Below are 163,092 nucleotides of genomic sequence, written 5' to 3'. Positions count from 1 at the left end.
GTGACCTTCTTGATGACATGCTGCGCGGCCTGAGCCGCCAGCCCGTAGTCGTCCTTGATCTGCCCGTAGACGTGCCTGCGCAGGTCGTAATTGCGGAATACCCGCTGGTGGTGGGCGAGCGCCGCCACCCAGGTGGCCGCGTCGTTGACCGCGTGCAGGGTCGCCTGCAGCGCCGCCGCCTGCTCGGGCGTCGGCAGGAGTCTCACCTGCACCACCAGCTTCACCTCGAACACTTTAGCGTTAGGTCCATGTCACCGAGATGGGAACCGAGCCCCGATATAAGAAGAGGTCGAAGCGTTGTTTGCGCGCTTCATGCACATTTGGTCTTTGTCCCGAGGTATCGGCGAGGTGTGTTCACCGACGAGATCCTGCGTCGCTGCGAAGACATCATGATCGAGGTGTGCGACGGTTTCGGGGCGGAGCTGGTCGAGTTCAACGGCGAGGAAGATCACGTGCACCTGCTCGTGCACTACCCACCCAAAGTCGCCCTCTCGACGCTGGTGAACAGCCTCAAGGGCGTGTCCGCCCGGCTATTGCGCAAGGAGTATCCGGCACATATCCATAAGTATCTGTGGGGCGGGCATTTCTGGTCGCCGTCGTACTTCGCAGCCTCCTGCGGCGGCGCACCCCTATCGATCATCAAGGAGTACATCGAAGACCAGAGACGCCCGGGCTGAGCCGCTCGACGGCCTACCGGTCACCGCACCGCTCGGGCCCTGGCGGCCCTCCCGTGCTGTCGTTTCCTCCCGGGCGTGAACTGCCCGGGATTCCACGCCAGATCACGCTGAACAGCCCCCTGGGCAGCACGACCAGGAGCATGGCGAGGGCGATCAGCCCTCCGCCGAGGAAGACGCTCAGGGTGAGCGACTCCCCGTACAGCGCGACGGCCAGGACGGTCACCCAGAGCGGCTGTGTCGACAGGATCACCGTGGCGGGCACCGGCGGCACGTGGACCTGGCCCCACGAGCGGGCCAGGAAACCCAGGGCGCAGGCCACGATCGACAGGTGGCCGAGGATCAGCCAGTCGGCCGGCGTGGCGGGCAGGGTCAGGCCGCCCGGCAGGGCGAGGACGCCCGTCATGACGGCGATGGCGCCGAGTTGGATGACCGTGACCGCGTAGGCGTGCCGCCGCGCCTCGGCGGAGTTGCCGAGCACCAGCGTGTGGGCCGCGTACAGGACGGCCGACACCAGGGTGGCGACCAGCGCGGGCGGGGAGATGTCGCCCTCCACGCCCTTCAGCAGGGTGAACACGGTCATCGCGACGGTCGCCAGCGCCACCGCGACCCAGATCCTGGCCGAGGTCCTGGCGCCGAGCAGGACCAGCCCGAGGACCGGGGTGATCACCACGTACGAGCCGACCGTGAACCCCGAGACCGACGAGGGCAGGTCGTGCAGCGAGACCGCCTGGACCGTCTGGCCGACGCCGAACAGCAGGCCGAGCAGGATGCCGATCAGCCAGGTGCTCTCGGAGAGCCCTCGCAGGCTACTCGGGCGGAGCGCGACCAGCACGACCGCGGCGATGCCGTACCGCTCGGCGAGAAGGTCCGCCACGGGCATGCGGACGATGAGGTCCTTCATCAGCGGGAAAGCCGACCCCCAGGCGGCGCTGACGAAGGTCAGGAGCGCGATTCCCAGAAGGGGCCGGGGGGCTGCGACCACTGCCATAGTCGAAGGGTTACATCACCTGCAGCGACGGACAGGTCACCGACCGGAGCAGGAGTGGCCTTAATACAACGCTGAGTGAAGGACGTCACACCGACGCGAGAGACCTCATACCTCCGCAGGACTTTCCGTCTTATTGGATGCTTCGTACAATTAGCGCAGACATCCGATGGGAGGGCAGCGATGACACCAGCCCCAGAGACCGCCGCGGACAGAGAGGGCGACCAGCAGGTCACCGAGAGACGCGCGTACGAGGCGGTCATAGAGCGCCTCTCGAAGGCGTCCGTCGACAAGCACTGGGAGCCGTACGTCGACATCCCCTGGGACGAGCAGGAGTTCCTCGTCTTCCAGGACGACCCGCGCTGGGAGCTGCCCGAGGTCGACAGGCTGGGCGGCCACGCCTGGTACCGGGCACAGCCTCCCGAGATCCGCGCCAGGATCGGGCTGTGGCGGGTGGCGACCGCCATGAAGATCGGCCTGCAGTTCGAGAACCTGCTCAAGCGCGGGCTGCTGAACTACGCGTACCGGCTGCCGAACGGCTCCCCCGAGTTCCGCTACGTCTACCACGAGACCATCGAAGAGGGACATCACGGGATGATGTTCCAAGAGTTCGTGAACCGCACGAAACTTCCAATAAAGGGCATGCCGAGGCCGCTGAGCCTGCTCGCGCAGATCACTCCGTGGATCCCGCTGATCTCCACCGAGCTCTTCTTCGTCTTCGTCCTCGGTGGCGAGGACCCGATCGACCACGTGCAGCGCAAGATGATCAAAGCGGGCAGGGCCCGACATCCGCTGGAGGAGACGATCATACGGATTCACATCGCCGAGGAGGCCAGGCACATCTCCTTCGCCCGCCACTACCTGCGCCGCCGGGTGCCCCGGATGCCCCGCTACCGGCGCTTCACACTGGGCCTCGTCTCCCCTGTCATCCTGGGCATCATGGCCCGGATCATGCTCTCACCGCCAGGCTCGATGATCAGGACGTTCGGCATCCCCGAGGACGTCGTCAGGGAGGTCTACACCGGCAACCCCGAGATGGCCGCGGAGATCCGCGACTCGATCGGCAAGACCCGCGAGCTCTGCGCCGAGCTGGGCCTGATGAACCCCGTCCAGCGCCGGGTGTGGAAGGCGATGGGCATCTGGGCGCCCCCGGCGCCCGGCACGACATGGACCGGGAAGGCGGGCAGATGAGAACGGCGATCGTGACGGGGGGCGCCTCCGGCATCGGCCTGGCCGTCTCCCGCGAGTTCGCCAGGCGCGGCGCGCACGTCGTCATCGCCGACCTGGACGGCGCCGGGGCCGAGCGTGCCGCCAAGGAGCTCGGCGGCTCGGCCGCGACGCTCGACGTCTCCGACGCGCGGGCCGTGGCCGATCTCGTCGAGCGGGTGGCGGCCGAGCGGGGACGGCTCGACGTCGTCTTCAACAACGCCGGAATCGCGGTCGGCGGCACCGTCGACGAGCTCACCCTCGACCACTGGAACCGGACGATCGACGTGAACCTGCGCGGTGTCGTCCACGGCGTCCACGCGGCCTACCCGATCATGAAGCGGCAGGGCTTCGGGCACATCGTGAACACCGCGTCCCTGGCCGGGCTGGTCCCCGCGCCGCTGATGGCGCCCTACACGGCGACCAAGCACGCGGTGGTCGGTCTCTCGCTCGCCCTGCGCGCCGAGGCCGCCGCCCACGGTGTCCGGGTGAGCGTGGTCTGCCCCGGGTTCACCGACACCCCGCTGCTCGACAACGCCAATCCCGGCCTGCCGCAGACCCCGACCGGCGCCGGCGCCCGCGAGTCGGCGAGCAGGACCATGGGCCGTCTCTACTCCGTCGACGCGCTGGCCGCCGACATCATCAGGGGCATGGCCCGCAACCGCGCCCTCATCGTGGCGCCCGCCGCCGGCCGCCTCGCCTGGCGCGGTACCCGCCTCTCCCCCTCGGCCGCCGTCCGGGTGGCCACCCTCGCCGTCCGCCGCCTGAGCGGGCGCTGAAGGGGCGCCGACCGGCCGGCGCCCCCGAAGAGCCGTGCCGCGCACGCGCGGGGCACGGCTCCCGGCGGCGGACGGCGTCCGGCCGTACGGTCAGGGCACCGAGCGGATCTTCCAGACGAGGGCGGCGCCGAGCAGGGCGAGGGCCGCGGAGGTCAGGTAGAGGACCGGATAGCCGCCGAGACCGGCCACGATGGGACCGGCGATGACCGGGCCGAGCACCTGGGGTCCCGAGTTGGCGATGTTGATGACACCGAGATCCTTGGCACGTCCCTCGGCGGCCGGCAGGACCTGGGTGACCAGGGCGTTGTCGACCGAGAGGTAGATGCCGAAGCCGACCCCCATGATCGCGGCGCCGACCGTCGCCACCGGCCACAGCGGCCAGAACGCGAGCATCACCGCGGGGACCAGGCTGATCAAGCCGGAGGCCGTGACGAGCGCCCTGCGGCGGCCGAGCCGGTCGGAGACGACGCCCGCGACGACGGTGGTGAGCACGACCGTCGTGGTGTAGATCAGGATCAGCGTGAGCAGGCCGTCCTCGGCCCGCTCGCCGGGGAAGAGCCGCTCGTAGCCGACCGCGTCGGTGAGGAAGTACAGCAGGTAGAGCGTGGCGACGGCGTTGCCGAGCTGCATCAGGAAGCGGGTCAGCCAGGCCCAGAAGAAGTCGGGGTGGGCGCGGGGGCTGATCCAGAAACCTCTCAGGAAGGCCCCGAGCTCGAAGGGGGGCCTGGCCGCCAGGCGAGGGTCGGGGGTGGTGAGAACGAAGGGGAGCACGCAGAACGGGATCAGCACCGCTATCAGGAAATATCCGGATTCGGTGGTGGTGGCGACCATGGTGACCAGGACCACGGCGAGCACCACCCCCAGCGACTGGGGAATCCCGATCCAGCCCGACACCTCACCCCGCTGGCTCACCGGCACGTGGTCGGGCACCCCGGCGGTGAGCGAGGCCTGCATCGCGTTGAGCCCGGCCTGCGCGAGGCACCAGCCGGCCGCCAGGCCGGCGATCGTCCCCTGCCCCGCCAGCAGGACCAGCGCCCCCGCGCCGACCAATGCCCCGGCCAGCGACCACGGGTGCCTGCGTCCGAACCGCCCCGCCGTGCGGTCGGACAACGCCCCCGCGATGGGGTTGAACAGCATCGCGACGGCGGCCCCCAGTCCGGTCACCAGCGCCAGCGCCCCCTCCTTGCCCGCCGGGTCGACCACCGCCACCTGCGAGGGAAGCAGGACCTGGAGCGGCCCGAAGTACCCCATCCAGAGCGCCAGGTTGGCCAGCGAGATGCCGGCCACCCACCAGGGCCCCACCCTGCGTGTCGGCTCCGCGAGCGCCGACCTCGGGTCGGGACCGGGCTGCACAACGCTCATTGGGGCCTCGCATCCTCGTGACTCACGACTCCGAACAAGCGCCCGACAACACGAGGCGTGCCCGGATGCTACGCCGCCTCCCTCCCTTATCAACAGCCCCCGGCCGACACCGGATTCCCGTCGGGAGCGCGCCCGAGAGCGCCACCGGCGGGATCAGGAATGGTCGGTGCCCGCGAGCAGGTCCATGGCCTCCTCGTCGGTCAGGGCGTCCAGTTCCTTGATCAGCAGTTCCTCCAGCGCCTCGGCGAGTGAGGCGACGGTGCTCATGGCGAAGACGGTCCGGATCGGGACCTCGATGCCGGTGGCCCGCCTGATCCGCGCCGCCACCCGGGTCGCCAGCAGGGAGTGCCCGCCGAGTGCGAAGAAGTCGTCGAAGACACCAACCGCCCCCGTGCCGAGCAACTCGTCCCAGATCCCGGCCACCAGCCTTTCCGCGTCCGTGCGCGGCGCGACCCGCTCGGCGGAGGAGGCGGCGACCGGTTCGGGGAGCGCGGCGCGGTCGATCTTGCCGCCCGGGGTGAGGGGGAACGCCTCCAGGCTCACCCAGGCGGCGGGGACGAGCTGGCGCGGGAGCGAGTGCCCCAGGTGTTCCCTGAGGTCCGCCGGATCCGCGGTGCCGGTGACGTAGGCGACGAGCTCCTCGCCCCGGCCGGTCACGAAGGCCTGGCCCACCTGCGGATGGGCGAGCAGGCGGCTCTCCACCTCACCCGGCTCGATCCGGAAACCTCGGATCTTCAGCTGCGCGTCCAGCCGCCCCAGGAACTCCAGCCGCCCGTCGGAGCGCCACCGCGCCCGGTCCCCCGTCCGGTAGCGGCGCGCCCCGGGGGCACCGTACGGATCGGGGACGAAGGCATCGGCGGTGAGCGCCGGCCTGCCGAGATAGCCGCGGGCCACCCCGGCCCCGCCGATGACCAGCTCCCCGGCCGCGCCGGGTGGCAGGGGCTCTCCCCTGTCGTCGAGCACCCGGACGGTGGTCTCCGCGATCGGGCCGCCGATCGGCGGGCGGCCCACGACGTCGCGCGCCCCGAGGTCGGCGGCGGTGGCGATCACCGTCCCCTCGGTCGGGCCGTAGGTGTTGACCAGCCGGACCCGGTCGCCGAGCAGGCCGCGCCAGCGCTCCACCGCCGCCGCGGAGACCTGCTCACCACCGAGGATCACCAGGCGGAGCGAGGCGGGCCAGGCGGTCTCGCCCGGCTCCTCGGCCAGTGAGTGCCAGTACGCACTCGGCAGGTCGAGCACGGTGACCGCCTCGCCCTCCGGCGAGGCCAGCAGGTCGGGCAGGCTCGTCGCCCCGTCGGGGAGGAGCACCAGCGTGGCCCCCGCGGCCAGCGCCGGGAAGACCTCCTCGACATGGGCGTCGAAGCTGAGCGAGGCGAACTGGACGACCCGGTCGCCGGAGGTCAGGCCGTAGTCCGCGCGCATCCACCGCACCCGCGCGGCCAGCGCGCCGTGCTCCACCAGCACGCCCTTGGGCACGCCGGTGGAGCCCGAGGTGGTGATGACGTACGCGGCGTCCAGCGGCACGGTCGCGCCCCGGAGGGAGGCGGGGGCGCCGACGGCGCCCCCGGGAAGCGCGGGTGGCGCGGGGGCGACGGCGACGCGGCCCGGCGGCGGTTCGCGCAGGGTGATCAGGTGGGTGGCCGAGCCGTCCGCCATCGAGAAGGCCAGCCGCTCGTCCGGGACGTCGGGGTCGAACGGCAGGTAGGCGGCCCCCGCCCACCAGACGGCGAGCAGCGCGGTGATCGCCTCGATCGAGCGGGGCAGGCAGACCCCGACGACGTCGCCGCGGCCGACCCCGCCGTCACGGAGGACCTCGGCGAGCGCGCCCGCGCGAGCCAGCAACTCGCCGTACGTGACGCTCTCCCGCCCGCAGACCACGGCGACGGCCTCGGGCGTCCGCCGCGCGGCCTGGTGGATCATCTCGGGCACCAGGACGTCCCCGGCGAGCTCGGCGCCGGACGGCCCGGCCGACAGGGTGTGGATGTCGGCGTGGTCGGCGTCGGTCCAGATCGGCAGGGCGGAGAGCGGGGTGTCGGGGCGGGCCGCGACGGATTCGAGGAGCAGGGCGAACCTGGCGGCCAGGCGGCCGACCTCTGCCGCCTCGAACAGGCCCGTGTCATGGCAGAGGGAGAGGCCGAGCCCGTTCTCGTCGGACCACACCTCGACGAGGAGGTCCACCTTGGCCTGCCGGAATCCGGCGTCGATGTCGGTCACGGTCAGCTCGCCGAACGCCCGCCGGGGACCGGCGTCCTGGTTGTGCAGGATGAGCATGGAGGACAGCAGCGACTCCACGGGGTGGCCGAGCTCCTCGAAGGGGACCGAGAAGTTGCCCAGCGCGGCGAGGACCTCGCCACGGCTGCGGCCGATCAGGCCGGTGAACGGCGGGTCGCCCGACAGGTCCCCGCGGAGGATCACCGTCTGGGAGACGTATCCGACCATCGGTTCCAGCTCGACCCGGTCCCGCCCCGCGACGACGGTGCCGACCAGGACGTCGGTCTGCCCGGTGTGCCGCAGCAGCAACGTCTGGTACGCGGCGACCAGCACGGTGAACAGGGTGGTGCGCTGCTCGGCGGCCAGCCGCTCCAGCCGCCGCGCCGTCTCGGGTGACAACCGGACACCCTGGAACTCGCCCCGCCCGCTCCCCGCCCCCTCCCGGCGGAACGGCAGCTCGACCGGGGGCGGCGCGGCGAGCCTCTCCCGCCAGTACGGCACGGCCCGCTCGGCCCTGCGCCGCTGCCAGCGCGCGTAGTCGCCCGCCTGGACCGGCAACGGGCGCAGCCGGGGTTCGGCCCCGGCGAGGCGCGCGGTGTAGCAGTCGGCCAGGTCGTCCAGGATGACGTTGAGCGACCAGCCGTCCGAGATGATGTGGTGCATCGTGACGCAGAGCACATGCCGGTCGTCGGTTATCCGGATCACCGCCACCCGCAGCGGAGGCCCGGCCTCCAGGTCGAACGGCTCGTTGGTCCGCTCGGCCACCAGGCGTTCCGCGTCCTCGCGGCTCCCGGAGCGCAGCCACTCGATCCCGGGTGCCCCGCTCTCCACCACGGCCCAGGGAACGCCGTCCTCCTCGGTGAACCTGGTGCGCAGGCTCTCGTGGCGGGTCAGCACGTCGGTGAGCGCCCAGATCAGCGCGGCCTGGTCGAGGGGGCCGCGAAGCAGGCGTACGAGATACATGTTGTAGGAGGCGTCGTCCGGATCGACGCGCTGCAGGATCCAGAGCCGCTCCTGCGCCGGGGACAGGGGCGCCCTCACGCGCCCGGCCCCAGTTCGTCGAAGATCGCCGCGAGTTCCTCGGCACCGAGGCCGTCGAGCTGCTCGCGCAGCGCGGCGACCTCGACGAGGTCCAGGTCGTCGTCGTCCAGGCGGTCCAGCTGCCGGGCGAGCCCGGCGACGGTCGGATGCTCGAAGAGCGCCACCAGCGGCACGGCGACGCCGAAGCGCGACTGGACCCTGGCGATGATCTGGGCGGCCGTCAGCGAGTGCCCGCCGAGCTCGAAGAAGTCGTCGTCGACCCCGACCGGCCGCTCGATTCCCAGCACCTCCTCCCACATCGCGGCGAGCTCGTCCTCCGCCGAACTCGACGGCGCCCGGTAGGGGGTCGTCGACGCCCGAGCCCGGTCGGGCGCCGGCAGCGCCGCGCGGTCGAGCTTGCCGTTGGGGGTGAGCGGCAGGGCGTCGAGGGTGACGAGGTGCGCGGGCACCATGTACTCGGGCAGGCTCGCCCTGAGTCTGGCGCGCAGCGCCTCCCACGGCCCTTCCGGTGCCGCTCCCTCCGCACCGACCAGGTAGGCCACCAGCGTGGGCAGGCCGTCCGGTCCCCGGTGGACACCGACGGCGGCCTGGCGCACCCCCTCCACCGAGCGCAGGACCGTCTCGATCTCCTCCAGCTCGATGCGGAACCCCCGCACCTTGACCTGGCTGTCGGCCCTGCCCAGGTACTCCAGGCGGCCGTCCGGGGTGCGCCGGACGAGGTCGCCGGTCGCGTACATGCGCCCTCCCCCGCCGGCCGCGAAGGGGTCGGGCAGGAAGCGGGCGGCGGTCAGGGCGGGCATGCCCCGGTAGCCGCGGGCCACCCCGGCCCCGCCGATGTGCAGTTCCCCGGCCTCGCCGTCCGCGACCGGCAGGCCGTCGTCGCCCAGGAGGTACAGGGACGTCTCGGAGATCGGCTCCCCCAGCACGACCCGGGCCGGTGCGGGCGCGACGATCCCCGCGGTGGACCACACGGTCGTCTCGGTCGGCCCGTACACGTTCCACAGGCTCGTCCCCGGGGCGAGGAGCGCGTCGGCGAGGTCGCGCGGCAGCGCCTCTCCCCCGCAGAGCCGGGTGCGGATCGTCTCCGGCACTCCGCCGGCCTCCAGCAGGATGCGCCAGGTGGCCGGGGTGGCCTGCAGCGCCGTGATCCGCTCGGCGACCGCCAGCTCCCGCAACCTCCGGCCGTCGGCCGCCTGGCTCGCGGAGGCCACGACGACCCGCGCCCCGCACGCCAGGGGGAGCAGCAACTCCAGGACGGAGATGTCGAACGACAGGGTGGTGACGGCGAGCCAGCGGTCCTCGGGCGTGAGCTTCAGCCGTTCGGCGAACGAGCCGAGCAGGTTCCGCACGGCGCGCCTCGGGACCTCCACCCCCTTGGGCCGCCCGGTGGAGCCCGAGGTGTACATCACGTACGCCAGGTCGCCCCGCGGTCCCCGCGGCGTGTCGCGGCGGGCGGTGGGGGCGGTACCGTCCGGGGCGAGCACGAGGATCCGAGGGACTCCGGCCAGCAGGCGCCGGTCCACGCCGGCCTGGGTCAGCACCAGGCCGATCCCGGCGTCCTGGCGCATGAGCCGCAGCCTGTCCTCGGGGAAGGCGGGGTCGAGCGGGACGTACGCGCCTCCGGCGGCCCAGACCGCCAGGACCGCGACGACCATCCCCGTGGTGCGCTCCATGCACAGCCCGACCGGGACCTCGGGGCCCACTCCCCACTCGCGCAGCAGCGCGGCGAGGTCGTCGACCCGCCGGTGCAGCTCCCGGTAGGTCAGCTCGCCACCCTGCCCGCTGACCGCCACCGCGTCGGGTGCCGTCGCCGGCCGGTCGCGGATCAGCTCCGGCACCGTCACCATGCCCTCTCCCTGCGGGTCTGGTGCCGTGAGTCCCGGCTCTCGCGCCGGGGAGGACATCACCACGGTCGTACACCTCTCAGGTCGGACAGCCGGAGGCCCGGGTCGGTCCCGGCCCGCTCCACCACGTCGGTGAAGGTGCGGGCCAGGCGCCGCGCGGTTCCGGCGGAGAACAGGTCACTGCTGTAGTCGAGGACGCCGCCGAGGCCCTCGGGCCCCCGCCAGGCGTCCACGGACACCTCGGCCTTGGTACGGCCCGTCGCGGGGACGGGGTAGACCTCGGCCGACAGGTCGCCCATCGTGGTCCGCAGCAGGTCGTCCTTGGGCAGGTTGTGCAGGTTGAACATGGCCTGGAAGAGCGGCGGCCTGCTCAGGTCACGGGGCAGGCGCAACGAGGCGAGGATCCGCTCGAACGGCGTGCCGGCGTGCTGGAGTCCCCGGAAGAGGGTCAGCCGGGTGCGTTTCATCAGTTCGAGGAAGGTGGGGTCGCCCGACAGGTCGGCACGGAGCACGAGCGTGCCGGCGAAGTAGCCGATCAGCGGCTCGATCTCGGTACGGTCCCGGCCGGAGACCGGCACCCCGACGCACAGATCCCGCTGCCCGGAGGCCAGCGAGAGGGTCGCCTGGTAGGCGGCGAGCAGCGCCATGAAGAGCGTGCAGCGCGCGCTCCTGGCGACGTCCTCCAGCCGGGTGATCACCTCGTCGGGCACGAGCAGGCTCTCCTGCCCGCCGCGCCCGCTCCAGCGGGCGGGACGAGGATGGTCGGCGGGGAGGTCGAGCGCCGGCACCCCGGCGAGCGCGCGGGTCCAGTGGTCGAGGTGGGAGGCGTCCTCGTCCCGGTCGGCGCGGCGCCTGTCCTCCTCGGCGAGCTGCGGGTACTGCGCCGGGAGCTCCTCCAGCGCCGGCGGCCTGCCCTCGCGGTGGGCGGCGTAGCACTCGGTCACCTCCCGCATGAGGACGTCCAGCGACCAGCCGTCGACGACGATGTGGTGCAGGACGATGCAGAGCAGGAAGTGCTCCTCGCCCAGCCGCAGCAGCGCCACGCGCAGCGGCGGGCCGCCTTCGAGGTCGAACGGCCGGTTCACGAACTCCACGACGGCCGGGGCCGGGTCGCCGGTGACGTCCGCCCGCTCCACCGGCACCGGCGCGACGGGCACGACGATCTGGACGGGACGGTCACCGGCCAGCCGGAACCGGGTGCGCAGCACGTGGTGCCGCTCGGCGACGCGGGTGAAGGCGGCGGCGAGCGCCCGCACGTCGACGGGGCCGCGCAGCCGCACGCACCAGGGGGTGTGGTACGTGGTGTCGCCGGGGTCGAACCTGCTGAGGAACCAGAGACGCTCCTGCCCGAACGACAGCGGCCACCGCCTGCCCCCGTCCCGCTCCCGCGCCGCCGCCAGCAGCGCCGCGCGCCGTTCCGGCGACAGCCGCGCCAGCCGGCCGAGCAGTTCCTCGCGCCGGTCCTGCGCCGCGTGCTCCGGCGCGGACTCCCGCACCACGAGGTCCGTCTCCGCGGCGACACGGGGGTCAGGCGTGGTCACCGGCCACCTCCCTGGATCTCGCCGTCGCCGGGCTGCTCTCCGGCGTACCGGGAAGGGCCGCCTCCCGGACGGCGGGGCGCTCGATCGGGACGATGCCGCACAGCTCGGCGACCTCGTCCAGCGCCACCTCCTCGGCCACGGCCCTGACCAGCAGCCTCTCCACCCCGCCCAGCAGCGCGTAGGCGGTGGAGCGCGGCAGGCAGGCGGTGTCGGTCAGCAGGTAGAGCCGGCAGGTGTTCGTGGCGGGCCCGGTGGCGAAGAAGACCGTGGCGTCCACCGCGTCCCAGGCGCCGACCGGGAAGAACCTGGTCCGCTCGGTGAGGGCGGCGACCGCGGCCGGATCCCCCTTGGGCAGGTTGGGCCAGTGAGCGGTGGTCCGCGCGTCGTTGAAGTAGGCGGACAGGTCGACGGGACCGCCACGCTCCCTTCCGATCTCCTCGCGCAGCGCCATCATCCGGTACGGGTCGTAGTGCGCGTTGCGGTAGGCCGTCAACGCCCGCCGGTGCCCGGCACGGACCACGTCGGCGAACGTCCCGTCCGGCAGGTCGAGGACGAGGAGCCCGTCCTGCACCGCGGTGCCGGCCATGGCCGCGGTCCTGGGGTCGTGCCGGTTGGCCACGATCAGCTGCATGACCACCCGGCGGTGCCCGGTGAGCGCGCCCAGCAGCACCGCGCTCGCCGTGGTCAGCACGCTGGCCGTGCTGACCGACCACCGCTCGGCCAGGATCTCGGCGGCGGCGGCGACGGCCACCGACTCCATGCCGACCCGGACGAACCTCGGCTCCTCCGCCGTGATGCGGGGGAAGTCGAACATGGTCTCCGGCGCCCTCGAAAGCTCGGCGCGGCAGTGGCGGAGCGCCCGCTCACCGCGGGCCGCTCCCGCCCCCTCACGCTCGAAGGCGGCCTGGTCCAGCGGCTGCCATCCGGGAGCGGGCAGCTCGTCCCCGGCCAGCAGCGCCCGCCAGTCACCCGCGAGCACGTCCAGCGCCCAGCCGTCCACCGCCAGGTGGGACAGCGCGAAGGCCACCGCGCGCGGCCGGCCGCCGACGGTCACGACGGCGCAGCGGAACGGCAGCTCGACCGCGTAGTCGAAGCCCCTGGCGGCCAGCCCCTCGGACACCTTCTTGGCGGCGGCGAGTGGCTTGTCCTCCCCGGCGTCGACCACCTCGACGTCGAACCGGCCCCGGCTCGCCACCCGCTGGACCGGCCCGCCGGCGGCGTCCTCACAGGTGGTCCTGAGGGTCTCGTACCGCTCGACGAGGCCGCGCAGGGCGCCGATGACGGCATCCTGGGTGTGCCTGCCGTAGACGGGCAGCACCCAGGGCATGTTGAAGTACGGGTCGCCGTCCTCAAGCCACCGGGTGATCCTCCAGATGGCCAGCTGGCCCCAGGTGAGCGGCGACTCGCCGCCCCGCGCCCCGGAGAACTCGACGGTCACCACCGATGACCCGGATTCGGCCGTCATCGGGCTCTGGCTATCTCTTCGACGACGCCCTCGACGGTCGGGGAGTCGATGAACACCTCGAAGGAGAGCTCGACACCCATCCCGTCCCGGACACGGGCGATGATCTGGGTGATCGTCAGCGAGTGACCACCGAGGTCGAACAGGTCGTCGTCCGGCTGGACCGTGTCCACACCGAGCACCTCGCACCAGATCGCCGTGACCTGTCCGAGGAGCTCGGCGTCCTCCCCTCTGGCGCCTTCGCCGCCGGAGACCGGACCGGTGACGAGGCCGTGATCGGCCTGATCGTCGGGGACGATCCGGGGAGGCAGGGGCAGCTCGTCGAGCGGGGCGCCGGGGCGGGCCGCGATGCCGGCGAGCAGAACCCGCAGTTGCTCGGCGACGCCCTCGCAGGCGGCGCGGTCCAGGATCTCGGGATTGAACCGCAGGCGGGCCTCGGCCCCGGCCGTGCCGTCGGCGCCGTCGACGACCTGCAGGTGCAGGGTGTTGCGGACCGCGCCGTTGGACGCCGTCCAGTCGACCGAGGCGTCCAGCCCCGCGAAGGAGGGGTCATCGGCCGGGCGTCTGCGGTAGCTGACCGAGACGGGGGTGAGCGCGGAGCGCGGGCTGATCCCGCCCAGCGCCCTGGCCAGGGGAATCTCGCGATAGCGGTAGATCGCCCGTAGCTCCTCCCTGATCGACAAGGCGAACTCGGCGAACGTCCCGGCCGGGCTGGAGGCCACGGGCAGCTCGTTGACGAACGCCCCCACGTGCTCGCGCGTCTCCTCGGTCCTGGTGGACAGGTCCACCGCCACCGTGACGCGGGCGTTGCCGTACCCGTACAGGAGCGTGTGCAGTGCGGCCAGCACGACCTCGAAGCGGGTCAGGCCCAGGTCGGCGGCGATGGCGGCGACCTCGCCGCCGAGACGGAACTCCACGGTGTCACCGGGCGCGGCGCGCAGCGAGGTGCGGGTGAGGCCGGGCAGCAGCAGGTCCTGCCCGTCCTGCCATCTCGGCCGCCAGAACTCCGCCGCCTCCTCCAGCGCGGCGGCGACCCGGCCCTGCTCGGCGCGGGCGATCTCGTCGCAGGAGAGCGTCAGGGGGGCGAGGGCGGAACCCCCGTAGGCTGCGGCGATGTCACGGAGCAGCAGATCCTTGGAGACGCCGTCGAAGACGGCGTGGTGGGCGACGATCTGCAGCAGGTGCCGCTCGGCCCCCAGCCTGAAGAGGGTGAACCTGGCCGGCGGACCCGACTCCAGGTCGAAGGGGCGCGCCACCTCCTCCTCAAGCCGGCCGGGCTCGGGCGGGGTCTCCTCGAAGCGGATCGGCGGGGGCACCTTGCCGGGGAGCAGGCGGACCTCGCCGTCCCGCTCCGCCAGGACCGCGGCGAGCACGGGATGTCGCTCGACGGCCGCGGCACAGGCGGCGAGCATCGCACCGGTGTCGAGCGGGCCGTCGAGCCGCAGGGTGAGCGGCATCGCGTAGACCCGGCCACCGGCGCCCATCCGCTCGGTGATCCACATCCCGTGCTGGGCGAAGGTCGCCCGGTCCCATCCCGCTGTGAGCGACATCGACATCTTCACGCGCCTTCCGTCTGACCTGTCGCGGCGACCTCGAACAGGCCCCGCAGCTCCCTTTTGACGACCTTTCCCGACTGGTTCCTGGGCAGGGTGTCGACGACGAGCACCCGTTCGGGGAGCTCGTGCCCGGCCAGGCGGTCCATCAGGAAGGCCCGTAGATCCCCGCCGGAGGTCCCGGCGGACCGCAGCACCACCGCCGCGGCGAGCACGCTGCCGAGTACCGGGTGCGGGACGCCGAGCACCGCGGCCTCCGCGACGGCCTCGTGCTCGTGGAGCGCCGCCTCCACCTGGAGCGTGGAGACCTTGAACGCGCCCGACTTGACCACGTCGCTCTCCCGGTCGACGAGGTGGAGGTAGCCCTCGGCGTCCAGGCGGCCGATGTCCCCCATCCGCACCCAGCCGCCCCTGAACGCCTCGGCGCCCGCCTGCTCGTCCCGGTAGTAGAAGCGGGTGGCGGTGGGTGAGCGCATCCAGACCTCGCCGGTCTCTCCCGGGGGCAGCGGGTCGCCGTGCGCGTCGGTGATGCGCAGGGCCCCGCCGAACGCGGGCCGTCCCAGCGCCCCCGGCCTGGACGGATCGAAGATCATGATGGTCTGGGCGGGAGCGGCCTCGGTGGAGGTGTAGTAGTTGGTGACCGTCGCGTTGGGGAAGGCGTCGGCCAGGCGCGCGGCCACCGCGGGCGGCAGGGCAGAGGCGGCTGAACCGAGCAGCAGGACGCTCGACATGTCGTGGCGCTCGTGCAGTCCCGCGTTGAGGAACTCGATGGCCATGGCGGGTACGACGAACACGGTGCCGACCCGGCGCGACTCGATCAGCCGGGCGAGACGACCGGGGGTGAAACGCCCGAGGGTGAGCATGGCCGGACGGGCGTCCAGCGCGTTCATCAGCATCGTCTGACCGGCGTTGGTACCGATCGGGAAGGCGTGCAGCAGGTGGCGTGAGTGGCCGAACCTGCGGCGGTTGGAGCGGGTCTCGCAGCCGAAGGCCAGGTTGGCGTGGCTGGCGCCCACGCCCTTGGGCAGCCCCGTGGTGCCCGAGGTGTAGAGGATCTGGGCCAGGTCCGCGGGCTCGACCCGCACCCCGGGCGGCCCCGCCGTCCCCCCCTCCAGTTCCGCGACGGCCGCGCTCCAGCGGTCGCCTTCCGGCGGGGTGAGGTCGCGCCCGCACAGCAGGGCCGAGGCCGAGCAGTGTTCCAGCATGTGCCGTACCTCGGCGGGCGCGAGCCGGTCGGAGAGCGGCACGGCGACGGCGCCGGTCTTCTGGACCGCGCAGTAGGCGACGGCGAAGTCGACCCAGTCCCGGCTCCCGAAGAGCAGCCCGATCCGGTCGCCCCGCCGCACGCCGCGGTCGAGCAGCCCGTGCGCGACGTCGTCCGAGCGCCGGTCCCACTCGCCGAACGTCATCGACGCGACGCCCTCGACGATCACCGCCTCCCGCTCGGGGTCCTGCTCGGCGCGGAGCGCGAGCATCTGCGGCACGGTCTCCGGGCTCACGAGGTCCGCTCGCTCAGGTAACCGACCAGCAGCGGGAAGCTGTCGAGGTAGGCGGCGCCCCCGCCGAGGTCGAGGGCGACGTCGAACTCGTCCTCGACGGCGTCGATGAGCCGGAGCAGCGCCAGCGAGGTGACGCCCAGCGCGGACAGGGAGGTGTCGGAGCCGGCGATCTCGTCGGCGGTGAGCCGCCCGTCGCAGGCGACGGAGATCATCCCGGCGATCCTGGAGGCCAGCGGGTCGGTCATGCCACCTCCCCCCGCGCGCTGAGCGGGCGCATGTCCGTCCACACCTCGTCGATGTGGGCGAGGCAGCCCTCCCTGTCCCCCTCGAAACCCTCGGCCCGCCACCCGGCGGGCAGCTCCCTGCCCGCCGGCCAGATCGAGTACTGCTCCTCGTCGTTGAGCACCACCAGGAAACTCATGACCCAACCTCCTCTTTCTTGCGGGTACGGCTCCGCAGAGCCTCGAAACCGACCAGGTCGTCGGGGAGCGCGTCGGGTACGTCGGCGTCGAAGCGGGCCAGCACCCGCACGCGCATGGCGACGAGCGCGATGACGGCGATGGCCAGCCCGAAGCAGGCGTACATGAAACCGATGCCGCGGCCCTCGCCGGTGCCGATCAGCAGGCCGACGGTGCCGGCCAGCGGGCCTTCGGGGGCGAGCAGCGGCTCGAACAGGGCGCTGCCGTACGGCGCGACCAGGCCGAAGCCGATCGGCAGGGTGGACCAGGCGACGAGGGTGTTGAGCGCGATGACCCGGCCGTGGAACCGCTGTGCCACCTTGACCTGGATGATCGTGGCGTAGACGCCGTTCAGCAGGGTCAGGCAGAACGACATGCCGAACGAGCCGACCGCGATCAGGGCGAGGTTCTGCTGGAATCCGGTGAGCACGCAGAACACCGCCAGGGCGAGCGTGGCGAGCAGCACCCCGTACAGGCGCCGCCTGCGGGGCCCGCCCCAGACGGTCATCAGCAGGCCGCCGAGGAAGACCCCGAGCCCTCCCGCGAACGCGACCCTGCCGACGTCGTCGAGTGTCGCGAACGACAGGACCAGTGGGGAGATCATCAGGAAGAGCGGCGACAGGAAGACGTTGAGCACCGCGAAGAACACAAGCATGCCGCGGAAGCCGGGGTTGCCCCACGAGTGGCGGATGCCGTTCGCCATCTCGGCCAGGACGCTCTCCCTGCGGCGCCAGGGCATGGCGGTCGGGAAGCGGACGAACAGCAGGACCAGCGTGGCGACCAGGTAGCTGGCGACGTCGATGATGAGGATGCCCTCCAGCCCGATCGTGGCCATCAGCCCGGTCGCGATCAGCGGCACGACGAGCTGGGCGGTGCCCGTGGCCATCTGGACGACGCCGTTGGCATGGCCGAGGAACCGCTTGGGGACCAGCTGCGGGATCGCCGAGCCGTAGGCGAACCGCTGGAAGGTCAGCGCGATCGACAGGCAGACGAGCAACGGATATATGTGCCAGATCTGCAGATTTCCGGTCCAGAGCAGCACGCCCAGCGCGAGCTGCGTGCTCCCGGCGCCGACGTCCCCGCACAGCATGACCCTGCGCCGGTCGTAACGGTCCACGATCGCTCCGGCGAGCGGCGCCACCAGCATGCCGGGCACCAGTCCCAGCACCGCGAACAGCGCGAACCTGGCCAGCGACCCGGTGGTCAGGTAGATCCAGATCGGGATGGCGAACTCGGTCAGCGCGGACCCGGTGATCGAGACCAGCTGCCCCACCGAGACCAGCAGGAACCGCCGCATGCCGGGCGGAGGCCCGCCGGAGGCGGGGGCGGTGACAGTGCCGGTGCCGGGCTCGTCGGGGCCGACCATCCGGAGGCCGGCCCGGCCGCCGGTCCGCGTGGCGCCGTCGGAGCCCTCCGCGGCGCCGGACTCGGGCACGGGGGCGAGGGCGGGGGGCGAGTCGGAGCGGTGGGGCTCGCCGGAGACGCCCTGGAGCCACCAGGTGGAGTCCTCGGTGCGTTCCAGCGGCGCGGTCTGTCCTCGGGCCAGGGCCAGGTGGGTACCGGTGAGGATGTCGGCCAGTTCCCGCGCCCGGTACTTCACGAAGAAGTGCCCGGCCTCGTCCAGCACCACGCAGGCGGCGGTGCCGGACAGGCGCAGCCACTCGCGGTAGCGCTCCTGGTAGAACTCGGTCGCCGGGTCCCGCTCCCCCACCACCGCGATGACCGGTGCCGCGAAGGGCCGGGCCTCCTCCTCCTCGAACAGCCGGGTGAAGTAGCGCTCCGCCATGCGGGTGCCCTGGCGGCGGTTCTCGATGATCAGCCTGAGCTGGTCACGCTCGAACTCCTCGACGTCGAGCCCCGCCGCGGAGAGCGCGTTGATCCTGCCCTGGTCGCTGGTCATCCGGTCCATCAGGGTGCCGAGCCAGCCCAGGCCGCGCCCTGGGCGGGCGAAGGGGAACACGCCGCCGAGGTAGATCGCGTCGACCGGGCGGCCCGCCGCCTCCAGGTGCCGGGCGATCTCCACGATCAGCATGACGCCGAGCCCGCAGTGCCCGTAGAGCACCAGTGGCCCGCGCACCCCGGCGAGGATCTCCTCGGCACACTCGCGGGCGACCTCGTCGAACGGCCGCGACCGCTCGCCGAGCTCGTGCCCCGGAACCGCGACCGAGTACAGCGCCCAGTCGGCGGGCAGCGCGTCGGCCAGCGGCTGGTAGACGACGGCGCTGCCGCCGCCGAACGGCACGCAGACCATGGTGGCCTTGGCGGTGCGGGGCGGGGTGAGCCGGTGCAGCAGCTCTCGCCCGCCGTCGCCGCCGGTCTCCAGCAGCCGGGCCAGTTCCCTGACCGTGCGGTTCTTGAACAGCTCCAGCACGGTCACCGCCCGCTCGGGGACCTGCGCGCGCAGCCGGGCGATCACCCGCATGGCGAGCAGCGAGTGGCCGCCCAGATCGAAGAAGTCGTCGAGCGCGCCGACCCGCTCCACCTCCAGGATCTCGGCCCAGATCCCGGCGACCGTCTCCTCCAGCGCGGTCTCCGGCGGCACGAACCCCGCGGCCGAGACCTCGGCGGCGGGATCCGGTAGCTTCGACCTGTCGACCTTGCCGTGGGATTTCAGCGGCAGCTCGTCCAGCCACACGTAGCGGGCCGGGATCATGTAGTCGGGGAGCCGCTCGGCCAGCCAGGACCGCATCTCGGCGGCCTCCGGGGCAGCCGGGCCGGCCGGTCCGACCAGGTAGGCGACCAGGCGCCCGCCTCTCAGATCCACGACGGCGCCCCTCACCCCCGGATGCTCGGAGAGCACCGCCTCCACCTCCGCCGGCTCCACCCGGTAGCCGCGGACCTTCACCTGCAGGTCACGCCGGCCGAGGAACTCCAGCTCCCCGCCGGGCAGCCAGCGGCCGAGGTCGCCGCTGCGGTACATCCGGGCACCGGGGGCGCCGTACGGGTCGGGCAGGAAGCGGTCGGCGGTCAGCCCGGGACGGCCCAGGTAGCCGCGGGCCAGGCGGTCGCCGCCCAGGTAGAGCTCGCCGGGAACCCCGGCCGGGACCGGCCGCAGGTTGTCGTCGAGCACGTGTACCAGCGCCCCGGGCATGGGCGATCCGATGGGCAGCGCCGTCCCTGCCCCCGGAGCGGCCCCCGAGGCGGCCCGGGGGGCGGGGGCGGCGCCGTCCGGCACGACTCCGGAAGCGGTGCCGGGCTCGACGGAGTAGGTGGTGACACCGACGGTGGCCTCGGTGGGGCCGTAGTGGTTGATCACCCGGCACCGCCCGGCCGCCGCGAGCTCCGCGGCCCAGGCGCGCGGTGCCGCCTCGCCGCCGAGGATCAGCAGCCTGCCGGGGAGCAGTTCGTCCGGGGTCGCGTCGGCGAGCAGCGCCGCAAGGTGGGATGGGGTGATCTTGAGATAGTCGACGCCGTGCCTGCGGAAGTAGGCCGCCAGTTCCGGTGCGGCCGTGCGCGGGGGGATGAGGTGCAGCGCGCCCCCGGTCATCAGGCACAGGTAGAAGATCGTCACCCCGAAGTCGAAGGCGAGCGACTGGAGCAGTCCGAACACCCCGCCCGGCTCGATCTCCAGCCGCTCCCGCACCCCGGCGAGATAGACCATGACCTGCCGGTGCTGCACGGCCACGCCCTTGGGCCGCCCGGTGGTCCCCGAGGTGTAGATGACGTACGCCAGGTCGTCGGGGGTCACGCCGCTCTCCACCGGCCCGGCGCCCTGCCCGTCGGAGTCCTCGGCGCCTTCCGGGTCGCCTTCCAGGTCGCCTTCCGGGTCGCCCGAGGCGGGGACTCCGACCGTGGGCAGCCCCTCCGGCAGGCGGTCACGGAGGTCGGACGCGGTCACGGCCACCCGCGCCCCGGCGTCGGAGAGCACGTAGGCGATCCGGTCACCGGGATGGTCGGGCTCCAGCGGGAGATAGGCGGCGCCCGCCTTGAGCACGCCGAGCACCGCGACGGCCGTGTCCGCCGACTGCTCCAGGAAGACGGCGACCCGGTCGCCGCGGCCCACGCCGGCCCGCCGCAGCAGGCGCGCGAGCCGCTCCGCCCGCCCCTGGAGCTCCGCGTAGCTGAGCGAGGTGTCGCCCGCCACGACCGCGACGGCGTCCGGGGTGAGCCGGGCCCGCTCGGACACGGCCTCGTGCAACAGCCCGGCGCCGAAGGGGGTCACGGGAGTGGACTCGCCGAGTGCCAGGACCCGGCGACGCTCGTCCGGCGGGAGGATCTCAAGCTCGGAGATCGGCGCGCCGGGGTCGGCGACGATCGACCTCATCAGGTTCTCGAAGCACGCCGCCATCCGCGCGACGGTGCCGGGGTCGAACAGCGCGGTGCTGTAGGTGAGGTGACCGGCGAGCCCGTGGGGGGTCTCGAACAGGTAGAGGGCCAGGTCGAACCGGCTGGCCGTGGCCTTCACCGGGTAGGGGGTCATGGTCAGGCCCGGGGCCTCCAGCGGCCTGGAGCGGTAGTTCTGCAGGGCGAACATCACCTGGAACACCGGTGACCTGCTGACGTCCCTCTCCACGCCCAGCTCGCTGACGAGCCGGTCGAAGGGGAGCTCCTGGTGGGCGTAGGCGTCCAGCGCCGTCTCCCTGACCCTGGCCAGCAGTTCGGCGAACGTGGGGTCGCCGGACAGGTCCGCGCGCATCGGCAGCGAGTTGACGAACACGCCGACCACCCGCTCCAGCTCGGGCAGGTCCCGCCCGGAGACGGGCGAGCCGACCGCGAAGTCGTACTGCCGCGAGTAGCGCGAGAGCAGCACCCCGAAGGCGGCGAGCAGGATCATGTACGGGGTGGCGCCGTGGGCGCGGCCCAGCGCGGCGACCGCCGCGCTGAGCTCGGCGTCCAGGGCCACGCCACAGGCGGCGCCCTCCCAGCTCTGCTCGGCAGGACGCGGACGGTCGGCGGGGAGCTCCAGCGGGGGCAGCCCGTCCAGACGCCGCCGCCAGTAGCGGATCTCCTCGGCGTGGTCGCGCTCCCGCTGCCAGTGCGCGTAGTCGCCGTAGCTCACCGGCACCGGCGGCAGCTCCGGGTCGCGGTCCGCACGGTACGCGGCGTGCAGGGTGAGGAGCTCCTCCATGACGATGTCGCACGACCAGCCGTCGGTCATCGCGTGGTGCATGGTGAGCAGCAGTACGTGCTCGAACGGTCCAAGCCCGACCAGGAGCGCCCGCAGCGGCGGGCCCGCGGCGAGGTCGAAGGGCCTGGCCAGCTCCTCGTCGATCTCCGCGAGGTCGCCGGCGGTCCGCAGCACGACCGCGGGCGCGTCGTCGACGACGACCGCGGGACCGCCGTCGGCGGTGGTGACCAGCCGGGTGCGCAGGCTCTCGTGCCGGAGGGCCACCTCGGTCAGCGCTCGGGCGAGTGCCTCGGCGTCGATCTCCCCCTCCAGCGTGGCCGCGAAGGCCACGGTGTAGGCGGAGGTACCGGGAGCGTACTGCTCCAGGAACCAGAGCCGTTCCTGCGCCGGGGAGAGCGGGGGCACCGCTCCGGAAGGGCGCGGCGGAATCGCCGCCGTGACGACGCGGCCGCCCAGTCGCTGGGCGAGCAGTGCTTTCTTGGCCGGTGAGAGGCCGGTTCGCGTCAAGACACCTCCGTACTGGCGAAGAGGAACCCGTGAGCGTTCCCCCGCGGCGGGGAACGGGATCGCCCGAGTGTGCGATCCCATGTCGGCCGGCCGGATCGGCGCGGCCCGGAGACCTGCGCGGCGCGGAGTCACCCCGGCGCCGAAAGATGTGAGCGTTCGGGCGAGTGGGGGCGCCCGACCGGGCGCCTCATGTCACCGCGCGGACGCACGGCGTCGTGGGAACGCTCCCACGGAGGAGGCTAGAGATCTCTCGCCGAATTCGTCAAGGTTACAGCGTTGTTTTCGAGCACCATGAACCGAAACAAATCACCTTTTAGGCCCTTTTTGCAGATGAATACCCCTATTCTTCATTTCTTGAATATCTGTCATCCGCACAGTCATTGACTCTCATTCGTGCGCCTCCTACGCTCCGGATGGGAGCGCTCCCATGCCGCCTCCGCCCCAGTGGCCGAGCGTGTTCCCCAAGATCGTTCGATGCCAGGAGCGCACACGTGGTCGTCACCGCCCCAATCCCCCCGTGCCTGCGGCAGCCGCCGTCCCCACCGCCGCGAAAGGACCTGGAACTCCTCCTGCTCATCCGGCACTTCGAGCTGACCCTGCTCAGGCTCTTCGAGGCGGGTGAGCTGAGCGGGACCACCCACACCTGCCTGGGCCAGGAGTACATCCCGGTCGCTCTCTCGCCGCTGCTCCGCGATGACGACTTCGTCCTCAGCAACCACCGCGGCCACGGACACTTCCTGGCCAGGTACGCCGAGCCGCACGGACTGCTCGCCGAGATCATGGGTCGCGAGGGCGCGCTCTGCGCCGGGGTCGGCGGCAGCCAGCACGTCTACCACCGCCGCTTCCTGTCCACCGGCGTCCAGGGCGAGAGCCTGCCCGTCGCGGTCGGCGTGGCCCTGAAGCTCACCGAGACGGGCGCGCTCACCTGCGCCTACGTCGGTGACGGCAGCTGGGGCGAGGGGGCGGTCTACGAGGCGCTCAACATCGCGCGGCTCTGGCGGGTCCCGCTGCTGGTCGTCGTCGAGAACAACGGCATCGCCCAGTCCACCCCGACGTCGGCGCAGATGGCCGGGAGCATCGCGGCCCGCGCCGCCGCGTTCGACATCCCGCACCACCGGGTGACCTCCACCGAGGTCGGCGAGATCCGCGCCGAGCTGGCGCCCCTGCTCGGCGTGGTCCGCGGGGAGTCGCGCCCGCTGGTGGTCGAGTTCGTCACCCACCGGATCGGCCCGCACAGCAAGGGCGATGACACCCGCACCCCCGAGGAGATCGCCCTGGCCGCCGGCCACGACTGGTACGCCCGCTATGCGCGGGACTTCCCCGAGCACTTCGCCGCCCTGGACCTGGCGGCCCGCGAGCGGGTCGAGCGGATCGCCGCCGAGGTCGCCGCCCGTCCCCCGTCGGTCTGGGAGCGCCCGTGACCCGCGTCTCCGAGCACCTCAACCGGGCACTGCACGACCTGATGGAGGCCGACCCCCGCGTGCACCTGCTCGGCGAGGACGTCAGCGATCCGTACGGCGGGGCCTTCAAGGTCACCAAGGGCCTGTCCACCCGGTTCGGCCACCGCGTCCGGTCCACCCCGCTGAGCGAGGGGGCGATCGCCGGGATCGGCGCGGGCCTGGCGCTGGCCGGGGACCGCGCGATCGTCGAGATCATGTTCGCCGACTTCGCCGCGCTCGCCTTCGACCAGCTGGTGAACTTCGCCGCCAAGTCCACCTCCATGTACGGCAGGGGGGTCCCCATCCCGCTGGTCGTCCGCTGCCCGTCGGGCGGCAACCGCGGCTACGGCCCCACCCACAGCCAGAGCCCGCAGAAGCACTTCATCGGCGTGCCCGGCCTCTCGCTGTTCGAGATGACCCCCTTCCACGACGCGGGCGAGCTGTTCGCCCTGATGTTCGCCCTGGAACAGCCCTGCCTGTTCTTCGAGGACAAGGTCCTCTACACCCGGCGCATGTACGAGGGCGGTGTCGTGGACGACCTGTTCCGCTACGAGCTGACCGACGGCGTCGCCCGGGTCTTCGTGGACGGCGTGACCGAGCCCGACTGCACGCTGATCGTCCACGGCGGCATGACCCACCGGGCGCTTGACGCCATGCGCGCCCTGCTGATGGAGGAGGACGTGGCCTGCGAGCTGCTGGTTCCCGCGCGGCTCTACCCGCTGCCCACGCTCCCCGGGCTCGACCGCGCCCGGCACGTGTGCGTCGTCGAGGACGGCTCGGAGGGCGGCACCTGGGGCGCCGAGGTGGCGCGGGTGCTCCACCCCCGGCTCTGGTCCACCCTGCGCCGCCCCATCAGCCTCATCAGCGCGGCCGACAGCGTCATCCCGGCCGCCCCCCACCTGGAGCGCGAGATCCTCGTCCAGTCCGGCCGGATCCGGCACGCCGTCGCGGAGGCCCTGTCTTGACCGAGGTCCGGGTACCCAAGCTCAACAACAACGACGCCTCGTACCTGCTGGTGGAGTGGGAGGCGAAGGACGGCCAGGCCGTACGGGCCGGGGAGCCGCTCGCGGTGCTGGAGACCTCCAAGGCGGCCGAGGAGTTGACCGCCGAGTGGGACGGGACGCTGCGGCACCTGCTTCAGGTGGGCGCCGAGTGCTCTCCCGGCCAGGTCATCGCCCGTCTGCTGCCCGACGGCGAGGACCCCGGAGACGATCCCGTACCCGCACCCGCCGAGACCGGCGCGGGGCAGGAGGAGATCGTCATCACCGCCCCCGCCCGGCGGGCCATGAAGGAGTACGGCATCTCCATGGACCAGGTCCGCACCCTCGGCAGGAAGGTGGTCAGGCGGGCCGACCTGGTCCCGCTCCCCACCTCGCGGGCCAGAACGGGCGGCGCGGTGAGCGTCACCCTTCCCCCGGTCGAACCGATGAGGGGTACCGCCCCGCTCATCCCGCCGGACCAGGACGACTCCCAGCTGATCGAGCCGTCCAGGGCACAGCGGCGTACCGCCGAGGTGGTCGAGCGGTCGCACCGGGAGATCCCCGCCTCCTTCACGGTCATGCGGGTGGACGTGACGGACGCGCTGCCGTTCGCCCGGGCGGAGACGAAGCGGCTACGTGCTCTCATCGGCCTGCCCGAGCTGCTCGTCCAGGCGACCGGGCGGCTGCTCGACCGCTTCCCCCTCTTCTTCGCCACACCCGTCGATGGCCGCCGCGCCCGCCGCGCCACGACGGCGGAGGTGGGGGTGACCGTCGACGTCGGAGGCGGCATGTACGTACCGGTGGTGCGCGACGCGGGCCGGCGCCCGCTCGACGAGATCGCCCGCGACCTGGCAGGTTTCCGTAAGACCGCGCTGAGCGGGACCTTCAGGGAACGCGACCTGGTGGGCGGCAACATCATGCTCACCCTGCACACCGACACCTCGGTGATCACCGCGATCCCGATCGTCTTCCCCGGCCAGATCTGCGCGCTCTCCCTCGGCGCCCCGCGCCCCGAGGTGGTGGAGACCCGCGAGGGCGCCTTCGTCACCAGAAAGGTGATCTCCCTCGGCCTCGCCTACGACCACCGCTTCGTCAACGGCCGCGAGGCGGCGGAGTTCCTCGGCGCGCTCAGGGCCGCCCTGGAGAAACCGGGGCTGACGCCCTAACCTGAGCAGAGCTGGGCGCTCAGGGTCTGGCAGGCCCACCGCTCCCAGCGCTCACGCGGCCAGCCGCGCTCGTGCACGAACAGCAGGTACAGCTCGGGGCTGAGCAGGCCGTACAGCAGGTCGGCGGCTTCTTCCACCGACATCTCGGCCCGCGCGCCGGGTTTGCCGACGAGCGCCTTGGCCGCTCTCTGCTGGACGACATGTCGGGGATCGACGTCGTTGGGCCATAGGGCGGCGACCTCGGGGTCGCTCGCGACCGCCGCCTCCAAAACCTTGCCGATCGGCGCGACCCGTTCCAGGACCGAGGTCGTGCCGGCGACGTAGGCGCGCAGCATGTCCTGGGCGGTGCCGGCGGCCAGCGCGCCGGTGTACCACGGCCGGTCCATCGTGGCGACCGGCTCGTCGTCGCCTGCGATGGTGACGTCGACCAGCTCCTTCAGCAGGGTGCGCTTGTTGCCGAAGACGAAGTAGATCGTCTGCACCGCGACCCCGGCCTTGGCGGCGATGTCCTGCAGGTTCGTCGCACCGTAGCCGTCCTGCACGAACAGCTCCAGTGCCGCCTGCAGGATGCGCCGACGCGTCTCCTGCGCCTTTTGTGCCCGCTTGCTCATCCGCTTGACATCGCTCATGGCTAGAGTCTATCTCTAGATTCGATAACTAGAAGTCAACTCTAGAGAGCAGGTCCAGTCATGCCGGTCATCACCGTCACCCGTTTCCAGGCCGACCCCGCCGACGCCGGGCAACTCCGGACCCGGCACGCCGCCCTGGTCTCCGCCACCCGGGCCGCCTTTCCCGGACTCACCGAAGCGCGCCTCGGCCGGCTCGGCGACGAGACGTGGGTGGGCATCTGGCGCTGGGATTCGGCCGCGAGCCTGCGGGCGGCCCGCCAGGCCGTACCCGGCAACGCCGAGGCCACCGCGGCCTTCTCACTGACCCGCGATGCCGCGGTGGAGGACATCGAGGTCCTGGACGAGCACTGATCCCCCGTCCCGGCCCGCGGAAGGGGCCGGGACCCCCATGAGGAGATGACATGATCGAAATCGACGCGTTGACAAAGGTGTACGGGTCGGCGCAGGTCCGAGCGGTCGACGAGGTGTCGCTGCGCATCCCCGCCGGATCGGTCTTCGGCTTCCTGGGACCCAACGGCGCCGGCAAGACCACCACCATCAAGATGCTGGCCGGGCTGCTCACCCCCACCTCGGGCCAGGCCCGGCTGGGCGGCTTCGACGTGGTCCGCCGGCGTTCGGCTGCGATGGCGCAGTTCGGCGCCGTGCTGGAAGGCTCGCGCAACGTCTACTGGAGCCTGTCGGCCTGGCAGAACCTGATGTACTTCGGCCGGCTCAAGGGCTTGCGCAAGGGCCAGGTCGCCGAACGTGCGAAGGGTCTGCTGACCGATCTGGGCCTGTGGGAGCGGCGCGACGACAGGGTCGGCGGCTTCTCGCGCGGCATGCAGCAGAAGGTCGCGATCGCCGTCGCCCTGATCGCCGCCCCGCCGATCGTGCTGCTGGACGAGCCGACGCTCGGCCTCGACGTCGAGGCCACGCGCACCGTCAAGAACTGGATCACCGAGCAGGCCCGCGAGCTCGGCACCACCATCCTGATCACCACGCACCGGCTCGATGTGGCCCAGGAGCTGTGTGACCGGGTGGCCGTCATCCGCCAGGGGCGACTCGTGGCCGACCTGCCCACGCATGAGCTGCTGGCCGGCTTCCGCGAACGCGACAGGTACGAGATCCGCGTCGAGGGAGTGGCGCCACCCGGGTTCGACGCCGTCACCCGCGACGGCGTCACCACGATCAGCGTGCGGGTGAGCGATCCGATTGAGGTGTACGACGTGGTCGAGCGCCTGCGCACGCAGGGGGTCGTCCTGGAGTCGCTGACCCAGGTGCAGCCCGATCTGGAGGATGTGTTCCTCACCCTGGTGAACGAGCCGTCCCATGCTGCTTAACGTCCTGGGCGCGGAGATCGGCAAGGGTCTGCGCGTTCAACTGGCCCACCCGGTCGGACACGTCATCACGCTGCTGATCAGCACCATGATGTACCTCGGCCTGCAGTTCGTCCTGGGCCAGGGCGAGCTGCGCCAGGATCTGCTGCCGCAGACCCTGGTCGCGATCGGCGGCTACTGGTTCCTGCAGTACGCCGGCCTGGTGATGGTGGCCGACCTCATCGAGGAGAAACGCGCCGGCACCTTCGCCCAGGCGCAGATGACCCCGGCGCCGCCGTGGCTGCCGATGCTCGGCCGGCTGATCACCGCCTCGGTGTTCGGACTGGCGGTGGCGGCCGTCGCCTCCCTCGTCCCGATGCTGGTGGCCGGGATCTCGATCCCGCTGCGCTGGGCGGCGCTCCTGCCGGCCGTGCTCCTGGGGGTGAACGTGCTGGCTTTCACGTTCCTGCTGGCGGCCCTCGCGCTGGTCTCCCCGATGATCGGCGCCCTGCAGTCGCTGTTCACCTCGCTGATACTGCTGCTCAACGGCTCGTTCCTGCCGCTGGCCCTCTATCCGGACTGGCTGGCCGTACTGGCCAGAGTCCTGCCCACCACGCTGGGCATCGAGGCGATCACCCAGACGCTGTTCGAGGGCCGGAGGCTGGCCGGGGTCTGGAACGCCGGCACACTGCCCTGGCTGCTCGCCCACACCCTCGCGCTCACCGTCGTCAGCGGCCTGCTGTTCGTCCGCAACCACCGCCGAGCGCTGCAGGAGTCGTCATGACCTTCGCCCGCGGATTCGCCGCCGAGGTCCGCAAGGGCCTGCTCAACCTCGCCGCCGGATGGCGCGAAAGCCTCATCCAGATGATCACGTTCCCGCTGTTCTACCTGCTCATCGTGCTGTTCATGGGGCGTGGGCAGCTACGTGCGGAACTGCTGCTGCCGGTGCTGGTCGGCATGGTGGCGCTGACCTTCATCCATGAGCAGGTCAACCGGGTGTTCTGGAGCTATCTGGGCGACATCCAGTCCGGTGTTCTGGAACAGACCTACCTGACCCCGCTGCCCTCGGCCGCGAGCATCCTCGGCCGTCAGGTGGCCGCCGTGATCTCGGCCTTGCCCACCGCGCTGGCCGTGCTGGCCACCGGCGTCGTCGCCATCACCACTCAGGGCGGGCGGCTGCCCTTCGACGCGCAGGTGATCGTGCCGCTGGCCGCCATCGTGCTGGGTACCTGCGGGCTGGCTCTCATCTTGTGCGGGCTGACCCTGGTGTTCAAACGCATCGAGATCATCACCCAGCTGTCCGTGGCCGTCTACGCCATCGTGGGCGGCACACTGGTCCCCCTGGCCGCCATGCCGGACCCGATCGCCTTCCTCAGCCGGCTGCTGGTGCCCATCGCGCCCGGCATCGAGGCGATGCGCGACATCCTGCTCGGCGGCCACTCCCTGGCCACTCTCCCAACCGGCTGGGGCCTCACGTGGCTGCTGGCCCAGCCGCTGCTCATCACCACCGCCGGGGTGGTCCTGTTCAACCGGCTCGAACACCTCGCCCGGCACCGCGGCACCCTCGGCCGCTACTAGGCCAAGAACCTGAAAGAAAGAGAGCACCTGACGTGAACGTGTTCCTGTGGATTCTGCAGGCCCTCCTGGCCGCCGTCTTCGGCCTGGCCGGGGTCATGCATGCCGGCCGGCCCAGGGAGAAACTGCGCCCCATGCTGCCCTGGGTGGAGGACTTCACCCCCACCCAGATCCGCCTGATCGGCATGGTCGAGCTTCTCGGCGCCCTCGGCCTGCTCCTGCCCGCCCTCACCGGCATCGCCCCGATCCTCACCCCGCTGGCCGCCACCGGCCTGGCCATCACCATGCTCGGCGCCGCAGCCACCCACGCCCGCCGCAAAGAGCCGTCGGCCATCGCCGTCAACGTGGTACTGCTCGCGCTGGCCACTGTCATCGCCTGGGGCCGCTTCGGCCCTCACTCCTTCTGACCCTCCGTCCTGCTCGAGGTCGTGAACGCCTCGAGCAGGACGTCAGCGCAGGTGGGGGGCGCCGCCGACCTGGACGCACTGGCAGGCTCGCCTGTCCTGGATGTCAAGCCGTACCTGGTCGAGTTCGCCCCCGCCCCCGGTCACCCACCAGACTCGTGAGCCACCATCACTTTGGAAATTTCCTCATTGCTACCGGAACCCCGGGAAACGGCGACGTCCGACGCCCCGGCCGCCCCTGCCGCCGGGCGCGATTCCCCAGCGCGAGGTGAAGGTGGGAACATGTCGAGGTCATGAAGCACCCAACGGAAGGCCATGATCGGTGAGGCGGCTACTCACGGTCCTGTTGCTCGCGTGCGCCGCGCTGCTCGGCGCGGTCACCCCGGCGCAGGCCCACAACGTGCTGATCGACAGCGACCCCAGGGACGGTGCCGAGCTGGCCACCGGACCCGAGACGATCACGCTCACCTTCGACCAGCCTGTCCGGCAGGGCTTCGCGCAGATCAGCGTGACCGGTCCCGACGGCACGCGGTGGGAGGACGGCAAGACGGCGGTCGACAGGGCGAAGGCCAGCGTCCGGGTGAAGGCCCTCGGCCCCGCCGGGGAGTACGTGGTGGGCTACCGGATCCTCTCCGCCGACGGCCATCCGGTCTCCAGCAAGATCACCTTCACCCTGACGGCACCCGGCCCGGCCTCCTCGGAGCAGGCCGGCACCGAGCAGGCGCCTGCGGACCCGGCACCCACGGACCCGGCGCCGACGGACCCGGCCGCCGCGGCCCAGGGCCCCGATCTGGGCGCCCAGGCCACCGAGGCCGCGCAGAACGGCGGGGCCGGGATGGCGGTGCTGTGGATCGCCGCCTCCATCGTCCTGCTCGGCGGGGCCACCGTCGTGGCGATGCGCCGTACGAAGGAGGGGGGCGCGAGATGACCGTGACCACCGAGCGGGTCCCCGAGGCCGGCACCGCCAGGAGGCTGGTGGCCGGCGGGTTCGTGTCGGGGGCCGTGCTGGCGGTGCTGGCCGCGACCGCGTTCACCGCGCAGGAGGCGGTGCCGGGAATCGTCATCCCCGGGCCGCTGGTGGAGTACGGCCTGCCGGTGCTGCGGGTGCTGCTGGACCTGGCGACGGTGGCGGTGGTCGGGCTGAGCCTGCTGCCGAAGATGCTCGGGTTCGACGACCCCGAACGGACCGAACCGGTGATGCGCCGGGCGCGGCCGATGGCCGTGACCTTCGCCTGGGCGTGGGCGCTGCTGGCACTGGTCATCATCGTCTTCCAGACGGCCGAGCTGAACCCCGGGCTGATCCCCACTCCGTCGATGATCGCCGAGTACGTCGACGGCGTCGGCGCCGGGCAGGGCATGCTCTTCACCGCCGCCTGCGCGCTCTCCTACGCCGGGATCGGGCTGCTGGCCGTGCGGTACGGCGAGAAGGTCCCCGCCGAGCTGCGGATCGTGATCGCCTTCTTCGGGCTGCTGCCGATCCCGGTCACCGGCCACGCCGTCGACTCGGTCTGGCACGACCCCATCATGATCTCAATGGAGCTGCACGTGATGGGCGCGGCGGCCTGGACCGGCGGCCTGCTCACGATCATCCTGCTGGTCGCCGCGGACCGGGAGCTGCTGGCGCGGGTGCTGCCGAAGTTCTCCAGGCTGGCCACCCTGGCGCTGGTCCTGGTCAGCGTCTCCGGGCTGGTGAACGGGCTCGCCACGATGGCCCTCACCCCCGGGGTGGAGCTGCCGGGGGCGCTGCTGAGCGGTGAGTACGGCCCGCTGGTGGTGGCCAAGGTCGCCTGCGTGGCGCTGCTGATCCCCTTCGCCGCCCACATCCGTTTCCGCCTGCTGCCGCACATCGCGGAGCGGCGGGCGACGGCGGTCGTCGCGTGGGCGGCGGCCGAGATCACCGTGATGGGGCTCGCCTACGGGGTGGCGGTGGCGCTGACCACGGCCTCCCTGTCCTGAGCCCGGAGCGTGTAGCGGCCGCACGCCCATTCGGCCGCCAGCCACAGGACGGCGAGTCCCGCCCCCCCGATCAGCATGGTCGCGGGGGGCACCAGCGGGGGCGCCATGAGCATCTCGTGCTGGAGGCGGAGCGCCTGGTCGACGATGAGGGTGACGCCGAGCGCGCCGACCAGCGCCCTGATCACGGGCATCCTGATCAGGAACGCCAGGTCGACGGCGAGCGCCCCGGCGATCAGGAAGATCGGCACCGCCGAGTGCGGGAAGTCGGCGACCGCGAGCAGGGGCCAGATCAGGGCGCGGAAGGCCACGTAGGCGCCAACCACCGCGGTGGCGGAGAACATCCGGCCGATCATCGCCCGGGCGCAGACGGCCACCAGCATGGCGGCGATCACGGCGTAGAGCGGGTAGAGCTGGTCGGGCACGGGCAGCGTGAAGTGGAGCGCCACCGCCCTGTCGTCCACCGGCAGGCCGATCTGGTCGGCGGCGAACCTGATCAGGATCGGTTCCGCGTCCGGCTCGCCCCTGTCCCAGGCGGCGAGGCCGTAGACCCCGTACTCCTGGTGCTGTTCCGGGAACCAGACGTTCTCGAAGAGGAAGACGAAGAGCCCGCCGAGGACCAGCGTGCGCGTCCGGCCGGGAACCGCCCGGATGAACCAGCCCCAGAGGACGCCGCAGACCATGAAGAGCGTGCCGATGTAGAGCATCAGGTGGGACGGGCTCCACGAGGTGATGTCGAGCCCGTTGACCCGGTGGTTGATCAGGTCGAGCGGTACCGCGATCAGGAAGACCGCCGTGCCCCAGGTGATGAGGCGCTGCGCGAGCTTGTCGACGCCGTAACCGGTGTAGATGTGGATGATGGTGAGCGCGAGGGCGATGGCGGTGCCGACACTGTTGAGCAGGTGCGGCGGGGCCAGGTCGTCACGGAGCCATTTGAAGTGCCAGGAGACGTCCCAGGACGCCCCGAGCACCTTGAAGGAGAAAGCCACCAGCCACCCGAAGTAGAGGAGCCTGAACAGGTCCTCCGGGGTCTCCCTGCCGGCCTTTCCTCGCGTCCAATACGGCAGAGCCCACTCGATGACCGGAGTGGCTCTTCTTCGGAGGCTTTCTACTGGCTTCACGTGTCGAAATGATGCCGCCCTCCACCTCAGTCCGCAATCAGGGACATCCCCGAGCCATCGGGGCGACCGTCACCCTTCCGGCACAGGTGATCATCCTTGCTCGGATGACCGGCGGGGACGCTCCTGAGAGTCGTCTCAGGAGCATCTCAGCTTGGATCAGTAAGCTCACGCCGTGACATCCCTCCCTCTTTCGAAGGGAGGGGATTCCCACGCTCAAGGAGAACTGGTGAAACGTGGGGCAAGGTCGGCCACCTGGATCGCGGTGGTCACCGTGCTGGCCGTCGGCGTCGTGGCCTGGCTGGTCTGGCCGTCCGCACCGGACGTACGGGCCCAGGAGCAGATGATCACAGTGCTCGACGGGCCGGGCGACGACCAGCGGGTCACCCTGGACGCGAGTTTCTTCCCTCCCGCCGGAGGCGGCAGGGCTCCGGCGGTGCTGCTCGCGCACGGCTTCGGCGGCAGCAAGCAGAGCGTCAGGGACGCCGCGGTGCGGCTGGCCCAGGACGGTTACGCCGTGCTGACCTGGTCGGCGCGGGGCTTCGGCCGCTCCTCGGGGCAGATCGCGCTGAACTCCCCCGACTACGAGGTCAAGGACGTGCGCCAGCTGGTCGACTGGGTCGCGAAGCGGCCCGAGGTCCGGCTCGACGCGGCGGGCGACCCGCGGGTGGGCATCGCGGGCGGCTCGTACGGCGGGGCCATCGCGCTGATGGCCGCCGCCCACGACCCCAGGATCGACGCGATCGTCCCGCAGATCACCTGGTACGACCTGGCCGACGCGCTGTTCCCCGACGCCACCGGGCAGGGGCCCCAGAACGGGGTGTTCAAGCGCATGTGGGCCGGGCTCTTCTTCAGCAGGGGCGGCCCCGCACCGGCCGCCCTCGGCCCCGGCCGGGGGGACGACGAAGGCGAGGAGCGGCCGCTCACCGCCGAGGAGGTGCGCTGCGGCCGGTTCCTGCCGGAGATCTGCGACATGTACCAGCAGGTGGCCCAGAGCGGCCGGGCGACGGCGAGCGCGGTGGAGACGCTGCGCAGGTCGAGCCCGATCTCGGTGCCCGGGAAGATCAGGATTCCGACGCTGCTGCTGCAGGGACAGCGCGACTCGCTGTTCCCGCTGGGCCACGCGGACGCCAACGCCAAGGCCATCGCCGCCACCGGCGCCCCGGTACAGGTCGCCTGGTTCGACGGCGGCCACGACGGCGGCAACGGCGAGGTCGACTGGCTGCACGAAAGGACGCTCGGCTGGTTCGATCGCTACCTGAAGGAGACCGGCGACGCGGCTCAGGCCGGCGGCGCCTTCACGGTCACCCGCAACGGCGGCCGCGACCCCGGCACCCGCCAACCGATCCAGCTGCACGCCACGGCCGACCGCTACCCCGGGCTGTCGGGCAGCGGCCAGACCTCCGTACCGCTCAGCGGCCCCGACCAGTCGGTGGCCACCCCGCCCGGCGGCTCTCCCTCCTCGATCTCCGCGGTGCCCGGCTTCGGCGGCCTCGGCGGTGGCTCAGGCGTGAACCTGTCCATCGACATGACGGGGCAGAGCGCCGTCTTCGACTCCGCCCCGCTGACCACCCCGCTCCAGGTCACCGGCAGCTCGACGGTACGGGTCCGGGTGACCTCGGAACCCGCGCCCGACGCGCGGACCGGGAGCGACGGGGCGAAGAGCCCGGCGGGCGAGGTCACCCTGTTCGCCAAGCTCTACGACGTCGCGGGCGCGACCCAGGCGCCGATCCTGCCCGAGGGGCTCGTCGCCCCGCTCAGGATCGCGATCGGTGCGGACGGCTCGGGCGAGGCCACGGTGACCCTGCCCGCCATCGACCACAGATTCGACGTCGGGCACCGGCTGCGGGTCGCGTTCACCACCACCGACCTGGCCTACAGCACCCCGGCGGCCCCGGCCGTCCACAAGGTCGCCCTGGCCTCGCCGGCCGTGACCGTCCCCACCCACGCCACCCTGCGCACCCCGCAGACCGGCCCCGCCTGGTGGATCTGGGCGCTGCCGCTGGCATCCCTCGTCGTCGCGGCCGTCCTGTTGCTCGCCGGGCGCCGCCGCACCGTCGACGAGCACGATCCCGAACTGGACTCCGTACCGCTGCGGATCAGTGGGCTGACCAAGGCGTACCGGAACGGCGAGCGCGCGGTGGACGACCTGTCGTTCACCGTGGAGCACGGCCAGGTGCTCGGCCTGCTCGGCCCCAACGGGGCGGGCAAGACCACCACCCTGCGCATGCTGATGGGCCTGATCCGGCCCGACGGCGGCGAGATCCGGATCTTCGGTCACCGGGTCGTGCCCGGCGCCCCGGTCCTGTCCAGGCTCGGCTCGTTCGTCGAGGGCCCGGGTTTCCTGCCGCATCTCAACGGCCACGAGAACCTGGAGCTGTACTGGAAGGCGACCGGGCGGCCCGCCGAGGACGCCAGGTTCGCCGAGGCCCTGGAGATCGCCGGGCTCGGCAAGGCCCTGGACCGCGCCGTCCGCACCTACTCCCAGGGCATGCGCCAGCGCCTGGCCATCGCCCAGGCCATGCTCGGCCTGCCCGACCTGCTGGTACTGGACGAGCCCACCAACGGGCTCGACCCGCCCCAGATCCGCGAGATGCGCGAGGTCCTGATCCGCTACGCGGAGGGAGGCCGCACCGTCATCGTCTCCAGCCACCTGCTGTCGGAGGTCGAGCAGACCTGCAGCCACGCGGTGGTCATGCACCGCGGGCGCCTGGTCACCGCCGGGACCGTGAGCGAGCTGCTGGCCAGCCACACCCCGGTCAACGGCTCGGGTACCCGCCTGGAGGACGTCTTCCTGGACCTGATCGGAAACAAGGCATGAGCGACTCCAACGCCGCCCTCACCACCCCGACCGGCTCGGCGCGCGGGTACGCGCCGGGGCGCACGTTGCCGCTCGCCGTGGAGATCGTCCGGCAGTTCAAGCGGCGCCGCACGCTGGTCGTGTTCGGCCTGCTGCTCGCGCTGCCATGGATCCTGGTGATCTCCTTCAAGTTCGGCGCCGGGCCCGGGCAGTCAGGCGCCACCGGGCTGCGCGTCGTCGACCTGGCCACCCAGGGCGGGCTGAACTTCGCGGCGTTCGCCCTGTTGACGTCGGCGAACTTCCTGCTGGCCGTCGCGGTGGCGCTGTTCTGCGGCGACAGCGTGGCCAGCGAGGCCAGCTGGTCGTCGCTGCGCTACCTGCTGGCCGCCCCGATCCCGCGCGACCGGCTGCTGCGGCAGAAGCTGATCGTCGCGATGGGCTACTCGGCGGCGGCGGTGATCTGCCTGCCGGTGATGGCGTTGCTGGCCGGCACCCTCGCCTTCGGCTGGAACGACGTCCGGGTGCCGCAGACCGGCGAGACGATCGCCGCGCTGGACGTGCTGCCCCGGTTCGGGGTGGTGGTCGGCTATGTCCTGGTCAGCCAGTTCGTGGTCGCGGCCCTGGCCTTCCTGCTCTCGGTCAGCACCGACTCCCCGCTGGGCGCGGTCGGCGGGGCGGTCGGCCTGGTGATCGTCAGTAACATCCTGCAGGCGGTCGAGGCGCTCGGCTCGCTCAGGGAGTTCCTGCCGACGTTCTGGAGCAACGCGTGGCTGGACGCCCTGGCGGCCCAGCCCTCGTACGAGGGCATGCTCAAGGGGGTGGCCGTCTCGGTCACCTACTCGGTGATCATGATCGCGTTCGCCTTCCGCCGCTTCCGGAGCAAGGACGTGGTCTCCTAGCCCCAGTGCGGGGGGCGCTCCTCGATCAGGCGGGCGTCGTCGTCGGCCTCGCGCCACTCGCTCCAGCCGACGTCGGTGTCGTCGGCGGTCTGGTCGGGCAGGACCGGCAGGCCGTCGTCGGCGAGGTCGACGGGACGCAGGTCATCGGGACGCAGGTCATCGGGTTCGAGCACTGTCACGTGCCCATGCTAGCCATCCGCCCGGCCTGTCTTCTCGCTCCGCGAAGAAGACAGGCCGGGCCTGTCTCTTCGCGGAGAAGGCGGGCGGGGCTTGGCCACGCCTGGGACAGGTGAAAGCCCAGCGGGTACGATGCGAGGGCAGGTTTCCGCAACCCCCGTGAGGCGCCATGACAACGCCAGCAGGATGGCGGCGAGACGGCAATCTCCCCAATGAGCTGACCAGCTTCGTGGGGCGCACCAGGTTGCTCACCACGCTCAGACAGCGGTTGAGCGAGCACCGCCTGGTCACGGTGACCGGCATCGGAGGGGTCGGCAAGTCACGCACCGCCCTGCGGATCGCGCATCTGATGCGCAGCCAGTTCAAGGACGGCGTCTGGTTCGCCGACCTGGCCCGCCTCCAGGACTCGGGGATGGTGCGCCACACGATCACCTCGGCCCTCGGGATCGCCGACCAGTCCGCCCGCTCGGCGGACGAGACGCTGATCGAGTGGCTGGGCGACCGCGAGATCCTCCTGATCATCGACACCTGCGAGCACCTGGTCGACGCGTGCGCCGCGCTCTTCGAGGACCTGCTCCGCAGCGCCAAGGGCCTGACCATCCTGGCGACCAGCCGCCAGTCGCTGAACGCCAAGGGCGAGCACACGGTCACCATCCCGCCGCTGACCGTCCCCGGCGACTCCCCGGGCGAGGACGTCTTCACCAACGAGGCGGTTCAGCTCTTCGTCGCGCGGGCCGGTGCGGTGGTGCCCAACTTCATGCTGGACGAGGGCAACATCGGCCCGGTGGCCGAGCTCTGCCGCCGTCTCGACGGCATCCCGCTCGCCATCGAGCTGGCCGCGGTCCGGATGCGCGCGCTCTCCGTGGAGCAGATCCTCGGCCTGCTGGCCGACCGGTTCAGCCTGCTCGCGGGGGCCAGCCGCACCGCGCTGCCCAGGCACCAGACGCTGCGGGCCGCGATCGGCTGGAGCCACGAGCTGTGCGAGCCGGCCGAGCGGCTCCTGTGGGCACGGCTGTCGGTCTTCGCGGGAGACTTCGAGCTCGATGCCGCCCGCTACGTCTGCTCAGGGGACAGTCTCCCCTCAGAGGACATCATGGACCTCATCTCCAGCCTGGTGGAGAAGTCGATCCTGCTGAGCGACGGCACGCCGTCCGGGCACCGCTACCAGCTGATCGACACCCTGCGGCAGTACGGCGAGGAGTGGCTGGACAAGCTCGGTGAGCGCGACCGGATCAGGGAGAAGCACCGCGACTACTACCTGCAGCTGGCCTCAAGGAGCGAGGACGCCTGGTCGGGCGCCCGCCAGGTCTACTGGTACGTCAGGATGCGCCACGAGCACGACAACATCCGCGTCGCGCTCGACTACTGCCTGCGTACTCCCGGCGAGGTGCAGTCCGGGCTGAAGCTGCTGTCCTCCCTGTGGTTCATGTGGGTCGCCTGCGGGCTGGCCCGCGAGGGCAGGCTCTATCTGGAGAAGACACTGGAGCTGGCTCGCCAGCCGAGCGCCGAGCGGTGCAAGGCGCTCTGGGTGCTGTCCTACATCAACAGCGCGCAGGGCAACATCAGCGGTGCCATCGAGGCCGCGGAGCAGTGCAGCTCGGACGCCGTCAGGGTCGGCGACTCGGGCGCGGTCATCCTGGCCACCAAGATGCTCGGCACCGCCGCCTTCCTCCAGAACGACCTGCAGAAGGCGAGCGCGCTGCTGGGCGTGGCGATCGAGTTCCACAAGAGCGGGCGGGAGCTCAACCCGGGTCTGCTCCCCTCGATCGTCGAGCTGTCCATGGTGCTGCTCATCCAGAACGAGCCGGCCGAGGCCGAGGTGCTGCTGCGCGACTGCATCGCGGTCTGCACCCAGCGCGGCGAGCTGTGGCTGCGCTCGTACGCCATCTACGCGCTCGCCAGCGTGTGCCAGGCGATGGGCCGTTCGCCCGAGGCCACGTCGAACGCCCGTGAGGCGCTCCGCCTCAAACGCTACTTCCACGACGTGCTCGGCATCGGCCTGGCGATCGAGGTGGTCGCCAGGCAGGCGCTGGAGGACGGCCAGCCGGTGCTCGCCTCCCTGCTGATGGGCGGCGGTCAGGCCAACTGGCGGACCTTCGGGATGCCGCAGATGGGCTCCCCGTTCTTCAACTCCGAGCACGACCGCTGCGTCAAGGAGTGCAGGCGCGTCCTCGGCGACGAGGCACACGAGAAGGCCTTCTCCCAGGGCAGGAAGCTGAACCTGGAGGAGCTGATCGTCCTCGCGCTCGGAGACCACGAGGACGGTCAGGTGCTCTCCGGGTGAGTCACCCGGCGGACTCTCCCCCCTGCTGCCAGGCCGTCGTGTAGCGGGAGCTGGTCAGCGAGTAGTCGACGCTGCCGCTGATCCAGAACTCCAGGCCGCGCACGTAGGCGAGCACCGCCTCGGAGCCGAGCGCCTCAAGGGAGGGGCGCAGCGCCACCATGTCGGCGATGGCCTGGTTGCGCATGGCGCCGATCGCCTCCATCGCCTGCTGCCGGGAATAGCCCCGGTGCCTGGCGAGCACGCTCACCAGGTTGTTGCGGGAGTTGACGCCCTCGCTCTCCTTGGCGTAGGAGATGAGGTCGTTGTCCCAGACCACGACGTCGTTGGCGCTCTCGGTGATCGCCTTGACGTCGGGGTGGCGCCACTCCTCGGGGGTGAGGGCGCGTCCGCTCGCGACGTCGATGAGGGCGAAGACCGTGAGCATGGCGCCGGTGCGCCGCCGCATGAAGAGGTAGTCGTCCACCTGCGGAACCACGTCGGCCTCGCAGTTGGCGGCCTCCCACACCTGGGCGAAGAGGTAGTCCTTGGTAACGGAGCGCCAGCGGTCGAGCTGGTCGTCGTCTCCGTACCTGGCGATCCTGCCCTTGATCTCCAGGAGCGTCCTGGCGAAGACCTCGTCGACCTCCTGCCCGGCCTCCAGGTCGTCGAGGACGGTGAACAGCCGGGGCAGGGCGCGGGTTATCTCGCCTGCGCCGCGGCCCGACTCGCAGAAGGCGTCGTCGAAGGCGAACAGCCACACGCACCAGTCGGTCACCAGGCGGAGCGTGTGGTGCTCGGCGTAGGGGTACGTACGGGCCCCCAGCCAGCCGTACTTCGCCCGCCGATAGCGCTCCACGGTCTCGGCATCATCCAGGATGCCCGTGTCCACCAGCCAGTCGAGGGTCTCGGCGTTGACCCTTTCGACATGGGGGCTGACCTCGCTGGGAAAGGGGCAGGGTAACGGGGGGACGCGAAGTGGTAGGCCTGACCTACGCGTAGTAGTAGTTCCCACTCCTCCAGGATGGCCGAAGGGCGATAGTTTTCCTATACATCGGCAAACACCTGGATATCGCAATTTTCAGGTTAATGCCCGGACCATTTCCGGTATTCATCCTGGCCGAACGTCCGGGCCGCGTCCGTCGCCGAGGGAGTTCCGGCATCCGGGTCGGCATCGGCCGGCAGGAGCGCCCTCTTGAAGACCGCACCCGCCGACGGCGTCCGCCCCCGGTCGTCGGCCCTGCCCGGGTCGGCGCCCAGCGAGGCGAGTGCCCGGACCGTTTCGGCGTGGCCGTGTCAGGCGGCGAGCCTCGGCAGCGTGTCACCCTTGTCGTTGGTGAGGCCGGCTGGAACCCCGGCCTCGCCATAGGCACGGAGCGTCTCCGTCTCACCGGCTCTCGCCAGGTCGAACAGACGGGTTGCGAACTCCCCAGGCTCAGGGTCAGGCTGCATGTGACCCATTGTGCCCCGATAGGGTGCCTGTGACCGCCGAGGGCATCCGGAATTCAGCGGACCCCCCGTGGGTTGAGCTGAAGAGACGATCGACGAAAGGCTGGAAAACGGTGTTCGACCCGACGGATCTCTACCGGCTCAGCGGAGACGTCCCTGAGCTGACCGATCCGGTGCTGCTCTACCACTTCGACGGGTTCGTGGACGCCGGTGGCGCCGGACGGCTCGCCATCACCCATCTGCTCGACGAGCTGGAGCACCGGGTCGTGGCGACCTTTGACGTGGACCGCCTGCTCGACTACCGCTCCCGGCGGCCCACCATGACCTTCGACAGTGACCGCTGGGTGTCCGTGGAGAGCCCCGAGATCACGCTGCGCCTCGTCCAGGACAGCACGGACACACCGTTCCTGCTGCTCAGCGGCCCCGAGCCGGACCGCGAGTGGGAGCTGTTCACCTCTGCCGTCGAAACGCTGGTCACCCGGCTGGGTGTCGGCAGGCTGGTGACCTTCCACGGCATCCCGATGGCCGTCCCGCACACCCGCCCGCTGGGCGTCACCGGACACGCCAGCCGGCCCGAGCTCGTCGCCGGTCAGACCAGTGCCTTCGGCAAGGTCCAGGTGCCCGGCAGCGCGACCGCGCTGATCGAGTTCCGGCTCGGCGCCAAGGGGCACGACGCCCTCGGCTACGCCGTGCACGTTCCGCACTACCTGGCGCAGGCCGAATACCCCTCGGCCGCGGTGACCGCGCTGGAGGCGGTCACCAAGAACACCGGGCTGGTGTTCCCGCTGGACGGCCTGCGCGAGGCCGCCGTGAAGACCGACGCCGAGATCGCCGAGCAGATCGAGGCCTCCCAGGAACTGTCCACCGCCATCACCGGCCTGGAACAGCAGTACGACGCGTTCGCCGCGGGCTCCGAGCGCGAGAGCCTGATGGCCGAGTCCACGGAGATGCCGACCGGCGACGAGCTCGCCGCCCAGTTCGAGGCGTTCCTGGCCGAACGCGACGAGCATCGCGGTGACTGAGCTGCGCGTCGGCCTCGTCGGGTACGGGGTGGCGGGGGCGTTCTTCCATGCCCCGCTGATCACCGCGACCCCCGGCATGCGGCTGTCCGCGGTGGTCACCGGTGATCCCGGCCGGGCCGCCGAGGCCTCGGGGAAGTACGGCGCGCGGGTGGTCGGCGACGCCGCCGCCCTGTGGGACGGCGCCGACCCGGTCGACCTGGTCGTGATCGCCTCCCCCAACCGCACCCACGTTCCGCTGGCGGAGGCCGCCCTGAAGGCCGGCCTGCCGGTCGTGGTGGACAAGCCGCTGGCCGCGACCGCCGGACAGGCGCGCGGCCTGGTGGAGCTGGCGCGTGCGAGCGGCCTGATGCTGACCGTGTTCCAGAACCGGCGCTGGGACGGCGACTTCCTGACGCTCGGGCGGCTGGTCTCGGCGGGCGAGCTCGGCGAGATCACCCGGCTGGAGTCGCGCTTCGAGCGCTGGCGGCCGGTGCCGAAGGGCGGCTGGCGTGAGACGGGCGGCACCGACGAGGTCGCCGGGCTGCTCTACGACCTCGGCAGCCACCTGGTCGACCAGGCTCTGCGCCTGCTCGGCCCGGTCGTCGACGTCTACGCCGAGTCGGACGTGCGGCGCCCGGGGGTGAACGCCGACGACGACACCTTCATCGCCCTCTCCCACTCGAGCGGGGCCCGTTCCCACCTGTGGGCCGGCGCGGTCTCCCCCCGGCTCGGCCCCCGCTTCCGGGTGCTCGGCTCGCGGGCGGGCTACCTGAAGTACGGGCTGGACGTGCAGGAGGAGCAGTTGCGCGCCGGTCTCACCCCCGCCTCTCCCGGCTTCGGTACGGAGCCTCCGGAGCGGTGGGGCACCCTCGGCACCGACGACGACAACCGCGTCGTCCCCACCGAACCCGGCGCCTACGCCGGGTTCTACCGGGCCGTGGCCGCCACTCTGCGCCAAGGCGCTCCACCACCGGTCGACCCCGAGGAGGTCGTCGAGGCTCTCACGGTGCTGGAGGCGGCCCGGCGCTCGGCCGCCGAGCGCCGGATCGTCACCCTCTGACGACCTGACGACGACCTGACGACGCGCCACCGCTCAACATCCGGATGCCGCGCCTCCGTACTGGAGGCGCGGGCCGGTCGTGCGACCTGACAAGGGTCCTCAGTCGCGCAGGCGGGCGCGGAGGAGACCGGAGTCGCTCTCGCTCCAGCCGTGCGAGCCGAGCCATTCGAGCGGGCCGCCGAAACGGTTGTCCAGGACGTGCAGGAACTGCTCGATGTACTCGGGCCTCGGCCGGTGGTCGTCGGCCGGGCGGTTGTCGAGGTCGTCGCGGTAGGTGGCGCTGGAACGCAGCCGGGCCAGGATGCCCTCCAGGCGGTCACCCGTGGCGATGTAGTCGGCGACGATCGCCTCACGGGTGGCACCGGCGACCTCCAGCGCGAGGGCGCTGACGACACCGGTGCGGTCCTTGCCCGCCGCGCAGTGCACGAGGGCCGCGCCGTCGTCGCGGGCCATGGCGCGCAGGGCCGCCAGGACCGAGTCGGGACGGTCGCGGAGGTAGGCGTAGTAGTAGCCGGTCACCCGCAACTCGGCGAGGTCCTCCTCGTCCCGTGCCGTCCAGGGCAGCACCCGGTCGCCCTCGATGGTGTCGGCCTCGACATCGGTGTACCTGCCGCCCTCGGCGAACAGGGTGAGGTGGTGGATGCTCACCTCCGGCACCGCGGTGAGCGGCCCCGGTCCCTCCAGGCGCACCTCGGGACCCGAGCGCAGGTCGACGACGTTGCGGAGTTTCAGGTCGGCGACGAGCAGCTGAATGTCCCGCTCGGTCAGCCCCTGCAGGTTGTCGGCCCGGTAGATGCGGCCGAAGCGTGTGGTCCCGCCGTCCACCGTGGCGAGCCCGCCGAGGTCGCGTACGTTGACGGCACCTTCAAGATCAATCCAACGCGTGAAGTCGTTCATCGCCGCCAAGTTTATACGCCCCTTTACGTATGGCCAGTTAACACATAGGACCTATTTCCGTAATTGCCGATGTCCATGTACCGCGTCCTTAAATGCACCGCATTTTTCTCCATGAGGAAGAGTGAAGGTGCCCGCCCGTGTCCCGATGCAAGGAGATCGCGTGGATCCGAGGAGACGCACCCCGCATCTGCTGATCGATCCGGCTCTGCCCGAATCGATCTCCTCGGTCCTGCGCGCCGGCCCGCAGGCGCTGCGCGCGGCCAGGCTGGGACACATCCCCGAGGCCAGGAGCCCCGATCTCGTCAAGGCGTTCGCGATCGCCGGGCTCCTGCTGCTCATGGCGGTGCTGAGTATTGCGGGCGGCTTACTTGCCGCCCTCATCCTGATCTTCATCGCCGTGCTGCGCAGCCTGAGCGACGACCCCCGGAGCCTGCGCGAGCGGCGGCGCGTCCGGCTGGCCGTGGAGCACGGCGACCGGTTCGTCCTGCCCGAGGACCTCGACGCCGACTGCGGCGACCTGCTCCGCCGCGCGCAGGACGCCACCAAGACGGTGCTCGACTCCCGGATCAACCGGGCAGGGCTGCTCGACACGATCGACAACGCGGTGACACTGCCCGCACAGACCTGGCAGATCGCCACGAAACTGGTGCGGTTGTCGAAACTGAGGGCCGAGCACCGCCGCCTCGTACCGGACGCGCCCCCACCGGAGGTGGCCGAGGCGTTCACCCCCTATGTCGGGGCGCTGAAGGCCGCCGAGAGCTCGCTGACCAGGCGGATCCGCGCGCTGGAGGAGTACGCCAGGCAGGTCCGCAAGGCCGACGGCCTCTACCTCGCCCACCGGCAGCTTCAGGTGCTCGCCGAACGGACCCCGCAGTACGAGGCGCTGGTCGCCGAGACGGCGGAGGACGCGCTGGCCGTTCCCGACCTGGAACGCCTGACCGAGCAGGCCCGGCAGATCAGGGAGTTGTTCCACAAGAGCATCGACGAGGCCCGCGGCGCCGCCAGGCACCTGCTGACGACCGCCGACCCCTGAGGCCCCTGGCCGCGCTCTCGGCCAGGCGTGAAGGGGGACGCTCAGCCCTCCGCACGGCGCAGGAGTTCCAGGGTGCGGCCCATCCCCGCCTGGTTGCCGAGGCTGCGGTAGATGTCCTGGGCCTGGCGCAGGGCGTCCACCGCGGCCTGCCGCTCACCCGCCTCCAGATACGCCTCCCCCAGGTGGCGCAGGCTCCTGGCCATCCACCAGCGGTCACCCAGCTCCTCGAAGTCGCGCACCGCCCGCAGCAGCGACTCCTGCGCCTCTCGCGTGCGGCCGAGCCGCCCGTGGGCGCGTCCCGCCGACAGCTCGGCCCTGGCGACGCCCCACGAGTCACCGAGCGCGGTCAGCATCTCGGTGGCCCGGCGCACGTAGGTGAGCTCGCGGAGCGCGTTGGCCGGGTTGCCGACCTCCCCTGCCGCGCGCAGGCACCTGGCCTCCTCCCACAGCTCGCCGCGGAGCCGGAACATCTCGGCCGCCCGGTCCAGGCTGAAACCGGCCCTGGCGAATGCCTCCTCGGCGGCGCGGCTGTCACCGGCGGCGTGCGATCCCCTGGCCGTCACACCGAGCACCTCCCCGTAGGCGCGCAGCGTCTGCGCCTCCGAGTAGCGGTTGCGGTCGCGCTCGAACACCTCCAGGGCCTCCTCCAGCAGTTCGCGCGCCTCCTCGGGCCTGCGCTGGGCAAGCCTGAGCTCCGCGAGGTTACGCCGGGTCCTGGCCGTCCACCAGCGGTCCTCCTCGCCCTTGAAGGCGGTGACCGCGCCGATCAGGTAGCCCTGTCCCCGGTCCAGGTTGCCGTTGTTAAACAGGGTCATGCCGACCGTGCGCATCGCCCGCGCCGCCCACCAGGACTCGCCGAGGTCGGTGAAGATCTCCAGAGCCCGTTCGGCGTCCGCCGCGGCGCTGTGGTGGCCGCCCTGGCCGCCCGCCACCGCCGCCCGGTCCAGCAGCGCGATGCCCAGCGCCCGCCGGTCGTCCATCCGCTCCGCGGCCTCGCACAGGATCTCGGCGACCGCCCGCCAGTCGGACCAGTAGGCCCGCAACGAGTGGCAGAGCGAGCAGAAGGCCCGGCCGAGCCCCCAGGCCAGCTCCCACATCTGCATGCTCCTGGCCTGGCCGATCACGGCGACCAGGGTCAGCCGCTCGGCGTTGAGCCAGTCGGCCGCCGAGACCTGGGCCTGCGTCACCGCTCCCGGCCCACCGGGCCTGACCCTGCGGCCCCAGTCCTGTGGCCAGCGGGCCACGGCCGCCGTCTCCGCGCGGCGGCGGTAGCCGGACAGGACCCGCTCGATGGCGGCCCGGCGGTGACTCTCGTCGTCGTCGGAGAACGCCAGCTCACGGGCGAAGATCCGGACGAGGTCGTGCAGCCGGTAGCGCATCGTCCCGGAGAAGTCGGTACCCGAGCACTCGGCGAGCTGGGCGTCGATGAGCGCCTCCAGCTGGTCGGCGCCCTCGGGTTCCGAGGTGGCGAGCAACTCCCCCGCCACCCAGCCGGGCACATCGGGAGCGCTCAGCAGGCTGAGCAGGCGCAGCAGGCGGCGCTGCAGGCCGGTGCAGTCGTCGTAGCTCAGCTGGAGGGAGGCCCGCACGCTCTTGTCCAGCCTGCGGGCGATCTCAAGCTGGTCCAGGCGGCGGCGCTCGTCTCGCAGCCGGTCGGCGAGCCGGCGCAGCGTCCAGTTCTCCCGGGTGGCCAGGCGTCCGCCACAGATGCTGATGGCCAGCGGCAGGTGGTCGCACATCCGTACGATCTCCTGGGCCGACTCCAGGTCGGCGGCGACCCGGTCGTCCCCGGCCAGCCGGGCCAGCAGCTCGACGCCCTGCGCCTCGCTGAACACCGACAGCCGCTTGTCGTAGGTGTTGAGCAGGAACAGCGGCTGCCTGGAGGTGATCAGGACCGCGCACCCCGGCTCGGCCGGGATCAGGTCCTTGACCTGGTCGCCGTCCCGGGCGTTGTCCAGGCAGATGAGGATGCGCCTGCCCTTGGTCCAGGTCAGCCAGAGCGCGCGGAGCTCGGCGAGACCTCCGGGGTCGGTGGTGAGCCGGACGCCGAGCGCGCGCAGGAAGCCGATCAGCACCTCCTCCGGACCGACCGGAGCCTCCACCTCACCGCGCAGGTCCGCGTAGAGGCGGCCGTCGGGAAAGCTTCCGGCGATCTCGTGGCCGAACCTGGCGGTGAGCACGGACTTGCCCACCCCGCCCCTGCCGTACACCGAGACGACCAGCGGCGAGGCGTTCTCCGCGTGGTCCCTGGAGCGGCGGCGCGCGGCGAAGACCTCACGCAGCTCGGCCAGCGACTCGGTACGGCCGGTGAAGTGCGCGGAGACCGGCGGCCACTGGTCCGGCGGGCGCCACGGCACCGTGGCGGCCGTGCTCGGCTCCTCGGCCTGCTTGCCGGTCGTCGCCCAGGTGAGCAGTCCGACCAGGAGACCGGCGACCGCGGTGGCGCCGATCTTGGCCTCGGTGGGCAGCTCCCACACGTCCAGCGAGGTCGCCAGGACGCTGGCCACGGCCGCGGCGATCCCCGCCACCGCGGGCGCCGCCAGCGGGATCCGGCGTCTCGGCGGTCTGGAGCCACGCCGATCAGGCACGCTCGACGGCCCGGCCATCAGACTCTCCCGAGGGGATCGTTGTCTTTAGGCGACAGGAGAACCGGGAGCGGTAGGGCCGCCAAGGCCCGAGCGTGCGGTGAGCTGCCAGATCTGCGCATTCCGCGTCGCCTCTTTTCCAAACTCGATACGGTGGGAACAGGAGTTCCAGTGAGGGCGGTGGTGTGATGCGCAGGTCCTACAAGTTCCGGTTGCGTCCCACCGTGGGGCAGGCGATCGTGTTGACCGCTTGTTTGGATGATCACCGTGCCCTGTACAACGCCGCGCTGGAGCACCGTCGCACCGCCTACGCCAAGGCGGGGGTGAGTGTTCGCTACGGTGAGCAGTCGGCGGAGTTGAAGTACATCCGCGCAGAGGATGCCGACGGGCAGGGCCGATGGTCGTTCTCCTCCCAGCAGGCCACCCTGCGCCGCCTGGACAAGGCGTTCGCGGCGTTCTTCGCCCGCGTCAAGGCCGGGCGCACCCCAGGATTTCCCCGTTTCAAAGGCAGGGGCCGGTTCGACACCGTCGAGTGGCCCAGGGACGGAGACGGCTGCCGCTGGGACTCCCAGCCCGAACACCCCAGCGCCACCTACGTCCGCCTGCAGGGCGTCGGCCATGTCCGGCTGCACCGGCACCGGCAGGTCAAGGGCGCGGTGAAGACGATCGGCATCAAGCGGGAGGGCTCGCGCTGGTATGTGATCCTGTCGTGTGACGATGTGCCCGCCGAGCTGTTGCCCGTGACCGACAAGGCGGTGGGCATCGACCTGGGCGTGGCGTCGCTGGTCATCACCAGCGAAGGAGACCTCCTCGACAACCCCCGTCACCTGGCCGTCTCCGCCGACCGGCTCGCCAGGGCACAACGGGACCTGGCGCGCAAGCAGCGAGGCTCGACGCGACGCCGTAAGGTCGTGGCCCGCGTCGCCGCACTGCATGCCAAGGTGCGCCGCAGGCGTCTGGACGGGGCGCACAAAGCCGCACTGACCTTGGTTGGCGACTACGACGTGATCGTGTGCGAGGACCTGCGCGTCACGAACATGACCAGGCGTGCCGCCCCGAAGCCCGATGGAGAGGGCGGGTATCTGCCCAATGGGGCGGCGGCGAAGTCGGGTCTGAATCGCAGCATCCTGGACGCGGGGTGGGGGGTGTTCTTGACGATCCTGTCGCACAAGGCTGAAAGCGCCGGTCGAGAACTGATCGCGGTGAACCCCGCCCACACCTCCCGCACCTGCTCGCGTTGCGGGCATTGCGCGAAAGAGAACCGCCGTACCCAGGCCGAGTTCGCCTGTACGGCATGCGGGCACAGCGCGCACGCCGACGTGAACGCGGCGATCAACATCCTGAGGGCAGGGCTTGCCCTTCGTGAAGCTGCACGAGCGGCTTAGCGAGAAGCCGCTCCCTTCAAAGAGCGGAGGAGTCACTCACACCCCTCGTAGGAAGACCACGACACGCCCTGCGAATGACCGTCCGGTGGCCGGGTGACCCGGCCACCGGACGATCAGCTCCATTCTCCACGAGGAACGCTCCGCGCGCTCTCGCTCCGAACACCTTCCGCGTCACCCCCGCCGGGGGTGACGCGGTCCGGGCCTCAGCGCCCCAGCGCCTGACAGGTCGCCTTGGCGGTCTTGGTGGGATCGCTCTCCGAGGTGGCGGTCAGGGTCACCTTCGCGACGTGGCTGCCGCCTGCCGCCCGCAGGGCGTTGACGGCGACCAGCGTGCTCTTGCCCGAGCCCGCGGTCGCGAGCTCGTTGGGCAGCGAGGCGGTCCAGCCTCGGCCCTCGACCTTCACCGACAGCCGGTAGACGTCACTCTTGAGATAGGCGCTCACATCCTCGGGGTGCTGCCCGGCGGCCTGGGCGGCCCTGCCGGTGTTGAACAGCGGGAAGCGGCAGGTGGAAAGGCCGTCGCCGGACGGGAGGCCGACGGACGGGAGCACCTTCACCCCGCGCTTGTTCGGGCCGGCGCCGTCCAGTGAGCGGATCGCCACCGTGTAGGAGAGCACGCCCTTGCGGTCGCGCTTGAGATCCAGGACGTAGAAGTGGAGCCGGTTGGCCTCGTCCACGTACTCGAACTCGGAGCCCGAGCCGGTGCCCGCGTGGAACAGGGCGTCCGACAACTGGCGGTAGTCGCCGATCGTGATGGGCACGGCGGTGCCGTCCGGCAGGACGTAGTCGGTCATACCGATGTCCTGCGGGTTGGCGTCGATCACCCACTCGAAGGGCGCCTGGTCGGCGTTCTTGGTCTTGGCCAGCAGCACACCCGAGTCGGGCGTGAAGGAGTCGGCGCCCATCCTGTCCACGACCTCGAGCGTGTAGTTGTGGTATCCGCCGCCGTCGCAGAACGGGTCGGTGCGCACGTCGCAGGCCGGGCTGCGGTCGCCGTCACCGAAGGCGATGTTGACCCCGGACAGACCGGCCGGTCCCGGCTGGATCACCCGGGCGGTCACCTCCGCCACGACGACCCCGGACTCGGCCAGCGCCTCACGGGACAGGCGCAGCACGTTGTTCTCGTCCACCATCTCAAGCTTGATCTTGTTGCGGAGCATGTGCTGGGCTCCCATGGAGCCGCCCGAGGTGGGCGGGATCAGCCAGCGGCTGTGCGGACCACCCGGGCCGTTGAAGCTGCCCCGGCTGAGCATCTCCCAGATCCCGGTGTACGCCCGGCGCGGCGGTACTCCGAACGGGTTGTTGTAGTTGTCGCCGATGCCGAGAATGTGGCTGAGCTCGTGGGCGTAGACGCCCTGCCCCGAGCTCTCCGCCTGGGTGGAGGACCCGCCCCCGGCGTTGGGCCAGATGGAGGCGGCCGAGGCCCAGGACGTCCACTCCACGTAGCGGGTTCTGGCCCAGTTGGGCAGGGCCGGGTCGGGCGGGCCGAAGTCGTCGGTCACCGCCTCCTTGGTGGGGAACTTGATCGGGCCGAACTCCTGCCAGGTGGCCGACTCGTCCTGTCCCGCGCTCAGGTAGAAGACGAAGTCGAAGCCCGCCGGAACCTCCTGGCCGACGTCGCCGATCCACGCCGCCCGCGCGTCGGTCCTGATGTTGCGGTTGCAGGCGTCACCGGCCGGGCAGGCGGTGCCTCCCTGGAACTCCATGGCGTACTCGTGTGACTTGCCCGGCATCTGGTAGGGGCCGAACGCGGTCAGCTCCACGCCGTAACGCCCCCCGGAGTCCTCCATCCAGTACTCGTGGATGGTGTGGCCCCGGTTGAGGTCGTTGGGGGTGTTGAGGAAGTCCCGGTAGAAGCCGGCGACCTGGTCGCGGGGAATGTCGTGGGCCTCGGCGCTGGGGTTCCTGAAGACCGTCGAGCCCTTGGGCTGGGTGACCACGAACGGCTGGTTGGGATAGTCGGCCAGGACGAGCGCGCCGCGGAAGGTGCGCTTGGAACCCTTGACCGCGGGGTCGGCCCAGTTGGTGCCGGGGGGTTTGCGGTAGTCGGCCCACGTCATGTGGTCCGGGTTCTTCCAGTTCTGCGGGTCGATCGGTGCCGGGGTGACGGGCTCGGCGCGCCGCGCGGCCGAGGCCTCGGGGGCGTCCTGCTGCCAGGGCTGGGTCTGGGGCCAGTGTTCCAGGCGCCAGGGGTGCTCCGGGTCCGGGGCGGGGTCGGCGGAGGCGGGCAGGGAGGCGAGACCGATAGGGATCAGCACAACTGCGGCGATCAGTACTTTAAGCAACTTGGGGGGACGAGTCACGCTAAATGACGTTATAGATCACTTTCGGATAGATCAACAATCCGCTGTCAGGAAAGTTGATGAGCGGCCGGCGGCGGCGCGTTCGAGCTCGAGCCGCCCCTGTCCCCACCGGGTGCGCTCCCCGGCGGGTCGACTGTCCGAGGAGGGGTCTGACCAGCACAGTAACCTCTTGTTCGAGCAAACTTCGGAAAAGAGTTCCATGACCGAACAGACCAGAAGTGTCGAACGGCACGAAAAACTCGCCTGACCGACGATCCCCGTGCGGCCGGACCACCATCACGATCGCCCACCGCCTGTCGACGATCCGCGACGCCGACCAGATCGTGGTCCTCGACCGGGGCCGCATCGTCGAACGCGGCAGCCACGACGATCTCCTCGCCGCCGGCGGCCCCTACGCCGCCCTCGTCAACCGCGACCGCTCCCTCACCACGGCCTGACCGGGCCGTATCCCGGCGGAGAACCGCACTCCAGGTCGTTCCGTGGGCAGAAGCTCAGCCAGGTTCAACCTGGCCAGGGCAGCTATGACGGCGGAGTAGCGGAGGGGACCCGGTCGAGGGCGATCCCGAAGGAGTCGAGGTAGGCGGGGAGGAGTTCGGTCCCGTCCAGGACGCGTTCGGTGCGCTCGCCGTCCACGCTGTGGATCAGTTTGCGGTCCCTGAGCGTGGTCCGGCCCCGGGCCGTGCGCATCGAGCAGATCGGTGACCTGGTGAAGTGCGACTGCGGGGAGGTCGCCTGCCACCAGCACGTCGGGACGAAGTCCGCCAGCTCGTAGGGCCGGGCGGTCAGCCGGTAACCCGGGTCGCCATTGTGCGTGATGTCGAGGTCACCGTGGTCACCGTGGTCGCCGGGGGCGGGCGCGATCCGGAACACGCCCCCGCCGTCCTTCTGCTCCGCGCGCTCGTGGAGCCGCAGCGGCTCGTCGGAGAAGTCGCCGAACCCGACGTCGACCAGCCACGGCTCGTCGAGATCAACGCGGAGTGCCAGGTGGTCGAAGAGCGGTCCCGGCGCGCCGCCGCCGAAGACCCGGGCGGCCAGCAGCGTCACCCGGTAGCCGAGCGCGGTCAGCAACTCGGCGAACAACCCGTTCAGCTCGTAACAGAAACCGCCACGACGGCGGTTGACGATCTTGTCGAACAGCGCGTCGGAGTCGAGCGAGATCGGCTCGCCGAGATGGATGCTCAGGTTCTCGAACGGCACCGTCCTCAGGTGCGCGAACTGCAAGGCCCGCAGGCTCCGAGCATCCGGCTCCGCGAGCCGGGCCACGCCCAATCTATCCAGATATTGAGTGATCTTCACCTCGTCCATGGAGCAAGCAAACCACCCGCCGAGCACGTCCGGTACCCGTCGGATCCCGCCACCGGCGAACGCCTGCTCCGGCAGTTGGAGAGCCGCGACTGGACGGAAGAGGCCGTCACTCAGTCCGGTGTCGGGCTTTGGGGGTACGGCGTCGACTTCGTCACGCTGCACTGATACGGCGGCGACTTCCGCACCGAGGCGGCGGTCGGCCGGGGAGAACCGTCCCGCTAGATTTGGCTCACGGCACCGGATGTCCCGGCATCCGCATGATCCACCGATTGCTGAAGAGGACCCCGCACGCATGAACAGCCCTTCGCGGACCGCGCGAGCGACCTTCCGTGCCGCCACCGTCACGGACATCCCCACCCTGGTCTCCCTGGTCGAGTCCGCGTACCGGGGAGAGGCGAGCCTGGCCGGTTGGACGAGCGAGGCGCATCTGCTGGGCGGGCAGCGGACCGATGCCCGGGGCGTGACCGCCGCGGTGGAGAACCCGGACGGCCGCATGCTGGTCGCGGAGTCGGAGGGCGAGATCATCGCCTGCTGCCAGGTGGAGCACCAGGGCGGACACGCGTACTTCGGGATGTTCGCGGTACGCCCCACGCTGCAGGGCGGCGGCCTCGGTAAGGCGGTCCTCGCCGAGGCCGAGCGTCTCGCCCGCGACGAGTGGGGGGTGGACGAGATGCGCATGACGGTGATCTCGGTCCGCGAGGAACTGCTGGCCTGGTACGTGCGCCGGGGCTACGTCCGCACCGGCGAGACGGCCCCGTTCCCCTACGGCGACGAGAGCTTCGGCCTGCCGACCAGGGACGACCTGGAGTTCGAGGTGCTGGCCAAGAAGCTCGGCTGAGCGAGAGCCCGTCCACGGGGAGAGCCGCCTGTCCGGATGCGGACGACCGGTGACGGCTCGGCGGGCCTTGCCCGGGACGGGCGGCTCGCGGCGGTAGCGTGGGAAGGGTGAGCAAGCCCTACCTCGACCCCGTCACCTGGTACGCCACCCTGCCCACCGTGTTCACCTGCGCCTGCCTGCTGATCACCGACCCCGAGGACCGGGTGCTGCTGGTCAAGCCCAATTACCGGCCGACCTGGGACTTCCCCGGTGGGGTCGTGGAAGAGGGCGAGGCGCCCCACGCGTGCGCGAGGCGCGAGGTGACCGAGGAACTCGGCGTGCCCGTCGAGGTGGGTGAACTCCTCGTGGTCCACTGGAGTCCGCCGTCGGGGGAACGCCCCCGCTCGCTGATCCACTTCGTGTTCGACGGCGGCGTGCTGAGCGATCCCGGCCAGATCAGCCCGGAGGCCGAGGAGCTTGACGAGGTGGCGTTCCTCCCGTGGCACACCGCCGCCACCCTCCTGGAGGAGAACGCCGCCACCCGCCTGCACACCGCCCGCCTCGCCCGGCGCGAAGGGCGTCCCGTCTACCTGTCGGACGAGTGACCAACGGGCCGTCATCGCGTTCAGCCGCCTCGCCTCAGCCCTAGGTGCCGGAGAAGTCGAATGGACGAGCGCGCGGAGCGCCGCGTACCGGCTCGGCTCCGACCTCGTCTGGCTCGGCGACGGGTGACCGTACCCGCCTGGCACGGCATGGCTCGGCGGCCGCCGAGCCATGCTCTGACCTGTGGGTTTTCGGGCGTAAAACGGGTAGGGCCGCAATATGAGTCAAATGCCCCCGGACCGTAAAGGTCTAAGCGACGAGCAGGCGGTCGAAGTCGAGGAGTGGACCGATGACCTCGGCCTTCACCACGAGATCCTTCCGGACGATCCCGGACATCAGGACACGCTTGACGAACGTCTCTGGCGTGAGGCCCCGAACCACGAACGGCGGCCCCCACGCGAGGAGGACCGCCTGGTGGCGCCGGATGAGGGCCTCGGCCCGGACGAGACATCCGAGGAGTACGCCCGGGACGTCGGCCCCGACAGCGGAGACCTGTCAGCCGAGGAACGCGCCATCCACATCGAACCCGACTGATCCGGCTCGTTAGGGAGGTCCTTCGCGGTGTCCTCACCGAGGACGCCGTCGAAGCCATGTGCCTGGCTCCGCGAAGTATCCACGACCGGGTAGCCGATTCCGCGTAGGCACATGGCCTGATGTGCACGACCCCGCCCCCTACTCCGCGAGCGGTCCGCGATCAACCGGCGGCCCTGCCTCCCAGGGCCGCGACGAGGCCGGGGAAGTCGTCGATGACGTGGTCGGCCTCGGCCGCCTCGGGGCGGGCGGCGTGCAGGTGACCCCACGGGCCCCGGCGGATCAGGGCGGTCCACATTCCGGCCGCACGGGCGGGCCGGACGTCGTTGTCGAGCCGGTCGCCCACGTAGAGGATCTCGCCGGCCTCGCGCCCCGACACCGCGACGACCTTCGCGAAGAAGCCCGGATCGGGCTTGGACACCCCCCAGCCGTCGGAGGTGTGGATCGCGTCGACGGGCAGATCCATCGCGGCCAGCGCGTCATATGCCTGCGGCGGCTGGTTGCCCGCGATGATCAGCTCGTATCCGAGCCCGCGCAACGCGGCCAGGCCGGGCCGTACATCCGGATAGAGGTCGTCGGCGTCGAAGTTCACCCGGAGCCCGGCGGGGTCGTCCCGCTTCCACGCCTCCTGCTCGGCCTCGACGTCGAACCCGGGCCGTAGCAGCCGGAACGCGTCCTCGAACGACCGGTCGAGCGCGGCCATGCCGCCCAGCACGCCGAGCATGGTGAACCGGGTGACGCCGAGCCGGTCGGCCCAGCGCGACCAGATCCGCGTCTCGTCGATCAGCGTCTCACCCACATCGAACACCAGCGCCTTGACCACGCCGCCCCCTTCCCAAGCCCGTCCGATCGTAGCCCGCCCCAACAAAACGGACACCCAGGGACCACTCCAGAGCGAGCCCCCTCACACGAACGCGCCCGAACACCGGCATCACTCCCGGCCGTGCCGCAGCCCACAGCCGATCCATGATCACCGCACATTTCTCTCATGACCGACGACATCCCATGGAACACTGAGAGTGCATGTTCGGACACGAAGGGATACAGGCCGATGGTGATGACAGCGTCTCAGCGATCCGCACCGCGCACCGCGCCCCAGCCGCCCGCTCAGCCCGCCGCACCTGAGGACTGTCCACTACCTCGCACCCCGAGGGAGATCTTCGAGTCTCTTCCCCCAACCCTGTGCCTTCGCGCCGAGATCATCGACGGGAACCTTATCGTGAGCCCATCTGACATTCCCAAGCACGGCCGGATCGCCATGCGCCTCGCCTTTGCCTTGCAGCCCATCCTGGAGAAAAACGACTGGGAGAGTTTTGCGGGAAATGTCGATATCTGCATCGAGGGGCCACGTGACACTCTGGTCCCCGATTACTGCCTGGTCCCCGTGGACGCTCCGCTCTGGGGCGATCGGGAGATCCTCTCCTCGGGCCTGATCCTGGTGGCGGAGATCGTCTCACCCGGCTCCATGGAGATGGACCGTGCCACGAAGCCCCGGATCTACGCGGGCTGCGGCATCCCGATCATGCTGATCGTCGACCCCGTCGCCTCACCGCCCGCGGTGACCGTCCTCAGCGATCCCGAGGACGGCAGCTACCGGACCATGACCCACACCGAGATGGGCAAGCCGCTCCGGATCCCCTCCCCCGTCGACTTCGACCTGGACACCTCGATCTTCCTGTAACGACACCGACTCGACCTGCCCCACCCAGCGAGGCGTCGGCACCGGGATACGGCACGACGGAGCCACCAGCCGATGAACACGTCTCGCTCCTGCCCGGAATCTGCTGGGCACCTCACGCCTGGCGCTGACGCCATCAAGCCACCGCCCGACGCTTCCACTACCAGCGCAGATCCCAACCATGATCGCGAAATGTCACTGGAGTACTAATCCGGTGATGTGGCCGTACGTGACCACGTTATGCGGCACCTGACTTTTTAGCTGTATGTGGTGGTGGGGTGGGCAGTTGAACGACGATACGGAGTCCGCCCGCAGGACGCAGGACGATAGTGAGGGACCCGTCGTGCGCGTGGGTGATGCTCTTGACGATTGCCAGGCCGAGTCCGACGCCTGCGTGGTCGTTGCGTATTCTTCCCGTGCCGCGCTGAAACGGTTCTGTAAGTGCAGGGACCACCTCTGGGGACAGCTTCTCGCCGGTGTTCTCGACGGTGAGCGCCTCGGGGCCGATGCCGGTCTTGATCCACACGGTTCCCTGTACGGGCAGGTTGTGCACGATCGCGTTGTGCACCAGGTTCGTCGCCAGTTGCAGCAGGAGCGCCTGCGACCCCTCAACCGGGGTGATCTCACCTGAAGTCTCGATGGTGACACCGCGTTTCTTTGCGAGCGGGAGCAGTGTCTCGACGGCCTCTTCCACGACCAGGGACAGGTCGACGCGTTCCCGTGCGAAGGATCTCTGGTCGGCGCGGCTGAGCATGAGGAGCGCCTCGGTGAGGTCGATCGCCCGGGTGTTGACGGCGTGAAGGCGTTCGACGAGTTCGCCGATGTCACGGTCGGGATCGCGGCGGGCCACGTCGAGAAGCGCCCGTGAGATCGCCAGCGGGGTGCGGAGTTCGTGTGAGGCGTTGGCCGCGAATCGCTGTTGCTCGGCGACGTGTGCTTCGAGCCGCACGAGCATGGCGTCGAAGGCGTCAGCGAGTTCGCGGAACTCGTCCGCGCGGCCAGGCAACCGGATCCGGTGGGAGAGCGATCCGTTCACGGCCATGCGCGTGGCGTCGGTGATACGGGTCAGGGGGGCGAGCATGCGTCCGGCGAGAATCCATCCTCCCAGCAGGCCGAACACCAGCAGGAACGCCATCACCGCGGCCGCCGCAGGGGCGAAGGCGCCCAGGAGGAGGATGCGGTTGGGCGCCACGTAGAGAAGGGCGGGCCAGCCGTCGGGTACGTACCGCAGGAGGAACACCCACACGGCGGCGAGCAGCAACGCGCCCGCGAGCATGAGGAATCCGGCGTAGCTGAGGGTGAGCTTGAGCCGGACGCTCATCCCACGCGCCCTATCCACCCTCGCCTCCTGCGTCGATGCGGTAGCCGACGCCGGGCACGGTGGCGATGAGCCACGGTTCGCCGAGCCGTTTGCGCAGCGCCGAGACCGTGATGCGGACGGCGTTGGTGAAGGGGTCGGCGTTCTCGTCCCACGCCCGCTGCAGGAGTTCTTCCGCGCTGACGACACCGCCTTCGGCGGCGACGAGGACTTCGAGCACGGCGAACTGTTTGCGGGTGAGCGCGACGTAGCGGCCGTCGCGGTAGACCTCGCGGCGGAACGGGTCCAGGCGCAGGCCGACGATCTCGCGTACGGGCGGCCTGTTGTGCGCGCGCCTGCGGTCGAGTGCCCGGAGGCGGAGCACGAGTTCCTGGAGATCGAAGGGCTTGGTGAGGTAGTCGTCGGCCCCGAGCCCGAACCCGGAGGCCTTGTCGTCGAGCCGGTCGGCGGCGGTGAGCATGAGGATGGGCATGCCGCTGCCGGAGGCGATGACGCGTTTGGCGATCTCGTCGCCCGAGGGGCCGGGGATGTCGCGGTCGAGGACGGCGATGTCGTAGGCGTTGACGCTCAGCAACTCCAGAGCGGTGTCGCCGTCACCTGCGATGTCTGCCGCGATCGCTTCCAGGCGTAGGCCATCGCGGATGGCTTCTGCCATAAAGCGTTCGTCCTCAACGATCAACACACGCATGCTCCGAGGCTACGAGCCGGCGCATATCGTCGGCATATCGAAAACCACATACGTGCTGGCAACACCACGCTGCCTTGACTGCAGGCATGACCTACAGCGAGCCAGCACGAACAGCAGCCCGCCCTACACGATCGACGATCCTCATGGCTCTCCAGCCTGGTCCCCCGGAAGCCTCTACGCCATGACGACCACCACCCGGCAAGCCACTCAGGAAACCCTGGCCGCCAGCGCGCGGGACCTGACCAAGACCTACGGCCGGGGCGAAGCCCAGGTGCATGCCCTGCGCGGCGTCGACCTCGACCTCCCACGAGGCAGGTTCACCGCGATCATGGGGCCGAGCGGATCGGGCAAGTCCACGCTGATGCACTGCCTGGCCGGACTCGACCAGGCCGGCGGCGGCACCGTCACCGTGGCCGGTATCAACCTCGGATCACTCGACGACGACGCGCTCACGATCTTCCGCCGCGAACACGTCGGCTTCGTGTTCCAGTCGTTCAACCTGCTGCCGATGCTCACTGCGGGAGAGAACATCATGCTCCCGCTTGAGCTGGGCGGTCGCCGGGTCGACGACGCGGCACGGGAGCGCGTGCACACGCTCGCCGATGTCCTCGGCGTGGCCGACAGGCTCGGCCACCGGCCCGCGGAGCTGTCCGGCGGCCAGCAGCAGCGGGTCGCGATCGCCCGAGCCCTGGTCACCCAGCCGGACCTGCTGTTCGCCGACGAGCCCACCGGAAACCTGGACAGCACCACGTCGGCGGAGGTGCTGGACCACCTGCGCCGGTCGGCGCGCGAGCTCGGCCAGACCGTCGTTATGGTCACCCACGAGCGGGACGCGGCGGCGTACGCCGACGACGTGGTCACCATGCAGGACGGGCGGATCGCCTGATGCGTACCGTCTTCCTCGCGTCACTGCGCACCCACATCCGCAGGTACGTCGCAGCGGCGATCGCGGTCGCCGTCGCAGTCGCCTTCGTCGTCGTGGTCGGCGTGCTCACGTCCGGGGCATATAGCGGACTCATGGACGGCCTGGGGGCGCCGTACCGCAATGCCGACCACGTGGTCTCGGCGGCGGGGTGGCCATCGTTCGAGCTGGACCCGAAGGCCGCGATCGCATTCACCGAGCGACACGGTGAGAACGCGGCCGCGACCGGCCGGGCAACGCTGTCGGCGCGCGTGAACGGCCGGCGGCTCTCCGAAACGACCGTGGGGCCGATCGCCATCTTGGAGGAGTGGCGCTGGCAGGAGCTCAGCTCGGGGCGCTTCCCAGCGAGCACGGGCGAGGCGGTGGTGGACGTGTATTTCGCCCTGGCCGAGAATATCGCGGTCGGCAACCGGGTTCGGATCGGCGAGGGCGCCGCCGCGCGCGACGTACGAGTGGTCGGTCTCGTGGAGTCGCCCTCGCCCCCGGCCCAGGCCTCGATGTACGTCACCTGGCCGCAGTTGCTGCAGTGGCGCGACCACCTTCATCTGAACGCGGTGGCGGTGCGCGGGGAGGTAGGTCAGCTCCCGGAAGGCGCGAAGGCGCAGTCCCCGGAGGGGTTCGCCGCGGAGCGGCTGACCTATGTCCAGAACAGGGTGAACAGCTTGTCGGTGATGCTGCTGTTGTTCGCCGGCATCGCGCTCTTCGTCTCGGTCCTGGTCATCGCGAACACGTTCTCCATCCTGTTCGCGCAACGACTCCGCGACTTCGCACTGCTGCGCTGCGTCGGCGCGACCCGGCGGCAGGTGGTGCGTTCGGTACGCCGCGAGGCGGCCGTCGTCGGGGTGCTCGCGTCGCTGGCCGGGACACTGGTCGGTATCGGTCTCGGCTACGGGCTGATCGCCCTGATCAGCGCCCTCGCGCCGACCGTCCCGATGGGTGCCGCCGAGCTGCCCACGCTCTGGCTGCTGGGCGGGTTCGCCGTCGGACTGGCGGTCACCATGGTCGCGTCCTGGTTGCCGACCCGGCGTGTGGTCCGAGTGAGCCCGCTGGCGGCGCTGCGCCCGGATGCCGCGGTCGACATACCCATGGCCACCGGCCTGGTGCGGCTGGCGCTCGCTGCGCTCCTCCTGGTCATCGGGCCGGCCCTGCTCGGGGTGGCGATGGTCCAGGGCAGTACGGCGTTCATGCTGGCCGGCGGAGGATCGGTGTTCGGCGGCGTACTCCTCTTCGGGCCGGTGCTCGTTCCCCGCCTGGTTGGGATCACCGGCGCGCTGCTCGGCCCCGCCGGGCGGCTGGCGACCAAGAACGCTGTGCGCAATCCGCGGCGGACCGCCACCACCACTGCCTCCCTGCTGGTCGGCGTCACCCTGACGACCGCCGTACTCACCGGGATGACCACATGGCGTTCGTCGTTGGATGAGCAGATCGGTAGGGACCACCCCATCGATGTCGCGCTCACCTCGCCCAAGGAGCCGGTCACCACTGACCTCCTCAACCGGGTACGTCACATTCCCGGTGTGGAGCAGGCCGTTCCAGTGGACGGCGCCGTGGCCCGAGTGGCCGGGCTCGACGAACCGATCCCGGTTGTCACCGCACCGGCCGCGGCGCAAGTGGCCCGCGACGGCGGGGCGTTCGCCCGGGTGGAGCCGGGGAAGATCAGACTCGATTCCGAGGCCTTTGGCAAGAGCCTGAGTCTCCGGCCCGGCGACCGGGTCACGGTGCGCGTCGGCGACCGGCGAGCCCAGTTGCAGGTCGCCGTCGGCACCGGCTGGGGCCGGGCGGGCGTGGTCGCGCCCGAGACGCTGGCGACGCTCACCGACGCCCCCGAGCCACATGCCATCTGGATCCGCGCCTCCTCCGGCGCCGACCCGGCTCGACTCGGCAGTGACCTGGACGAGCTGGCGGATCCGGTTGGCGCGACGATCGAGAACGGGTTGCGGACCTGGGAGTCGCTGGACCAACAGCTGGGAATCTACACCTGGTCAGCGCTCGGCCTGCTCGGCATCGCCGTCGTGATCGCCCTGATCGGGATCGCGAACACCCTGGGGCTCTCCGTACTCGAACGCGTCCGAGAACACGCGATGCTGCGCGCGCTCGGGCTCACCCGCAGGCAGCTGCGGCGGATGCTGGCGACCGAGGCAGTGCTGCTGTCGGTGGTGGCCACCCTGCTCGGCACCGTGATCGGCGTCGGGTTCGCCTGGGTCGGTTACGAGACGATTGTGAAGCGGGCTCTCAGGGACGCCACCATGCACGTCCCCTGGCCATCACTCGGCGTCGTCGTCCTCATCTCCGCCCTGGCCGGACTCCTCACCGCTGTTCTCCCGGCACGCCGGGCCGCCCGGGTGACTCCGGCCGCAGGGCTGTCCCTCGACTGAAACCCCTCGTCAATCGCTTGGCCGGCGGCTGAGGAAGTCCACCGTGCGCGGCACTGGGTACGCGACGTGTCCATGCTCGGGTGCACAGACGAGTCCCTTCTTGATCAGTAGGGACCCGCTGAAGACGAACGCGTTGCGGTGCACAGCACTGTGGCACGACAGCACAGCCCCGGCAGCCGTTCCCCCGCCCCGGCGGGCGAACCGGCTCATAGTTTCTCCATCGCCTTGCGGATGCGCTTGTCGGAGATCGAGTACGGGGTGCCGAGGGTCTGGGCGAAGTAGCTGACCCTGAGCTCCTCGATCATCCAGCGGATCTGCCGGACGTCGTCGTCGGAGCGGCGGGCCGGGGGGAGCTTCTCGACCAGCTCGTGATAGTCGTCCTCGATGTCGTGCACCTTGCCCATCCGCTCCCCGTCGCGGAACGCGTCCTCGTGCACCTTCTCCAGCCGCCGCTCGGCTCCCTTGAGATAGCGGAGCAGGTCGGGCAGGCGCTTGTAGCCGGTCTCGGTGACAAAGCCCGGGTAGACCAGGTTGGCCACCTGGTCGCGGATGTCCTCGATCGCGGGCGTCGAGCGGGACTCGGGCAGCAGCGTCGAGACGGTGTGCCAGACCTTGAGGATGCTCTCGACGCGAGCGACCACCTCGGCCGTGGTGTCGAAGAGTTCGGCGCGGACCGCCTCGTGCAGGGCGGTGAAGGCGGACTCCTCCCAGACCGGCCCGCCGTACTCGTTCATCAGGTGGTCGGCGGCGCAGGCGATGCAGTCGTCGAACAGGGCGACGGCACCGGCGTGCGGGCTCCGGCTCAGGGCGAGCTTGGACTGGTTGCCGAGGCGGCCGAGCACCCATTTGGCCGGGGACGGGGTGTTGAGCAGCAGCAGCCTGCGGGTGCCCTCCCACATGGCCCGGCGCTGCTCGGCCTCAGTCTCGAACATCCGTACCGCCACGGTGGCGCCCTCGTCGGCGAGTGCCGGATAGGCCTTCATCCTGCGCTGCTCGAACGTCTTGGGCAGCGCGCCCACGGTCCACCCCGTCAGGCCGGATTTCTCCAGGCCGTCGGCGGCCTTGGAGAGGGTCTGGCGGAGTTTGGGGGCGAGGCGCCGCTTGAGATCGGCCAGGTCCTTGCTCTCGGCCAGCTTCTGCCTGCGACCGTCGGTCACCCGAAAGGTGATCTTGAGGTGGTCGGGGACCAGGCCGGGCTGCCAGTCCTCGCGGGTCACCTGAAAACCGGTCAGGTTGAGCAGCTCGCGCTCCAGCACCGCGAGCAGTGGCTCCTGGGTGGGCTCGGCCCGCTGGAGGATCTTCTTGGCGTAGTTGGGGGCGGGGACGAAGTTGCGCCGGATGTTCTTGGGCAGGCTGCGGATGAGCGCGGTGAGCAACTCCTCGCGCAGCCCGGGGATCTGCCAGTCGAACCCCTCGACGTTGACCTGGTTGAGCAGCGCGAGCGGGATGTGCGCGGTGACGCCGTCGGCGTCGGTGCCGGGCTCGAACTGGTACGTCAGCGGGAAGCGCAGGCCGCCCTGGCGCCACACGTCGGGGTAGTCGCGCCGGCTGACGTCGCCGGCCGACTCGCTGATCAGCATCGACTTCTCGAAGCTGAGCAGGTCGGGCTGGTCGGCGCGGACCTTCTTCCACCAGGAGTCGAAGTGCCGCCCGGAGACGACGTCGGCGGGAACGCGCTGGTCGTAGAAGTCGAACAGGGTCTCGTCGTCGACGAGGATGTCGCGGCGCCTGGCCCGCTCCTCCAGTTCCTCGACCTCTTCGAGGAGCTTGCGGTTCTCGGCGAAGAAGGCGTGGTGGGTCTCCCAGTCGCCCTCGACCAGGGCGTGCCGGATGAACAGCTCCCGGCTCAGCTCGGGGTCGATGCGGCCGTAGTTGACCTTGCGCTGGGCCACGATCGGCACCCCGTACAGGGTGACCTTCTCATACGCCATCACCGAGCCCTGTTTCTTCTCCCAGTGCGGCTCGGAGTAGGTGCGTTTGATCAGGTGCGCGGCGAGCGGCTCGACCCACTCGGGTTCGATCCTGGCGTTGACCCGGGCCCAGAGCCGGGAGGTCTCCACCAGCTCGGCGGACATCACCCAGAGCGGCTGCTTCTTGGCGAGCGCGGAACCAGGGAAGATCGCGAACCGGGCGTTGCGCGCGCCCACGTACTCGGTCATCGGCCGGCGCGGCTCGTTCGTGCCGCGGCGGGCGCCGGGCTCCGCGGTCTTCTTGTCGATGTCCTTGACGCCGACGTGGGAGAGCAGGCCGGAGAGCAGGGAGATGTGGATCTTCTGCTCGTCGCCGGGGGTGCTGTTGAGGGCGACGCCGAGGGTCTTCGACATCTGACGTAGCTGGCCGTAGACGTCCTGCCACTCGCGGACCCGCAGGTAGTTGAGGAACTCCGCCTTGCACAGCCGCCGGAACGCGCTGGAGGAGAGCTCCTTCTGCTGCTCCTGCAGGTAGTTCCACAGGTTCAGGTACGAGACGAAGTCGGACTCCTTGTCGGCGAACCGGCGGTGCTTGTCGTCGGCGGCCTGCTGCTTGTCGGCCGGGCGCTCGCGCGGGTCCTGGATCGACAGGGCGGAGGCGATGACCATGACCTCGCGGACGCAGCCGTTGTGGTCGGCTTCCAGCACCATGCGGGCCAGTCGCGGGTCGACGGGGAGCCCGGCCAGCTTGCGGCCGAGCGGGGTCATCTGCCGCCCCTGGTCGAAGGCGCCCAGCTCCTGGAGCAGGTCGTAGCCGTCCCTGACCTGGCGCTGGTCGGGCGGCTCGACGAACGGGAAGGCCCCGATGTCGCCCAGGCCGATCGAGGTCATCTGCAGGATGACCGAGGCGAGGTTGGTACGGAGGATCTCCGGGTCGGTGAACTCCGGCCGGGTGACGAAGTCGTCCTCCTCGTACAGCCGGATGCAGATGCCGTCGGAGACCCGGCCGCAGCGGCCCTTGCGCTGGTTGGCCGAGGCCTGGGAGATCGCCTCGATGGGGAGGCGCTGGACCTTGGTGCGGTGGCTGTAGCGGGAGATGCGGGCGAATCCGGGGTCGACCACGTACTTGATGCCGGGCACGGTCAGCGAGGTCTCGGCCACGTTGGTGGCCAGCACGACCCTGCGCCTGGTGTGCCGCTGGAAGACCTTGTGCTGCTCGGCGGCGGACAGCCTGGCGTACAGCGGCAGGATCTCGGCGTCCTTGCGCTTGGCGAGCGCCTCGGCGGTGTCGCGGATCTCCCGCTCGCCGCTGAGGAAGACCAGGATGTCGCCGGGTCCCTCGGCGCACAGCTCGTCGACGGCGTTGCCGATCGCCTGGATCTGGTCGTCGTCCTCGGCGATCGGCCGGTAACGCACCTCAACGGGATAGGTCCGGCCGGAGACCTCCACGATCGGCGCGTCGCCGAAGTGCTTGGAGAAGCGCTCGGGGTCGATGGTCGCCGAGGTGATGATCACCTTCAGGTCGGGGCGGCGCGGCAGGAGTTGCTTGAGGTAGCCCAGGATGAAGTCGATGTTGAGGCTGCGCTCGTGCGCCTCGTCGACGATCAGCGTGTCGTACTGGTCGAGGTCGCGGTCGTTCTGCAGCTCGGCCAGCAGGATGCCGTCCGTCATGACCTTGACGAGCGTGCCGTCGCTCACCTGGTCGGTGAAGCGCACCTTGTAGCCCACGGCGTCGCCGAGCGGGGTGTCGAGCTCTTCGGCGACGCGCTCGGCCACGGTACGGGCGGCGATGCGGCGGGGCTGGGTGTGCCCGATCAGCCCCCTGACGCCCCGGCCGAGCTCCAGGCAGATCTTCGGTAGCTGAGTGGTCTTGCCCGAGCCGGTCTCACCGGCGACGATCACGACCTGGTTGTCGCGGATCGCCTCCAGGATGTCGTCCTTGCGCTGGCTGACCGGCAACGCCTCCGGATAGGTGACCGTGGGGACGCCGGCGCGGCGCCGGGCGACCCGGCGCTCGGCCCGCTCGACGTCGGCGGTGATCTCGACGGTGATCTTCTGCTGCGCGGCCCGGTTTCTGACCTTGCGAGCCCCGTCGAGCCTGCGTCGTAGCCGCCGCTGGTCACGGAGCGTGAGCTCGGGCAGGCGCGCGTGCAGTTCGGAGAGCGGAGATGTCAAAGGAGGCGTTCCCATACTGAAACCCAGGATACTTTCGGCCCGCGCCTGACGGCTCACGCGTGCCCTTCGAAGGCCTCCACGTGAAGCCCCAACCGTTCATGCTGCCCGACCCGCCGCCTCCTCGCATCCCAATATCCGCCCCGCCGAAAAGAGAACGGCTCCGCCGCCCCCGGCGGGGGCGGCGGAGCTTCGCAGGTCGGGTCCCGCGGGGGCGGGACCCGGGATCAGCGGACTACGGGAGCGCCGGGTAGGCGTTCTGCAGCAGCTGGCGGAACTGGGCGGAGAACCATTGGCCGGAGACCGGCGCGTCGGCCAGGGCGCCGCTCATGTTGTTGCCGTTGCGCTCGTTGCCGCCGTAGGTCGGGTCGCACATCCGGTCGAAGCCCTTGCCCTCGTTGTTCGGGATCTCCTTGCTGGAGCCGTCGGACTCACCCGGGGGCTTGATCCAGACGTAGGCGTCCAGACCGGCGGCGGGGCTGGCCTGCGGGCGCTCGCCCAGACCGGCACCGCTCTGGTTGCACCAGTTGCCGGCGTGGATCCGGCGGTCCACCTTCGACTCGTTGACGAAGGTGTTCAGCACGGTGGAGGTGCTGGCGGCGGCCGGGCGGGCCGAGCCTCCCCAGCCGTTGCGGGAGGTGTCGATCAGCATGCCGATGTTCGACTTGAAGCCCTTCTGGATCAGCGTGTTCCGGAAGGCCTGGGCGAAGGACAGCTCGTCGACGTAGAAGTTCCAGTCGACCCAGGTGGACTGGCGGACGGTCTGGCCGTTGACCGTGGTGCCGATGTTGAAGTGGGGCTCCTTCAGCGCCGAGTAGTTGGCGGTGTTGGTGATGAAGCCGTCCACGCTGTCGAAGCCCTTGACGGTGCCGGCGACGGTGGTCGCGAACAGGTCGGCGGACGGGCCGAAGTTGGTGTCCCAGCCGAGCCAGCCATGGTGACCGGCGTCGATGTAGGTGTAGACGTTGTTGATCGCGTGCAGCTTGTCCAGGGCGTAACGGACGCCGTTGACGTAGGCGCCACTGTCCTTGGCCTCCTGGCACTTGGCCAGGTTGAGGTTGGTGACCAGGTTGGGCAGCGAGTCGATCTCGATGATCGACACGATCCGCAGGGCCGCGTACTTGGGCTCGGCCATGATCGCGGCGATCGGGTCGATGTACTCGGTCTTGTAGCGGTTCAGGCCGTTCTGGGAGATGAGCAGCTCACCGTTGGAGGCCAGCGCCGAGCAGTCGCGGTTGGGCAGGTTGTAGATGACGAACTGGATCGTCAGCGGCTTGCTGCCGTTGGCCGCGTCCTGGCGGAGCGCCTCGTCCAGGTGGGCACGGAGGCCCATGGCCGAGGAGGAGCCGGCGATGGCGGCGATGCGGTCCAGCCACACACCGGTGGAGATCTTGGCGACCGCGTTGCCGCCCGGCTCGGCGGCGGCCTTGGCCGACCAGTCCGGGTTCACGTAACCGGTGGCGTCGGTGTACGGGTTGTCGACGTGGCCGACCGGCGGGTTGCCGTCGTCGTCGGCCTCGGTGGCGGTGACCGTGGCGCTGGTGTAGCCACTGGCGGCGGCCGTGATGGTGGCGGTGCCGTTGGTCTGGTCGGCGTCCTGGGCCGCCGAGACCGTCACGTTCTGCGCCGCGTTCCAGTTGGCGGTGGTGAAGGTCAGCGTGGAGGGCGCGATGGTGATGTCACTGTCACCGGTCTTGCTCAGGTTGACCGTGACGTTGCCGGTCGGCGCCTGGCTGAGCCGGAAGCCGACGGTCGCGGAGCCCCCCTCGGGGACGCTGACGGAGGTCGGGGAGGCGACGATCGACGGGGTCGAGGTGCCGGCCACGGTGAAGGGGACCGCGGCGGTCTCGGTGGAGAGCGCCGGGGTGGCGTTGTCGTACGCCTTGGCCTTGGCGGTGTGGGAGCCGGCCGCCAGACCCGTGGCGGAGTAGGAGTAGGGGGCGGTGGTGTCGGTGTTGACCAGCGTGCCGTCGACGTAGAACTCGACCTTGCTGACCGCGCCGTCGTCGCTCGCGGTCGCCGTGAGCGGCACGGCGGCGCCGGCCTGGTAGGAGGCGCCCGAGGCGGGGCTGGTCAGGCTGACCGTGGGCGGCTGGTTGCCGGGGGTGGTCCCGCCGCAGGCCACGCCGTTGATCGTGAAGGAGGTCGGCTTGGGGTTGGTACCGGACCAGTTGCCGTTGAAGCCGATGCTGGTCGAGGCGCCGGTGGCCAGGTTGCCGTTCCAGTCCAGGTTCTTGGCGGTGACGGCCTGGCCGCTCTGCGCCCAGGTGGCGCTCCAGCCCTGGGTGAGCTGCTGGGTGGTCGTCGGGAAGCTGAACCCGAGGGTCCAGCCGGTCAGCGGGTCACCCAGGTTCTTGACGGTCACGCTTGCGGTGAAGCCGCCCTGCCAGTCGTTGGTCGTGTAGGCGACGTCGCAGGCGACTGCGGCGTGCGCGGTGGCGGCTTGCCCGGTGGCAAGGCCGGCGGCGGCCACCAGCAGTGCCGCCGTGGTCGCCGCCCGATTACGCCAGGCGTGGCGACGCGAATTGACTCTCATGCGTGATCATCTCCAGGACGATGGTGGGAGCGCTCCCATAGTCCGGATGTTTCACCCGTGTGTACAGCTTGTTGCACGTCGGAGCCCCTGAATTAGGACCGTCCTGGCCCCTGACCTCACCGAACGGGTTTCGAACCCGATGAAAGTTTCAGAGCCCTGTCCGCGACCGGTCCAAAATGGTGCGTACCGGCCACCTGTGGACGAACTCCGAGGCGCCGCGGATCTCGCCTCCAGATCGCCTCCGGAAAGCGCGTTCCCGAGTACCGGCACCGCAACACGGACCTGGAAGCCGTTCGCGGAGGACACGCCGCATGCGGGGAAGGTCAAGGCCAGGCTGAAGGGGGTGGTGAGCTGAGGGCCGTTCACCCCCACCACGGTGGATTCCGGTGCCGTCCCGGCGAGCGGCGCTGAAATAACCGCAGCACCGGAGCCGTTGCACAGAACTCGAAGGGGTGCACGCTCCTCCCTCCCCGCGATGAAAGGCTTGCTCTCCATGGCTCTTCCGCTCTCCATCCTTGATCTGGCGCACATCGGCGAGGGAGAGACGGCCGCCGACAGCCTGCGGGCCAGCGTGACCCTGGCCCAGCGCGCGGAGGAGTGGGGCTACCGGCGGATCTGGTACGCGGAGCACCACAACATGCCCACCATCGCCTCCTCGGCGACCAGCGTCCTCATCGCCCACGTGGCCGCGCACACCCGGACGATCCGCCTCGGAGCCGGCGGCGTCATGCTCCCCAACCACTCCCCGCTGACCATCGCCGAGCAGTACGGAACCCTCGAAACGCTGCATCCGGGGCGCATCGACCTGGGTCTCGGCCGGGCTCCGGGCAGTGACCAGCAGACCGCACGAGCCCTGCGCCGCGGCCCGATGGCCGCGGACGACTTCCCGCAGGACGTCTTGGAACTGCAGGGATACCTGACCGGCGAGTCCCGGATCCCGGGCGTCGACGCGACGCCGGGCAAGGGCACCGACGTGCCGCTGTACATCCTCGGCTCCTCCCTGTTCGGAGCCAGGCTCGCCGCCGCACTCGGGCTGCCGTACGCCTTCGCCTCCCACTTCGCGCCGAACGCGCTCCAGGACGCCGTCTCGCTCTACCGGCGCGAGTTCAAGCCGTCCCGGCAGCTGGATCGCCCGTACGTCATCGCCGGCGTCAACGTCCTCGCGGCCGACACCACGGCCGAGGCGCAGGAGCAGTTCCTGGCCATGAAGCGCAGCCGGGTCAGCCTGCTGCTCGGCCGGGGCCGGAAGTTCACGCCGGAGGAGGCGGACGGCATCCTCGCCTCCCCCGCGGGGCAGCAGATCCTCCAGATGGCCACCTACTCCGCCATCGGGACCCCGGCCGAGGTGACAGACTACCTCGACCGCTTCGCCGAGAACTTCCAGGCCGACGAGCTGATCACCGTCTCGGCCTCCCCGGACCGGAAGGCCTGGCTGCGCTCCTTCGAACTCCTCGCGGAAGCCCACGGCCTCCTCGCCACCTGACGTTCGACGGCGGCGTGAGCCACCGAAACCCGGCGTGCCACTTTCCCGGCACCGGGCGCTCCGCAGGTCCCGTGTACGACCGCGGTGTCCTCAAGTACTCGACCAGCACCGCGACAAGCGCTGAGCGGCCGGCCTCGAACCGGGCCGCACCGGTCTGACCGGCGCTTCACCGGTTGAGTATGAATCCTCGCCGGGACGGGTCCACCGGCCCGCCCCATCACCTCAGCCTTTCCATCCATCCCTCAGCTGACGGCGAGCCGGTCCAGGAGATCGCCGGGTGTCCCGTTTTGACACCTCGAATGGGTAACCGCTATCTATTGGCCAACCGTTAGGGGGTGACATGCAGGACGCAGTGCTGGCGATGCTCGCCAAGGAGCCGTCGCACGGGTACCACCTGCACGCTCGGCTGCGGCGGAGTCTTGGCCCGCTGGGCGAGTCCATGAACCGCGGTCAGATCTATGTGACGTTGGCCCGGTTGGAGCGAGCGGGGCTGGTCGCCGGTGAGCGGGCGGACGGCCTGCCCGAGCGGCCGGAGCGCAAGGTCTATGCGCTGACGCCGGCCGGGCAGCAGCGGGTGGCCGCCTGGCTGACCGAGGTGGGCTGGCCGAAACCGGACCTGGCGGAGTTTCATCTCAAGCTCGCCGCTGCCGCCGCGGCCCGGCTGGCCGACCCGGTGGAGCTGGTGGCGGCGCAGCGCCGTGAGTTGCTGCGCCGCTTGCGTGAGGCGCAGCAGGCGGCGCTGGCCGAGCCGGCGGGGTCGGGCGCCGGCCTGCTGCTGGAAGGGGTCGTGCTGCGGTTGCAGGCGGACCTGCGCTGGCTGGATGCCTGTGAGCGGTCCTGGTCCGAGGTCGATGACGAAGTCGAGGGTGGATGAACGTGTCAAGTGCCGCGGTCCGGGCCTGCGGCCTGATGAAGACGCACGGTCAGGGGCAGAGCCGGGTCCGCGCGGTGGACGAGGTCGACCTGGAGGTGCCGCAGGGACAGATGCTGGCGGTGATGGGGCCCAGCGGCTGCGGGAAATCCACTCTGCTGCACCTGCTGGGTGGTCTGGAGCGGCCTACCGATGGAGAGGTGTGGCTGGCCGGACAGCGCGTCGACACGCTGAGCGAGCGGGCTATGGCGCGCATGCGGCGCCGGTCGGTGGGGTTCGTCTTCCAGGCCTTCCATCTGGTGGAGGAGCTGTCGGCGGCCGAGAACGTGGAGCTGCCCGTGCTGCTGGCCGGGCGCTCGCACCGCCAGGCCAGGCGCCGCGCGAGCCTGCTGCTGGAACGGGTCGGGCTCGCCGACCGTGCCCGGCATCTGCCGTCGCAGCTGTCCGGTGGGCAGCGTCAGCGGGTCGCCATCGCCCGTGCGCTGGCCAACGACCCGCTGGTCGTCCTGGCCGACGAGCCGACCGGCAACCTCGACACCGCGGCGACCCTCGATGTGCTGAGGATCTTCGAAGATCTGCGTGCCGCGGGGCAGACCCTCGTGATCGTCACGCACGACGAACGGGTCGCATCCACCGCGGACCGGCTGATCTCGATGCGTGACGGGATGTTCGTCGACGACACCCGGCTGGCCGGCACCGGCACCGGCACCGGATGGCTCGGCGGCCTGATCAGGCTGGAGGGCTGAACGTCATGGGCTTCATCGTGCTCGTCGTGCGTCTGGTGCTGGCTGACATGCGGCGGCACAAGGTCCAGGCCGTGATGCTCCTGCTCGCGGTGACCGTGGCCACCGCCACGATGGCCCTGGGCCTGTCCCTGCGCGGCGTGAGCGACGCGCTGTACGAACAGACCCGCGCGGCCACCGCCGGGCCGGACGTGGTGGCACTCTCCGGCGACACGGGCCCCGCCGTGACCTCGGCCCTGGCCTCGCTGACGAACGCTCCCGAAGTGATCGCCCACCATGGCCCCTATCGCATCGTCTACGCCGACCTCACCACGCGCGATTCCACGTCGTCCCCAGTGGTGGTGCACGGCTTCGCCGAGACGCCCGGCACGGTCAACCGGCCGCTGGTGACCTCGGGTCAGTGGGTACGCTCCGGCGGCACGGTCCTCGAACGCGGCTTCGCCACCGCGCTGGGCGTCGGCGTCGGCGACCACGTCACCATCGCCGGCCGGTCGTACCCCGTCGTCGGAATCGCCGTCGCCGCGGCCACCTCCATCTACCCCTGGGCGGCGCAGATCGGCCCGTACGGCGGCCCCAGCGACTACACCGGCCTGGCCTGGATGACCCGATCAGATGCCCGGGCCCTGGCGTCGTCCCAAGATCTCCCGGTGACCATGGCCCTGGACCTCAAGCTGAGCGACCCCGCCGCCACCGAGGACTTCCGCGACGCCCACCGCGACTCCACCATCAGGACCAACTTCCACTCCTGGCAGTTCACCGCCGAACAGGACATGGTCATCCTCAGGGACAGCCAGCCGATCCTGATCGTCGGTAGCTGGCTGCTCAGCTTCCTGGCCATCACCGGAGTGGCGGCGCTGGCCGCGGGACGCGCCGTCCAGCAGACGCGCCGGGCCGGGCTGCTCAAGGCCGTCGGCGCCGCCCCGGGTCTGATCGCCACCGTCCTGCTCACCGAGTACCTGGCGCTGGCGCTGGTCGGCGACGCGCTGGGGCTGGTGATCGCCCGCCTGACCGTGCCCGCCATCGCCAGCCCCACCGCCAGCCGGATCGGCGACGCGGTCGGGCCCGGCGGCGCCACCGTTGCCACGGCGACCGTCCTCGCCGTGGCGGTGGCGGTGCTGTCCACGTTGCGTCCCACGCTGCGGGCCATGCGTACGGCGACCGTCACGGCGCTGTCCGCCACCGCGCACCAGCCCCGTCACCGCCCCTGGCTCACCGCGCTGTCCGCGCTGCTGCCCACGCCGCTGCTGCTCGGGCTGCGGCTGACCGCCCGCCGACCGGGCCGCGCCGTGCTGCAGGCGTGCTCCACCGCCACCACAGTGATCGCGATCGTCGCCCTGCTGACCCTCCACGCCCAGCCGGAGAGGGGCTACGGCCTGGATGGCTCCTCCGCCCTGCCCAACCTGCGGGGCGAGCACGACCGCCGGCTGATGCTCGCCGTCACCATCCTGCTGATCGCACTCGCCGTCGTGAACACCATCACGCTCACCTGGACCACTGCCATGGAGGCCCGGGCGAACATGGCCATCGCACGTACGCTCGGCGCCACCCCCGGACAGATCGCCGCGGGACTGTCCACCGCCCAGCTCCTGCCCAGCCTGCCCGGCGCCATCATCGGCCTCCCTCTGGGCATCGGCCTGCTCTCGCTCTTCGCCGCCAGGAATTCGGCGGAACCCCCCTCCTCCTGGCTGCTCGGCGCCGCACTCGCGATTCTCCTGGCGACGGCGGCACTCACCGCCCTGCCCGCACGCCTGGCGGCCCGGCGGCCCGTGGCACAGACCCTCAGCGCCGAAACAGCGTGATCAGCCCCGCTCAGCAGGCGTCGGCGGCAGCGGCGCTCAGCGGACCGAGGCCCGCCCAACCCCGCAGAGACCTCATCCGCCTCACCGGCGTTCACCGACGGGCACCCGGCCCACCGGCGCTCGCGTTCTGACAGCGGCGTCACCGCGGCCGGCTAGGCGGGCCGGTTCTGCTGCTTTCGCAAGGCCGCCATGGCCGCGCCCACGATGCCCGCCTCGTTCTGGAGAGCCGCGGGGACGATCGGGGTGCGTATCTTGATCCGGGGCAGGAACCTGTCGGCCTTCTTGCTGACCCCTCCGCCGATGACGAACAGCGAGGGAGAGAAAAGCACCTCAAGGTGTTCGAGATACTCGGTCACCCGGTCGGCCCACTCGTCCCAGCCGAGGTCGTGTGCCTCCCGCGCGTGGGCGGAGGCATGCTTCTCCGCCTCCTTGCCCCTGATCTCCAGGTGGCCGAGCTCGGTGTTGGGCACCAGACGACCGTCCATGAGCAGGGCACTGCCGATCCCGGTGCCGAAGGTCAGCAGCATGACCACCCCCGATCTGCCCTTGGCCGCCCCTGCTCCCACCTCGGCCAGGCCTGCCGCGTCGGCGTCGTTGAGCACCGTTGTCGGCAGGCCGGTCTCCGCGGAGAACAGCTCTCGCACGTTCGTGCCGATCCAGTCCTTGTCCACGTTGGCGGCCGAGCCGGCGACCCCGTCGACCACGACTCCAGGAAAGGTCACGCCCACCGGCCCGTCCCAGTCGAAGTGCCGGACGATCCGCACCACCACTTCGGCCACCGCTCTGGGCTTGGCGGGCTTCGGTGTGGGAATGCGCAACCGCTCTCGCGTCAGCCGCCCCGCGGCGACGTCCACCGGCGCACCCTTGATTCCCGACCCGCCGATGTCGATTCCCAGCGCTTCCATGTGCCTACCTCCTGCCTGTTCCCCTTCCCCCTGATAGGGGGCTGATACTCGTTTGCAGATGGTGGTCAACCCGGTTGAAAGCAGCCCATCTCAGACTGTGGGCATCGCAGCCGGAAAGGAACCCCTCCCATGACGATCACCCGTTCCCTGACAGCACTCGCCCTCGCCGCCGCTCTCATATCGATCACCCCGGTGGCCGCCCAGGCCGCGACCGGCCCCACCGAGGACACGACGGCCGCGCAGAGCGCCACCCAGGGCACCATCCAATGGGGCGTCCGGTACGCTCCCGGCCGGAAGGCCAAGACACACGGCTCACTGACGGTCACCGGCGAGGACCACGCCGACATCCCGGCCGCCGCGACGGGCCGGATCTCCGGCAAGGTCTACGACCTGACCAAGGGGCCCTCCTGCGGCTGGGCGGTCTTCCGCCTCACCTACCGGACCGCGGACGGGAACCTGCCGTTCAAGCACCACAGTGTCGTCGACTGCTCGTACCGCACTCCGAAGTCGTTCGCGTTCACCCAGCGCGACCTCTACCAGGTCGAACTGAAGGTCTGTTCGGAGGCCAAGGCTTCCAAGCCCTCGCTGAACTGCCTGTACGAGGGCACCTGGAAGGTCCTCTACGTCTCGAAGTGACCGACGGCCGGAGCCGCCCTCCCCGGTGAGAGCGTCAGCTCACCGGGGAGGCGGTCCGGCGCCTGCGGCGCACCATGAATCCGAGTGCCGTCGCGGGCAGCACGACCAGTCCCGCGATCAGCCCCACCATGGGCAGGTAGTCCTGGTCGGGCCTGACAGGCGGGCCCGTGCCCGTCGAGGGGAAGGTGATGGTGGCGGTGACCGCCCGTTTCACCATGCCGCTCATCAGGGTCAGCTTCGCCTTCCAGGGCCCTGCGGGCACCTGCGGGTCCAGGGTCACGATCACCGGAGCGGCGGCCCCCGGAAGCAGCGTGACTCCCAGGTCGGCGGGGAAGGGGCCGGTCTGCAGGCCACTCGGTCCCTCCGACAGCGACAGCGTCCCGCTCATGTCCAGCGTCCGCTCACCGGTGTTACGGACCAGTACCGCCACCTGCGGGCTGCCGTCCGTGCCGCGCTTGGGGGTCAGATTCTCGACCCGGAAGTCCGAAGGCGGGTCGCCACCGTTCCCGACGTCGAGGTAGACGCGGATCCCGACACGATTGATGACGCGCACGGGGTTGGTGACGTCGGGTTCGGCCACGCTCTCCGCCCAGACGACGCCGTACCGCTCGCCGCGCGAGGCGGCGGGCGGCACTGTGATCTTTACCTGCGCGACCTCCTTGCCGCCCGGTGCCACGTCGATCGAGGGGCGGTCGAGTGATATCCAGCTCGCCAGCTCGTTCTGGACCTGTCCCGGCGGCGCGCTGAAAGTGTTCCGCACGATGTCGGCACTGGCCGGATACAGGCGGATGTGCTGGGTCCTCTTGGAGGTGTTGGAAACCTCCAGTTTTCGCTGGATGGTGGTGCCCGGACGGAGATGGTCGACGATGTAGGAGAGCGCGCGCGGGTCGTTGCGGTGGCTGACCGGCGCCTCAAGGAGGCGGATGCCGATCGTGCCCCGGGGGTCGGTGGTGACCGGGCTCGCGCCGGCCGCGCCGGAGAACAGCGCGGCCAGCAGCGTCGGTATGAACGCTCCAGCGAGCCGGTTACGCCACCTGATGTGTCACCGTCCCGCTGTAGGCGCCCAGCTCGGCCGTGATGGGGACGTTGACGATCAACGTGGGGTTCCAGGTGGCCGTGCTACCGCCGGTACCCCCCGTGTGGCCGAAGGCCGTCACGGCGGTCTCCGTCGTACCGGTCAGAGTGACGGCGTCGCCTGCCGTGAGCTGGCCGGGGGTGAAGGTACCGCCGCCGGTGGTGGCGGTCGCCGGGCCGGACCAGTACTGCACCGCGGCGAAGGGAACGGTCAGGTCGTCGACGGTGAAGTCCGTCGCGAACACCGACGCGGTCCAGAGCGAGGTGGCCCCGCCGCGGGTGTCGGAGACCGACACCGGGCCGATCTGCCCGGTGACCGTGCCGGCGGGAGCGGTGGAGCCGATGTTGGTCGGACCGGCCGGCGCGGTGATGTCCAGGCTTCCCGCCGTCACGGTGAACGTGACGATGGTGTCGGCGCTGGGTGCCGCCACCGCCGGCGCCGCCAGGATGAACAGCAAGGCGCCCGCCCCCGCCGAGGTGAGTGCGGTGAATCTCTTACGCAAGGTCTCTTCCTTCCGAATGACGGAGTCTTCGGGGGGATGAGCAAGTAATGGATCTTCCACACCCGCTGCGATCACCTTAAGAGATCAGCAACTACGCAGCGCGACCAAAACGGTAAAAGGGCGGCCCGTAGATGGCTCAGTAACCACCAAAGTGCCGGACAAGCCCCACGATGTCCCAAAGTGAGCACATCGCCCATCGATGGGCTGACCGGCAGTGGAGGCCAACACCTGAGCTGCAAATTTCAGGAATTCTTGAACATTAAACCCCTGTTTTAAAGCATGTTTCCGCAATGCTCTAACGCAAATAAGGAAGTCAGCGACAAACGACTGTGGAAACAGCGAGTTCCCTCAGCGTTTCACCGGGCCGGTCGAGGCCCTGACCACCAGTTCGGGCTCGAACAGCAGCTCGTCGGCCGGGACCAGCGCCTTGTCGATCTGGGCCGCGAGAAGGTCGACGACCGCGCGCCCCATCGCGTCGATCGGCTGGCGCAGCGTCGTCAGCGGCGGGTCCGTGCAGTTCATCAGCGCGGAGTCGTCATAGCCGATCACCGAGACGTCTCCGGGCACGGAGAGCCCCGCCCTGCGGGCCGCCCTGATCGCCCCCAGGGCCATCACGTCGCTGGCGCAGATGACGCCGGTCACGCCCTTGCGGATCAGCCGCGCGGTCGCCGCGTGCCCGCCTTCCAGGGAGAACATGGTGTGCTCCACGAACTCCGGATCGAGCCCCGCCGCGTCCAGCTTGCGCCGCGAGGGCACGTGATCGGGGGGGCCGAGCACCATGCCGATCCGCTCGTGGCCCAGCGACCGCAGATGGCCCAGCGCCATCTCGGCGGCGGCCACGTCGTCACAGGAAACCTGCGGGAAGGCGAGATGCGCGACCGCGGCGTTCACCAGCACGGTCGGCAGGCGCCGCTCCCGCAGCAGCTCGTAGTGCTCGTGCGAGGCGTCCGCCTGGGCGAACAGACCTCCGGCGAACACCACACCCGACACCTGCTGCTGGAGCAGCAGGTCGACGTACTCCGCCTCGGAGACGCCGCCCAGCGTGCGGGTGCACAACACGGAGGTGAACCCCTGCTGGGCCAGCGCCCCGCCGACCACCTCGGCGAAAGCGGGGAAGATGGGATTCTGCAGCTCGGGGAGGACGAGCCCGACCAGCCTCGCCCGGTCACCCCGCAGCTGGGTCGGCCGCTCGTAGCCGAGCACGTCGAGCGCGGTGAGAACGGCCTCGCGGGTCGCCTCGGACACCCCGGGCTTCCCGTTGAGCACGCGGCTGACCGTCGCCTCGCTCATCCCGACCTTCTTGGCCACTTCTGCAAGCCGTCGCGTCATGATGAAACTATAAGGCAAGGGAAGCAATTACTTGCGTAAACTTGCGAAAGTTACGTCAAGAGTCAAGGTGCCGGTAGCCGTCCCGTTCAGCTCTCGATGATCCGACCGGCGTCGACGTGGATGCGCCGGGTGGTGTGCACCGCGTCCAGCATCCGGCGGTCGTGGGTGACCAGCAGCAGCGTACCGGGATAGGAGGCGAGCGCGGACTCCAGCTGTTCGATCGCGGCCAGATCCAGGTGGTTGGTCGGCTCGTCGAGCACGAGCAGGTTCACCCCGCGCGCCTGGAGCAGCGCCAGCGCCGCCCTGGTCCGCTCCCCCGGCGACAGGGTGACGGCCGGGCGCGGCACATGCGCGGCGCGCAGTCCGAACTTGGCCAGCAGCGTACGGACGTCGGCGGGGGTCATGTCGGGCACGGCGGCCCCGAAGGCGTCCACCAGGGGCTCGTCACCGAGGAACAGCCCGCGCGCCTGGTCCACCTCGCCGACGACCACGCCGGGACCGAGTGAGGCACCTCCCTCCTGAAGCGGGATCCGGCCCAGGAGCGCGGCGAGCAGCGTGGACTTGCCCGAGCCGTTGGCACCGGTGACCGCCACCCGGTCGGCCCAGCCGATCTGCAGGTTCACCGGGCCGAGAGCGAACGCGCCACGCCGGACCACGGCCTCGCGCAGCGTCGCGACGACGGCTCCGGAGCGGGGGGCGACCGCGATCTCCATCCGGAGCTCCCACTCCTTGCGGGGCTCCTCGACCTCCTCCAGCCGCTCGATCATCCGCTCGGTCTGGCGGGCCTTCGCGGCCTGCTTCTCGGTCGTCTCGGCACGGAGGTTACGGCCGATCTTGTCATTGTCCGTCGCCTTGCGCCGCGCGTTCCTGACACCCTTCTCCATCCAGGCACGCTGGATCCCGGCGCGTTGCTTGAGGGCCGCGACGGTACCGGCGTACTCCTCGTACTCGTCGCGAGCGTGCCGGCGGGCGACCTCACGCTCGGCGAGGTACGCCTCGTAGCCGCCGCCGTGCAGACGGATCAACCGCTGGACGAGATCGAGCTCGACGACCCGGTTCACGGTCCTGGCCAGGAACTCGCGGTCGTGGCTGACCAGGACGGTCCCGGCGCGCAGACCGGTGACGAAGCGTTCGAGCCGCTCCAGCCCCTCCAGGTCGAGATCGTTGGTGGGCTCGTCCAGCAGGAAGACGTCGTAGCGGCTGAGCAGCAGGGAGGCCATGCCCGCCCGCGCCGCCTGCCCCCCGGAGAGCGCCGTCATCGGCCGGTCGAGCTCCACAGCGAGGCCGAGTTCGGCGACCACCTCCCCCGCGCGGTCCTCCAGGTCGGCACCGCCCAGGGCCAGCCAGCGCTCCAGACCCGCGGCGTACTCGTCGTCGGCACCCGGACGGCCCTCGACCAGCCCCTGGGTCGCGGTGTCCAGTGCGCGCTGCGCGGCGGCCACCCCGGTGCGGCGGGCCAGGAAGCCCGCGACCGTCTCGTCCGCCCGGCGCTCGCGCTCCTGCGGCAGGTAGCCGACCGACGCCGAGGGCGGGCTGAGCCGCACGGAGCCGTGCTCGGGAGGCAGCAGCCCGGCGAGGATCCGCATCAGGGTGGACTTCCCCGCGCCGTTCACCCCGACCAGGCCGACGACGTCGCCCGGGGCGACCACCAGGTCGAGCCCGGTGAAAAGCGCTCGGTCGCCGTGTCCGGCGGCCAGATCCTTGGCGACGATGGTGGCACTCATGCGTAAACGTTATCCGCCCTCGGCGGCCGCGACGTCATGTCCGATATGTCCGATCTAGCGTCAGGCCACCCCGAGTGGGCACCGCACGCCACCCCAGCCCTTATTCCCGGCAAATCGGACATATCTCTTTTTGTGGAAAAAACTTTTCTGATGGCGGCGACCGGCCATTGACCTGCCCATTCCCGCCGAGAAACATTACCTTACGGAGACTTAAAGCTACTTTTTTTGGGACTTTGGGCAACATCACTTACTTCTGAGCCGTCTTATGGGGAGGAGACGGTCACTCCCGACCGCCTACGCCAACGGGGAGAAAAGGAAATAATCTTGATGAAACGAATCGCCATCGGCCTGCTGTCCGCAGCCGTGAGCGGCTCGCTGCTCATGTCCGCCGGAACGGCCTCCGCGGAGCGAGCCGCCCTCAGTGTGCGCATCGACAGCGTCAACCCCAATCCGGTCGTCGTGCAGGGTGACGACGACACGAGGGTCACCATCGAGGTCCGCACCACCGAGGCCGAGCGCGTCGAACTGCGCCTCAAGCCGGTCTCCGACCAGCTGCGCACCCAGGACACGCGCGAGCCCCGGATCTTCCACCAGGGCGACCTGTGGCGTTTCACGACCAGCTTCGACGCCTCCGACTTCGAGGGCCGCTGGGTCGCCATCGCCGACGCGTACGACAAGGACGGCAAGAAGGTCACCGACGAGGTCAACTTCTCCGTCAAGCACGAGAAGAAGGAGAAGGCCGAGACCCGCGTCTACCGGTTCTCCGCCAGTCCCGAGTCCGTCCGCAAGGGGCGCTGGGTCTACTTCACCGGCCGCCTCCAGGTCAACGACCACCGCTGGAAGGACGTTCGGGGCGAGGAGGTGGAGATCTACTTCCGCAAGCGCGGCTCCAGCGCCTGGAAGTTCGTGACCTCCGCCGACACCGGCTGGAAGGGCACGTTCCGCGCCAAGGCCCGCGCCACCAAGAGCGGTGAGTACCGCGCGATCTTCGACGGGACCGACGACCTCTCCGAGAGCAGGAGCCGGTCCGACCGGGTACGCGTGTACAGCCACTACTACCGCCGGTAGTCCCAGCTGACGGCAGTCGACGCGGAGGCCCGGGGCGACCCGGGCCTCCGCCGTCGTCTCCTGACGGTGCCGGCCCGGCCCGTGGCCTGTGAGTGGTGTCACCGGTTGATCCCCCCACCTCCTGAGCAGGTGAGCGGGCACGACGACCGGAGGGAAGCCGCCCGGTAGCGGCGCCGACCGGCGGCCACGACCGTGCCGGAACCGTGGCACGGCTCCGGCACGGTCACGTGACGGCTCCGATCAGCGGTCGCGGCGGGTGACGAGACGGGCGAGTTCGGCCAGCTCGGCGGCGGGCCGGGGCAGCGCGCCCGCGGACCCCAGGTGACGCAGTGCCCGCGCGAGCAGCTCATCGGCCTCCAGCTGGGTCCAGGCCCGCCCACCCGCGGTCTCGACGAGCTCGGCCGCGCGGACCAGGTCGGTGCCGGAGAGCGGCCGCTCCCGGTGGTAGAGACCGGCCAGCTCATGTCCGGCAGGGGTGCCCGAGGTCAGGGCGGCGACGACCGGGATGGACTTCTTCCGGCTACGCAGATCCGAGTGGGCCGGCTTGCCTGTCACCTCGGGATCTCCCCAGATGCCCAGCAGGTCGTCGACGAGCTGGAACGCCAGCCCCAGGTCCCTGCCGAAGGCGGTGAGGTGCTCGACCTGCTCTGGGCCGCCACCCCCGAACAGGGCGCCGAGCCCGCAGGCGCACCCCAGCAGGGCACCGGTCTTGCCGGCCGCCATGCCCAGGCACTCGGCCGGCCCGACGTCGTGACGTTCCTCGAAGGCGACGTCCGCGCTCTGGCCCTCAAGCAGTTCCTGAACCGCGGTGCCGAAGACCCGGGTCGCCTCGGCGGTGATCGCGTGCCCGCCGGTCGCGAGCACGTCGAAGGCCAGCGTCAGCAGCGCGTCACCGGCCAGGATGGCCGGGCTGACACCGAAGACGGCCCAGGCCGTGGGACGGTGGCGGCGGGTCCGGTCACCGTCCATCACGTCGTCGTGCAGCAGGGAGAAGTCGTGCACCAGCTCGACCGCCGCCGCCGGTCGAAGCGCCAGGGCCGCGGCACCCCCGACGGCCTCGGCCGACAGCAGGGCCAGCGCGGGACGGAGCGCCTTGCCCCCACCGGTCGCGGACGGCCGGCCCTGCTCGTCCCACCAGCCGAAGTGATAACCGGCGATGCGCCTCATCGGGGCCGACAGCTTGTCGATCGCCGGACGCAGGGTCGCCTCGACCATGTTCCGGCTCCAGGTCAGCACCTCGTCCGCGGACCGCCCGCCTGTCCTCATCTCAGTGGTCGTCATCCTTGCTCTTCCTAACTCGGCCGTTCCAAGAAGCGATGCGGCCAGAACGGCCGAGGTGCCGGGCCCGGGCAGGCCCGCGGGAAACGCGTCCGTCAGGACCGGAGACTCCGGCCTCAGTGGCCGATCTCGACGTCTTCCAGGATGCCGAGCGCGTCGGGCACCAGGACGGCCGCGGAGTAGTAGGCGCTGACCAGGTAGGAGATGATCGCCTTCTCGCTGATGCCCATGAACCGGACCGACAGGCTGGGCTGGTACTCGTCGGGGATGCCGGTCTGGTGCAGGCCGATGACGCCCTGGTTGTCCTCGCCGACGCGCAGGGCCAGGATCGACGTGGTGCGGGTGCCGGTGATGGGGATCTTGCTGCAGGAGAAGATGGGGACGCCACGCCAGGCGGGCACCCCGCTACCGCCGACGTCGACGCCCTGCGGGTAGAGCCCGCGCGCGTTGCACTCGCGGCCGAAGGCGGCGATGGCGTGCGGGTGTGCCAGGAAGAAGCTCGTGCTCCGGCGGCGGCTGAGCAGCTCGTCGAGGTCGTCGGGGGTGGGCGGCCCGCTGCGGGTGTGAATCCGCTGCTTGAGGTCGGCGTTGTGCAGCAGCCCGAACTCGCGGTTGTTGATCAGCTCGTGCTCCTGCCGCTCGCGCAGCACCTCGATCGTCAGCCGGAGCTGCTGCTCGACCTGGTCCATCGGGTCGTTGTAGAGGTCGGCCACCCGGCTGTGCACCCGCAGGACCGTCTGCGCGACGCTCAGCTGGTACTCGCGCGGGCTGAGCTCGTAGTCGACGAACGTGCCCGGCAGGTCGGCCTCTCCCGCATGCCCGGCGGCCACCTCGACGGCGGCCTCGCCGTACTTGTTCTGCGGCCCGCTGGTGGCGGTCTCCCGCCGCCGCAGATGGGCCTGGAGCTCCTCGGAACGCTCGGCCAGCTCCAGGAACGCGTGCCGGGGCAGGACCATCGCCGTGCCGCTGGTGACCGCCCTCGCGGTGAACGACCACTCGCCGTCCGTGCCGACCAGCGTCTCGTCGCCGAAGTGGTCACCCGCGGCCAGCACCGTCAGCACGATCTCGTCGCCGTACGGCCCGGTGCCGACCTTGTTGACCTTGCCGTGCGCGATGAGCACCACCTCGTCGGCCGGCTGCCCCGACTCCGCGAGCACGTCACCGGCCCGGAACTCCCGCTGGACGAACCGGCCCGCCAGCGCGTCGAGGGTGTCGGAGTCGTCGAACCCGCGCAGCAGGGGCAGCTCGCACAGCTCGGCGGGGATGACCGCCACCTGCGATCCGGCGTTGGTGAAGCTCACCCGCCCGTCGCCGATCGTGTAGGTCAGCCTCCGGTTGACGCGGTAGGTGCCGCCCGACACCTGCGTCCAGGGAAGCATCCGCAGCAGCCACCGCGAGGTGATCTCCTGCATCTGGGGAGTCGACTTGGTCGTCGTCGCCAGGTTACGCGCGGCGTCCGTACTCAGACTCAGCTGCGACCGGCCAGCCTCGAACTCCGTCACAACACACACCACCGATCCGTGCTCGTACCAACAGGGGAAGCGAAGACATGAATCAACCAGGAGGAAACGTCAGTCAACCGCGACAGAAACGGCAAAATGCTGACCTCCCGATGCGCGGATCCGAATTCGACCCGCCATCATGGACGCCTCAATTTTGGGTTGCCCTTAAATATATTGTCAAGCATTGAATACGATCGAGCCAACAATAAACAAAGACTCCATCGTCAAATGCCCGAAAAATATTGAATGTCTTATTCTCGGCGCTACCCAGGCCCGCACCGGAGTCCCGGCAGGCCGCGGATCCGCTCGATTCCCCCCACCTGCCAGGCCGGCTGATATTTCTCATCTCAGCCACGCACCCGTCATTCACCAACAGAACAGGGAAAACGCCAGGAAGCACCCACGATTGGCAGGGCCCGCGGCACGGAGGTCACCTTCATCCCGCAGGCACCCTCGCAGCAGGGCGCCGACAGGCACTAAAGAATGGATTTTTCGCTAAACTCACGAGAAGCGAGGGAAGCCAGCGGATCAGGTCAGCCTGACTGTTTCGGTCCTCGGTCCAGCAGTTCGGCGAACAGTTTCTCCCAGCGCGGCATGACCGCTTCGGGGGTGTAGTCGTGCGCGGCGACGGCCGCGGCCGCTCCCATCCGCCGCCGCAGTTCCCCGTCCTCGATGAGCCGGACCATCGCCGCCGCCAACGCGTCGATGTCGCGGGGAGGGACGAGCAGCCCGTCGACCTCGGGGGTGAGCACGTCGGCCGGGCCGGTCGGGCAGTCGAAGGCCACCACGGGCAGCCCGTGGGTCATCGCCTCGATCATCACCATCGGCAACCCCTCGAACCGCGAGCTGAGGACGTAGAAGGAGGCCCTGGCCAGTTCCTCGTCGAGACGATCGGTCCGTCCCATCAGGGTGACGTTGTCCCCCAGCCGGTGCTCCTTCAGGAGCGCGCGCAACTGCCCCTTCTTCTTGCCGGTGCCGTAGATGCGCAGCCGCCAGTCCGGGTGACGGTCCACAACCTGCCGGAACGCGGGAATCAGCAGGTCGAAGCCCTTCTGCCCGACCAGCCGCCCGGCCGCGACCACGAGCCTGTCGTCTTTCCTGGAGGGTGTCCGGCGCACGGAGGAGACCGCGTTGGGGACGCGCTCGACGCGCGTGGCGGGCAGGAGCGCCTGGTACTCCCTCCTGTCGGTCTCGGTGAGCACGACCACCGCGTCCAGCTTGCCGTAATGGCGGCCGATCTCCGAGCGGACCGCCTCGGAGTGGGTGGCCAGGTTCATGTGCTCCTGCCCGACCTTGACGACGCTCGCTGGAGCACGGCGGGCCGAGATGAGGTTCAGGGCGGGGCGGGTGGTCACCAGGACGCCGCCGGTGAGCGCGGAGACGTAGTCGATGACGGCCCGCTCCACGCGTTCGGTGAAGTAGGAGGCCGCGAACTCGCCGGCGGGCACGATCCTGCCTCGGATCCACCGCCACACCCGCCGCCCCATGGAATCGACGGGCCTGCCCTCACGCTGGTCCGACAGCGTCAGGAGACGGATGCGCGGGTCGATCTCGAACTGGGGTCTCTCCTTCCGCCGTACCACGCTGACGATCTCGACCTCATGGCCGGCCGCGGCCATCGCGTTCGCCTGGTTGATCACCGTGCGGATCGTCCCGCCCATGCCGTACGCGTGCAGCAGCAGGTAGCGGATCCTCGTGGTCTCCGGCGCCGTCATGTGGGCTCCGTGACGGGCGGCAGATATCCCCAGCTCTCGCACATCGGCCGGAGCGAGTCGGGTATCTCCTCCGGCCCCGGCAGGTCGCGTCCGGGCTGCACCCGCCCCGACCGGATCTTGTCCTTCCAGTCGCCGAGCCCCTTCTCCAGCACGGTCTGCTCGCCGTAGGCCAGCATCTCCGGCTCCCAGGGAACTCCCAGAAAGTCGCAGACGCGGCGCGCCTCGGCCTCGGGGGCGGCGGTCAGGTCCTCGTAACGCACGGTGCACCCGCTGAGTGCCCCCCGCGCCCGCTGCACCGCCTTCATGTAACGCAGGGCGTCGAGTGCCGCCTCCTCCGGCGTCCGCCTGCCCGCCCCCGCCTCGTACCACGACCTGGCGATGGACGCCGGGTGGCGCAGCAGGAAGACGAATCTGGCGTCCGGCCAGCACGCGGCGACGCGCCGGTAGGCGAAGGCATTGGCCGGTGTCTTGTCCACGAAGAACGTCTTGCCGCTCCTGACCAGCTCGCGGTGGAGCACCCGATCCCACAGCAGGTGTTCCAGGTCGGCCCGGTTGTGGCCGAGCGCCTTCATCGCCCGCTCCGCCAGCGAGGTGCCGAACTCCACCCTCAGCCTCCGCACGTGCGGCTCGTGCGGGGCGTGCAGCATGGAGTGGGCGTTGAGCATCGCCCGCAGAAGCGTGGAGCCGGACCTCACCGGCGAGAGGACGAAGACCGGCGCCACCAGCAGCCGGTCGACTTTCGGATCGGCGGGCGGACCGAACGGCTCCTCCGCGGCCGGGGCCCCCGCATCCGCCGACGAACCGATTTTTCCTACCCGGTTAAGCTGGAATCCGGTAAGCCTGACAAGGGCGTCGTTGGCCTTACGCTGCCACTTCATGCCCAGGCAGGCTACCCATCTTTCCTGGCATTTCACTGTGTGTTCAGTTTGGAACACCCCCCGTTCCCCCGGGCCCCGGCGAGCACCGGGCCGCGGGCGGGTGGCAGCGCGCCGGGGTTTCACCGCGCGGGACCGACGGCGAATCGCCGTACAGTGTGAGCCATGGGGATGGTCAAGACCGTGGGGCTGGTTCTGCACCCGCAGCGCGATTCGAAGGTGGCCATCGACACGATCGTGGAGTGGGCCCGCGCCCGCAGCGTCACGGTGCTCGGGCTGCCCGACGAGGTCGGGCGCATCGACTGCAGCGCGGTGTCCGTCGACGGCGCCACCCTGGTCGACCGCGCCGACCTGCTCGTCAGCCTCGGCGGCGACGGCACGATGCTGCGCACCATGCGGCTCATCTCGGGGCGGCGGACTCCGATCCTCGGCGTCAACCTCGGCAAGCTGGGGTTCCTCGCCGAGATCGACGTCGAAGAGCTGCCCTTCGCGCTGTCGGCCATCGACGACAACGCCTACACGGTCGAACCCCGGATGGCGGTGCGGGCCACCCTGCCCGACGGCACCTCGGTGACCGCGTTCAACGACATCGCCCTGGTGCGGATACCGGGCCACGGACTGTCCGCGATGTCGATCACCGTGGAGGGGCATCCCTTCGTGCGTTACGCGGCCGACGCGGTGATCGTCGCGACCCCCACCGGGTCGACCGCCTACAGCTTCTCCGCGGGCGGCCCCATCGTGTCGCCGACGGTCGAGGCCTTCCTCGTGGTCCCGGCCGCGGCGCACTCGTCGTTCAACCGGGCCCTCGTGCTGTCGGCGGACGAGCGGGTCGTGCTCGGCCTGCTGTCGGCGAGCGGCCGGCTGGCCCTGGAGGTGGACGGCGCTGTGGGCGCGCACCTGTCGCCGGGGGACGAGCTCACCGTCACCGCGATGCGCGCCGCCGCGTGGGTGGTCCGGCTCGGCACCACGAGCTTCTACGAGCGTGCCCGCCGCAAGCTCCGCGTCAACGGGAGCGCCGAGGTCGACTAGGCCCTGCCCCTAGGCCCTGCCCCCGAGGCCGCCGTGACCGGCGACGACACCGAGGCGCGATCCGGCCGACCGCGATAGGCGGAAGATCCAAGGAGCATCCGGGCGCCGTCACCTCCTCCGCCGGTCACGGAACGTGACGGCCAGCGGCCCGGCAACAGCGTCAGTCATGAAAGTTTCACCGGCGGGTTGACAGTGGGAAAGCGCTTACCTAGCTTGTGGGTTGTTCGCTCACATGTCCGCGGATCGCATATGTGAACGGCGAGTGCTCGCTGGGGGGACTCCGAAACGCAGGCCGCGCCGGCCTGCCGGACCAGCAAGGAGCTCAACTGTGCTGTACAGATTCAACAGGAAAACAGCCGGTGCGGTCATCGCCGCCGCGGCCCTGGCCCTGTCGGGAACGGTGGCGGGCGTCTCCGCCGCCGCGGCCGCCGCTCCCGCCGCGGGAAACTACACACTGGTGAACGACGGCAGTGGCCTCTGCCTGACCGTTCCGGGCGGCAGCTCGTCCGACGGTGTCCAGCTCACCCAGAGCGGCTGCGGCGGCGCCGGGCAGACCTGGGCCGTGTCCGGGGGCAGCACCCAGCTCAAGGCCACGCACAGCGGCAAGTGCGCGGGCGTCAAGGACGCCAGTACCTCCGCCGGCAAGGCCGTCCAGCAGGAGAGCTGTTCGGGCGCGTCCTCCCAGACCTGGAACCTGACCGAGTCGGGGTCGAACTACCGGGTGGTCAACGCAGGCAGCGGCAAGTGCCTCAACACCGCCGACAACTCCACCTCCTCCGGCGCCCTCGTACAGCAGAACTCCTGCGACTCGGTGGCGACCAAGCAGTGGCGGCTCGTCCCCGCGGGCGGCTCGAACCCGACACCGACCATCACCCCCACCTCCATTCCCACGACGCCTCCGCCGAGCGGCCAGACCGGCCTGGTCGGCTGGGCGACCCAGGGCGGCGGCACCACCGGCGGCGGCAACACCCCGGCGACCACGGTCAGCAGCGCCTCCGCGCTGACCAGCGCGCTCTCGGCGAGCGGCGCGGCGGTCATCCGGGTGTCGGGCACGATCTCCTGCTCCGGGATGCTCAAGGTCACCTCCAACAAGACGATCCTCGGCAACTCCGGCGCCGTCATCTCCGGCTGCGGCTTCAACATCTCCGAGGCGTCCAACGTCATCGTCCGCAACCTGACCTTCCGCAACTGGAACGACGACGGCATCCAGGTCCAGTACTCCACCCGGGTCTGGATCGACCACAACTCCTTCAGCAACGGCTACGACGGAGCCGTGGACGTCAAGCGCGCCAGCGACTACGTCACGATCTCCTGGAACCGGGTCTCCAGCCACGACAAGACCATGCTGCTCGGCCATGACGACGGCAACGCCAGTGAGGACACCGGCAAGCTGCGCGTCACCTATCACCACAACTGGTTCGACGGCACCAACCAGCGCCACCCGCGGGTCCGCTTCGGCAACCCGGTGCACGTCTACAACAACTACTACGGCAACGTCGGCAGCGGCGGCGGGTACGGCGTGGCGTCCACGAAGAACGCCGGCGTCCTGGTCGAGGGCAACTACTTCGAGAACACCCCCGACCCCTACCACCGCGGCGAGGGCTCCTCTCCCGCCGCCAACCTGGTCGCCCGCAACAACCACTTCGTCAACTCCGGTGCCGGGGACGCGGGCGGCAGCGTCGCCGCCATCCCCTACTCCTACTCGCTCGACACCGCCTCTAGCGTCAAGTCGATCGTGACCGGCGGCGCCGGCGCCGGCCGGATCTCGGTCTGATCCGGACTGCTCCAGGTCTGCCCCTGACCCGGACCTGGCGCGGGCCCGTCAGGGCCTGAGACGGAACACCTCCAACGGCTCCCGCGGGCATCGCCCGCGGGAGCCGTACGTATCACTGGTGGGTGAACTGGGTGAGCGCGGGCAGCGCCCTGTCGGAGAAGTCGAACAGTGCCTGGTTCTCCCACCCGTTGCCCGAGGACGCGTCGGCCGGGTCCCAGCCGTTGCCGCGCACCGCGGTCCAGGTCGGTTCCCATTGAACTCCTCCCTGGCCTGGAGGCCGGGGTTTCTCCCGTCGCGTCGGGTTAAGCGGCGCGCGGGGGTTGACGCTTCGCAGACCGGGCATTCCCGAGGTCTCCACGTCCTGACACCGCTGTTCCGTCGGCGTTGTTGATGTTGATCGCGGCGTTGGTGTCGGCATGGCCGACCCATCCGCAGTCGGGGTTGGTACAGGCGAACACGGTTCCGGCACGGCCGGCCGCATCACGGTGGCCGCACCGGTGGCAGGTCTGTGAGGTGCCGGGTGCGGGGACTTTGACGACCTGCCCGCCCCGGTCTGTGGTCTTGTATTCCAGCAGGGTGACGGTCCGGCCCCAGGCCTCCCCACTGATCGACCGGTTCAGCCCGGCCTTTTGCCTGACGTTCTTGCCTGGGACTTCGGCGGTGCCCTTGGCGGAGCGGACCATGTTCGCGATGAGCAGGTTTTCCACCTTGATCACGCTGAAGGCGGCGGCGAGTTCGGTGGTGGTCTGGTGCTGCCAGTCGACGGCTCGGCGCTTGGCTGTCGCGCGAAGCCGGGCGATCTGGTCATAGGTGCGCGCCAGCCGCTTGGACGTCGGCCGGCCTGGGGTGCGGGTTCGGCGTTGACGGGCGCTTTTCTGCTCCAGGCGGCGCAGGTGTTTCTTCTCCCCTGAGGTGAGCCAGGGGCGGTGTTCGCGGTTGGTGCCGTCCGACAGGGCCAGCGCGACGGTGATGCCCCGGTCGATGCCGACCTGCGGGCCCTGGTGGGCGGCGGCGGGTTCGGCCAGGGTCTCGGTGCGGAACACGAGGTGCCAGCCGTAGGCGCCTTTGACCAGCCGTGCCCCGGTGATGCGTCCGGCGGGGCCGCCTTTGGTGACGCCGGGCAGGTTCTTGGTCCACCGGAATCTGGCCCGCCCGGCTTTGGGCAGGTTCACCAGCCCCCACCGCCGGTTCAGCCGGACGATGTTCAAGTGCTGGGCCTGAGGGACGTCCACGGCCATCCGGGACCGGGACCGGCTATTGCCGTGACGTGCCGCGGTCAGGTGGCCGGCGCGGCACCGGGGGAGCTCATGCGTCCGGTGCCAGCTCGACGACGGTGACGCCGCCGGCCGGTACCGTCGCCGAACCCGCGTGCTCGGCACCGTCGAGAACCCCGGTCCCGCTCACCCCAGGGACGGTGACCGGCTCGTCGCCGTGGTTGACCAGGAAGAGGTGGCGGCCCCGCCGCAGGAGTTCGAGGGTGTCGGGCAGGCCGCGCGGGCGGGACACACCCGCGGCGTCGAGGACCGCGCGGAGGATCGCGCGCAGGTCTCCGTCCGTGTCCTGGCCCACGCGGGGGTCAAGGGCCGTGGCGACGTACCAGGCGGTGCCCGCTCCCAGCTCGTGGCGGGTCACCGCGGGGTGGCCCGCGTCCGGTCCGCCGGTGAAGGCGCGCACGGTACGCGCTCCGGCGAGGCGGACCCGCTCGGACCAGATCCGGCCGGTCAGCCCGTCGTCGCCGACGGCGACCGTGCCGTTCTCCGGCAGCGGGTGGAACTCCTCCACCGACAGGCCGAGCACGTCGCGCAGCACGCCGGGGTAGGCACCGGGGTGGATCGTGTCGTTCTCGTCGACGATCCCGGAGAAGCAGGAGACGACCAGGTGGCCCCCGGCCTCCACGTGGCGGTGCAGGTTCTTGCCCGCGGCCTCGGTGAGCAGGTAGGAGCTCGGCACGACGACCATTCGGTACGCCGAGAGGTCGGCCGCGGGGTGGACGAAGTCGACGGTGACGTGCTCGCGCCAGAGCGCCTCGTAGTACGCCTCCACCCGCTCGCGGAACCTCAGGTCCACCGAGGGCCGCCACTCCAGTTCGAGCGCCCAGTACGACTCCCAGTCCCACACCAGCGCGACCTCGGCCTCGATGCGGGAGCCGCGCACCGGCGCCAGCTCGCGCAGCTCGGCGCCGAGGGCGACCACGTCGCGCCAGAGCTCGGAGTCGGTCCCGGCGTGCGGCAGCATCGCCGAGTGGAACTTCTCCGCGCCGTAGCGGGAGGCACGCCACTGGAAGAAGAGCACCGAGTCCGATCCCCTGGCGACGTGGGCGAGGCTGTTGCGCCGCATCTCCCCCGGCTGCTTGGCGAGGTTGCGCGGCTGCCAGTTGACGGCGCCGGTGGAGTGCTCCATGAGCATCCACGGCCGGCCGCCCGCCACCGAGCGGGTGAGGTCCGCCGCCATGGCGAGCTCGATGTGGCCCTCGGCCCGCCCGGCGTCGAGGTAGTGGTCGTTGGAGACGACGTCCACCTCACCCGCCCACCGCCAGTAGTCCATCGGCTCGCAGTTGGGGATCATGAAGTTGGTGGTGACCGGCAGGTCGCTGAAGCGTCGGATGGCGTCGCGCTCGCGGCGGAAGTTGGCGATGTGCGCGTCGACGGAGAAGCGCGCGTAGTCGAGCTGCAGGGCCGTCAGCTGGCCGACCGGTGCGAGCCTCGGGGGTTCCACCTCGTCGAACGAGCCGTAGGTCAGCCCCCAGAACGTGGTCCCCCACGCCGCGTTGAGCGCCGCCACGTCCCCGTGCCGCTCGCGCAGCCAGTCGCGGAACGCCTCCGCCGAGGTCTCGCAGTAGCAGCGCGCGTTCGCCCAGCCGTACTCGTTGTGGACGTGCCACATGACGACCGCCCGGTGCCCGGCGTAGCGGGCGGCGAGCCGGCCGGCGATCCGTTCCGAGGCGGCGGCGTACTCCGGGGAGCTGGGGCAGAAGCTGTGCCGGGAGCCTCCGGCGATGACATGGCCCGCGCGGTCGACCAGGTGGCTGCCCGGGTGGGCGGCCCGAAACCAGGTGGGCGGGGAGGAGGTCGGTGTCGCGAGGTCGACCCTGATGCCCGAGGAGCCGAGCAGGTCGATGATCCGATCCAGCCGGCCGAAGTCGTAGACCCCTTCTTCCGGCTCCAGCAGGCTCCAGCCGAAGATGCCGAGGCTGACCAGGTTCACCCCGGCCTCGCGCATCAACCGGACGTCCTCGTGCCAGACCTCCTCCGGCCACTGCTCGGGGTTGTAGTCCCCTCCGTACGCGATGCCCTCCGGCAGGACGGGATATCCAGGCAACTGCTCCCCCTTGGCTCATCTCTGTGAACGTGCACAGTAATCGAAACCCGACACCCAGGGAAGAGTCGCCGCAGGAACACCGGCACGGACAGGCGATTAACAAGAGCGTAACGAGCATTGACAGGGCGACACCTCGGATTTCAGTCTGTGAACGTTCACAGATATGTCCGCATGGCAGGCCCCCGAGCCCCGGCGCGACACCCCGCGATACAGCACCCCCGGCACAGCCCCCGATACAGCACCCCCCCGACACGGCATCCCTGACACGGAGGAACGCATGCAGAGAAACCGGCTCGCAGTGGCGGCCGCGGCTCTCGCCGCCACCCTGGCCGCCGGATGTTCCGGCGCCGCCCAGGAGCCGGCCGCCCCGGTCGCGCAGAGCTCGGCCCCCGCAGGGCCGGTCAAGCTCACCTACTGGACATGGGTTCCCAACATGGACAAGATCGCGGCGGCCTGGAACAGCGCCAACCCCGACATCCAGGTCACGGTCAGCAAGCAGGCCGGCGGCGACGACGCGGCCGCCAAGTTCCTGACCGCGGCCAAGGCGGGAAACCCCCCTGACCTGGTCCAGGCCGAGTACCAGATGCTGCCCTCCTTCGTCGCCGCCGACGCGGTGGCCGACCTCTCCGGCGAGGTGGCGCAGGCGAAGGGCGAGTTCGGCGAGGGCATCTGGTGGCTGGTCACGCTCGGCACCGACGCCGTCTACGCGCTTCCCCAGGACAGCGGCCCGATGATGCTCTACTACCGCCAGGACCTGTTCGACAAGTACGGCATCGAGGTCCCCAAGACATGGGACGAGTACGCCGAGGCCGCCCGCACCGTACGCAAGAAGGACCCCAAGGTCTTCCTGGGCACCTTCTCCAGCAAGGACCCCGGCGCCTTCGTCGGCCTCGCCCAGCAGGCCGGCGCCCAGTGGTGGTCGATCAGCGGCGAGTCCTGGAAGGTCGCGGTCAACGACGACGCCACCAGGAAGGTCGCCGACTACTGGGGCGGCCTCGTCGCCGAGGGCGCCATCGACGACCAGCCGTACTTCACCCCCGAGTGGAACAAGGCGCTCAACGACGGCAAGCTGCTGACCTGGCCCTCGGCCGTCTGGGCGCCGGGTGTGCTGTCCAGCAACGCCCCCAAGGCCAAGGGCAGGTGGGCGATCGCCCCGCTGCCGCAGTGGAACACCGGCGAGAACGCCAGCGGCTTCTGGGGCGGCTCCTCCACCGCGGTCGCCGCCAAATCCCCCAACCGGGCCGCCGCCGCGAAGTTCGCGACCTGGCTCAACACCGACCCCGAGGCGCTCGGCCTGCTCGTCAAGGAGGGCGCGGTCTACCCGGCCGCCGCCAAGGGCGGCACCATGCTCGGCGAGGCCCCCGACTACTTCTCCAACCAGCCCGACTTCTGGCAGCAGGCCGCCGCGATCTCCGCCACCGCGCGGGGCTTCACCTTCGGGCCGAACGTCAACGTGACGTACAACGCCTTCAAGGACGCCTTCGACAAGGCCGTACAGGACAAGTCCGCGTTCTCCGACGCCATCGGCAGGATGCAGGAGGCGACGGTCGCCGACATGCAGAAGTCCGGATTCCAGCTCGCCCAATGACCCCGACGACCCCGATGACCCGACGTCCCGGCGGCGCCCGCACCGCGAGCGCCGTCCCCTACCTCTTCCTCGCACCGGCCATGGCGCTGTTCACGCTCTTCATGGCCGTCCCCATCGGCTACACGGCCTACCTCAGCCTGCGGCGCACCAAGGTCTCCGGGCTCGGCCTGGGCAAGGGCTCGCGCCGCGAGGTCTTCGCCGGCCTCGACAACTACACCGCGACGCTCGCCGACGGCGAGTTGTGGGCCGGCTGGCTGCGCGTCCTCGGCTACGGCCTGCTGGTGCTCGTCGTCATGCTCGGGCTCGCCCTGCTCTTCGCGCTGCTGCTGGACTCGGCGCACGTGCGGCTCGCGCGCTTCTCCAGGGTCGCCGTCTTCCTGCCGTACGCGGTGCCCGGGGTGGCCGCCACCCTGCTGTGGGGCTTCCTCTACCTGCCGACCCTCAGCCCGATCCGCCAGGTGCTCGACGTCGACCTGCTCGGCTCGGGCACCGTGGTCCTCTCCATGGCGAACATCGCGGTCTGGGGCGGCGTCGGCTTCAACATGCTGGTGCTCTACACCGCCCTGCGCGCCGTGCCCAGGACCTACTACGAGGCCGCCAGGATCGACGGGGCGAGCGAGATCCAGATAGCGCTGCGGATCAAGATCCCGATCCTGCTGCCCGCGATCATTCTGACCACCGTGTTCTCCATCATCGCCACGATCCAGGTGTTCACCGAGCCGACCACGCTGCGGCCGCTGACCAACACGATCAGCTCGACCTGGAGCCCGCTCATGAAGGTCTACCGCGACGCCTTCGTCACCGGCGACCTCTACTCGGCCGCCGCCACCTCGATCGTCATCGCGGCGATCTCCCTCGTCCTGTCCTTTGGTTTCCTGCGCGTCGTCCGCGACCGCGCCTTCGGGGAGAGCTGATGGCCACCACGACCCTCACCGCGAGGGGACGCCGGAGGGCGGCCACGCGACGCCGCCCGTACGGGATCGCACCGACCGCGATCCTGCTGCTGGGCGCGCTCTACTGCCTGCTGCCGGTCAGCTGGGTGCTGGTGGCCGCCACCAAGTCGAAGGCGGAGCTCTTCTCCACCTCGACCTTCGCCCCCGGCACCGGGCTGCTCGCCAACCTCGCCGACCTGGCCGCCTACCGCGACGGCGTGTTCTGGCTGTGGATGCTCAACACGCTGCTGTACGCCGGCGGCGGCGCCCTGCTCTCCACCGCCGTCTCCGTGGTCTCCGGCTACACGCTGGCCAAGTACCGCTTCCGGGGCCGGAACCTGATCTTCAACCTGCTGATCGGCGGCATCCTGGTGCCCGCCGTGGTGCTGGCCATCCCGCAGTACCTGCTCTTCTCCCGGATCGGGCTCGCCGACACCTACTGGTCGGTCCTGCTCCCGCAGATCCTGCACCCGTACAGCATCTATCTGGCGCGCATCTACGCCACCGCCGCCGTCCCCGACGCCCTGCTGGAGGCCGGGCGCATCGACGGCGCCGGGCACTGGCTGCTGCTGCGCCGGGTGGCGCTGCCCCTCATGATCCCGGGCATGGTGACCATCTTCCTGTTCCAGTTCGTCGCGATCTGGAACAACTTCCTGCTGCCGTTCATCATGCTGGGCGACGACCAGAGGTTCCCGCTGACCGTCGGCCTCTACACGCTGCTCGCGGCCGGCGCCAACCAGCCCTCCCTGTACAACCTGATCCTCACCGGCACCCTGCTGTCGATCATCCCGCTGATCGCGCTCTTCCTCACCATGCAGCGCTACTGGCGGACCGACCTGGCCGGCGGGGCCGTGAAAAGCTAGTGGCCGGGCCCGACCGGGCCTCGCCCGGTCGAGGGGAAAATGGGAGCATGGCGAAGCGTCCGACCATCCATGACGTCGCGGCGGTGGCGGGGGTCTCCCGGGGAACGGTCTCCCGGGTGCTCAACGACGACCGGTACGTCAGCCCCGCGGCGCACGCCGCGGTCAAGCGGGCCATCGCCGAGACCGGCTACGTGCTCAACCGGGCCGCCCGCAGCCTGGTCACCCAGCGGACCGGTTCGGTGGTGATGGTCCTGTCGGAGCCGCAGGAGCGACTGTTCGAGGACCCCAACTACAGCGTGCTGCTGCGCACCGCCACCCGGCGGCTCGCCGAGCGGGACATATCGCTGGTGATGATGATCGCCGGGAACGACGGCGACCGCGACCGGGTGGTCCGTTACCTGCGCGGCGGCCACGCCGACGGGGTCTTCCTGGTCTCCACCCACGCGGGCGACAGGCTGGTGGACGCGCTGGTGGACATCGGTGTGGCCGCCGTCGCCCAGGGGGCGGTCATCGGCAGGGAGAACGTGATCCCCTACGCGGCGGCGGACGACCGCGAGGGCGCCCGGCAGATGACGCGCTACCTGGTCGAGCGGGGCCGCAGACGGATCGCCACCATCACCGGCCCGCTCGACACCCCCGGCGGCGCGTTGCGGCTGGAGGGCTTCGCCGACATCCTCGGCAGGAAGGCGAGCAGGAGGCTCATCGAGCACGGCGACTACACCCAGCTGGGCGGGGAGAGCGCGATGGCCCGGCTGCTGGAACGTGCCCCCGACATCGACGCGGTGTTCGTCGCCTCCGACCTGATGGCCGCGGGCGCGCTCTCCGCGCTGCGCGCCGCCGGGCGGCGGGTGCCCGAGGACGTCGCGGTGGGCGGCTTCGACGACTCGGCGGTGGCACTCACCACCCATCCGCCGCTCACCACCATCCGCCAGCCCCTGGAACGGGTCGCCGAGGAGACGGTCCGCCTGCTGCTCGCCCTGATCGACGGCGCCGAGCAGGTGGAGCCGGTGATACTGCCCACCGACCTCATCGTCCGCGAGTCGGCCTGAGCCGATGTGAGCGGGCGGCCCGCGACGCGGACCGCCCCCCGGCCGGGGTACGCGGACGGAGGGCGGTGGCGAGTCGTGCGGTGTGTCGTGCTGTACGTCGTTCCGCGCGAGGTCAGCGAGCGGCGGACGAGCCGTTCACGGTCAGGACCTGCTCGGTCTCGATGGCGGGGAAGGTGCCGGTGTCGATGATCCCGTGCTCGTGGAAGGCCGCCTCCAGCAACGCGTGAGCCTTGGGCTCCAGCTTCCACAGCGCCCGGTACTCGCGGGCGGTGGCCAGGGAGACGCCGGTCTCGTGGGCGATGTCCGTCGCCCGGGGCACGAACTTCCGCTCGATCTGCTTGTCCCAGTACTCCCGCGCGGCACGCATCAGGGCCGCGCGCTGTGCCGTGTCGACGACCGGCGGCGGGCCGTCCAGCACCTGGACCTCGTCATCGTCATCGTCGATGACCGATCGCCCCGCGGCCACCGCGGGACGCACCGGCTCAGGCTCCGGGTCCCACGGCACCGGCGGGGTCAGGTCGATCAGCGCGGAGGTGTTGTAGAGGGCGCCGATCTGGGAGAGCAGGGCCTCCTGGCGTACCGAGTCGACGGCCAGGCCGGTGTGCTCCACCGCCCGGTCCATGGCACGGTCCAGCTTGGTGAGGGCCGCGCGCATCTTCCGGTCGGACGCCCCGGACTCGCGGAGCGCGCGGGCGCGCTTGGCCGCCAGCGCGACCCGGGTCAGCCTGCGGTGGGCGTCGACCTCACTCGCCGTACGGTCGCTGACCTCGGCCAGCCCGATGCGGACCAGCGCCCGCTCGGGGGTGAGCCGCCAGTTGATGCGCGAGCGCCCGCTGATCCGGTGGCGTTCGATCGCCATGCCGCGCTCCCAGAGCCACGCCGCCACCAGGGGCGCGGCGAGCCGGAAGATGGCCTCGGCCATGCTGCGGGCGTCCATGCTGGACAGCACCGCGGTCAGGCCGGTGAGCGCCCACACGGCGATACCGTCGATGCCTGCCGAGAAGTTCTCCCGCATGTTGCGGCGGGCCCGCACCGCGCTGGTGATGACGGCGACCTCGATGAAGGCGAAGAGCAGCAGCCGCAGCGGACCGTCGAAGCCGAGCACGTCACCGGAGAAGCGCCACATGCCCTGGGCGGAGACACCCGTCGCGATGCTGGCGGCGACGATGGTGAGGATGTCCTCCACCGGACGGGGCGCGACATGAGAATGGAAGAAGCGAACCGCCATTCGCTGGATGGCGCGGAGCGCGAAGTAGGCCGCGACCAGGAGGACGAGAGCGAACACGCCGATGAGGCTCGTCAACACCGGCTGGTCGGATGCGAAGGTGGTGATTTGATCGATGGGGGGCATCAGTCACTGTCCGTCAGTCTCGATGTCCGACAGGATATCTACGCGATCATTCCAGAATGTCGGCGCGCTGTTCGCCAAACGGGCGCTCACGCGAGTGACAGAAGAGAACACAGTTGTGGTGGGGACGAGTAAGGATCACCCGCCCTCGGGGCTCCGGCCCACTCCGGCATCACCCTCGCCGCACCGCCCCACCACGGCCCGCCACGGGCCGGTTCGCCGTCGTGACCAGCGCGGCTAGTGGTTACCAAGTTATTTTTCAGATGACCACAAGAGCCGGTACCTAGCGTCCTCGACGTAACGGAGAACACCGGGCGCCGCACGCCGCACCCGGTCCACGGAGGGGACCGAGCATGTCCAGGATCAATATTGACGACACCCCGTTCGAGGGTGCCGAGCTGGACGAGGTCGCCGGCGGCCGGATGACCGTGTCCTGGCACAACAGCAAGGGCCAGGCCGGCGAGTGGTGGGTCAGCTGACGATCGGCTCACCGCCCCGGGTGGGATCAGACCCCGCCCGGGGCGGTGCTCCACCGGCCGAGGGTGCCGAAAGGTACGTCGGGCGCCCGGGAGAGAAACCTCTTCCGGGGTGCCGGACCCGCCGGTGGTACATCGGCTGACAAGCGGCCCGGCGCCCTTCCTTTCGGAAGGGCGCCGAACCGGCCGGGCCGGGAGGGGGGAAGGCGCGGCACACGCCGCTCTCCCGGCCCGTGCCAGCCGGACGGGATATTGATCGATCTGGCGCGGCGGAGCGGGATTCCCGTTCCGCCGCGCCTTCATGACGAGACGAGCCTGATTTCCCGGAGCCAAGGCTCGGGATCTCCACGCTGGAGGTATTCGATGATTGACCTCGGAACGACGCTCGCCTCCGGGGTGCGGCTGCTGCGCGGCCTGCCTCGCGGCCACGCACAGGTGCAGCAGGCCCGTCAGACGGCCGCCGCATGGGCGGCCGACCACCCCGAGCTGAAGGCGGAACTCGTCGTCGACGAGCGTCCCGGCACCTCTGTGGTCGACTTCGACCTGCTGCTCCAGGACCCGGAAGGCGGGACGATCGCGCTCACCGCGCGGGCCGGCGACGGCATCCCCTGGCTGATCGACCACTCCACGCACTGGGCGGGCCGGCTGGTCAGCGTGGACGAGATACACCTGTCGGTCGCCCAGGCGCTCACCATGATCCGTTCACTGTCATGCCGCGACGCGACGCCGCACGACGAGATCGTCGACCAGTGCCTGATCCTGAACGAGATCCAGCACGACGACACGCCGGTCAGCGACGAGGACCTGCAGGCCGCCTCCGAGGAGTTCCGCCGGGAGCGGGGCCTGCACGACCGCGCGACGACGCCGGCCTGGCCGGCCGAGATGGGGATGACCCTCCAGCAGTTCGACGCCTACATCGGCGATATCGCCAGGCGCCGGAGCTTCCGCCGCCGCAGGGAGGCCGAGCTCGGCCCGGCCTACCTGGCCGCGCACGCCGAGCGCTTCGACCGGGTGCGTGCGCTCTGGAGCATCGGGCCGGAGCAGGTCCTCGCGGACCTCGGCGGTGACTCACCGGAGGGCCTCCTCCCCGCGCTCGCGGGTCCTGCCGGCGAGGTGGAGACCACGATCGCCGAACGTTTCGCCTTCGAGCTGCCCGAACCGTTGCAGGAGGGCGCGCCCGGAGACGTCGTCGGGCCGACGGCCCATGGCACCGCCTTCCTCGCCGGGGTCATCCTGGGGCGTGCGGCCTCGTCGGCGGACGAGCGGACCCTGGCCGCGGCCGGGCGGGTGGCGTTCACCGAATGGCTGGCCGAGCGCCGCGCCACGGCCTCGATCGAGTGGCACTGGTCGTGACCGGCAGGGTTCCCAACAAGGTCTTCCGCGAGGAGTCGCTCCGCCGCCACCAGGTCGCGTCCCGGCGGGAGAGCAGGCCGCTGATGATCCGCAACAGCACGCCGGTGGGCCTGTGGGATCGAGGACCGGCTGCCGGCCGATCTCGACGCCCCGGTACGGGCGGCGCTGAGGAGCGCGCTACGGCATCTCGCCGGCGCACCCATCCTGCGAGTCGAGGACGGACAACCATGTGAAACCGCCTGCGCCCCCACCACGCCTGTTGGAACTCGTTAGCCGGGCCGCCGCGCTGAAGGCACCGGCCGCCGGTTGGCCGGGGCGCCGAGCTGAAGACACCGGCCCCCGCCACCGGCCGGCAGGACGATCCCGGAGCCGAACCACGCCGCAGGCACCGGGCGTCGACACCCGCCTTTCAGGACCGGTGGGCTCGCCTGAGCTGCTCGACGACCCGGTCGAGGGTCTCGATCGGGGCGGTGTACGGCACCCGCAGCCGGTCGGCCCGGGTGCCGTCAGGTGAGAACACCGGCCCCGGGAGCAGGTTGAGCCCTGCCTCGGCCGCCTTCCCCGCGAGTGCCTCACCGGACACACCGTTCAGGCGCAGCCAGAGCGCCAGGCCGCCCTGCGGGAGGAAGAAGCTCCAGGCGTCGTCCCCGTCCAGGCTTCCGGCCAGATGGTCGCGCTGGCGCCGCAGCTCGCTCCTGCGCTGGTCCAGCAGGCGGCCCATGAGGGGTAAGACCTCGCAGGCCACGAGCTGCTCCATGGGCGGCGGGGCGTACAGACCGCTGATCGGGTCGAGGAGGAGTTCACGGATCAGCGCGGCCGGACCCCGGATCCATCCCACCCGCAACCCTCCCCACACGGTCTTGCTCAGGGAACCGATCGTGACGGCCCGGTCGATCCGGGGCTCGGGCACCGGATGGTCGCGCAGGTCCAGGTCGCGCACGGTCTCGTCCACGATCACGGTCACCCCGTACCTGGCCGCCAGCTCCGCGACCTTCCGGCGGTCCTCGGAACCCATCAGCACCCCGGTCGGGTTCTGGAAGTCGGGGGTCAGCAGGGCGGCTCCCCCCGCGGCCTCGCGGAACGCGGTGGCGAGCTGGTCGCCGTCCCATCCCGCCGCGGTGACCCGCGCGGGGACGGTACGGATGCCGAAGCGCCTGAGCGTGGCGAGGGTGTCGAAGAAGGTGGGGTTCTCCACCACGATTCTGCGCGGGCCGAGATGGGTGACGAGCAGCGCCAGCGCGGCACGGGCTCCCGAGGTGACCAGGATCTGTTCGGGGCGGGTGGCCGATCCCTCTCCGGTGTGACGCCGGGCGATCAGCTCGCGCAGCTCGGGCAGGCCGGGTCCGGGCTCGCCGCTCTCCAGCAGCAGCCCCGCCGACCTGCCGAGCGCGCGGGTGACGGCGTCGGTGACGATCGCGCGCGGGGCGGCGGGGACGGCGCGCCGCAGATCGAGGAGCGAGCCCCGGCCGTCCACCGACAGGGGCGCGTAGCGCTCACCGAGGTTCCGCGGCAACCGCACCCTGCTGCCGCTGCCGTGCTCGGTGACGAGCCAGCCCTCCTCGCGCAGCCGGGACAGGGCGGCGACGACCGTTCCCCGGCTCACTCCGAGCTCACCGGCCAGGCGCCGCTCCGAGGGCAGCCGGTCCCCGACGCGTACGCGCCCGTCGAGCACCGCCTCGCGCAGCGCGGTGGCCAGCGCACCCGCGAGGGGGCCGCCGAATCGCCGCCATCCTGCCAGAACGTCCTTGAGCACTGGTCCAGTTTGCCGTAATTGGACCACGACGCGAACATGCTCCGCTTCCTAGCGTCGAAGCATGAACACCAGACCCGACGCGGGCACCGCTCCCATTCCCGGCCCTCCGCACCTCGGCGGCGGCCCCCGGCCCGGACCAACGAACACCAACGGCGACCAGCAGCCCGAACCGTCACACAGCGGCGGAGAGTATCGGCACGGACCATCGAGCGCCGACGGCGACCAGGAGCCCGGACCGTCCGGCGGCGGGGGCGACCACCTGTCCGGGGTGCCGGAGACCGATCACATCCGCGGACCCCTGGGAGCCGATCGCGCCCGCGTACCCGAACTGATGGAGGCCACCCGCGCGTACGCCGTGCGTCTCCTCGCCGGGCTCGACGACCGCCCGGCGGCGCGGACGCCGGTGCGACCGGCGCCCGAGTCCCTGCCGGAGACGGGGATCGGCCTGGAGGGGGCGATGGAGCTGTTCGCGCGGCGCTGGGAACCGGGCTTCGCGGCCAGCGCGGGCCCCCGCTACCTGGGCTTCGTCACGGGTGGCGCGACACCCGCCGCGCTGGCGGGCGACTGGCTGACCGGCACCCTCGACCAGAACCCCACCTCCGGCCTGGACTCCCTCGCCCCGGACCTCGAACGGGAGACGGTCGCCTGGCTGCGCGACCTCTTCGGCCTGCCGCCGGAGCACGAGGGGACGTTCGTCAGCGGCGCGACCATGTCCAACTTCGCGGGCCTGGCGATCGCCAGGGAGTGGCTGGGCGAACTGCGCGGCGTTTCGGTGGCCGAGGCGGGCGCGGCCGCGCTCGGGCCGGTGACGGTGCTGTCGGCGAGCCCGCACTCCAGCATCGTCAAGTCGCTGTCCATGCTCGGGCTGGGACGGTCGGCGATCCGGCACGTCGGCGTCCTGCCGGGGCGGGAGGCGGTGGACGTGGCCCTGCTCGCCGAGGAACTCGACCGGCTGGACGGCGCACCGGCGATCGTGGTCGCCAATGCCGGCACGGTGAACACCGTCGACTTCGACGACCTGCGCGCCATCGCCGCCCTGCGCGAGCGTCACCCCTTCTGGCTGCACGTGGACGCCGCCTTCGGCGCCTTCGCCGCGCTCTCCCCCGAGCACGCCCACCTCGTCGCGGGCCTCGGCGAGGCCGACTCGGTCTGCGCGGACCTGCACAAGTGGCTGAACGTGCCCTACGACAGCGCGATCCAGTTCACCCGCCGCCGCGACCTGCAGGCCCGCGTCTTTTCGAACTCGGCCGCCTATCTCACCCCGCTGAGCGAGGAGCCCGACTTCGCGCACCTGACCCCGCAGAACTCACGGCGCCTGCGTGCGCTACCGGCCTGGTTCACGCTGGCCGCCTACGGGCGCGAGGGGCACGCGGAGATCGTCCGCCGCGACATCGCCCTCGCCGCCGGGCTCGGCGAGCGGATCGCCTCGATGGCCGCCTACCGGCTGCTCGCCCCGGTACGGCTCAACGTGGTCTGCTTCACCCTCGCCTCCGCCCCCTCCCCCGAACGGATCGGGGAGGTGGTCGACTCGATCACCGAGTCCGGCGAGGCCTTCCTCACCCCGACGGTCTACGCCGGGGTGCCCGCGTTGCGTGCCGCGTTCAGCAACTGGCGCACCACCGAGGCCGACGTCGGCAGAATCGCGAAGATCCTGGAATCGGCCGCGCCCCGGTCGTGACAACGTTCCCGAAGGTCAGGCCACCTGTGCCGCCGGCGGTTCCAGCGTGATGACGGCGGACACCTCGGCGCGCAGGCGGCGGCTGAGTGACTCACGCTGGGAGACGACGGTGACGTGCACACCGCACTCGGCGAGCCAGCAGGCCAGGTCGGCGAAGTAGCCGTCGCCCGAGCCGATCACGACCCGGTCGAACCGCTGGTCCATCCGGTCGCCCCGGGCGGCCTCGGCCAGGGCCTGGTCCGCGCCGTCGGGGCCGGAACGGGCCAGCAACTGCACACCGTGGAAGGCGATCCCGACCGCGACGAGCGCGCCGTGGTTGACCGCGACGACGAACTGGTCCATCGGGCCGATCGGGACGATACGCCGGTAGAGGACCATGACCTCGGCGACCTCAGGGGTGGTGGGGCGACTGGCCCCTGTCAGGTTCTCGATGTCCAGCAGGTGCATGGCCCGCCCTGAGCGAAGGCGCCGTCTGCCGCGTGACGTGGGGGCCTGGAACCGGTCGATGCGCGTGGTGGGGGTGATCACGGGTCATCGGTTCCTTCCATGATGATGATTTTTAGTGTCCAATAAAGTTCAGTAAAACACGTGTTGATGGAATCGACCAATATCTTTGAGGACGCTGCATGGAGGTGACACACTCAGGTACGTTCCAATCGACACGGACACCGAGCCCGAAGAACCGATGAACGGGACGACCGGGCAGACCGAGACCGATATGAAGGAGCCGATGAACCGGGACGTCCGGCCGACCGGAGGACCGGACGGACAAGGACGTCCAGGTGACCACGGCGGATAATGGGGAGCCGGTGGACAAGGACGTCCGGGCGACCGCGACCGACACGGAGGACCAGGTGGACAGGGACGTCCAGGTGACCGCGGCGGACATCGCCCGGCTGGGTGATGTGGGCCGGGCCGCGGTGAGCAACTGGCGCCGCCGGCACGACGACTTCCCCCAGCCCGTCGGCGGCACCGCGACCAGCCCCGCCTTCTCCCTCGGCGAGATCAAGGAGTGGCTGCTCGGCCACAGCGAGGGCAGGGTGCTCCCGGCGCGCGAGTGGCTCTGGCAGGACCTGCGCGCGGGCGTGCCGGAGGAGGATCTCGCCGACCTGATCGCCGACCTCGGCGCCTTCCTGGTCTACCTGGACCGGGAGGGCGGCGACTGGACGGCCCTCTCCGCCGCCGCCGACGCGGCCGTGGCCGCCGTACTTCCCGACCGCGTCCGAGAAGCGTGCGCCGGGCCGATGCGGAGCCCGTTGCCGCCGGAATGCCTCATCCGGGACCGGCTGCCGCTGCTGCGCCGGGTGGCCGCCCTCGCCGTCGAGAACGGCACGAAGGGGACCTTCGCCTTCCTGCGCGAGCGCTACTTCGAACTGCACACCAAGCGGATGTACGCCACCCCCGAGCCGGTCGCCCGGCTCATGGCGCAGCTCTGCGGCCCCTCCCCCGAGGTCATCCTCGACCCGGCCTGCGGCTCGGGAGCGCTGCTGAAGGCACTGCGCGACCGCGGTGTACACCTGCTCCTCGGCCAGGACGCCGACGCGGCGACCGCCCGGCTGACCGCCGCGCATCTCGCGCTGCACGCCGCCACCGTACGCGTCTCGCATGGCGACTCACTCCGCCAGGACGCGTTCCCCGGCACGCTGGTGGACGCGGTCGTGTGCAACCCGCCGTTCAACGACCGCGCCTGGGGATACGAGGAGCTGACCGCCGACCCCCGCTGGGAGTACGGTCTACCACCCCGGATGGAGTCGGAACTCGCCTGGATCCAGCACGCCCTCTGCCATCTGAAACCCGGCGGCACCGCCGTCATGCTCATGCCGCCCGCCGTCGCCGGCCGCAGATCCGGCCGCCGCATCCGCGCCCAGCTGATCCGCCGGGGAGCACTCAGCGCGGTGATCACACTCCCGCTCGGCAGCATCCCCAACATGGCGGTCGCCCTGGCCCTGTGGGTGCTGCGCAGACCGGCGGACTCCCGTACGCCCGGCCATGTCCTGATGGTCGACACCTCCGACCGGCCGGAGGACTTCGCGCGGGTCGCCGCGGATGCCTGGGAACGCTTCGAGGCCGGTGCGGACATCGATGAACCGGGCGTGAGCCGGGCCGTCCCCGTCGTCGAACTGCTCGACGACGACGTCGACCTCACCCCCGCCCGATACCTCGCGCCGCCGCCTGCGGACCTGTCGCCCGAGCGCGTCACCGGGCAGCGGAACCGGGTGGCCGACCTCCTCCGCCTCGCCGCGGAGCTGGTGCCGACCGTCGAGTCGGCCCGGGGACCGAAGGACCTCCCGATGGTCCCGCTCGCCGAACTCCTGCGGCGCGGCATGCTGACGATCCACCACCAGAGCCCGGCCAGACCCGGCGAGCCGTCCGAGGTCGCGGACGGGCTGACCGTCCTCACCGCCGAGGACGTCGTCGACGGCACCCCGCCGACCGCGACCACGCCGGACATCGCCGTGCAGCACGAGATCATCGTGCGGCCCGGTGACGTGCTGGTGCCGGGCGTCGCGCGGCGTCCGGTGGCGCGGGTCGCCGGGGAGGGCGGCCCCCTCCTCGGCCTCCGCCTCTCCCTGCTCCGCCCCGACCCGGCCCTGCTCGACCCCCATTTCGTGGCGGGCTTCCTGAGCGGCTCGGTCAACCTGCGCAACTACACCACCGTGGGCAGCCGCGCCCAGGTGGACGTACGCCGCGCGGAACTCCCGCTGCTGCCGATCGAGGAGCAGCGCGGGTACGGCGAGGCGTTCCGGAAGCTGGCGGAATTCGAGGCTTCGCTGCGCCGGGCCGCCGCCCTCGGCGAGGATCTGCTCCAGCTGATATCCGACGGCCTGACCCACGGCGCCGTCCGGCCGTCCACCGACGAGAACTCCCAGAACGACATGAAGGAAAAATCTTGACCTGAGCAAGGCACGGTGGCGGCCCTTGTCGATCTACACGAGAGGGGGCGGCAGGCAACGGATAGCAAAGACTGGAAGCACGTACTATTATCCTCCTTCATAATGAAGGACGTAACAATCTACGAGAGCGACCCTGACGGCTTCCTCTACGACCCTCGGGTCAGGGCCGCGATGACCCAGTTCACCGATGACGACGGAGACCTGCTCACCTTCGAGGCGGGCGCCGCCGTCCGCACCGCCAACCACGCCGTCGAGCGCATGCGCGCCCACGGCTCCCAGGGACGGGGGGTCAGCGCGGGCGCGCTCGACCTGCTGATCCGCCTCAACAGCAGCGAGCACGGCATCAGCATCGGCGAGCTGGCCCGGGCCGCCGGGGTCAGCTCCCGCAATGTCACCGGCTTGGTCGACACTCTGGAGCACGACGGGCTGGCCCGCCGGGTCCCCGACCCGAAGGATCGACGTTCGGTTCTGGCCGAGATCACACCTGCCGGGCGGGCGTGGATGGAGGCGTTCCGCAGGCCGTCGCAGCTTGCCATGCGGGCGATGTTCAACGGGTTCGCTCCCGAAGAACTGGTCGTGCTGCGCGACCTGTGCCTGCGGCTGGCCGCCAACCAGCATCGCCTCGCCGATCACCTGCGCCAGATCGGACAGCAGCCATGACCACGACAGCTCAGGAACAGACCCGTCGCACCGTGCGCGGCTATCACGAGGCCCGCTTCCGCGGCGAGGTGTCCGCGGCGGCCGCATCGCGGGTGGTTGGTGTCGGTGTGCCGTGGGCCGTACAGAGCTGAACGCGAGTACAGGTTCGCAGCCGTCACAGGACGGATACGGCTGTTCTGTCCTGCGCCGGGCGTGGTGCCCAGGGCAGCCGAAGAAGATGCCAGCCATGGGTCGCCTTCCTTGCCTGCCGGCCAGGGACCTATCCCATCCCAAGAGGAGCTTTCGACGTCATGGCCTCCATCCGCCACGAGATCGTCATCGACGCGCCCCCTGAGCACATCTGGGATGTGCTGCGCGACGTCGGAGCCGTGCACGAGCGCCTGCTGCCGGGCCGTGTCATCGACACCCGGCTGGAGGGCGACCAGCGGTTCCTGACCTTTCCCGATGGACACGTCATCCGCGAGCTGATTGTCGCGATCGATGATGATTCCCGCCGCCTGGCCTATTCCGTTGTCGAAGGCGCCAGGCCCCCGCTCGAACACCACCACGCCTCGTTTGAAGTTCGCCCGGAGAGTGCCGGAGCGGGCCGGCTGATCTGGACTACCAACGTGCTGCCACACGGGCAGGCCGCCGAGATCCGCATTCGCATGGAACACGGCGCAGTGGAGATGAAGCAGGCGATCGAGGCCGCAGCACCCAGCTGAGCCGCAGACTCAGGTGGCCCCTGGAAGGGGAAGGTTCGCCAGGGCCTTCCCTCCGATGTGTGGGCACCTTGACTACCGGATGCTGGAGATACCGACGAGCACGGGGTGGAGACCGACATCGACCTCGCTCTCAGCGAAGACCAACAGGATGGCCAGTGAGGCGAGATTTCATACGCCCGCAAGAAAATCCTCGAACGGGACCGCCCTCGCCCGAAGCCCGATCGCCTTCTTCTCCAGTGCGGAGATGACGACGGGATCGTGCGTCATCCATCCACCGGATTGGAGGCCGATCTCACCATAATCATGGATCAATGCCGCGTGCCAGTCGAACAATAAGAAGTCGAATTTCTCCTCATCGGGAAGCCGCCTGCAAAGAGCACAAGTCGGGCGCGCAGGCTACCGAATGGATCGGGTGATTCACCATCTCTTGGGCGCTTAAGGAGGCAAACGCTGCGCTTCCATGAGACGTCTGATCCGACTCGCGGGCTCGCCGCTGGGAGTGTCAATGATGGATTCGCAAAAAATCCGTCTTGAAATGGCAAGGTCGGGACTGGCCGAGCCTCCGCTCGCCAGAGGCTTTGCTTTTTTCCGAAAATCAGTCGTTACTATGATAAATTCGGAAAATAGTTCGTCCGCTGTCGGAAGCGCAAAGAACATCTGTCCGACGCCGTGCCTCTGTTGTGGCAGTTGGGGGGCAAGAGGATGGCGAGGAACGAAACCTGGGGCGCCGATTCCGAGGAGGATCAGCGGCTGCGTACTCTCGCGCTCGCCTCCGTCGGCCTCGGCGAGATCGAGGTGCTGAAGTACGCGCTGGACCAGGCGGTCGCCGAACTGCGTGGGTTGAGCGGGATGGTGCACTGGTCCGGAGCGCGGGTCGTCCGCGGGGGGCCGCGCCTGCTGGTGGCCTCCGGGGTGCCTCCCGCCCAGTTGCAGACGTGGGGGGAGGAGATCCGGAACGTCATCGTCCGGGCGCTGCGCGACGGAGCGCCCGTGTGCACGTCCGTCGCCCCAGGCGCCGGGCGCGAGAGCGCTGAGGAGACGTCCGCGGCCATACCGCCCACCGCGACCCTGACGGCCGTGCCGCTGCGCGTCCGCGACGCGCCGGTCGGCGTACTGTCCGTACTATCCTGCGGGCCCGCCAAGCCCACCGGCCGCCAGCGGGCGTTCCTGCGATCGCTGGCCGACTGGCTGGCCCAGCGGCTGGCCGGATCCGACTCAGACAGCGGATACCCGCGGCGGCAGGACCTCTCCACCGACTCTCATCTCCGGCAGGCGCTGAAGGCGACCAGGATCGGATCTTGGGACTGGAACATCCTGACCGGCGAACTGCGCTGGGACGAGGCCGGCCTAACCGTGATGGGGATCGATGTGGACAGCGGCCCCCACACCATTGACTACTGGGTCAACCTCATCCACCCAGATGACTATCCCCGGGTGATGACCGCAACCGAGGAGGCCGTCCGCACCAGGGGACTGTTCGAGATCGAGTATCGTGCCCGCCGCCCGGACGGAACCACGGGCTGGGTGCAGGAACGCGGCCGGTTGGTACTGGATGAGGCCGGCGAGCCGGCACACATGATCGGCACGGTCTGGGACACCACGGAGAGCCGTATCGCCCGCGAGTCGGTCAGCCACGCGCTGCGCTACATGAGCGACGCCTTCCTCGCGGTGGACCGCGACTGGCGGATCACCTTCGTCAACCTCGACGCCGAGCGCCTCCTGGGGGTCACCGACCCCTACGGTCAGGTGCTGTGGGACCTGCCGACAGGAAAGTCGCCCGACCTGCGGGCGGCGTGCCACCGGGCCGCCGCCGAGCGGGAGCCCGCCACTCTCGACGTGCAGTGGCCGACCGACAGTCGCTGGTACCACGTGCGGCTGGTGCCGGTGCCCGACGGCCTGACCCTCTATCTCGCCGACGTCACCGACAAGCGCCTGCGCGACGCCGAGCGCGAGGCCGCCGAGCAGGCCGCCGCCGAGCGAACCGCCTGGGTCCAGGAGCTGACCCGAGCCCTCGGCGACGCCGTGACCGCCCGTGACCTCGTGCGGGTCATCGCCGAGCGGGTGCTGCCGCCGTTCGGCGCGGCGGGACTGATCGTGCTGACCGTCGACCACGATCGCCTGCATGTGGCCGGAGCCTTCAACCACGCCGCGGACATCCTTGACCGGCTGGAGGACCAGGTGCTCATGGAGCCGTCCCCCCTCTCCGACGCCCTGCGATCGCGTGCCCCGGTCTTCATCACCTCCAGGGCCGAGCACGACAAGCGCTATCCGAACCTCGCCCGCTGGATGGCCCGCAGGAGCGTCGACGACTCGGAGAAGAACGCCTGGGCGATCCTGCCGCTGCTCGTGCCCGGCCAGTACCGGGGGTGCTGCGTGATCTCCTTCGACCGGCCCCACCACTTCCCCGGCGAGGAGCGTACGCTGCTCACGGCGCTCAGCGGGCTGATCTCCCAGGCCCTGGTACGAGCCCGCCTCTACGAGGTGGAGCACACCCGCGTCCAGGAGCTGCAACACCTGCAGGCGGGGCTGCGGGAGTCCCTCGAACGGCAGCGGTGCTTCACCGCCGACGCCTCCCACGAGCTGCGCACCCCGCTGGCCGGGCTACGAGCCCAGCTGGAGGAGGCGCAACTCCACCCTGAGGAGACCGACCTCGGCGAACTGCTCGAACACACCTTGGGCGATGTGGACCGATTGCAGGCCATCACCACCGACCTCCTCCAACTCGCTAGGCAAGGGGCCGACCAGGCCGCCGCGCTGGAGAACGTCGACCTGGCACGGCTGATCGAGACCGAGGTGCCCCGCCGCATGCACGATCTGCACCCGGTGCGGCTCCGGCTCGAACCCGGCGTGATAGTCGACGCCGTCCCCGGGCAGATCGGCCGGATACTGACCAACCTGCTCGACAACGCCCAGCGCCACGCGGTAGGCCGCGTCGATGTCGGGCTGCGCCGCAGCGGTGACAGCGCCGAGCTCACCGTCACCGACGACGGCCCGGGAGTCCCAGCGTCAGAACGCGAGAACATCTTCCAGCGTTTCGCCCGGCTGGACACCGCCCGCAGCCGCGACACAGGAGGCACCGGCCTCGGCCTGGCCATCGCCCGCGACATCGCCCACGCCCACCACGGGACCCTGCACGTAGAAGCCCCGCCCACCCGCGGCGCGCGCTTCATCCTCCGCCTCCCGCTCACGAATCAGGGGTGAGGAGACCGCCGGGAACCGCTATCGCGCCGCTCGGCGAACCGGTCCCATCCGCACCCGATAGTGCAGCGTGTACGCGCGGGTCCCCAGACCCCGCGCGAGCTGCGCCACAGGCTCACCCATGGACCGGGCGGCCCCCGGGCTCGCCGCGCCAGACCTCGGCGAAAATCTCGATAACGATGTCGTTGTCACTTCACATGACACAGCATGTCTGTGTATCGCGTTCACGTAATCCTCCCTCCGCCAGGCCGAAGGCCCGCAGGTGTGACGGCGGGCACGCCCATGACGGATCAGTGTCGAAGGAAATGTGATCGTGTCCCCCGTACATCACGAGAAGGTCTTCGAGGACGCGATCGAGTCGGCGCTGCTCGGGGCGGGCTGGTTGAGAGGCGCGAACCACCTCTACGAGCGGGAGCTCGGGTTGAACACCACCGAGCTGCTGCATTTCGTGCGGACCAGCCAGCGCAAGGAGTGGGAACGGCTGGTCACCATGCAGGCCGGGGACGACGAGGGGGCCGCGCGGCGGCTCGCCGACGTGGTGGCGAAGGCGATCGACGACGAGGGCGCCCTTGAGGTGCTCCGGCACGGGGTGAAGGACGGGGCATCACCTTCGTCTTCGGCACCGACCACGTCGAGACCCTGCATGTCCAGACCCTGCTGGAGAACCTGGACCCGCTCGGCCGCTGACACCGGCACCCGCCGAGGGCGGGCCGGCGGAGCCGGCGTAAGCCGATCTTCCGCTCCCGACCTCGCGTCGGGTCTGGACCGGGCCGGAGTGGTCCCGCGCGTGATCCGGCTCGGTAGTCGTACGATCTTCATCACAGGCGGCCCCGTATCCGACCCGACACGGAAGGCGACGACATGGCCAGGACCTTTCAGCATCGCATCTACACGATCCAGGAGGGCCTGCTGGAGGAATGGGTGGAGAAGTGGCACTCGCAGGTCGTGCCGCTCCGCCGCGAATTCGGGTTCGAGGTCCACGGCGCCTGGCTGGATCACGAGCGGAACCAGTTCATCTGGGTGCTCTCGTACGACGGTCCGGAGAGCTTCCAGGAGCGGAACCAGGAGTACTGGGACTCCCCCCGCCGCGTTGCGATGGACGTGGACCCGGCGCTCTACCTGGTGGGCCGGATCATCCGCGACGTGACCCCCGTCGACTGAGGCCGACGGGGACGGTTCGACCGTCACCCACACCTGTCGCTTCGCGATACGCGGCTTGGCAGGTCTGGCCGTCCCGGAGCTCGTGGGTGCGCTTCTACCGTGCTGTCGTATGGACACTCCAGATCTCCTCATCCGCAACGCCTCCCTCCGTGGCCGTCCCGGCAGGTGGTCGCTGGCGGCGACAGGCGGGCTGCTCAGCCTCGTCGCCGAGGACGACCCCGATCTCGGCCCGGCGGCCGAGGTGACCATCGATGCCGACGGCGCCCTGGTCACCGAGCCCTTCGTGGACGCCCACCTGCACCTGTGCAAGGCGCACACCCTCGACGCGGCCGGTCCCGTCGCGCTGTCGGAGTACACCGACGGCACCATGGGGGCCGCGATGGGAGCCATCGAGACGGCCGCCGCCGTCAAGGCCGGTCAGACGCGGGAGGCCGTCCTGGAGCGGGCCCGGCCGGTGCTGGTGGAGTCCGTACGGCACGGTGTCCGGGCCGTGCAGGCATTCGCCGACATCGATCCGGCGGCGGGGCTGACCGGGGTGGAGGCGCTGCTGGCGCTGCGCGAGGAGTTCCGCGGCGTGGTCGACGTGCGGGTGGTGGCGTTCCCGCAGGACGGCCTGCTCCGCGAGCCAGGCACCGAGGAACTGGTCACCGAGGCCGTACGGCTCGGCGCCGACGTGGTGGGCGGCATCCCGTGGATCGAGTGGACCGACGCCGACGCCGCCGAGCACGTACGACGCATGGTCGATCTCGCGCGGCGGCATGGGCTGCGCGTCGCCATGCTGGTCGACGACGCCGGGGACCCGGGGCTGCGGACGACCGAGATGCTCGCGCGGGAGTTGCTGGAGCGGAACATGATCGGGCGTGGCAGCGCCCAGCACGCGCGGGCGATGGCGCTCTATCCCGAGCCGTACCTGCGGCGCCTGGCCGGACTGTGCCGTGCGGCGGGGCTCGGTTTCGTCAGCGACCCGCACACCGGACCGCTCCATCTACCGGTCTTCGAGCTGGCCGGCGCCGGGGTTCCGGTCGCGCTGGGGCAGGACGACATCGAGGACGCCTACTACCCGTTCGGGCGGCACAACCTGCTGGAGGTGGCGTTCCTGGCCGCGCACCTGCTCGACGCCCGCACCGACGCCGCCCTGGAACGGCTGTACGACATGGTGACCGTCGATGCCGCGCGGGTCGTCGGCCTGCCCGCCCACCGTCTGGAACCCGGGGCTCCCGCCGACCTCGTCGTCCTTGAGGGGCGGACCCTTCGTGAGGCCCTGACCCGGCACTCGCCGCCCCGCCACGTCGTCGTCGCGGGCCGGGTCGTGGCCTCGTCCACCCGGCACACCGCTTTCGGAGCCGGTGTCCCGCACTGAGGGGGACAGCAGCGTCACAGGTGGCTATTGACGCATTCTCGCAGGCAGGTATCTTTTTCTATAGGAAAGTTTCCTAAAGGAAACCTTGCGGGACACTTCCGCCGCACCGAGAAGCACGGAGGAAGCACACGTGAAACCAAGGAAGTGGGCCACGGCCCTTTCCAGCACCGCACTGCTCACCACCGCCATTCTGATGAGCACGGCCTCCACCGCCCACGCGATCCCGGACAACTGCATCACCCAGGTAGCGGGATCGACGGTTTCCAGCTACTGCGCGAGCGGCACCGGAGAGCATCAGGTCGCCGTGACCGTCCTCCACGTCAACCCGGCCGTCGGATACGTCTACAACGTGGGGCCGTGGCAGCCCGCGGGGGTCACCTCCACCGCCACCCTCCCCCCGGGCACGATCGTGTCCCTGCGAGTGAACAAGCGCTGAGAACCGCTCGGGCGGGGTCCCTCCGGCCGGAGGGTCCCCGCCTGCCGGCGATACCCGTGCTACGGCGGGCCTGGACGACGCCCTCCTCGGTGAGCGTCCGGCCGTCGGCCGCTGGACCTCGACCGCTCAGCCGAGGGGGTTGTCCTTCTCCAGCAGCCTCTCCATGGCGGGCCCGTACATGCGGGCCTTGATGGTGCCGAGGGTGGGGCCGCTCTTGGCCGTCTGGGCGCGAGCGATCTCCATGGCGGTCTGCCGCACGGCGTCCTCGGCCACCGCGCGGTCGACGATGGCGGCGGCCAGGGCGTCATGGCCGCCGTAGCGACGTGCGGTGGTCATCGCCTCGTGCGCGGTCTGCGGGGTCAGCCGAGCCTGGATCAGCGCGGACATACCCGGGGTGAACGGGATGTTGATGTCGGCTTCCGGCAGGCACCAGTAGCCCCGGTCGGCGCGCATCACGCGGAAGTCGTGGGCCAGGGAGAACATGGCGCCGGCCGCGAAGGTGTGCCCCTGCAGGGCGGCCACGGTGACCATCGGCAGGGCCAGCATCCGCGCCAGGAGCTCGTGGACGCCGACCACGTAGTCCTGGTGCCGGTCGGCATGGGCGAACAGCCAGTCCAGGTCCAGGCCGTTGGAGAAGAACTTGCCGGTCGCGACGGTCACCAGGGCACGGGGCCCCTCCGCCTTCTCCACCTCGTCCAGCGCGGCGTTGACGGAGGCGATCCAGTCGGGGTGGAAACGGTTCTCGGTGTCCCCGATGTCGAGGATGAAGACGTCGTCCTGACGGTCGAGCGTGGGCATGACTGATTCCTTTCGCGGCTGTCGCTCATGCGCACCTGACCCGGCCCGGCGGGGGCCGGCAGCCGCACCCGCGACGAGCGAGCCGTCGAACATGAACACCTTCCTGACGTCGAAGACCGGCAGGAGCTTGCGTCAGCAACGACGCTACTAGCGAGTAACTACGGCGAATCGCATAGTACATGGAAGCGACTCACTTGTCCGCAGGATCAGCCCCGAGGAGGGAGTCATAACCCGGCGTGACGAAAAGCCCCCTTCCGGTTCCCGTCCGCCACCGGCGGGCCATCGGACCGCTCTCACCTCCGCCCAGAAGCCCTGCCACAAGCACAGGGAGGCTCTGGACTACCTGCGCGCCGGCGACATCCTCGTGGTGCCCTTCCTGGACCGCCTGGGCCGCTCCCTGCAAGACCTCATCGCGATCGTGGCCGGCCTGCGCAAGCGCGGCGTCGGATTCAAGAGCTTGCACGAGGCGCTGGACACCACCACCCCCGGCGGCCGCCTGGTCTTCCACGTCTTCGCCGCTCTGGCGGAATTCATCCGCGAGCTCATCGTGGAGGGAACGCGGGAGGGCCTGGACGCCGCCTGGATGCGCGGCCAGCGCCTGGGTCGACCCCCGGCGATGACTCCGGAGCAGATCCGCCACGCCCACGATCTGCTGAGCCGCCCCGGCAACACCGTCTCCTCCATCGCCCGACTGCCGGGAGTCAGCCGCACCACGCTCTACAAACACGTCCCCGAGCTCGCCGGTGGCGGCCGCCCCGTTCTCCAGCAGGACCAGGCGGCCCCGGCACCAAGCGCGCTCCCCCGAGCCGCAGACCGAAGGAGATGAAGAGGGCACGGGCACGAGCACCGCGCAGGGCGGGCCGCCGACCCCCAAAGGAGTGTGACCCATGCTGATGAACCGAGCCGAAACCTCCTGGTGAACAAACCCGGCCCGGCGCACCTTGCAGCGCCTGTACAAGGCGCCGCTGCTCATCGGGAATCCTACGGTTTGGGGCGCAGGACACATTTCTTACCGACACCCCATCAAGCGGCCAGCTGATGCTCCTCCTCGGTGTCACTTCGGGTGAGCCGATAGCTGGGCGCGGCGGCGGAGCGGACTGCCGCCTCAGTGGGCCAAAGAGCCCAGGCCGCTGCGGTGGCGACGAAACCAATCGCGGAAAGTACGGCGGCGGCCGCGACCATCCCGACGCTGAAGGCCAACCACCCGGCCAGTGGATAGGTGAGCAGCCAGGCCGCGTGGGAGAGGGAGAACTGCGCCGCGAAGGCGGCTGGCAGGTCGGCGGACGGCACGGCGCGCCGGATCAGGCGACCGGTCGGAGTAAGCACCGCGGATGTCGCGGCGCCCAGCAGCGCCCATGCGATCAGCAGCCATGACCACGACAGGACGCCTGCCGCCAGGCCGACGGTGAACGCGCCCAGGACCACGAAGAGAGCGACAGCCGCGGGCAGCATCACCCTGCGGTCACTGAGCCTGTCCAGCACGCGGGGCAGCAGCAGGGCGACGGCCATCGATCCGGCCCCGAACGCGCCGAGTGCGATCGAGACGTCACCTGCGGTGCGGTCCAGGTGATCGCGGACCAGGACGACGGTATTGACGATGACCATGGCGCCGGCGGCCGCGACGCTCATGTTCAGGGCGAGCAGGGCGCGCAGCTGCGGCGTGGCCCCAAAGAGCCGGGCGCCGTAGGTGGCCTTGGCGAAGGCGCCGCCGCTGCGCCGGACCGGTGTCGGCCTGGGCAGGACGACGGATACGACCAGCGCGGCCGAGGCCAAGAACCCCAGGACGGTTCCGAAGAACAGCCAGTTGTAGCTGATCAGGGTCAGCAGCCCGGCCGCGAGCACGGGGCTGAACAGGCTCTCCATGTCGTAGGCGAGCCGAGACAGCGACAGCGCCCGGGTGTAGTCACGCTCGGCCGGCAGCACCTCGGGGATGGTCGCCTGGAAGGTCGGGGTGAAGGCCGCCGAGGCGGCCTGAAGGAGGAAGATCAGGACGTAGATCTGCCACACCTCGGTGACGAACGGCAGGGCCAGCGCGACGCCGCCGCGGATGAGGTCGGCGGCCACCAGCAGGGTCCGGCGCGGGATGCGGTCGGCGAAAGCGCTGATCACTGGGGCTATGCCGACAAAGGCCACCATCTTGATGGCCAGAGCGGTACCGAGCACCGCGGAGGCGCTCGCCCCGGCCAGGTCGTAGGCGAGCAGGCTCAGCGCCACGGTCGCCAGCCCGGTGCCCACCAGGGCGATGGCCTGCGCGGCGAACAGGTGCCGGTAGGTGCGATTACGTAGTACGAAGAACATGACCCCGCCCTCTCAGGCCACAGCGGCCTTCAACGTGCTTATGTGCGCAGTTATGCACGCGTTGAACAGTAGGGAGGGCGGAGGAATTCCCCGTTCGGGCCTCAGGAGTGCCAGGGTTCGCCGGTCACCTTATGGTCGGCATGGTTCAGCGCCTCCACCACAAGGCTGCGCAGGTGCCCGTCGCGCAGCGAGTACACCACGCGGCGGCCCTCCTTCCTGAACTGCACCAGGTTCGCCAGACGGAGTTTGGCCAGATGCTGGCTGACAGCGGGCCGGGCCGCGCCACTGGCCGTAGCCAGGTCTGTCACGTCCGCCTCCCCCGCGGCCAACAGCCACAACAGATGCAGTCGCGTGGGATCGGACAGCAGGGCGAACACCGCACTCGCCTTCTCCAACTGTTCCCGATCAGGAGTCCGCTGGTGCCGATGCACGGCAGAGGAGGACGAAGGGCGCTCGCGCTCTGACATGCAGCCATCGTAGGGCGGTGGACATCCCCTCTCTTCCATGATCCGACCACGTCGCAGGCAGTGCGAGGTACACGCCGCTGCTAGTGGCCCGTCACGCAACCTTGGTCGGGTAACTGGTCCAGCCTCTGATCGGCGAGCTGGCGGCGAAGTTCGTCGTGGGCTGGGCTCGGGCGTTGCGCCAGGTTCGCCTCGGTCGCTCGTCACCTTCTGCGAGTCACGCTGCGAATAGCTCGGCCGCAGAGCCACACGCTGCAGCCCTGCAAGTACGTGTCGCCGGGCTAGGAGCGGCGCGGGTCATAGTTCTGGAACTCGACCAGGCGGATGTCGCTCTGCGGCAGCAGGGGCACCCCGCTGCTGGAGTCCAGCACCACCCGGCGGCCCAAGGGCTCGCGCAGCGTGACGCCGATCCGGTCCGTCTTCCCCATCGCGTTGCAGTCCTCCACGTTGTCGTCGCGCCGGACGTCGACGTCCACGACCACTGCCTCGGGCGTCTCATGGGCGCGCGAGCCGTACGTCGTGTCGCAAGTGCCGTGCACGTAACTCAACTGGAGCTCAGTCGGTGCGCGCACCTCGTAGGTGTGCACCTCCTGGATCCCGTCGTCCAGTGGCCGGGGCGGTCCGCCCATCGCGGCCGGGTCCACCGCCACCCGCCGGAACGGTTCCGGCACGCCCTTCACGGTGAAGTCCCACGTCGGTACCTGCACGTCCCCCCGGCTGCTGGGCATCGTGGCCTTGCCCCGCGCCACCGCGATCACGCGCAGTGGCCGGCAGCCCTTGGCCGGGCACTTCTCGTCGACGAAGGACTTGGGCTTGCTGAGCCCGGCGTAGGCGGCTGTGGCCGTCAGCACCGCCACGCTTAGCGTGCTCTCATCGGCCCAGCGTAGCTTGGCCGGGGCGGGCACCTCGACCGGGAGCTCGGTCTCCAGCTTCCAGGCGCTGTTGATCATGCTCTGTCCGACCCAGCGGGGCATGCGTTCCCAACCGGGCTCCAAGGTCAGGTTCCGCAGCGGGACGAACCCCACGATCCAGGGCTCTCTCTCCGCCGAACTCTGCCAGCGTTCGGCGACCTCATGGGCGCGGTCCGTGAACTCGTCGGCAGTGACCGGTGCTCGGGTGGAACCGCAGGCCGTCGCGAGCACGATGAGCAGTGCGGCTGGAAGCATCCTCATGATCGGTAGACGTGCCGGCAGGCGGCGCGGTTCGCTCAGCCGCGCGTCAGGAGGCACATCAGAGCCTCCATGAAAGCTGGATCGGTTCACAAGTACGGTAGGGGCTGTGCGGTCGGCCAGGCTGCGGCGCAATCGAGTACTTTCCACATCGAAACGTACGGTTACCGCGATGCGCTCAACCATCCTCACACTGCCACTGAACTGTGCTGTTGCCCCTTAACGTACGTTTCCGGTCCGTTGTTCTCCGACCCCTGACTCCGCGTTCGGCCCCGTCGACCGCATCGGCCAGCCGACCATACGCACCTCGACATCGCCGACTCCCGCGCCAAGCTGGAGATGTACGCCGGGCTCGGCATGGTCGGCACCCCGCATCCGGCCTTGATCGGTGCCGCCAGGACGACTACCCTGATCGCCGTGCTGCCGGAAGGCGGGGCCGAGGCGATCGCGTCGCGCGGGAAGAGCCCCGACCACGCCGCCATGGAGTTTGGGACCGACTGACGATGAGCGCGGAAGAGGACTTCAAGCAGGTCGGCGCCGAGCTGGCCGACCTGGGTGTAGGGATCTCCAGGATGATGGGGAGTCCCGCGCTCAAAGATCAGGCGGGGAAGGTGTTCGCGAGCCTGCAGCGCGACGGCGCGATGGTGTTCCGGCTGGTCAGGGACACCCCCGAACACACAGCCGCGCTCCAGCTGGCCGGGGCGTCCCTGTTTGACCCCTCGGGGCAGGGCAGGACGATAAAGGACTGGGTGGTCGTGCCCCACTCCTCGGCCGAGAAATGGACGGATCTGGCCGAGGCCGCCCTCAGCCGCCCACGCTGATCAGTAGGCCACGTCGACGGTGTGGCGGTAGGTGCCTGGGTCGGGCAGGACGCGGAGCACGGCGTCTGCGAGGTCGGCGCGGGCGATGGCGGAGCCGCCGCGCACCGCGTCGTCGACCCGCGTGCGGTAGTCCCCGTGCGCCGGGGTGTCGAGCAGGCGTGGCGGGCCACGATCGTCCAGTCGAGCGAGCACGTCCTCAGACTTCGTCTTCGTCGTCATCGGGGGTGTCGGGGTCGCGCAGCTCGCGGATCGTGCCGGGGGCCAGATCGGGCAACGCGAAGCTGTAGGCGCCGTGCACCCCGAGGTATCGGTTGACGAACGGCGACAGCCGGGCCATGTCCTCCTCCCGGACCGGGTAGCCCTGGGCGCGCAGTTGGCGGACCTCGGCGTCCAGGTAGACCGTGGTCCACAGAACGACGCAGTTCAGGACGAGTCCGAGAACGCCGAACTGGTTTTCCAGGCCGCGTTCGTAACGGTGGTACAGCTCGCCTTCCATCCGCGTACCCGGCGGATCTCCCACTGATGGTCGAACCGGGTCTCGGTCCGCTCGGTGTACTTCTTCACCTGCGACGGATCGGTGATGCCGAGCTGTTCGGCCACGAAGTCCAGCACCTCGACCGGCACATCGAGTCGATCAAGCCCCATCACAGGCCGGCCCCCGACATGTCGCAGAACTACCGCCCGGCCTCGTGCGCGTCGACCAGCCGCTTGGGGGCCGTCAGGCACCACGCCTCGGTGACCAGCTCGAACAGCTCATCCGGATCGATCTTCGCGAGGTGCACCACGATCCAGCCGAACCGGCCCGCGGTGAACTGGACCTCGAACACCTCCGGCCGCTCCGCCACCAGCGCGATCTGCTCATCGATCGTCGCCTTGAGACCCACGGTCTCCGTGTCTCCCCAGATATAGCCGAAACCCTTGCCTCGGACCTTCAGCGAGGTCCAGCTGCCGGAGTCGCTCTGCTGAACCTCGGGAAGCCTGTCGAGCATCTCCAGGAATTCACCAACACTCACACCCATGGGCCACGTCTATCAGAGCGCTCCGACAATCCCGCGAAACCGCCCCGCCGTCGAAGGCCACCGCGGGCACGGCCTGGGCCGGGACACACGCGGCGGATGGACGGCCCCCTCAGCCTCTCGCGCACCCGCCACCCACTCGGATCAGGTATCGCGCATCCCGCGCAGCACGATGGCGAGGCCGCCGTAGAACTCCTCGTCGGCACCGACAAGACGCGCGTGCCCCGCCGTCTCGGCCATGTACGGGAAGTCGGCAGGGGCGAGCCCGGCGATGACGGTCGTGCCCGCGCCCGACAGCGGGCCCAGATGCTCCAGCTGGACCGCGCCGATCACGTAGCTCAGCAGGCCGCGCAGCGCGATGACCCGGTCCGCACCCGCCAGGCCGGCCTCGGTGAGGATGCCGAGCACCGCCTCCGACCAGCGCAGCACCCCCGCGGAACGATGCCGATGGGTCATCGTCAGCGGCACGACGTGCGGGTGCGCGCCCACCTGGTCGCGCAACCTGCCGACCAGTGTGGTGACCCGTTCGCGCCATGACGTCCCCGGCGGCGGTGAGACGTCGACGCCGCCGAGCACCAGCTCGACCACGAGCCCCTCCACTTCCTGGCGGTCGCCGACATAGCGGTAGAGCGCCATCGCGCTCATTCCGAGCTCCGCGGCGACCGCGCGCATCGACAGGGCCGCGAGGCCGTCGCGGTCGATGACGGCGAGGGCGGCGGCGGCGATCTGGTCCTGGGTGAGCGAGCGCGGGCGTGGCATGGCGGTTGAAAGTGTACGGTATACGCCTACAATCGTAGGTATATGCCGTACGCCTACGAGGGAGTTCCGATGCGTCTCCAGCCTGGCTCCACCGTCTCCGCCCGCGAACTGTCATCCGTCACCGGCCCCGCAGCCCCCGTCCCGGACCGGGACCATCTCGTTCACCTGCAGTTCCGGCGCTTCGCCGGCTGCCCGGTCTGCAACCTGCACCTGCGCTCCTTCGTCACCCGGCACGCCGAGATCGAGGCCGCCGGAATCCGCGAGGTGGTGGTGTTCCACTCCCCCGCCGAGGAACTGGCCGAGCACGCCACGGGCCTGCCGTTCGCCGTCGTCGCCGACCCGGACAAGAAGCTGTACGCGGAGTTCGGCGTGGAACAGGCGCCCCGCGCGCTGCTAGACCCCCGGGTCTGGGCGACGATCGTCCTGGCCGTCGTACGCGGTGTCTGGACGGTCGCCCGCGGGCAGGAGCGCCTACCGTCCATCCGGCCGCGCGGCGGGCGGCTCGGACTCCCCGCCGACTTCCTGATCGCCCCCGACGGCCGGGTGGTCGCGGGTAAGTACGGCGAGCACGCCTACGACCAGTGGCCACTCGACGAGGTACTGACCCTGGCGGCCCGCGTACGCCGGGCGGAGACCCGCTGAATCAGTCACCCTCGCCGGGGAGGGGCTCGCCGGTCTCCAGCAGCGTCTTGAGGCCGGACAGGATGTGCGGCCAGCCCTCGCCGACACCCTCCAGCAGGGTGCTGCCGGGGTCGAAGCCGTCGTGGACGACGGTCAGCTTGACCATCCGGCCGAGCGGTTCGATGTCGAAGGTCACCTTCGACCTGCGCTCCTTGGCCCACTGGGCGGCGACCTCCGCACCCAGCTCCCAGACCTCGGCGAACTCCGGGGTGAAGGTGTGCCAGGAGTAGGCCAGCCGGCGGTAGGGGTCGGATTCGAGAACGACCTGCTCGGGGTCGGCGATCTTCACCCCGCGCTCCTCCCAGGTCATCGTCGATCCCACCTTCCAGTCCGACTCGAAGCCGACCCCCCAGTAGCGACGGGTGAAGGCGGGGTCGGTCAGCGCCTGCCAGAGCCGTTCCGGCGTGGTGCTGATGTAGGTCGTGTAGACGAACTCGGGGTTGCCCATCGGTTCCTGCTCCAATGCTCTCTTCAGGTCGGCGAGCGCGCGCACCCGGCCACGGTCGTACCGGTCGATCCAGCGCTCGGCGATGGCGTTGATCGGCGCGGCGTTGAGGTAGTGCAACTTCTCCCGGCCACTCCGCACCGTGGTCACCAGGTCGGCCGCCTCCAGCACCGCCAGGTGCTTGCTGACCGACTGCCGGGCCATGTCCAGCCCGGCACACAGCTCACGCAGGCTCTGCCCGTTGCGGGCGTTCAAACTGTCGAGCAGCCGGCGGCGGCTGGCATCGGCCAGCGCCTTGAAAACCTCGTCCATCTCATGCCACCCCAAACATGCAGCCATCTGGCTGCCAAAAAAATATAGGCAGCCAATTGGCTGCATGTCAACGATTCCCCCGAAGACCCGTCCGTCAGCCTTCCGCCACCGGCGCGGCCGGAAGGCGCGCCGGACGGCTCCCCCCGAGCAAGCCGGCCCGGGCCTCATCGTTCAGGCCGAGCCGCTCGACCTGCGCGAGGGCGCGGCCGGTCGGTGCCGAACATGACCTTCCCCCGGCCGTAGGTGTTCATGAAGTGCACCAGCGGGGCCGCCTGATCCAAGATCCGGGGGTGGCTCCGCCCGTGTGCGGGCGGGGCCACCCCCGGGCTCTACCGGGACGGCGTCCCGTATGACACCGTGCTCGGCACCGGGGCGTACCCGCTGGGCCGGGTGGTGAAGGTTCCCCTGCCCTGGGTGCGGCTGCGCAGCCGGGTCGCGTAGCCGAACAGCTCGGCCAGCGGCACGGTCGCGGTGATCACCACTGTGCCTGCCCGCGCGGTCGAGCCGGAGACCCGGCCGCGCCGTGCCGACAGATCGCCCAGCACCCCGCCGACGGCGTCGTCCGGCACGGTGACCGTGACCTCGGCCAGCGGTTCCAGCAACGCCATCACGCCGGTCCGCAGCGCCTCCCGCAGCGCGAGCCGGCCTGCCGTCCGGAACGCCATCTCCGAGGAGTCCTTGGCGTGGGTGGCTCCGTCGGTCAGCGTGACCCGCAGGCCGGTCACCGGATGCCCGCCGAGTGGCCCCTCGACCAGGGCGTCCCGGCAACCGGCCTCCACCGCCCGGACGTACTCCCGCGGTACCCGTCCACCGATCTCGCCGTCCTGCCGGGCGTCGTCCCCTACGTCGGCTCGACCGAGGCCGAGGCCCGCCGCGTCCACGGCGAGCTCGAGGAACTGATCCTGGACGACGGCGGCAACATCGCGCGGCTCGGTCGGGAACTGGGGCTCGACCTCAGCACCGCCGACCCCGAAGGTCCGGTGCCCGTCGACGACTTCCCCGCCGTCGAGGGCTACCAGGGCGGTGTCACCCGGCTGGTGCGGCTCAGGGCGTGGGCGCTGGAGGAGGGTGTGAGCCTGCGCCGCTTCGCCAACACGGTGTACCGCAGCCTCGGTGTCATCCACTGGCCCCCGGTCGGCACCCCCGAGCAGATCGCCGACGAGCTGGAGGCCTGGTTCCGCGGTGGCGCGGCCGACGGCTTCAATGTCCTCGTCCCACAGCACACCCGGCAGCTCGACGCGTTCGTCGACCAGGTCATCCCCGTTCTGCAGCGACGCGGGCTCTTCCGGACCGAGTACGCGACGACGACGCTCCGCGACCATCTCGGCATCACCCGGCCGAAGCTGGCGAGGGCCGCCTGACACGCACCTGACCGCCGGCGGCTGAACGACGGCCCCCGCCGGCTCCTCGTCATCCGCGCGTACGGCGTAGCGGGCGGGGGTCTACGCGGTCACGCCTGCGGAAGCAGCCGGCGTCCGTCATCCCGTACGGCGCCCGCGATCCCGAGCCGCCGTTCGGCTCGGTATATCGGGTGCCCTCTGCGCTCGTCTTGGTCATACTGCTCCAATGCGACACCTGGCCTACCCCAAGATCCCTACGACCGAGCGGTCCGGCGGGGCGGTTGTCGGCGGCCCCTGGGTGGCGACCGAGAAGGTGCACGGAGCTCAAATGGTGATCGCCCACGACGGCCGGAACACGCTCGTGGGCAAGCGCAAGGCATGGCTGCGCGACGACGAGCCGTTCTTCGGTTGGCAACTTCTGCGCGGTCACCTCGAAAAGGCCGCGAAGGCCGCCCTGGCTCGGGGCGGCGCGGCCGTACGCGTCTACGGCGAGCTGTACGGAGGCCACTACCCCCACCCCGACGTCTCGCCGATGCCGGGCATCACTCCGGTTCAAACGGGGGTCTGGTACAGCCCGGAAATCCGCTTTGCCCTTTTCGACGTGCTACGCCACCGGGATCCCGGAGATCCCGGCGTCTTCCTGCCGTACGCGGACGTCGCCTCGATCGCCGCCGACGCCGAGCTCGACGTTGTGCCGATTCTCGGCAGAGGGACCCGGTCGGAGCTCGATGCCCTGCCGGTCCGGTTCCCCAGCCGGGTGCCGCAGGCACTCGGCCTGCCCGACGTGCCGGACAACCTCGCCGAGGGGATCGTCCTGCGGCCTGATGTCCCCCTGCCTCCCGACCGCAGGCCGACCGTCAAGCTGAAGATCGAGGAATTCGACGAGCAACGTTTCGACCAGAGCCGCCCCTGGGACCCGCAGGTGATCCTTACTCCCGAGGAACTACGCCAGGTCGCCCGGGCCATGGTCAACGGGCCGCGACTGGCCGGCGCGCGATCCAAGGTGGGACCGTCGGCCCTCGACGAGCTCCTGGATGAGGTGGTCCTCGACATCATGGTGGATCTGTCGGCGACCTTCCCCTCGGCCATGGCGGCGCTCGGCGACGAGGAGGAGGCCGAACTGCAGGCATCCATCCGCGGGGTCGCGATCAGTGATCACCATCAGGCGTGAGCACGGATCGTCGCCGCGCTCCCGGCGGAGGCGGCCGGCACTTCTTTCATACCTCCAAATTAGTACTGGACAGTCCAGTCTTCCATCAGTACTGTACGGTCCAGTACTGAAATCGAGAACGGGGGTTCCGATGCCGTTCATCGACCTCCCCGCGAAAGACCTGGCCATCTCCCGGCGCTTCCTCACCGAGCCCGGGTTCGCCTTCGACGACCGGTTCGCCGGCCACCTCCGGGAGGCCACCCACATGAACTTCTCGACCGCGCAGTAAGGGAGACGCAGATCATGAGCAGCACCGAGGTCGACGCCTACGTCGAGACCAAACTTCAGCCGAAGTATCAGGAGATCGTCGCGGCCCTGCGGAAGCTGATGGCCGACTGCGCCCCGGACGCCGTCGAGTGCCTCACCCACGGCTCCCCCGCCTGGCGCGCGACGAGGAACCTCGCGGTCATCAGCCAGAGCAAGACCCACCTCACCTTCGCCTTCGAGCGGGGCGCGGAGTTCGAGGACGCCCACGGGCTGCTGGAGGGAGTCGGCAAGAAGACCCGACACATCAAGATCAAGACGCTGGACGGGATGAACGAAACGGCCCTGCGCGACTACATCGCCCAGGCCGTCCACCTCGACCAGAACTGACGACCGCGAGCCCTCCATCTGCCCCCGATGACCGGCGCTTCGGGGGCGGCGCCCGGTGGCGAAGTCGGGTACGGCCTACCGGCCGGCTTCCGCGGCGTTGGGGGCGACCTGGTTGGGGATGCGGGTGCCTGGAAGGTGCTGGCCGACCGGTGCCGGCAAGCCCCCGGACAGCGCCGGACTGGAGTGCGCGGCGGCCTGGCCGGACTCGGAAGGTGTTGCCCGTTCCAGGAAGCGAAGCAGTTCGACCGGGAAGGGCAACACCAGGGTGGAGTTCTTCTCGGCGGCGACTTCGACGACGGTCTGGAGTAGGCGTAGCTGCAGTGCGGCGGGGTGCAGGGCCATCGTCTCGGCGGCTTGGGCCAGCTTCTTCGAGGCCTGCAGCTCGCCCTCGGCGGTGATGATGCGGGAGCGCCGCTCACGTTCCGCTTCGGCCTGTCGCGACATGGACCGCTTCATCGACTCGGGGAGCACCACGTCCTTGATCTCGACGCGGTCGATGTGCACGCCCCAGCCCACAGCCGGACTGTCGATCATCAGCTCCAGGCCCTGGTTGAGCCGCTCCCGATTGGACAGCAGATCGTCCAGCTCGCTCTTGCCGATGATCGACCGCAGCGAGGCCAGCGCGACCTGGCGAATGGCGGATTCGTAGTCCTGGACACCGACCACCACGCGCACCGGGTCGACGACCCGGAAGTAGATGACGGCGTCCACGTGAACCGTCACGTTGTCCCGGGTGATGGCGTCCTGGGCGGGCACCGGCATGGTGATGACCTGCATGTTGACCTTCTGCAGACGGTCGGCGACCGGCATTATCAGGGCGAGTCCGGGAGCGCGGAGCTCGGGGCGGACCTGTCCGAACCGGAAGACGACGCCCCGCTCGAACTGTTTGACGATCCGCACACCGGCCTTCAGCCATATCGCACCCAGCACCACGATCGCGATCAGCACATAGATGACGGTAGTGATCATTTCATCCTCCTACGTCTCCCCTGGGTCCCGCCGTTCCAAAGACCTCTTGGATCGATGACCGATTCGCGGATCCCGCTCGCGGCGGACGGTGACACCTGCCGCCGCACCCGGTGCCACGCCCCCCAGATCGGCGCCGATCAGTGATCTCATCACCGGGCGGGATCATCTGGAGCGTCATCCCGAGTACCGGCGATATCGGGCGACTCCCCCGGATCAGGCCGGACGGCGCGCGGTGCGGGTGCCGCGCGTCGGCGGCAAAGGGCCGTGCGAAGCCCGGGTCCTCGACCGGTAACCGGCGCTGGATCTCGCGCGCCGCCTCGCGTTCACGGTCACTGGGCACGACACACCTCCCAGAGGTGCCTGTCCGTCAGGCGCGGCCTCACTACCTCCCTGTTCGGACCTTTCTATCGTAGCGCGATACAAAGTGCCCGATATGCACCTTTTCGCCGAGCAGATCCGGCCTTCCTCTCACCCGGATCACGCCTGCATCACCTGCATCACCGCGCCCGCACATGGAACTCGGCGACTTGCCCGCGACAGGCCGATGATCGCCACGAGGTACGTTCCAGGAGGGCGGCCCGGACGTACGGCCGCGGCACAAACATGTCGTATCACGATATATTTGTGACATGGCGGATCGTGAGACCGAGAAGCCGCCGCGTCATGACGCGGCGGCGGCCGAGGACGACGGGGCGGGACTCGAACCCCTGACGAAGCGGGATTTCGAGGTGTTGGCCCGGTTCCGTTTTGAGATCCGCCGCTATCTACGTTTCAGCGAGGAGACAGCACGGAGGAACGGCCTCACCCCGCAGCAGTACCAGCTAATGCTGGCGCTGAAGGGGTTTCCCGGCCGCGGGTGGGCGACCGTGCGAGAGCTCGCCGACTCCCTCCAGCTACGCCACCACAGCGTGGTCGAACTGGTCAATCGGGCACAGGCGCAGGGCCTCGTGGAGCGGAGCGCGCACCCGAGTGACGGCAGGGCGGTGCGGGTGTCGCTGACACCGGAGGGAGAACAGGTCCTGACCCGCCTGAGCGCGCTGCACCGCGACGAGTTACGGCGCATGGACGCGATACTCAACATCCCGCCTGGGATGACACACCGCAGGAAGGACACCGGTGATCCCCCCGGCGTGTCTCCGGAGGGTGCCGGGCAACACGCGAAGGATCATCGAAAGGACGGGAGTCCGTGAGACGCGGCGCGGCTTCGCCTCACCATCTCCCGGGCAATTCGTAGACCCAGCCCTCCCGCCAGGCGAACTCCTCATCCACCAGATCCTCCAGTGTTCGCCCGCCGAGCAGATGGTCCAGCGCCCACCGGTTGGCCGAGTGTGCGATCACCAGCACCCTCCTGCCGTCCCATAGCCCGGCAAGATCCGTCAGGAAATCACGGGTGTGCTCGACGACCTGCCGGTAGCTCTGCCCGCCCGGCCACGGCACGTCGATATGCCGGGATCTTTCGACGGCCAGCCGCGCCACGGGCATTCCGTTCCACTCGCCGTAGTCGCATTCGCGCAGCCGTTCATCCTGATAGATCGGAATGTCGGTGCCCGCGAAAGCGAGCTCCGCGGTCTGCACGGCACGACGAAGATCAGAGGTGAACACCGCGGCCAAGCCATCATGGCGGCGGCGTTCACCAAGCTCCCGAGCCAGCTCACGGCCTCGCGACGACAGCTCTCCCGGTAACCAGCCGGTCGCGATTCCGACCTCGTTGTCGGTCGTGATCGAGTGCGTCTCGTACACGATCATCGTTGCCACACCCGGCTCCAAACCTCTCGCGAACAGGCCGTTGAACAGGGAGAACGCAGTCCCGGCAGGTAGTCGGTGTATCCGGCGAACACGATCTCGTTGCGGACCGAGGTGATCGGATCGCGCCAGATCGACCAGTACGGATAGATCATCAGATCTTCACGATATGAGGGGAAGGCACGTCTAACAACCCCCACCCCGTCCGTGGTCCCGCCTCGACTGTCCCCCTATGACCAGGGCATACGGAGCTCCCTCAAGAAGACTCCAAGTATTCCTCAACCAGAGCTGGACAATCTTGCCGCGAAGTGACCGGTTTCACACCACGGCAAAGCCGATCGAAATTCCAATGCGGATCAGGCCATCGCGGCAGGTAAATCAATTATTGCAAGAAAGAGAACGATGACGGCTTTCCTGCACGAAGAACCAGACAGGCCCTGGAAACGATCATCATCAAGCGAATCAGGGGAGACCTGGGATTCGCCGCATGGAAAAGAATGTGTTTCAGCGAGCTCCATGACGGAAGACCATGCGGTGCCGGACAGGCACCTTCACAATGTCTCCCGACATTCGATGACATGCGCGCCGCGGGCTTCGGCCATGGAGCAGGCCGAAGCCCGCAGAAAGTTCATGGCGGTCCTGCCGTGGTACGTGACCCCGGCAAGGAAACCTCACCGTCCCCGCCAGGTCACGGAGCCCGGCGGGAGCACATGGAACGTTGACCTGCCCAGCGAAAGCAGTCCGTCGAGCCATACCCCGGTCGGAGGTTGGAATCTTGGTGGGCCAGGTTCTTGAGATAGGTCGCAATTCGGCTGCCGTCGCCGCCACATTGAACGAGTTCCTGAACGAGTCCGAAGGCTGGCTGAATCAACGGGGCCTGACTCTGGAATACCATACGGATATTTCAAGTTGGGTCCGCCACATGCGGACCGCGGTTCACGCCGACGGCATAAATCCGACTTTTGACCCGGCGCACAGTCCCGTCTCCGCCCAGAACAGCTACTGGTTGGATATCAGGGACCGCGGCGGATCGACGGTCGCGTGCATCGCCGTGCGAATGATATACACGGCGGACTTCAGCCGTTACATAAGCTCCATGCGGCTGTGGTTCGATCCGCCACCCCTCGGGATGGAACAGTCGCTGGACCTCGTTCTGCCGGCGGAGACACCCATCATATCCGGCAGGGTGGCGCACTATGGCGGACACTGGGTGCATCCGAGCTGGCGGGGAAGGGAAATCCCCGGCCTCCTGCTTCCGCTGGCCAAGATACTCACCTTGGACCTGTTCAGAAGCGACTGGGACACGGGGATCGTGTTCTCGAAGAACGCGGTCAGGCAAAGCCTCGTGGACGCCTATGGTTTCGCGAATACGGTGCTCTGCTATTCCGGCTCGTTTCCCCCCGCCCACCGTGACGACACCCTTTTTCTGACCTACAGCAGCCGGGCGCAGACCCTGTCCCTGATGCCGCATGCGATCACGAGGCTGCGCCCCCGCATACCCGCAGACGATCCTCCTGCCGACCGGTATGCCGAAATCACTTAAGCGTTGGTTCCGATCTCCGCGTTAACTGTTTTGTTTCGCCGCGAGTGGAATCCTCTCCGTTGCCCATGAACAAGGATTCGAGGGAATTGAAAGCGGTATGAGCGATAACATCTGGACCGAGTTCGCCAAGAGCTATGACCAAATGATTCCCGAGCTGAACTGTTATCAGCGGATGCTCAGCAAGATCCTTCGCGACACGGAGGGCCGTCGGATCGTGACCGACGCCGGGTGCGGAACCGGCCTGGTCAGCCAGGCACTGATTGACCGCGGTCACCGGGTCATCGGCTTCGACAACAACTCCGCCATGCTTCAGCGGGCTCATGACAAGAAGGCGGCCGCGTCGGGCGAGGCTCGCGACCGATGGACGGTCATGGAGGGAAGCGTGGAGCGCTTTCCCGCCCGGGTTGTTTCCGACGCGGACGCGGTCCTGCTCAACAACGTCCTTTTCTACGTCCAAGACGTCGAATCGGCGCTGCACGAGGTTTTCTCCCACTTGAAGCCGGGGGGCGTGATGATCGCTACCGGTCCGAAACGCCGGCCCGACCTGCAGAAGGTGCTTCGACACTCCATCGCGGAGTGGCAGGCGGAGGGGCGTTTCACCGAGGATCTCCAGGCCGCGCTGGCCCATCATTCGACCTGCGCTCAGAAACTGACCACCGACCCCAATGAGATGGTGACGTTCTTCGAGGTGGACGAGCTGGTGGACACCCTGCGACGCCTGGGTTTCTCGCGCCCCCTGGTCGCGGATGGCGACGACTACTTCGGCGAGAATTATTACGTTTGCATGCAGAAATGAAGTGAGGTTTCCGGTGGAAGGCTCCAAGGTCAATCCCAGGTTTCAGCGTAACCTGGGGATTCTGGACGAAGAATCGATGAAGAGGGTCGCGGACACCCATGTTCTCGTGGCCGGAGTGGGCGGCGCCGGTGGGCAGTGCGCGGTGGATCTGGCCCGCCTCGGCTTCGGTTGGGTGACACTCGCAGATTTCGACGTTTACGAAGTACACAATTCCAATCGCCAGGTCGGCAGCTTTGACAGCACCGTCGGTCAGCCAAAGATCGAGGTCGTCGGGAGAATGTGCCAGGACATCAACCCGGAGCTGCGAATCCGCAAAGCGGCGGAGGGCGTGACGGAAAGCAATATCGACTCCTTGCTTTCGGGGTTCGACGGAAAACCGGTGGATTACGTCGTGGAAGTCATCGACATCGCCGGCCTCAGGGCGAAAGAATGGCTGCACCAAGCATGCAGGGAGCAGCGGGTCGTCATCATGACCGGCTTGATGCTGGGCTTCGGGGCCGCTTTGCATGTTTTCCAGCCCGAAGCACCTCCTTACCAGGATCTCTACATGCTTCCGGATGGGCGCATCGATTTACCCAAGATCATCCCCAGGCTCGGCGACTATGTCGTACAGAAGCATTGGGATGCCTGCTTCGCCGGGCGCGGGCACGCTCCCACGTGCGTGATCGGAGCCACCACCGCGGCCGGGATGATGGTGAGCGAGATCATGCGTGCCATCCTCCTGGGGCGGGATCAGATGGTGTCCTACCCCGAGTACCTATACGTGGATTTCTTTGACCACCATTATGTCCGAGGCTCGGTCGTCCCCGCATGAACGCCATGAATGCACCTTTCGCCCTCACCCGACCCGACGAGAATGGTCCGGCCGTGCTTTGGGGTGGCATGTGCGAATCGGGAAGCCTCAAATACCTGACGTACGAGCTCTTCCTTGAAGAGGTTCCGAAAGATGTCCGAGGATTCGTTGAGATCTCCGGTTCGTCAACCGCGCTTGCCCTGGATCTGCTCGGGAGGGAAAGAGGGCTGCCGACCGTCGCCATCACGGATGCCTCCGGTCACGATCATCTCATGAGGCGCGGATTCCGTGGCGAGGTGCAGACGATCATGAGCCTCAAGGAGGCTCACGAGCTTTGCCTTCAGCGCGAGCAGGAGGGTTGGTTCTGGCCGAGGCAGTTCACCAACGCGGCTTTGGTGAGGTGCGTGGAGCTATGGGGGTCGCAGCTTTTGCGGGAAGTCCGTGCGAATTGGCCAGAAATTCGCTATTTGATGTGCGGATTCGGTACCGGCGCCACTGTCGCGGGATTGCACCGCGTCTTTACTCCGCGGGGATATTCAGTCATGGGATTGCAAGCCAGGGCGGACGATCCCGTTCCCGGCTGGAGGAATTATGCCCTCCAGAATCTGGGCGACCAGGACCTTTTCCATAGTTACCAGGAGGAAATCCCGCTTCCCATCCCATCCGAAAACTCCGGTGGGGGTGCTCTGGATTCACTCTTGAGGTACGCGGACACCTATGCCAATCCGGAGCAGGTGCTGGTGATTTCCCACGACGGCCGCCCTCGGGGCTAGGGCCTGCCCGAAGGGTCGCGAGACGGGCCCCGCAGCGAGTCGTTCCGTACGGAGCGCGAGTGACACCGGCGGCGATGACGGTGACTCGCCCCCGGCCTGCGATGACAGGACCGTAGGACCCACTGGCCGACGCCGGTGAGCACCCGGCTTCTCAATCGGTTCGGCCTCAGGCGACGGGGAGCGGGAGAGCGGACCCGGCGGGGAGCAGGAGGTCCGGAGCGCTCCCCGTTCTCAGGTCAGCTCCAAGAGGCGTTCTTCAGCAGGCCCGGCAGCTTCTGGTCGCCCCATACATCCACTACGACGATCTTCGACTCGGGCAGGAACCACTCCCGCTGGGTGAAACTCTCCGTCTGCCGGCCGCTACTCTGCTTCACGCACCGGCCGGCCCAGGCGGTGTACTTCGCCTTGTGCCCGCGCCCGACCTGGCGCAGCCCCGTCGAGGTGGCCTTGCCGATCACCTGGATGCTTCCGTACTCGAAGGGGCAGCCCGCCGGCGCCCCACTGGCCGGGACGAACGGCTTCTCGCCGGTGTAACGGCGGCCCTCGGCGCCGTAGGCGATCACCTTCGGGCCGTACAGCCAGAACCCCCGGCAGTTCGGGGCGAAGGGCTCGGGAATCTTGCAGCTACCGGTCGCCACCAGGACCCGGTCCGTGTAGTCGTACACCTTCCAGGTGGCGGGAATCTTCAGGTTCATCCCCCGGAAGGAGAGGGTCTTGGTCCCGGAAGCCGACGCGGCCGCCGGAGCCGCCGCCGGCGAGTTCGCCGCGGCCAGGGCGGCGGTGGGAGCAGCGAGCAGAGCGGCCGTGGCCAACACGACGAGAGCAGAAGATCGCTTTCTCATTCCGGGCAAGTTACCGATCATCACTTGTCGCCGGCTTGGATCCCGCTGGACACCATCCTTGAACAAGGCCTGGAACGAGTCCTCACCGCCGGATGATCGGTGTGCAGCACGAACACAGATGCCCCTGCAACGCGAGGCGGTCCCCCCGGCCGTTTACGGCCCGGCCGGCGGGTCCGGCGCTGCTTCTTCGGTAGCGGTCTGTTCGACGACAGCCCGCGGCTCGTCACCGACCTCCCATGGCTGCAGCCGCGCCACCCGTTGCTCATCTCGCCAACCCCCGACCGTAGGCGACCCACTGGCCGACGCCGGTGAGCACCTGGCCTCTCGACCGGTTCGGCCTCAGGCGAGGGCGGGGGCGGCGAGCATCCCAGAGGCCATGACGCGCAGCGACGCGGCCAGCCGCGTCGCCTCTCCGCGCTCCAGCAGCCGCAGAACCGGCTCGCTCTGGAGGCTGCCCAGCAGGATGTGAGCCAGCAACTCCCCGTCCAGGTCGGGGCGCCGCGCGGCGATCAGCGCACTGGTGTGACCGTGCCAGAACCGGTATACGGGGTGGTCGCCGTCTTCGTCCCGGTGCTCGCCGTGCTCCTTCCATTCCGGCCTGGGCGCCGCCGTAGCGGCGTGGCCGAGCGCCGCGAGGAGCCCCTTGTTGCGGCCGACGACATCGACGATCGCGTCCAGAAAGGCCATCAGTCGCTCCTCGGGCGGGACACCGGGCCCCAGCGGCGGAGGTCCGCTCGCCACGGCCTCCTCCAGGGCGTAGGCCCGCTCCTGCATCAGCGCGACCATCAGCCCCATCCGGCTGCCGAAACGGTGGAACACCGTGCCCTTACCGACCCCGGCCGCGGCGGCGACCTGTTCCATGGAGATCTGCTCGGGCCGGTGCCGGGCGAGAAGGTCCTCGGTGGCACGCAGGATGGCGCGACGGTTGCGTGCCGCGTCAGCGCGTTCGCGACGCTCCTCGATCATCGGCTCCTCTTTCCCATGGACAACTGGACCGACGGTCAAGTACGCTCGCACCGAACTTGACCGCAGGTCCACTTTACCCTCGATACGGGAGGACGACATGCGCCGAATCCGTTACCACGCCTACGGCGGCCCCGAGGTGCTCACCATGGAGGAGACGGAGACCCCAAGCCCGGGCCCCGGCCAGGTGCGCATCCGCGCCGAGGCGATCGGCGCCAACTTCGTCGACGTGAAGTTCCGTCAGGGGCCGGACACCGGCGGAATCTACCGGCGCGAACTGCCCGCCGTGCTCACCGGCGACGTGGTCGGCACGGTCGACGCGGTGGGGCCGGGCGTCGACCCCACCCTCACCGGCCGGCGGGTCGCCACGCTGGCCGAGGACGCCTTCGCCGACCACGTCCTCGCCGACGCCGGGTGGCTCGCGCCCGTGCCGGAGGGAATCGACGACGCCACCGCGAGCATGCTGCCGATGGGCGCCCCCGTGGCGCTGGGCACGTTGCGCGCCGCCCGGCTGTCACCCGGCGAGACCGTGCTCGTCCACGCCGCCGCGGGAGGCATCGGCCATCTGGCCGTGCAACTCGCCAAGATCGCTGGCGCCGGCACCGTGATCGCCACGGCCGGCTCCCCCGCCAAGCTGGACTTCACCCGCACACTCGGCGCCGACGTGGCCGTCGACTACTCCGCGGAGGACTGGCCAGAACGGGTGCGCGAGGCCGCGCCAGGAGGAGTCGACGTCGTCCTGGACTCCGTCGGTGGCCGCACCCTGCTGCGCAGCCTCGACCTTCTGACGCCGTTCGGCCGAGCCGTCGTCTACGGAGCGGCCAGCGGCGAGGCCACCGACATCCCGCTGACCAGCCTGTTCGCGATGAGATCGGTGGCCGGGTTCTCGCTGCTCGCCTGGCGCGCGGCCGCGCCGCAGCAGGCACGCGAGGACATGGACCAGGTCGCGCGGCACGCGGTTGAGGGCAGACTGCGCGCCGCCCTGCACGCCCGGCTGCCGCTCGACGAGGCGGCCGAAGCGCACCGGATCATGGAGAGCCGCTCCCAGCTCGGCCGCGTCCTGCTCATACCCTGACTCCACAGAACTCGGGGCACATCAGAACACCGGAACCACGGCATCCATCATGGACACGATCACCCCGTACGACGACCGCGAGGCCTGTCGAGCACCATGACCGAGTCACCGAAGCCGGCCACGCCCGAGCACTTCCCCCTCAACATCAAAGAGCCGTCCACCTGTGCAAAGGCGAGACGCTCACGGAGGTCGCAGCCGGGTTCGGCGTCGGTACGGCCACCGCCCCCTCGATCAGGCGTTGCGTGCGGCCAAGCGCGCCGGCCATCCCTTCGTGGTGCTGGAGGGCACACTTGCCCTCTTCGTGCAGGTCAATCGGTCAAAGCGATCCTCGTGCCTCCACCCGGCGAGGCCGGGTGGAAAACGTCCACTGGATTGCATGAGTGAACACGTTGCATGGAAAGGCGGAAGCTGTCACCTCGTTTTGATCATCTGTCACAGCGCGGGAACAGCCGGTGCGGTCACCACGAGCGCTCACCAGGTCGGCCGATCAGGCGGCCGAGCCGCGGATGCCCTGGTAGGAGGGCTCGTCAGGCCCAGGGGTCGAAGGGGATGCCACTCGGCTTGGCGCGCGAGAGGAGGTCCCCGAACCTGCCGTCATTGATCTTGATGGTCGCGGCGCCGAAGTCCGCGTTCATCAGCCTGTCGCGCAACCAGGTGCTGGGCCAGCCGTTCCAGTCCACGAGCGGGGGATAGCGCCAGTTGTGGTAGTGGTTCTCCGGCGGCTCGTCATTGCCGTTGGCGAGCCGGAAGAAGTGCGTGGACACCCCGTCCTTGTGATAGACGACCTTGGGGTGCGACCCGTCGAAGCGCACCTGCGAGCGCGTATAGGTCACGACGCTGCTGTGTTGCGTGGTCGAAAGGTACTCCACCTGGTTGGACGCCTGGTTGACCCAGGAGATGACGTGCTCCCAGTCGTGACGGTGGCCGCCGAGGCTGATGCCGGGCAGAGCCTGGTCCTTCTCGAAGTAGCTGGCGTACACGACGGCGCACCAGCCGTTGTTGCACTTGGAACGGGCGTAGGTCTGCGAGTTGTCCAGGTCCGACTGGTCACGGCAGTTGCCGTTGACCGCGCCGGTCGGGTTCAGCCCCGAAGCGAGGGTCCCGTCCGGCCCGATGGCGGGGGTGGCGTAGCAGCCGTCGCCGTCGTAGTCGTAGGCCGGCGAGAACGAAGCCTCGTACCCTCCGGCCGACTGAGGCAGGTTGTTCGGCGGAGCGGCATAGGCCGCCGACGCGGGGATCACGACCCCCAGAGCGGTGGCGCTGAGCACGATCCCGAGCCGGGAACGCTTGCGCGTGAAGAACGTAGGGGAGGAGATGCTCCTCTCTGACACGGTCGCTGACTTCGATGCCCTCGCGGTGGACGTGAATGACGACAGCTTTCGCATTCTTCCGCTTTCTCGAAGGACTGGCTCCATGACCTGACGGCGCGCCGGCGTGGTGGGGCGTCGGCGACGTTCTCCGCGCCGATGTGAGCACGCCTCGCACTTTCACGGCACCACGGAACCGACGCTTGATCAAGGTCCTTAGATCAAATGACGCCAACATGTATCGGCGACGGTCGAAAGGTGAACCACGCGCGAAGGCTTACGAATCGCCTCCCGGAGGGGAAGGGAACCGCCATGAGCGCCGGCAACGTACGTCGCGACGTACGGAAGATCATTGAGAAGGCGGGACTGCGTGGCACCGACTGGACCCCTCGCGAGATGCGGCACAGCTTCGTCTCACTGCTGTCCGACTCCGGCGTCCCCATAGAGGACGTCTCACGGCTCGTCGGCCATCGGAACACGGTGGTCACCGAGACCGTCTACAGGAAGCAAATCCGGCCCGTGCTCATGCAGGGCGTAGAGACTATGGACGACATCTTCGGGAGTTAGAGGTCGCGCAGATAGGCGCGGGAGCGCCCCCGGCAGCAGAGCAGGCACAGGTCTTGGCGATCATGGAGTTGCGACGCTCTGTGATCACCGAGGAGACCTGTGCCTGTCCTGCCATCATGGCTGACCGAACCGCTGTGGGACCAATTCTCGGCGCTGCTGCCCGAGCGGCCGATCTACCACTCGGACCATCCCCTGCGCTGCCACCGCCCCCGCATCAACGACCGGATCGTGTTCGACAAGCTCCTGCAACTGCTGCGTTTCGGCTGTTCCTATGAAGCGATCGCCGACACGACCTGCTCGGCCAGCACCATCCGCACCCGCCGCGACAAGTGGATCCGGCTCGGCATCTTCAGCCACTTCAAGCAGATCGCACTCGAGTCCTACGACCGCATCGTCGGCCTGATGCTGGATCAGATCGCCATCGACGGCTCCATCACCAAAGCCCCCGGCGGCGGCGAGGTCGCCGGGCGCTCCCCAGTCGACCGGGGCAAACAGGGCCTGAAACGCTCAGGTATGACGGATGGCTACGGGATCCCACTCGGCCGTGTCCTGGCCGGGGCGAACTGCCACGACTCCCCTCTGCTGGCCCCCACCTGGACCACTTAGCGGACCTCGGGCCGCTGCCCGACGACATCACGGTGCACCTGGACGCCGGCTACGACTCGAACAAGACCTGCACCCTGCTCAATGAGCGCGGCCTGCGCGGCCGGATAGCCCACAAGGGCGAGAAGGCCCCGACTCAGGAAAGCCAGCGCTGGCACGTCGAGCGCACCCACGCCTGGCAGAATGTCTTCTGCCGCCTCGCCCGCTGCTGCGAACGCCGCGCCATCGTGATCGACGCCTTCTTCAACTTCGCGGACGCGATCATCACCGTCCGCAGCCTCATCCGACGATCCTGGACAACCCACCGCTGGGACAGCCGCCCGAGGCGACGCCCGTAAGTCCCCACCTATCCGCGCTGATGCCTTCGTTATTCGCGAAGTACCCGACGCCGGAGGACCTGGTCACGCTGCCCTGCGTTGGCCGCGAGACCGCCAACGTGGAGTTTGGGAACTCCTTCGGGCGATTGCGATGACGCCGCAGCTTGTGCTCTGTTGACCCGTGCTTACCTTGCCTGGCTTGGGTCCAGCGGTCGATGCCGGGGTGGATGCTCAGGACGACCTGATCGCGATCGGGCTGCTGTAGGACACATTCTCGCCTCCCACGAACAGCAGCAGGCGCTCCGTCTCCTGCTCCAAGGCCGCCCGATCGATCGCGGACAGCGGGCGGAACGGAGTGAGGCGCAGGGTGTCGCCTTCGAGGGACCAGCTTCCGTGCACGTGGCCGTCCACGAGGAAGGTGGGCCGTACCTGTGCCTGGCCGGGCATCACGCGCTTTCGGTCCTCGTGGCTGATGATGCGGGTCCGGTCGGCGTGGCCGAGCAGGGCGTTGTCGAAGGCGGGCAGCAGTCGCACGGGCGCGGGCGTGTCGGGATCGGGCAGTTCCGCGTTGGCCAGGTCGATCAGTTCCCTGCCGTCGGGGTCGTGGTAGTGGCGCAGTTCGGCGCGCATGTCGGAGACGATCTCGCCGAGGCGGGTCAGCCCAGACCAGGCCTGTACGTCCATGGTCCCGGCTGGGCCGAATGCTGCCAGATAGCGGCGGATCAGGTCCTTGGCGGTCACCGGGGCCATGGGCTGGCCGAGCCAGGTCTCGGCGGGCGTGACGGAGACGGCCGACCGGGTACCCCAGGAGCCCCATGTGCCGGTGGCCGGGCTGTGGATGAGGGGAGCTCTGAGCTCGACCTCTCCGGCGAGGATGCGCCCGTCGCGGCCTGGGTGGTGTTCGGCCAGCCGTTGGGCCAGCTCCTTTCGCGGTGTCGTTCCGCCCGCCAGCAGTTCAAGCCCGGTGGCGACCAGCGAGGCGGTGTCCAGGCCCGCGCTGTTACGGGCAAAGTACGCCGAGCGGGCGGTGCGGTCGAGCACAGGCTGCAGCAGCGGCCGCAGCCGGCGGAAGTCGTCGGCCGCGGCGAGGTGCTGGGTGCTGCGGAGCAGGCCGGAGCGGACCACCTTCCGATCCTGCAGCAGTGTGGTGAGCTGGGAGTGGGTGAAGCCGTGGATCCTGCTCCACAGCCCGACGTAGGGCCAGTTGGGCTCTTGCGCCTGCAGCGCGACCAGGCGCCCGATCACCTCCAGCGGGGTGTGATCGGTGCGGGCCAGCAGGAACTGGCGGCCCAGCAGGGCCCGGTTCAGTGCCCTGCTCGAGAGGGTTGTCACGACAGCCGCACCGAGACATTGCCCCAGTAGGCCCCCTGGAGCAGGGACAAGAACGCCTGCGGCACGTCCTCGATCCCGCCCTTGACGACCGTCTGCGGGTAGACGAAGCGGCCCTCGACCAGCCAGGTGCTGAAGTGTTCCCGCCAGGCGGCGATCTGGTCGGGGGTGTGGTAGCAGGAGAACGGCAGCAGCTCGATGCCCCGGGCCTGGGCCGCGGCGTGATCGGGCTTGGGGAAACGCTCCGCCGCATCGCCGAGCTGGTTGGACAGTGAGCCGCACAGCGCGAAGCGGGCGCCGGGCCTGGCCGTCTGCAGCGCGGCCTGATACTGCTCGCCGCCCACGACGTCGAAGAACACCGAAATGCCCTCGGGCGCGAGCTCTCGGAGCCGGTCGGCCACCGAGCCGTCGTGATAGTCGAAGGCGGCGTGGTAGCCGAGCTCGTTCACCAGATAGTCGACCTTGGCCGGGCTGCCGGCGCTGCCGATCACCCGCGCCGCGCCCAGGCACTTGGCGATCTGCCCGGCCAGCGAGCCGACCCCGCCCGCCGCGCCGGAGACGAACACCACGTCGCCCTCGCCGACGGCCGCCACATCGGCCATCCCGTAGTAGGCGGTCGGCCCCTGACCGAGGTAGTAGCCGGGGTCCGCGATGGGATCAAGCTTGATGTACTGGGCGGCTGGGCCCGCCGAGTACTCGCTCCAGCCGGTCATCGACTGGACCAGGTCGCCAACCGCGAGCTCGGGGCTGTCGGACCGGATGACGGTGCCGATGGCGGCCACGCCCACCCGCTGGCCCGGCTGCCAGGCCGGTACCGGGATGGTGCAGTCCGCGCGCATCAACTCCAGATAGGTCGCGGCGAGCCCTACCTGGTCAGTGTGCACCAGAACCTCGCCGTCCACCTCGGTCGTGGCGACGGTGAAGTTGTCGAGTGCCGGTGCGCCGGCGATCTGCGCGGCCAGCTGGATCTCACGGGTGATCATTTCTTGGTCCTTATGTCGGTACGGCCTTCGAGATCGACTCTAAAGAGGCTTCCGGTCACTTTTTGACCGGAAGGCGGGCGAGGATGGCGGTATGGCGAACACCAGCTCACGGACCCTCAGACTGCTCTCGCTGCTGCAGACCCACCGCCACTGGCCCGGCCTGGAATTGGCCGAGCGGCTCGGGGTCTCCGAGCGGACGCTGCGCCGTGACGTTGACCGGCTGCGCGAGCTCGGCTACCCGGTCGGCGCGGCCCGGGGCACCGACGGCGGCTACCAGCTCGCGCCCGGTGCCATCCTGCCGCCGCTGCTGCTGGACGACGAGGAGGCGGTGGCCCTCGCGGTGGGCATCGGCGACGCGGCACAGAGCGGGATCGCCGGGATGCAGGAGGCGTCGCTGCGCGCGCTCACCAAGGTGGTACGGGTCCTGCCGCCCCGGCTGCGGGCCAGGGTGGACGCCCTGCGGGCGATGACCCTCTCCGTCGCCGTGTCCGGGCCGGTCGTCACGGCGGGGGTGCTCACCGCGGTCGCCCAGGCTTGCCGGGACCAGGAGCGGCTGCGGTTCGGCTACACGGCCAGAGGCTCCGCACCCACCGACCGCGAGGTCGAGCCGCACCGCGTCGTCGCACTCGGCGGACGCTGGTACCTGGTTGCCTACGACCTGTCCCGGCACGACTGGCGCAGTTTCCGCCTCGACAGGTTGATCGAGCCGACCGCGACCGGCACGCGCTTCCGGCCGCGTCCGCTCCCGGCCGAGGACGCCGCGGCCTTCGTCCAGGCAGCGAGCGACGCCCCGGCCCCGTACCAGGTCGAGGCGCTCGTCCACGCCCCCGCGACCCGGGTACGGCAGGCGGTCGGTCAGTGGGGCACCGTCGAACCGCTCGACCACGACACCTGCCGGCTCACCATGACTTCGACCTCCCTCGATTGGCCGACCCAGGCGCTGGGCAACGTGGGCGCCGAGTTCGAAGTGCTGGGACCGCCGGAGTTCGCCGCGCATGTCCAGGAGTGGGGCGCCCGCTTCCTCCGGGCCACTAGATTTAGCGCGCCCGAGAGACCGTCCCTGCCGTAGCCTGGATCGCGACGATGGCGCGGCGTCCGTAGCAGCCGGCCGAGGCGACGGAAGACGTTCTGCCAGGGGAGCCTGCGTCTATCTGCGCGACCCCCTAGTCACTCACGCCCCGTTCCGAAGATCGGATACGGGGCGTTTTGGCTGGTGGGCACTACTGGGTTCGAACCAGTGACATCTCGCTTGTAAGGCGAGCGCTCTACCGCTGAGCTAAGCGCCCGGGGTAATCCCGTTGGACAGACGGGACAACACCTTACGCCACCCGGGGGGATTTCAGCACATCGGGAGACCAGTTGGCCCCCGCGTCGGCGAAACCGGCGGCGCGCCAGCCGAGGAGGGCTGCGCCGAGCATGCCGGCTGACATGCCGAGGGCAGCCTGGCGCAGAGGTGGTGCGTCGCGGAAGGCGAGGCGTTCGCCAAGGCGCTCGGCCAGGGGAACGGAGAGGAGGGGGCCCGCCTCGGCGAGGCCGCCACCGAGGACGATGGCCGAGGGGTCCAGCAGGAGCGTGTAGGTGGCCAGGGCCAGGGAGAGCGCCTCGACCGCTTCGCCCCAGATCTCCATGGCGAGAGGATCTCCGGAGGCGGTCAGGGCTGCGACCTGCTCGGCGGTGGCGGTGACGGGCGAGGCGCTGGGGACGGTGACGGGCGAGGCGGGGGCGGGCGAAGCGGCAAGGGGAGCGGCAATGGCGGGCGACGAGGCAGTGGGCGAGGCGGTGGTGGCGGCTGAGGCGCTGGGGACGGTTTCAGGCGAGGCCGGGGCGGCGGATGCGGTGGCGCGAGCGGAGTAGCGGCGGGCTACGGCGGAGGCGGAGGCGTAGGTCTCCAGGCAGCCGATCTGGCCACAGGCACACGGCTCACCCTCCGGGAAGACCGGGATGTGGCCGATCTCGCCGCCCCAGCCGGCGCTCCCGCCGTACGGCTCGCCGTGCAGGATCACAGCGCCCGCGATGCCGGTGCCGATGGGCAGGAACAGGAAGTCGGAGAGCTCGCGACCGGCACCCAGGACACTCTCCGCGAGGCCGCCGGTGCGGACGTCGTGGCCGAGCATGACGGGGACGTCGAGCGGGACGAAATCCGTCGCGGGGACGTCCCTCCAGCCGATGTTGGCGGAGTAGCGGGCCGCATCGGCGGTGACCAGGCCGGGCACGGCGAGCCCGACGCCCGCGGGGGTGCCGCCGCCCGCGGTGGCCAGGTCGTCGATGAACGACCGGATCGTCGCGACGACGGCGGCGGGGCCCCTATCCCGTGGAGTCGCGCGACGGTCGGTGTGGATGATCTCGCCGGACCTGGTGACGAGGCCGCCCTTCATCGACGTTCCACCGACGTCAAGGGCAACAACGAAGGAGCTCATGCACCCATCCAGCGGCTCGAAGGAGCGGGACCGAGCCCGACCCTAGCGCACGGCATGCGCGCCCGGATGGGGTAGATCCACCGATATGGCGGAGATCGGAAAGGAACCCCGGCTACGGCTTCATATGCGGCTTACCGGTATCTCGGGTGATCATCGCTGGATGGGACGGTGCCGCACGCGGTGGCTTCCGTGATCTGGGTGGTTCGGCAGGCCGGTGGCGTGCCGAACCACCCAGATCACAAAAACTCCCACTCCCCGCCCTGGCCGCGCTTTTCACCTCAGCGGTGACCGGCCGCCCCGATCCCGAACACTCGCACACCACGTACGCGGACGTGACCTCACCGGGGCCCCGTCCCCAGGCGAGAACGGCCCCTCAGGGGACCCGGCGCAGCACCCTGGCCAGGGCGGCCTCCACCTCGTCGGCCAGGCCCGGGGAACAGGCGACGGCCGGTCGGCCGTCGGCGCGGGCGAGCCGCACCGAGCCGCAGGACCGGCACTCCACCTCGCCGAGCCGGCAGATGAGCGCGACGGAGCCGCATGAGGAGCACGTGTCGAGCTCGACTTCATGGGTGCGCCGGCAGTCCGGGCAGATCAGCACCTGCGTCTCGTCGCGTACCCCGCGCGTCCACGGGCTGGCACCACGGATCGGGTCGGTCTGCCTGGCCCCGCAGGAGAAGCAGGGCATGATCGCCTCCGAGAGGTCGGACCGGCGGGCGCCACGTGAACGGGCGGTCGCCGGGTCACCGCTTAGGGAAGTTCGGCGAGCACCTTGCGGTACTCGGCGATGTCGCGGGCCTGTGAAATCGGATTCACGACACGCCAGCGGACCACGCCCTCGCCGTCGATGATGAAGGTTCCGCGCTCCGCGAAGCCCTTCTCCTCATCGAACACACCGTACGCCCGCGCGACCTGTCCGTGCGGCCAGAAGTCGGAGAGCAGCGGGAAGGTGTAGCCCTTCTGATCCGCCCACGCGCGGTGAGCGAAGATGGAGTCAATCGAGATGGTGAGAACTTCAACGTCTTCGGGCGTGTCGGCCATGAACTCGTCGCGGATGGCGTCGAGTTCGCCGCCGCAGACGCCGGTGAACGCGAGAGGATAGAAGATCAGCACGATCTTTTTGCCCCGGTGGTCGGAAAGCTTGACCGGGGTGCCGTGCTGGTCGCTCAGCTCGAAGCCCGGAGCCTGGGTACCCACCTCGATCGCCATGGCCGGGGTTCCTTTCGTCGCATGAGGCATGCGTCATCATCCTGCCGTACGGCTCGCGCGAGCCGTACGGCAGGGCGGACCCTTAGCGGCGCGCCTTGGGCGTCGCCAGACGCGTCCCCGACCAGTCGGGGGCCGCACTGATGCTGCTGGTCTGCGAGAGACCCGCAGTGGTGGCGTCTTCCCCGATGTCGCTCGGCTCCACGTGCCCGTCCCGGCCGGCTTTGGGAGTGAGCAGCCAGATCTGGCCACCATCGGTGAGGTTGGTCACCACGCTGCTCAGGGCGTCGAACAGATCACCGTCACCGTCACGCCACCAGAGCAGCACGACGTCGACGACGTCCTCGAAGTCTTCATCGACCAGCTCGTTACCGGTCAGCTCCTCGACGGAGTCGCGCAGATCGTCGTCAGCGTCCTCGTCCCATCCGACCTCCTGCACCACCTGACCCTGCTTGAGGCCGAGTCGTTCGGCCAGGCCGCGTTCGCCCTGGGCCTGACCCGCGGTCGCGCTCACGTTTGTCCCTCCTGCTTGGATGGCCCCGCAATCACACGGTGCTCAAAGTGCTTCGGCACAGTCCACACGCTGTGACCCTTAGTCGTCAACGGTCGCCACGGCAACGACTGGGCTACGTATGAATTAGTCCGACAAAAATGACAAACGGACCTGGCGTTCCAGATTGTCGACGTTGAGATCCACCACGGCGATGGACTGCCAGGTTCCCAGCGCGAGCCGCCCCGACAGGACCGGGACGGTGGCGTACGGCGGAATGAGGGCGGGCATGACATGCGACCGTCCATGCCCTCTTGAGCCGTGCGCATGCTTCCATCTGTCATCGGCGGGAAGCAGAGCCTCCAGCGCCACGAGCAGATCGTCGTCACTGCCTGAGCCCAGCTCCAGCAGCGCGACCCCGGCGGTCGCGTGGGGCACGAAGACGTTCAACAGACCGTCGCCCCCACATGACCGGACGAAGCTCTCGCACTCGGAGGTGATGTCGTGCACCCGCTCCCGGGAACCCGTTACCACCTCGATCGTCTGAGATCTCACATACCGATCCTACGATCCATCGTGAGCTGCGCTGACGACCGCACCCGGCGCGGAGCGCATCAGGCGCCCCATCCGTCACGCGCCCGCACTGGGTAGATCACCTTATACGGGACGCTCCAGCTCTCCATGGGCGTACGAAAGGGGCGCGGAGGGCACTAAGAGGGAGCGCCACTCGTTACATATATGCAAGGTTTCAGTCGCTCCTCTCAGCCCTGGGAGCCCTCCTCGCGTGAGGGTTCCGGACCCGGCCAGCCGGCGGGACCCGGATTCACAGGGAGGGGACCTGTAAAAAAGAGGGAACCTCGATGTAACCTTTGACGGCAATTCGTCCTACCATCGGTGGTCTAGGCCACTTATGTACCCCTGCCAGCAGGGATCTCCTGGTTACCGGTAAGTAGAGATGCACTTTCCGGGGTAAGCGACCAGGATGGAAGACGACCTACACCAGACAAAAGTCCATCCTCGGAAGGCGAGACCCAGTGGCTTCCGGACGCCAGCGTTTCTCGATCATCAGCGACGGCCTACCCAGCCAGCTTCCTGATGTCGACCCCAGTGAGACCCAGGAGTGGCTCGAGTCGCTCGACAACGTCATCAAGACGGAAGGTCGCACTCGTGCTCGTTACCTGATGCTTCGGCTGTTGGAACGGGCTCGCGAGCATCAGGTCGGTGTGCCCGGCCTACGTAGCACCGACTACATCAACACCATCCCGCCGGAGCGTGAACCCTGGTTCCCAGGCGACGAGTACGTCGAGCGCCGGATCCGCGCCTACACGCGCTGGAACGCGGCGGTCATGGTGACCCGGGCCAATGCCCGCACCAACGTCGGCGGGCACATCGCCACCTACGCCTCGGCCGCGTCGCTCTACGAGGTGGGTTTCAACCACTTCTTCCGCGGCAAGGACCACGGCGAGTCCGGAGACCAGGTCTTCTTCCAGGGCCACGCCGCACCTGGCATCTACGCCCGCGCCTTCCTTGAGGGCCGCCTCAACGAGGCCCAGCTCGACGCCTTCCGCCAGGAGCTCTCGCACGGTTTCAAGGGCCTGCCCTCCTATCCGCACCCCCGCCTGATGCCCGACTTCTGGGAGTTCCCCACGGTCTCCATGGGTCTCGGCCCGATCGGGGCGATCTACCAGGCCCGGTTCAACCGCTACCTGCTGAACCGGAAGATCAAGGACACCAGCCGGAGCCACGTCTGGTGCTACCTCGGTGACGGCGAGATGGACGAGCCCGAGTCGCTCGGCGCGATCGGCCTGGCGGCCCGCGAGGAGCTCGACAACCTCACCTTCGTCATCAACTGCAACCTGCAGCGTCTCGACGGCCCGGTACGCGGCAACGGAAAGATCATCCAGGAGCTGGAGTCCTACTTCCGCGGCGCCGGCTGGAACGTCATCAAGGTCGTCTGGGGCCGTGACTGGGACCCGCTGCTGGCGGCCGATGTCGACGGCGTGCTGGTCAACAAGATGAACACCGTCCCCGACGGCCAGTTCCAGACCTACTCCGTCGAGTCCGGCGAGTACATCCGCGAGAACTTCTTCGGCGACGACCCGCGCCTGCGCAAGATGGTCGAGCACCTGTCGGACGAGGACATCCGCAAGCTGTCGCGTGGCGGCCACGACTACCGCAAGGTGTACGCGGCCTACAAGTCGGCTCGCGAGCACGTCGGCCAGCCGACCGTCATCCTCGCCCAGACCATCAAGGGCTGGACCCTCGGCAAGGACTTCGAGGCGCGCAACGCGACGCACCAGATGAAGAAGCTGTCCAAGGCCGACCTGAAGGAGTTCCGCGACCGGCTCTACCTGCCGATCCCCGACTCCGCCCTCGAGGCCGACCTTCCCCCGTACTTCCACCCGGGCGAGAACGACCCCGAGATCCAGTACATGAAGGAGCGGCGCGCGGCTCTGGGCGGTTTCCTGCCCAAGCGCGTGATGCGCGCCAAGCCGGTCAAACTTCCCGGCGACGCCGCCTACGCGCAGCTGAAGAAGGGCTCCGGAAAGCAGAACGTCGCCACCACCATGGCGTTCGTCCGCCTGCTCAAGGACCTCATGCGCGACAAGGAGATCGGCCACCGGTTCGTGCCGATCATCCCTGACGAGGCGCGTACCTTCGGTCTCGACGCGATCTTCCCGACGGCGAAGATCTACTCGCCGCACGGCCAGACCTACGAGGCGGTCGACCGCGAGCTGCTGCTGTCGTACAAGGAGTCGACCGAGGGTCAGATCCTGCACGAGGGCATCAGCGAGTCGGGCTCGATGGCCTCCACGATCGCGGTCGGCTCGTCGTACGCCACGCACGGCGAGCACATGATCCCGATCTACATCTTCTACTCGATGTTCGGCTGGCAGCGCACCGCCGACCAGATGTGGCAGCTCGCCGACCAGATGGGCCGCGGCTTCCTGCTCGGCGCCACCGCCGGCCGCACCACGCTGAACGGCGAGGGCCTGCAGCACGAGGACGGCCACACCCCGCTGATCGCCTCGACGAACCCGGCGGCGGTCTCCTACGACCCGTCGTGGGGGTTCGAGGTGGCCCACATCGTCAAGGACGGTCTGCGGAGGATGTACGGCGACCAACCGGAGAACGTCTTCTACTACCTGACCGTCTACAACGAGCCCTACCTCCAGCCCGCCGAGCCCGCGGACCTGGACGTGGCGGGCCTGCTCAAGGGTCTGTACAGGTTCGCCCCGGCTCCGGCCGTCTCGGGCCCGAGGGCCAACATCCTGGCGTCCGGTGTGGCCGGGCCGTGGGCCGTGGAGGCCCAGCGGATGCTGGCCGAGGACTGGGGGGTGGCGGCCGAGGTCTGGTCGGCCACCTCCTGGACGGAGCTGCGCCGCGACGCGCTCGCCGCCGAGGAGCACAACCTGCTCAACCCCGAGGCGGACAAGCGCGTGCCGTACGTCACGCAGGCGCTGTCGAAGGCCCAGGGGCCGTTCGTGGGCGTGAGCGACTACATGCGGGCGGTCCAGGACCAGATCGCCCAGTGGGTTCCCGGTGACTGGAGCTCGCTCGGCACCGACGGCTTCGGCCTGTCGGACACCCGGTCGGCGCTGCGCCGCCACTTCCACGTCGACGCGGCCTCGATCACCCTGGCCGTGCTCACCCAGCTGGTCGAGCGCGGTGAGCTCGACCCCGAGGTGCTGGGCGACGCCATCTCCATGTACCACTTGAAGAACGGCGTGACCGAGGCCGGGGGCGCCGAGAGCAACGACACCCAGTCCATGGGCGTGTGATCCTTTCCGGGCGGGTTCTCCTTTTCCATGGGGGCCCGCCCGGTTAGGGTGGAATCGCTTCCCCCGGCGAACGATTTCAGGGGGAGCTTTTTCATGGCAAGAATCCTTAGGGCGGCCGCGACGGTCGCGGCCCTGTCAACCGCGCTCGCCGCCTGCGGCAGCGGCGGCGAAGGAAACAGTGTCGCCGCGGGCACCTCCGCGCCGACCGCCACCACGCCGACGGCCGCGCCCTCGGGAACGATCGCCTGGGGCCCGTGCACCGACATCAAGCGACCCGGCGGCCAGCCTCCCGCGCAGTCCGAACGCGCGCAGCAGTGCGGGAAACTCAAGGTCCCGCTCGACTACGCCAAACCTGACGGCGACTCCATCGACATGGCCGTCATCCGCGTCAGAGCCTCGGGTCCCGGCAAGCGAATCGGCTCGCTGGTCTTCAACTTCGGCGGTCCCGGCGCCTCGGGCGTCGACACCCTGGCCCAGGCCGCCAAGGCCTTCACCACTCTGAACCGCCACTACGACCTGGTCAGCTTCGACCCCCGCGGAGTCGGCCGCAGTTCGGGCGTCCGGTGCGGCGGCAACGCGATGATGGACAAGTACACCTCGATGAACACCCTGCCCACCAACGACGCCGATCGCGCCGAGATCCGGCAGACCACCAAGGAGTTCGTGACGGCCTGCGGGCAGACCTCGGGCAAGCTGCTGCCCTATGTCGGCACGGTGAACGCCGCCGCGGACATGGACCGCCTCCGCGAGGCCCTGGGCGAGGAGAAACTGAACTACTTCGGCATCTCGTACGGGACGCAACTCGGCGCGGTCTACGCGACCAGGTTCCCGAAGAACGTGGGCCGGTTCGTGCTGGACGCCCCGCTGGACCCGAGCGTGTCCCTGGCCGATCGCACGATGGTCCAGACGAAGGGCTTCCAGCACGCCTACAACGCCTTCCTCAAGGATTGCGTGAAGGAACCCCGCCAGTGTGAGATCGGCACCGACGTGACCCTCGCCAACAAGAACGTCGTGAAACTCATGGACGACCTGAAGGACACCCCGCTCGAGGTCGGCGACCGTACCCTGACGCAGGGACTGACGGGCACCGGCATCGCCGCCGCGCTGTACTCGGAGATGACCTGGCCGCTGCTCGACCAGGCGCTGGGCCAGGCGATCAAGGGGGACGGACGGATCATGCTGGCGCTGGCCGACAGCTACAACGGTCGCCTGCCCGACGGCAGCTACACGACGCTCATGAGCAGCTTCCCGGCGATCAGTTGCGTCGACACCGCGGAACGACCCACTCCCGGGGAACTGGCCACGGTCGAGGCCGAGACGATGAGGGTCTCCCCGCTGTTCGGCGGCAGCGGGATGGGCCTGACCTGCTCGATGTGGCCGGTTCCCGGCAGCGACGAGGCCAGGCGGGTCAACGCCACGGGCTCGGCCCCGATCGTGGTGATCGGCGGCACCGGCGACCCCGCCACCCCGTACGAGTGGGCTCCGAAGCTGACCTCGGAACTCAGGACCGGCGTGCTGGTGACCTACAAGGGCGAGGGACACGGCGCCTACCTGTCCGGTGACGCCTGCATCGCGAAGGTGACCGACGCCTACCTGATCGACGGGAAGGTTCCCGCGAAGGGGATCACCTGCTCGAACCCCTGACGTGACCTTCCCCTGGCCCCTCTGCCCACCCAGGTCATCCTGGCGACGCCTCCCCGCGTTGCCAGGAGTCACCTGACCACTCGCGGGAGAGGGTCTAGCAGGTCTCCAGGCGGGGCAGCGCGGTCTCGAAGCGGAAGTCGACCCTGCCCAGGTGGCTTTTGAGCAGGTGTGCCAGGGTTCCGTCCGCGTACATGGACGTGATCACTTCGTTGATCTTCCGACAGGCCACCGGATCGCCGGTTCGAAGTGCCACACCGTACCGTTCCGAGGTGAGCCTGACTCCGACGATCTTGACCTTGACGCCGCGCAGGCGGGCGCCGAAGCCGGCGATCAGCAGGTCGTCGCCGACCATGGCGTCGGCGCTGCCGTCGCCCACCTGGGACGCGCACTGGGCGGGATCACCTTCTGTGGGGACGAAGCCAACACCTCTACCACGGATGATCGTGCCCGTGGTCTGCCCGGGTGACAGGCAGATCCTCTTGCCTCGCAGGTCCTTCAGCTTGTCGATCTTCGCATCGGCAAGGACGAGCACGTCGCGGTGGGCGACGTAGTACGGCCCGGCGAAGGCGACCCGGCTGCGGTCGGCATCGTCGATCGAGAGGTTGGAGATCACCAGGTCGACCTTGCCCTTCTCGACCCACTCCTCCCTGTCCGAGTAGCCCACGGGCACGAATCTGAGACCGCCTTCGGGCACCGCCAGGGCCTTCGCCAGGTAGGCGGCCACATCGGCCTCGAACCCGCGCGGCGGGTCGTCGCCCAGTGAGATCCCCGGCAGGCCGCCGCGGTAGCCCACCCGGAGCCTGCCGGTGGCCTTGATCCGATCGAGCAGTGGTGAGCCCGTGGAGACCTTCGTGACCTCGGCCGCGACCGAGGGGGTCGATGACGGCGGACGGGTGGGCTCGGCCCGCCCGCCGGGCGGGAAACCGAACTGGACGGCCAGGAAGGCGCCGACCCCGCCGAGGACGGCGATCCCGCCGGCGATCGCGGCCCGCCTCCGGGTGCGCCTGACCGGCCCCTCCGGCCGCGTCAGATCCACTGTGGCGGCCTGCACGCCCTCGGCCAGCACCTCCTCGGATGCCTCCGCCTCGTCCACCGGGTGGCCGAGCAGGCGTTTCAACAGCACGTCCGAGGTGGGCCTGAGCTTCTGGTCCTTGTTCAGGCAGGCGGCGACGAGCTCACGCAGCCCGTCGGGCAGGGCGCTCAGGTCGGCCTCGTGGTTGATGACACGGTTGAGCGTCGCCACGATCGTGTCGCTCCCGAAAGGGGCCTTTCCGGTGGCGGTGAAGACGATGGTCGAGCCCCAGGCGAACACGTCGGCGGGGAACCCCACCCGCTCTCCGGCGATCTGCTCGGGCGCCATGTAGGCGGGGGTGCCGACCGCGCGGGTGGTGATCGTCCCGCTCTCGTCAATGATCTTCGCGATGCCGAAGTCGACCACCCGGGGGCCGTCCGTGGCGAGCATGACGTTGTCGGGCTTGAAATCCCGGTGCGCGATGCCCGCGTGGTGGATCGCGGTCAGCGCGGTGGCGGTGCCGATGGCCAGGCGCTCCAGTGCCTCACCGGACAGCGGTCCGTCGCGTTCGACGACCTGGCGCAGCGACGGGCCCTCGATCAGCTCGCTCGCGATGTAGGGCGTCTCACCGTCGAGGTCGGCGTCGAGCACCTGGGCGGTGCAGAAGGGGGACACCCGGCGAGCCGCCGCCAGCTCGCGGGCGAAGCGGGCACGCGCGTGGACCTCCTCGGTGAAGCGCACATGCAGCAGCTTGATGGCGGCGCGCTCGCCGCCCTCGGACTCGCCGAGGTAGACGACCCCCTGACCGCCCTCCCCCAGCCTGCCCCTGAGCGAGTACTCCCCCAGTCGCGGCGGATCCCCCGGCCGCAACGGTCTGATCTCCGGCACCGCGGACCCCTCGTTCCCTGTGCTTTGCCAGAACATTACACATCGGACGGGGAATGATCACCCTTCTTCGCCGGGCCGACCGGACGCGATCTCCCATGTGTGCGCAACGGTGATTCTCACCATGGCTCCATACCGCGGTTGAACCGACAAAACAGCATCGATAGCCTAGGCCAACGCATCTCATTGGAGCTCGATGGCCCAACCACCAAAACACCCGCAGGCCGCATCACAGGATCTTCCCGGCAGGCCACCCGCCAAGCCTTCGGGGTTCAAGGCTTCCAGGGCGGTCACCATCACCGGGATCAGCGTCGTCTCAATGCTTCTGGTCAGTTCCTGCTCCACGCAGCGGGACTACAAGGAGGTGGGCGCCGAGTGCGTCGATCTCAACAGCCGCCAGCCGGACGGCACGTACCGGGTGGTGGACGAGGACCTCTGCGACGACAGCCGCTACCGCGGGTCACGGGGCGCCTACGGCTGGTACTACGGCGGCGTCAGGAGCGGCGCCCGCATCCGGCAGGGGACCACGCTGCGCCCCTCGGACGTCAAAATCACCAGCGGTAAGGGCACCGTGATCCAGCGGGGCGGCTTCGGCGGGCGCAGTGGGTCGGGTAGCGGGAGCTGATCCGGCACAGATGAGACGCGAGACCTCGCTCCCCCGCGCCGACTGGGAGAGCATCATCGAAGGCCACGGCCTGGCCTACCACCGCTCGGCACACCCCGAAGGTCTCACCCGCCCGTACTGGGACGAGACCGTGCAGTACGTCTTCTCCATGGACGAGATCCTGGACCTGGAGAACCAGGTCGAGGATCTGCACCGGATGTGCCTGCACGCCGTGGAGCACGTCATCGAGAAGAACCGCTACGCCGACTTCGCGATTCCGGACTGGGTGGCCCCGGAGATCGCCGCCTCCTGGGAGCGGAACGACCCGCACCTGTTCGGCCGGTTCGACCTGCGCTACGACGGGACCGGTCCGGCCAAGATGCTGGAGTACAACGCCGACACCCCCACCAGCCTGCTGGAGAGCTCGGTGGTGCAGTGGTTCTGGCTGCGTGACCGCTACCCCGACGACGACCAGTGGAACTCCATCCACGAACGACTGATCGCCAGGTGGCAGCAGATCTCGACCGGCCTGCCCACCGGCCCCACGCACTTCGCCTGGACCAACATGGACACCTCGGGCGAGGAGGCGATGACCCTCGCCTACCTGCAGGAGACCGCCGACCAGGCCGGCCTCAAGACCGTCGCGGTGGCCATGGAGGACATCGGCTGGGACGACCTCAACCTCCGCTTCGTCGACATGGAGCGCCGGGTGATCCGCTCGCTCTGCAAGCTGTACCCGTGGGAGTGGGCGGTCGCCGATCCGTTCGGCACACGGGCGGTGCGCCAGCAGGTCTCGATGACCTGGATCGAGCCGCTGTGGAAGATGCTGCTGTCCAACAAGGCGCTGCTCGCGGTGCTCTGGGAGCTGTATCCGGACCACCAGAACCTGCTGCCCGCCTATCTCGACGGCCCCCGCGACATGTCCTCGTACATCGCCAAGCCGCTGCTCGGCCGCGAGGGCGCGAGCATGCGGATCGTCACCCCCGGCGAGCGCGTCGAGACCTCGGGCGGCTACGGCGCCGAAGGGTACGTCTACCAGGAGTTCCAGGCGCTGCCCGTCTTCGACGGCTGGCGCCCCGTGCTCGGCGCCTGGATGGTCCACGACGAGGCGGCGGGTGTCGGCATCCGCGAGACCTCAGGGTTCATCACCGACGACACATCGTCATTCGTTCCGCACCGCATCGAGCTCTGAGTCCTGGAAAGAGAATCAAGCCATGAGTCCCACCCCCACCCCGGCCGTGACGCTCCTGCCCCCCGCGACCGGCGGCGAGGCGCTCTCCCTCGCCGAAATCCTCGGGCGCGGCGCGCTCGCGATCGCCTCCTACGCCGCCCTCGGCGTGATCCTGCTGATCATCGGCTTCTACGTGATCGACATGGCCATTCCCGGCAAGCTCAGCCGGCTGATCAAGGAGGAGCGCAACCCCAACGCCACGCTGCTGGCCTGCTGTGGGCTGGCCGCCGTCGGGCTGATCGTCGCGGCCTCCATCTGGTCCTCCGGTGGCGCCCTGCAGGAGGGCCTGCTCGCGACGCTGGTCTTCGGCCTGGTCGGCATCGCCGTACAGACCGTGGCGATGATCGCGTTCGACAGGGTGGCGGGAATCTCGGTGCGCGCTCTGGTCAAGGAGCCGGAGCTCCAGCCTGGCGCCCGGCTGCTGGCGGTCACCCACCTGGCCATCGGACTGATCACCGCCGTCGCGGTCGTCTGAGCGCGGTCGCGTCCACCACGGGGGACCCGGTCGTACCGGACGTACAAGATCGAGGGGCGTGCGCTGTCGGGGACCATGGCCGGTGCATCTCCGACGACCTGGCACTCTTAGTGGCGTGAGGGAACGGAGCGAGCGAGCGGTCAGGCACAGCGACGTCGTGACCGGGTCGGACGGGAGGGATCTCGATCCCGACCGGGTCAGGGAGGACACCACGCGCCGGCTTGAACGGGCCATGGGCACGTTGAGCACGGCCGCCATGTCCCGGATGGACGACCGGCTGATGTGGTTTCGCGCACTTTCCGCAGAGGACAGGTCCTGGGTCGGGCTGGTCGCCCAGGCCGGGATCGCCGCCTTCGTGGAGTGGTTCCAGCACGCCGGCGAGGGCCGCCCGACGCCCAGCATCGAGTTCTTCGGCACCGCGCCCAGGGAGCTGAAGCGGTCCATCTCGCTGCAGCAGACGGTCGACATCGTGCGGGTCGTGGTCGAGGTGGTCGAGGCACAGACCGAGGAACTGGCGGCGCCCGGCGGCGATGACCAGCTCCAGCAGGCGATGCTCCGCTACACCCGCGATGTCGCGTTCGCCGCCGCGCAGGTGTACGCGCGGGAGGCCGAGGCGCGCGGCGCCTGGGACGCGCGGCTGGAGGCGCTGATCGTGGACGCCCTGGTCAGGGGGGAGGTCGACGACGGCCTGCACTCCTGGGCCGCCGCGCTCGGCTGGACCTCCACCCCCGTCGTGGTGCTGGCGGGACAGACGCCCGACGACGACCCGCAGGCGGTGATAGACGCATTGCGCGATCGGGGCCGCAGGTCCGGCCTGGACATGCTGGCCGGGGTGCAGGGCGACCGGCTGATCGTGATCGTGGGCGGCGCGGACAGCGTCGCCGCCGCGGCCAGGCATGTGGTGCCGCGTTTCGGAAACGGGCCGATCGTGATCGGGCCCGAGGTCGCGGACCTGCACTCGGCCGCCAGATCCGCGCGGGCGGCGATGGCGGGGCTGCGGGCGGCCGCGGGGTGGCCGGACGCGCCCAGGCCGGTCCACGCCGAGGATCTGCTGGCCGAGCGGGCCCTCGACGGTGACGCCGACGCCAGGGCGCAGCTGATCGAGAACGTCTACCAGCCACTGATCGGCACGCCACTGCTCGACACCCTGGCGACCTACCTGGAACAGGGCACCTCCCTGGAGGCGACGGCCAGGCTGCTGTTCGTCCACCCGAACACGGTGCGCTACCGTCTGCGTAAGATCACCGAGCTGACCGGCTACCAGCCGACGGAGGGGCGATCCGCCTTCACTCTGCAGGTGGGGCTGATCCTCGGACGCCTATCGGAAACGCCGGTGACATAGCAGGCTTTACTTAACTTCCACGAAACCCCCACTGTAGGTTCCCTACAAAAAAGTGGGGACAAACTTCGTCTGGATCTCTATCCGAGTATTGAACCTCTACAGGGCAGGCTGGATTTCGTGCTCGTCATCGTCGCTCCGGGCCAGGGTGCCCAGACTCCAGGCTTCCTCAGTCCATGGCTCGAACTACCGGGCCTGGCCGACCGGCTGACCGCTTGGTCGGAGTTGGCCGGACTCGATCTGATCGCCTACGGGACCATCGCCGACGCGGACGAGATCCGTGACACCGCCGTCGCGCAGCCCCTGCTCGTGGCCGCCGGACTGGCCATCGCCGAGGTCCTGGGGGCCTCTCCCGACATCGTCGCCGGGCACAGCGTGGGCGAGTTCACCGCCGCCACCCTGGCCGGGGTGCTCACGCCCGAACAGGCCCTCGGCCTCGTCCGCGAGCGCGGCCAGGCCATGGCCAAGGCCGCGGCCATCGCCGAGACCGGCATGTCCGCCGTCCTCGGCGGGGTCGAGGAGGAGGTCCTCGCGGCCATCGCCGCCAACGGGCTCACTCCCGCCAACGTCAACGGCGCCGGACAGATCGTCGCCGGCGGCACGCTGGAGCAACTGGCGGCCTTCAAGGCGGAGCCGCCCGCCCGCGCCCGGGTGATCCCGCTGTCGGTCGCCGGCGCGTTCCACACCGCGCACATGGCCTCCGCCGTCGACAACCTGCGTGAGGCCGCCTCGGGCCTCACCCCGGCCGACCCCGCCGTCACCCTGCTGTCCAACAGCGACGGCGCGGCGGTCACGAGCGGCGCCGACTTCCTGGAGCGTCTGGTCACCCAGGTCGCCAACCCGGTGCGCTGGGACGCCTGCATGGCCACGATGGCCGAGCTCGGCGTCACCACCATGATCGAACTTGTCCCCGGCGGCACGCTCACCGGCCTGGCCAAGCGTGCTCTGCGCGGGGTGACGACCGTCGCCCTGAAGACCCCCGACGATCTGGAAGCCGCACGAGCCGCTCTCCAGTCGAATGAGGAGCGGTGACCGAGGTATGAAGACCCCTCAGGGTTCTCCGGGCGCGAAGATCCTGGCCTTCGGCCACTACCAGCCTGCCCAGGTGGTCACCAACGACGACCTGTCCGCGACCATGGAGACCGACGACGCCTGGATCCAGAGCCGGGTCGGCATCAAGGAGCGCCGGATCGCCCCGGACAGCGAGTCGGAGATCGACCTGGCCGTGCAGGCGGGCGGCAAGGCGCTCGCCGCGAGCGGCCTGTCGGTCTCCGACATCGACCTGGTGATCGTCGCCACCTGCACGCTGGAGACCCAGATCCCCAACGCCGCCGGCCGGGTGGCCACGCGGCTGGGCATCGACGCTCCCGGCGCGTTCGACGTCAACACCGCCTGCTCCGGCTTCTGCTACGCGCTCGCGGTCGCCAACGACGCGATCCGCGCGGGCTCGGCCACCAACGTGCTCGTCGTCGGCACCGAGAAGCTCTCCCAGTGGATCGACTGGACCGACCGCGCCACCGCGGTGATCTTCGCCGACGGCGCGGGCGCGGCGGTCGTCGGCCCCTCCGACACCCCGGGGATCGGTCCCGTGGTCTGGGGCAGCGCCGGCGACAAGTTCGACGCGATCATCATCAAGGACCGCGACTCCTTCCTGCATCAGGAGGGCCAGACCGTGTTCCGCTGGGCGACCACCGCGCTCCACCCCGTCGCCAAGGAGATCTGCGAGCGTGCCGGGGTGGATCCCGCCGACCTCGCGGCCTTCGTACCCCACCAGGCCAACCTTCGCATCATCGAGACGATCGCCCGCAAGCTCGGTGCCGAGAACGCCGTCATCGCCAAGGACATCGTCCTGGCGGGCAACACCTCGGCCGCCTCGATCCCCCTTGCCCTGTCCCGGATGATCGAACGCGGCGAGGTCCAGTCCGGCGGGCTCGCCCTGCTGCTGGGCTTCGGCGCGGGCCTGACCTATGCCGGTCAGGTCATCGAGATCCCCTAGAACTTCCGCGCGGCCCCGCCGCCCGGAAAGCCAGAAGAAAACCCATTTCAAGGAGAACACGCGACATGGCTCTGACCGAGCAGGAGATCCTCGCCGGCATTGGCAAGATCGTCAACGAGATCACCGGAATCCCGGCCTCCGAGGTCACTCCGGAGAAGAGCTTCGTCGACGACCTCGACATCGACTCGCTGTCCATGGTCGAGATCGCCGTCGCCGCCCAGGACGAGTTCGGCGTGGAGATCCCGGACGACCAGCTCAAGCACCTCAAGAACGTCAAGGACGTCATCAACTTCATCCAGAACTGAGACGTCTCGATCCTTACCCCTAAGACCAGCGATTCACAAGGAGCGCAGAACGTGAGTACAGGCCAGGTACGTGTCGTCGTCACCGGGCTCGGCGCGACGACGCCTCTCGGTGGGGACGTCGCCTCGACCTGGTCGGCGCTCCTCGCCGGTCAGTCCGGGGTACGCGACATCACCGAAGACTGGGTCGACTCCGTCCCGGTGAAGTTCGCCGCCTTCGCCGCGGTGGACCCGACCGAGGTCCTGCCCCGGCCGGAGGCCCGGCGGCTGGACCGGGCCGAGCAGTTCGCACTGGTCGCGGCCCGTGAGGCGTGGGCGCACGCCGCGATCGACAAGGTCGACCCCGAGCGGCTCGGTGTCGTCGTGGGCAGCGGTATCGGGGGCATCACCACGATCCTCGCCGCCTACGACACCTTCAAGGAGAAGGGCTGGCAACGGCTCTCACCGTTCACCGTGCCCATGCTGATGCCGAACGGCGCGGCGGGCTGGATCGGCATCGAGGTCGGCGCCCGCGCCGGCGTCCATGCCACCGTGAGCGCCTGCGCCACCGGCGCCGAGTCGATCGGGTACGCCATCGAGATGATCCGCTCCGGCCGGGCCGACGTGGTCGTGGCGGGCGGCACCGAGGCCGCCATCCACCCGCTGAACATCGGCTCCTTCGCCGCCATGCGCGCCATGTCGACCCGTAACGACGAGCCCCAGCGCGCCTCCCGGCCCTGGGACAAGGGCCGTGACGGGTTCGTCCTCGGCGAGGGCGCCGGCATCCTGGTGCTGGAGTCGGAGGAGCACGCCCGTACGCGTGGCGCCACGATCTACGCGGTGGCCGCCGGGGTCGGGTACTCGGCCGACGCACACCACATCGCCCAGCCCGAGCCGACCGGTGCCGGGGTCATGCTCGCCATGCGCCGCGCCCTGGAGAACTCCGGCCTCACGGGCGGCGACATCAAGCACGTGAACGCGCACTCCACCTCCACTCCCGCCGGCGACGTGGTGGAGACGGTCGCGATCAAGGAGGTCATCGGCGACCACCCGCTGGTCAGCGGCACCAAGTCGATGACCGGTCACCTGCTCGGCGGTGCCGGCGGCATCGAGTCCGTCTTCACGGTCCTCGCACTTCACGAGCGGCGCGCACCCGGAACGATCAACCTGGACGACCTCGACGACGGCGTCGAGGTGGACATCGTGCGCGCTGAGCCACGTGCTCTGCCCGGTGGCCAGATCGCCGCGATCAACAACTCCTTCGGGTTCGGCGGGCACGACGTCGCCGTGGCCTTCACCAGCGTCTGACAGGGAGCTCGTGGTGACTGTGCTCGACAACGGGGTGGTGAGCGAGGCCTCCGAACAGGAGCCTCTTGATCCCCGTGACCCCCAGGTGCGCCTCTCCGCTCTGCTCGACGAGGGCTCGCTCCGGCTGATCTCGCCGGTCGACCGCAGCGGCATGCTCGCCGCGACGGGCCGGGTGGAGGGCGTGCCGGTCGTCGCGTTCGTCAGCGACGCCCGCGTGCAGGGCGGTGCGATGGGCAGCGAGGGGTGCGAGCACATCGTGCACGCCTACGACGTCGCGGTCCGCGAGCGGGTCCCGATCATCGGCGTCTGGCACTCCGGCGGTGCCCGCCTCGCCGAGGGCGTCGAGTCGCTGCACGCGGTCGGCCGCGTCTTCGCCGCGATGACCCGCGCCTCAGGCGTGATCCCGCAGTTGTCCGTTGTCGTGGGCCCCGCCGCCGGCGGCGCCGCGTACGGCCCGGCGCTGACCGACATCGTGATCCTGGCCGACGAGGGCCGTATCTTCGTCACCGGTCCCGACGTGGTCCGCAGCGTCACCGGCGAGCAGATCGACATGGCCGGCCTGGGGGGCCCCGAGCCGCACAGCAAGCGCAGCGGCGTCGTCCACGTGGTCACCAAGACCGAGACGGAGGCCTACGTGCAGGCCCGCCGCCTCGCGGTGCTCCTCGGCCACCAGGGCCGGGTGCGCACCGAGGTCGAGGAGGTCGACTTCTCCGGCCTGCTGCCCGAGAACGTGCGCCGCGCCTACGATGTGAAGCCGCTCGTGGCGGGCCTGCTCGACGAGCCGGGCGTGGAGCTGCACGCCAAGTGGGCGCCCAACATCGTCACCGCCCTGGGCCGTCTCGGAGGCCGGACCGTGGGCGTGGTGGCCAACAACCCGATGCGCCTGGGCGGCTGCCTCGACTCCGCCTCGGCGGAGAAGGCCGCGCGGTTCGTCCGGATGTGCGATGCCTTCGGGGTGCCGCTGGTCGTCCTGGTCGACGTCCCCGGCTACCTGCCGGGCGTCGGACAGGAGCACGACGGTGTGGTCCGCCGCGGCGCCAAACTCCTGCACGCCTTCGCCGAGGCCTCCGTGCCGCGGATCACCCTGGTGACCAGGAAGGCGTACGGCGGCGCCTACATCGCCATGAACTCCCGCTCGCTGGGTGCGACCAAGGTGTTCGGCTGGCCGACGACCCAGATCGCGGTCATGGGTGCGGTCGCCGCGGTCCGCATCCTCAAGCGCCGCGAGCTCGCCGCCGCCCCCGAGGAGGAGCGCGCTGCCCTGGAGAGCAGGCTCGCCGAGGAGCACGAGGTCCTCGCCGGCGGTCTCGATCGGGCCATCGAGCTCGGTGTGATCGACGAGGTCATCAAGCCCGGGGAGACCCGGGGCGCCATCGCCAGGGTCCTGGCCAAGGCGACCCCCGCCCGGGGCGCGCACGGCAACATCCCACTCTGAACGTGGCTCGTCGTGCCCCCACCCGGCCCCTTCGGGTGGGGGCACCGTTGCGCACGGGGAGAGCCCGAAAAGTTTTTGATCTTGCTGTCATGGGGTGTGGCCCCCTCACACGTGGCACCCCAGCCCCTCCGCGAGGGTGTCACGCCCAGCAGGGCCCGCCAGACGACGAACTCTGTCGAACTGTTCGGTGTAGATGACGATCAGATTGGCGTGGATCATGTCAACTGCCACGAGAGTGTCAGTGCGCGATCCGAACGGTCGGTGGCGATGGCCCAGCGCTCTTTCGCCCGCTACCGCCACGGGCCGTTTCGTCGTTGCCCAAGCCTGGCCACGATGGCGCGGCCGAGTAGTCCCAGCCCAAGACCGAGTGCCCAACCGGCGATCGCGTCACTGGGCCAGTGGTAGCCCAGCGCCACCGTCGCCGCCGCGACGCCGACGGCCAGCACGTGCGCTGCGCCGACCAGGTACCGCCCGCCGTCGCCCTGCACCAGGGTGGCGCTCACCAGCAGACAGGCCGCACCCAGCGCGGCATGCCCGGAGGGAAACGACTGCCCGGCCGCGAACAGCAGATCGCCGCCCGAGCCAGGAGGCGTGCGCCCGAGCGCCTGCTTGAACAACCAGACCAGCGCGCTGGTCACAGCGAGCCACCCGCCGACAGCCGCCACCAGCAGCAGATCGCGCCGCCGCCAGGCCGCTACCACGGCCGCGATCATCACCAGGGAACCGACCAGCCAGAACTGGCCGCCGACCACGATCATCCGCCAGGCCACGTGCGGCCAGCCGGTCGCCCGCAGCCCGTCGAGGCCAAGCATCACGTGCTGATCCCAGCGCCGCAGCGGGCCGACGGCGAGCACATCGGCCGTGCTCGCCACGACGACGACCACGGCCAGGCCGCACAGTGCCGCGCTCGGCCGCCACCTCGCCAGGCCGAGCACGCCGCCACGCGGAATCCGCCACCGGCGCCTGAAAGTCATGAGTTCGAGGTGAGGCCCTTGCTGATTACCGACGAGAAGGAGGGGACGCGGCGGGCGTGCCAGGCGCGAGCCGAGACCGTCTTGGGGCGGGAACGTCATGCCTGCCGGTCTGGGTCGACTCGGACGCCGTAGCGCGCTCAACGCGCCATCCAGTGTATGGCCCGGCTTCGCTCCAGGCCCCTGGGCCCGCCGCCCCGGACGGCTATCCGGCCTCCGCCCCGAGCTCCTGGCGCGCATCGAGGCGTCCAACCCGCATGAGGCCGCGCGCAGGCCGTCCGAAGCCGAAGGGCGGGGCCCGTCAGTTGGACGGACCCCGCCCCCCGTTCCGGGCGATCGGTGGCGGACGGTGGGACCGGCCCGCTACCCGGCGTAGGTCTCGAACTCGGCGACCTTCGGCGCGCCGGTCGAGCCGGTGATCTTGAAGGTGATCTTGCTCAGTGAGGTCGCGGCGAAGGTGACGGTGCCCGCCCCGCTGCCGGATTTCAGGACGGCACCGGTGGTGCCGTTGACGAGCTGCCAGGATCCGATGCCGCCCGCGGAGCCTGACGCCTCACGGATGACGACCCTGGACACCGTCTTGGCGGAACTCCACTTGATCGAGATGTCACCGGTCGAGCCGGCCGGCGACCAGTAGGTGCTCAGGTTGCCGTCGCGCACGTTGCCGTAGCTCGTCCCGTCGGCCTTGCTGGAGCCGTCGGAACCGGCCCCGATGCTGAGGTTGGTCCCGCCGGGCGAAGGGGTGATCGTGGGCGTGGGGGTGGGAGTCGGCGTCACCGTGGGCGTGGGCGTCTGTGGCGAGCAGCTGCCGTTCGACACCCGCAGCCCCTTGTTGGCGCCCGCCGTCTGGCGGACGATGTCCGGCACGCAGCTCGCCCCGTCGAGGCTGTAGGAGTACGGGACGCTGACGGTGGTGTTGGACTGCGGGTCGGGTCCGGCGGGGGCGTTGTCGCTGCCGGGGGCCGACCAGGTCACGTTGTCGAAGATGTTGCCGGCGACCTGCCAGTAGCCGGCCTCGCTGGTGTAGAAGGTGCCCAGGACGTCCTTGGAGTCCTTGAAGTAGTTGTTCTCCACCTTGGCGCGGGCCCCGGCCCGGGAGTTGATGCCGGACTCGTGGAGATTTACGTAGGAGTTGTTGTAGATGTGGGCTATACCGCCACGCAGCAGGGGTGTGCGGGAGTCGATGTTCTCGTACAGGTTGTGGTGGAAGGTGATGAAGCCGTTCGAGCGGTCGCTCTCGCTGGACCCGATGAGCCCGCCGCGGCCGGAGTTGCGCAGGGTGCTGTAGGACAGGGTCACGTACTGGGTGTCGTCCTTCATGTCGAAGAGGCCGTCGAACCCCTCCGACTCCCCGCCCGAGGCCTCCAGGGTGACGTGGTCGACCCAGACGTTGCGGACGGTGCTCTCCATGCCGATGGCATCGCCGCCGTTGGAGGTGGGCGAGCCCGACTTCTTGACGTTGCGGACGGTGACGTTCTGGATGATGATGTTGCTGGAGTCGCGGATGTGGATGCCCAGCTGGTCGAAGACGGCCCCGTTGCCGACCCCGATGATCGTGACGTTGCTGATCTGCTTGAGTTCGATCACGCCGGCGGCGGTGTTGCAGCTTGCACCCGACACCTTGCCGGTGTTGCCGTGATTGATGGTCCCCTCAACCTCGATGATGATCGGGGTGTTGCTGCCGGCCCGGCCGCACAGGGCCGCGTGGATCTCGGTCCCCGTGGTGGCCCTCACCGTCTGCCCGCCCGCACCGCCGGTGGTCCCGCCGTTGCCGGTCGCGTAGCCGGTGGCGCCGCCGACCGCCGCCGACACCTGGATCACCGGCACAGCCACACCGACCGCGGCCGCGGAGGTGCCGAGTGCCCACCCGGACACGGCGACCGCGCCGGCGATGGCGACCGCGGCGGCCCTCCTGTCGAACCTGTTCTTCACAGCCGAACTCCTTGCTGGTCCGGCAGGCCTGGGTGACCTGCGCTCCGGATTCCCCCCAGCGAGTGCGCACCGCTCACATGTATGAACACGTCCGTGTTGGCGGACAGTCACACCATAGGAAAGCGCTTTCCAGCTGTCAATGAACCGTGAAACTTTCGTTTCGTGACCTGACGGCGAGGGGTTGCGCCGCGAAATCCCCGAGGGCCCGCACGCGCCTGCTCACAGGCCGAAGGCGCCGCCTTCGATGAGGATGAGCGCGCCGATGGCGATCAGGACCACGGGGAGCAGGATGTGGCCCCAGCGGCTGAGGGTCTTGGCGATGACCGGATGGGTGGCGAAGAACCGCCCGGCCAGGCACCACACGGCGATCAGCAGGAGGAAGACCACGACGTACACGCTCATCCCGCCGATGCCCTCGGTGGCGAAGACCGGCACGTAGACGCCGATGTTGTCGCCGCCGTTGGCGAAGGTGACCGCGGCGACCGCCGGCACGCCCGGCCCGCCGGAGGCGGCCCCGCCCTCCTTCTCGCCCTCCCCGTCGCGGTGGTTCCTCCAGGCCTGCCAGGCGGCCTTGAGACCGAGGGCGAGCGGGAGCAGGCCCAGGTAGGGGATGACCGCCTCAGGCAGGAACGTCGCCCCGAATCCGGCGGCGACGGCCACGACCAAGATGGCGGCGAAACCGAGATACTGACCGGCCACGATCCGCAGGGTCGAGCCGCGGTGTCCGGCGCCCTGGGCGAAGAACAGCGCCAGGACCAAGATGTCGTCGATGTTGGTGACGGCGAACAGGCCGGCCGCCTGGCCGATGATGCCGACGTTCATGACCGCATCGCCCCTTCGTCGGCGGGGCGGCGAGGGCCGGCGAAACGATCGCAGCTGCTGCCATGGTGGGCACGGCGGAACTCGGAGGGTGAATGCATGATCAACCTTGAGGTGTTTTCGAACGGTCAGGGCACGACGTGGTGCCGCCCGGCCCTGACCGCGGAGCGCTTCGTTCCCGGCCCCGGCGGCTCGCGACACTACCGGACGGGAGATCGCGTCC

At 69.9% G+C, this 163,092-nt stretch carries 149 protein-coding genes, 1 tRNA gene and 3 pseudogenes; 80 read left to right on the top strand and 73 right to left on the bottom strand.

The genetic code is table 11. The features are described from left to right. The coding region (locus ABT130_RS02450; protein WP_502992047.1) for a helix-turn-helix domain-containing protein at positions 1-224 on the bottom strand (224 nt) is incomplete at its 3' end. 24 nt (positions 225-248) lie between these two features. Between ABT130_RS02450 and tnpA the strand changes: the two genes are divergently transcribed. Beyond that, a complete protein-coding gene (gene tnpA, locus ABT130_RS02445; protein ID WP_350952171.1) occupies positions 249-677 on the top strand; it encodes an IS200/IS605 family transposase in 429 nt (142 codons plus the stop codon). Between the two features lie 13 nt (positions 678-690). Here the strand turns inward: tnpA and ABT130_RS02440 are convergent, their stop codons facing one another. Next, positions 691-1,665 carry a DMT family transporter gene (locus ABT130_RS02440; RefSeq protein WP_350952169.1) on the bottom strand — a complete coding sequence of 325 codons (975 nt, stop codon included), beginning with the start codon at positions 1,663-1,665 and terminating at the stop codon, positions 691-693. A gap of 180 nt (positions 1,666-1,845) precedes the next feature. Here ABT130_RS02440 and ABT130_RS02435 point away from each other — a divergent pair, with 180 nt between their 5' ends. After that, entirely contained in the window at positions 1,846-2,853 is a 1,008-nt protein-coding gene (locus ABT130_RS02435; RefSeq protein WP_350952167.1) for an AurF N-oxygenase family protein, read from the top strand. Continuing rightward, entirely contained in the window at positions 2,850-3,647 is a 798-nt protein-coding gene (locus tag ABT130_RS02430) for an SDR family NAD(P)-dependent oxidoreductase (protein WP_350952165.1), read from the top strand. The genes ABT130_RS02435 and ABT130_RS02430 overlap by 4 nt, the downstream gene beginning before the upstream one ends. 90 nt (positions 3,648-3,737) lie before the next feature. On the opposite strand, the gene ABT130_RS02425 is transcribed toward ABT130_RS02430, so the two are convergent. From ABT130_RS02425 to ABT130_RS02380, 10 genes are all read right to left on the bottom strand, one after another. Beyond that, a complete protein-coding gene (locus tag ABT130_RS02425; RefSeq protein WP_350952163.1) occupies positions 3,738-5,009 on the bottom strand; it encodes an MFS transporter in 1,272 nt (423 codons plus the stop codon). Between the two features lie 153 nt (positions 5,010-5,162). Further along, positions 5,163-8,261, bottom strand: coding sequence for a non-ribosomal peptide synthetase (locus ABT130_RS02420; RefSeq protein WP_350952161.1), 3,099 nt, complete (start codon positions 8,259-8,261; stop codon positions 5,163-5,165). Then, positions 8,258-10,108, bottom strand: coding sequence for a non-ribosomal peptide synthetase (locus ABT130_RS02415; protein WP_350952159.1), 1,851 nt, complete (start codon positions 10,106-10,108; stop codon positions 8,258-8,260). Before ABT130_RS02415 ends, ABT130_RS02420 begins: the two co-directional genes overlap by 4 nt. 56 nt (positions 10,109-10,164) lie before the next feature. Further along, positions 10,165-11,646 (bottom strand): condensation domain-containing protein, encoded by a 1,482-nt coding sequence (locus ABT130_RS02410; RefSeq protein ID WP_350952157.1) that lies wholly within the window; start codon positions 11,644-11,646, stop codon positions 10,165-10,167. Further along, entirely contained in the window at positions 11,633-13,111 is a 1,479-nt protein-coding gene (locus ABT130_RS02405; RefSeq protein WP_350952155.1) for a condensation domain-containing protein, read from the bottom strand. The genes ABT130_RS02410 and ABT130_RS02405 overlap by 14 nt, the downstream gene beginning before the upstream one ends. Next, positions 13,108-14,658 (bottom strand): condensation domain-containing protein, encoded by a 1,551-nt coding sequence (locus tag ABT130_RS02400; protein ID WP_350952153.1) that lies wholly within the window; start codon positions 14,656-14,658, stop codon positions 13,108-13,110. Before ABT130_RS02400 ends, ABT130_RS02405 begins: the two co-directional genes overlap by 4 nt. Positions 14,659-14,666: 8 nt before the next feature. Then, a complete protein-coding gene (locus tag ABT130_RS02395) occupies positions 14,667-16,160 on the bottom strand; it encodes a class I adenylate-forming enzyme family protein (RefSeq protein WP_350952151.1) in 1,494 nt (497 codons plus the stop codon). Further along, positions 16,157-16,405, bottom strand: coding sequence for an acyl carrier protein (locus tag ABT130_RS02390; RefSeq protein WP_350952149.1), 249 nt, complete (start codon positions 16,403-16,405; stop codon positions 16,157-16,159). The genes ABT130_RS02395 and ABT130_RS02390 overlap by 4 nt, the downstream gene beginning before the upstream one ends. Continuing rightward, on the bottom strand, positions 16,402-16,581 hold the full coding sequence (locus ABT130_RS02385; RefSeq protein WP_350923638.1) for an MbtH family protein: 180 nt from the start codon (positions 16,579-16,581) through the stop codon (positions 16,402-16,404). The genes ABT130_RS02390 and ABT130_RS02385 overlap by 4 nt, the downstream gene beginning before the upstream one ends. Continuing rightward, positions 16,578-22,193, bottom strand: a complete 5,616-nt coding sequence (locus tag ABT130_RS02380) for a non-ribosomal peptide synthetase/MFS transporter (protein ID WP_502992046.1) — start codon at positions 22,191-22,193, stop codon at positions 16,578-16,580. The genes ABT130_RS02385 and ABT130_RS02380 overlap by 4 nt, the downstream gene beginning before the upstream one ends. A 491-nt stretch (positions 22,194-22,684) precedes the next feature. Between ABT130_RS02380 and ABT130_RS02375 the strand changes: the two genes are divergently transcribed. From ABT130_RS02375 to ABT130_RS02365, 3 genes are read left to right on the top strand one after another with little or no spacing between them, the layout of a single operon-like run. Then, the gene (locus ABT130_RS02375; protein WP_350952145.1) at positions 22,685-23,614 is read left to right on the top strand and encodes a thiamine pyrophosphate-dependent dehydrogenase E1 component subunit alpha; all 930 of its coding nucleotides are present in this window, start codon (positions 22,685-22,687) and stop codon (positions 23,612-23,614) included. Then, positions 23,611-24,597: an alpha-ketoacid dehydrogenase subunit beta gene (locus ABT130_RS02370; protein WP_350952143.1), complete on the top strand. Its 987-nt coding sequence runs from the start codon at positions 23,611-23,613 to the stop codon at positions 24,595-24,597. Before ABT130_RS02375 ends, ABT130_RS02370 begins: the two co-directional genes overlap by 4 nt. Continuing rightward, positions 24,594-25,778 carry a 2-oxo acid dehydrogenase subunit E2 gene (locus tag ABT130_RS02365; RefSeq protein WP_350952141.1) on the top strand — a complete coding sequence of 395 codons (1,185 nt, stop codon included), beginning with the start codon at positions 24,594-24,596 and terminating at the stop codon, positions 25,776-25,778. The genes ABT130_RS02370 and ABT130_RS02365 overlap by 4 nt, the downstream gene beginning before the upstream one ends. Here ABT130_RS02365 and ABT130_RS02360 read toward each other — a convergent pair. After that, positions 25,775-26,407 (bottom strand): TetR/AcrR family transcriptional regulator, encoded by a 633-nt coding sequence (locus tag ABT130_RS02360; RefSeq protein WP_350952139.1) that lies wholly within the window; start codon positions 26,405-26,407, stop codon positions 25,775-25,777. The two genes, ABT130_RS02365 and ABT130_RS02360, sit on opposite strands and share 4 nt — an antisense overlap. 60 nt (positions 26,408-26,467) lie before the next feature. Between ABT130_RS02360 and ABT130_RS02355 the strand changes: the two genes are divergently transcribed. From ABT130_RS02355 to ABT130_RS02320, 8 genes are all read left to right on the top strand, one after another. Next, positions 26,468-26,758 (top strand): antibiotic biosynthesis monooxygenase, encoded by a 291-nt coding sequence (locus ABT130_RS02355; RefSeq protein ID WP_350952137.1) that lies wholly within the window; start codon positions 26,468-26,470, stop codon positions 26,756-26,758. A 50-nt stretch (positions 26,759-26,808) separates the two neighbouring features. Next, on the top strand, positions 26,809-27,726 hold the full coding sequence (locus tag ABT130_RS02350; protein WP_350952135.1) for an ABC transporter ATP-binding protein: 918 nt from the start codon (positions 26,809-26,811) through the stop codon (positions 27,724-27,726). Further along, positions 27,716-28,486 carry an ABC transporter permease gene (locus ABT130_RS02345; RefSeq protein ID WP_350952133.1) on the top strand — a complete coding sequence of 257 codons (771 nt, stop codon included), beginning with the start codon at positions 27,716-27,718 and terminating at the stop codon, positions 28,484-28,486. The genes ABT130_RS02350 and ABT130_RS02345 overlap by 11 nt, the downstream gene beginning before the upstream one ends. Then, positions 28,483-29,280 (top strand): ABC transporter permease, encoded by a 798-nt coding sequence (locus ABT130_RS02340; protein WP_350952131.1) that lies wholly within the window; start codon positions 28,483-28,485, stop codon positions 29,278-29,280. The genes ABT130_RS02345 and ABT130_RS02340 overlap by 4 nt, the downstream gene beginning before the upstream one ends. A gap of 32 nt (positions 29,281-29,312) precedes the next feature. Beyond that, positions 29,313-29,684 carry a DoxX family protein gene (locus ABT130_RS02335; RefSeq protein ID WP_350952129.1) on the top strand — a complete coding sequence of 124 codons (372 nt, stop codon included), beginning with the start codon at positions 29,313-29,315 and terminating at the stop codon, positions 29,682-29,684. 21 nt (positions 29,685-29,705) lie between these two features. Beyond that, positions 29,706-29,843, top strand: a complete 138-nt coding sequence (locus tag ABT130_RS02330) for a hypothetical protein (protein WP_350952127.1) — start codon at positions 29,706-29,708, stop codon at positions 29,841-29,843. Between the two features lie 160 nt (positions 29,844-30,003). Then, positions 30,004-30,609: a copper resistance CopC family protein gene (locus ABT130_RS02325; protein WP_350952125.1), complete on the top strand. Its 606-nt coding sequence runs from the start codon at positions 30,004-30,006 to the stop codon at positions 30,607-30,609. Next, positions 30,606-31,637: a CopD family protein gene (locus tag ABT130_RS02320; protein WP_350952123.1), complete on the top strand. Its 1,032-nt coding sequence runs from the start codon at positions 30,606-30,608 to the stop codon at positions 31,635-31,637. Before ABT130_RS02325 ends, ABT130_RS02320 begins: the two co-directional genes overlap by 4 nt. Here ABT130_RS02320 and ABT130_RS02315 read toward each other — a convergent pair. Continuing rightward, the gene (locus ABT130_RS02315; protein WP_350952121.1) at positions 31,595-32,755 is read right to left on the bottom strand and encodes a hypothetical protein; all 1,161 of its coding nucleotides are present in this window, start codon (positions 32,753-32,755) and stop codon (positions 31,595-31,597) included. The genes ABT130_RS02320 and ABT130_RS02315 overlap by 43 nt on opposite strands. A 226-nt stretch (positions 32,756-32,981) precedes the next feature. Between ABT130_RS02315 and ABT130_RS02310 the strand changes: the two genes are divergently transcribed. Both ABT130_RS02310 and ABT130_RS02305 read left to right on the top strand, forming a co-directional pair. Beyond that, positions 32,982-35,573 (top strand): CocE/NonD family hydrolase, encoded by a 2,592-nt coding sequence (locus ABT130_RS02310; protein WP_350952119.1) that lies wholly within the window; start codon positions 32,982-32,984, stop codon positions 35,571-35,573. Beyond that, complete coding sequence (locus ABT130_RS02305) at positions 35,570-36,451, top strand: ABC transporter permease (RefSeq protein WP_350952117.1); 882 nt, start codon at positions 35,570-35,572, stop codon at positions 36,449-36,451. The genes ABT130_RS02310 and ABT130_RS02305 overlap by 4 nt, the downstream gene beginning before the upstream one ends. Here ABT130_RS02305 and ABT130_RS02300 read toward each other — a convergent pair. Beyond that, a complete protein-coding gene (locus tag ABT130_RS02300; protein WP_030918684.1) occupies positions 36,448-36,630 on the bottom strand; it encodes a hypothetical protein in 183 nt (60 codons plus the stop codon). The two genes, ABT130_RS02305 and ABT130_RS02300, sit on opposite strands and share 4 nt — an antisense overlap. 167 nt (positions 36,631-36,797) lie before the next feature. Between ABT130_RS02300 and ABT130_RS02295 the strand changes: the two genes are divergently transcribed. Beyond that, a complete protein-coding gene (locus tag ABT130_RS02295; RefSeq protein WP_350923605.1) occupies positions 36,798-38,912 on the top strand; it encodes an ATP-binding protein in 2,115 nt (704 codons plus the stop codon). Between the two features lies 1 nt (position 38,913). Here ABT130_RS02295 and ABT130_RS02290 read toward each other — a convergent pair whose 3' ends face one another. Together ABT130_RS02290 and ABT130_RS02285 are read right to left on the bottom strand one after the other, a co-directional pair. Beyond that, positions 38,914-39,903 (bottom strand): 4-epi-cubebol synthase, encoded by a 990-nt coding sequence (locus ABT130_RS02290; protein ID WP_350923603.1) that lies wholly within the window; start codon positions 39,901-39,903, stop codon positions 38,914-38,916. 281 nt (positions 39,904-40,184) lie between these two features. Beyond that, positions 40,185-40,340, bottom strand: coding sequence for a hypothetical protein (locus ABT130_RS02285; RefSeq protein ID WP_350952115.1), 156 nt, complete (start codon positions 40,338-40,340; stop codon positions 40,185-40,187). A 110-nt stretch (positions 40,341-40,450) separates the two neighbouring features. On the opposite strand from ABT130_RS02285, the gene ABT130_RS02280 reads away from it, so the two are divergent. Further along, positions 40,451-41,359, top strand: a complete 909-nt coding sequence (locus ABT130_RS02280) for a proteasome assembly chaperone family protein (RefSeq protein WP_350952113.1) — start codon at positions 40,451-40,453, stop codon at positions 41,357-41,359. After that, entirely contained in the window at positions 41,352-42,398 is a 1,047-nt protein-coding gene (locus ABT130_RS02275) for a Gfo/Idh/MocA family oxidoreductase (RefSeq protein ID WP_350952111.1), read from the top strand. Before ABT130_RS02280 ends, ABT130_RS02275 begins: the two co-directional genes overlap by 8 nt. 99 nt (positions 42,399-42,497) lie before the next feature. Here the strand turns inward: ABT130_RS02275 and ABT130_RS02270 are convergent, their stop codons facing one another. After that, complete coding sequence (locus tag ABT130_RS02270) at positions 42,498-43,295, bottom strand: tyrosine-protein phosphatase (protein WP_350923594.1); 798 nt, start codon at positions 43,293-43,295, stop codon at positions 42,498-42,500. Positions 43,296-43,455: 160 nt separating this feature from the next. Between ABT130_RS02270 and ABT130_RS02265 the strand changes: the two genes are divergently transcribed. Then, positions 43,456-44,328, top strand: a complete 873-nt coding sequence (locus tag ABT130_RS02265; RefSeq protein ID WP_350952109.1) for a hypothetical protein — start codon at positions 43,456-43,458, stop codon at positions 44,326-44,328. Positions 44,329-44,369: 41 nt separating this feature from the next. On the opposite strand, the gene ABT130_RS02260 is transcribed toward ABT130_RS02265, so the two are convergent. Next, positions 44,370-46,934 (bottom strand): tetratricopeptide repeat protein, encoded by a 2,565-nt coding sequence (locus tag ABT130_RS02260; protein WP_350952107.1) that lies wholly within the window; start codon positions 46,932-46,934, stop codon positions 44,370-44,372. Between the two features lie 167 nt (positions 46,935-47,101). On the opposite strand from ABT130_RS02260, the gene ABT130_RS02255 reads away from it, so the two are divergent. After that, positions 47,102-48,298, top strand: a complete 1,197-nt coding sequence (locus ABT130_RS02255; RefSeq protein WP_350952105.1) for an RNA-guided endonuclease InsQ/TnpB family protein — start codon at positions 47,102-47,104, stop codon at positions 48,296-48,298. Between the two features lie 203 nt (positions 48,299-48,501). On the opposite strand, the gene ABT130_RS02250 is transcribed toward ABT130_RS02255, so the two are convergent. Further along, on the bottom strand, positions 48,502-50,556 hold the full coding sequence (locus ABT130_RS02250; RefSeq protein WP_350952103.1) for a M6 family metalloprotease domain-containing protein: 2,055 nt from the start codon (positions 50,554-50,556) through the stop codon (positions 48,502-48,504). 263 nt (positions 50,557-50,819) lie between these two features. On the opposite strand from ABT130_RS02250, the gene ABT130_RS02245 reads away from it, so the two are divergent. Beyond that, the gene (locus ABT130_RS02245) at positions 50,820-51,038 is read left to right on the top strand and encodes a hypothetical protein (RefSeq protein ID WP_350923690.1); all 219 of its coding nucleotides are present in this window, start codon (positions 50,820-50,822) and stop codon (positions 51,036-51,038) included. Between the two features lie 82 nt (positions 51,039-51,120). On the opposite strand, the gene ABT130_RS02240 is transcribed toward ABT130_RS02245, so the two are convergent. Next, positions 51,121-51,822, bottom strand: coding sequence for an arylamine N-acetyltransferase family protein (locus ABT130_RS02240; protein ID WP_350952101.1), 702 nt, complete (start codon positions 51,820-51,822; stop codon positions 51,121-51,123). On the opposite strand from ABT130_RS02240, the gene ABT130_RS02235 reads away from it, so the two are divergent. The 4 genes from ABT130_RS02235 to ABT130_RS02220 all read left to right on the top strand — a co-directional run bounded on the left by ABT130_RS02235 (position 51,808) and on the right by ABT130_RS02220 (position 53,860). Beyond that, complete coding sequence (locus ABT130_RS02235; RefSeq protein WP_350952099.1) at positions 51,808-52,071, top strand: hypothetical protein; 264 nt, start codon at positions 51,808-51,810, stop codon at positions 52,069-52,071. The genes ABT130_RS02240 and ABT130_RS02235 overlap by 15 nt on opposite strands. Positions 52,072-52,198: 127 nt before the next feature. Further along, on the top strand, positions 52,199-52,744 hold the full coding sequence (locus ABT130_RS02230; protein ID WP_350952097.1) for a GNAT family N-acetyltransferase: 546 nt from the start codon (positions 52,199-52,201) through the stop codon (positions 52,742-52,744). 107 nt (positions 52,745-52,851) lie between these two features. Continuing rightward, on the top strand, positions 52,852-53,328 hold the full coding sequence (locus ABT130_RS02225; RefSeq protein WP_350952095.1) for an NUDIX domain-containing protein: 477 nt from the start codon (positions 52,852-52,854) through the stop codon (positions 53,326-53,328). Positions 53,329-53,554: 226 nt separating this feature from the next. Further along, positions 53,555-53,860 carry a DUF5709 domain-containing protein gene (locus ABT130_RS02220; RefSeq protein ID WP_350923572.1) on the top strand — a complete coding sequence of 102 codons (306 nt, stop codon included), beginning with the start codon at positions 53,555-53,557 and terminating at the stop codon, positions 53,858-53,860. A 160-nt stretch (positions 53,861-54,020) separates the two neighbouring features. On the opposite strand, the gene ABT130_RS02215 is transcribed toward ABT130_RS02220, so the two are convergent. Next, positions 54,021-54,680 (bottom strand): HAD family hydrolase, encoded by a 660-nt coding sequence (locus ABT130_RS02215; RefSeq protein WP_350923569.1) that lies wholly within the window; start codon positions 54,678-54,680, stop codon positions 54,021-54,023. 165 nt (positions 54,681-54,845) lie between these two features. On the opposite strand from ABT130_RS02215, the gene ABT130_RS02210 reads away from it, so the two are divergent. Continuing rightward, a complete protein-coding gene (locus tag ABT130_RS02210) occupies positions 54,846-55,538 on the top strand; it encodes a Uma2 family endonuclease (protein WP_350952094.1) in 693 nt (230 codons plus the stop codon). A 235-nt stretch (positions 55,539-55,773) separates the two neighbouring features. On the opposite strand, the gene ABT130_RS02205 is transcribed toward ABT130_RS02210, so the two are convergent. Together ABT130_RS02205 and ABT130_RS02200 are read right to left on the bottom strand one after the other, a co-directional pair. Next, on the bottom strand, positions 55,774-56,874 hold the full coding sequence (locus ABT130_RS02205; protein ID WP_350952092.1) for a sensor histidine kinase: 1,101 nt from the start codon (positions 56,872-56,874) through the stop codon (positions 55,774-55,776). Continuing rightward, positions 56,867-57,541: a response regulator transcription factor gene (locus tag ABT130_RS02200; protein ID WP_350952090.1), complete on the bottom strand. Its 675-nt coding sequence runs from the start codon at positions 57,539-57,541 to the stop codon at positions 56,867-56,869. Before ABT130_RS02200 ends, ABT130_RS02205 begins: the two co-directional genes overlap by 8 nt. Positions 57,542-57,722: 181 nt before the next feature. Between ABT130_RS02200 and ABT130_RS02195 the strand changes: the two genes are divergently transcribed. After that, complete coding sequence (locus tag ABT130_RS02195) at positions 57,723-58,427, top strand: ABC transporter ATP-binding protein (protein WP_350952088.1); 705 nt, start codon at positions 57,723-57,725, stop codon at positions 58,425-58,427. Further along, positions 58,427-60,838, top strand: coding sequence for an ABC transporter permease (locus ABT130_RS02190; RefSeq protein WP_350952086.1), 2,412 nt, complete (start codon positions 58,427-58,429; stop codon positions 60,836-60,838). Before ABT130_RS02195 ends, ABT130_RS02190 begins: the two co-directional genes overlap by 1 nt. A gap of 206 nt (positions 60,839-61,044) precedes the next feature. On the opposite strand, the gene hrpA is transcribed toward ABT130_RS02190, so the two are convergent. Together hrpA and ABT130_RS02180 are read right to left on the bottom strand one after the other, a co-directional pair. Then, positions 61,045-64,938, bottom strand: coding sequence for an ATP-dependent RNA helicase HrpA (gene hrpA / locus ABT130_RS02185; protein ID WP_350952084.1), 3,894 nt, complete (start codon positions 64,936-64,938; stop codon positions 61,045-61,047). Between the two features lie 217 nt (positions 64,939-65,155). After that, a complete protein-coding gene (locus tag ABT130_RS02180; RefSeq protein WP_350952082.1) occupies positions 65,156-67,456 on the bottom strand; it encodes a glycoside hydrolase family 6 protein in 2,301 nt (766 codons plus the stop codon). Between the two features lie 493 nt (positions 67,457-67,949). On the opposite strand from ABT130_RS02180, the gene ABT130_RS02175 reads away from it, so the two are divergent. The 4 genes from ABT130_RS02175 (at position 67,950) to ABT130_RS02160 (ending at position 72,352) form a co-directional block, all read left to right on the top strand. Next, on the top strand, positions 67,950-68,939 hold the full coding sequence (locus ABT130_RS02175; RefSeq protein WP_350952080.1) for an LLM class flavin-dependent oxidoreductase: 990 nt from the start codon (positions 67,950-67,952) through the stop codon (positions 68,937-68,939). A gap of 340 nt (positions 68,940-69,279) precedes the next feature. After that, the gene (locus tag ABT130_RS02170; RefSeq protein WP_350952078.1) at positions 69,280-69,813 is read left to right on the top strand and encodes a PadR family transcriptional regulator; all 534 of its coding nucleotides are present in this window, start codon (positions 69,280-69,282) and stop codon (positions 69,811-69,813) included. Further along, entirely contained in the window at positions 69,810-70,556 is a 747-nt protein-coding gene (locus ABT130_RS02165) for an ABC transporter ATP-binding protein (protein WP_350952076.1), read from the top strand. The genes ABT130_RS02170 and ABT130_RS02165 overlap by 4 nt, the downstream gene beginning before the upstream one ends. Before the next feature lie 5 nt (positions 70,557-70,561). After that, on the top strand, positions 70,562-72,352 hold the full coding sequence (locus tag ABT130_RS02160) for an ABC transporter permease (RefSeq protein WP_350952074.1): 1,791 nt from the start codon (positions 70,562-70,564) through the stop codon (positions 72,350-72,352). Positions 72,353-72,504: 152 nt separating this feature from the next. Here ABT130_RS02160 and ppgK read toward each other — a convergent pair whose 3' ends face one another. Next, a complete protein-coding gene (gene ppgK / locus ABT130_RS02155; protein ID WP_350952072.1) occupies positions 72,505-73,257 on the bottom strand; it encodes a polyphosphate--glucose phosphotransferase in 753 nt (250 codons plus the stop codon). Positions 73,258-73,386: 129 nt separating this feature from the next. Here ppgK and ABT130_RS02150 point away from each other — a divergent pair, with 129 nt between their 5' ends. Next, positions 73,387-73,893 carry a hypothetical protein gene (locus tag ABT130_RS02150; RefSeq protein WP_350952070.1) on the top strand — a complete coding sequence of 169 codons (507 nt, stop codon included), beginning with the start codon at positions 73,387-73,389 and terminating at the stop codon, positions 73,891-73,893. A gap of 34 nt (positions 73,894-73,927) precedes the next feature. Here ABT130_RS02150 and ABT130_RS02145 read toward each other — a convergent pair whose 3' ends face one another. The 4 genes from ABT130_RS02145 to ABT130_RS02130 form a co-directional block, all read right to left on the bottom strand. Beyond that, positions 73,928-74,653: a hypothetical protein gene (locus ABT130_RS02145; protein ID WP_350952068.1), complete on the bottom strand. Its 726-nt coding sequence runs from the start codon at positions 74,651-74,653 to the stop codon at positions 73,928-73,930. 265 nt (positions 74,654-74,918) lie between these two features. Then, positions 74,919-75,470: a hypothetical protein gene (locus ABT130_RS02140; RefSeq protein ID WP_350952066.1), complete on the bottom strand. Its 552-nt coding sequence runs from the start codon at positions 75,468-75,470 to the stop codon at positions 74,919-74,921. 348 nt (positions 75,471-75,818) lie between these two features. Continuing rightward, entirely contained in the window at positions 75,819-76,799 is a 981-nt protein-coding gene (locus ABT130_RS02135; RefSeq protein ID WP_030918816.1) for a LacI family DNA-binding transcriptional regulator, read from the bottom strand. 86 nt (positions 76,800-76,885) lie between these two features. After that, positions 76,886-78,523: an ABC-F family ATP-binding cassette domain-containing protein gene (locus tag ABT130_RS02130; protein ID WP_350952064.1), complete on the bottom strand. Its 1,638-nt coding sequence runs from the start codon at positions 78,521-78,523 to the stop codon at positions 76,886-76,888. Between the two features lie 327 nt (positions 78,524-78,850). Between ABT130_RS02130 and ABT130_RS02125 the strand changes: the two genes are divergently transcribed. Beyond that, positions 78,851-79,591: a hypothetical protein gene (locus ABT130_RS02125; protein ID WP_350952062.1), complete on the top strand. Its 741-nt coding sequence runs from the start codon at positions 78,851-78,853 to the stop codon at positions 79,589-79,591. Between the two features lie 240 nt (positions 79,592-79,831). On the opposite strand, the gene ABT130_RS02120 is transcribed toward ABT130_RS02125, so the two are convergent. From ABT130_RS02120 to ABT130_RS02105, 4 genes are all read right to left on the bottom strand, one after another. Beyond that, positions 79,832-80,872: a family 2 encapsulin nanocompartment cargo protein polyprenyl transferase gene (locus ABT130_RS02120; protein ID WP_350952060.1), complete on the bottom strand. Its 1,041-nt coding sequence runs from the start codon at positions 80,870-80,872 to the stop codon at positions 79,832-79,834. Positions 80,873-80,985: 113 nt separating this feature from the next. Further along, positions 80,986-82,371, bottom strand: coding sequence for a family 2B encapsulin nanocompartment shell protein (locus tag ABT130_RS02115; protein WP_350923524.1), 1,386 nt, complete (start codon positions 82,369-82,371; stop codon positions 80,986-80,988). A gap of 533 nt (positions 82,372-82,904) precedes the next feature. Beyond that, a complete protein-coding gene (locus ABT130_RS02110; protein WP_350923521.1) occupies positions 82,905-84,086 on the bottom strand; it encodes a glycosyltransferase family 4 protein in 1,182 nt (393 codons plus the stop codon). Next, positions 84,083-84,964, bottom strand: coding sequence for a sulfotransferase family protein (locus ABT130_RS02105; protein ID WP_350952058.1), 882 nt, complete (start codon positions 84,962-84,964; stop codon positions 84,083-84,085). Before ABT130_RS02105 ends, ABT130_RS02110 begins: the two co-directional genes overlap by 4 nt. Before the next feature lie 162 nt (positions 84,965-85,126). On the opposite strand from ABT130_RS02105, the gene ABT130_RS02100 reads away from it, so the two are divergent. Continuing rightward, positions 85,127-85,990, top strand: a complete 864-nt coding sequence (locus ABT130_RS02100; RefSeq protein ID WP_350923517.1) for an NAD(+)/NADH kinase — start codon at positions 85,127-85,129, stop codon at positions 85,988-85,990. A 328-nt stretch (positions 85,991-86,318) separates the two neighbouring features. After that, entirely contained in the window at positions 86,319-87,764 is a 1,446-nt protein-coding gene (locus ABT130_RS02095; RefSeq protein ID WP_350952056.1) for a pectate lyase family protein, read from the top strand. A gap of 112 nt (positions 87,765-87,876) precedes the next feature. Here ABT130_RS02095 and ABT130_RS02090 read toward each other — a convergent pair whose 3' ends face one another. The 3 genes from ABT130_RS02090 to ABT130_RS02080 all read right to left on the bottom strand — a co-directional run bounded on the left by ABT130_RS02090 (position 87,877) and on the right by ABT130_RS02080 (position 91,082). Next, entirely contained in the window at positions 87,877-88,107 is a 231-nt protein-coding gene (locus ABT130_RS02090) for a glycosyl hydrolase 53 family protein (RefSeq protein ID WP_350952054.1), read from the bottom strand. Next, a complete protein-coding gene (locus tag ABT130_RS02085) occupies positions 88,067-88,996 on the bottom strand; it encodes an RNA-guided endonuclease InsQ/TnpB family protein (protein WP_350952052.1) in 930 nt (309 codons plus the stop codon). Before ABT130_RS02085 ends, ABT130_RS02090 begins: the two co-directional genes overlap by 41 nt. 73 nt (positions 88,997-89,069) lie before the next feature. Next, entirely contained in the window at positions 89,070-91,082 is a 2,013-nt protein-coding gene (locus tag ABT130_RS02080) for a beta-galactosidase (RefSeq protein ID WP_350952050.1), read from the bottom strand. A gap of 277 nt (positions 91,083-91,359) precedes the next feature. On the opposite strand from ABT130_RS02080, the gene ABT130_RS02075 reads away from it, so the two are divergent. From ABT130_RS02075 to ABT130_RS02060, 4 genes are read left to right on the top strand one after another with little or no spacing between them, the layout of a single operon-like run. Then, positions 91,360-92,670: an ABC transporter substrate-binding protein gene (locus tag ABT130_RS02075; protein WP_350952048.1), complete on the top strand. Its 1,311-nt coding sequence runs from the start codon at positions 91,360-91,362 to the stop codon at positions 92,668-92,670. Further along, positions 92,667-93,584 (top strand): carbohydrate ABC transporter permease, encoded by a 918-nt coding sequence (locus ABT130_RS02070; protein WP_350952046.1) that lies wholly within the window; start codon positions 92,667-92,669, stop codon positions 93,582-93,584. Before ABT130_RS02075 ends, ABT130_RS02070 begins: the two co-directional genes overlap by 4 nt. After that, positions 93,584-94,465: a carbohydrate ABC transporter permease gene (locus ABT130_RS02065; protein ID WP_350952045.1), complete on the top strand. Its 882-nt coding sequence runs from the start codon at positions 93,584-93,586 to the stop codon at positions 94,463-94,465. Before ABT130_RS02070 ends, ABT130_RS02065 begins: the two co-directional genes overlap by 1 nt. Positions 94,466-94,512: 47 nt before the next feature. Continuing rightward, on the top strand, positions 94,513-95,514 hold the full coding sequence (locus ABT130_RS02060; protein WP_350952043.1) for a LacI family DNA-binding transcriptional regulator: 1,002 nt from the start codon (positions 94,513-94,515) through the stop codon (positions 95,512-95,514). 112 nt (positions 95,515-95,626) lie between these two features. Here ABT130_RS02060 and ABT130_RS02055 read toward each other — a convergent pair whose 3' ends face one another. Next, complete coding sequence (locus tag ABT130_RS02055; protein ID WP_350923499.1) at positions 95,627-96,865, bottom strand: hypothetical protein; 1,239 nt, start codon at positions 96,863-96,865, stop codon at positions 95,627-95,629. A gap of 350 nt (positions 96,866-97,215) precedes the next feature. Between ABT130_RS02055 and ABT130_RS02050 the strand changes: the two genes are divergently transcribed. Together ABT130_RS02050 and ABT130_RS02045 are read left to right on the top strand one after the other, a co-directional pair. Next, the gene (locus tag ABT130_RS02050) at positions 97,216-97,341 is read left to right on the top strand and encodes a hypothetical protein (RefSeq protein WP_350952041.1); all 126 of its coding nucleotides are present in this window, start codon (positions 97,216-97,218) and stop codon (positions 97,339-97,341) included. A 360-nt stretch (positions 97,342-97,701) separates the two neighbouring features. Next, positions 97,702-98,691, top strand: a complete 990-nt coding sequence (locus tag ABT130_RS02045; protein WP_350952040.1) for a TIGR04500 family putative peptide maturation system protein — start codon at positions 97,702-97,704, stop codon at positions 98,689-98,691. Positions 98,692-99,100: 409 nt separating this feature from the next. Here ABT130_RS02045 and ABT130_RS02040 read toward each other — a convergent pair whose 3' ends face one another. Continuing rightward, positions 99,101-100,444: an aminotransferase-like domain-containing protein gene (locus ABT130_RS02040; RefSeq protein WP_350952039.1), complete on the bottom strand. Its 1,344-nt coding sequence runs from the start codon at positions 100,442-100,444 to the stop codon at positions 99,101-99,103. 61 nt (positions 100,445-100,505) lie between these two features. Here ABT130_RS02040 and ABT130_RS02035 point away from each other — a divergent pair, with 61 nt between their 5' ends. Then, positions 100,506-102,122 carry a pyridoxal phosphate-dependent decarboxylase family protein gene (locus ABT130_RS02035; RefSeq protein ID WP_350952037.1) on the top strand — a complete coding sequence of 539 codons (1,617 nt, stop codon included), beginning with the start codon at positions 100,506-100,508 and terminating at the stop codon, positions 102,120-102,122. A gap of 15 nt (positions 102,123-102,137) precedes the next feature. On the opposite strand, the gene ABT130_RS02030 is transcribed toward ABT130_RS02035, so the two are convergent. Next, a complete protein-coding gene (locus ABT130_RS02030; protein ID WP_350952036.1) occupies positions 102,138-102,650 on the bottom strand; it encodes an NYN domain-containing protein in 513 nt (170 codons plus the stop codon). Between the two features lie 254 nt (positions 102,651-102,904). Between ABT130_RS02030 and ABT130_RS02025 the strand changes: the two genes are divergently transcribed. From ABT130_RS02025 to ABT130_RS02010, 4 genes are all read left to right on the top strand, one after another. Continuing rightward, positions 102,905-105,016, top strand: coding sequence for an N-6 DNA methylase (locus ABT130_RS02025; RefSeq protein WP_350952034.1), 2,112 nt, complete (start codon positions 102,905-102,907; stop codon positions 105,014-105,016). A 102-nt stretch (positions 105,017-105,118) separates the two neighbouring features. Continuing rightward, positions 105,119-105,676, top strand: coding sequence for a MarR family winged helix-turn-helix transcriptional regulator (locus ABT130_RS02020; protein ID WP_350952032.1), 558 nt, complete (start codon positions 105,119-105,121; stop codon positions 105,674-105,676). Next, positions 105,673-105,807, top strand: coding sequence for a hypothetical protein (locus ABT130_RS02015; protein ID WP_350952030.1), 135 nt, complete (start codon positions 105,673-105,675; stop codon positions 105,805-105,807). Before ABT130_RS02020 ends, ABT130_RS02015 begins: the two co-directional genes overlap by 4 nt. A gap of 159 nt (positions 105,808-105,966) precedes the next feature. Next, positions 105,967-106,380, top strand: coding sequence for an SRPBCC family protein (locus ABT130_RS02010; protein WP_350952028.1), 414 nt, complete (start codon positions 105,967-105,969; stop codon positions 106,378-106,380). A gap of 168 nt (positions 106,381-106,548) precedes the next feature. On the opposite strand, the pseudogene ABT130_RS02005 reads toward ABT130_RS02010, so the two are convergent. After that, a pseudogene (locus ABT130_RS02005) lies at positions 106,549-106,716 on the bottom strand (DUF6879 family protein); the annotation flags it as partial. A gap of 366 nt (positions 106,717-107,082) precedes the next feature. On the opposite strand from ABT130_RS02005, the gene ABT130_RS02000 reads away from it, so the two are divergent. Further along, on the top strand, positions 107,083-109,581 hold the full coding sequence (locus ABT130_RS02000; RefSeq protein ID WP_350952026.1) for an ATP-binding protein: 2,499 nt from the start codon (positions 107,083-107,085) through the stop codon (positions 109,579-109,581). 399 nt (positions 109,582-109,980) lie between these two features. Here ABT130_RS02000 and ABT130_RS01995 read toward each other — a convergent pair whose 3' ends face one another. Further along, positions 109,981-110,274 carry a hypothetical protein gene (locus tag ABT130_RS01995; RefSeq protein ID WP_350952024.1) on the bottom strand — a complete coding sequence of 98 codons (294 nt, stop codon included), beginning with the start codon at positions 110,272-110,274 and terminating at the stop codon, positions 109,981-109,983. A gap of 165 nt (positions 110,275-110,439) precedes the next feature. Between ABT130_RS01995 and ABT130_RS01990 the strand changes: the two genes are divergently transcribed. The 3 genes from ABT130_RS01990 (at position 110,440) to ABT130_RS01980 (ending at position 112,535) form a co-directional block, all read left to right on the top strand. Next, on the top strand, positions 110,440-110,739 hold the full coding sequence (locus ABT130_RS01990) for an NIPSNAP family protein (protein WP_350923471.1): 300 nt from the start codon (positions 110,440-110,442) through the stop codon (positions 110,737-110,739). Positions 110,740-110,848: 109 nt separating this feature from the next. Further along, complete coding sequence (locus tag ABT130_RS01985; RefSeq protein ID WP_350923469.1) at positions 110,849-112,099, top strand: amidohydrolase family protein; 1,251 nt, start codon at positions 110,849-110,851, stop codon at positions 112,097-112,099. Between the two features lie 130 nt (positions 112,100-112,229). Continuing rightward, the gene (locus ABT130_RS01980; RefSeq protein ID WP_350952022.1) at positions 112,230-112,535 is read left to right on the top strand and encodes a hypothetical protein; all 306 of its coding nucleotides are present in this window, start codon (positions 112,230-112,232) and stop codon (positions 112,533-112,535) included. Positions 112,536-112,661: 126 nt separating this feature from the next. Here the strand turns inward: ABT130_RS01980 and ABT130_RS01975 are convergent, their stop codons facing one another. After that, positions 112,662-113,333, bottom strand: a complete 672-nt coding sequence (locus tag ABT130_RS01975; protein WP_350952020.1) for an enoyl-CoA hydratase-related protein — start codon at positions 113,331-113,333, stop codon at positions 112,662-112,664. A gap of 172 nt (positions 113,334-113,505) precedes the next feature. On the opposite strand from ABT130_RS01975, the gene ABT130_RS01970 reads away from it, so the two are divergent. After that, on the top strand, positions 113,506-114,159 hold the full coding sequence (locus tag ABT130_RS01970) for a recombinase family protein (protein ID WP_350952177.1): 654 nt from the start codon (positions 113,506-113,508) through the stop codon (positions 114,157-114,159). Positions 114,160-114,356: 197 nt separating this feature from the next. On the opposite strand, the gene ABT130_RS01965 is transcribed toward ABT130_RS01970, so the two are convergent. From ABT130_RS01965 to ABT130_RS01955, 3 genes are all read right to left on the bottom strand, one after another. After that, entirely contained in the window at positions 114,357-115,631 is a 1,275-nt protein-coding gene (locus tag ABT130_RS01965) for an MFS transporter (protein WP_350952018.1), read from the bottom strand. 101 nt (positions 115,632-115,732) lie between these two features. Then, positions 115,733-116,098 carry an ArsR/SmtB family transcription factor gene (locus ABT130_RS01960; RefSeq protein ID WP_350923459.1) on the bottom strand — a complete coding sequence of 122 codons (366 nt, stop codon included), beginning with the start codon at positions 116,096-116,098 and terminating at the stop codon, positions 115,733-115,735. Positions 116,099-116,376: 278 nt separating this feature from the next. Further along, the gene (locus ABT130_RS01955) at positions 116,377-117,267 is read right to left on the bottom strand and encodes a hypothetical protein (protein ID WP_350952016.1); all 891 of its coding nucleotides are present in this window, start codon (positions 117,265-117,267) and stop codon (positions 116,377-116,379) included. Positions 117,268-117,514: 247 nt separating this feature from the next. Between ABT130_RS01955 and ABT130_RS01950 the strand changes: the two are divergent. Further along, positions 117,515-117,765 (top strand): annotated as a pseudogene (locus ABT130_RS01950) (argininosuccinate synthase); the annotation flags it as partial. A gap of 2 nt (positions 117,766-117,767) precedes the next feature. Next, entirely contained in the window at positions 117,768-118,085 is a 318-nt protein-coding gene (locus ABT130_RS01945; RefSeq protein WP_350923455.1) for a hypothetical protein, read from the top strand. Here ABT130_RS01945 and ABT130_RS01940 read toward each other — a convergent pair whose 3' ends face one another. The 5 genes from ABT130_RS01940 to ABT130_RS01920 all read right to left on the bottom strand — a co-directional run bounded on the left by ABT130_RS01940 (position 118,086) and on the right by ABT130_RS01920 (position 119,860). After that, the gene (locus ABT130_RS01940; RefSeq protein ID WP_350952014.1) at positions 118,086-118,277 is read right to left on the bottom strand and encodes an NAD(P)-dependent oxidoreductase; all 192 of its coding nucleotides are present in this window, start codon (positions 118,275-118,277) and stop codon (positions 118,086-118,088) included. A 4-nt stretch (positions 118,278-118,281) separates the two neighbouring features. Beyond that, complete coding sequence (locus ABT130_RS01935) at positions 118,282-118,581, bottom strand: Tn3 family transposase (protein ID WP_350952012.1); 300 nt, start codon at positions 118,579-118,581, stop codon at positions 118,282-118,284. Then, a complete protein-coding gene (locus ABT130_RS01930) occupies positions 118,509-118,730 on the bottom strand; it encodes a DUF4158 domain-containing protein (protein ID WP_350952010.1) in 222 nt (73 codons plus the stop codon). Before ABT130_RS01930 ends, ABT130_RS01935 begins: the two co-directional genes overlap by 73 nt. Positions 118,731-118,759: 29 nt before the next feature. Then, positions 118,760-119,104 (bottom strand): MmcQ/YjbR family DNA-binding protein, encoded by a 345-nt coding sequence (locus tag ABT130_RS01925; protein WP_350923449.1) that lies wholly within the window; start codon positions 119,102-119,104, stop codon positions 118,760-118,762. Positions 119,105-119,245: 141 nt separating this feature from the next. Then, positions 119,246-119,860 carry a TetR/AcrR family transcriptional regulator gene (locus ABT130_RS01920; RefSeq protein ID WP_350952008.1) on the bottom strand — a complete coding sequence of 205 codons (615 nt, stop codon included), beginning with the start codon at positions 119,858-119,860 and terminating at the stop codon, positions 119,246-119,248. A gap of 69 nt (positions 119,861-119,929) precedes the next feature. On the opposite strand from ABT130_RS01920, the gene ABT130_RS01915 reads away from it, so the two are divergent. Next, entirely contained in the window at positions 119,930-120,502 is a 573-nt protein-coding gene (locus ABT130_RS01915; RefSeq protein WP_350952006.1) for a peroxiredoxin-like family protein, read from the top strand. A gap of 1 nt (position 120,503) precedes the next feature. Here ABT130_RS01915 and ABT130_RS01910 read toward each other — a convergent pair whose 3' ends face one another. Both ABT130_RS01910 and ABT130_RS01905 read right to left on the bottom strand, forming a co-directional pair. After that, entirely contained in the window at positions 120,504-121,298 is a 795-nt protein-coding gene (locus ABT130_RS01910) for an ArsR/SmtB family transcription factor (RefSeq protein WP_350923443.1), read from the bottom strand. A gap of 329 nt (positions 121,299-121,627) precedes the next feature. Then, complete coding sequence (locus tag ABT130_RS01905) at positions 121,628-122,077, bottom strand: translation factor GTPase family protein (protein WP_350952005.1); 450 nt, start codon at positions 122,075-122,077, stop codon at positions 121,628-121,630. On the opposite strand from ABT130_RS01905, the gene ABT130_RS01900 reads away from it, so the two are divergent. The 4 genes from ABT130_RS01900 (at position 121,982) to ABT130_RS01885 (ending at position 124,442) form a co-directional block, all read left to right on the top strand. Beyond that, positions 121,982-122,659 carry an LLM class oxidoreductase gene (locus ABT130_RS01900; RefSeq protein WP_350952179.1) on the top strand — a complete coding sequence of 226 codons (678 nt, stop codon included), beginning with the start codon at positions 121,982-121,984 and terminating at the stop codon, positions 122,657-122,659. The genes ABT130_RS01905 and ABT130_RS01900 overlap by 96 nt on opposite strands. Positions 122,660-122,864: 205 nt before the next feature. Continuing rightward, the gene (locus ABT130_RS01895) at positions 122,865-123,809 is read left to right on the top strand and encodes an RNA ligase family protein (protein WP_350952003.1); all 945 of its coding nucleotides are present in this window, start codon (positions 122,865-122,867) and stop codon (positions 123,807-123,809) included. A gap of 130 nt (positions 123,810-123,939) precedes the next feature. Further along, a complete protein-coding gene (locus ABT130_RS01890; RefSeq protein WP_350952001.1) occupies positions 123,940-124,077 on the top strand; it encodes a hypothetical protein in 138 nt (45 codons plus the stop codon). Between the two features lie 14 nt (positions 124,078-124,091). Then, positions 124,092-124,442 (top strand): DUF1801 domain-containing protein, encoded by a 351-nt coding sequence (locus ABT130_RS01885; RefSeq protein ID WP_350923428.1) that lies wholly within the window; start codon positions 124,092-124,094, stop codon positions 124,440-124,442. Positions 124,443-124,517: 75 nt separating this feature from the next. On the opposite strand, the gene ABT130_RS01880 is transcribed toward ABT130_RS01885, so the two are convergent. After that, entirely contained in the window at positions 124,518-125,411 is an 894-nt protein-coding gene (locus ABT130_RS01880) for a slipin family protein (RefSeq protein WP_350951998.1), read from the bottom strand. A 629-nt stretch (positions 125,412-126,040) separates the two neighbouring features. Between ABT130_RS01880 and ABT130_RS01875 the strand changes: the two genes are divergently transcribed. Further along, complete coding sequence (locus ABT130_RS01875) at positions 126,041-126,601, top strand: MarR family winged helix-turn-helix transcriptional regulator (protein WP_350951996.1); 561 nt, start codon at positions 126,041-126,043, stop codon at positions 126,599-126,601. Between the two features lie 19 nt (positions 126,602-126,620). On the opposite strand, the gene ABT130_RS01870 is transcribed toward ABT130_RS01875, so the two are convergent. After that, a complete protein-coding gene (locus tag ABT130_RS01870) occupies positions 126,621-127,157 on the bottom strand; it encodes a histidine phosphatase family protein (RefSeq protein WP_350952175.1) in 537 nt (178 codons plus the stop codon). Between the two features lie 353 nt (positions 127,158-127,510). Further along, a complete protein-coding gene (locus tag ABT130_RS01865; protein ID WP_350951994.1) occupies positions 127,511-127,672 on the bottom strand; it encodes a hypothetical protein in 162 nt (53 codons plus the stop codon). Positions 127,673-127,932: 260 nt separating this feature from the next. Here ABT130_RS01865 and ABT130_RS01860 point away from each other — a divergent pair, with 260 nt between their 5' ends. The 4 genes from ABT130_RS01860 to ABT130_RS01845 all read left to right on the top strand — a co-directional run bounded on the left by ABT130_RS01860 (position 127,933) and on the right by ABT130_RS01845 (position 131,059). Beyond that, a complete protein-coding gene (locus ABT130_RS01860; RefSeq protein ID WP_350951992.1) occupies positions 127,933-128,697 on the top strand; it encodes a hypothetical protein in 765 nt (254 codons plus the stop codon). A gap of 97 nt (positions 128,698-128,794) precedes the next feature. After that, the gene (locus ABT130_RS01855) at positions 128,795-129,493 is read left to right on the top strand and encodes a class I SAM-dependent methyltransferase (protein ID WP_350951990.1); all 699 of its coding nucleotides are present in this window, start codon (positions 128,795-128,797) and stop codon (positions 129,491-129,493) included. A gap of 13 nt (positions 129,494-129,506) precedes the next feature. Next, positions 129,507-130,307 carry a ThiF family adenylyltransferase gene (locus ABT130_RS01850; RefSeq protein ID WP_350951988.1) on the top strand — a complete coding sequence of 267 codons (801 nt, stop codon included), beginning with the start codon at positions 129,507-129,509 and terminating at the stop codon, positions 130,305-130,307. Further along, positions 130,304-131,059 carry a pyridoxal-phosphate dependent enzyme gene (locus ABT130_RS01845; RefSeq protein ID WP_350951986.1) on the top strand — a complete coding sequence of 252 codons (756 nt, stop codon included), beginning with the start codon at positions 130,304-130,306 and terminating at the stop codon, positions 131,057-131,059. The genes ABT130_RS01850 and ABT130_RS01845 overlap by 4 nt, the downstream gene beginning before the upstream one ends. A gap of 236 nt (positions 131,060-131,295) precedes the next feature. Here the strand turns inward: ABT130_RS01845 and ABT130_RS01840 are convergent, their stop codons facing one another. Continuing rightward, entirely contained in the window at positions 131,296-131,901 is a 606-nt protein-coding gene (locus tag ABT130_RS01840; RefSeq protein WP_350951984.1) for a hypothetical protein, read from the bottom strand. 339 nt (positions 131,902-132,240) lie between these two features. Then, entirely contained in the window at positions 132,241-132,867 is a 627-nt protein-coding gene (locus ABT130_RS01835) for a TetR/AcrR family transcriptional regulator (protein WP_350951982.1), read from the bottom strand. Positions 132,868-132,964: 97 nt separating this feature from the next. Here ABT130_RS01835 and ABT130_RS01830 point away from each other — a divergent pair, with 97 nt between their 5' ends. Then, positions 132,965-133,939 (top strand): quinone oxidoreductase family protein, encoded by a 975-nt coding sequence (locus ABT130_RS01830; RefSeq protein WP_350951980.1) that lies wholly within the window; start codon positions 132,965-132,967, stop codon positions 133,937-133,939. A 527-nt stretch (positions 133,940-134,466) separates the two neighbouring features. Here the strand turns inward: ABT130_RS01830 and ABT130_RS01825 are convergent. Next, complete coding sequence (locus ABT130_RS01825) at positions 134,467-135,270, bottom strand: NPP1 family protein (RefSeq protein WP_350951978.1); 804 nt, start codon at positions 135,268-135,270, stop codon at positions 134,467-134,469. Positions 135,271-135,558: 288 nt separating this feature from the next. Here ABT130_RS01825 and ABT130_RS01820 point away from each other — a divergent pair, with 288 nt between their 5' ends. Together ABT130_RS01820 and ABT130_RS01815 are read left to right on the top strand one after the other, a co-directional pair. Beyond that, complete coding sequence (locus ABT130_RS01820; RefSeq protein WP_451935704.1) at positions 135,559-135,813, top strand: tyrosine-type recombinase/integrase; 255 nt, start codon at positions 135,559-135,561, stop codon at positions 135,811-135,813. A 99-nt stretch (positions 135,814-135,912) separates the two neighbouring features. Further along, a pseudogene (locus ABT130_RS01815) lies at positions 135,913-136,754 on the top strand (IS5 family transposase). 210 nt (positions 136,755-136,964) lie between these two features. On the opposite strand, the gene ABT130_RS01810 reads toward ABT130_RS01815, so the two are convergent. Together ABT130_RS01810 and ABT130_RS01805 are read right to left on the bottom strand one after the other, a co-directional pair. Continuing rightward, positions 136,965-138,065 carry a winged helix DNA-binding domain-containing protein gene (locus ABT130_RS01810; RefSeq protein ID WP_350951974.1) on the bottom strand — a complete coding sequence of 367 codons (1,101 nt, stop codon included), beginning with the start codon at positions 138,063-138,065 and terminating at the stop codon, positions 136,965-136,967. Then, positions 138,062-139,045 carry a zinc-binding dehydrogenase gene (locus ABT130_RS01805; protein ID WP_350951972.1) on the bottom strand — a complete coding sequence of 328 codons (984 nt, stop codon included), beginning with the start codon at positions 139,043-139,045 and terminating at the stop codon, positions 138,062-138,064. The genes ABT130_RS01810 and ABT130_RS01805 overlap by 4 nt, the downstream gene beginning before the upstream one ends. A 91-nt stretch (positions 139,046-139,136) precedes the next feature. Here ABT130_RS01805 and ABT130_RS01800 point away from each other — a divergent pair, with 91 nt between their 5' ends. Next, positions 139,137-140,114 carry a helix-turn-helix transcriptional regulator gene (locus ABT130_RS01800; RefSeq protein WP_350951970.1) on the top strand — a complete coding sequence of 326 codons (978 nt, stop codon included), beginning with the start codon at positions 139,137-139,139 and terminating at the stop codon, positions 140,112-140,114. A 142-nt stretch (positions 140,115-140,256) separates the two neighbouring features. On the opposite strand, the gene ABT130_RS01795 is transcribed toward ABT130_RS01800, so the two are convergent. From ABT130_RS01795 to ABT130_RS01770, 6 genes are all read right to left on the bottom strand, one after another. Continuing rightward, positions 140,257-140,331, bottom strand: a tRNA-Val gene (locus ABT130_RS01795). 33 nt (positions 140,332-140,364) lie between these two features. Continuing rightward, positions 140,365-141,462, bottom strand: a complete 1,098-nt coding sequence (locus ABT130_RS01790) for an ROK family protein (RefSeq protein WP_350951968.1) — start codon at positions 141,460-141,462, stop codon at positions 140,365-140,367. A gap of 373 nt (positions 141,463-141,835) precedes the next feature. Then, positions 141,836-142,147, bottom strand: coding sequence for a hypothetical protein (locus ABT130_RS01785; protein ID WP_350951966.1), 312 nt, complete (start codon positions 142,145-142,147; stop codon positions 141,836-141,838). Between the two features lie 62 nt (positions 142,148-142,209). Continuing rightward, positions 142,210-142,668: a peroxiredoxin gene (locus ABT130_RS01780; protein WP_350951964.1), complete on the bottom strand. Its 459-nt coding sequence runs from the start codon at positions 142,666-142,668 to the stop codon at positions 142,210-142,212. 82 nt (positions 142,669-142,750) lie between these two features. Continuing rightward, positions 142,751-143,179: a DUF3052 domain-containing protein gene (locus ABT130_RS01775; protein WP_030920118.1), complete on the bottom strand. Its 429-nt coding sequence runs from the start codon at positions 143,177-143,179 to the stop codon at positions 142,751-142,753. Positions 143,180-143,302: 123 nt separating this feature from the next. Continuing rightward, positions 143,303-143,710, bottom strand: coding sequence for a secondary thiamine-phosphate synthase enzyme YjbQ (locus ABT130_RS01770; protein WP_350925747.1), 408 nt, complete (start codon positions 143,708-143,710; stop codon positions 143,303-143,305). A gap of 479 nt (positions 143,711-144,189) precedes the next feature. Between ABT130_RS01770 and aceE the strand changes: the two genes are divergently transcribed. Both aceE and ABT130_RS01760 read left to right on the top strand, forming a co-directional pair. After that, the gene (aceE, locus tag ABT130_RS01765) at positions 144,190-146,937 is read left to right on the top strand and encodes a pyruvate dehydrogenase (acetyl-transferring), homodimeric type (protein ID WP_350951962.1); all 2,748 of its coding nucleotides are present in this window, start codon (positions 144,190-144,192) and stop codon (positions 146,935-146,937) included. Positions 146,938-147,030: 93 nt separating this feature from the next. After that, the gene (locus tag ABT130_RS01760; protein WP_350951960.1) at positions 147,031-148,581 is read left to right on the top strand and encodes an alpha/beta hydrolase; all 1,551 of its coding nucleotides are present in this window, start codon (positions 147,031-147,033) and stop codon (positions 148,579-148,581) included. A 94-nt stretch (positions 148,582-148,675) separates the two neighbouring features. Here ABT130_RS01760 and ABT130_RS01755 read toward each other — a convergent pair whose 3' ends face one another. Beyond that, on the bottom strand, positions 148,676-150,481 hold the full coding sequence (locus ABT130_RS01755; protein ID WP_350951959.1) for a serine/threonine-protein kinase: 1,806 nt from the start codon (positions 150,479-150,481) through the stop codon (positions 148,676-148,678). 316 nt (positions 150,482-150,797) lie between these two features. Between ABT130_RS01755 and ABT130_RS01750 the strand changes: the two genes are divergently transcribed. The 9 genes from ABT130_RS01750 (at position 150,798) to ABT130_RS01710 (ending at position 159,147) form a co-directional block, all read left to right on the top strand. After that, positions 150,798-151,103 (top strand): hypothetical protein, encoded by a 306-nt coding sequence (locus ABT130_RS01750; protein ID WP_350951957.1) that lies wholly within the window; start codon positions 150,798-150,800, stop codon positions 151,101-151,103. A gap of 10 nt (positions 151,104-151,113) precedes the next feature. Next, entirely contained in the window at positions 151,114-152,274 is a 1,161-nt protein-coding gene (locus ABT130_RS01745) for a glutathionylspermidine synthase family protein (protein ID WP_350925757.1), read from the top strand. A 22-nt stretch (positions 152,275-152,296) separates the two neighbouring features. After that, on the top strand, positions 152,297-152,788 hold the full coding sequence (locus ABT130_RS01740) for a DUF350 domain-containing protein (protein ID WP_350925759.1): 492 nt from the start codon (positions 152,297-152,299) through the stop codon (positions 152,786-152,788). A gap of 232 nt (positions 152,789-153,020) precedes the next feature. Next, the gene (locus tag ABT130_RS01735) at positions 153,021-154,130 is read left to right on the top strand and encodes a PucR family transcriptional regulator (RefSeq protein ID WP_051753216.1); all 1,110 of its coding nucleotides are present in this window, start codon (positions 153,021-153,023) and stop codon (positions 154,128-154,130) included. A gap of 117 nt (positions 154,131-154,247) precedes the next feature. Continuing rightward, positions 154,248-155,159, top strand: coding sequence for an ACP S-malonyltransferase (locus tag ABT130_RS01730; RefSeq protein ID WP_350925761.1), 912 nt, complete (start codon positions 154,248-154,250; stop codon positions 155,157-155,159). Positions 155,160-155,166: 7 nt separating this feature from the next. Then, positions 155,167-156,123: a beta-ketoacyl-ACP synthase III gene (locus ABT130_RS01725; RefSeq protein WP_350925763.1), complete on the top strand. Its 957-nt coding sequence runs from the start codon at positions 155,167-155,169 to the stop codon at positions 156,121-156,123. 65 nt (positions 156,124-156,188) lie between these two features. After that, positions 156,189-156,428 (top strand): acyl carrier protein, encoded by a 240-nt coding sequence (locus ABT130_RS01720; RefSeq protein ID WP_030920149.1) that lies wholly within the window; start codon positions 156,189-156,191, stop codon positions 156,426-156,428. Positions 156,429-156,479: 51 nt separating this feature from the next. After that, positions 156,480-157,712, top strand: a complete 1,233-nt coding sequence (fabF, locus tag ABT130_RS01715) for a beta-ketoacyl-ACP synthase II (protein ID WP_350925765.1) — start codon at positions 156,480-156,482, stop codon at positions 157,710-157,712. Positions 157,713-157,725: 13 nt separating this feature from the next. Then, on the top strand, positions 157,726-159,147 hold the full coding sequence (locus tag ABT130_RS01710) for an acyl-CoA carboxylase subunit beta (RefSeq protein ID WP_350951955.1): 1,422 nt from the start codon (positions 157,726-157,728) through the stop codon (positions 159,145-159,147). 105 nt (positions 159,148-159,252) lie between these two features. Here the strand turns inward: ABT130_RS01710 and ABT130_RS01705 are convergent, their stop codons facing one another. The 4 genes from ABT130_RS01705 to ABT130_RS01690 form a co-directional block, all read right to left on the bottom strand. Further along, complete coding sequence (locus tag ABT130_RS01705; protein ID WP_350951953.1) at positions 159,253-159,378, bottom strand: hypothetical protein; 126 nt, start codon at positions 159,376-159,378, stop codon at positions 159,253-159,255. A gap of 59 nt (positions 159,379-159,437) precedes the next feature. Then, complete coding sequence (locus ABT130_RS01700) at positions 159,438-160,121, bottom strand: phosphatase PAP2 family protein (RefSeq protein ID WP_350951951.1); 684 nt, start codon at positions 160,119-160,121, stop codon at positions 159,438-159,440. Between the two features lie 360 nt (positions 160,122-160,481). Next, on the bottom strand, positions 160,482-161,951 hold the full coding sequence (locus ABT130_RS01695) for a pectate lyase family protein (RefSeq protein WP_451936297.1): 1,470 nt from the start codon (positions 161,949-161,951) through the stop codon (positions 160,482-160,484). A gap of 318 nt (positions 161,952-162,269) precedes the next feature. Continuing rightward, the gene (locus ABT130_RS01690) at positions 162,270-162,872 is read right to left on the bottom strand and encodes a cadmium resistance transporter (RefSeq protein ID WP_350951949.1); all 603 of its coding nucleotides are present in this window, start codon (positions 162,870-162,872) and stop codon (positions 162,270-162,272) included. Between the last annotated feature and the right edge of the window lie 220 nt (positions 162,873-163,092).

It is taken from the genome of Streptosporangium sp. NPDC001681 (assembly GCF_040298085.1).
GTDB lineage: Bacteria > Actinomycetota > Actinomycetes > Streptosporangiales > Streptosporangiaceae > Streptosporangium.
The sequence above is the reverse complement of the archived record's forward strand: the minus strand, read 5'-3'. Positions and strand labels throughout refer to the sequence as shown.

Coding starts and splice junctions, on each gene's coding strand:
- ABT130_RS02200 (WP_350952090.1), bottom strand. CDS start 57,541: ATGCGTGTGTTGATCGTTGAGGACGAACGCTTTATGGCAGAAGCCATC.
- ABT130_RS01880 (WP_350951998.1), bottom strand. CDS start 125,411: ATGATCACTACCGTCATCTATGTGCTGATCGCGATCGTGGTGCTGGGT.
- ABT130_RS02230 (WP_350952097.1), top strand. CDS start 52,199: ATGAACAGCCCTTCGCGGACCGCGCGAGCGACCTTCCGTGCCGCCACC.
- ABT130_RS02125 (WP_350952062.1), top strand. CDS start 78,851: ATGAAACGAATCGCCATCGGCCTGCTGTCCGCAGCCGTGAGCGGCTCG.
- ABT130_RS02090 (WP_350952054.1), bottom strand. CDS start 88,107: ATGCCCGGTCTGCGAAGCGTCAACCCCCGCGCGCCGCTTAACCCGACG.
- ABT130_RS01790 (WP_350951968.1), bottom strand. CDS start 141,462: ATGAGCTCCTTCGTTGTTGCCCTTGACGTCGGTGGAACGTCGATGAAG.
- ABT130_RS02055 (WP_350923499.1), bottom strand. CDS start 96,865: ATGCCCCCCATCGATCAAATCACCACCTTCGCATCCGACCAGCCGGTG.
- ABT130_RS02360 (WP_350952139.1), bottom strand. CDS start 26,407: ATGAGCGATGTCAAGCGGATGAGCAAGCGGGCACAAAAGGCGCAGGAG.
- ABT130_RS01965 (WP_350952018.1), bottom strand. CDS start 115,631: ATGTTCTTCGTACTACGTAATCGCACCTACCGGCACCTGTTCGCCGCG.
- ABT130_RS01760 (WP_350951960.1), top strand. CDS start 147,031: ATGGCAAGAATCCTTAGGGCGGCCGCGACGGTCGCGGCCCTGTCAACC.
- ABT130_RS02065 (WP_350952045.1), top strand. CDS start 93,584: ATGGCCACCACGACCCTCACCGCGAGGGGACGCCGGAGGGCGGCCACG.
- ABT130_RS01925 (WP_350923449.1), bottom strand. CDS start 119,104: ATGGGTGTGAGTGTTGGTGAATTCCTGGAGATGCTCGACAGGCTTCCC.
- ABT130_RS01930 (WP_350952010.1), bottom strand. CDS start 118,730: ATGGGGCTTGATCGACTCGATGTGCCGGTCGAGGTGCTGGACTTCGTG.
- ABT130_RS01985 (WP_350923469.1), top strand. CDS start 110,849: ATGGACACTCCAGATCTCCTCATCCGCAACGCCTCCCTCCGTGGCCGT.
- ABT130_RS01720 (WP_030920149.1), top strand. CDS start 156,189: ATGGCTCTGACCGAGCAGGAGATCCTCGCCGGCATTGGCAAGATCGTC.
- ABT130_RS01835 (WP_350951982.1), bottom strand. CDS start 132,867: ATGATCGAGGAGCGTCGCGAACGCGCTGACGCGGCACGCAACCGTCGC.
- ABT130_RS02405 (WP_350952155.1), bottom strand. CDS start 13,111: ATGACGGCCGAATCCGGGTCATCGGTGGTGACCGTCGAGTTCTCCGGG.
- ABT130_RS02440 (WP_350952169.1), bottom strand. CDS start 1,665: ATGGCAGTGGTCGCAGCCCCCCGGCCCCTTCTGGGAATCGCGCTCCTG.
- ABT130_RS02150 (WP_350952070.1), top strand. CDS start 73,387: ATGACGATCACCCGTTCCCTGACAGCACTCGCCCTCGCCGCCGCTCTC.
- ABT130_RS01725 (WP_350925763.1), top strand. CDS start 155,167: ATGAAGACCCCTCAGGGTTCTCCGGGCGCGAAGATCCTGGCCTTCGGC.
- ABT130_RS02355 (WP_350952137.1), top strand. CDS start 26,468: ATGCCGGTCATCACCGTCACCCGTTTCCAGGCCGACCCCGCCGACGCC.
- ABT130_RS01800 (WP_350951970.1), top strand. CDS start 139,137: ATGGCGAACACCAGCTCACGGACCCTCAGACTGCTCTCGCTGCTGCAG.
- ABT130_RS02015 (WP_350952030.1), top strand. CDS start 105,673: ATGACCACGACAGCTCAGGAACAGACCCGTCGCACCGTGCGCGGCTAT.
- ABT130_RS02050 (WP_350952041.1), top strand. CDS start 97,216: ATGTCCAGGATCAATATTGACGACACCCCGTTCGAGGGTGCCGAGCTG.
- ABT130_RS02430 (WP_350952165.1), top strand. CDS start 2,850: ATGAGAACGGCGATCGTGACGGGGGGCGCCTCCGGCATCGGCCTGGCC.
- tnpA (WP_350952171.1), top strand. CDS start 249: ATGTCACCGAGATGGGAACCGAGCCCCGATATAAGAAGAGGTCGAAGC.
- ABT130_RS01780 (WP_350951964.1), bottom strand. CDS start 142,668: ATGGCGATCGAGGTGGGTACCCAGGCTCCGGGCTTCGAGCTGAGCGAC.
- ABT130_RS01990 (WP_350923471.1), top strand. CDS start 110,440: ATGGCCAGGACCTTTCAGCATCGCATCTACACGATCCAGGAGGGCCTG.
- ABT130_RS02260 (WP_350952107.1), bottom strand. CDS start 46,934: ATGGCCGGGCCGTCGAGCGTGCCTGATCGGCGTGGCTCCAGACCGCCG.
- ABT130_RS01960 (WP_350923459.1), bottom strand. CDS start 116,098: ATGTCAGAGCGCGAGCGCCCTTCGTCCTCCTCTGCCGTGCATCGGCAC.
- ABT130_RS02385 (WP_350923638.1), bottom strand. CDS start 16,581: ATGAGTTTCCTGGTGGTGCTCAACGACGAGGAGCAGTACTCGATCTGG.
- ABT130_RS01690 (WP_350951949.1), bottom strand. CDS start 162,872: ATGAACGTCGGCATCATCGGCCAGGCGGCCGGCCTGTTCGCCGTCACC.
- ABT130_RS02180 (WP_350952082.1), bottom strand. CDS start 67,456: ATGAGAGTCAATTCGCGTCGCCACGCCTGGCGTAATCGGGCGGCGACC.
- ABT130_RS02165 (WP_350952076.1), top strand. CDS start 69,810: ATGAACGTGTCAAGTGCCGCGGTCCGGGCCTGCGGCCTGATGAAGACG.
- ABT130_RS01890 (WP_350952001.1), top strand. CDS start 123,940: ATGCCGTTCATCGACCTCCCCGCGAAAGACCTGGCCATCTCCCGGCGC.
- ABT130_RS01885 (WP_350923428.1), top strand. CDS start 124,092: ATGAGCAGCACCGAGGTCGACGCCTACGTCGAGACCAAACTTCAGCCG.
- ABT130_RS01945 (WP_350923455.1), top strand. CDS start 117,768: ATGAGCGCGGAAGAGGACTTCAAGCAGGTCGGCGCCGAGCTGGCCGAC.
- ABT130_RS01875 (WP_350951996.1), top strand. CDS start 126,041: ATGGCGGATCGTGAGACCGAGAAGCCGCCGCGTCATGACGCGGCGGCG.
- ABT130_RS02020 (WP_350952032.1), top strand. CDS start 105,119: ATGAAGGACGTAACAATCTACGAGAGCGACCCTGACGGCTTCCTCTAC.
- ABT130_RS02220 (WP_350923572.1), top strand. CDS start 53,555: ATGCCCCCGGACCGTAAAGGTCTAAGCGACGAGCAGGCGGTCGAAGTC.
- ABT130_RS02170 (WP_350952078.1), top strand. CDS start 69,280: ATGCAGGACGCAGTGCTGGCGATGCTCGCCAAGGAGCCGTCGCACGGG.
- ABT130_RS01745 (WP_350925757.1), top strand. CDS start 151,114: ATGAGACGCGAGACCTCGCTCCCCCGCGCCGACTGGGAGAGCATCATC.
- ABT130_RS01920 (WP_350952008.1), bottom strand. CDS start 119,860: ATGCCACGCCCGCGCTCGCTCACCCAGGACCAGATCGCCGCCGCCGCC.
- ABT130_RS02305 (WP_350952117.1), top strand. CDS start 35,570: ATGAGCGACTCCAACGCCGCCCTCACCACCCCGACCGGCTCGGCGCGC.
- ABT130_RS01830 (WP_350951980.1), top strand. CDS start 132,965: ATGCGCCGAATCCGTTACCACGCCTACGGCGGCCCCGAGGTGCTCACC.
- ABT130_RS02045 (WP_350952040.1), top strand. CDS start 97,702: ATGATTGACCTCGGAACGACGCTCGCCTCCGGGGTGCGGCTGCTGCGC.
- ABT130_RS01805 (WP_350951972.1), bottom strand. CDS start 139,045: ATGATCACCCGTGAGATCCAGCTGGCCGCGCAGATCGCCGGCGCACCG.
- ABT130_RS01865 (WP_350951994.1), bottom strand. CDS start 127,672: ATGGAGCTCGCTGAAACACATTCTTTTCCATGCGGCGAATCCCAGGTC.
- ABT130_RS02340 (WP_350952131.1), top strand. CDS start 28,483: ATGACCTTCGCCCGCGGATTCGCCGCCGAGGTCCGCAAGGGCCTGCTC.
- ABT130_RS01785 (WP_350951966.1), bottom strand. CDS start 142,147: ATGCCCTGCTTCTCCTGCGGGGCCAGGCAGACCGACCCGATCCGTGGT.
- ABT130_RS02295 (WP_350923605.1), top strand. CDS start 36,798: ATGACAACGCCAGCAGGATGGCGGCGAGACGGCAATCTCCCCAATGAG.
- ABT130_RS02195 (WP_350952088.1), top strand. CDS start 57,723: ATGACGACCACCACCCGGCAAGCCACTCAGGAAACCCTGGCCGCCAGC.
- ABT130_RS02130 (WP_350952064.1), bottom strand. CDS start 78,523: ATGAGTGCCACCATCGTCGCCAAGGATCTGGCCGCCGGACACGGCGAC.
- hrpA (WP_350952084.1), bottom strand. CDS start 64,938: ATGGGAACGCCTCCTTTGACATCTCCGCTCTCCGAACTGCACGCGCGC.
- ABT130_RS02255 (WP_350952105.1), top strand. CDS start 47,102: ATGCGCAGGTCCTACAAGTTCCGGTTGCGTCCCACCGTGGGGCAGGCG.
- ABT130_RS02000 (WP_350952026.1), top strand. CDS start 107,083: ATGGCGAGGAACGAAACCTGGGGCGCCGATTCCGAGGAGGATCAGCGG.
- ABT130_RS01740 (WP_350925759.1), top strand. CDS start 152,297: ATGAGTCCCACCCCCACCCCGGCCGTGACGCTCCTGCCCCCCGCGACC.
- ABT130_RS01700 (WP_350951951.1), bottom strand. CDS start 160,121: ATGACTTTCAGGCGCCGGTGGCGGATTCCGCGTGGCGGCGTGCTCGGC.
- ABT130_RS02435 (WP_350952167.1), top strand. CDS start 1,846: ATGACACCAGCCCCAGAGACCGCCGCGGACAGAGAGGGCGACCAGCAG.
- ABT130_RS01840 (WP_350951984.1), bottom strand. CDS start 131,901: ATGAGAAAGCGATCTTCTGCTCTCGTCGTGTTGGCCACGGCCGCTCTG.
- ABT130_RS02175 (WP_350952080.1), top strand. CDS start 67,950: ATGGCTCTTCCGCTCTCCATCCTTGATCTGGCGCACATCGGCGAGGGA.
- ABT130_RS01845 (WP_350951986.1), top strand. CDS start 130,304: ATGAACGCCATGAATGCACCTTTCGCCCTCACCCGACCCGACGAGAAT.
- ABT130_RS02075 (WP_350952048.1), top strand. CDS start 91,360: ATGCAGAGAAACCGGCTCGCAGTGGCGGCCGCGGCTCTCGCCGCCACC.
- ABT130_RS02160 (WP_350952074.1), top strand. CDS start 70,562: ATGGGCTTCATCGTGCTCGTCGTGCGTCTGGTGCTGGCTGACATGCGG.
- ABT130_RS01910 (WP_350923443.1), bottom strand. CDS start 121,298: ATGGACGAGGTTTTCAAGGCGCTGGCCGATGCCAGCCGCCGCCGGCTG.
- ABT130_RS02285 (WP_350952115.1), bottom strand. CDS start 40,340: ATGCAGCCTGACCCTGAGCCTGGGGAGTTCGCAACCCGTCTGTTCGAC.
- ABT130_RS01975 (WP_350952020.1), bottom strand. CDS start 113,333: ATGCCCACGCTCGACCGTCAGGACGACGTCTTCATCCTCGACATCGGG.
- ABT130_RS01935 (WP_350952012.1), bottom strand. CDS start 118,581: ATGGAAGGCGAGCTGTACCACCGTTACGAACGCGGCCTGGAAAACCAG.
- ABT130_RS02120 (WP_350952060.1), bottom strand. CDS start 80,872: ATGACGACCACTGAGATGAGGACAGGCGGGCGGTCCGCGGACGAGGTG.
- ppgK (WP_350952072.1), bottom strand. CDS start 73,257: ATGGAAGCGCTGGGAATCGACATCGGCGGGTCGGGAATCAAGGGTGCG.
- ABT130_RS01735 (WP_051753216.1), top strand. CDS start 153,021: ATGGGCACGTTGAGCACGGCCGCCATGTCCCGGATGGACGACCGGCTG.
- ABT130_RS02350 (WP_350952135.1), top strand. CDS start 26,809: ATGATCGAAATCGACGCGTTGACAAAGGTGTACGGGTCGGCGCAGGTC.
- ABT130_RS01895 (WP_350952003.1), top strand. CDS start 122,865: ATGCGACACCTGGCCTACCCCAAGATCCCTACGACCGAGCGGTCCGGC.
- ABT130_RS01955 (WP_350952016.1), bottom strand. CDS start 117,267: ATGAGGATGCTTCCAGCCGCACTGCTCATCGTGCTCGCGACGGCCTGC.
- ABT130_RS02135 (WP_030918816.1), bottom strand. CDS start 76,799: ATGACGCGACGGCTTGCAGAAGTGGCCAAGAAGGTCGGGATGAGCGAG.
- ABT130_RS01750 (WP_350951957.1), top strand. CDS start 150,798: ATGCTTCTGGTCAGTTCCTGCTCCACGCAGCGGGACTACAAGGAGGTG.
- ABT130_RS02345 (WP_350952133.1), top strand. CDS start 27,716: ATGCTGCTTAACGTCCTGGGCGCGGAGATCGGCAAGGGTCTGCGCGTT.
- ABT130_RS02010 (WP_350952028.1), top strand. CDS start 105,967: ATGGCCTCCATCCGCCACGAGATCGTCATCGACGCGCCCCCTGAGCAC.
- ABT130_RS02390 (WP_350952149.1), bottom strand. CDS start 16,405: ATGACCGACCCGCTGGCCTCCAGGATCGCCGGGATGATCTCCGTCGCC.
- ABT130_RS02210 (WP_350952094.1), top strand. CDS start 54,846: ATGACCGACGACATCCCATGGAACACTGAGAGTGCATGTTCGGACACG.
- ABT130_RS02070 (WP_350952046.1), top strand. CDS start 92,667: ATGACCCCGACGACCCCGATGACCCGACGTCCCGGCGGCGCCCGCACC.
- ABT130_RS02425 (WP_350952163.1), bottom strand. CDS start 5,009: ATGAGCGTTGTGCAGCCCGGTCCCGACCCGAGGTCGGCGCTCGCGGAG.
- ABT130_RS02270 (WP_350923594.1), bottom strand. CDS start 43,295: ATGAACGACTTCACGCGTTGGATTGATCTTGAAGGTGCCGTCAACGTA.
- ABT130_RS01915 (WP_350952006.1), top strand. CDS start 119,930: ATGCGTCTCCAGCCTGGCTCCACCGTCTCCGCCCGCGAACTGTCATCC.
- ABT130_RS02320 (WP_350952123.1), top strand. CDS start 30,606: ATGACCGTGACCACCGAGCGGGTCCCCGAGGCCGGCACCGCCAGGAGG.
- ABT130_RS02400 (WP_350952153.1), bottom strand. CDS start 14,658: ATGTCGCTCACAGCGGGATGGGACCGGGCGACCTTCGCCCAGCACGGG.
- ABT130_RS01820 (WP_451935704.1), top strand. CDS start 135,559: ATGAGCGCCGGCAACGTACGTCGCGACGTACGGAAGATCATTGAGAAG.
- ABT130_RS02110 (WP_350923521.1), bottom strand. CDS start 84,086: ATGACGGCGCCGGAGACCACGAGGATCCGCTACCTGCTGCTGCACGCG.
- ABT130_RS02060 (WP_350952043.1), top strand. CDS start 94,513: ATGGCGAAGCGTCCGACCATCCATGACGTCGCGGCGGTGGCGGGGGTC.
- ABT130_RS02100 (WP_350923517.1), top strand. CDS start 85,127: ATGGGGATGGTCAAGACCGTGGGGCTGGTTCTGCACCCGCAGCGCGAT.
- ABT130_RS02190 (WP_350952086.1), top strand. CDS start 58,427: ATGCGTACCGTCTTCCTCGCGTCACTGCGCACCCACATCCGCAGGTAC.
- ABT130_RS01855 (WP_350951990.1), top strand. CDS start 128,795: ATGAGCGATAACATCTGGACCGAGTTCGCCAAGAGCTATGACCAAATG.
- ABT130_RS02415 (WP_350952159.1), bottom strand. CDS start 10,108: ATGGTGACGGTGCCGGAGCTGATCCGCGACCGGCCGGCGACGGCACCC.
- ABT130_RS02105 (WP_350952058.1), bottom strand. CDS start 84,964: ATGAAGTGGCAGCGTAAGGCCAACGACGCCCTTGTCAGGCTTACCGGA.
- ABT130_RS02035 (WP_350952037.1), top strand. CDS start 100,506: ATGAACACCAGACCCGACGCGGGCACCGCTCCCATTCCCGGCCCTCCG.
- ABT130_RS01870 (WP_350952175.1), bottom strand. CDS start 127,157: ATGATCGTGTACGAGACGCACTCGATCACGACCGACAACGAGGTCGGA.